172 protein-coding genes, 1 tRNA gene and 1 pseudogene are annotated in these 186,202 nt (G+C 61.3%); 76 read left to right on the top strand and 98 right to left on the bottom strand.

Translation table 11 applies throughout. From position 1 onward, the window contains the following. Positions 1-379: 379 nt before the first annotated feature. A complete protein-coding gene (locus QMA15_RS12110; RefSeq protein ID WP_290284614.1) occupies positions 380-1,813 on the top strand; it encodes an FAD-dependent oxidoreductase in 1,434 nt (477 codons plus the stop codon). A gap of 21 nt (positions 1,814-1,834) precedes the next feature. On the opposite strand, the gene QMA15_RS12115 is transcribed toward QMA15_RS12110, so the two are convergent. From QMA15_RS12115 to QMA15_RS12135, 5 genes are all read right to left on the bottom strand, one after another. Next, positions 1,835-2,485, bottom strand: coding sequence for a uridine kinase (locus tag QMA15_RS12115; protein ID WP_205907579.1), 651 nt, complete (start codon positions 2,483-2,485; stop codon positions 1,835-1,837). Continuing rightward, positions 2,482-2,784 carry a hypothetical protein gene (locus QMA15_RS12120; RefSeq protein ID WP_021334262.1) on the bottom strand — a complete coding sequence of 101 codons (303 nt, stop codon included), beginning with the start codon at positions 2,782-2,784 and terminating at the stop codon, positions 2,482-2,484. The genes QMA15_RS12115 and QMA15_RS12120 overlap by 4 nt, the downstream gene beginning before the upstream one ends. Before the next feature lie 82 nt (positions 2,785-2,866). After that, the gene (locus QMA15_RS12125; RefSeq protein ID WP_060939122.1) at positions 2,867-3,697 is read right to left on the bottom strand and encodes a mycofactocin-coupled SDR family oxidoreductase; all 831 of its coding nucleotides are present in this window, start codon (positions 3,695-3,697) and stop codon (positions 2,867-2,869) included. A 4-nt stretch (positions 3,698-3,701) separates the two neighbouring features. After that, positions 3,702-4,499 (bottom strand): mycofactocin-coupled SDR family oxidoreductase, encoded by a 798-nt coding sequence (locus tag QMA15_RS12130; protein WP_142006039.1) that lies wholly within the window; start codon positions 4,497-4,499, stop codon positions 3,702-3,704. Further along, on the bottom strand, positions 4,496-6,121 hold the full coding sequence (locus QMA15_RS12135) for an NAD(P)/FAD-dependent oxidoreductase (protein ID WP_047888741.1): 1,626 nt from the start codon (positions 6,119-6,121) through the stop codon (positions 4,496-4,498). The genes QMA15_RS12130 and QMA15_RS12135 overlap by 4 nt, the downstream gene beginning before the upstream one ends. Positions 6,122-6,393: 272 nt before the next feature. On the opposite strand from QMA15_RS12135, the gene QMA15_RS12140 reads away from it, so the two are divergent. Beyond that, a complete protein-coding gene (locus tag QMA15_RS12140; protein ID WP_019749394.1) occupies positions 6,394-6,834 on the top strand; it encodes a hypothetical protein in 441 nt (146 codons plus the stop codon). 7 nt (positions 6,835-6,841) lie between these two features. On the opposite strand, the gene QMA15_RS12145 is transcribed toward QMA15_RS12140, so the two are convergent. Continuing rightward, positions 6,842-7,501: a response regulator transcription factor gene (locus QMA15_RS12145; RefSeq protein WP_019749393.1), complete on the bottom strand. Its 660-nt coding sequence runs from the start codon at positions 7,499-7,501 to the stop codon at positions 6,842-6,844. A gap of 176 nt (positions 7,502-7,677) precedes the next feature. Between QMA15_RS12145 and QMA15_RS12150 the strand changes: the two genes are divergently transcribed. Continuing rightward, positions 7,678-8,139, top strand: a complete 462-nt coding sequence (locus tag QMA15_RS12150; protein WP_019749392.1) for a hypothetical protein — start codon at positions 7,678-7,680, stop codon at positions 8,137-8,139. Positions 8,140-8,230: 91 nt separating this feature from the next. On the opposite strand, the gene QMA15_RS12155 is transcribed toward QMA15_RS12150, so the two are convergent. The 9 genes from QMA15_RS12155 to dnaK form a co-directional block, all read right to left on the bottom strand. Beyond that, positions 8,231-9,406 (bottom strand): NADH:flavin oxidoreductase, encoded by a 1,176-nt coding sequence (locus tag QMA15_RS12155; protein WP_024487410.1) that lies wholly within the window; start codon positions 9,404-9,406, stop codon positions 8,231-8,233. A gap of 132 nt (positions 9,407-9,538) precedes the next feature. Further along, positions 9,539-10,258 carry an ABC transporter ATP-binding protein gene (locus tag QMA15_RS12160; protein ID WP_021334265.1) on the bottom strand — a complete coding sequence of 240 codons (720 nt, stop codon included), beginning with the start codon at positions 10,256-10,258 and terminating at the stop codon, positions 9,539-9,541. Beyond that, a complete protein-coding gene (locus QMA15_RS12165) occupies positions 10,258-12,108 on the bottom strand; it encodes a branched-chain amino acid ABC transporter ATP-binding protein/permease (protein WP_019749389.1) in 1,851 nt (616 codons plus the stop codon). The genes QMA15_RS12160 and QMA15_RS12165 overlap by 1 nt, the downstream gene beginning before the upstream one ends. 1 nt (position 12,109) lies before the next feature. Further along, complete coding sequence (locus tag QMA15_RS12170) at positions 12,110-12,967, bottom strand: branched-chain amino acid ABC transporter permease (RefSeq protein ID WP_019749388.1); 858 nt, start codon at positions 12,965-12,967, stop codon at positions 12,110-12,112. Continuing rightward, complete coding sequence (locus tag QMA15_RS12175; RefSeq protein WP_019749387.1) at positions 12,964-14,178, bottom strand: ABC transporter substrate-binding protein; 1,215 nt, start codon at positions 14,176-14,178, stop codon at positions 12,964-12,966. The genes QMA15_RS12170 and QMA15_RS12175 overlap by 4 nt, the downstream gene beginning before the upstream one ends. 334 nt (positions 14,179-14,512) lie before the next feature. Next, positions 14,513-14,920, bottom strand: a complete 408-nt coding sequence (locus QMA15_RS12180) for a helix-turn-helix domain-containing protein (RefSeq protein WP_020906601.1) — start codon at positions 14,918-14,920, stop codon at positions 14,513-14,515. Beyond that, positions 14,920-16,092, bottom strand: coding sequence for a molecular chaperone DnaJ (gene dnaJ, locus QMA15_RS12185; RefSeq protein ID WP_019749386.1), 1,173 nt, complete (start codon positions 16,090-16,092; stop codon positions 14,920-14,922). The genes QMA15_RS12180 and dnaJ overlap by 1 nt, the downstream gene beginning before the upstream one ends. 22 nt (positions 16,093-16,114) lie before the next feature. After that, positions 16,115-16,711 carry a nucleotide exchange factor GrpE gene (gene grpE, locus QMA15_RS12190; protein ID WP_019749385.1) on the bottom strand — a complete coding sequence of 199 codons (597 nt, stop codon included), beginning with the start codon at positions 16,709-16,711 and terminating at the stop codon, positions 16,115-16,117. After that, on the bottom strand, positions 16,708-18,561 hold the full coding sequence (gene dnaK / locus QMA15_RS12195) for a molecular chaperone DnaK (RefSeq protein WP_019749384.1): 1,854 nt from the start codon (positions 18,559-18,561) through the stop codon (positions 16,708-16,710). Before dnaK ends, grpE begins: the two co-directional genes overlap by 4 nt. A gap of 261 nt (positions 18,562-18,822) precedes the next feature. On the opposite strand from dnaK, the gene QMA15_RS12200 reads away from it, so the two are divergent. Both QMA15_RS12200 and QMA15_RS12205 read left to right on the top strand, forming a co-directional pair. After that, positions 18,823-19,398 carry a hypothetical protein gene (locus QMA15_RS12200; RefSeq protein WP_021343221.1) on the top strand — a complete coding sequence of 192 codons (576 nt, stop codon included), beginning with the start codon at positions 18,823-18,825 and terminating at the stop codon, positions 19,396-19,398. Continuing rightward, positions 19,395-20,399, top strand: coding sequence for a TIGR03617 family F420-dependent LLM class oxidoreductase (locus QMA15_RS12205; protein WP_019749382.1), 1,005 nt, complete (start codon positions 19,395-19,397; stop codon positions 20,397-20,399). Before QMA15_RS12200 ends, QMA15_RS12205 begins: the two co-directional genes overlap by 4 nt. Before the next feature lie 19 nt (positions 20,400-20,418). On the opposite strand, the gene QMA15_RS12210 is transcribed toward QMA15_RS12205, so the two are convergent. The 5 genes from QMA15_RS12210 to QMA15_RS12230 all read right to left on the bottom strand — a co-directional run bounded on the left by QMA15_RS12210 (position 20,419) and on the right by QMA15_RS12230 (position 28,533). After that, entirely contained in the window at positions 20,419-21,063 is a 645-nt protein-coding gene (locus QMA15_RS12210) for an NAD(P)H-dependent oxidoreductase (protein ID WP_113682294.1), read from the bottom strand. Between the two features lie 23 nt (positions 21,064-21,086). After that, positions 21,087-22,670, bottom strand: coding sequence for an MFS transporter (locus tag QMA15_RS12215; protein ID WP_269578071.1), 1,584 nt, complete (start codon positions 22,668-22,670; stop codon positions 21,087-21,089). Positions 22,671-22,774: 104 nt separating this feature from the next. Next, complete coding sequence (locus QMA15_RS12220; RefSeq protein WP_133728370.1) at positions 22,775-24,259, bottom strand: dynamin family protein; 1,485 nt, start codon at positions 24,257-24,259, stop codon at positions 22,775-22,777. Next, a complete protein-coding gene (locus tag QMA15_RS12225) occupies positions 24,256-26,124 on the bottom strand; it encodes a dynamin family protein (RefSeq protein ID WP_279219322.1) in 1,869 nt (622 codons plus the stop codon). Before QMA15_RS12225 ends, QMA15_RS12220 begins: the two co-directional genes overlap by 4 nt. 123 nt (positions 26,125-26,247) lie before the next feature. Further along, positions 26,248-28,533: an IniB N-terminal domain-containing protein gene (locus QMA15_RS12230; RefSeq protein ID WP_020968773.1), complete on the bottom strand. Its 2,286-nt coding sequence runs from the start codon at positions 28,531-28,533 to the stop codon at positions 26,248-26,250. Between the two features lie 335 nt (positions 28,534-28,868). Between QMA15_RS12230 and QMA15_RS12235 the strand changes: the two genes are divergently transcribed. From QMA15_RS12235 to QMA15_RS12255, 5 genes are all read left to right on the top strand, one after another. After that, positions 28,869-30,596 carry an Hsp70 family protein gene (locus QMA15_RS12235; RefSeq protein WP_290284651.1) on the top strand — a complete coding sequence of 576 codons (1,728 nt, stop codon included), beginning with the start codon at positions 28,869-28,871 and terminating at the stop codon, positions 30,594-30,596. Positions 30,597-30,610: 14 nt separating this feature from the next. Then, complete coding sequence (locus QMA15_RS12240) at positions 30,611-33,046, top strand: LuxR C-terminal-related transcriptional regulator (RefSeq protein ID WP_134998301.1); 2,436 nt, start codon at positions 30,611-30,613, stop codon at positions 33,044-33,046. 111 nt (positions 33,047-33,157) lie between these two features. Next, complete coding sequence (locus tag QMA15_RS12245; RefSeq protein ID WP_021343218.1) at positions 33,158-34,405, top strand: hypothetical protein; 1,248 nt, start codon at positions 33,158-33,160, stop codon at positions 34,403-34,405. Positions 34,406-34,514: 109 nt separating this feature from the next. Beyond that, the gene (locus QMA15_RS12250) at positions 34,515-35,855 is read left to right on the top strand and encodes a S1 family peptidase (RefSeq protein WP_019749373.1); all 1,341 of its coding nucleotides are present in this window, start codon (positions 34,515-34,517) and stop codon (positions 35,853-35,855) included. 224 nt (positions 35,856-36,079) lie between these two features. Continuing rightward, on the top strand, positions 36,080-37,390 hold the full coding sequence (locus QMA15_RS12255) for a S1 family peptidase (protein WP_029254718.1): 1,311 nt from the start codon (positions 36,080-36,082) through the stop codon (positions 37,388-37,390). 95 nt (positions 37,391-37,485) lie between these two features. Here QMA15_RS12255 and QMA15_RS12260 read toward each other — a convergent pair whose 3' ends face one another. After that, positions 37,486-38,136 (bottom strand): glycine zipper family protein, encoded by a 651-nt coding sequence (locus tag QMA15_RS12260; RefSeq protein WP_021343217.1) that lies wholly within the window; start codon positions 38,134-38,136, stop codon positions 37,486-37,488. A 359-nt stretch (positions 38,137-38,495) separates the two neighbouring features. Between QMA15_RS12260 and QMA15_RS12265 the strand changes: the two genes are divergently transcribed. Then, entirely contained in the window at positions 38,496-41,678 is a 3,183-nt protein-coding gene (locus tag QMA15_RS12265) for a (Fe-S)-binding protein (protein ID WP_279163199.1), read from the top strand. 177 nt (positions 41,679-41,855) lie between these two features. On the opposite strand, the gene QMA15_RS12270 is transcribed toward QMA15_RS12265, so the two are convergent. Beyond that, positions 41,856-42,311: a hypothetical protein gene (locus QMA15_RS12270; protein WP_029254716.1), complete on the bottom strand. Its 456-nt coding sequence runs from the start codon at positions 42,309-42,311 to the stop codon at positions 41,856-41,858. Between the two features lie 38 nt (positions 42,312-42,349). After that, positions 42,350-43,612, bottom strand: a complete 1,263-nt coding sequence (locus tag QMA15_RS12275) for a DUF6745 domain-containing protein (protein WP_279163198.1) — start codon at positions 43,610-43,612, stop codon at positions 42,350-42,352. 245 nt (positions 43,613-43,857) lie between these two features. On the opposite strand from QMA15_RS12275, the gene QMA15_RS12280 reads away from it, so the two are divergent. After that, complete coding sequence (locus tag QMA15_RS12280; protein WP_290284659.1) at positions 43,858-44,790, top strand: hypothetical protein; 933 nt, start codon at positions 43,858-43,860, stop codon at positions 44,788-44,790. Here the strand turns inward: QMA15_RS12280 and QMA15_RS12285 are convergent. Further along, on the bottom strand, positions 44,780-46,720 hold the full coding sequence (locus QMA15_RS12285) for a prolyl oligopeptidase family serine peptidase (protein ID WP_047890180.1): 1,941 nt from the start codon (positions 46,718-46,720) through the stop codon (positions 44,780-44,782). The genes QMA15_RS12280 and QMA15_RS12285 overlap by 11 nt on opposite strands. 76 nt (positions 46,721-46,796) lie before the next feature. Between QMA15_RS12285 and QMA15_RS12290 the strand changes: the two genes are divergently transcribed. Continuing rightward, positions 46,797-48,050 (top strand): pyridoxal phosphate-dependent aminotransferase, encoded by a 1,254-nt coding sequence (locus QMA15_RS12290; RefSeq protein WP_019747413.1) that lies wholly within the window; start codon positions 46,797-46,799, stop codon positions 48,048-48,050. A gap of 488 nt (positions 48,051-48,538) precedes the next feature. Beyond that, positions 48,539-49,801 carry a YibE/F family protein gene (locus QMA15_RS12295; RefSeq protein ID WP_019747414.1) on the top strand — a complete coding sequence of 421 codons (1,263 nt, stop codon included), beginning with the start codon at positions 48,539-48,541 and terminating at the stop codon, positions 49,799-49,801. Between the two features lie 9 nt (positions 49,802-49,810). Here the strand turns inward: QMA15_RS12295 and QMA15_RS12300 are convergent, their stop codons facing one another. Continuing rightward, complete coding sequence (locus QMA15_RS12300; RefSeq protein ID WP_279163196.1) at positions 49,811-51,487, bottom strand: Hsp70 family protein; 1,677 nt, start codon at positions 51,485-51,487, stop codon at positions 49,811-49,813. Positions 51,488-51,636: 149 nt separating this feature from the next. After that, positions 51,637-52,956 (bottom strand): UDP-glucose/GDP-mannose dehydrogenase family protein, encoded by a 1,320-nt coding sequence (locus QMA15_RS12305; RefSeq protein WP_279163195.1) that lies wholly within the window; start codon positions 52,954-52,956, stop codon positions 51,637-51,639. Between the two features lie 108 nt (positions 52,957-53,064). Here QMA15_RS12305 and QMA15_RS12310 point away from each other — a divergent pair, with 108 nt between their 5' ends. Then, on the top strand, positions 53,065-53,589 hold the full coding sequence (locus QMA15_RS12310) for a protein-tyrosine-phosphatase (protein ID WP_031332986.1): 525 nt from the start codon (positions 53,065-53,067) through the stop codon (positions 53,587-53,589). Here the strand turns inward: QMA15_RS12310 and QMA15_RS12315 are convergent. The 20 genes from QMA15_RS12315 to QMA15_RS12410 form a co-directional block, all read right to left on the bottom strand. Then, positions 53,561-54,985: a polysaccharide biosynthesis tyrosine autokinase gene (locus QMA15_RS12315; RefSeq protein WP_021333832.1), complete on the bottom strand. Its 1,425-nt coding sequence runs from the start codon at positions 54,983-54,985 to the stop codon at positions 53,561-53,563. The genes QMA15_RS12310 and QMA15_RS12315 overlap by 29 nt on opposite strands. Positions 54,986-55,115: 130 nt before the next feature. Continuing rightward, the gene (locus QMA15_RS12320; RefSeq protein ID WP_020968758.1) at positions 55,116-56,441 is read right to left on the bottom strand and encodes a UDP-glucose/GDP-mannose dehydrogenase family protein; all 1,326 of its coding nucleotides are present in this window, start codon (positions 56,439-56,441) and stop codon (positions 55,116-55,118) included. Positions 56,442-56,494: 53 nt separating this feature from the next. Beyond that, positions 56,495-57,463: a GDP-L-fucose synthase gene (locus QMA15_RS12325; protein WP_279163194.1), complete on the bottom strand. Its 969-nt coding sequence runs from the start codon at positions 57,461-57,463 to the stop codon at positions 56,495-56,497. Further along, entirely contained in the window at positions 57,460-58,491 is a 1,032-nt protein-coding gene (gmd, locus tag QMA15_RS12330; RefSeq protein ID WP_019747421.1) for a GDP-mannose 4,6-dehydratase, read from the bottom strand. The genes QMA15_RS12325 and gmd overlap by 4 nt, the downstream gene beginning before the upstream one ends. A gap of 97 nt (positions 58,492-58,588) precedes the next feature. Then, positions 58,589-59,386 carry a WecB/TagA/CpsF family glycosyltransferase gene (locus QMA15_RS12335; protein WP_019747422.1) on the bottom strand — a complete coding sequence of 266 codons (798 nt, stop codon included), beginning with the start codon at positions 59,384-59,386 and terminating at the stop codon, positions 58,589-58,591. A gap of 5 nt (positions 59,387-59,391) precedes the next feature. Then, entirely contained in the window at positions 59,392-60,558 is a 1,167-nt protein-coding gene (locus QMA15_RS12340; protein ID WP_279163193.1) for a glycosyltransferase family 4 protein, read from the bottom strand. After that, positions 60,555-61,451, bottom strand: a complete 897-nt coding sequence (locus QMA15_RS12345; protein ID WP_134998307.1) for a glycosyltransferase — start codon at positions 61,449-61,451, stop codon at positions 60,555-60,557. The genes QMA15_RS12340 and QMA15_RS12345 overlap by 4 nt, the downstream gene beginning before the upstream one ends. Then, the gene (locus QMA15_RS12350) at positions 61,448-62,659 is read right to left on the bottom strand and encodes a hypothetical protein (RefSeq protein ID WP_172933231.1); all 1,212 of its coding nucleotides are present in this window, start codon (positions 62,657-62,659) and stop codon (positions 61,448-61,450) included. The genes QMA15_RS12345 and QMA15_RS12350 overlap by 4 nt, the downstream gene beginning before the upstream one ends. Then, complete coding sequence (locus tag QMA15_RS12355) at positions 62,656-63,867, bottom strand: glycosyltransferase family 4 protein (RefSeq protein WP_021333834.1); 1,212 nt, start codon at positions 63,865-63,867, stop codon at positions 62,656-62,658. The genes QMA15_RS12350 and QMA15_RS12355 overlap by 4 nt, the downstream gene beginning before the upstream one ends. 1 nt (position 63,868) lies before the next feature. Next, positions 63,869-65,179 carry an O-antigen ligase family protein gene (locus tag QMA15_RS12360; RefSeq protein ID WP_019747427.1) on the bottom strand — a complete coding sequence of 437 codons (1,311 nt, stop codon included), beginning with the start codon at positions 65,177-65,179 and terminating at the stop codon, positions 63,869-63,871. After that, the gene (locus tag QMA15_RS12365) at positions 65,166-66,689 is read right to left on the bottom strand and encodes a sugar transferase (protein WP_060939111.1); all 1,524 of its coding nucleotides are present in this window, start codon (positions 66,687-66,689) and stop codon (positions 65,166-65,168) included. Before QMA15_RS12365 ends, QMA15_RS12360 begins: the two co-directional genes overlap by 14 nt. Before the next feature lie 1,091 nt (positions 66,690-67,780). Next, positions 67,781-69,226, bottom strand: a complete 1,446-nt coding sequence (locus tag QMA15_RS12370; protein WP_228117921.1) for a polysaccharide biosynthesis tyrosine autokinase — start codon at positions 69,224-69,226, stop codon at positions 67,781-67,783. 712 nt (positions 69,227-69,938) lie between these two features. Next, on the bottom strand, positions 69,939-71,264 hold the full coding sequence (locus QMA15_RS12375) for a UDP-glucose/GDP-mannose dehydrogenase family protein (protein ID WP_198931689.1): 1,326 nt from the start codon (positions 71,262-71,264) through the stop codon (positions 69,939-69,941). A gap of 126 nt (positions 71,265-71,390) precedes the next feature. Beyond that, positions 71,391-72,833: a lipopolysaccharide biosynthesis protein gene (locus tag QMA15_RS12380; RefSeq protein ID WP_021333840.1), complete on the bottom strand. Its 1,443-nt coding sequence runs from the start codon at positions 72,831-72,833 to the stop codon at positions 71,391-71,393. 9 nt (positions 72,834-72,842) lie between these two features. Further along, positions 72,843-73,586, bottom strand: coding sequence for a polysaccharide pyruvyl transferase family protein (locus QMA15_RS12385; RefSeq protein ID WP_158024834.1), 744 nt, complete (start codon positions 73,584-73,586; stop codon positions 72,843-72,845). 37 nt (positions 73,587-73,623) lie between these two features. Beyond that, positions 73,624-74,715 (bottom strand): glycosyltransferase, encoded by a 1,092-nt coding sequence (locus QMA15_RS12390; RefSeq protein ID WP_070797268.1) that lies wholly within the window; start codon positions 74,713-74,715, stop codon positions 73,624-73,626. Beyond that, positions 74,712-75,608 carry a glycosyltransferase family 2 protein gene (locus QMA15_RS12395; protein ID WP_070797269.1) on the bottom strand — a complete coding sequence of 299 codons (897 nt, stop codon included), beginning with the start codon at positions 75,606-75,608 and terminating at the stop codon, positions 74,712-74,714. Before QMA15_RS12395 ends, QMA15_RS12390 begins: the two co-directional genes overlap by 4 nt. After that, the gene (locus QMA15_RS12400; RefSeq protein ID WP_020906566.1) at positions 75,605-76,360 is read right to left on the bottom strand and encodes a WecB/TagA/CpsF family glycosyltransferase; all 756 of its coding nucleotides are present in this window, start codon (positions 76,358-76,360) and stop codon (positions 75,605-75,607) included. Before QMA15_RS12400 ends, QMA15_RS12395 begins: the two co-directional genes overlap by 4 nt. Continuing rightward, on the bottom strand, positions 76,361-77,758 hold the full coding sequence (locus tag QMA15_RS12405) for a hypothetical protein (RefSeq protein WP_151097688.1): 1,398 nt from the start codon (positions 77,756-77,758) through the stop codon (positions 76,361-76,363). It lies immediately after the preceding gene. After that, positions 77,742-79,262, bottom strand: a complete 1,521-nt coding sequence (locus QMA15_RS12410; protein WP_069146123.1) for a sugar transferase — start codon at positions 79,260-79,262, stop codon at positions 77,742-77,744. The genes QMA15_RS12405 and QMA15_RS12410 overlap by 17 nt, the downstream gene beginning before the upstream one ends. An 873-nt stretch (positions 79,263-80,135) precedes the next feature. Here QMA15_RS12410 and QMA15_RS12415 point away from each other — a divergent pair. From QMA15_RS12415 to QMA15_RS12425, 3 genes are all read left to right on the top strand, one after another. Further along, positions 80,136-81,605: a hypothetical protein gene (locus tag QMA15_RS12415; protein ID WP_228117920.1), complete on the top strand. Its 1,470-nt coding sequence runs from the start codon at positions 80,136-80,138 to the stop codon at positions 81,603-81,605. A 29-nt stretch (positions 81,606-81,634) separates the two neighbouring features. Continuing rightward, entirely contained in the window at positions 81,635-83,071 is a 1,437-nt protein-coding gene (locus tag QMA15_RS12420) for a glycosyltransferase (RefSeq protein WP_029537807.1), read from the top strand. 262 nt (positions 83,072-83,333) lie between these two features. After that, a complete protein-coding gene (locus tag QMA15_RS12425; RefSeq protein ID WP_223258030.1) occupies positions 83,334-83,660 on the top strand; it encodes a helix-turn-helix transcriptional regulator in 327 nt (108 codons plus the stop codon). Here the strand turns inward: QMA15_RS12425 and QMA15_RS12430 are convergent. The 4 genes from QMA15_RS12430 to QMA15_RS12445 form a co-directional block, all read right to left on the bottom strand. Further along, entirely contained in the window at positions 83,654-84,577 is a 924-nt protein-coding gene (locus QMA15_RS12430) for a UTP--glucose-1-phosphate uridylyltransferase (protein ID WP_019747444.1), read from the bottom strand. The two genes, QMA15_RS12425 and QMA15_RS12430, sit on opposite strands and share 7 nt — an antisense overlap. 571 nt (positions 84,578-85,148) lie before the next feature. Continuing rightward, positions 85,149-86,297, bottom strand: a complete 1,149-nt coding sequence (locus QMA15_RS12435) for a beta-mannosidase (protein ID WP_050768578.1) — start codon at positions 86,295-86,297, stop codon at positions 85,149-85,151. Between the two features lie 46 nt (positions 86,298-86,343). Beyond that, on the bottom strand, positions 86,344-88,077 hold the full coding sequence (locus QMA15_RS12440; protein WP_046378102.1) for a glycosyltransferase family 39 protein: 1,734 nt from the start codon (positions 88,075-88,077) through the stop codon (positions 86,344-86,346). Beyond that, positions 88,074-90,035 carry a hypothetical protein gene (locus QMA15_RS12445; RefSeq protein ID WP_279163192.1) on the bottom strand — a complete coding sequence of 654 codons (1,962 nt, stop codon included), beginning with the start codon at positions 90,033-90,035 and terminating at the stop codon, positions 88,074-88,076. Before QMA15_RS12445 ends, QMA15_RS12440 begins: the two co-directional genes overlap by 4 nt. Positions 90,036-90,341: 306 nt before the next feature. Between QMA15_RS12445 and QMA15_RS12450 the strand changes: the two genes are divergently transcribed. After that, positions 90,342-91,064 (top strand): hypothetical protein, encoded by a 723-nt coding sequence (locus QMA15_RS12450; protein ID WP_279163191.1) that lies wholly within the window; start codon positions 90,342-90,344, stop codon positions 91,062-91,064. Between the two features lie 33 nt (positions 91,065-91,097). Here the strand turns inward: QMA15_RS12450 and QMA15_RS12455 are convergent, their stop codons facing one another. The 9 genes from QMA15_RS12455 to QMA15_RS12495 all read right to left on the bottom strand — a co-directional run bounded on the left by QMA15_RS12455 (position 91,098) and on the right by QMA15_RS12495 (position 94,820). Continuing rightward, entirely contained in the window at positions 91,098-91,295 is a 198-nt protein-coding gene (locus QMA15_RS12455) for a CsbD family protein (protein WP_019747449.1), read from the bottom strand. A gap of 100 nt (positions 91,296-91,395) precedes the next feature. After that, positions 91,396-91,659 carry a GlsB/YeaQ/YmgE family stress response membrane protein gene (locus QMA15_RS12460; protein ID WP_047890188.1) on the bottom strand — a complete coding sequence of 88 codons (264 nt, stop codon included), beginning with the start codon at positions 91,657-91,659 and terminating at the stop codon, positions 91,396-91,398. Positions 91,660-92,065: 406 nt separating this feature from the next. Further along, entirely contained in the window at positions 92,066-92,650 is a 585-nt protein-coding gene (locus QMA15_RS12465) for a hypothetical protein (RefSeq protein WP_046378100.1), read from the bottom strand. Continuing rightward, positions 92,647-93,216 (bottom strand): DUF6286 domain-containing protein, encoded by a 570-nt coding sequence (locus QMA15_RS12470; RefSeq protein WP_279163190.1) that lies wholly within the window; start codon positions 93,214-93,216, stop codon positions 92,647-92,649. Before QMA15_RS12470 ends, QMA15_RS12465 begins: the two co-directional genes overlap by 4 nt. Beyond that, positions 93,213-93,605 carry an Asp23/Gls24 family envelope stress response protein gene (locus tag QMA15_RS12475; RefSeq protein WP_019747452.1) on the bottom strand — a complete coding sequence of 131 codons (393 nt, stop codon included), beginning with the start codon at positions 93,603-93,605 and terminating at the stop codon, positions 93,213-93,215. Before QMA15_RS12475 ends, QMA15_RS12470 begins: the two co-directional genes overlap by 4 nt. Then, positions 93,598-93,777 (bottom strand): hypothetical protein, encoded by a 180-nt coding sequence (locus tag QMA15_RS12480; protein WP_003943629.1) that lies wholly within the window; start codon positions 93,775-93,777, stop codon positions 93,598-93,600. Before QMA15_RS12480 ends, QMA15_RS12475 begins: the two co-directional genes overlap by 8 nt. A gap of 38 nt (positions 93,778-93,815) precedes the next feature. Continuing rightward, positions 93,816-94,004 carry a hypothetical protein gene (locus tag QMA15_RS12485; protein WP_223258031.1) on the bottom strand — a complete coding sequence of 63 codons (189 nt, stop codon included), beginning with the start codon at positions 94,002-94,004 and terminating at the stop codon, positions 93,816-93,818. A gap of 70 nt (positions 94,005-94,074) precedes the next feature. Beyond that, positions 94,075-94,359: a hypothetical protein gene (locus tag QMA15_RS12490; RefSeq protein WP_021343181.1), complete on the bottom strand. Its 285-nt coding sequence runs from the start codon at positions 94,357-94,359 to the stop codon at positions 94,075-94,077. Then, positions 94,356-94,820, bottom strand: a complete 465-nt coding sequence (locus tag QMA15_RS12495; RefSeq protein ID WP_003943699.1) for an Asp23/Gls24 family envelope stress response protein — start codon at positions 94,818-94,820, stop codon at positions 94,356-94,358. Before QMA15_RS12495 ends, QMA15_RS12490 begins: the two co-directional genes overlap by 4 nt. Positions 94,821-95,006: 186 nt before the next feature. Here QMA15_RS12495 and QMA15_RS12500 point away from each other — a divergent pair, with 186 nt between their 5' ends. Next, the gene (locus QMA15_RS12500; RefSeq protein ID WP_020968728.1) at positions 95,007-95,585 is read left to right on the top strand and encodes an RNA polymerase sigma factor; all 579 of its coding nucleotides are present in this window, start codon (positions 95,007-95,009) and stop codon (positions 95,583-95,585) included. Beyond that, positions 95,582-96,073, top strand: coding sequence for a hypothetical protein (locus QMA15_RS12505; protein WP_225989303.1), 492 nt, complete (start codon positions 95,582-95,584; stop codon positions 96,071-96,073). Before QMA15_RS12500 ends, QMA15_RS12505 begins: the two co-directional genes overlap by 4 nt. Positions 96,074-96,293: 220 nt before the next feature. Here QMA15_RS12505 and QMA15_RS12510 read toward each other — a convergent pair whose 3' ends face one another. After that, positions 96,294-96,542, bottom strand: a complete 249-nt coding sequence (locus QMA15_RS12510) for a hypothetical protein (RefSeq protein ID WP_019747457.1) — start codon at positions 96,540-96,542, stop codon at positions 96,294-96,296. A gap of 165 nt (positions 96,543-96,707) precedes the next feature. On the opposite strand from QMA15_RS12510, the gene QMA15_RS12515 reads away from it, so the two are divergent. The 4 genes from QMA15_RS12515 to QMA15_RS12530 all read left to right on the top strand — a co-directional run bounded on the left by QMA15_RS12515 (position 96,708) and on the right by QMA15_RS12530 (position 99,573). After that, positions 96,708-96,896 carry a PI-type proteinase gene (locus QMA15_RS12515; RefSeq protein WP_279163189.1) on the top strand — a complete coding sequence of 63 codons (189 nt, stop codon included), beginning with the start codon at positions 96,708-96,710 and terminating at the stop codon, positions 96,894-96,896. A 259-nt stretch (positions 96,897-97,155) separates the two neighbouring features. Beyond that, positions 97,156-97,575, top strand: coding sequence for an STAS domain-containing protein (locus QMA15_RS12520; RefSeq protein ID WP_019747460.1), 420 nt, complete (start codon positions 97,156-97,158; stop codon positions 97,573-97,575). Continuing rightward, positions 97,572-99,059 carry a trehalose-6-phosphate synthase gene (locus tag QMA15_RS12525; protein WP_019747461.1) on the top strand — a complete coding sequence of 496 codons (1,488 nt, stop codon included), beginning with the start codon at positions 97,572-97,574 and terminating at the stop codon, positions 99,057-99,059. Before QMA15_RS12520 ends, QMA15_RS12525 begins: the two co-directional genes overlap by 4 nt. 136 nt (positions 99,060-99,195) lie before the next feature. Continuing rightward, positions 99,196-99,573 (top strand): hypothetical protein, encoded by a 378-nt coding sequence (locus QMA15_RS12530; RefSeq protein WP_019747463.1) that lies wholly within the window; start codon positions 99,196-99,198, stop codon positions 99,571-99,573. 24 nt (positions 99,574-99,597) lie between these two features. On the opposite strand, the gene QMA15_RS12535 is transcribed toward QMA15_RS12530, so the two are convergent. Further along, on the bottom strand, positions 99,598-99,900 hold the full coding sequence (locus QMA15_RS12535) for a MerR family transcriptional regulator (protein WP_003943719.1): 303 nt from the start codon (positions 99,898-99,900) through the stop codon (positions 99,598-99,600). A 358-nt stretch (positions 99,901-100,258) separates the two neighbouring features. Here QMA15_RS12535 and QMA15_RS12540 point away from each other — a divergent pair, with 358 nt between their 5' ends. From QMA15_RS12540 to QMA15_RS12560, 5 genes are all read left to right on the top strand, one after another. Then, entirely contained in the window at positions 100,259-100,417 is a 159-nt protein-coding gene (locus QMA15_RS12540; protein WP_003943664.1) for a hypothetical protein, read from the top strand. 83 nt (positions 100,418-100,500) lie between these two features. Beyond that, positions 100,501-101,046, top strand: coding sequence for a DNA starvation/stationary phase protection protein (locus tag QMA15_RS12545; protein ID WP_290284699.1), 546 nt, complete (start codon positions 100,501-100,503; stop codon positions 101,044-101,046). A 73-nt stretch (positions 101,047-101,119) separates the two neighbouring features. Next, positions 101,120-101,254, top strand: coding sequence for a hypothetical protein (locus QMA15_RS12550; protein ID WP_020968725.1), 135 nt, complete (start codon positions 101,120-101,122; stop codon positions 101,252-101,254). 48 nt (positions 101,255-101,302) lie between these two features. After that, the gene (locus tag QMA15_RS12555) at positions 101,303-101,974 is read left to right on the top strand and encodes an ANTAR domain-containing protein (RefSeq protein ID WP_020906546.1); all 672 of its coding nucleotides are present in this window, start codon (positions 101,303-101,305) and stop codon (positions 101,972-101,974) included. 190 nt (positions 101,975-102,164) lie between these two features. After that, the gene (locus tag QMA15_RS12560) at positions 102,165-102,476 is read left to right on the top strand and encodes a WhiB family transcriptional regulator (RefSeq protein WP_037120154.1); all 312 of its coding nucleotides are present in this window, start codon (positions 102,165-102,167) and stop codon (positions 102,474-102,476) included. 9 nt (positions 102,477-102,485) lie between these two features. Here the strand turns inward: QMA15_RS12560 and QMA15_RS12565 are convergent, their stop codons facing one another. Next, positions 102,486-102,923 (bottom strand): hypothetical protein, encoded by a 438-nt coding sequence (locus tag QMA15_RS12565; protein WP_029254688.1) that lies wholly within the window; start codon positions 102,921-102,923, stop codon positions 102,486-102,488. Between the two features lie 236 nt (positions 102,924-103,159). Between QMA15_RS12565 and QMA15_RS12570 the strand changes: the two genes are divergently transcribed. Together QMA15_RS12570 and QMA15_RS12575 are read left to right on the top strand one after the other, a co-directional pair. Then, positions 103,160-103,594 (top strand): anti-sigma factor, encoded by a 435-nt coding sequence (locus tag QMA15_RS12570; protein ID WP_019747468.1) that lies wholly within the window; start codon positions 103,160-103,162, stop codon positions 103,592-103,594. 95 nt (positions 103,595-103,689) lie between these two features. Then, a complete protein-coding gene (locus QMA15_RS12575) occupies positions 103,690-104,409 on the top strand; it encodes a SigB/SigF/SigG family RNA polymerase sigma factor (protein WP_223258034.1) in 720 nt (239 codons plus the stop codon). A gap of 15 nt (positions 104,410-104,424) precedes the next feature. On the opposite strand, the gene QMA15_RS12580 is transcribed toward QMA15_RS12575, so the two are convergent. After that, entirely contained in the window at positions 104,425-104,673 is a 249-nt protein-coding gene (locus tag QMA15_RS12580) for a hypothetical protein (RefSeq protein ID WP_020968722.1), read from the bottom strand. Between the two features lie 317 nt (positions 104,674-104,990). Between QMA15_RS12580 and QMA15_RS12585 the strand changes: the two genes are divergently transcribed. The 3 genes from QMA15_RS12585 to QMA15_RS12595 all read left to right on the top strand — a co-directional run bounded on the left by QMA15_RS12585 (position 104,991) and on the right by QMA15_RS12595 (position 107,012). Further along, positions 104,991-105,428, top strand: a complete 438-nt coding sequence (locus QMA15_RS12585; RefSeq protein ID WP_019747471.1) for an STAS domain-containing protein — start codon at positions 104,991-104,993, stop codon at positions 105,426-105,428. A gap of 86 nt (positions 105,429-105,514) precedes the next feature. Next, the gene (locus tag QMA15_RS12590; RefSeq protein WP_003943713.1) at positions 105,515-106,492 is read left to right on the top strand and encodes a YhjD/YihY/BrkB family envelope integrity protein; all 978 of its coding nucleotides are present in this window, start codon (positions 105,515-105,517) and stop codon (positions 106,490-106,492) included. A gap of 316 nt (positions 106,493-106,808) precedes the next feature. Continuing rightward, complete coding sequence (locus QMA15_RS12595; RefSeq protein WP_003943666.1) at positions 106,809-107,012, top strand: cold-shock protein; 204 nt, start codon at positions 106,809-106,811, stop codon at positions 107,010-107,012. A gap of 128 nt (positions 107,013-107,140) precedes the next feature. On the opposite strand, the gene QMA15_RS12600 is transcribed toward QMA15_RS12595, so the two are convergent. Further along, positions 107,141-107,380 (bottom strand): CDGSH iron-sulfur domain-containing protein, encoded by a 240-nt coding sequence (locus tag QMA15_RS12600; protein WP_019747472.1) that lies wholly within the window; start codon positions 107,378-107,380, stop codon positions 107,141-107,143. On the opposite strand from QMA15_RS12600, the gene QMA15_RS12605 reads away from it, so the two are divergent. After that, positions 107,381-108,430, top strand: coding sequence for an iron-containing redox enzyme family protein (locus QMA15_RS12605; RefSeq protein ID WP_070797275.1), 1,050 nt, complete (start codon positions 107,381-107,383; stop codon positions 108,428-108,430). On the opposite strand, the gene QMA15_RS12610 is transcribed toward QMA15_RS12605, so the two are convergent. Further along, on the bottom strand, positions 108,387-109,085 hold the full coding sequence (locus QMA15_RS12610) for a HemK2/MTQ2 family protein methyltransferase (RefSeq protein WP_019747474.1): 699 nt from the start codon (positions 109,083-109,085) through the stop codon (positions 108,387-108,389). The two genes, QMA15_RS12605 and QMA15_RS12610, sit on opposite strands and share 44 nt — an antisense overlap. A 110-nt stretch (positions 109,086-109,195) precedes the next feature. Between QMA15_RS12610 and QMA15_RS12615 the strand changes: the two genes are divergently transcribed. The 5 genes from QMA15_RS12615 to QMA15_RS12635 all read left to right on the top strand — a co-directional run bounded on the left by QMA15_RS12615 (position 109,196) and on the right by QMA15_RS12635 (position 113,199). After that, positions 109,196-109,963 carry a GAF and ANTAR domain-containing protein gene (locus QMA15_RS12615; RefSeq protein ID WP_070385394.1) on the top strand — a complete coding sequence of 256 codons (768 nt, stop codon included), beginning with the start codon at positions 109,196-109,198 and terminating at the stop codon, positions 109,961-109,963. Between the two features lie 233 nt (positions 109,964-110,196). After that, complete coding sequence (locus QMA15_RS12620; RefSeq protein ID WP_021343174.1) at positions 110,197-110,901, top strand: glycosyltransferase; 705 nt, start codon at positions 110,197-110,199, stop codon at positions 110,899-110,901. Continuing rightward, positions 110,898-111,836, top strand: coding sequence for an acyl-CoA dehydrogenase (locus QMA15_RS12625; RefSeq protein WP_019747477.1), 939 nt, complete (start codon positions 110,898-110,900; stop codon positions 111,834-111,836). Before QMA15_RS12620 ends, QMA15_RS12625 begins: the two co-directional genes overlap by 4 nt. Further along, entirely contained in the window at positions 111,830-112,588 is a 759-nt protein-coding gene (locus tag QMA15_RS12630; protein ID WP_030535919.1) for a PIG-L family deacetylase, read from the top strand. The genes QMA15_RS12625 and QMA15_RS12630 overlap by 7 nt, the downstream gene beginning before the upstream one ends. Further along, on the top strand, positions 112,585-113,199 hold the full coding sequence (locus QMA15_RS12635) for an SAM-dependent methyltransferase (RefSeq protein WP_019747479.1): 615 nt from the start codon (positions 112,585-112,587) through the stop codon (positions 113,197-113,199). The genes QMA15_RS12630 and QMA15_RS12635 overlap by 4 nt, the downstream gene beginning before the upstream one ends. A 52-nt stretch (positions 113,200-113,251) precedes the next feature. Here QMA15_RS12635 and tatA read toward each other — a convergent pair whose 3' ends face one another. Genes tatA through QMA15_RS12650 form a run of 3 tightly spaced genes read right to left on the bottom strand, consistent with a single transcriptional unit; the run spans position 113,252 to position 115,719 of the window. Next, positions 113,252-113,428, bottom strand: coding sequence for a Sec-independent protein translocase subunit TatA (gene tatA / locus QMA15_RS12640; RefSeq protein ID WP_020906537.1), 177 nt, complete (start codon positions 113,426-113,428; stop codon positions 113,252-113,254). Then, positions 113,428-114,099, bottom strand: coding sequence for a Rid family hydrolase (locus tag QMA15_RS12645; protein WP_020968713.1), 672 nt, complete (start codon positions 114,097-114,099; stop codon positions 113,428-113,430). Before QMA15_RS12645 ends, tatA begins: the two co-directional genes overlap by 1 nt. A gap of 39 nt (positions 114,100-114,138) precedes the next feature. Further along, on the bottom strand, positions 114,139-115,719 hold the full coding sequence (locus QMA15_RS12650) for an FAD-dependent oxidoreductase (RefSeq protein ID WP_041814722.1): 1,581 nt from the start codon (positions 115,717-115,719) through the stop codon (positions 114,139-114,141). A gap of 238 nt (positions 115,720-115,957) precedes the next feature. Here QMA15_RS12650 and QMA15_RS12655 point away from each other — a divergent pair, with 238 nt between their 5' ends. Together QMA15_RS12655 and QMA15_RS12660 are read left to right on the top strand one after the other, a co-directional pair. Beyond that, entirely contained in the window at positions 115,958-117,469 is a 1,512-nt protein-coding gene (locus QMA15_RS12655) for an APC family permease (RefSeq protein ID WP_279163188.1), read from the top strand. Next, positions 117,469-118,221 carry an IclR family transcriptional regulator C-terminal domain-containing protein gene (locus QMA15_RS12660; RefSeq protein WP_019747484.1) on the top strand — a complete coding sequence of 251 codons (753 nt, stop codon included), beginning with the start codon at positions 117,469-117,471 and terminating at the stop codon, positions 118,219-118,221. The genes QMA15_RS12655 and QMA15_RS12660 overlap by 1 nt, the downstream gene beginning before the upstream one ends. 3 nt (positions 118,222-118,224) lie before the next feature. Here the strand turns inward: QMA15_RS12660 and QMA15_RS12665 are convergent, their stop codons facing one another. From QMA15_RS12665 to dcd, 4 genes are all read right to left on the bottom strand, one after another. Then, complete coding sequence (locus QMA15_RS12665; RefSeq protein ID WP_279163187.1) at positions 118,225-119,748, bottom strand: hypothetical protein; 1,524 nt, start codon at positions 119,746-119,748, stop codon at positions 118,225-118,227. 30 nt (positions 119,749-119,778) lie between these two features. Continuing rightward, positions 119,779-119,985 (bottom strand): hypothetical protein, encoded by a 207-nt coding sequence (locus QMA15_RS12670; protein WP_019747486.1) that lies wholly within the window; start codon positions 119,983-119,985, stop codon positions 119,779-119,781. A 91-nt stretch (positions 119,986-120,076) separates the two neighbouring features. Then, on the bottom strand, positions 120,077-120,361 hold the full coding sequence (locus QMA15_RS12675) for a hypothetical protein (protein WP_019747487.1): 285 nt from the start codon (positions 120,359-120,361) through the stop codon (positions 120,077-120,079). Between the two features lie 25 nt (positions 120,362-120,386). Continuing rightward, positions 120,387-120,956: a dCTP deaminase gene (gene dcd, locus QMA15_RS12680; RefSeq protein WP_019747488.1), complete on the bottom strand. Its 570-nt coding sequence runs from the start codon at positions 120,954-120,956 to the stop codon at positions 120,387-120,389. Positions 120,957-121,262: 306 nt separating this feature from the next. Here dcd and QMA15_RS12685 point away from each other — a divergent pair. The 4 genes from QMA15_RS12685 (at position 121,263) to QMA15_RS12700 (ending at position 125,618) form a co-directional block, all read left to right on the top strand. Beyond that, positions 121,263-121,336, top strand: a tRNA-Gly gene (locus QMA15_RS12685). A gap of 2,250 nt (positions 121,337-123,586) precedes the next feature. Beyond that, complete coding sequence (locus QMA15_RS12690) at positions 123,587-123,949, top strand: GntR family transcriptional regulator (RefSeq protein ID WP_019747490.1); 363 nt, start codon at positions 123,587-123,589, stop codon at positions 123,947-123,949. Continuing rightward, positions 123,946-124,881, top strand: coding sequence for an ABC transporter ATP-binding protein (locus QMA15_RS12695; protein WP_020968709.1), 936 nt, complete (start codon positions 123,946-123,948; stop codon positions 124,879-124,881). Before QMA15_RS12690 ends, QMA15_RS12695 begins: the two co-directional genes overlap by 4 nt. Then, the gene (locus QMA15_RS12700) at positions 124,878-125,618 is read left to right on the top strand and encodes a hypothetical protein (RefSeq protein WP_020968708.1); all 741 of its coding nucleotides are present in this window, start codon (positions 124,878-124,880) and stop codon (positions 125,616-125,618) included. The genes QMA15_RS12695 and QMA15_RS12700 overlap by 4 nt, the downstream gene beginning before the upstream one ends. A 142-nt stretch (positions 125,619-125,760) precedes the next feature. Here the strand turns inward: QMA15_RS12700 and QMA15_RS12705 are convergent, their stop codons facing one another. Beyond that, complete coding sequence (locus tag QMA15_RS12705; RefSeq protein ID WP_029254674.1) at positions 125,761-126,252, bottom strand: FBP domain-containing protein; 492 nt, start codon at positions 126,250-126,252, stop codon at positions 125,761-125,763. A gap of 228 nt (positions 126,253-126,480) precedes the next feature. Then, entirely contained in the window at positions 126,481-127,098 is a 618-nt protein-coding gene (locus tag QMA15_RS12710; RefSeq protein ID WP_031331749.1) for a hypothetical protein, read from the bottom strand. Between the two features lie 182 nt (positions 127,099-127,280). Between QMA15_RS12710 and QMA15_RS12715 the strand changes: the two genes are divergently transcribed. The 4 genes from QMA15_RS12715 to QMA15_RS12730 all read left to right on the top strand — a co-directional run bounded on the left by QMA15_RS12715 (position 127,281) and on the right by QMA15_RS12730 (position 131,212). Further along, a complete protein-coding gene (locus QMA15_RS12715) occupies positions 127,281-128,945 on the top strand; it encodes a hypothetical protein (RefSeq protein WP_232816786.1) in 1,665 nt (554 codons plus the stop codon). A gap of 46 nt (positions 128,946-128,991) precedes the next feature. Then, positions 128,992-130,269, top strand: a complete 1,278-nt coding sequence (locus QMA15_RS12720; RefSeq protein WP_019747496.1) for a wax ester/triacylglycerol synthase domain-containing protein — start codon at positions 128,992-128,994, stop codon at positions 130,267-130,269. 279 nt (positions 130,270-130,548) lie between these two features. After that, positions 130,549-131,010, top strand: coding sequence for an Hsp20/alpha crystallin family protein (locus tag QMA15_RS12725; protein WP_029537818.1), 462 nt, complete (start codon positions 130,549-130,551; stop codon positions 131,008-131,010). Positions 131,011-131,068: 58 nt separating this feature from the next. After that, complete coding sequence (locus QMA15_RS12730; RefSeq protein WP_019747498.1) at positions 131,069-131,212, top strand: hypothetical protein; 144 nt, start codon at positions 131,069-131,071, stop codon at positions 131,210-131,212. A 375-nt stretch (positions 131,213-131,587) separates the two neighbouring features. Here the strand turns inward: QMA15_RS12730 and QMA15_RS12735 are convergent, their stop codons facing one another. The 4 genes from QMA15_RS12735 to QMA15_RS12750 form a co-directional block, all read right to left on the bottom strand. Further along, positions 131,588-132,004 carry a hypothetical protein gene (locus tag QMA15_RS12735; RefSeq protein WP_019747503.1) on the bottom strand — a complete coding sequence of 139 codons (417 nt, stop codon included), beginning with the start codon at positions 132,002-132,004 and terminating at the stop codon, positions 131,588-131,590. A 13-nt stretch (positions 132,005-132,017) separates the two neighbouring features. Then, a complete protein-coding gene (locus QMA15_RS12740; RefSeq protein ID WP_279163185.1) occupies positions 132,018-132,779 on the bottom strand; it encodes a pentapeptide repeat-containing protein in 762 nt (253 codons plus the stop codon). Between the two features lie 243 nt (positions 132,780-133,022). Next, entirely contained in the window at positions 133,023-133,847 is an 825-nt protein-coding gene (locus tag QMA15_RS12745; protein WP_290284732.1) for a peptidoglycan DD-metalloendopeptidase family protein, read from the bottom strand. A 698-nt stretch (positions 133,848-134,545) separates the two neighbouring features. Then, a complete protein-coding gene (locus QMA15_RS12750; protein ID WP_279163183.1) occupies positions 134,546-136,243 on the bottom strand; it encodes a 3-ketosteroid-delta-1-dehydrogenase in 1,698 nt (565 codons plus the stop codon). A 233-nt stretch (positions 136,244-136,476) separates the two neighbouring features. On the opposite strand from QMA15_RS12750, the gene QMA15_RS12755 reads away from it, so the two are divergent. The 5 genes from QMA15_RS12755 to QMA15_RS12775 all read left to right on the top strand — a co-directional run bounded on the left by QMA15_RS12755 (position 136,477) and on the right by QMA15_RS12775 (position 140,706). Further along, the gene (locus QMA15_RS12755; protein ID WP_020906520.1) at positions 136,477-136,689 is read left to right on the top strand and encodes a hypothetical protein; all 213 of its coding nucleotides are present in this window, start codon (positions 136,477-136,479) and stop codon (positions 136,687-136,689) included. 15 nt (positions 136,690-136,704) lie between these two features. Beyond that, positions 136,705-137,253, top strand: coding sequence for a hypothetical protein (locus QMA15_RS12760; protein ID WP_069146112.1), 549 nt, complete (start codon positions 136,705-136,707; stop codon positions 137,251-137,253). A 122-nt stretch (positions 137,254-137,375) separates the two neighbouring features. After that, complete coding sequence (locus QMA15_RS12765; protein ID WP_279163182.1) at positions 137,376-138,770, top strand: FAD-binding oxidoreductase; 1,395 nt, start codon at positions 137,376-137,378, stop codon at positions 138,768-138,770. Positions 138,771-138,934: 164 nt separating this feature from the next. Next, entirely contained in the window at positions 138,935-139,357 is a 423-nt protein-coding gene (locus QMA15_RS12770; protein WP_029537826.1) for a hypothetical protein, read from the top strand. A gap of 98 nt (positions 139,358-139,455) precedes the next feature. Further along, entirely contained in the window at positions 139,456-140,706 is a 1,251-nt protein-coding gene (locus QMA15_RS12775) for an amidohydrolase (RefSeq protein ID WP_019747511.1), read from the top strand. 12 nt (positions 140,707-140,718) lie between these two features. Here QMA15_RS12775 and QMA15_RS12780 read toward each other — a convergent pair. Then, positions 140,719-141,948: pseudogene (locus tag QMA15_RS12780) on the bottom strand (MFS transporter); the annotation flags it as partial. A 49-nt stretch (positions 141,949-141,997) separates the two neighbouring features. On the opposite strand from QMA15_RS12780, the gene QMA15_RS12785 reads away from it, so the two are divergent. The 10 genes from QMA15_RS12785 to QMA15_RS12830 all read left to right on the top strand — a co-directional run bounded on the left by QMA15_RS12785 (position 141,998) and on the right by QMA15_RS12830 (position 154,404). Beyond that, positions 141,998-142,447: a helix-turn-helix domain-containing protein gene (locus QMA15_RS12785; RefSeq protein ID WP_020968694.1), complete on the top strand. Its 450-nt coding sequence runs from the start codon at positions 141,998-142,000 to the stop codon at positions 142,445-142,447. Positions 142,448-142,470: 23 nt separating this feature from the next. Then, positions 142,471-143,073 carry a hypothetical protein gene (locus tag QMA15_RS12790; protein ID WP_020968693.1) on the top strand — a complete coding sequence of 201 codons (603 nt, stop codon included), beginning with the start codon at positions 142,471-142,473 and terminating at the stop codon, positions 143,071-143,073. A gap of 493 nt (positions 143,074-143,566) precedes the next feature. After that, positions 143,567-144,793 (top strand): aminotransferase class I/II-fold pyridoxal phosphate-dependent enzyme, encoded by a 1,227-nt coding sequence (locus QMA15_RS12795; RefSeq protein ID WP_020968692.1) that lies wholly within the window; start codon positions 143,567-143,569, stop codon positions 144,791-144,793. After that, on the top strand, positions 144,790-145,989 hold the full coding sequence (locus QMA15_RS12800; RefSeq protein WP_020968691.1) for an MFS transporter: 1,200 nt from the start codon (positions 144,790-144,792) through the stop codon (positions 145,987-145,989). The genes QMA15_RS12795 and QMA15_RS12800 overlap by 4 nt, the downstream gene beginning before the upstream one ends. Next, the gene (locus QMA15_RS12805; RefSeq protein WP_020968690.1) at positions 145,976-147,577 is read left to right on the top strand and encodes a carboxyl transferase domain-containing protein; all 1,602 of its coding nucleotides are present in this window, start codon (positions 145,976-145,978) and stop codon (positions 147,575-147,577) included. The genes QMA15_RS12800 and QMA15_RS12805 overlap by 14 nt, the downstream gene beginning before the upstream one ends. Before the next feature lie 4 nt (positions 147,578-147,581). After that, positions 147,582-149,549 (top strand): biotin carboxylase N-terminal domain-containing protein, encoded by a 1,968-nt coding sequence (locus tag QMA15_RS12810; RefSeq protein WP_020968689.1) that lies wholly within the window; start codon positions 147,582-147,584, stop codon positions 149,547-149,549. 61 nt (positions 149,550-149,610) lie between these two features. Beyond that, on the top strand, positions 149,611-150,441 hold the full coding sequence (locus tag QMA15_RS12815) for a rhodanese-like domain-containing protein (RefSeq protein WP_279163181.1): 831 nt from the start codon (positions 149,611-149,613) through the stop codon (positions 150,439-150,441). Beyond that, positions 150,438-151,742 (top strand): NtaA/DmoA family FMN-dependent monooxygenase, encoded by a 1,305-nt coding sequence (locus QMA15_RS12820; RefSeq protein WP_020968687.1) that lies wholly within the window; start codon positions 150,438-150,440, stop codon positions 151,740-151,742. The genes QMA15_RS12815 and QMA15_RS12820 overlap by 4 nt, the downstream gene beginning before the upstream one ends. 14 nt (positions 151,743-151,756) lie before the next feature. Beyond that, on the top strand, positions 151,757-153,367 hold the full coding sequence (locus QMA15_RS12825; RefSeq protein ID WP_290284748.1) for an ABC transporter substrate-binding protein: 1,611 nt from the start codon (positions 151,757-151,759) through the stop codon (positions 153,365-153,367). A gap of 59 nt (positions 153,368-153,426) precedes the next feature. Beyond that, on the top strand, positions 153,427-154,404 hold the full coding sequence (locus QMA15_RS12830) for an ABC transporter substrate-binding protein (protein ID WP_020968685.1): 978 nt from the start codon (positions 153,427-153,429) through the stop codon (positions 154,402-154,404). A gap of 30 nt (positions 154,405-154,434) precedes the next feature. Here the strand turns inward: QMA15_RS12830 and QMA15_RS12835 are convergent, their stop codons facing one another. After that, positions 154,435-155,886: an APC family permease gene (locus tag QMA15_RS12835; RefSeq protein ID WP_020968684.1), complete on the bottom strand. Its 1,452-nt coding sequence runs from the start codon at positions 155,884-155,886 to the stop codon at positions 154,435-154,437. 157 nt (positions 155,887-156,043) lie between these two features. On the opposite strand from QMA15_RS12835, the gene QMA15_RS12840 reads away from it, so the two are divergent. Next, on the top strand, positions 156,044-156,664 hold the full coding sequence (locus tag QMA15_RS12840; RefSeq protein ID WP_020968683.1) for a TetR/AcrR family transcriptional regulator C-terminal domain-containing protein: 621 nt from the start codon (positions 156,044-156,046) through the stop codon (positions 156,662-156,664). A gap of 23 nt (positions 156,665-156,687) precedes the next feature. Here QMA15_RS12840 and QMA15_RS12845 read toward each other — a convergent pair whose 3' ends face one another. Beyond that, positions 156,688-158,301, bottom strand: a complete 1,614-nt coding sequence (locus QMA15_RS12845) for an amidohydrolase (protein WP_279163180.1) — start codon at positions 158,299-158,301, stop codon at positions 156,688-156,690. A gap of 122 nt (positions 158,302-158,423) precedes the next feature. Continuing rightward, complete coding sequence (locus QMA15_RS32770) at positions 158,424-158,987, bottom strand: RGCVC family protein (protein WP_306305299.1); 564 nt, start codon at positions 158,985-158,987, stop codon at positions 158,424-158,426. On the opposite strand from QMA15_RS32770, the gene QMA15_RS12855 reads away from it, so the two are divergent. The 3 genes from QMA15_RS12855 to QMA15_RS12865 all read left to right on the top strand — a co-directional run bounded on the left by QMA15_RS12855 (position 158,884) and on the right by QMA15_RS12865 (position 161,884). Next, the gene (locus QMA15_RS12855) at positions 158,884-159,228 is read left to right on the top strand and encodes a nitroreductase/quinone reductase family protein (RefSeq protein ID WP_019747516.1); all 345 of its coding nucleotides are present in this window, start codon (positions 158,884-158,886) and stop codon (positions 159,226-159,228) included. The two genes, QMA15_RS32770 and QMA15_RS12855, sit on opposite strands and share 104 nt — an antisense overlap. Positions 159,229-159,462: 234 nt before the next feature. After that, complete coding sequence (locus QMA15_RS12860) at positions 159,463-160,194, top strand: response regulator transcription factor (RefSeq protein WP_060938362.1); 732 nt, start codon at positions 159,463-159,465, stop codon at positions 160,192-160,194. Beyond that, positions 160,184-161,884 carry a GAF domain-containing protein gene (locus QMA15_RS12865; RefSeq protein WP_046378073.1) on the top strand — a complete coding sequence of 567 codons (1,701 nt, stop codon included), beginning with the start codon at positions 160,184-160,186 and terminating at the stop codon, positions 161,882-161,884. The genes QMA15_RS12860 and QMA15_RS12865 overlap by 11 nt, the downstream gene beginning before the upstream one ends. A 3-nt stretch (positions 161,885-161,887) precedes the next feature. On the opposite strand, the gene QMA15_RS12870 is transcribed toward QMA15_RS12865, so the two are convergent. Then, entirely contained in the window at positions 161,888-162,268 is a 381-nt protein-coding gene (locus QMA15_RS12870) for a VOC family protein (protein WP_279163217.1), read from the bottom strand. A gap of 198 nt (positions 162,269-162,466) precedes the next feature. Between QMA15_RS12870 and ctaD the strand changes: the two genes are divergently transcribed. Together ctaD and QMA15_RS12880 are read left to right on the top strand one after the other, a co-directional pair. Beyond that, entirely contained in the window at positions 162,467-164,209 is a 1,743-nt protein-coding gene (gene ctaD, locus QMA15_RS12875) for a cytochrome c oxidase subunit I (protein ID WP_020906509.1), read from the top strand. A 233-nt stretch (positions 164,210-164,442) separates the two neighbouring features. Continuing rightward, positions 164,443-165,294, top strand: a complete 852-nt coding sequence (locus tag QMA15_RS12880; protein WP_279163179.1) for a universal stress protein — start codon at positions 164,443-164,445, stop codon at positions 165,292-165,294. A gap of 17 nt (positions 165,295-165,311) precedes the next feature. Here the strand turns inward: QMA15_RS12880 and QMA15_RS12885 are convergent, their stop codons facing one another. The 4 genes from QMA15_RS12885 to QMA15_RS12900 all read right to left on the bottom strand — a co-directional run bounded on the left by QMA15_RS12885 (position 165,312) and on the right by QMA15_RS12900 (position 169,016). Continuing rightward, the gene (locus QMA15_RS12885) at positions 165,312-165,785 is read right to left on the bottom strand and encodes an NUDIX domain-containing protein (RefSeq protein ID WP_279163178.1); all 474 of its coding nucleotides are present in this window, start codon (positions 165,783-165,785) and stop codon (positions 165,312-165,314) included. A 79-nt stretch (positions 165,786-165,864) separates the two neighbouring features. Further along, the gene (gene katG, locus QMA15_RS12890; RefSeq protein ID WP_279163177.1) at positions 165,865-168,087 is read right to left on the bottom strand and encodes a catalase/peroxidase HPI; all 2,223 of its coding nucleotides are present in this window, start codon (positions 168,085-168,087) and stop codon (positions 165,865-165,867) included. Between the two features lie 36 nt (positions 168,088-168,123). Further along, a complete protein-coding gene (locus QMA15_RS12895; RefSeq protein ID WP_020906505.1) occupies positions 168,124-168,567 on the bottom strand; it encodes a Fur family transcriptional regulator in 444 nt (147 codons plus the stop codon). Positions 168,568-168,683: 116 nt separating this feature from the next. Beyond that, complete coding sequence (locus QMA15_RS12900) at positions 168,684-169,016, bottom strand: hypothetical protein (RefSeq protein WP_037119238.1); 333 nt, start codon at positions 169,014-169,016, stop codon at positions 168,684-168,686. Positions 169,017-169,089: 73 nt separating this feature from the next. Between QMA15_RS12900 and QMA15_RS12905 the strand changes: the two genes are divergently transcribed. After that, positions 169,090-169,398 (top strand): amphi-Trp domain-containing protein, encoded by a 309-nt coding sequence (locus QMA15_RS12905; RefSeq protein WP_024487387.1) that lies wholly within the window; start codon positions 169,090-169,092, stop codon positions 169,396-169,398. A gap of 27 nt (positions 169,399-169,425) precedes the next feature. On the opposite strand, the gene QMA15_RS12910 is transcribed toward QMA15_RS12905, so the two are convergent. The 10 genes from QMA15_RS12910 to QMA15_RS12955 form a co-directional block, all read right to left on the bottom strand. Beyond that, positions 169,426-171,723 (bottom strand): serine/threonine-protein kinase, encoded by a 2,298-nt coding sequence (locus QMA15_RS12910; protein WP_279163176.1) that lies wholly within the window; start codon positions 171,721-171,723, stop codon positions 169,426-169,428. A gap of 84 nt (positions 171,724-171,807) precedes the next feature. Beyond that, entirely contained in the window at positions 171,808-173,223 is a 1,416-nt protein-coding gene (locus tag QMA15_RS12915; protein ID WP_290284766.1) for an FAD-dependent oxidoreductase, read from the bottom strand. Between the two features lie 76 nt (positions 173,224-173,299). Further along, on the bottom strand, positions 173,300-174,079 hold the full coding sequence (gene nagB / locus QMA15_RS12920) for a glucosamine-6-phosphate deaminase (protein WP_020968669.1): 780 nt from the start codon (positions 174,077-174,079) through the stop codon (positions 173,300-173,302). Continuing rightward, on the bottom strand, positions 174,080-174,997 hold the full coding sequence (gene murQ / locus QMA15_RS12925; RefSeq protein ID WP_020968668.1) for an N-acetylmuramic acid 6-phosphate etherase: 918 nt from the start codon (positions 174,995-174,997) through the stop codon (positions 174,080-174,082). 97 nt (positions 174,998-175,094) lie between these two features. Next, positions 175,095-175,970 carry a MurR/RpiR family transcriptional regulator gene (locus tag QMA15_RS12930; RefSeq protein WP_290284771.1) on the bottom strand — a complete coding sequence of 292 codons (876 nt, stop codon included), beginning with the start codon at positions 175,968-175,970 and terminating at the stop codon, positions 175,095-175,097. Beyond that, positions 175,967-177,160: an anhydro-N-acetylmuramic acid kinase gene (locus QMA15_RS12935; RefSeq protein WP_020906499.1), complete on the bottom strand. Its 1,194-nt coding sequence runs from the start codon at positions 177,158-177,160 to the stop codon at positions 175,967-175,969. The genes QMA15_RS12930 and QMA15_RS12935 overlap by 4 nt, the downstream gene beginning before the upstream one ends. 46 nt (positions 177,161-177,206) lie before the next feature. Then, positions 177,207-178,538 (bottom strand): MFS transporter, encoded by a 1,332-nt coding sequence (locus QMA15_RS12940; RefSeq protein WP_019747533.1) that lies wholly within the window; start codon positions 178,536-178,538, stop codon positions 177,207-177,209. A gap of 106 nt (positions 178,539-178,644) precedes the next feature. Continuing rightward, positions 178,645-179,625 carry a linear amide C-N hydrolase gene (locus QMA15_RS12945; protein WP_166501933.1) on the bottom strand — a complete coding sequence of 327 codons (981 nt, stop codon included), beginning with the start codon at positions 179,623-179,625 and terminating at the stop codon, positions 178,645-178,647. Positions 179,626-179,642: 17 nt separating this feature from the next. Further along, positions 179,643-181,550, bottom strand: a complete 1,908-nt coding sequence (locus QMA15_RS12950) for an alkyl sulfatase dimerization domain-containing protein (RefSeq protein WP_290284777.1) — start codon at positions 181,548-181,550, stop codon at positions 179,643-179,645. Positions 181,551-181,645: 95 nt separating this feature from the next. Then, positions 181,646-183,052 (bottom strand): MFS transporter, encoded by a 1,407-nt coding sequence (locus QMA15_RS12955; protein WP_029254642.1) that lies wholly within the window; start codon positions 183,050-183,052, stop codon positions 181,646-181,648. A 110-nt stretch (positions 183,053-183,162) separates the two neighbouring features. Here QMA15_RS12955 and QMA15_RS12960 point away from each other — a divergent pair, with 110 nt between their 5' ends. Then, positions 183,163-183,765, top strand: a complete 603-nt coding sequence (locus QMA15_RS12960) for an XRE family transcriptional regulator (protein ID WP_113682242.1) — start codon at positions 183,163-183,165, stop codon at positions 183,763-183,765. On the opposite strand, the gene QMA15_RS12965 is transcribed toward QMA15_RS12960, so the two are convergent. Then, positions 183,762-184,541 (bottom strand): IclR family transcriptional regulator, encoded by a 780-nt coding sequence (locus tag QMA15_RS12965; RefSeq protein ID WP_113682241.1) that lies wholly within the window; start codon positions 184,539-184,541, stop codon positions 183,762-183,764. The genes QMA15_RS12960 and QMA15_RS12965 overlap by 4 nt on opposite strands. Before the next feature lie 167 nt (positions 184,542-184,708). On the opposite strand from QMA15_RS12965, the gene QMA15_RS12970 reads away from it, so the two are divergent. Both QMA15_RS12970 and QMA15_RS12975 read left to right on the top strand, forming a co-directional pair. Beyond that, on the top strand, positions 184,709-185,476 hold the full coding sequence (locus QMA15_RS12970) for a CoA transferase subunit A (protein ID WP_153211317.1): 768 nt from the start codon (positions 184,709-184,711) through the stop codon (positions 185,474-185,476). After that, positions 185,473-186,135 carry a 3-oxoacid CoA-transferase subunit B gene (locus QMA15_RS12975; protein WP_020906493.1) on the top strand — a complete coding sequence of 221 codons (663 nt, stop codon included), beginning with the start codon at positions 185,473-185,475 and terminating at the stop codon, positions 186,133-186,135. Before QMA15_RS12970 ends, QMA15_RS12975 begins: the two co-directional genes overlap by 4 nt. Positions 186,136-186,202 lie beyond the last annotated feature (67 nt).

The following is a 186,202-nucleotide window of genomic DNA, read 5'->3' on the forward strand; positions in this document are numbered from 1 at the left end:
CTCGTATTCCGCCATCCCTCCCTGCCTGGGAATTCTCCCGAACGGTCGTGAGAAGTCGCGTAGGGTTTCTCAATGACGTCACCAACTGCCTCCCGCATCAGAACTCTGAACTGGATCGCATTCGGGATCGGGATTCTGCTGACTGCCCTCGCAATTTACGATCTCGTTCAAGGCGAGCGTTCAACGAGTGTATGGATCGCCGTTGTGTGTTGGCCGATTGTCGCAACACTCAGTGCGGTCCAGCTATTCAAGTCGAGGTCCAACAGCTGAGTACTTGATGTGCACCCACTGATCCTCAGGCGACTGTCCGGAACAGGCCTTCTCTCGCTCACCGGGAAGGCACGTATGAGGCGCCACCGTCCGACCATAGCTTTGTGACATGGACAACAACGTCGATGTCATTGTCATCGGATCGGGCGCTGCCGGATCCGCCGCAGCACTCCAAGCACACGCTGACGGCGCGTCGGTGGTGATTCTGGAGAAGAGTGGACGCGATGCCGCGGGTGGCAACACTCGACTGTCCGGCAGTGGATGGTTCGTCAACCAGGACCCTGCTGCCGCCCGCACCTTCCTGCGTTCGTTGAACGGATCGTTCACCGTTGCCGACGACGTCATCGACGCCTGGGCAGAGAATACGCAAGGACTGTCCGACTGGCTCCGCAGTCTGGGTGCAACTGTAGCGATGACCGGCGATTTCCATTCCACGGCGGAGTACGGCGAACTCGACGGAAGTTCTTGTTACGCAGGGATGGATACCATCGAAGGGAAGATGGGCAATGAACTTCTCTACCGCTTCCTCGTTTCCGCCCTCGCTGAACGCGACATCACAACCCTTTTCGACACCGAGGCCACCAGACTCTTGACGGATGAATCCGGAGCGGTGACCGGAGTCGAGATCCGTTCGGGTGAACAAACTTCGCAGATCCATGCGCGCCGAGGTGTCATCCTTGCCGCCGGAGGTTTCGAAGCAAATCCGGCCATGGTGCGCGATTACCTACGCCTGGAGAATCCGAAGATCTGGGGCTCACCTTCGGCAACAGGCGACGGCCACCGGATGGCACAGGCAGTGGGCGCGGATCTATGGCACATGAACAACATGATGACCATTACGGGAATCCCCGGCGACCTCGAAAATCCGACTGGATTCTTCCTCGCACTGTGGAACGCGCACAACTATGTGTTCCTCAGCCGGGAAGGTCGACGCTTCACCGACGAGTCAGCCGAAATGCGGCACGGTCATGTGTTCAGAGAGGGTTCCTACCAACACTTTCCGGTGCAACCGATGAACATTGTGTTCGACGAGACGATGAGGTTGGCCGGGCAGCTGAGCCCCGGTCGCGACGCACTGCCTGTCGGACACATGGTCCTCGACGAAGGATACGAGTGGAGCTCGGACAATCAAGCCGAGATCGACAAGGGTTGGATCGTCAAAGCGGACACGCTTGCCGAACTCGCCGGGAAGCTCGGCTTGGACCCCACCGTCGTGGAAACGAGCGTGCACCGCTACAACGAGGCGTGCGCGGACGGCGTAGACCATTCCTTCGGCCGCAATCCGGAAACTTTGGCCCCGGTGGCAACCGCTCCGTTCTACGCCGTCTCCGGGCCGCCACTGCTGGGATGGAGTAGCGGTGGGCCGCGCCGCGACGGTCATTCCCGCGTCCTCGACACCGCCGGTAGCCCGATTCCGGGGCTGTATGCGGCGGGCGCAGTGAGTTCCACCTACAGCGCGGCGAAGGACGGTGGATTCCATATTGCCGACGCCTTCGCGTTCGGTCGTGTTGCCGGCGCCCATGCTGCCGCGCGTAAAGCTTGATATCGCCGGCCTTTCGACTGACTAGCCACGCACAATTACGTGGCTGGTCAGTTGTGGTCGATCGTCACGCAGATGGACCCTCTGCGCCGGATGAAACCGAGATTCGTAGCGGGACGCTATCGCCTCGGCGGAACCGTAATAGCTCACATCTCGCGGGCGTACCTTCGCACGCCGCAAGGACTCGTCGAAGCTGGCTTCAACCCAGATGCGTAGGTCGAACTGATCTCGCATCAGTCCGCGAAAAAGCAGCACTCCCTCGACGATTACAATGGCGCGATCCGGGACTCGGGGCTTCGATACCACCGATACGTCTGTCTCCGGATCAGTCGAGACGTAGGAAATTTCGGTAACTTCGGCCGACCGCAGCGGCACCATCACACGGCTACTCAGGTTCGAATAGTCGTACGCATCCTCGAGATACCCACGCACCGTGTCAGGATTTTTGTTCCGGATCGCTTTCGCAGTCGAGAACTCGTCGCCACGGATCATGATCACGTCATGGCCCGACGTCGAGATCCCGTCAGCCAACTCGTCTGCGATCGTCGATTTTCCGGATGCCTCGATTCCTGAAATCCCGACGATAGTGCGTCCGAGGCGATCTTCGTGGCAGCGTACGACGTGTTCGACGAGAGAACCCGAATCATCTGCCCCGAAGGTTGTCTGTCGCTTCACACCCGAGCGGCCTTGACCTCGTCGAAGAACGCGACGACGGCGGCTTCGTTCTCCGGCGGAACGGTGAGCGATGCCCGTGGACCCGCTACCGCGATGGAGTCGTCGGCGAGCCGGTTTCCAATGGTGAGCTTCAATCCCGATTTCGACGGTTTCGCCTTCACCGCAATGTGTTCGACATGCCAGCGAGCCACTTCGCTCGTGCTCGCGGCGGTGCGGTCGAAGACCTCCACCGTGCGGTGGTCGAGGACCATGACGACGTTGGTCCCGACGGTGACTTCCAGATAGCGTCGTTCCGCCACGGTGTGCGCCTTTCGGTTAGGTGAAACCGACGCTACACACCGTGGCGGAACCCAGCGCGACAAACCTCAGCTATTCAAAACTTCAGCGGGACGAACTCCCCGCATCCACCGGCAGGGCGACCGACGTGATGTAGCGGGCCTCGTCGGAGGCCAGGAACAGTGCCGCATTCGCTACGTCCACCGGTTCGATCCACGGAATGGCAAGCATGTTCATCGTCATCGCCGCCGCAGCGAATTCCTCGCGCGTCGGGTTCTCGAGATCGGGGCGGAACTTGCCGCGCACCAACGGGTTCTGAATCATCGGGGTGTCGACGTTGGTGGGATGGACAGTGTTGACCCGCACGTTGTACGGAGCCAATTCCTTTGCCAGCGAACGCATCAGACCAACGACTCCATGCTTGGCTGCGGTGTAGTGCGCAACTCCGACCAGCCCCCGCAATCCGGCGATGGAGCTGGTGAGTGTCATCGATCCCCCACCTCGCGCGATCAAGTGCGGCGCCGCAACCGTCGTGGTGTGCCACACCCCGGTCAGGTTCACGTCCAACATGGTCTGCCACATCGTTTCCGACATCGTCAGAGCCCCGTCGGAGGACGTGATACCAGCTGTAGCGCACACGATGTCGAGTCCACCGAGCGCTTCGACCCCCGAGTCCACCGCGCTGCGTAGTGCCTCGAGATCCCGAACGTCCACTACCGCAGATTCGACCTTTCGCCCCAGTGCCTCGATCTGGGCTACCGTCTCGGCGAGATCGGATTCCGACGCGGGCGGGGTGACTGTCGTTTCCACCGACGCGCACACGTCGATCGCGATGATGTCCGCACCTTCTTCGGCGAATCGCACGGCCTGAGCCCGGCCGATTCCTCGAGCCGCACCCGTGATCAGCGCGATCTTGCCTTCCAATCGAGAAGTCATCAATTCACACTTTCTGGGTCAGGCCGGCGTCGACCACCAACTGACAGCCGGTCATGTAGCGGGACTCCGCGGATGCGAGAAACAGGACGGCATTGCTGACATCCACCGGATCGACCCAGGGAACAGGTAACAGGTTGCGCGCGCTCAGTACTGCAGCGGCGTCTGCTTCCGTGGGATTCTCGATATCCGGGCACAGGTTCGCGAACACTCGCTCGTTGATGATCATCGGGGTACGCACCGAACCCGGATGCACGGAGTTGACGCGAATACCCTCCGCGCCCAACTCGTTGGCCAGCGTTCTGGCCAGGCCCACCACGGCGTGCTTGGCGGCGCTGTAATGACTCGCTCCGGCAATACCTTTGATTCCCGCTGTCGAGCTGACCAGAACGACGGATCCACCGTCGCCGAAGTGCGGAACACAGGCCTTGACGGTGTGCCACGCCCCGGTCAGATTGACGTCGAGCGAGCGGTTCCACACTGCAGGATCGACGGTCCACGACGGTCCCGGCGTGTCGTACACGCCTGCATTCGCGACGACGACGTCCAACCCGCCGAGCTCGGCGACACAATCGGCGACTACCGCGGCGAGATCTTCGAAGTCACGAATGTCCGCGACGCCGGTGACCGCCACGCCTCCACGCTCGCGTACCGCCTGGGCGGTCTCCTCCAGCTCGGACTTTGCCTGCACGACATCCAACGCGATCACGGACGCGCCTTCGTCGGCGAGACGCTCGCAGTGTGAGCGGCCCATCCCGCCGGCCGCACCTGTCACGAGTACGCGAAGACCCTCGAGACGACTCATGCGTGCACCGCACTGTTCAGTTCGAAGCCTCGGTATCCCGCTGCTGCCACGTCTGCACAGATGTCGGAGTAGACACCGAATCCTCCGATGAATGGCATGAATATCCTCGGCTTTCCCGGAATGTTGGCTCCCATGTACCAGGAGTTCGCGGATGGAAACAGCGTCGCCGACGCCCGGCGTGAGCATTCGTCGAGCCAGTTGTCCACGGCTTCGGCACTCGGTTCGATGGTGTCGATGCCCGCCGAATCGAGGTGGTTGATCGCGCCCGCGATCCAGTCCACGTGCTGCTCGGCAGCGAGAATCATGTTGGACAGCACACTCGGGCTACCCGGCCCGGTGACGATGAACAGGTTGGGGAACCCGTGTACTCCGAGGCCTAGATACGTCCTTGGACCCGCATGCCAGTTCTCGCGCAACGTCTCGCCATTGCGGCCGCGGATCTCGATGCGATCGAGCGCTCCCGTCATCGCGTCGAACCCGGTGGCAAACACCAGCGCATCCAGTTCGTAGTGCGCATCGGCCGTCTTGATTCCAGCCTCGTCGATCGCCTCGATCGGTGCGGACTTGAGATCTACCAGGCTGACGTTGTCACGGTTGTAGCTCTGGTAGTAGTTCGTGTCCGTGACTATCCGCTTGGTTCCGATGGGGTGGTCGTTCGGAATGAGCAGGTCGGCGATCGCCTGATCCTGGACTTCCGAGCGAATCTTGCGTTCGGCAAACGCTGCCGCTGTCCCGTTGGCCTCGATGTTGCTCGTCTGGTCTGCGAATGTCTTGGCGAACAGGACACCGCCGAGCTTCCACCGCTCCTCGTATGCCGCGTTTCTCTCGGCCTCCGAGACTTCGAGGGCGCTGCGAGGATCCGAAACGAACGGCGATCCACCGCCACTGCGCTTGGACAGCGCTCGACGCTCTGCGTAGCCGGCCTTGATCTCGGCGCGGCGCTTGTCATCGAGAGGCGTGTTTCCTGCCGGCACACTGTAATTCGCGGACCGCTGGAACACGTAGAGATGATCGGCCTGCTCGGCGATCAGCGGAATGGACTGGATGCCCGAGGATCCGGTGCCGATCACGCCGACGCGTTTGCCGGTGAAGTCGACGCCCTCGTGCGGCCAGAAACCGGTGTGGAACACCTCGCCACCGAAGGTCTCACGGCCCGCAATGTTCGGAACGTTTGCGGTCGAGAGGCTACCGGTAGCGCACACGACGAAGCGTGAGGTGACGTCGTGACCGCCGTCGGTCTGTACTCGCCACGTGGCAGTACCCTCGTCGAACTGTGCGCTCAGAACGCGTGTGTCGAAGGTGAAGCCAGTGCGAAGGTCGAAGCGATCAGCCACGTGATCGAGGTACGAGAGGATCTCCGGTTGCGCGGCGTACTTCTCGCTCCAGTCCCAATCCTGTTGCAGCTCTTCGGAGAACGAGTAGGAGTAGTCGAAACTCTCGACGTCACAGCGTGCGCCGGGGTAGCGGTTGAAATACCACGTGCCGCCCACTCCGGAGCCCGCCTCGAAGCCGTGGACACGCAGCCCCTGCTCGCGAAGTCGGTGCATGGCGTACATGCCAGCGACGCCGGCGCCGATGACTACGACGTCGAGTGGTGCGGTGGAGAAGTCAGGATCGGTCATGGTGGTCACGCTACGAGTGGACTGGTTGGTAGAGGAACGGGTTCTCCCGCTGGGTGGGCGGAGCCTCCACCCCATGACACTGGGTGGGCGGAGCCTCCACCCCATGACACTGGGTGGGCGGGCCCGGACGGGTTTGTCCACCGATCGGGGGACACCGATGTCATCCAGCACTCGGACCCGTAGGTGGACAGACCCGAAGGGATTTCGGGGCCATAGTTGTCTCATCACCGAAACACACGGTCACCGAGGCCGACAAATCGAGGAGAAACATCATGGCTACCAACACAATTCGACCCGAAGCAATTTCCTTCTCCGGCCTCAGCATGGCAGCTCTGGTCGCCCGCGCCGCCGGTGCAAACGCGGTGAAGTCGATAACCGACACTTCCGTCACGACGGCGATGATCAGCAATTCGGGCTTCGGGGCCCTGTATCTGGTCGACGCATCCAACCCGAACGGTGACTGGATCGTCCCGCCGGCCGACTACATCCTGCCGAACATGAACGTCAACGTGGTCGCCACGAGCAAGAATCAGAACGACTTCCCCGTCGTGCTCACGTACCGCTCCGACGACGGTGGAGTGTTTGTCTTCAGCGCCACCAACTCGAAGACCAGGGCAGATGCCGGCGGAACGTACGCCCCCGACGGCCACGACGTCACGGTGACGATGACCTCGGGTTACCCGGCCATGAACGTCACGTACGTACTGCGGTGACTCCCGTTCACTCCAACAGACCCTGCCGCATCGCGGCGGCGACGGCGGCGCCTCGATCGTTGACTCCGAGTTTCTCGTAGAGGCGCTGCACGTGGGTTTTGACGGTCGAAGGCGCAAGAAAGAGCTGGGAGGCGATGGTGGGGATACTGGCGCCCTGTGCGATCAATCCGAGAACTTCACGCTCACGGGCGCTGAGAGTCGGGCCGGACGGCTCGCTACGGCGACGCACCTCCCCCACCAGTCCGGCAGCGATGCTGGGCGGCAACACATCTCGGCCCGCGGCGCAGTCGAGCACGGCGCTCACGATCTCGGCCCGGGTGGATTCCTTCGGCAGGAATCCGGCAGCACCCGCCTGCAGAGCCTGATACACGACGGACGATTCGTCGTGAGCACTGAGCAGGAGCACCCTGGTCGGCAACTCGTCTCGAACCACTGCTGCTGCCACCTGGGTCCCGTCCAGGTGCGGCATCCGGAAATCGATCAGCGCCACCTTCGGGCGTAATTCCCGAATCATTGCGAGCGCAGCTGCGCCGTCGTCGGCCTCGCCCAGAACGTCGATGCGGTCACTGCCGGTCAGGGCCCGAACCACGCCCTCACGAAACAACGGGTGATCGTCGCCGACCACCACGGAAACCTTGCCGACCACCGGCTTCGTGCCTTCTCGCATTGCTCACTTTCTCACGCCCGTACCAGCAATGCGAGCACTTGCGCCTCCCCCGATCGGGGGACACGCGATTCAACCCCGCCACGGCCCCGTCGGCGGACATACAGCAGCCCTGATTCGCGACAAGATTGATTCATCGCCGAGAACGGCAACCACACACCAGCCCAGGAGCAGACATCATGCGTACCAACACCACTCGCTTCGTAGCAGTCACCGCGATCGCCCTCGCTCTCGGCGGAACCGCACTGGGAACCGCGGCGGTCGCCAACGCCGGCACCATGCCGACCGACGGCCCGACGGTTGCCATGACCATCACCAACAACACCGACAACCCGATGCTGCTGGACAGCGCGTCCAACCCCTACGGACAGTGGATCAACGGCCCCCGCTCCTACCTGGCTCCGCACACGACCGAAATCGTCACCGCCTACAGCAGCGATCCGCGCGGCATCGGTGTCGACGTCACCTACAACGTGGCCGACGGAGTCCAGACCGTCATGGCGGCCAACAACTACGCCGGCAACCCCACCCTCGACGGGACCCGCATCATCGGTGACCCGACGCACGTCATCCTCACCGACTACATGGCCACCGGCTACCCCACGATGAACGCCTCCTACGACGTCTTCACGCAGAACTGAACCGAGCGTTGAAGCAACCACGAACTTGATCCGCTACGGCCCACGACCCGGTATCCGCATGGATGTCGGGACGTGGTGTGCGCTGACCAACTCAGACGCGTTCGACCAACACGCAGCGGGCACCACTGAAGATCGTAGGCATGCACTTGTTGCAGTGGATGCACAGTGATTGGGTATCGGATTCGGCTGCGATCCGATTGATCAGATCCGGTTCTCTGAGCAGTGCCCGTGCCATGGCGACGAACTCGAACCCTTCCGCCATTGCGGTATCCATGCCCGCTTTGTCCGTGACACCGCCGAGCAGCACGAGCGGCAACTTCACCGCAGCACGGATCTGCCGAGCCTCTTCCAGCATGAACAGCGGCTTGTACGGATAGGCATGCAACATGCTCTTGCCCACCAACTGCACGCCGAGTCGAACAGGTTGCGGCATCGCGGCGGCAAACTCGCGGATCGGCGCATCGCCCTTGAACAGGTACATCGGGTTGAGCAGTGAGCTACCCATCGTCAACTCGAGCGCATCGACACTTCCGGATGCCTCGAGCCACTGCGCCACCTGGATTGCTTCGTCCACCCAGAATCCACCTGGCACACCGTCATCCATGTTCAGCTTGGCCAAGATCGCGATCTTGTCACCGACGGCGTCGCGCACACTGCGCGCAGTTTCGAGTACGACGCGAGCCCGGTTCTCGAGCGATCCGCCGTAGGAGTCCTTACGACGGTTGAGTTTCGGACTCAGGAACGAGCTCGCGAAATAGTTGTGACCGAAGTGGATCTCGACGGCGTCGAATCCTGCTTCGACGGCAAGTCGCGCAGCGCTCCCGTGCGCCGCCGCAATTCTGGTGATGTCCGCTGTGGTGGCAGTGCGAATCATCCTCATGCTCAACGGATTGAACGAACTCGACGGTGCCAGCGCAGGCAGTCCGGTCGACTTCTGATTCGCGACGGGGCCGGCGTGCCCGAGCTGCGCCGATGCTGCTGCCCCTTCGGCGTGAATGGCATCGGTGAGTCGTCGCAGTCCGGGGAGGGCATCGGGCCGCATCCACAGCTGGCCGTATTCGGTGCGCCCTTCCGGTGCGACGGCGCAATACGCGACGGTGGACATCCCGACTCCGCCGGCTGCCGGGCGGCGATGGAACTCGATCAGCTCGTCGGTGACCAGGGCGTCGGGAGTTTTGCCTTCGAATGTCGCGGACTTGATGATTCGATTTCGCAAGGTCACCGGGCCCAGCTTTGCCGGGGCGAGCACGTCGGGAGCAGTCATCAAGTTTGCCTCTCACAGGGGTTGTTTGCTGGACGGTAGATCGATGGTCCAGAGCTGGCCAGCCCCCGTGCCACGGAGCGGGAAAACAACTTCAGCCCGGCCGAGGTGGCCGGGCTGAAGTGACATCGGTGCAGATCAGATGCGTCCGAAGTACGCGTCCTTGAGCACTGCCAGGTCGTCGATGTCCTTGGCGTCGGCGTCGAGGACCACCTTGCCGATGTCGAGGACCGTCACGTGATCGGCGACGCTCATCGCGGCCTCCACTGCCTGCTCCACCAACAGAACAGCCAGGCCGGTTTCTTTGAGCTGCTGGACGCGGTCCATCACCTCACCGACGATCACCGGAGCCAGCCCGCCCGACGGTTCGTCGAGAAGGAGCAACCGCGGCTGCGCCATCAGCGCTGCGCCGATCGCGAGCATCTGCTGCTGACCGCCCGACATGGAACCGGCGGGAAGCGCACGCTTCTCCCCCAGGATCGGGAACATCTCGTACATGGACCCGACGGATTCCATCAGCTCGCCGCGCTTTGCCTTGCGGGTGTACCCGCCCAGCAGAAGGTTCTGCTCGACGGTCTGCTTGTGAAAGACCCGCTTACCCTCCTGCACGTACGCCATACCCTGCCGCACCCGCTTGTGGGCGGGAACTCCGGTGATGTCGGCACCGTCCATTTCGACGGTTCCAGAGGCCACCTTGTTGAGGCCGGACAGAGCACGGAGCGTGCTCGTCTTGCCTGCACCGTTGCGTCCGAGCAGGGCTGTCACCTGACCGGGATAGACGTCGAACGAGACATCCCAGACGACGCGCAGATCGCCGTACCCGGTCTGCAGGTTACGGACCTTCAGAATCGGTTCCATCACTTCACCTCGCTGGTCTGATGGTCTACCGCGCCGATTTCTTCGAGCAGCGCATCCTCATCACCGGACTTGACTCCGAGGTATTCGCTCAACACGCGCGGGTGATGTTCGATCGTCGCCGCATCGCCGGTGGCGATCACCTGCCCCTGCGCCAGCACCACGATCTCGTCGGCCAGCGAGAGCACGAGGCGGAAGTTGTGCTCCACCAACACCACTGTGGCCCCGGCATCACGCAGTACCCGGATCAGGTCCGCCAGGCGTTCGAGTTCGTCCTCGTCGAGTCCGGACGCAACCTCGTCGAAGAGTACGACCCTCGGCTCGGCGATGACGGCGCGAGCAACTTCGAGCATGCGACGCATCCCCAGGGGCAGCGACGTCGCGATCTCGTTGCGCAGGTGCGACATCCCCACGAGCTCGAGAACACGCTCGGCCTCGACGATGTCGGCCTTCGCGATCCTGCGGAAGCTGGGCAGGCGAAGCACAGCCGACGCCATCGACGCGCGGTGCACCGAATACCGTCCGGATGCAACAGCTTCCAGAACCGTGATGTTCTCCGGAATCGTCGGAGTTTGGAACGTCCGCGCCACACCCACGCGCGCCACCTTGTGCGGCGACGACTGCGAGACCACCGTGTCACCGATTGTGATCACGCCGGCGTCCGCGGTGTAGAACCCGCAGATCATGTTGAGCATGGTCGTCTTACCCGAACCGTTTGGCCCGATCAACGCGGTGACCTTACCTGCCTCTGCGGTCAGGGTTGCCGCATTGAGAGCCTGGTTGCCACCGAATGCCTTGGACACTCCGTCGACCACCAACCGTGCGCCGTTGATCGGCGCCAGTTCCGGTGTTCCGCCGCTGTTTTCCTTTGCGGTGACTACGCCCAGGCCGGCCCTGCGATCGAGTTTCGAGACGATCGCTCGCCCGACCTTGGTCAGCCCACCGGAGAGCAGCACACCGCCGATGATCAGGAAGCCTCCGTAGAAGATCAGCGAGTATTCCTGAAATGCCGTCGACTGGTTGGGACCGAGCTGCATGATCGCGGCACCGACTACGGCGCCGTACACACTTGCCGCACCGCCCAGGATGGATGCCGCCAGAACCGCTGTCGCAAAGGTGAACCCGAAGGCTTCCGGCGAGATGAACAGGTCGGTATTGGCGAACAACGCACCCGCCAGACCGGCCGGGAAGGCACCGATCGCATAGCCGAGCAGTTTCATCCGGAACACCGACACACCCTGCGACGACGCCAGCACCGGCGACTGCTTGAGCGTGCGGAACGCGATGCCGTGGCGCGAGACCACCAGGTTGCGCATCACCGCGAACCAGAGGACGGTGACCACGACAACCACCATGTAGTACTGCTGGGTGTCGAGTTCGGAGCCGAAGAGCGTCGGTGGCTCCATACCGGTGAGGCCGTTTCGGCCGCCGGTCTTGCCGCCGAAGATCGCCAGTACGTCCGGTACCAGCAGGACCAGGAAGAACGACGTCATCGCCAGGGACCAGTTGCCCAGTCGCAGACCGGGAACGCCGGTCAAGATGCCGACGCCCAATGCCACGGCACCGGCCGCAGCGAGCTGGACCAGGATGTCGGTGTGACCGGCCTGGGACATCAGACCCGCGGTGTATGCACCCGCCGCGTACATCGCGGCCTGGCCGAGCGCCAGTTCACCGGCAAAGCCGAGGCTCAGGTTCAGGCCGCTGACCACAAGTGCCAGGATGCAGGCCAATTGAATCTGCCGTGATGTCGACAGGTCGAGCCCCATCACGGGCAGCAGCAAGATCACTACCGCCAGGACCAGCGGGATGATCCAACTCGGAAGGGAACGGAAAGTCCGCCACGCGCTTACCATTTCACACCACCCGTTCTCGGACGTTGCCGAACAAGCCGGCAGGTTTGACCATCAAGATGATGATCAGCACCGTGAAGACGGCGATATTGCTGTACTGACTTCCCGCCCACAGGGCGGTGAACGATTCCACCAGGCCGACGGTCAGGCCGCCGATCAAAGCGCCTGGCAGAGAGCCGAACCCGCCGATCGCCAACGCCACGAATCCCTTGAGGGCCAGCGCGGCACCCAACGTCGCAACTGCAAACGTCTTGGGGCCGACAAGGAGTCCGAGGACACCGGCCAATGCACCCGAGAAGGCAAACGCACCCAGCGCCAACCGTCGTACATTGACTCCTCGCAGCATCGCCGCTTCACGATCCTCGGAGATGCCGATCAGAGCCAGACCCGTCATGGTCTTCTTCGAGACGTAACTCAACCCGATGACCAGTGCAATAGCCGCAACAAGCAGAGCGATCTCCACCGGGTAGGTACGGCCGCCGAGTAGGGTGATCGGTTCGTTCGATCCGAAGAACGGAACCGTGAGAGGTTCACTACCCCAAATCAATTGAGTTGCACCATTGAGCAGCGTGGCAACGCCAAGCGTGGTGACCAGCTGGTTCTGGTGATCGGCCACCGGTCTGATCGCGACGATCTCCTCGACCGAGGCGAGGAGCATCACGGTCACGGTTGCCATGACGGCCACCACGAGAACGGGAAGTTTCAGGGTCACGAGACCCGTGTAGGCGACGAAAGTGCCCACCATCATCAGCTGAGCTTGAGCGAAGTTGAACGTGTTGGAGGAAACGAAAACGATGTTGTACCCGATGGCAACCAGCACGTAGACCGCGCCGAGCGCCAATCCGGACCACAGAATGGTCATGACGCAGCCGGGTTTCCGAACTGACCGTTGAGGATCTTCGTCGGGCTGATGAACTTCAGCTCACTGGTATCCGGGTTCGGGCCGTGGTTGTCAGAGCTGAAGTTGTAGCGCGAGAGGAATGCGGTCTTGGCATTCTCCTGAACCTCTGCGGTTTCCAGTGCTTCGGCGAGTTTCTTCGGATCGGTCGAACTGCCGACCTTCTCCGCTGCTGCCGCGACGAGGGGGAATGCGTCGTAGTTGTCCGCGAGGATCAGCGTCGACGGGATCGAGCCCAGCGACGCCATCGTGTCCACCATCGTGTTGACGAGCGCGTTGTTCGGATCGAACACCGTGCTGGTGAACACCTGCGTCACCAGGTTCTTCACCTGCGGGGTGCCGAGCACACCGGCGGGCGGATCATTGGCGATGAGGTTAGTGGCAGAGACCGACGTGTTGCCGATCAACGGCACGTCCCAGCCGAGTCGCTCCAGGCTCTGCAACACGTATCCGAGCGGGGCGCCGTACGCGTCCAACGCGATTGCCGTTGCACCGGCATTCTTGAGGGACTGCAACTGCGCCGTCATGTCCAGAGCAGCGGCGTCGTATTCTTCGTTGCCGGCAGCCTTCAGACCGACCTTCTCGAGCGCACCGGTCATCTCCTCGCCGAAGAGTTCACCGTAAGCGGTACTACCGTGCAGGACTCCGACGCTGCTGTAGCCCTTGGTCTTTGCATACTCGGAGATGCCGCGAGCGGTGTCGGTCGCGCCCGGAGCCAGGTCGAAGTTCAGCGGGAACTTCGAGGGGTCCGTGGAATCGGGAGAAGGCGCCATGCTCAGCGAGAGGATGTTGTTCTGCTTGAGGATCGGGAGAACCGCAGCCGCGATCGACGAAGGACCCGAGTTGAGGTAGAGGTCAGGCTTGTTCCCCGAGTTGATGGCTTCGCGCAGCTTGGTGACAGCGATGGTTGCATCACCCGCGTCATCGACAGTGGTGAGCTCGATCTGACGGCCGCCGATGCCCCCGGCCTCGTTCTGGACCTGAACGCCGGCCTTCGTGGCCAGCAGGGAAGTCTGCGAGTTCGCCGCGAGAACACCCTGCGCACTGATCCCGCCGGTCAGCAGGACGCGGTACGGCGAATCCGCGCCACCTTCGGACTCCGAAGAACCACTACACCCCGCGAGAGCCAGAGCCGTCACGGCAACTGCCGCAACAAGAATGGGCCGACGATTCATGTCTGCACTCCTAGAACACATGTATGCACCGAACGTCAGGCGAATACCTGACGAAAGAAGGATCGGCCGGTGGGAACGCCTGATTTCGAGCACCAGCCAACCAAGCACCCGCTTGATGATCTAGCAAGCAGTTGCTTGGGTTGGAGCATAGAATGTGATCTGGATAACGTCAAACGCACAAAAGAGGAGTCATGGAAGCGGACGCTATGCATATTCGGGCGGCCTCGACAGACCGATTCCCGCTGGGTGGAAACGCCAAAACGGCCCCACGCCCTGCGGGATTCGATGAGGTGAATCCGAGCAGGGCGTGGAGCCGTTTGCGTAAAGGTCTGAACTATCGCTGGTTTCGTGGCTTCCAAACCACCAACGCGTTGTTGCGTGGAATCGGAACGAGGTCCCGGCGATAGCCCGCATGGACTTTCGCGATTTCCTCGGCCAGTTCGCGGACGCGATGCTGCAGAGCCTCGACCTGGTTGGTCAGTTCGATGATCCGTTTGATTCCGGCGAGGTTGACGCCCTCGTCCTGCGAAAGCCGTTGCACTTCACGCAGAAGCGCAACATCACGCGGGGAGTAGCGTCGTCCGCCACCAGTGGTTCGGTGAGGGGTGACCAAACCGAGTCGATCGTAGTTACGCAAGGTCTGCGCATGCATTCCGGCCAACTCGGCTGCCACCGAGATCACGAAGATCTGGGCGTCAGGATCGACCGTCGCATCCCATTGATTCTGCGGTCGTTCGGTCATCATGCACCGGCCCACCCGGCCCGTGGATCGAACCCGCTCGCCTTCTCGGCTTCGAGATAGGTCTTCAGCGCTTCGATCGCCGGGTCGTCCAACTTCTGCGGGACGGATACCTTGACGGTGACCAGAAGGTCGCCTGCCCCCTCGGGACGCTTGGGGATGCCGCGTCCGCGAACTCGCAGAATGCGTCCGTCCACCGTTCCGGCCGGAACCTTCACTCCGACACGGCCGTCCAGGGTCGGCACGGACAGTGTCGTCCCGAGCACCAGTTCGCCGTAGCTCACCGGAACCGTCAGCGTCAGATCGTCGCCGTTACGGCCGAAGACATTGTCCGGCTTGACGCGGATGTTGACGAACAGGTCACCCGCCGGAGCTCCGCGGAGACCCGCTTCGCCCTTGCCCTTGAGTCTGATTTTCTGACCGTCGCTCACGCCTGCCGGCACGCGAACCGTGATGGTCCGTGTCCGGTTGGTGACGCCGCTACCGTGGCAGTCCTCGCAAGGCGAGTCGATGATCGAGCCGGTTCCCCGGCAGTCGTCACACGGCTCACTGAATCCGAATGCGCCCTGGTTGCGGCTGACCACGCCGGTTCCGTTGCAATGCGGGCACACTCGCGGGCTGGTGCCCGGCTTTGCGCCGCTGCCGTGACACGTGGTGCACGACGTCGGGCTGGTCAGACGAAGTGGGACGGTGACACCGAGCGCCGCTTCGCGGAAGGCGAGCGTCGTCTCGGTCTCGAGGTCCTTGCCTCGACGCGGGCGGTTGGGCGCAGCTGTGCGCTGGCCCGCTCCCCCACGATTGAACAATCCGCCGAAGATGTCTCCGAGACCCGAGTCCTGCCCGCCGGCACCGCCGCCGAACAGGTCGTTGATGTCGAAACCACCAGCGCCGGGGTTGAATCCACCGCCACCTTGCGCACGGGGACCGAAGCCTCCGCTGGCAAAGAGGCGCCTGGCCTCGTCGTACTCCTTGCGCTTGTCCGGATCAGACAGAACGGCATGAGCTTCACTGACGGACTTGAAACGCTCTTCGGCCTTCGCATCGTCAGGGTTGGCGTCGGGATGAAGATCCCGGGCCAGCTTGCGATACGCCTTCTTGATTTCGTCGGCCGTCGCGGTGGACGAGACGCCCAGCTCCTTGTAGAAGTCCTTCTCGATCCACTCCCGTTGACTCACTGGGCGTCTCCTCCTCTCACTCTTACTTCGCTTCTTGTTCTGAACCGTCTGCAGGCTTGTCGCCTACCCGGTCCGTCACGGCCACCATTGCGGTCCGAAGGACCCGGTCGCCGAGCTTGTAACCCTTGCGCATGACCGTCCCGAGTACGGGGTCGTGGCCTTCGCCTTCATGCTGCACCGCTTCGTGGAGTGCGGGATCGAAATCGTCGCCCTCGTTACCGAAGTCGGTCAAACCCAGACCCGTCAGGGTCGTGTTGAGCTTGTCCGCGAGTGCACGCAGTGGACCTGATTCGAGGTCACCGTGTGCCCGAGCGCGATCCAGGTCGTCGAGGATTCCGATGAGTTCGGTGATGACCGAAGCTCGCGCGGTTTCCTTGATGACCTGCTTGTCACGCTCGACGCGACGACGGTAGTTGGTGAACTCCGCCTGAAGTCGCTGCAGATCCGCAGTTCGTTCGGCGAGCTGATCGGTGGCGGATGCTTCCTCCACGATCGACTCTGCTTCCTGAACTACCCCTGTGTCTTCCGAGTCGAGCGGCGGCAGGGATTCCCCCGCCGCCTCTCCCTGTGCACCGGTCTCGGGGTCGACCGGGTTGTTCTCGGAGTTGTCCGAGGTCACTTCTTGTCCGAGTCGGTGGGCTCGTCGACAACCTCGGCGTCGACGACGTCGTCGTCATTGCCTGCGCCGTCGGTGTTTCCGGCCTCGTTTGCAGCGGAAGCCTCGTAGATGGCCTGGCCCAGAGCCTGCGACTCGGTGCCCAGCTTCTCCACTGCGGTCTTCACTGCAGCGATGTCGGTGCCTGCCAGGGCGTCGTTGACGTCCTTGACCGCTGCCTCGACCTTGGTCAGGATCTCCTCGGAGACCTTGCCCGCGTTCTCACCTTCACGCTGCTCCTTGACGAACTTCTCCGTCTGGTGGACCAGCGACTCGGCCTGGTTGCGGACCTCTGCCTCTTCGCGACGGGCCTTGTCTTCCTCGGCGTGAGCCTCGGCGTCCTTGACCATGCGCTCGATCTCTTCCTTGGACAGACCGGAGCCGTCCTGGATCTTGATCGTGTTTTCCTTGCCGGTGCCCTTGTCCTTCGCCGTCACGTGCACGATGCCGTTGGCGTCGATGTCGAAGGTGACCTCGATCTGCGGAACGCCACGCGGGGCGGGCGGCAGATCGGTGAGCTCGAAGGAGCCGAGCAGCTTGTTGTGCGAAGCGATTTCGCGCTCACCCTGGAAGACCTGGATCTGCACCGAAGGCTGATTGTCGTCAGCGGTGGTGAAGGTCTCGGAACGCTTCGTGGGGATGGTGGTGTTGCGCTCGATGAGCTTGGTCATCACGCCACCCTTGGTTTCGATACCGAGGGAAAGCGGCGTGACGTCGAGGAGCAGAACGTCCTTGACCTCGCCCTTGAGCACGCCGGCCTGGAGTGCGGCGCCGACTGCGACGACCTCGTCCGGGTTGACACCCTTGTTGGGCTCACGGCCACCGGTCAGTTCACGAACCAGATCGGAGACTGCCGGCATACGGGTGGAGCCACCGACGAGCACGACATGGTCGATGTCCTTGACGGCGATTCCGCTGTCCTTGATCACTGCCTGGAACGGCGCACGGGTGCGATCGAGCAGGTCCGAGGTGATCTTCTGGAACTCGCTGCGGGAGAGCTGCTCGTCCAGGAAGAGCGGGTTCTTGTCCGCGTCGACCGTGATGTACGGGAGGTTGATGGAGGTGCTCTGCGAGCTGGAGAGCTCGATCTTCGCCTTCTCCGCAGCCTCACGCAGACGCTGCAGGGCCATCTTGTCCTTGGTCAGATCGATGCCGTTCTGAGCCTTGAACTTGTCGACCAGCCAAGCGACGACGCGCTCGTCCCAGTCGTCGCCACCGAGGTGGTTGTCACCGGAGGTTGCGCGAACCTCGACGACGCCGTCGCCGATTTCGAGCAGGGAGACGTCGAAGGTGCCGCCACCGAGGTCGAAGACCAGAATGGTCTGCTCGGTGTCACCCTTGTCCAGTCCGTATGCCAGTGCAGCCGCGGTGGGCTCGTTGACGATACGAAGGACGTTGAGGCCGGCGATCTGGCCGGCTTCCTTGGTTGCCTGACGCTGTGCGTCCTCGAAGTATGCGGGGACGGTGATGACGGCGTCGGTGATGTCTTCGCCGAGGTAAGCCTCCGCGTCACGCTTGAGCTTCATGAGCGTGCGGGCGCTGATTTCCTGCGGCGTGTACTTCTTGCCGTCGATTTCCACGTTCCAGTCAGTGCCGATGTGGCGCTTGACGGAGCGGAGGGTGCGGTCGACGTTCGTGACTGCCTGGTTCTTCGCGGGCTGACCGACGAGAACCTCGCCGTTCTTGGCAAATGCGACCACCGAGGGGGTGGTACGTGAGCCTTCGGCGTTGGCGACCACTACGGGCTCGCCGCCCTCCAGCACTGCAACTACCGAGTTGGTCGTACCGAGATCGATACCGACTGCACGAGCCATAGTGTTCCTACCTTTCGTTCTGCGGTTCTCTGCCCGAGTGGTTGATCTCGAACATGACCGCGAGTTTTTCGCTTGGTGAGCGTCCTCCGCTCAAGTTTGCCTCCGACGTGGCCGGGAGTCAACTTGAAGTTGAGCCGAGGGCGCTCAAGCTTGTCGAAATGGTCAACTACAGCCCACGTAGATTTGTTCCCGCCTTCCCCGAAAAGCCGAAAAAGTGCGCCACATCACTTCCGAATCTCTCCGAATGGCTACGATCGGCCGGTGACCGATCCCGACAATTCTCCCGTTCGACCTGCTCGACCGGCGCCGGCGCGCCCGGCACCCGAGCGACCCGACGTCTCGGTTCGGCCGCTCCGACCTGCAGCGAACGACGAGATACCCAAGGCCGTGACCTTGTCCACCTCTGCCTGGATCGGCTCGTTCGTCGTCCTGGCCGGTATCGCCGGAGTGGTAGTCACCAGCCTCGACGACGTCCGGTCAGCCCTCGAAGAATCGACTGCGCGCGACAATCCCGGATACTCGTCCACCGACATCTCCGATGCCGTGACGGTCGTCCTGGCCGGCAGTGGCGGCGGCGCTCTCGTCCTGATCCTGCTCGCACTCATGAGCCTTCAACTCCTCCGTGCCCGCAAGAACGCCGGGCGGGTGATGACGGCGATCGTCGGAGCCCTCAGCATCGCGGCCGGACTCGGCTTCATGTCTCTGGTCGACGGCGCCGCGGATATCGGCGCCGGAGTTCTGAGATGGGGTCCGATTCTCTACTGCGTCCTTGTAGCAGTGGCGGCGATCGCTCCGTTTGCTCCCGGTGTCAGCACCTGGCTGCGAGTACGCCGATGAAGGTTCACGTACAACTCGACTCCGCGCCGGGCGCGGGCGCTGCTCGCAGCCGTGAACTCGCGGAGACCGGCGCCGGTGGCCTGTTCACCTTCGAGGGACCACACGACGTGTTCTTCCCGCTCGTCGAAGCGGCATCGGCCGTCGACCTCGACCTGATGACCAACGTCGCCATCGCATTCCCCCGCAGTCCCATGCATCTGGCGCATTCGGCCAACGACCTACAGTTGCTCAGTCGCGGCCACTTTCGCCTCGGTCTCGGATCGCAGATCAAACCGCACATCGAAAAACGCTACAGCGCAACGTGGTCGCGTCCAGCGGCCCGCATGAAGGAGACGGTCGCAGCGGTCAAGGCGATCTTCACGGCGTGGGAGAACACCTCGACGCTGAACTTCCGCGGCGAGTTCTTCACCCACACTCTGATGCCCCCGACGTTCGATCCAGGCCCCAATCCCTATGGACCGCCGCCCATCCTGATGGGTGCGCTCGGACCGGTGATGACCCGGACGGCGGCGGAGGTGGCCGACGGACTCCTGGTCATGCCGTTCCACACGCAACGCCATTTCCTCGAACGAACACTTCCGGCCGTCGATGCCGGCCTCCGTGAATCCGGCCGCACCCGAGACGAATTCACGATCATCCCGCAGGTCATCGTCGGCGTCGGCCGCGGCGACGATCAACTTGCCGCGGCCGCCCGAGGCGTCCGAGCCCTGCTCTCGTTCTACGGTTCGACGCCCGCATACCGTCCGGTGCTCGACGTCGAAGGGTGGGGCGAGGTCCAACCGGAACTCAATGCCCTGTCGAAGCGAGGTGGTTACGCCGACATGGCATCACTGATCACCGATCCGATGCTGACCACACTCGCCGTCGTCGGCACCCCCGAAGAGTGTGCCGCCGAGATTCGGCGGCGGTTCGGCGAGCATGCCGACGAAGTGTGCTGCTACTTCCCGGGTTACGACGTAGAACCGTCAGACGTGGCGTCGATGATCTCGCTTCTCACCTGAACCTGGTCGAACTTCCTGATCAGGCCCCCAAGGTACGGGCCAGCTCGGTCAACGACTCCCGGGCAGCACGCAGGCTCGCGTCACCCTGCTCGATCAGCGGTGCCATCGCCGGAATACGCTGCGCCAAAGTCAGTTCCGCGGTGATGACGGAGACATCCATTCCCATCGACACCCCGAGCACCTGAACGAGTGGCGGGACGGTGTGATCGTTGGCCTCGTTCCCCGAGCCCGGTGCATAGGTGTTCCCACGGCTGGACACGATCACCACGGGCTTACCTGCGAGCGGCTGAGTACGCGTGTCGAAAGGCACCGTAGTCCCCAGGACGTGCACGTAATCTATCCACGCCTTCAACGTCGACGGGATCGACCAGTTGTACATCGGCGCGCCGATCACGACTACGTCTGCAGCGGTAAGTTGCTCGAGGACCCGAGCCTGTAGTGCTTCCGCGGCGGGATCCGGAATCTCTCCCTCGACCCGCAAGCGTGGTGCATAGTGCAGGGCCGCGTCCGCGAGGTGCGGCAAGGGATCCCGGTGCAGGTCCACCGTCACCGTCGTGTGATCCGGACTGTTGTTCGACCACTGCTGAGCGAACAGGGCGGTCAGTTCACGAGAGGTCGAGTTGTGGAGTTCGGCAGACGAATCGATGTGAAGTAGTTGTGGCATCCTTCATCAGTACCAGAGCGCGCTCAACTCTTCTCCGCGGCGAGATCGGATTCTGCCGCGTACTGCGCCAGCAGGACACGTTCGCGCTCGCGGCGCGGATAGAAGAACGTCACCACCGCGGCACCGGCACACACGATGATGATCGCCGCGATGTAGGCGTTTGTATCCCCGTCCAGGAAGGCGTTTTTGGCGGCGGTCATGATTTGGTCCGCGTATTGCGGGTAGCGTTCCGCGAGAACTTCGGCGCTGGAGAAAGATTTGGTGAGCGCGGCCTGAGTTTCGGGAGTCACCTCGGATGCGTTCGGCGAGGACGAGATCGCATTCCCCAACGATTTTGCGTACCCGGCCGTGAGTATTCCGCCGAGTATCGACTGCATGATGGCGCCGCCCAGATCGCGTTGCAAATCCGAGGTTCCCGACGCCATACCAGCGCGGTGCACGGGAACGGATCCGGTCAGCGAACGCGATGCCGGTGTGCCTGCCAGGCCGACGCCGATCCCGACAAGCGCATAGGCAAGCGCGACCTGCCAATACTGTGTGCTTTCGTTCCACAGGAAAAGCGCGACAAACAACCCGAGAACCACGAACAGGTAGCCGGAGAGCAGCGTGACGCGGGCGCCGTACCTTTCGATCATGGTCGCCGAGCGCGGCGCAACGATCACCATCGCCAGCGCAGCCGGAATGATCGCCGCACCGGCTGCCAGCGTCGAGTAGCCGAGGACGTTCTGCAGGAACTGCTGGCCGATGAACATCGCGCCCATGAGCGAACCGAACACGACCAACCCGCCCACCGCCGCGCCCCAGAAGGTCGGGCGCGCAGCTACGTGAAGATCGAACAGCGGATTGACCGCGCGTCGCTGTTGCAGGAAGAACCCGATACCCGCGACGACCGCTATCGCCCCGAGCACCAGAGCCAACGTGCCCGAACCCTTCACCGGCGCAAAGTTGATGGACAGCACCAGCGCCCCGATGAAGACGATCGACACTATGCCGCCGAGGTGATCAACTCGCTCGGTCGTCTCGTTGACGTGCGCGGGCACCAACACCAGCGAACAGATCAGTGCCACGAGAGCCAACGGAAGGGTGACGAAGAAGACCGAACCCCAGTGAAACTGCTCGAGCAGCGCCCCCGAGACGATCGGACCGAGTGCTGAAATCGCGCCACCGATTGCGGACCACATGGCAATCGCCTTGGTCCGTGCCGGTCCGGCCCACAGCGCCGTGATGATCGCCAGCGTGGTCGGGAATGCAAGACCTGCCGAGACGCCTCCGACTATCCGAGCGAGGAACAGCACTTCGAAGTTCCCGGCGAATCCAGCCACGATCGACGCCGGAATAGACAGCGCCATGCCGGTGACCAGCAGCATCTTGCGGCCGTATCGGTCTCCCAACGCCCCAAGGTAGAGCACCGTTCCGGCCAGGCCCAACGAGTACCCGACCGCGATCAGGTTCAGTTGCGTCTGGCTGGCATCGAAGGCCCGCCCGATGTCCGGCAGCGCGACATTCGCGACCGAGAGATTGAGATTCGCGACCGCAGCGACCAGGATGAGCGTCCCCAGGACGAGGGTGGCTCGATCCGGTGAAGCGGACTTGATGTCACTCGCCATGCGCGTGCTCCCATCGCGGTGGGACCCGAACCTGGGAGTTATGTCCGGGTCATCCCGAACTCAAGATAGAACCCTCTCCAAGCGCTCGCACAGTGAACGGGTCCCTATTCGGGCACAATTTCAGCCAAGACGCCCTCGGCGCTGCGGGCAGCAACCAGGCAGGCGCGGGAGGTGAACCTGTCGAAGAGCGGATGCCTGGACAACTCCCGCCATCGCCGGACAGCCGCGGTAGCCCGCGCACGCTGCACCTCCGGCGATTCTTCCGGTTCGCAGCCCAACCGGTCACTGGCCCGGATTCCGTAGCCACCGATCAGCCTTTGTAGTTGTGCCAGGTCGTCGGGTGGCAGATCTGTGTGTACCGAACGAAGTCGCCCGAGCAGGCGAAGTTCGTGGAAACCGTGAACATCGGCAAGCAACCGTTGTGCCTCCGCCGCGATCAGATCGCCTTCCTCACTCGGATCGGCTTCGAGGATTCGGCCCAACGTCACCAGCGCGGTGTGCGATTTCAGTTGATCCGCGCGCTGCCCGAACTGAACGTCGATCACCTGACGAAGTTCGTCCAGTCCGCTTCGCTCCAGCAATTCGGCTGCCAGACTCGGCGAATCAGTGGCACCCAGCTTTATCGACGTCACGGCGAGGCGAATTCCGAAGAGTCCGAACCGATCGGCCAATTGCGCCCGCATCGCCGCATCGACCGGGAGTGGACTGTCCTGCTTGGCAAAACGATCCGCGGAGAGCAGTGCCAGGCTCAGATCCTCGGATGGAACCTGCGCGAGCGCCGAGAAGGCAGCGAACTCACTCTGCCTCATCGTCCGTGCGGCGAGTGCCAGCAGACCTGCCACGGGAACCACCGACTGACACAGGCCGGTTCGCTCCAGTTCCTCGGCAAATCGTGCCGCGACGTCCTTCGCCGAAGACAACGCGTCGAGCCTGCCTGCGCCGACCTCGTCGGCACGCGAGAGAACACCGATCACTCCGAGCGGGCCGGATTCTCCGCCGACATGATCAGCGATCTTCCCGAGGAACTGCATGTCACTGGCGTTCAGGGCGCGCAGCAGGTAGACCACCGCGTCCGCGCCGGGCGCACCACCATCGGGAACCAGCATGTCCCAGGTTCGGGCCGAAACCTCGGTCGAGAGCGAAGACGTACCTGGGGTGTCGATGATCGTTGTACGAGCCAATGCCGAAGACGGCCAGTCGACGTCGATGCGGTCCACCGAGTCTGCGGTGTACTCCCCCAGATCGAACGTGAGCCTGCCGTCGCGGCGCGTCACCGGCACGTTGAACTCGGCACCGCTCTCGGCCGTCGCAGTCACCTGGGGCGTTGTCCCGTTCCGATACCAGGTGACGACGCGCGTGCACTCCGTCGCGTCGGTAGGCGCTATATCCTGTCCGACAAGCGAATTGAGCAGCGTCGACTTCCCCGCCTTGAGGGAGCCGGCGAGCGCCACCCGGAGTGGCTCGCCGAGTCGGGCAGCGCATTCGTCCAACTGGGCTCGCGTCTGCGGCTGGTCCGCGTAGACCCGTCTGGCCTGGTCGATCAGAGCATGTGCCGACTCCACAGCGGTCACGGCGGTCGTGGCACTCATGCGTTGCTCACCTTTGCCGAAGCAGGAGCCGGAGTTTCGCCGATCAGCGTTCCGGCAACGGCGTCAAGCTCTGCGACGACGCGCATGTCGGTCTCCAGACGCTTGATACGAGCGGCGTGTTCGCTCGACTCCAACTGCGCGGCTTCCTGCGTGGCGCGGAGGGATTCGTTGATCGAGCGCAGCGCCTGCTCGGCGATGTCGGTGAAGTGATCCCGCAGGAGCCGCTGCACCAGGCGGAGGCGGTCCTTCGACTCCTTGCCCACCTGGAAGCTGACGTCGTCGGCGAACCGTCGGATAGCCGCTTTCGCCTCGGCCCGACGCTTGAGCACCTGTGCTTGTTTGTCTTCGCGATAAGCCTTGGTACCCAGCAGAACCCCGGCTCCGATGGAGATCGGGTTGACCAGTGCCATGCCCATCATCGTGGTGATCAAGCCGAACATCAAGACGCCGCCGTACGAGCCGCGCATGCCGACCAGGACCTTCTGAGTGATGCCGATACGGCCGGATTCGAGGTCCGACAACGCGCCAACCGGTTCCAGGAAACCGTCGGTGTCGGCGACGTCGAGATGCGGGAGCGCGACGTCGCCGGTCTCCGCGAAGTGCTGCGCCACAACTTCTGCCAACCATTGAGCTCGATCGTGAGCCCACACGAAGTTGTCACCGATAGCGGTGGCGATCTCCTGTTCGAGCCACTCCCCCACTACGTCCCAGTCCTTACCTGGATCGCCTTCGTCGACCGTCTCCTCGGCCTGGCGGGTGACCCGGCGCAACCGGTCCCGGAGGTCGTGATCGATGTCGGCGGCAAGGTCTGCAATGCCGTCGCCGAGGCTCTGTTGCCAGAGCGAGGTCTTCTTGTGCAGTTCCTCGGCCGCTGCCCGGGCACGCTGCAGGCCGGCGACCGCCGCTTGAGCGGTGGACGGATCCTTCAGCGCCGCAAGCTCACTGCCCATCTCCAACGTCAGATGTGCTGCCGAGGAACGCACGTCCATCGCAACTGCGCGTCGCGTGTTCGACTCGGCACGCGCAACCACGTTGTCCCGCAGGAACTGATAGAGGTCCAGAAATCCGGATTCCGCCTCGAGTTCCTTGTCCCCCAGCCTCAGTGCGTGCGACCGCAGTACCGAGGAGATCGGAATGAGCGGCAGGTCCAACCCGGCGCGCTGGAGATGTCCGCGATCGGCGTCGAGGATCTGTCGCCAGTGCGGGTACAGATCGGTCTTGCTGATCAGACCGGCCACCGCAGGACACAGATTGACGACCTGGCGGATGAATCCCAGCTCGGGTTCGGTGAACTCCTGACTGGAGTCCGACAGAACCAACACGGCATCGGCCGCAGTGATCAATCCCAATGTTCCTGCAGCATGCGGATTTCCATGACCACCGACACCGGGGGTGTCGATCAGAACCAAACCGTCGGCCAACAGCGGACTGGGAACACCCACTTCCACACGCAGAACTTCACGCCCTTCGGCGCGAGGCGTGGCCGGGGTGATCCCCATCAGTTCTTCGAGCGGGAGGGGCACCCGGATGGGCGCCGCACCCGGATCGGCGAGAATCAATTCGGCGACCGCGGTCTCCGCGTACTGCACGACCGTCGCCACGGCAGTGGTCTCGTCGTCACCGACCGAACACACGTCGATGCCGAGCAGAGAATTGACGAACTGGCTCTTGCCCTGTTTGAGGGGACCGACCACCACGATACGAATACGTGGATCATTGACTCTGACCTGAGCATTCTCGAGTCGGCGCACCAGATCCGTGCGCCCGAAATCCTTCGCCACGACGGCTGTTCGTTCGAGCAACGACGCCGTCGACGACGCGACGCGCGCCTTCCGACTGCTTACCTGACTCGCTGAATCACTCATGAGCTACGTTGACCCGCAATTCTTCCCGACTCGAATATCCGGCCCTGCGAACGCATAGCGCACGCAGGGCCGGATTTGTTACATCAGGTCATTTTGACCGATTTCAGTTCCTGCGTCAGCAGATCAGGGATGCAGGTGATCGACAACCGCAACCGGGTCGATGTGATCGACCGGTGCTGCAACCGAATCCTCGGCGAAGAGCGAGTGTCCGGTATCGGCGCTCAGTCCCGAATCGGAGCCCGCACCGAAAGCGTCGGTCGCATCGATCGACGACCACGGGTTCAGCGCACCGGTCAAGGAACTTGTCAGGTCGGACACGCCGCTGACTGCTCCACCGAGGGATCCACCCAGGTCAGCGACTCCGCCGCCGCCAACGGTACCGCCACCGTCGACGGTGCCACCGGCAGCCGCGGCTGCGTCGGCACCGATCGAACCTGTCACGTCGGTGACTGCTCCGACAGCCCCGCCGAGCGATCCACCGAGATCGGTGACGCCGTTCAGTGCTCCGCCGAGCGACCCACCCAAACCGGCCGCAGCGTTCGTGGCGGCGTCGAGACCTGCTGTTGCGTCGAGACCTGCTGTTGCGTCCAGAGCACCGCCCACCGTTGCTCCGAGGTCGCCGGTCACACCGCCGAGGTTCAGGCCGTCTGCCGCGATGCTTCCGAGGTCGACGGAAGGCAGTTCAGCGGAGATCGGGCCAAGGTTCACTGCGCCGAGGTCGACGGAGGGCAGGTCGGCGCCGATCGAACCGGTGTCGATTCCGCCGAGGTTCAGTGCCGTGTCCAGCGCTCCACCGAGTGCGCCTTCGGCACCGAGAACGCTGTCGAGAGAGCCCCCCAGCCCGAGGCCGGCGCCCAGCGCACCGTCCAGCGCGCCGGTGAGGTCCGTGCCCACGGAACCGACAGCACCCAAGCCGCCTGCACCTGCGAGAGCGGTGTCGAGAGCCGCAGCCACACCGGCTGCCAAGCCTGCTTCGCCGCCCAGCCCGAGTGCACCACCGAGGTCGATTCCGGTAAGTCCGCCTGCGCCCAGCGCTGCGTCGAGTGCGCCGCCGAGACCGCCCGCCAGCCCGGCATCGATGCCGAGTGCCGAACCGAGGACACCTTCGAGAGCCGTCGACAGATTCGCACCGCCGCCCAGAGCCGCTGCGAGGTCTGCGCCGAGACCGCCTTCGAGGTCGAGTGCTCCCCCGAGCAGTCCACCGAGTGCGCCGCCCAGGTCGGCTCCGACCGTTCCGCCGGCACCGAGGGCGCCGGAGAGTGCCGCGCTGAGCTGCGCGCCCAGGTCTGCACCCCCGCCGAGTACGGCGTCGAGGTCGAGTCCTCCGCCGAGGCCCAGTGCTGCGTCGAGTGCGCCGCCGAGTGCAGTTTCCAAGCCGCCGCCGACGCCGAGAGCTCCGCCGAGTGCGCCGCTCAGTGCAGCACCGAGATCGAGGCCGCCCGCGATATCGGTGAGAACGCTGACATCCGTGATCGCTCCGAGGACGCCGCCGAGTGATGCACCCAGATCGGCGCCGATCGTGCCGCCGGCTCCCAGGACACCGGAGAGCGCGCCGGACAACGCCGTGCTGAGGTCGCCCGTCAGAGCGCCGGCCAGATCGAGGCCGCCGCCCAGTGCAAGGGCGGATTCCAGTGCGCCGGTCAGGCTCGCGCCCAGTTCGCCGCCGATGTCGAGGAGACCGCTGAGGTCTGCTGCGCCGCCGAGGAGTCCACCGAGAGCCAGTCCGAGGTCGGCTCCGAGGTCGCCACCGATGGCAAAGACGGGTGCGAGGGCTCCGCTGAGCCCCGCCGTCAGGTCGAGTCCGCCGACCGCACCGATGGCGGCGTCGAGGGCTGCGCCCAGTTCCGCGGTCAGACCGCCGGTCACTCCGAGGGCGCCGCCCAGAGCCGCGCTGAGCTGTGCGCCCAGATCGAGAGCTCCTTCGAGATCGAGTGCACCGCCGAGGCCCAGGCCGGCTTCGATGACGGCGCCGAAGGCTGCGCCGAGGTCGGCACTGATCTCGCCGCCGATGGCAAGCGCAGCGCTGAGGGCTGCTGCGAAGTCGCCGACCAGGTCGAACTGGCCGCCGAGGGCGCCTCCGACTCCGAGGCCTGCACCGGCACCGAGACCCAGGCTGCCGCCGAGGCCGCCACCTAGTCCACCGGTGAGACCACCACCGATTCCGAGACCGCCGCCGATGGCACCCGCAGCGGACGCGCCGGCGTTGACGATCGCGGACAGGTCGGCGCCGCCACCGGCAAACAGTCCGGACTCGGCAACCAGCGGAGCGACGGCGACGATGTCGGCGGGGCTGACGTCGCACAGACCGGCAGCATTGAGTGCCGCGGTCGGGTTGGCGCAGTAGTTGGCAGCTGCCTCGTCGTCACGAAGTAGCCCGAGGATGAATTCGAGTACGGCGTTCGTTGCCATGGCGGGTTCTCCTGAAGTTCGTTGACCGGGTTGTTGCCGGTGGGTTGTTGCCGGTGATCCGGAAACTGGTGCGCTGCCAGAGGTAGCGAGTGGAATCAACGCTAAGAACTTTTGCGACTGGGGCCAACGGGGAGCACCCCCCTCTTCTGCGTGGACAGACGGGGAAGCCCCCTACGGGGTACGCCCGCTCGGAATAGGGGGATTTGCTCCGATTAGGGGATCGGTCCCCTACTTCGCCGCGACGCCTCCGATCCGGTAACGATCTAGGTCCTGAAACCGACATCGCAGACAACCGCGACAGTCCTTCTGTCGCCCACGACCAGGGGAGTTCGTTCATGGCGGCAGGGCTCGGCATCAGCATCGGTTCGGCCACTCTCGTAGCTGTCACCGACAGCTCGACCGGTGAAACGCAACAGGTCCGCTTACCCAGTGCGCTGCAATTGGACGACGGAACCGTCATCACCGGATTTGTCGAGCGCGTCGGAGACCCGATCCCGATACTTGCCGCCGACGGTACCGAGTACCGCGGCGAGGCTCTCGCAGCGACAGCGGTAGGCGCGCTCGTCGGCCAGGCTGGCGGCGAAGAAGGTCCAACTGTAGTCCTGGCTCACCCGGTGGGGTGGAATCGTCACACAGCACGAACCATGGAGTCCGCGCTGGACGACGCCGGGGTTCACGGGGCTACTCTCGTCGCCGAACCCGCGGCCGTCATGGCGTGGCTCGCCGCTTCCGGAAACGCTGCCAACGACGGTCTGACCGTCGTCTACGACCTCGGCGCTCGCTCGCTCGACGTCACGATGATGTCCACGACCGGCGGACGAAGCGAGATCTTCGGAAAGCCACTGCGCAGCGAGGACATCGGCGGCGACGAATTCGATCACCTCGCCACCGTGCACCTGCTCGATGCGGTTTCCGACCACTTCGCAGCCCTTGATCCCTTTGCTCCCGAGACGATTGCAGCGCTGGAAACTCTGCGCGAGCAAGCCCGCGCAGCCAAGGAGGAACTTTCCACCGAGACGGAAACCGTTGCTCGCGTGACGCTTCCCTGCGCCGTCAGCGACATTCGACTGGTTCGTTCCGAGCTCGAGGATCTGATCAGGCCCGCCCTCACCGAATCGGTGGCCTTGGTGCGTGAAAGCCTGCGATCTGCCGGCGTCGAGTCCAGTGATGTCAATCAGGTTGTTCTGGCCGGCGGAAGCTCGTCCATTCCCCTTGTCGCCGAACTACTGTCCGCGGAGCTTCGTGTTCCGGTGATCGCCGACGCCGATCCCGCGTCGTGCGCGGCGTCCGGCGCCGCGGCACTCGCCCTCGACGCCCGAGACTCGCAAGTGCCGGCCGCCGCCACTGCAGTGATTCCCGCCGAGCCGTCGCGCAAGCCCGCACCGGTTCCGGCCTTCTCCACTCCGTTGCTTGCCGAGCCGACAGAGGAAGAGAACACGGCGACTCGACGCTCGTCGAGGGTGGGCGTCGTTGCTGCGGTGGTAGGAGCGTTCATCGTGCTCGCCGCAGGCGGACTCGGAATCGGAACGGCCATGGACAAGATCAACGTTCCGTCCAGTTCGGCGGACACCACCAGTGAGTCCACCTCGTCCACCGCTTCGACCACGTCGGGCTCTACCCCCGGCAGCACCACGGCAGCCGAAGCAGCAGGTAACGGATCCACGACTGCGAACAACGTTACTCAGAACAATCAACCCGGCTCTCCTGCTGCCGCAGGCGGTTCGACGACGGCACCAGGGGCAGTTCCGGTTGCCGGCGCACCAGCTGGATCTGCTCCCGCACCAGGTGAGACCGCCCAGTCGGCGCCTGCACCTGCCGCACCGGGCGCCCCGGCGCCCGCACCGGCTCCCGCCCCGGCACCGGCGCCCGCGCCCGCGCCCGGAGCAGGCGTCGGAACCGGTATCGGTGATGCTGCGACCGGCATCGGCAACGGTGTCGGCGGTTTGGTCGACGGCGTCGGGGACGGTGTCGGCGGCGTGGTCGGAGGTCTCGGTAACGTCGTCGGTGGTGTCGGAAACGTGGTCGGTGGTGTCGTCGGCGGCGTCACCGCGCCGATCCGCTGACCGGCAGGCTTTCGATGAACCGTGACAGCGGCACCGAATCGTCTTACATTGCAGGACTTTTGCGCGGCATCGACCTGACTGCATCGCCACTGCGCCTGTTCGTCACCGGGACCGATGCCAGCGCTCGGCCCCAAGTGACGAGGGCGGTGCGCAAGAGGATCGAATCTGGTGACAGACCCGTGGTCACCGTCGTCACGCATGACGCCCCGGCCGATGCGATTGTGGTGATCGCGGACGCGCAGGCTCTGACCTCCGACGAAATCCGTGCTCTGAACGAACTGGTTCAACGTGACGACCTCGGAGTTGTCATCGCCTCCGATCGGATCGATCCTCCACTCGCACCGATCTACTCGAACATCTCGAGTTTCGGTACCGTCCTACATCTGAACCCGTTGAACCGGTCAGATATTCGGAAGATCGCCGCGGAGCGAAGAGTTCCGCTCGACGATCGTGCCGTGCTGACGCTCGAGCATCTGGCCGGTGGTTCCTTCGGGGCCGTCGAAGCGTATTTCGCCGCCGCCTCGGCGGGCCGCCCGGAAATGGCGACAGCCGTACGCACACACATCCTCCATCAGGTCACCGCTCTGCATCCGATCGAGCGTGAGATCATCGAGGTTTCATTCGCCGTCCCGGACATCGACGCTTTCGAGCTCGATCTGGGGCAGGAGAAGTTCAGTCTCACAGCGGCATTCGACCGAGCACTGGCCACCGGACTGTTCGGTTCGCGATCACCTCTCGTCGCGAGCGTTGTGGCAGAGTCGACCAGCACAGGACGTATCCGCAGCGAGCTGATCAGAATCGTCGAATCACGAGCGAACGCGAGAACCCTCGATATCGATACAGCACGAAGACTTTTCGACTCCGGCATCCGCCACCGCGATCTCACGGCTGTACTACGAGACGCAGTCGACGCGAGCACGCCGACGGTCGCGGCAGATCTTTTTCGTCGTGTGAATTCGATCGAGCCTCTCGGCGTGGCGGACACGCTGCTGTACGCCCAGGTTTCGGCTCGGAGTGGTGACCTCGACACTGCCTGCCGCCTGGCCGATTCCGTCATCGCCGAACCCGATCTCGACAACGCGAGACTGGCTGCGGCGGTGCGAATCCGCGCAGCTTCGTCCGCAGCATGCGGCCAACTCCGCGCCGCCGCAGATCTCTACACCTGGCTCGGGCCAGGGCGCACCGAAACCGAATCCCCCTTCGCCGCAATCACCTTCCTCGGCATCGGCAACGTCGATGACGCGAACGCGGCGCTCACCGGGCACACAGGATCACCGTCGAGCTCCACTGTCGGCGCTGCCACACTGGCCAATGGACTGATGCAATCAGTCACGGGGAGTGCACCGAGTGCGCTCAACACGATGTCGCGCGCACTTTCGCTCCCCGGCGGCTCCGGCACATCTGAATTCCAGCCTGATTCCGCCCCGGCGCTGGTAGCTCTTGCACTCCTGCACAACGGCGCCCATGAACGGGCCGCCGCTGTCGTCGCGGCCGCGATCGCCGCCGACGACGCAAGCAGTCACACGTGGGCGCGGCTTCACCTTCTCGACGCGTGGATCGCGATGACCCGTGGGCACGACACTGCTGTCGAAGATCTACCGGAGGAGGTAGTCCGCGGCCCCCTCCGTGAGCGTGACGCACTGTTTCTGCATGCCATGATCGTGGGTCTCGCTCGACGCTCCGGCGATCTCGCCCAGCTGCGGCGAGCCTGGTCGGGCGCAGCCGGCACCCTCTCGTCCTGCAGCGTGGATCTCTTCAATTTGCTTCCCATCGGCGAACTGTGGCTTGCGGCAGTACGACTCGACGAGGCCGAGCAGGTCGAGCATCTGGTCGACGACGCACGCACGCTCCTCCGAGCACTCGGCGAGCCTCCGCTGTGGTCGTCGCCGCTGCATTGGTACGGCGTCCAGGCGTCGATCCTCTCGCAGTCACCGGCCGATCTCCTTCCACACGCCCATACACTCGCGGAATCAGCCAAAACCCACACTTACGCAGCCGGTTTGGCGACCGCCGGACGCCAATGGCTCCTACTCATGCAGGGCAGCGTCGACGCAGACGACGTGGAAGCTGCAGCGCGAACACTCAACCGCATCGGGCTGCCCTGGGACGCGGCCCGCTTGGCGGGCGAAGCAGCATTGCGCACACCGGACACCAAATCGGCCACCGCATTGCTCCACGTTGCGCGCTCGCTACGCACAACGTCGACGGCCGAGACGAATGCAACCGATTCGACCGACAGCGCGGCACCACCGTCGGTACTGACCGAGCGCGAACAAGAAGTTGCCGAACTCGTCGTCGTCGGCCTGACCTATCGGGAAATCGGCGAACGCCTCTACATCTCCGCTAAAACCGTCGAGCACCATGTCGCACGCATCAAGCGGCGCGTCGGGGCGCAGTCTCGTTCGGAACTGCTCACCATCCTTCGCAGCATGACACCGCCGAACAAATAGTTAGCTGCATATTGTCCGGAGGGTTGCGTATATCCGTTTAAGTGATAGTTTTCACAGGAATCAGGACATGCATGCCGAGCAAAGTTCGGTAACTGTGAAACGGGGATCGCTATGAAGTGGGGAGTCGAACTCGCCGTCGGCAATAAACGAAGCATTGCTGCGATCGCGAAGCCCGACTCGGAACCAGTGATCCTCGAACGCGAATCGGTGCTGCACCACGCTCCTGACGGCACCGTGCAGCTAGGTGAAACCGCGTTGGGGTCAACCGGCTTGCGCGGGTTCCTCGACAGGGTCGGAACTGACGATACCGACAACTTCTCCGAGCACATGACGCGAGGAGAGGAACTCGTAGCAACAGCAATGTATTGCCTGGTCAAGGAGGTCCGAACACTCACTGATCAGAACCTGAACATCTCTGCGGTGATCCCGGCAGGTTGGTCGAACGATTCCGTCGACGCACTGCGCGGCGCACTCGACAGCATGGATCTCGACGGCGTCGAACTGATTCCGGAAGAGAAGGCCTCCGCGGCGTGGCTCGCGGATCCGGATGCCGACGACAGTGCAGCCCGCGGAGCCGCAGCGTTGGCCGCGCCTTACTCGATCACCTCTACCTGTTCCGAACCCGAGCCAACCGATCTTGCCGAGCCAGAGGACACCCTCGAGGAGTTTCCGCCGTTCGTCCTGATCGAACCGGAGCCGGAATCCGGCGTGGAAGTACCGGGCACGAAAGCACCGAGCGTCGACGGTTGGCTGAATCGTCAGTGGCGGTCGGAGCGCCGACCGATCATCGCCGCAGCCGCCGCCGCAGTCTTTCTGACGGTGTCGGGGTGCGCGGCCGCGGTCATCATCGGACACACTCCGACCATTTCAGCGCCCGGGATTCTCGACGCACAATCTCCCCTGCCCACCGGCACCACGCCCGCCACTGCGGCGAGTCAGCCCGGCACGGTTTCGCACTCAGCGACCTCGCTCCCGTCGGAAGTACCCGCTCTCGGCGCGCAGCCGACGGCGCAGTCGTGGTCATCCGACGCGGAATCGACCTCATCCGAATCCCAGCCCATCCCGGCGAGTCCGGGCACCGGTACCGAGAAATCCACTACGGCGAACGTCCCCGCGCAACAGGGATCGCCGATCACCATCCAGCTCGACCCCCTTCGGATCGAGAACCTGCCGCCGGTCGTCGGACCGCTGAATCCGGTCGATCCGGCTACCCCGGACACTCCCGCCGTGACCGACCCCACTGATACACAGACAACGCCGACGCAGCCCTCCAACCCGACCGACACAACCGATCCGGTGGTGCCGAATCCCGACATGCCCGTCATGCCATTGGCCCCGAGACCCGGAATGCCAAGTTAGACAGAAAGATTGAACAGCCAGACAGGAGGCGCATATTCCTCGTCGAAACTTTTCCCCTATGGTGGGTGCGGTACCTACCGGCTCGGTGCCGGGGACTTGAAGGGATTTCATGCGTAACTCGTTGGCGATCCGCACCGCTGTGGTCGGCGCCTCGGCACTACTGCTCGCAGCTCCATTCACCACGACGGCATCGGCAGAGCCCGCCTCCGACACGCATGTCGAACAGCTCGAAGCCGACCAGCTTCCGGCTGAGCTGGTCGAGGCGATCACACGCGATCTGAAGATCTCCCCACAGGAGTATCTCGACCGCGCTGCCAAAGCTCAGGAACTCGGCGCGTACGCCCAGGAATTCAAGTCCGAGCGCCCCGGCGACTACGCCGGATCGTGGATGGGACTCGACGGTCAACCCGTCGTAGCCGTCACCACCACCGAAGCTGCTCGAATCGCGGCCGACGACGGATACCGCACCCACGTCGCCCCCGTCTCCGCCGACACCCTCGAGAAGACGCTGGCCGACGTAAACGGATGGATCGCCGGGCTGCCCAAGGAAATATCACGCGCAGTCAATTCGGCGACCATCGACGTCTTGAACAATCAGGTCGTCATCGACGTTGCGAACAGCCCCGTCGGGCAGGCACTCAATCTTCCGACCCTGCTCGAGAACACCAAGATCGTTCTCAGCCCGGACGGTGGCGGATCGGTTGACCCCGGAGCGCTCGGCGGCGACACCTACATCACGTCGACGGGACCCATTCGCGAGACGCCGACCGAGAACATCTCGGTCTGCTCGTTCGGGTTCAACGCCGTCGACGATCAGAACAATGCACTCAATATCAGTGCCGGACACTGCAATCCGGCCGAGGGCTCGAAGTCGCCGGTCTACCTGCCGAATCACGCGAACGTCGACGACAGTCAGTTGATCGGCGCGTTCTCACAGTCTTCCGTCGGCAACAACGCCGGTGATCTCGATTACTCGGTCATCAAGTTCGACCAGTCGGGCATCGACGCGGGCCTCGACCGCGCTGCCGTCCGCGGTGCCAACGGGACCACCCTCGCGATCACCGGAACAGCACGTCCCGTGATCGGCGCTCCCATCTGCAAGTCGGGTCAGACGTCGTCCTTCACCTGTGGCGTCGTGGCAGCCGATCGCGTCGAAACACAACTGGTCATGGCTGACGGCGATTCACGAACCGTCCGCGGGTTCGCCGGTACCGCGTGCACCCTCGCCGGGGACAGTGGCGGCGCCATCGTCTCAGGAACCCTGGCGCTGGGCATCACCAGTGGTTCCAACAGCAGCGGCGCACCCAGTTGCAACGAAGCGAACCTGGTACTCGCGACCTCCGGTGGAACCTCGAATCTGGGTATCCCGGTCGGAGACATCCTCGACGCTGCAGATCGTGCATCCGGTGGCGGTGTCGGTTCCGGAATCCGCGTTCGCACTGCGGGTTGACCAACGCCTGATTCACAGCACTGTGCCCGCCGATCTGTTCTGATCGGCGGGCACAGTGCTGTTGTCGGTCGGGGTCAGCGCTGTTTGCTCATGTAACGGGTGGGAATAGCGCGTTCGAACCCATATAGTCATGGTCGACTGTGATCGGCTCACCACAAGTCCGTGAGCCGTATCCGTGTGCTCCCAGGGGGGTGGTACGCGGTCAACGAAGTGGAAAGGCCCACATGCGAAGCTCCATCGCACGTCGCGCCGCAGTGTTCGGTTCGGCCGCGCTGCTGCTCCTCGGACCGATTACCGCGGTCGCGAACGCAGAACCGAATGAATCCGGGGTATCCGATCAGGCAGCCCATCTGCCCGTCGAACTCGCCGAAGCCCTACAGCACGACTTGGCGCTGACGCCCGACCAGTTCGTCTCGCGTTCCGAACTCGCGCAGAAGCTCGCAGAGTTCGCCGCCATCGCGCGCGTCCAGTTTCCCGACTCTTTTGCCGGCGTGTGGCTCGACGACCTCGGCAAGGGCATCGTCGCTCTCGCTGACGGTCGCGACAAGGATGCTGCCCGCGAGGCCGCCGAGAAGGCCGGCTTCGAGGTCAAGGACGTCGCGCAGAGCGAGCAGGCTCTGCAAGGTCAACTCTCGGCACTCAACACCTGGCTCGATTCGCAGCCTGCCGAGGTCGCAGACCTCGTGCGTGGCATCGCCGTCGACGTGGTCGGCAACGGAGTCGCCCTCACCGCCGATCCTGCTGCCGGCATCGAATTGCCTGAGTTCCTGAAGCGGACCGTCGTCCACACCGCTGCTCCGCTACTGGTTCCCCCGATCGTCGCGGACCTCATTCCCGCAACCGGATCCGCAACCGGCGACGCTGCACTGGGCGGAGACGCCTTCGGCGCAACCTCCGGTAACACCGGACTGCGTTGTTCATTCGGCTTCAACGGCACCGACGGTTCAGGACGCACGGTCAACATCAGCGCCGGTCACTGCGATCCCAACCGTGCCGCTGCCGGCACCTCGAACTCCAGCCAGGTCTTCCCGATGGTGAACAACCAGACCGGGCCCCGCGTCGGATACTTCGCCAAGAGCAGCTTCGACGGGCGTGACTACTCGATCATCAACATTGACGACAACGCGAAGTACCGCTTCGAGAACAACAGCGTGCGGGTCCCGTTCAACCGTTCGGTCAATATCACCGGTACCGCCGATCCCATTGTGGGCGCCCCGGTCTGCAAGGCGGGATCGACCACCGGCTTCAGCTGCGGCGTCGTCACCGGCGTCAACCGCGTCGCCAAGGTCTTGGATCACACCCTCGACAACGGCTTCACCACCAACATCTGCGTCCTGCAGGGTGACAGCGGTGGCCCCATCGTCTCCGGAACGTTGGCAGTGGGCATCACGAGTGCGTCCAACGTCGCCACCTCTCCCCTTTGCGAGATCGCTCAGGCCGAGACGTTGTTCGGACAAGAAGCACCGACGCAGTACGCGACGCCGATCAACGACATCCTCGCCGCCAATCCAGGCCTGAAGGTTCGCGACTACTGATCGCACGCATTCCCCGAGACAGCAAAACGGGCGCCGCACCTTTCGAAGGTGTGGCGCCCGTTTCGGCGTTCGTGACGTCTAACCGGTAGAGCTGCTTACTGGAAGAGAGTTGTTCCGGCCGGAGCGTTCAGGACCTTGATCAGGTCCATGCCCGCGACGATTGCGGTTCCGCCGCCGGCGAGGATGGTACCGGCGACTCCACCGATACCGGCACCGGTGACCATGCCGGGGAGGCAGCCGATAACCAGGCCGGGCAGACCCACGATGCAACCGATGACTGCTCCGACGATCGTGCCGGTGAGGCTACCGATCTGCGTGGCAAGCCCGAGCTGTGACTGGAACTTCTCGATTGCCTTCTGATCCTCGTCAGGCGAAGCAACCGGGGTGAACTCGGCAGCGACCGGCTTCGGCTTGGAGCTGGCCGGGTCCAGGTTCGGCTTGAGGGTGAGGGTCTTGCCGTCCTCACTGATGGTCTCGTCGAACGGGAACTGAACGTCCCCGAGGTTGAACGCGAGCGGCAGGCTCACGAGAGTTGCGCCCTGGCTGTTCTGCAAGTCGACGTGTGTGCCGTCACCCGATACCCGGAATGCCCCGGCATCGATTGTGGTGACAACAGCCTGGTCGACGACCTCGGCGGTGTACGAAACGTCGGGTGACGTCTCCGGAGCTGCGTAAGAAGTACCTGCAGCGATGCCCGTAGCGGCAATGGTCATCGCTGCGATGGCCGCAGCTTTACGAATGAACATTTTTGATCCTCCCCGGGAGCGAGCGGGCGCAAGTCGATGACTCACACCACCCGTTTCCCCTGTGCGTGACGGGCGTAACGATAACAGCCGGTCGGTTGTCCTCACCTGCCCGGAAACCGAGTTAGGGCTGCCTGACAGAAAGGAGCCCGACGGCCACCGCCTAACGTGACGACCAGACATGTCTGCGTTTGACCAAGCCCGTCCGACGCAGAAGATTGATCTCTCCAGGCCACGAGCGGTTACCAGTCGGTATCTACAGGCTGGTAATGCTAGTTACTGGCGGGTAACATAACGCAGGTTAGTATCAGTGGGCTGTCCCGAGGTGGCCGACGCGTCGCCCTGAAACGAAAGGCCGCGACATGAATGCCCTGACGATTACGTTGGGCACGATTGGTGCTCTGCTGAGCTTGGTGTGTTGGTACATCTTCCTCTCAGGCGCGCTGAGGATGTTCAACACCGTGCGCATCGGCCAGTCGGCACCCGATCGATGGCGCCCGTTCTTCCCTCGCTTCAAGCAGATGATCATCGAGTTCATCGCGCACACGCGCATGAACAAGTTCCGCAGCGTCGGCTGGGCCCACTGGCTCGTCATGGTCGGCTTCCTCGGCGGATTCCTGCTGTGGTTCGAGGCTTACGGCCAGACGTTCAACCCCGAGTTCCACTGGCCCATCTTCGGTAACACGTGGGCGTGGCACCTGTGGGACGAGATCCTGGGCCTCGGCACCGTCATCGGTATCACCACGCTGATCGTGATCCGTCAGCTCAACCACCCGCGCCTGCCTGCGCGCCTGTCCCGGTTCGGCGGCTCCAACTTCAAGGCCGCCTACGTCATCGAGGGCATCGTCCTGCTCGAGGGCCTGGGCATGATCATGGTCAAGGCCGGCAAGATCGCGACCTACGGTCACGCCAACCCGTGGACCGACTTCTTCACCATGCAGGTCGCCAAACTGCTTCCCGCCAGCCCCGTCATGATCTCGGTGTTCGCGTTCGTCAAGCTGATGACCGGCATGATCTGGCTCGCGATCGTGGGCCGCAACATCACCTGGGGCGTCGCCTGGCACCGCTTCTCCGCGTTCTTCAACATCTACTTCAAGCGTGAAGACGACGGCACCGTCGCGCTCGGCGCGGCAAAGCCCATGATGTCCAAGGGCAAAGTCCTGACGATGGAGAACGTCGACCCCGACACCGACACTCTCGGCGCCGGAAACATCGAAGACTTCTCCTGGAAGGGCTGGCTCGACTTCACCACCTGCACCGAGTGCGGGCGTTGCCAGTCCCAGTGCCCTGCTTGGAACACCGGAAAGCCGCTCTCCCCCAAGCTGCTCATCATGTCGCTGCGTGACCACGGCTACGCCAAGGCCCCGTACCTGCTCGCTGGTGGACGCAAGGACATGGGCGGCGACGAGATCGGACTCGTCGACAGCGAAGGCAACGTTAAGGAAGCCGCACTCGCAGCCATCCCCGAGGCCGCACGCCTCGAGGCCGACCGCAAGCTCGTCGGTGAAACCGTCGAAGGTGAGATGGCCCCGGTCATCGACGCCGAAACCTTGTGGAGCTGCACCAACTGCGGCGCCTGCGTCGAACAGTGCCCCGTCGACATCGAACACGTCGACCACATCATCGACATGCGTCGCTACCAGGTCCTGATCGAATCGGAGTTCCCCTCCGAGCTCGCCGGCCTGTTCAAGAACCTCGAGAACAAGGGCAACCCCTGGGGCCAGAACTCCAAGGACCGTCTCAACTGGATCAACGAGATGGACTTCGAGATCCCCGTCTTCGGCAAGGACGCCGACAGCTTCGAGGACTACGAGTACCTCTTCTGGGTCGGCTGCGCCGGCGCCTACGAAGACCGTGCCAAGAAGACCACCAAGGCCGTCGCCGAACTCCTCGCCACCGCGGGAGTGAAGTTCATGGTCCTCGGCGCCGACGAAACCTGCACCGGCGACTCCGCACGTCGTGCCGGCAACGAGTTCTTGTTCCAGCAGCTCGCAATGCAGAACATCGAGATGCTCAACTCGGTCTTCGACGGTATCGAGCAGAAGAAGCGCAAGATCGTCGTCACCTGTGCGCACTGCTTCAACGCCCTCGGCAACGAGTACCCGGAGGTGGGCGGCGACTACGAGGTCGTGCACCACACTCAGCTGCTCAACCGTCTGGTGCGCCAGAAGAAGCTGATCCCGGTTGCGTCCGTGAGCGAAGACGTCACCTACCACGACCCGTGCTTCCTCGGACGCCACAACAAGGTTTACGACGCTCCCCGTGAACTCATGGAAGCCTCAGGCTCCAAGCTGGTCGAAATGCCGCGTCACGGCGAACGTTCCATGTGCTGTGGTGCCGGTGGTGCTCGCATGTGGATGGAAGAGAACATCGGTAAGCGCATCAACGTCGACCGCGTCGACGAAGCGCTCTCCACCAACCCCAAGAAGATCGCCACGGGTTGCCCGTTCTGCCGCGTCATGCTCACCGACGGCGTCACTGCCCGCCAGGAGCAAGGCCAGGGCGAAGGCGTCGAGGTCGTCGACGTCGCGCAGTTGATGCTGAACTCCGTCACCCGCCTCGATCCCGCCCAGCTCGGCGAGAACATCAAGGTGATCCCGCGTGAGAAGGCCCCGGTCGCTGCTGAGGCAAAGGCTGAGACCGTCGAGCAGGATCGGGTCGCCGAAGTCGAGGAAGCCGCCGCGACTCCGGAAGCCAAGGCTGCACCGGCAGGCAAGGGTCTGGCCATGAAGGGCCTCGCCAAAGCACCAGGCGCAAAAGCTCCCGGCGCCAAGGCACCAGGCAAGGGCCTCGGAATGGCCGGCGGGGCAAAGGCTCCCGGCGCCAAGAAGGCGGCTCCCGCCGCAAACGCGGAAGCTCCCGCCGCCGAAGCTGCTGCACCGGCCACACCTGTGGCAAAGCCCAAGGGCCTCGGTCTTGCGGGCGGAGCCAAGGCTCCCGGCGGCAAGGGACTGCAGATGAAGGGCGCCGCCAAGGCACCCGGAGCAAAGGCCGCTGCCGCACCGGCAGCGGAAGCACCGGCAGCTGAGGCTGCTGCACCCGAAGCTGCTGCACCCGTCGCCAAGCCGAAGGGTCTGGGCCTGGCGTCCGGCGCCAAGGCTCCCGGCGGCAAGGGACTGCAGATGAAGGGCGGGGCCAAGGCTCCTGGCGCGAAGGCTGCACCTGCTGCTGAAGCACCTGCCGCTGCTCCGGCTGCACCCGCCGAGGCTCCCGCAGAGGCTCCGGCCGCCGAGGCGGAAGCCCCGAAGGCTCCACCGGTCGCCAAGGCCGGCGGACTCGGATTCAAGTCGGGCGCAAAGGCTCCCGGCGCTCGGAAGGCTGCTCCTGCTGCAGCCCCGGCGCCAGCTCCGGCACCGGCTCCCGCCGCCGAACCTGTGAAGGCAGAACCCGCCGCCGAACCCGTGAAGGCAGAACCCGCCGCCGAAGCACCTGCTGAAGCGTCCGCACCCGCGGAAGCTCCGACGCCTGCTGCCGCGCCTCCCGCCCCCAAGGCAGGTGGGCTCGGATTCAAGGCCGGCGCAAAGGCTCCCGGCCGCAAGAAGTAACCGCTCCACACGCGAATGCCCTCACCGTCATGGTGAGGGCATTCGTGTTTGTGTGGGGAGCCAATCCCGACCGAGCACCCTTTCCCTCGACTCAACACACCTTGCTCTACGCGGAAAGCGGTGCTCGCCGTGGACAAGTGGTGCTCACTCCCCCGCTGCCAAATCGAGGTCGCCCTGTCAATCTGCGACAAGCATCACCGCACCGCGCGCACGCCCGACACCCCTTTCCTGCTGCCGTCCGATGACGTATCGCCCCGGAGCGATTCCGGTCGCGCCGTGCTCCGGATGGATCAGGTACGCGGTCACTCGGGTGTCGAGCATGCCGAGCGCAAGGCCCCGAGCATCTTTCACCGGCGTCGACCACGTGCACTCCCCTTCGTCTGCAACCAGACTGTGGGGGTTACCGCCCGCCGCGCTTCGCAGCAGCTCCACTCCCGAGAGCGGCACTCTCACAGAGCGTGTCCACGGCAGAGGCGCCACGATATTTGCGAGCAGCGAAAACGGGATCACGATGAGATCGCCCTGCGCCTGAAGTCCGTCGATCACAGGAATGGACACTTCCTGGTCCAGGTAGTCGAAGACATCGAGGCCGGTGAGGGTGGTGAGAGCGGACAAGGTCATGTTCGAGTTCATAAGTATCACCAAGGGTTTGAGGATTGGGGGTTCGAGATTCAGGTTCGACGAACGAGACGGGAGTAATCGGCGCCGGTGATGCCGTAAGTCCAACCGGCGGCATCCAACGCGGAGGTAAACCATCCGGGTACGGAAAGGCCGTATCGACGCCGATGCCCGTCGCGTTCGAAAGAACCGTTGACCGCGAGGAGAATGCGTCCACTTCGGCCCCAGCCCACCGGTGACGCGTAGAGCTGCAGCAGGCAACCGGCATTACCGGGATCGTCGGCTTGGTCGACCAGTGTCAGGCCGGCCAGCTCGATGTAGGAATCCCACCCGATCCGCTCGATTGCACATCGACGGATCTCTACATTGCGCTCGTGTGCGATGCGTTCGGCGGTCGGGTCGAGCACTACCCAGTCGGGAACGATCGCTCCGTGCAGAACGAACGCCTTTGTTCCGTCTGCGAATTCGAGTGCCGGGGAATCAGAGTGGTGGAGTCGGCGTTCTCCCCGCGCACTGCCCGGTATCCGCTCCGAGTGCAAGACCCTGGGTCGTTCCGCCATGATGCACACGTCGTCGAACGCCCACCACCACCCGGTCGAGTCAGCCAGTGCGGTCTGCACATCGAGAAGTTCACGGTCTTCCGAGCGGAAGGTCGCAAGACCGTATCGATGGCATGTGTCGTAGTACGCGATTCGATGGGCGTCCTGCTGCCCGTACCAGGTCACTCCACCCGCCACCGGGGTCGACATCGTTCGTATCGCAGCTGCGACGCCGTCGAACAGTGTGGTGTGCAACGATTCCCAGATTGCGGATCTGATGATCCGCGCTGGATTGACGCGGCGCTGAGTCGAACCCCGCTGATCCGACCCCTCGGACACGCTGGCACCAACGCCCCCGAACGCGCGACGTTCCATCTTCCAGCGTTCTATCTGCCAGTCAATGCTCCGACGTTCGATACGCGCGTTCATACGTCGGCGCGACGCCGAAAACATGCTCGCGATGTGCCCGCAAGCGCAGTCGAGTCCAGTGCCGTCGAAGGACATCTCGTTCGACAGACCTTCGGCGGCGATCAGATCCGATCCAGCAGAGGGCGACTGAACCCAGACGAACTCCGGTTTCGGGAGCCCGGATCGTCGGTATAGTTGCGCGACAGCAGATTCTGCAGTGGATCGATCGGCCGGACGTGTACACAGACCGCGTTCGAGCCATACGTCGCGGACTGCTTCCAAGGCCTGATTGTCTTCATCGAAGATATCGATGTTCTCGGTCGATGTCGCTCGACGTGACGTCGACGAGCGAAACGGTGCGGCGCTCACGCGACGGTGGCGGTGTCCGCCTTTCCTGTAGTCATAGTTCAACAGCCTGGCACGCAAACGCTCCGGACGCAAGGGTTGCCTAGAGTGCGACACCGAGAACCTGCCACCGCTTCCCCACACCCAACACCCTCTCCAGCGACGCGAAACCGGTTCGAACTGTGGACAAGTGGTGTTCACTCACGGCTATCCACAGCCCCGGGTTCACGGCTTCCTTTCCAGCGCCGGGCGCAGCAGGATCGATCGGTATGGGGGAACAAATACACATCATCCGTCGGCCAGAGCAACTGTCGACAGGTCGTACCGATTCCGAGATCCGGCAGGCCTGCGCGAGTGGAAACTGGTCCAGAATCCATCGCGGTGCCTACGTACCCAGCGACCACCTGTCACGCCTCGGCGCCTACGGGCTACATCGATTGCGCGTCGAGGCTGTGGCCGGTACCGCTTCGGCACATGCAGCGGTCAGCCACATCTCGGCAGCGGTGGTGCACGGCTTCGAACTCTGGAACACTCCGCTCGAAGTTGTGCACCTCTCTCGGGACCGACGAGGCGGTGGCCGTAAATCCGCTCGACGACACGTGCACTCGGTATCGTTCACCGACGACGAGGTCACCCACGTCGACGGCCTGCGCGTCACGACTCCGGCACGAACTGTTGCGGATCTCGCGAGGACGCTCCCTTTCGAACCGGCTCTCGTGGTGGGCAATTCAGCGTTGCACCGTTCAGCGTTGACCAAAGATGCAGTTGCGGCCTCGCTTGCACTCAGCCCGAACCATCCGCGCCATCGACATGCGCTCCACGCGCTCACCGCGATGGACTCGCGCATCGAAAGCGTCGGTGAATCACGGAGCCTCGCATTGTTCCTGCAGGAGCACTTACCACTCCCCGAACCCCAGGTCGAAATCCACGACGCTCGAGGGTTGGCCGGCCGCGTCGACTTCCTGTGGCGTGAGCAGCGCACCATCGGAGAGTTCGACGGCCGCATCAAATACGGCCGACTGGTGCCCGCCGGGCGCAGCGCCGAGGACGTGCTCTGGAACGAGAAGCTCCGCGAAGACCGACTCCGTGACGCGGGGTGGGAAGTCGCGAGGTGGACGTGGGCCGACCTGTCGACCCCGTCACTGGTGGCAGGTCGGATCCTCGCGGCCTTTGCGCGCAGCCGCGGGGCCGTCAGCTACTGATCGCAGGCTTCCACAGCTCGAGCGTCGCAATGCCGGGTGGGGTGAATCCGAGCACCTGCCCGTAGAAGGACAGCTCGGCGTTGCGTGAGCTGATGATGGTCGACTGCTTGCGGAATCCGTGAGATTCACCCTCGTAGGCCAGGTAGGCATGCGGAATACCCTTGGTCACCAGAGCATCCCGGAATCGCTCCGCCTGCGAAGGTGGCACGATCGGATCGTCGAGACCCTGGAGCAGCAACACCGGGCAGTTCAACCCGTCGACGTTGTTGAGCGGAGCACGTTCCGCGTACAGGTCGGCAGATTCCGGCAGCGGGCCGATCAAACCGTCGACATAGCGCGATTCGAAATCGTGAGTTTCCTGCACGAACAGGTCCAGTTCGGCCACGCCGAAATAGGAAGCACCACAAGCGAACACGTCGGACGTCGTCAGTGCGGCCAGAACGGTCCATCCACCGGCAGATCCGCCTTCGATGGCAAGGCGGGCCGGATCGGCAAGCCCTTGCTCAGCCAACCCGGTGACGGCGGTGACGACGTCCTGCACGTCGACGACACCCCACTGTCCGCGCAGCCGGTTGCGGTACTCACGTCCGTAGCCGGTCGACCCGCCGTAATTCACATCGACGACGCCGATTCCGCGGCTGGTGAAGAAGGCGTAGACGAGGTTGAGGGCCGGGGCGACGTGCGCCGTCGGCCCACCGTGAACAAACGCAACGTATGGCGGCAGTTCGCCGTCGAGTCCTTTGTATCGCGGACTGCGCGGCGGATACGCAACGGCGTGAACTTCTCGCCCGTGTCCGTGAGCCACGACAGCTCGCGCTTCCGGAAGGTATGCAGACTCGGGCAATTCTTCGACCGACGAACGGATTTCGGTGAGTTCGCCGGTACCGAGGTCGAACTCGCGTAACGCGCCCGCCAGTTTCGCGCCTCCCGAGGTGAGCAGCAACCGATCGCCGCGAACCTGCATGAGGCCGATGCTGGTGACACCCGGGATCGCGATGTCGCGCAGTTCCCCCGACGCCGGATCGAGTACCGCCAGCGTGTCGGTTCCCACCGTGCGTGCGGTGAGAAGGTGCCCGTTGTCGAGTTCGACGAACCAGCGCGCACCGAAGCGCCACTGTGGGCCACCGAAATCCGCATTCACCGGGCAGATCGGGGTGATCTTGCCGCCGACTCGATAGATGTTCCACCAGCCGCTGCGATCACTGATTGCGTAGAGTTCGTCGTCGGTGATCCACTCCGGTTGCAGGACGGACTCTTCAAGTCCGCCGATCAGCACGGAGTAGTTCTGAGCGACGCCGTCGACGAGTGGAGCTACCCGCAGTTCGGTACCGTCCCAGGGCATTTGCGGATGGTTCCACGCGATCCAGGCTATTTTGGTTCCACTCGGCGAAAGCCTCGGTGACGAGAGGAAGTCCGAGCCGCCGACGATCGAGCGAACCTTGCCGGAACCGTCCAGCGGAATCGCGCAGATATCGCGAGTGATCGCCCCGCCCTCCGCGTGCGCTTCCCGAACCGCCCACACCTCACCGTTCACGATCTGCAGGTCTGCGTATCGCAACGCGGCCGGCGACGCGGGTTCAGGCGTCAGAGCCCGCGGAGTGACTCCTTCGAGGATGTACACCCGTTGATCGGAGAATTCACTGAAGACCAGTTTTCCGGACTCGGTGACGGTCCAGGCGCCACCGCCGTACTCGTGAACCCTGGTCCGGGCGTTCCACGGCGCGGGGAGGATGTCGACGGGTTGGTTGTCGAGACCGGATCGACGGATCGATGTCCGACCACCCTCGGTCGGACGAAGTTCAGCCCACCAGATCTCGTCACCGACGTATCGTCCACCCTCGACAGGGTGGCCACCTGCAGCCAGATCCGCTGCTCCGATCGGAGAAGTCCACGATCCGTACGGGGCTGCAATCTGCTCGCTGGGGGTCATCGCTCGACAATAGCCAACTGGTCGCGCGACACGGTCCCCGACAATGCACTTGCACAGTGGTGGAATCATGTAACTCGTGAGCACACCAGAACCCGTCCGCCATCGTCAGCCGCAGCGCGAGCTGGAGCAGTCGTCGAAGCTCCAGAACGTCCTGTACGAAATCCGTGGGCCGGTGCACGCGCATGCCGCCCGGTTGGAGGCGGAAGGACACCGGATCCTCAAGCTCAACATCGGCAACCCGGCACCGTTCGGATTCGATGCTCCCGATGTGATCATGCGCGACATGATCGCCGCCCTGCCCTATGCGCAGGGCTATTCGGAGTCGAAGGGCATTCTGTCGGCGCGGCGCGCAATCGTGACGCGTTACGAGCTGGTTCCCGGCTTCCCCGAGCTCGACGTCGACAACATCTACCTCGGTAACGGTGTTTCCGAGCTGATCACGATGACCATGCAGGCCCTCCTCAACAACGGCGACGAGGTTCTGATCCCAGCGCCCGACTACCCGCTGTGGACTGCGATGACGAGCTTGTCCGGAGGCACGCCCGTCCACTATCTCTGCGACGAGGCCAACGACTGGAATCCCGATATCGCCGATATCGAATCCAAGATCACCGACAAGACCAAGGCTCTCCTCGTCATCAACCCGAACAACCCCACGGGTGCGGTGTACTCCATGGAGGTTCTGCAGCAGTTGGTCGATCTGGCACGCAAGCATCAGCTTCTGCTGCTCGCCGACGAGATCTACGACAAGATCCTCTACGACGACGCAAAGCACATCTCGCTGGCAACGCTTGCCCCTGATCTGCTGTGCCTGACGTTCAACGGCCTCTCGAAGGCCTACCGCGTCGCCGGCTACCGCTCCGGCTGGGTGGCGATCACGGGCCCGAAGGATCACGCCGCCGGCTTCCTCGAGGGACTCGACCTCTTGGCGTCGACCCGCCTGTGCCCCAACGTCCCCGGACAGCACGCCATTCAGGTCGCCCTCGGCGGACACCAGAGCATCGAAGACCTGATCCTGCCCGGCGGTCGCCTGCTCGAGCAGCGCGACGTCGCGTGGGAGCGATTGAACATGATTCCGGGTGTTTCGTGTGTGAAACCCCGCGGTGCGCTCTACGCGTTCCCTCGTCTGGATCCGAACGTCTACGAGATCCACGACGACGAGAAGTTGGTTCAGGACCTGCTTCTCCAGGAGAAGATCCTGATGGTTCAAGGCACCGGGTTCAACTGGCCGAACCACGATCACCTTCGGATCGTCACCCTTCCGTGGGCCCGGGATCTCGCCGTGGCCATCGAGCGATTCGGCAACTTCCTCACCAGTTACAAGCAGTGATTTCGGCCCGTCGAATCGGGCAAAATCAGGTAAACAATTCGTTGTACAAATACCCCGTAAACGTAAAAGTGCGGGGTATTTGTGAGACCTTCGTCACAACATTCGCATACCAGGCGGTTTGATTGACACTTTAACTATTTAGTGACCTGCCCTGATGCGAAAACGGTCCAACCGGTACGTGATTCGTCGTGAAATTGGTAGTTGGACAACGCGCCAAACCCGATTGAAATTGGGTACATTGGTTATCAGCACTTCGGTGCCGCGAGCACCTGGTATCCCTCCCCCCCCTGTGGATACCAGGTTGGTGGCGGGGACAACCCCCCCTGTTCCCCGCCACCCAGCTCGACCAATCCCAGTTTCGCCTCTTTCCCGGAAATCATCTGTGCCGACGCTGTCGTCGATCGACACTATCCACAGAAGCTGACCATTCGCTTCGGAGCCGATAACATTGCACCGGTGCAAATCCCCAGTCCGACACTCAGTTTCCGATGAGTCACGGCCACGGCCACGGTGGCCCCATTCAGATCGGCCCCACCGCATCACGCGTCGTCATAGGCTTGCTCGTCGTCATCGGCATGGTTGTCGTCGCGGCAGCTATCGCGCTGTGGCCGGACAAGAACACCATTCCCGTCCCGCTCCCCTTTCAGAATGCCGACGGCAGTTCGGTGGAGACCGAGGCGGGCACCGTCACGATGCAGGATCTCGGCGACTGCGGAAGTTCCTCCGCAGGAAGGGTATTCGTCGGTGCACCGCAACCGCCACCCACCTCCGCCTATCAGTGCCAGCGCAGTATCGTCGATATCGAGTCCGGGCCGAATGCCGGAACGAAGACACTCCTCGAGATCATCCCGGGTGCCGGACAACCGGATCTACGGGTCGGTGACCACATTCGCCTGGTGCGTCAGACCGACCCGAACGGAAACACGCAGTACTCCTTCGAAGACTATTCGCGTGGTCTCCCACTGGCGCTGATCGTCATCGCGTTCGCCGTCGTCATCATCGCCGTTGCGCGGTGGCGCGGACTGCGCGCACTCGTCGGTCTGGTGATCGCCTTCGGCGTCGTCGTCGGGTTTCTCCTGCCCGCATTGCTCGACGGTAAGCCTGCGATACCGGTTGCACTGGTCGCCGGCGCGGTGATCTTGTACGCGGTTCTCTATCTGGCGCACGGTGTCTCACTCAAGACCAGTTCGGCTTTGCTCGGCACCCTTGCCGCGATGGTGCTCGCTGCCGTTCTCTCCTACCTCTGTATCGAACTGACGCACCTCACCGGGCTGTCCGAAGAGCAGAACACCAATGTGCAGACATACATCGAGCACATCGACATCACGGGCCTGCTGCTGGCGGGCTTCATCATCGGATCGCTCGGTGTTCTCAACGACGTCACCATCACCCAGGCATCTTCGGCGTTCGAGTTGGCCGAACTCGACAAGCACGCACCCCGCCGAAAGGTGTTCAGCGGGGCGATGCGGGTCGGACGCGATCACATCGCCAGCACGGTCTACACCTTGGTTCTCGCGTACGCCGGCGGGGCGTTGCCACTGCTTCTGCTTTTCAGCGTCAGCGGTCGCCCTCTTCAGGACGTCCTGGTCGGTGACGCTGTAGCGATCGAAATCGTACGGTCCGCGGTCGGCGGGATTGCTCTGGCGCTATCTGTTCCGCTCACTACTGCTATCGCCGTGATTCTGGCTCGCCCACCCGGTAGTGCGGTCAAGGCCGGCCCCACGTCAGGCGGCCGACACTCCAAACGCTGAAAGCGAGCCTCAGAGTCCGGGAATCGGTGGGAGAACCGGTAACAGAATCGGCGGAAGCCCCGGAATGTAGATCGCGGGCGGTGGCGGCGCGGGAGCGGGCGCGGGCGGCACGTAAGTGTCCTGCACGACTGGCGGAGCCTCGACGACCGGAGGGGCTTCCTCCGTCGTCGTCGGGGGCGGGGTCGTTGTGGTCGTAGGCGGCGGGGTAGTCGTGGTCGTCGGCGGCGGCGTAGTCACCTCGGTTGCCACAGGTCCGGCATCCTCGGAATCGAAGACCTTTCCTCCGTAGCCCAATCCCAACCCCACGATCACGATCGCCGCGATCACACCGGCGCCGAGGCCCGCGAACCGTAGCGGGTTTCTCGGCTCTTTGGATGTCGATTCGACGGGTTGTGTCCCGGCGAGCCAGGACGGGTGTGCGGTTCCTGCCCCGGGTGCCTCGCCTTCGTACATCGCCGAGTACGCCTGGGCGTCAACCATCACAGCCTCGGTGTCGGCGTCATGTTCTGTGCCGAATCCGTCCGTGGCCTGGTCGCTGTCGGCGACCGCGAGATTTGCGGCCGGATCGAATCGTTGCTCGTGTCGGTTCGGTCGCGGCTGAGGCAGTTCCGCCGCGTAAGGGCTCGGCACCTGTTCCTGCGGAACGGACTTCGTGCCGGAAGCGGCTTCGGACAAGGCATTCGGCCGCTCCGATTCCGCGAGCGTTGCCACCCCTCCGTGGCTGAACGCCTGAACCGGAACGGGTACCTCCGCCGGGGTGTGGATCGGATACGGCGCAAAGATCGGCGCTACAGCCGGAACCTGAACCGGGGCAGATACCGCGCGCGCCGATGGCGTCATCGACGACTCCGCGATCAGCGCAGCGCCTTGCGCAGTCACGAGTTCCGGCTGCTCGGGCGCGATGAGGGGGCACTCCAGCCACGCGGCGAGGGTCGCCCGCACGATCGGAATGCGTGCACCGCCACCGATCAGGAGAATCGCGTCGGGGTTACGGCCGGACGTTGCGATGACCTCTCGTATCTCGCGTGCGAAGGCCTCCACCGACGTGACGACCAACGAATCGAAGACTTCCCGCGACAGCAGGAGAAGCCCGCCGGGCCCGGGCAGGCACACCGCACTTCGTGAGGACAGCTGTTCCTTCGCGAGTCGGCATCGCGCCTGCAGTTCGGCATCGCCACCCGGGTCGGCCGGCGTAGCTATACGGCGACGCACGGTCTGATCCGAGTAGACGAGCTCGTCGAAGTGATCTCCGCTGACCCGCGTCGACCGGGCGGTGACGACGGTAGACCGCATCTGCCTGTCCACAATGCTGATCGTCGATCCAGAACTACCGATGTCGACGACGACGAGTGTGCTCTGGTCGGTCAGCGCGCCGGACTCCTCGAGCATTCGAAGCGTCGCGACTACTTCGGGAACCAGCTCGAAGTTGTCGATGCCTTTCTGTTCGAACGCTGATTGGAGTGCGCCGGCCTGCGCTTGATCCCGGTAGGCGACGACCGTATTGCTGCCGAGATCGGCATTCTCGGTCAAAGCCACGCCGGTTGCCTCCGCTGCGACTTCCTCCGGAATCTCACGACCGCGATCGACCGCTCTGGATCGGAACACCGGACCACTGTGGTCGGGCGTCCCCGGGCGCGCCAAACGCACAGCGCTGGCTCCCACCGTCACACCCAAAACCAAGTTCATGATCCACCTTCGTCGACCGGCGACGGGTTCCGTCAGCAGACCCCGTCATTCCCCGGCCGGAAGTCTACCCACTGGGCATGGTCTGCGAGGTTCGCGCATCTCACCTAAGGCCTTCTCGCAGCTATTTTTTCGCAACCTGGACGGTCGACCTACCGCCCCAATCCGCGGTAGTTCCAACCGGCGCCGCGCCACAGGTCCGGATCGAGGCAATTTCTGGCGTCAACGATCACCCGCCGCCGAACGAGTGGTTCCAAATCGCCGGGCACGAGTGAGGCGAACTCGTCCCATTCCGTGGCGATCAAGACCACATCAGCATTTCTGCAAGCTTCTGACGTGGAGGTTGCATAGTGAAGGGTGGGAAACAGTCGGCGAGAATTGTCCATGGCCTTCGGATCGAAAACGGTGACCGCTGCCCCGTGCAACTGCATCATTCCGGCAACGTTGAGCGCGGGCGAATCGCGCACATCGTCGGATTCGGGCTTGAACGCGGCCCCCAGAACCGAGACGTTAGCTCCCAGCAAACTGCCTTCGCAGGCTGCCGTCACCAGTTCCACAGCTTTTGTGCGTCGTCGCATGTTGATGCTGTCTACCTCGCGGAGGAAGTACAGAGCCTGGTCGACACCCAATTCCCCGGCGCGTGCCATGAACGCCCGAATGTCCTTCGGCAGGCACCCACCGCCGAACCCCAAGCCCGCATTGAGGAACCGCCTACCGATCCGAGCGTCGTATCCGAGAGCGTCGGCCAACATCGTGACGTCGGCGCCGGTCGCCTCGCACACCTCCGCAATCGCATTGATGAAGGACACCTTGGTCGCGAGAAACGCGTTCGCAGATCCCTTGACCAACTCGGACGTCGCCAGATCGGTCACGAGGAACGGCACCCCCGCGCCCAGTATCTCGGCATACACCTCGCGAAGAACGCCTTCGGCGTTTCCCGGCCGGTCACGATCGATCCCCAGAACCAACCGGTCAGGGCTCAAGGTATCCGCGATCGCGTGTCCTTCACGCAGGAACTCCGGATTCCAGGCCACCTCTACCGAGCCACCCGCCGGCGAATTCGCTCGGAGTCGCTCGCCGAGCGCCGCTGCCGTGCCTACCGGCACCGTCGACTTCCCGACTATCAGCGAAGGCTTTCGCAACAACGGCGCCAACATGTCGATCACCGAATGAACATGACTGAGATCTGCGGCGTACTCCCCCTTCTTCTGGGGCGTCCCCACACCGACAAAATGGATGTCGGCAAAATCCGCGGCATCGGCGTAGGAAGTCGTGAACTGCAGCCGACCCGACGCCAGATTCTTCTCGAGCATGTCGGTCAGACCCGGCTCGAAGAACGGGACCTCCCCACGAGACAACTTGTCGACCTTGGACTGGTCGATGTCGACTCCCAGCACGTCGTGACCAAGTTCGGCCATACACACTGCGTGGGTCGACCCCAGGTATCCCGTTCCGAACACGGTCATCTTCATGTGTAGTTGGTATGCGTCCGAACTTTCCGAAACGCGTACGCCAGGTGGGCGCGAAACCAACATCGGGCGTACGACGAGTGCGTCGCGCGTGCAACCTATGCTTCTGCCATGCACGTTCTCTTCGTTTGTACGGGAAACATCTGCCGATCACCCACTGGCGAACGCCTTGCACGTGCTTATGCCGCCGAAGCCGGAGTTTCCGGATTCACCGCGTCGAGTGCCGGAACCCGGGCGATGGTCGGACACCCGATCGAGCCGACTGCTGCGAGGGTTCTCGCGGGGCTCGGCGGCGACCCCACGGAGTTTCAAGCCCGACGCATGACAACAGCGCTGGCCTCGGACGCCGACCTCATTCTCACGATGACCGAAAGTCAGCGAGACAAAGTCCTGGCGATGGCTCCGGCGCGGCTCAAGCGCACGTTCACACTTCGAGAAGCCGCACGGTTGAGCTCGCTCGCAGATGCACGAACTGTCGAGGACCTCGCCGCCGCCAGGCCCCGATTTCGTGCCGCCGAACCCGAGGACGTCATGGATCCGATGGGTAAGGAAGAGAACGTGTTTCACGAGATCGGACTTGAGATCGCCGATCTCCTCGGCCCGCTGCTCAGCCGACTTCGCTTCGGTGAGCGCTGAGCGCGGGCACCGCGGTCAACTGCGGTAGCGACTTGTCCGACTCGTAGTAGTAGCTGTACTCGTAGGCATTGCGTCCGCGAGACGGCGTCATCGTGATGACAGTGCCCAGGACGTGTGCACCCACACTCTGTAGGTTTCCGACCGCGCGCGCCAGTTGATCGCGCTTCGTGGAGCCGTGTCGGGCGATCACCAGGGCACCGTCCGACATCGCGGCCAGGACCGCGGCATCCGTGACGGGTAGCAACGGCGAGGCGTCGATGATGACGTAGTCGTATCGCGCCCGCAGTTCATCGAGAACATGTTTGGCCGTGTCCGTGCCGAGTAGTTCGCTCGGGTTCGGCGGGATCGGTCCGGAGGCGAGCACTGTCAGCCCGTCGAATTCGGTCGGCTGAAGCACATCGTCCAGCGTCGCTTGACCGGAGAGCACCGAACTGACGCCGACGCTTCCGATCAACCCCAGATACTTCGACACTCGCGGCTTCCGGAGGTCGCCTTCCATCAGGCACACTGATTTACCGGCCTCCGCCAAGACAAGAGCGATGTTCACGGCGGTCGTCGTCTTACCCTCGGAGGGAAGCGAACTCGTGACGACAATGACACGCGGTGGATGATCCACCTCGAGGAACTGAAGGTTGGTGCGCAATTCACGGAAGGCTTCGGCACTCACGGAATTTCCGTCACTGAAAGTGATCGCATGGTTGACTTCGACGACTTTGTCGAACGGGATCGTGCCCACCATCGCCGCACCCGCAATCTCTTCCACCGTTCGACGATCCTTCACCGTGTTGTCGAGTCGATCGCGAATCAACGCAAGCGCGATTCCCGACACCAGTCCCGCCACTGCTCCGAGAGCGAGATTGCGCGAAGTCTTGGGCGAAACGGGAACAGACGGCTCTTGGGCCTGTTGCTCGACGACCACACGTGCAGGCGGCGTTCCGCCGTTCTCGGGTGTCTCCAGTTCCTTTGCCAGTGCGACGAATTCGGACGACAGAGTATTTGCGATCTCTCGCGCGAGCTCCGGTGAAGGATCCTTGACTCCGAGGTCGATCAACACAGTGTCGGGCGCCGACGTCGCAGTGACCTTGGAGGCCAACTCTTCAGCCGACATCCCGCCGACCACCCTCGGTCCCAGTTCGTCGATCGTCCGCTGCGCAAGTGTCCGGCCGGTCAGGAGTTTTGTATAGGACAGAACTCGCTGCTGTGAAAGTTGACTGCCCTGCAGTGCCTCGTTCACCGAGGTACCCGCCGACGTCGAAACGAACAGCCTCGTCGAGGCCTGGTAAACGGGCGTCGAAAGAAGAGAAGCGCAAAGGGCTCCCAGGATTCCGAGCACGGTTACAGCAGCGACTATTCGCCATCTGGCTTGCAATATCTTCAGGTAGTCGACAATTTCCATCTTGATGTCTCCTTCGGCTCACGCATGTCCACTGCGGGTCTGAGCGGTCTTTGCCGGTCAGACCGCGAGGGCGAACCGGGCTTTCTCAACTTCGATATCGATCAGCTGCGACGGACGAAACGTCCTGTTTTCACGGGCGTCCCAGTCCGCGGTAGTTCCAACCTGCGCCGCGCCACTCGTCGGGGGAAAGGCAATTGCGCCCGTCGACGATCACCTTCTTGCGAACCACTGCATCGAGATCGGACGGCTGCAACTTCAAAAATTCGGGCCACTCGGTCAACACCAGGACGACATCGGCGCCTTCGCACGCCTCCAACGCATTTGCCGAATAGGTCAACGTCGGGAACAGCGCACGCGAATTGTCCATGGCCTTCGGGTCGTACACGTTCACTGCTGCGCCTTGAAGCTGAATCTGACCCGCGACGTTGAGCGCCGGCGAATCACGAACGTCGTCCGAGTCCGGTTTGAACGCGGCACCCAGAACTGCGACTCTCGCACCGAGAAGCGATCCGCATGCCTCCCGCGCCAGTTCGACCATGCGTGTCCGTCTGCGCATGTTGATGTTGTCGACTTCGCGTAGGAACGTCAGTGCTTGGTCGGCACCGAGTTCACCGGCACGAGCCATGAAGGCACGGATGTCCTTGGGTAGGCAACCGCCGCCGAAACCAATTCCCGCGTTGAGGAATCGACGTCCGATCCGAACGTCGTACCCGATCGCGTCGGCGAGCACTGTGACGTCGGCGCCAGCAGCCTCGCACACTTCGGAAATCGCGTTGATGAACGAGATTTTCGTGGCCAGGAATGCATTCGCTGACGCTTTGACCAACTCGGCCGTAGCGAGGTCCGTGACGAGAAAGGGAATTCCCTCATCGAGGAGGTCTGCATAAACCTCGCGCGCAGCGGATTCCGCGCGACCGTGTCGACCGCGGTCGACCCCGAGCACCAGACGATCTGGATGCAATGTGTCCTGGACGGCAAACCCCTCGCGCAGAAACTCGGGATTCCATGCGACTTCGACGCCGTCACCAACCGGTGCCAGTTCCCGCGCGCGCTTACCGAGCCGTTCCGCGGTTCCCACCGGCACCGTGGACTTCCCGAAGATGACCGCGGGTTTGGTGAGCAGCGGTGCCAAAGTTTCGATCACGGCATCCACGTAGACCATGTCAGCGGCGAACTCACCCTTCTTCTGCGGCGTACCGACCCCGAGGAAGAACACGTCCGCAAATTCAGCGGCTTCCTCGTAAGACGACGTGAACTTCAGCCTTCCTCGATCGATGTTTCGTCGTAGGACCTCGCCCAAACCTGGCTCGTAGAAAGGAACTTCCCCTGCTGCCAGTTTCTCCAGCTTGGCCGCGTCGACATCCACTCCGAGGACCTCGTGACCGAGTTCGGCCATACACGCCGCGTGTGTCGCGCCCAGGTATCCCGTGCCGAAAACTGCTATGCGAGTGCTCATGTTGCTCGATCTGCTTTCTCGACAGTGTGTGAAGTGTTGATGGGATGGGTAATTCAGGTGCGTACGGCACCGATGTTGTCTCGGTACCACGAGACCGTCGACGCGATTCCCTCGCGCAATCCGATTGTCGGCCGCCATCCGAGTTCACGAATCATGCTCACGTCCAAAAGTTTCTGCATTGTTCCGTCAGGCTTCGAGGTGTCCCACCGCGTCTCGCCGGTGTATCCGACCTCGTCGGCGACCATCGAAGCGATCTCACGAATTGTGTGGTCCTCGCCGGTTCCCACGTTGACGTGCGATGCACCGTCGTAGTTGTCGAGCAGATGCAGACACGCCGACGCCAGATCGTCGACATGCAGAAATTCACGGCGAGGATTGCCACTCCCCCAGTTGACAACCAACGGCGCTGCGGACGACTGCGCCTCGTCGTAACGCCGAACGAGGGCGGGAAGTACATGCGATCCACGCGGCGAGAAATTGTCTCCCGGGCCGTACAGGTTGGTGGGCATCGCCGAGATCCAGGATCGACCATGCTGCCGCCTGGCAGCTTGAACATGGAGTATTCCCGCAATCTTTGCTATTGCATAGGCGTCGTTGGTCGGCTCGAGATGCCCGGTGAGCAGGTATTCCTCCTTGATCGGCTGCGGCGCCAATTTCGGGTAGATGCACGATGATCCGAGGAACAGGAGACGCTCGACGCCGTGTGCAAGGGCAGCGTCGAGCACGTTCACCTGGATACGGAGATTCTCCGACAGGAAGTCGACGAGGAACGTGCTGTTCGCCGCAATCCCACCAACTTTTGCTGCTGCAAGGATCACGCTGGTCGGCTTTTCGCGGGCGAAAAACTCGAAAACAGCTTCCCGCTCACGCAGATCGAGTTCGGCGGAGGTCCGTCCGAGCAACCGGGAGAAGCCGGCAGATTCCAGTTTTCGCCACACCGAAGAGCCGACCAAACCTCGGTGTCCAGCCACGTAGAACGGTGCGCCTCGATCGAGTGGTCGCGCTGCGAATGAATCACTCATCGCGTCGCCAACCAGTCGGGAAGTGCCGGAGTGTCGATCCACGGGCGCCCTTCATGTTCGAGCGCTTCGATGTCTGCCTCGACCATGATCCGGGCCAGTTCGGGTGTGTGCACGCCGGCCTTCCAACCGAGTTTGCGCTCGGCATGGCTCGGATCCCCGATCAGTGCGTCCACCTCGGTCGGCCGAAGATACCGTTCGTCGAATCGAACGTGGTTCTCCCAGTTCAGACCTGCGTGTTCGAAAGCGACTGTGAGGAAGTCGCGCACCGAGTAGTTGCCACCGGTGGCCAGCACAAAATCCTCAGGCTCGTCGACCTGCAGCATGCGCCACATTCCCTCGACATACTCCGGCGCGTACCCCCAATCGCGTATCGCATCGAGATTACCCATGTACAGATGATCCTCGATCCCGGCCTTGATACGTGCGACTGCCCGCGTGATCTTGCGCGTCACGAACGTCTCACCGCGCCTGGGGGACTCGTGATTGAACAGAATTCCGTTCACCGCGAAGATTCCGTACGCCTCACGGTAGTTCTTGGTGATCCAGTACGAGTACACCTTCGCCGCACCGTAGGGCGAGCGTGGATAGAACGGTGTCTCCTCGTTCTGCGGCGGTGGTGTGGCACCGAACATCTCAGAGCTCGACGCCTGGTAGAACCGGCAGTCGAGTCCGGCCATCCGAACCGCTTCCAGTAGTCGGATCGACCCGACACCTGTCGTGTTCCCCGTGTGTTCGGGTTCGTCGAAGCTGACTCTGACGTGAGACTGCGCAGCGAGGTTGTATACCTCGTCCGGTTTGATCTGCGCGAGCAGCGTCACCAGGCGCGCTCCGTCACTGAGGTCACCGTAGTGAAGGAAAAGCCGTGCATCCGCATGGTGGGGGTCCACATAGATGTGGTTGATCCTCGAAGTATTGAACGTCGACGATCGACGGATCAGTCCGTGAACCTCGTAGCCTTTGGAGAGCAGCAACTCGGCGAGGTAAGAGCCGTCCTGTCCCGTGATTCCGGTAATCAGTGCGCGTTTCATCCTGCGTTCCTTCCGTTGCGGGACAGCCCGCCTGATAGTTGCGAAACCACGGTTGTGGTCCGTATTCCTCCGAATCGCCCGGCAGTCTTGATCTCGCTCATGTGCGTCCCCCCGAACGGCCGAGGAACTTTCGAATGTCGCGCGATGCCAACCGAACGAATGTCGAGTTACCGAACAGGTAGCGCCGCCACAGACGTTTGGGTTCCGATGCAAGTCGATACAGCCACTCGAAACCCGAGTTCTGGACGAACGATGGTGCCTCCGAGACAGTTCCGGCCAAAAAGTCGAAGGCCGCGCCGACACCGACGGCCACGTAGTCGGTTCGATCCGCTATCGCCTTCGTGACAAAATCCTGCTTCGGAGCTCCCAAGCCGACCCACACGATGTCCGGGGCCGACGGACCGACCTTCGTGATGATGTCATCGACGAACTCCTTGCTGAACGCGGCAAACGGCGGGGCATAAGTGCCAGCCACCTCGATACCCGGATACAGCTCCTCGACTCGATCCGTCAAGAGGCTCAACGTCTCTTCTGTCGTGCCGACAAAATGGTGACGAAGGCCGTAGCGGCGCCCCTTGTCCAGGGTGGCCTCGAAGAACGACGGACCCCGGACTGGTCGAACACCGACGTGATCGGAAGCGGTGCCGCCGATCAGGCGCATCACCCAGTTGACCGGGGTTCCGTCTGCGAAGTTCACACCGGGACCCTTCAAAACCGCGGAGTAGTCGCGATCGCTGTGCGCCGCCGACACGCAGTAGGAATTCGACAACCTCACGGAGACTCCGGTTCCCGCTCCCTCTCGTCTGTCGTTGACTACCCAATCGGTTGCTCCCTCGAGATTGGTCGCGGCAAACGGAATGCCACCCACCTCGATGACCTCGAACGGACTGCTCATCTGTCTCACCACTTCTTCGAGTTCGTTTGTTGACGTTCATTGCACTGGCCGTAGCTGCGCGACAAGACCGATTTCAGCCGAGATCGAGTCCAATCACGCTGCGGTTCAAAGAAAGAAAGTTCTGTCTCGACAACCGATCGAGCGATACGAGAGGCGAGAGTCGACGCCGGAGCAACCGGGATCGCCACGGCGTTCCTACCGGCCAGTGTCGGCACACCGCCGAGATCCAAACAGACCACCGGGAGGCCCACCGCAGCTGCTTCGGCCGCCACCCAGCCGCCCGAATCGTGCATGCTCGGGAAGAGCAGAACGGAGGAGGCCCCCATCTCGCCCACCACTTCCGATCTGTCGCGCCACCCGCGAAGCGTGACCTGACCGCGCCGATACGGAAGCGACTTCTCGATCCGCCCGCGGGCGGGTCCGTCCCCGACAAAGGTCATGGACCACTCGGTGCCCAAATGCTCAAGCGCGTCCAGAATCAGGTCGATTCCTTTGTACTGCAACAGTCTTCCTACGAACAAGAGCCTTCGTTTCGGCCTGGGTACCGCTTGCTTCTCGATTCCGTCGTAGTCCAGAACACAATTGGGTTGAATGACGACGTTGCGTGCCCGCGGTGCGCCACGTCCGCTGTCGGAGTTCATCGCGATGAAAGTGTCAACTCGTCCGGCCATGAAGATATGTGTCAGTGACCGAACGGCTTTCGTCGAGCAGGTTCGAACTACCGTGGATGCCAGATACCGCACACCGACGCGCTTGGCGAGCAGCATCGGCGGGTAGGTGTTGCCCCCGGCAGGCCCCCATACGAGTCGTGCGCCGCCGGCTCCACCGAACAGCACCGGTGGAGGCAGCCAGTCGGAGGCGAACGTTGCATGGTGCAGGACGTCGAAGTTTGCCGCTTCACGCCGAACGAACACTGAAGTGCGCCAGAGCCATCGGAGGTAGCGACCGTACGATCCGGCTTCTTCCGCGGTCAAAGTCGCTATTCGCACGACACGAACTTCGCAACCGAGCTTTTCACACTCCGATTCCAATGCGGGAGCCTCACCGGAGCGAGTCACCACCGTGATCGACTCACACAGTTCGGAAGCCGCCGAGAGAAGCGCCCAACCCGCACCGGATTCACTCCCCTGATTCGGATCGCAGGCGTATGCCGTCATCAACAACCGTGTCATCGCGCTACCACCAGCCTCTGTGCGCGCGGCGTCCGAGAATCGCGGCGGCTGAATCGCTCTGAGAACCAACCAATGTTGCGTGCACCGTGGTCGAGAACCACGCGTTTGATCCGTGGACTGATCAGGGCAACGGGGATCAACGTCGCCGACGCGAGTACGAGCAGAGCGCGTTTGGCACTCTGAGCCGTCAACAGTGGCAGGTCGAGCTGTCCCTGACAGACCGCGAGGATTCGTCCGTTGTTGACATACCGGGCGAAGAGCCAGGAGTCCCGACGCCGATTCTCGTCGACGGGTTCGTACGCAAGCGCCTCGTCGCACCACAACAACCGGACACCGCCGGCGCTCATCCTGAGCGTGAACTCGGTGTCCTCGCCGCCAGGTAGATCCCAGTCGTCACTGAAGTTCAAGCCGTTCAAAGTCTTCAGGTCCAACAACAGATTTCCAGCGCCTGCAGACGCAACCGGGGTGCCGGTCGAATGGCGAACGCGAGTGTGCAATGGAAGTTCTGAGGCAGGCAGACCCACCGGAATCACAGGACCGGCCACAGCACCTGCGTCGAAATCTGCGGCGCAGGTGAGGAGATTCGACAGCCAGTCGACATCGACGTACTCGTCGTCGTCGACGAAGACGATGTAACGACGATCTCGTGCACGGGCGAGATCGACCAGCGCACGTCGCGCCGGAGATACCCCGCCAAATCCGAGATGTAGTCGTTCGATCCCGTCGGCAACATACGTCGGTGTGGTGGATTCCGGATCATTGTCGCCTACTACGACCTGGGCGGAGACACCGGAAGCCTGGATCGATGCCCGGACGCTGTCGATGCACACAGCCAGTTCCGATTCGCGACGGAAGGTCAGAATCGCCACTATGACGCCGCTGGGATTCTTCATGAGAGGTCAACTTTCGGTCGGGCGCCACGGTTCATCGAGACCAGGAGTGCGACGCTCGCGCTGACGCACGCCGACGCGGCCAATGCTCCTGCGACGTGCACGGCGCTGTCGGTCAGTCCTGCCCCGAGAACGATCAGAAACTGTAGAGGCAACAGCAAGGCTCGAAATCTGTTGAGGTTTCCCGTCTTGTCCACGACGCGGATCGACGTGCCGACTCCCAGCAGAATCCCGTTGAACGCCACCGCCAACCCGCACAGCAGAATGACCGGTATCAAGTTCGGAAAGTGCGGCCCGACCAGATGATCCATCAATCGCACTCCCGAGAGTCGAATCTCGAGCGTGAGACAGATCAGCGAAACGCAGATGATCGAAACCCAGAAGATCTGCAAGCCCACTCGGCGGCCGAGTGCCATGCACTCGCTCGGGCTCATCGCTTCGACACCACTGCCGAACTTACGCATCAGAATTGGCGAGATGCCCGCGAACATCAAGGACAGTGGACCGAGCAGTGTCTGGGCAGTTCTGATCTCACCGATCATCGATATCGACGCCACCACGGTGAGTATCAAGAACATCGCCTGCTGCGCAGCTGATCCCATCAATATCTCGATCGCAAACGGCACGGATCTATATCGGTGAGTGCGCGAGTAGCTGATCGACGGCACCGGCGGTACCAGACGCATGGATGCGTGACCGAGAGCGAGCGCGACGAAGACACCGACCGTATAGGTCACGAGTGCAAGTGTCAGATTCTCGACCAGGAAAGCTGCAATAAGGACGAACGAGAGTGTCACGATCTGTATCGACGCAGAGATCCAACTCGCTCCGTCGTGCATCAGCATCGTGCGTATCACGTCCAAAACCACGAAACCAGCTGCAGCCAAGGCGTATACCGTGAGATTCATCGAGTCCGAGCCGGCGATCAGGAACAGTGCCCACACCGATGTCACCGATACCGCCGCCAGCACGATCGTGGGTGCCAACGCCGGTCCACGCTCGTCGGACCCCGCCCCTCGCGACAGCCAGACGTCGACGCCGATCGCTCTCCCCAGTGCCAGTGCCAACAGACCCGCCGATTGAATCACGGCAACCTGGCCGACTTCGATCGGACCACCGAGTCGTGCCACCGAGGTGAGAACGACAAAAGTGAGGACGCTCGAAAGCCCTTGATCGGCCATGAATGTCACATGCCGAGTGCGATCGTTCACGATCTCACCTCGTTGATGAGCTCACGCATCGACGTCGCCGCTTTGCTCGATGTGAAGCGATTCGAGTAGTGACGATAAGCGGATCTGCGTATCGCCGATCGGTCGTCCGCTCCGAAGATTCGGTCGAGGGCCTCGCGTATCGACGACTCTTCCAAGGTATGGAGAGGCGTTCCGCCCGGTCCGACGATGTCCGCGAGTGCACCGCTGGTTGCGTAGATGACCGGGGTGCCAACCGACATCGACTCGATCGCAACCCGCCCGAACGGTTCTGCCCATTGAGACGGCACCACGGACGCCGCACTGTCGCGGAGTATCTCGATCACATCTTCGTGTGAAGTGAATCCGGCCAGCGTGACGTTGTCGAGAGCTGCGCTTATGCTGGAGATCTCGCCGTACTGCGGTCCGTCACCGAGAACTGTGAGCGAGGGACTTCCAGCGCCCTGCGGCCAGTTGCGCACCAAGTCCAGGACGCCCTTCTCCGGTGTCAGTCGGCTGACGCACACAACCGAATCAGTGCTCCGGAACTCGGGTTCATTTTCTTCGAATCCGAAGTTCGGACGAACCACGACGCGACCAGAATCGATCAGTCGTCCCTCGACCAGACGTGCTGTCATTGCGCTCGTTGCGACGAACCTGTGCTGCTTCCACCCCAAGACGCTCAGCTTGACCGCCGCAGCGCTCAGGTAGCAGACAAGGCTCTGCAGTCGGCTGTTTCCGTAGCATCCGTTGCGGACACAACTCGTGAAGTAATTGGTGGAACCGCATTCGGTGCACGTGCCATCTGCGCGCAACTTGGCTGACGGTGTGGCCAGGCGATAGTTCCGAACCGCCTGCAACGTAGGAATTGCGGCGGTTCGTGCGGCCACGAGCAACGAAGCCGAGAACGCCGGCCAGAGATTGTTCACGTAGACGATGTCCGGTCGCTCCGAACGAATGATGCGCAACGCATCGACGAGTACTCGAGGACTGAACACTGCGGTGACTGCCGCCCACGGTCCCCGGGAGATCTTGGAATTCTCGGTGGTGCACTGAACCGTCTCGTATCCGATCGACTCGAGGAGCTTGGATTCGTTCGCGAAGCTCTGCTCCTCACCACCCGGATTCCGATAGATCGCATGGAACATCAAGGCTTTCGGCGGCGTGGATCCACCGGCGGACGTCGGGTTCACTTCAGGCTTCGAACGCGCCACATCGAACGACTTGTACATCTCACTGACCTCCTCTTCGCTCCGGAGCGAACCCGTACGCACGACCCCTACGGATCGACAATTCGGCGTTGCCTGCACTGTGAGAGCGGTGCGTCGAGGGTCCGTACGGCGCCAGGAAGACCCATGCGATCAGCCACATGGCGCCGAAGAAGAGCGTCGACTCCGTCAAGTCCATCGAGAAGACGAGAACCATGATCGCGACGACGGCGATGTACTCCGTTCTGCTGCGAGCTCGCCCGAGCGCCGTGTTCAGAAGCAGGTAATAGCCGGCCAACAGCAGCAGGAATCCGATCCAACCGATCTGGAGACGAATGTCGAGCATTCCGTTGTGCGCGCTGGTCGCCGGAAAGGACAGCTTGGACCGGATCATCTGTCCGACAACGCTGTCAGGTGCCCAGACCGAGCCGAAGCCCCATCCGAGCAGGGGCCGCTGTTCGGCGTAGTACTCGGATACCGTCCAGAGATGCAGCCGGCCGGTCAACGTGACATCTCGCGAGAGTAGCGCTGCGACATCGGGTCCGAGCACCTTCATCGCGCCGGACACCCCGATGTACAGCCCGATGATCACCGTCGAGGCGAGGCGAGCGTTAGGTGTCCGTCGAAGGCACTTCAGAGCAAGCACTGTCGCCAGCGCAATCCCTGCAGCGACGAGACTGGTCTGGCTCCGGGCTTCGAACAACACGATGCCGGCAACAGCCAACGCCGCCACCCACGGAATACGCTTGACGTCGGGAAGCATGAGCATGACAGCAACAAGGACAACTTCGATCGCAGCCATTCGGCCCAAAGTATTCTTGTGCGTGAAGATTCCGCGATAGGCAACAGTGCGGGTGTCCACATCGATGCCGGTCGAAGGATCGAGGACCACGACCATCAGCGACAGCACGAGTAGTACCAGCAAGGTGACGGCCACAGTCCGCACTCGCACCGGGAAGGTCAACTCGCGGGCGACCATGATTCCCGTGATCGCCAGGCACACGATGACGATGCCGGCGACGACGGAGTTCCGGGGCAACGTCGACCAGTACCAGCTGGTTGCCGGAACGCCGGCCGCGATCAGAAGCGTGAAGACAGGCCAGGACGCGTTGCGTGAGTATCGCCGGTCGAGGAAGTAGACCAACGCGAGTGTCGCCGAGAGAACAGCCGAACCGTGTACGAGCAACGATCCGAGCGCTGTCTTCTGCGTGTAGGCCTGAAAGGCTCCGCTCGCGCCGATGACCGCGATCACCAATGCCGTTCGCAAGATCAGCGGATTGTTCGGTGCCTCATTTTCGCAAGGCGCCGGTGCCGCATTCTTGTCAGTAGGCGCCATCACTTCCCACCACCGCCTTGAGCGTCTTCGCGACGATCATGACGTCACCCATCATCGACCAGTTGTCGACGTAGGAAAGATCAAGGCGGACAGTGTCTTCCCACGACAGATCAGAACGTCCGCTGACTTGCCACAGACCGGTGACACCGGGCTTGACCAGTAGCCGGCGACTGACCGCACCGTCGTACATCTCGACCTCGCGCCGAAGCGGTGGCCGCGGTCCGACGACGCTCATCTCGCGCCGAAGAACATTGACGAACTGGGGCAACTCGTCGATCGAGTACCGACGCATGAAGCGACCGACCGTCGTCACACGCGGATCATCTCGCATCTTGAAAAGCACTCCGGCGCCTTCGTTCTCCTTCATCAGCGCCGTGACTTGAGAATCCGCATTCTGGACCATCGAGCGGAACTTGAGCATGGGGAACGGCTGCCCGTCCAACCCCATCCGCTCGGACTTGTACAGAACCGGCCCCTTGCTCGTGAGCTTGACTGCGATCGCAGCCGCCAGAAGCACCGGACTGATCACGGCGAGTACCACGGTCGAGAAGACGATGTCGAAGGTCGTCTTCGTGAACTTCTGCGCGCCGTGATAGCGCGGACGCTCGACATGGATCAGCGGAAATCCTGCGACCGGGCGCATCGACAGCCTCGGTCCGGACACATCCAGAATCCCTGGTGCAACAACAAGGTCCACATGATCGCGCTCGAGAGCCCAGGCCAACGTGCGCAGCCTTTCCGGTCCGAATCGCTCCGACGCCGTCACTGCCACCGTGTCGGCACCGACCTGTTCGATTGCGTCCGTGACACTGTGCTCATCTCCGAGCACCGGAATGTCCCGACCGTTCACTGTGACAACTTCGCCCACGTCTCCTCCGTAGCCAGGTACGCAGACTCCGACGACTCGGTATCCATGGGCATCGTCTCGCTCGAGGTTGCGTGCAAGATCGACAACCGCCCCTCGCACACCGACCACGAGTACGGCAGTTCGAAATTCACCTCGGGCTCGCTCACGAGCAATCACCCGTCGCCAGATCCAACGACTCGCGATCAAGGCGGTCAATCCCATCGGAAACGCCACGGCGAGGTACAGGCGCGCGATCTCCAGGTGAAGGAGAAGGCTGGCGATCGCAATCAGTCCGAACAGGCGGAGCGTTCCGACGGCGATCAATCGGTACTCTTCAGGGCCGCTTCCGATCACGCGAGGGGATCTGGTGCGAAATACTCTCAATACGGCGAACCAGCCGATAATCAGGGCGAAAGACAGTGCGGTGTAGCTGAAATGGCCGAATGCTTCACCGTCTACGACATCCGCGTCGCTACCGAATCGCCACCATTGAGCCAGAAACACAACTGCCGCAACAATGATCGTGTCGGTGATCGCCAGACGACGAAGATACGCAGATTGCCATTTCCTGCGTGCGGAAACTCCACCAGCCCTCTCCGGCGCTACTCGTCGGTGTTGTTGTGGCCGTTCTTTCGTGGGCGCGGCCATCTCGAGAACCGTCATGTGTTCAGAAACCTTTCCCCATGCACAAAATTCGGCCTGAAGCTGTTCGCCGGCCGAGGTCCATCGGACCGCCTTGCCGAATCCCGAAACTTCGACAGCGAAGCAACTGCTCCGCATTGCTGCGTTCAGTGCGAATGGTCGCATTACGTGCGCCTTGCAGTTAACCCGGCGACTGTTGTCAGGCCTCGGCCCAACTGTCGATTATTGCGGCATTGCCGCAGCTCACACCCCATGATTGAAGCAGAGTCCACTAACGACCCAAACACAGGACGATCGGCGATTTCTCCTCGCCCGCTGACGTCGCCAGCCTCGATATTGTCAGGACTCACGCCTTGGCAATTTTTCGGCTAGCTGGTCAGTACCAGTGAGGAGTTTGCCACATTCCGGACAGTGTGGCAATAGCGCTTTCCGAACTTCTTCCGAACGCCAGCATTGAGGTCAGTTATTCACCCTCTAAGCAGGAGGGTGCGAACATTCCTCACCATTACCATTGCGTACCTATAGTTTTCATTGACTTGGCCAATTGGACTCCGCGTTTGGACGGAAACCAGCACACAGTTGGTGAACGCTCTGCAAATAGAACCAACACCATTCCGGCCGATTGGCAATTCTGGACAATCGTCCGATGCTTCGCCGTTGAGAGCGTCATGCGATAGTTGAAGACGAACTATTCAGCGAATTGGGCCAGACCCACCATAGGTTGATCTGCAAGTCGAAAATGATTGCAGTACCGGATTATTCGTAAATTGAGCCGAGCGCCGGCCCGAAGCTGTAGTGCGCGGAGACTGCTGCCGCATGTCACTGACCCGATGATCATCGGCACTTATGGGAAGGAGAGCACGTCGACTGAGTTCGTAAACTGCTGAATCCCAATCGATCCAGCTCACCCAGACCGAATCAGACGTTGACAGGCCGGGCACTCACCGCATCCATGGGCAGGTTCCGAAACATCGAATCGGTTGGATGTAACTCGGCTCGGCGCAATTCCGCCGAGAACAGCGGATGCGCTGTAACGAGAACGGGCCCCCGAGCATTGCTCGGGGGCCCGTCAGCGCGGACGCTGGTGTAACAAAGGTCAGTACTTGACCCGTTCAGTTGACCGTCGACGGCGCCCGCACTTCGCTGAGTGCCCTGGCACCGACTGAACTTTCCGCAGCTACATCAGCCACAACAGGATCGGAGTCGTAGTAGTACTTGTACTCGTAAACGCCGCGACCGTTCAGCGGAGTCATCGTGATGACAGTGCCGAGAATCGTTGCACCTACGCTGTGGAGGTTGCCCACCGCCCTGCTCAACTGTTCCCTCTTCGTCGAACCATGACGAGCAATAACGAGAGCGCCGTCAGCCAGAGCAGACAGAACTGCAGCATCCGTAACCGGAAGCAGCGGCGAGGCGTCGATGATGACGTAGTCGAACCTTCGGCGCAGATCGGCAAAGACCGCATGAGCCGTGTCGGTCCCCAGCAATTCGCTCGGGTTCGGAGGAATCGGGCCCGAGGCAAGAACCGTCAGGTCCGCATTGCTCGTCACTTGAAGCACATCGTCCAGGTCTGCTTGCCCGGCCAGGACCGAACTCAGGCCGACACTTCCGATTAGTCCGAGGTACTTCGAAACACGCGGCTTGCGAAGGTCGCCTTCAACGAGACATACCTTCTTGCCCGCCTCGGCCAGCACGAGTGCAATGTTGACGGCGGTCGTAGTCTTGCCCTCCGAGGGAAGAGAACTCGTGACGACGATGACGCTCGGGGGGCGATCCACGGCCAAGAACTGCAGATTGGTTCGTAGTTCACGGTATGCCTCGGCACTGGCGGAGTTGCCCTCGTGGAAGTTGATCGCTTGATGAACTTCACGTTCCTTGTCGAACGGAATGGTTCCCACCATCGCAGCACCAACGATGTCTTCGACTGTCTTGCGTTCTTTGACAGTGTTGTCCAAGCGGTCACGCAACACGGCCAGACCGATCCCCAGCAGTAGACCGATCACTGCTCCGAGAGCGACGTTCCTCGTGGTTTTCGGAGATACCGGTTCTACCGGGGTTTGGGCTCGCTGCTCGACAACTACGCGCGCAGGCGCAGTGCCGCCGTTAACGGGCGTGCTCAGATCCTTGACCATGAAGACAAATTCGTCCGAGAGCGCATTGGCGATATCGCGGGCCAACTCTGGCGACGTATCTTGCACGCTCAGGTCGAGAAGTACCGTATCCGGTGCCGATGTGGCCGTCACCTTCGATGAAAGCTCCGCGGCAGAAAGGCCTCCGAGGCGATCTGGTCCCACTGAATCGATTGTTCGCTGGGCGAGCGTCTCCCCGGTGAGGAGTCTCGCGTACGAAGTGACCAACTGTTGCGAGAGCTGATTGCCTTGGAATGCCTCGTTCACAGTCGTTCCGGTCGAAGTAGACACGAACAGGCGAGTAGACGCCTTGTACACCGGCGTGGCAATCAACGAGGCACCTAATGCACCCAAGATCACGACCACAGTAACGACAGCGACTATCCTCCACCGTGCCTGCAAAGTCTTCAGGTAGTCCCGTACATCCATCGTCGAATCTCCTTCGGCTCGAATACGTATCGCGCATCCGAGCAGTAATCACCGGCCGTCGGTCGAGCCACTACCCCCGCTCTTGTCTGAACAGGACAGCCATCCGTATTGACGTTCTTCCACGTATCGCGGCAGCAAGCTGGCGGAGTAAAGACACGACGATCCCATTGAACGGAAGACAATGCAGGGTGAGAACAACTCACTCCTCGCCCTCACCGGCCCGGTCTGTCAGGTCTTGAACTGCGGCTGATCCCGTGAATCCAAGGGAGCGAACACCACGAAGGGCCGAACTGAACCTTACTGTCTCATCACACTTTTCACCACTCCAACCACTGTATACACCCCGCGGCTTCGCATCTCGTCGCACCGATCATCAACGTAGGCCACTCATCACGCGCTGCGCTCGGGACCTAAGTCCGACAACGAATGTCAACGATGAATCCGCAACACCCGAAGGGAACGTCCGGGACATGACGCTTATCTCATCCGATCAGTGCGTCGAATCGACAATCGGCGAGGGAATCGTCGACCACCGCGGTGCGGTGGGTTGCAAACGGTGCACTCGCCGGCAGTTGCCGTTCGACAGCACACGAATGCCGATGCGTTACTGGATATCCGATCGGAATCTCCGGTGACGGCTGGACAATCAACCAACAGACCTTGGTCCCGACTTTCCAAACAGAGTTGAGGTTCGAGCCGATTGAACTGAGCCCTAGGGTCGTCCGAGCCCTCGGTAGGTCCACCCGGCATCTCGCCAGATTGCCGGTTCGAGACAATTCCGCCCGTCGATCACAACCTTCTTTCGAACAATGTCGTCGAGATCCGAAGGCAGCAACTTCCGAAACTCCGCCCATTCCGTCAAGATCAGGACGACATCTGCACCCGCGCAAGCTTCCTCCGTGTTCGCCGAATAGGTCAACGTCGGAAATAACGATCGAGAATTTCCCATCGCCTTCGGGTCGTACACGCTGACAGCCGCACCTTGAAGTTGAATCTGGCCGGCGACATTCAAGGCCGGTGAGTCTCGAACATCGTCGGAGTCCGGCTTGAACGCAGCTCCCAGCACAGCTACTCGGGCTCCCAACAACGATCCACAAGCCTCGCGCGCCAACTCGACCATCCGTGTCCGACGACGCATGTTGATGTTGTCTACCTCGCGCAAGAATGTGAGAGCTTGATCTGCACCCAATTCGCCTGCACGCGCCATGAATGCGCGAATGTCCTTGGGTAGGCAACCGCCGCCGAAACCGATTCCGGCGTTGAGGAACTTTCGACCGATTCTCTCGTCGTGCCCGATTGCGTCCGCCAGTACCGTCACGTCGGCACCCGATGCTTCGCATACTTCCGAAATCGCATTGATGAACGAGATCTTGGTTGCCAGAAATGCATTGGCTGACGCTTTCACCAACTCCGACGTTGCGAGATCCGTGACGACAAAGGGCGTACCCTCGTCCAGGATCTTCCCGTAGACCTCGCGAGCGACGGATTCAGCACGCCCCGGGCGCTTGCGGTCCACGCCCAGTACCAACCGGTCCGGGTGAAGGGTGTCCTTGACTGCAAATCCTTCTCGGAGAAATTCCGGGTTCCAAGCCACCTCGACGTCCTGACCAGCCGGTGACAATTCTCGTGCTCGGACACCAAGCCTCTCCGCGGTGCCGACCGGTACGGTGGATTTTCCGAAAATCACGGCAGGCCGCGTCAGTAGCGGTGCGAGACTGTCGACGACAGAATCGACGAACCGCATGTCCGCCGCGAATTCCCCCTTCTTCTGAGGAGTACCCACACCGAGAAAGTGAATGTCGGCAAATTCTGCGGCCTCTTCGTACGACGATGTGAATCGGAGACGACCTGCCGCGATATTGCGCCGCAGCACCTCCTCGAGGCCTGGTTCGTAGAAGGGAACTTCTCCGGCTTCGAGCATGGCAAGCTTGCTCGGGTCGACGTCGACGCCAAGGACTTCGTGGCCCAACTCGGCCATGCACGCCGCATGGGTCGCCCCGAGATAACCGGTACCGAATACAGTCATCCGGCGCGAAATCGATTCAGTCGGGCGGAGCTCAGTCATTGAAAACCTTTCGGTCGAAGTTCATGTGGACGAGGTCGTCGGGGCATCCACTCCCGTGTGGCCGAGTACTCCGTTTTCGGAGGTCGTTGAACGGCACTGTCAACCGACCACCTTTCTGCACGTGTCCACCAGTGCATTCAAGTCCGAACGCACCGACTTGGAAGTCAGGGCAACAACTCCCACGAAGACGACACAGACCATTCCCGCAAGTGCGAGCGCTACGAAACTCGGAACCTGTTGAAAAAGGGTGAGAGAAAGTGAGGCAACGCCGAACATCGCAGCGAAGAGCACCATCGGCCGCACAGCGCTTCGGACCAAGGGCCCTGTCCCGATTCCGATCCGTGGAATGGCGACAAACGAGTAGATCAACCAGACTGCAACAAAGCCGACGCTGCTCCCGATCGCCGTGCCCAAGCTTCCGAATATCGCACCGACACAGACTGCAACGATCATCAATCCACGCCCCACAAGGCTGTACCGAAGGTGCACATCGACTCGGCCAGTGGAAAGGAACACCCAGTAATAGATGTATGACAAAGCTTGAAATGCACCACCTACAGCGAGGATCCGGAAGATCGGTGCCGCAGCATCCCAACCACTTCCGAGCACAAGATCCATCAACGGGTACGCCACGGCTGCCGCGTAGGCAAACGCACCGAGCATGACGTAACACAGTACGGTCTGAGCTCGGACCAGATATGCCATATAGACAGCAGGATCGGTAATTCGCGAAAGCACCGGCAATGCAACACGTGTCATCGGCGTGGCCAATTGCGCAATCGGTATCTTGAAGAGCTGATATGCCCGATCGTAAACACCGACTTCGGTGCTGCCGTGCAGTTTTCCGAGTGCAACGGAATCCGCGTTCGCACTCGAGTAGGTGACCAGTTGCGTCAGCATGGTGTTGGTGCCGAACGACAGCAAGGACCGCATGTCTGCATTGCGTGTCGGGCGATTCGGAATCCAGCGAAGCAGCAACGCCGAACTGCCCAGGAGTACCGTCGAAACGATGATTTGCTGAGCAACGAGTGACCAAACTCCGTAGTGCAACAGGGCAAGCGGAATCGTTACGGCCAACGCGATCCCCTGCGCGGCAATTTCGGTCACCGTCAGTTTCACGAACTTCAAATTCCGGGTCAGATCCGCTCGCAACTGTACGGTGAGCCCGTTCAGCACGAAGATCACCGATACCGCCCTGACAATGTCGGAAAGCCCGTCGACGTCGTAGAACCGGTCGAACAATGGCGCTGCGGCGAAGACCAGGAGCGTCAGCAGCAATCCTATTGCCGTGTTGATCCAGAAGAGATTCGAACGCTGATTCTCCGAGATCTCCGACGCTTGTACGGAGGCAAGGGAAAGCCCGAAATCGCCGATCACCGTTGCAGCTCCGACCACCGCCATGACCATCGCCATCTTGCCGAAGTCGTCCGGGCTCAGGACCCTCGCAAGTACGGCGATCGAGGTGAACTGAATGAGGAATTTGACCCATTGTCCCCCCAACGTGATTGCGGAGCCGCGCGCAGCGGTTGTACCCAATCCCACCGCGTGCGCCTACTTTCCGAAGAGATCGTGGGGAAACGCTTCGCGAAGCGGTCCGTCATTCCACGCCAGGCCCGGCGCGCCACCCATTGAAATAGCAGCCTTCACAGTTGGTGCGGTGGACAATTCGCGGCCAGTGCCGAGGTAGTAGTCCGCATACTTGAATTCCGCTTCCGAACCTGAGGGAATCAAACGCGCTGGAACGCCCAGCGCGTCGGCAACGATCACGGCGTGAAGCGAACTGCCGACGACGAGTCGACTGCTCGCAATAGTTCGGAGGCAAGTCTGCAAATCCTCGGTTGGGTCGAGAACCGACGGTGTGTCGAACCACCGCGGCAGGTCGTTCAGATTCGGAACGACTACGACGTCGCGCGAAGGGTTCTTCGTGAGTTCGACAAGTTCAGGAAAGACGGAAGGAATGAGCAATCCCGGGTCGCCGTACGTAGGCGGAGTGTGAATTCCGCGCATTTCCAGGAACTCACGCGAAAGCGGTCCACGAACTGCCCGGACGTCGAGCGCATCGAAGCGATACTCGTCCGGAGTTATCTTGCCGTTGACCCCCGTTCCCCAAATGCAGTCTCCAGTTCTCGCCATGTGCATGATGGACCCGACCGCCAGCAGCCGCTGGTCGCGTTTGCTGCGCGCCCGTCTGGCACTCTGCTTCGACATCCATGCGACCACGACCGGACCTAGAAGGTCGCCGAAGTTGTTGATTCGTCGCCCGATTCGCAGCTTTCGCGAAATACCTGGGATCACGACTTGGTTCCTGGGATTCCAGTTGACAACCTCGACCTCAGACATTCGCGACCCTAGTCGAGGGAACATGAGGAATCGTCTCGTCGAGCACCGTGCGGACAGCAAGCGCCCACTCCCTCGTCGCGCGGATATCATGATTGCGAGCGCTTTCTGCAACAACAGCGCGGTCCGCCTCGCTTGCGCGGACAGCACAATCAGCGAGCATCTTCGTGTCTCCGGTATCGGCGAGGCTGTCGGTGGAAAGAGTTTCCAGGAGAACGTCCGATGTGAAGGCGGCCACAGGCAATCCCACTGTGAGTGCCATCAAGATGGTTCCGGATGCAGTGACATCCCGGTATGGCGCCACCAACACGGATGAGGACTCCATGTATCGGCGTACGTCCACATCCGACATATGTGTAGACGGTTCGGCCAGAACATCGATGTTCTCGGATCGACGGAGAAGGTCGTTCTCCCCAGATGTCAGCCTTCCGATTGCACACTGCAGCCTGATGTTCAGATGCGCCAGATCCTCCGCCAGCTTCGGCAACACGTCGAATCCCTTGTCTGCGCGAGCACTTCCGAGATAGAGGGCTGCCGACGAACTATCTCGAGGAAGGCGCATCGCTCCTTCCGTGGACTCCGACCACGCAAGGTAGGCGGGGTGCGCGGCGACCAGGACGTTCGCATACTCTCCGACTCCCGCACGGAGCGAAGAGTCGTGAACCAACAAGCCGGTCGCGCCCGAACGAATGGAACGGATGATCGGGTGATCGTCCGCATCGTCCCGACTCTTGACGGGATTGTGCACTACTACGAGCGTCCGGCATCCCGAAAGCTGAAGTCCACGAATGATTCGTCGTTCCAATTCGGAATTCATCCAACAGACCACAACGAGTGGCCGTCGAAAGATTCCGTAGACGACAAATGCCGCAAGCCCCGCCAGGTACTGCACCAGCACCCAGATGTTGCGAGAGCCTGCTGCAGGCGGAGGGAGCAGACCGACGGATCTGACCAGATCGTGAGTGATCCCCTGACCGCGCCGGCCGAAGCGAAGCACCGACTCATGCGTATCCGCAATCACTCGGGCGACTTCCACCCCGTAGGGATTGAAGGGATTGGGATCCCACACCACGATTTGCCGACTCACGACGCCACCCGCTGACGAAGTCGCTTCCCGAACTCGACCGCACCGTAGAGCGAGACGATCAGTGCCGCCGGATGAACACGGGCCTTCGAAAGCCCGGATGCTGCGTACACGATTCCCTGTCCGTCGCCGGCAGCCAGTGCAGATCTCAGTATTTGCGTGGCGATGAAGTCGCCCCTCGCCGTCTTCCCCAACGACGAACCGTGCTTGTCGTAGAACGGGACGCTTCGCCTCCAATTCCGCACAGTCGAAATTGAACTCTTGCTGGCCTGCTGGACGTGAACGAGAGGCTCGTCCACATACGACACCTTCTCGCCTACTTCTTCCTCGAGCCGAACCACCAGGTCCCAATCCTGATGCTTGGAAAGTGATTCGTCCCAGGCGACGTGCTGGGCGAGTCGACGAGTCAGCATGATCGAACTCGACTGCACGTATCCGTGCCCGTGCCGCAACCCAGGCCGCAAGACCAGGTAGTCGCCCATCGACGAGCCCGCACCGTACCGAGTGATCGGAAGAGTACGCACTGCGTTTCCTGAGTGGAAGTAGGTTGCGGTGTAGGAGAACTCGGTTGATTGTCGAGTCATACTGGCGATCTGCTGCTCGATCTTGGTTGCTTCCCACCAGTCGTCGTCGTCGAGAAACGCGACGAAGCGTCCGGACGCTGCTGCGACTCCCATGTTTCTTCCCACTGCTGCGCCGCGACCTCCCCCGGTGGTCAGCACGATGTCCGCACCGGTTGCAGTGGCACCCTCGTCCATGGCGGTATCCAGCACGACGATGATTTCGATATCGCGGTGCGTCTGGTTCCGAACACTCTCGATCGTGCGAACCAGTTCACCCCGCCCCAGCGACGGAATTACGACGGTGACCAGTTGGTCGTTTACTCCATCGGTCACAGAATTCCTCGTCTCTCGAACTGAAACTCGACAGTCACACGCATCAGCTTGAAAGGCTCCACCAGATACCTCGACGCAAGCCTCTTCGGGTCCGAAGCCAGCCTCCACAGCCATTCGATACCCAACTTGCCTGTCCACCGAGGAGCCAGGCGCTGCTGTCCGGACAGTTGATCTATGGCCCCGCCTACAGTTGCAAAAACGGCGGTGGGCAATGCATCCCAGTGATCGAGCAAGAACTCTTCTTGGATCGGCATACCCAATCCGATCAATACGAGATCTGGTCGAAATGTGCGCAGGGACTCGAAGCCTTCGGAAATCAGCGCTTCCTTGCCCGCGTATCCGCTCCACCCTCGAACTTCGCCATGCTCGGCCATTCTTGAAATCGCATCCACAGCAGATGAATTGGAACTCGGGCTGGCGCCGATGACCGCGATACGAATCCCATCGTCGATGTCACCGACCAGCGGAATCCAGTCCGTCGAACCACAGCGTTGCGACACGCTCAGCGACGGTTGTTGTCTCCGAAATCTGCGAATTGCCAAGGCCGCCAGTATCGGCATCCCGTCGATCAGAGTCAGATCCGAACTGGAATAGAGACTGCGAAACTTTTCATTCGTGAGGTGGAGATACGTGCTGTGCAGATTATGGTTCAGCAAGACCTTCTTTTCACCCTGATTGTTCCTGATCCATTCGATGACATCATCGGGCGCACAGGGTTTCACGCGTATTCCCCACAGATCGATGGTATCCATTCAACTGACCCGCCCATAGTTGTTCTTGCCCGACATAGTCAAAGAATCCTGCGTACTCAGAACAACGGCGACGACCATCCAGAACATCATCGCCACCGACCCGCTACTGAAATGCGAATGAAAGGAAGAAATGACGAGAATCCCGACGAGTGCGATTCCGATTGTGCGAAAACTGGTGACGCCCGGTAGGTCCGAGGCCGTCCATACCTTACGGACGGCGTAGACGAGAAGTGCCACCTCCAGCACGGCCAACACAACACCACTGGCAACAGCCGTTCTCATCCACTCGGATTCAGGAGACGGCCATCGCAACGTCGAAGGTGCCGTCCCTGTGGAAATGCGGTTGTAGACATTCGCCCCGTGCCCGAACAGCGGACTGTCCAGGATGGCCGGGACGGTCTCGTTATTCCAGATCCCGACGCGGTATCTGATGGTCTCTGGAATCCAGGGAGGGAGACCATCTTTGGACGGGCTGCTCAGTTGCGAGGTCAGTCGATCGCCAACTTGCTCGTCGAACAGCAAATATGCCGCGCCCCCGATACTGACCAGAGAGAGAAGGCCGATGAATCGAATCTTGACCTGCACTGCCGTGTAGAGCATCGTCACGATCGCGACCAAGATCGGCGCAAACGTGAATGTCGACACTTGAGCGACGAAGAGGATGCCAACGCCGAGAACCAAAGGCTTGGGGATCAGCTGCGAACCCGATTTCTCTACAATCAGATAACAGCCGATGGCGATTGCGATGGCCAGGTATCCACCCAGCGCCGTCCAGTGGCCAAGGGTGCTCGTGGCGCGCAATGGCCATCCGAGATCAAGCCTGCCCTGCAATCCCGGTGCAATGGTGAATCTCACCAGAAGTTCGCTGACCTGACGGCCGCCGAGCATCTGGGAGATTCCCAGCACTGCAACCGGAATCGCTGCAATGAACACGCCCTGGAGCACACGGAGACCGTCGTTTGCGCTCGTCACGACCAGTCGGCACGCGAAGTACACAGCAAGCACACCGACCAGGTTCAGGATCGTCGACAGCGAAAAGGCGGCGTCCGAATAGGTTACGTCGAAATACTCGACCAACGCGATGGCCGTCACGTACAGCAGGAGGAATGCATCCAACGCCCGCAAGCGAAACCGAACCATGCTTCCCCGCGGCGATGCCAGGCATGCAATGACCAGAGCCAGTGCTGCGACTGGCAGTGATGCATTGACCGTCGAGGGCAGGCCAGGCAGAGAAACTCCGGTAAGAGCCGCGGCAGCACCGGCAACGATGCCTACCCAGGAGGCGCTCGACATCTTCCGGCTGTGATCGTTCGTCGATTCGCTCGGAGCGCGAAGCGCCGACGCGCCAGTCATTTCGTTGCGGGCATCGGTAAGCGGGAAACTAGTAGGCGCCGTCACTGGCCAATACCGCTTTCAACGTTTTGCCGACGATCAAGACATCCCCCATGAGCGACCAGTTGTCGACGTACGAGAGATCCAGTCGTACAGTCTCTTCCCAGGAAAGATCCGAGCGTCCGCTGACCTGCCACAGCCCTGTGATTCCCGGCTTGACGAGGAGTCGGCGACTGACTGTTCCGTCGTAGGCCTCGACCTCGCGACGCAGCGGCGGCCTGGGGCCGACAACGCTCATCTCGCGCCGCAGAACATTGACGAACTGGGGCAGCTCGTCAATCGAGTAACGGCGCAAGAAGCGCCCGACCGGTGTAACGCGCGGGTCGTCGCGCATCTTGAAGAGCACACCCGCGCCGTCGTTCTGGGCCATCAACGATGCCACCTGCGAGTCTGCGTTCTGGACCATCGAACGGAACTTGAGCATCGGGAACGGTTTCCCGTCCAGCCCCATTCGTTCCGCTCGATACAACACCGGGCCCGGGCTCGAGAGCTTGACCGCCAGAGCAGCGGCCAGGAGAACAGGTGCAATTGCCGCCAGTATCAGTGACGCGAAGATCACGTCGAACGAGGATTTCGCAAAGCGTTGCGCACCATGATATTTCGGACGCTCGACGCGTATCAAAGGCTGACCGGCCACCGGCCGCATCGACAGACGTGGCCCCGACACATCGACAATGCTGGGCGCAACGACGAGATCTACGTCCCGCGATTCCAGATCCCAGGCAAGCGCACGGATGCCATCCGAGCCGAGATGCTCGGTTGCCGTTACCGCAACGGTGTCTGCGCCGACCAGTTCCAACGCTTCGACTACCGATGTCTCACCGCCGAGGAGCGGTATGTCACGCCCGTCGACCGCGATGGACTCGTCCGCGTGCCGAAGGAACCCCGGCACACATACTCCGACCACGCGGAAACCGTCTGCGCTACCTCGCTCGAAATTTCGTGCGAGTTCAGCGCCGGCGTCCTTGCTGCCCACCACCAGTACAGATGTGAGGCACTCACCGCGAGTACGCCGTCGCACGATCACCCCACGCCAGAGCCAACGGCTCAACAGCAGCGCGAGAAGGCCGACAGGAAACGCGAATGCGAGGTAGAGCCGGGCAATATCGAGACGGAGCAAAAGGCTTACGATCGCAATGACGCCGAACAATCTCATCGCGGACACCAGGATTCGTCGATATTCCTCGGGACCGCTTCCGATCACACTCGCAGATCTCGTCCTGAATATCTGCAACGTCGCCAGCCACGCGACCACCACACCGATGGACAAACCGGTGTAGCTGAACTGCCCGAGCTCACGAGCGTCGACGGCGGTCGGCGCGGCGCCGAATCGAAGCCACTGAGCGGCCGAAACCGCACCAACGACAATCAGCGAATCCGTCACTGTCAAAGCACGTATGTATCGATGCTGCCACGCAGCGCGCGAGGAAAACTCCGCACGGGAGTCCGGCACGATGCGCGGACGCCGATACCCGAGCGACGGCGCCATGGACATGTCCAATGCCGACATCTGACCAACCTTCCCGTTTGCGAGCCGCCAGGCCCCGACCGTTCTTCGGAATTTCCGGTTTGCGCCCGAAATCTTCAGGCACAACTAAAAGATGGAGAAGAGCAAATGTTCCGCTTAGGTGTCGGCAACATTGCAACTCGATAATCTGGAGGCATTGCACGTGCCGCGTGAGTACTATGAGAACATCTCGAAGGCCGGAGTTCAATTCGAATAATGTTGCAGGTCAAGACTCTAACCGGCAATTCTTCTTCCCCGCAGACACCCGAAGAATGTTGGACGATCGTTCACGTTCGATCGTCGCAAAGCCACGGCGCCATTTACGATGTAGTTACCAATTGGTAGCTATAATTCAGCTATTCAGCAAATGCACGGAAACCTCCAGGGCTTAGGTCCCGACGACCGCAATAGCTCACAAAGCGGACATTGCCTCCCACTGCTGACCACAGTTCTTTCGCATGGGTAACTGGACCCGCATCCACGCAACCGAGAACCGTCCCTGCACGCCGGGGACCTATGTCCCCGTAGGTCGAATCCGCGGAACTTGATTGAACTTTCTGCAATCCGAAAGTGAATTACCCTTCGATACGGAGGAATTCGGCAGACCGAAAATCTTGTCATGTCACCCGGCCGGCCAAGGCCCGCACTGGGTACCGGAAAAAAAGATTTCAAACTTCCCACTATGTGAGATTCGAGCGCGTGAGACCTCCGGCCGGACTGCTCAGAGACCGGCGCCTCGACGTGGCGAGGGCGATATGTCTTGATCAAGTAATGTCTGCATGTGGCGCCGGACCGACGGCGATGGTCGGCAGTCCCTAGCGGTGCGCAGCCTCGAATCGCACGCAGATGTCGGGTAGCAAGCGAATGGAACTGGAAATGTTGAAGATTCGTGAGATCCGCTCCGAGTCCGGGATCATTCCTCGACTCGCAGTGCGGTGGTTGATGATCGCACTCGCCACGATCTTTGCATTCTGGCCCACCTGGACCAAGCTTTGGCAGAGCACGGCCAGCGGAACTGCCATCGGCTACGTCTTCGCTCTACCGCTCTTGTGTTTGGTTGCCGCCGTCGGAACAGACTTGAGGCGCGGCCCGGAGCTTCCTATTCACGATCGCGAGACCGACAAGATAGTCGGCTGCATCGGCCTCTTCGTCGCATTGGGACTCCAAGCGCTCCTGCTGCCGCGTTTTGCCGAGACCTACGAATTGATGCATATCGACGTGATCGCAGCGTGGGTATTCGTCTGGAGCGCAGCGGTTCTGATGTTCGGCCTCCGTCCGGTCAACCGGTATTGGGCAATCTGGGTGGTCCCGGTCATCTTGGCGCCGCTACATTACCGCGCCATCGCGACCGAAATGGGCGGGACCCGTTTCGACTACAGCGTCCTCATGGTGCTGGTCGCGTCTGCCGCGACCACGATCGCCGTCAGTAGAACGTGGAGGCGAGGGGCGATCGCCTTTGTCGCCGCAACGGTGCTCGGTGTGGTGGTTCTCTACGTCACGATTCAGAAGTATCCCACTGCTCCGCTTTTCGCCGTGCAGTTGTTTCCGGCGCTCGGAACCGCAATCGTCGTCGGTGGCGCCTTCTATCTGTACGAACGCCGGGGAAAGTCGCTCAAACCGTTCGATCGACCACTCCGAAAGCCTTCGACAGCCACGAGCAACTGGACCATCCTTGCGGTGTTTGCCGCCGCAGTGCTGATGTTCTTCACACCGCTGCCACCGACAAGTTTGACCGTCAACGTCGGTCCGCCTCCGGCTACGGCCGATCCTCGACTTATCGTTCCACTGGGCTGGCATCAGATTGCAGCATCCGAATACGACTGGCCCCGTCGGTACTTCGGCAGCACCTCCGAACTGAGCCGTCAGACAATTCGGGCCGACACTCCGAATCCCGCTTGGGACGCGCAGATGCGGCCTCGCACGGTACAGCTTGACGTCGTCCAGGTCCGGCGGCCCTCCACGCTCGCCGTGTACCCCAGCAAGACCACCTACGACCTGGAGAACGCGAGAGTCAGCCCGACGGTCACGGTGGAGTTGCCGCACGGGATCGTCGCCGAGATGTACACGATCGTCGACGACGCTCTCCTTCTCACATGGAGCAATCTCAATTTCGTTTGGACGCGGGGCGACGGAGCCGCGCAGCGAGTCAGCCTGATCAGCGTCGACAATCACGATCCCGACGCCTACTTCCCCGAACCGAAGCCGTCGATGGCGTCCAACGGTAGCAATACCCTCGCCGTTCTACTGCGTGGTGAAACCTCGACCGAAGACACCGAATCCGAGTACAAGGACCTGGACATGCTCGAAGCACTCGCTCGACTACTCGTGGAGGCTCAGACGTGGTGAACGAAAACCGAAGCCAGTCCAACAGTGTTGTGGTCAGCGGCGACCCGGATACAGCGGAGTACCGCGAGGCCGCCCTGCACGATGCAGTGAACGGTCTACGCGAGCGCCATCCGATCTCGTCCGCCTCCGTGGCCTTCTATCCGTGGCAGCGAAATACGTTGTTGGCAGGCTTCGCACTAGTCGTCGTCAGCCTCGTGTTCTTCCTCGTCCCAACTCTCATCGCGCTGACACTGATCTGCACCATTGGATACATATGGGCGATGGTCGACCGTCTGATCTTGTTCACGAGGGGTCTCGATGCGTCCTCGATCATGACGATCAGTGACGAAGAGGCACTGGCTCTTTCATACGACGACCTTCCCACGTACACCATTCTGGTCCCCGCATACAACGAGCCTGAAGTCGTCGGCGACCTCATCGCAGCCATGCGAGCGATCGATTATCCGGAAGACAAGATGCAAGTCCTTCTCCTATTGGAGGAAGATGACGCCGTCACTATCGAAGCCGCTCTTGCCGCCGGCGTGGACGAGGTCGTCAGCATTCTGAAGGTGCCCGCGGCCGATCCACGAACCAAACCGAAAGCATGCAACTACGGTCTGCATTTCTCGACGGGCGAGATCGTCACGATCTACGACGCCGAGGATTCCCCCGACCCACTCCAATTACGGCGAGTAGTTGCAACTTTCGCGAAACTTCCCGAGAACACTGCTTGTGTTCAGGCCAAACTTGCATTCCACAACGGAACTCAGAACCTGTTGACCGCGTGGTTCACCGCCGATTACGCGCTGTGGTTCAACTTCATCCTCCCTGGATTGATGCGGAGCAATTCACCGATTCCTCTCGGCGGTACCTCGAATCACCTACGACGTAGCGTCCTCGACGAGATCGGTGCGTGGGATCCCTTCAATGTCACGGAGGATGCGGACCTCGGGGTACGGATTGCCGAGAGCGGCTACCGCACCGCGGTGTTGAATTCCACCACGCTCGAAGAAGCCAACAGTGACACGATCAACTGGATCAGACAGCGCTCGCGTTGGTACAAGGGCTATTTGCAGACGTGGCTCGTCCATATGCGCCAACCCGTGAAATTATGGCGAGGATTGGGCCCAATCGGATTTCTCCGCTTCACGATTCTCATGGCCGGCACACCTTTGGTCGCCACTTTGAACATGGTGTTCTGGCTCATCAGTCTGGACTGGATTCTCGGACAACCTGAAGTGATCCACCAGGTCTTCCCCAACTACGTCTATTTCCCCGCGTTGATCTCTCTGGCATTCGGTAACGCCGCTGTTCTCTACATGAACCTCGTGGCGTGCCGAGAAACGCGAAACGCGATGCTCCTCCTCGCCTGCCTGACTGCTCCGTTGTACTGGGTGCTGATGAGCATCGCGGCGATCAAGGGGACCTACCAATTGATTCGCAACCCGTCCTACTGGGAAAAAACCTTCCACGGTCTGAACACGTGACAACGCAATCCTTCACGTTCTACACAGGTGTGAGTTATGTCTACTGGTCCGCCTCACCCACAATTTCACCCGATTTCGGGTTTCAACGGAAAACACACAGCTAGATGGTCGCGGTAAACACACAATCCAGTCACAAAACTTAACTACTGGTACGCGAGAACCGCGGTGATTGGTTGCCGAATGATCACAGATCGGCCGTCGAGCGCCTTAAGTGCCGAGACGGCACTGGCTTACCGCGCAGCACTCAGGCACTATGACCGGTATGAGCGGTTTTTCGGAATGGGTGAAGCATCAACTGGAACTTCGCCAAGAAACAGACGTAGCCGATGCTGCGCGTGCGCTGGGAATACGCCCCTCCGAGCTCGGTCGGTGGCTGTCCGCGAAACGCCCTCCCACGCAGGACACGATCAGAACTGCTTGCCGCGTCTTCGACGTCCACGTACAGGAAATTCTTGTCGCGGCGGGCTACATGACACCCGACGAGTCGGGTCTGGACGACAAGCCGATTTCACTGTCGTCACTCAGCACCCGAGATCTCCTCGATGAACTGGCGAGACGCTCCGCGTCGCATAGCCTCGCAAGTCAGTAGGTCAGCTGCGGATCCGGCTGATCCAGTCGTTCCTTGAGCCAGACTCTCAATTCCGGTCCGTACTCGGTGCGGCTAAGCGCATGGTCGAGAGAGGCCCGCAAAAATCCACCCGGGTTTCCCAGATCGTGACGCGTTCCGTGATGGACGACGACGTGAACCGGATGCCCCTCTGCAATCAGCAGCGCTATCGCATCCGTCAGTTGCAGCTCGCCACCCTGCCCTGGCGAGATTCGTCTGAGCGCGTCGAACACGGCGCGATCGAGAAGGTAGCGTCCGGCCGCAGCGAGAGTGGATGGAGCATCCGCTGGTGCGGGCTTCTCGACCATGCCGACGACGGCAAGCACATCGGGATCACCGCCCTCCACAGGCGCTTGGACGTCGAATACTCCGTAAGCACCAACACGATCCGGCGCGACGTCGAACGCGCACAACACGGAACCGCCTCGCTCGGCACGCACCTTCGCCATCGCGTCGAGAACACCGCAGGGGTGGACCAGATCGTCCGGAAGCAGCACCGCGAACGAGTCCTCGTCCGCATCCAGCACCGATTCGACAAGACCGACAGCGTGTCCCAATCCCAGCGGAGACTCCTGCACAACCGGCTCCACCGAGATCAGGCCTGGAGCCCGACGCACACGCTCGAGTAGATGATGCTTCCCGCTGGCGGCGAGCTTGCCCTCGAGCACCAGATCCTCGACGAAATGCCCGACGACCGATGCCTTGCCCGGCGCAGTGACGATCACCAGACGTTCCGCGCCTGCTTGCGCCGCTTCGCTTGCGACCAGCTCGATCCCGGGTGTATCGACCACGGGGAGCAGCTCTTTCGGAACCGTCTTGGTGGCCGGGAGGAAGCGAGTCCCCATCCCGGCAGCCGGCACCACAGCAGTCTTGAAAGCCCGTTCAGCGCACCCAGTCATCGTTCACCTCTCCGCTCACGCGATGTTTTACACAATTACCGTTACGCGCATGCAGCGATCGTCCCCTCATTCCGACGACCGAAGCTCACACCGCATGTACAGCCTGCGCACAAGGTCTACCGGGCGACCGATGCCGTCGCAAGTTGACCCGAACTCGGAATTCGTTGCGCGCGAGAGCTACACAGCACCCCTCGATGTCACTTCCACGAAGGGCACACGGCACTCCGCGCACTGCCCGTTACCGCAGCGAACGGTTGAGATCCTTTTTCGACGTTGACCACGGCGGGACGTAGTAACTGGCCAAAGAGACAGGTACGACACAACTTCCGAACTCAGCGCCTCAACCGGACCGTCCCCAGCCGACCCGGACGTAGGTCCTGGAGGCGTCGCATCGATGGTCCCGAGCGACTCCACAAGCCTTCAAGTTCGGTTATCCACAAGTGAATGCCACTGAATACCATTGGATGCAAACGAAATAGGGTCATCACGTCACAACGCCAGGTTCAGGTTGTTATCAGATCGTGACCATACTCCCACTGGGCGGAACTCCTAGTGGACTACCAGCAGTGTCCTAACTTGCCAGTGAAGCGATCACATCGAAGAGTGGATCAACGGGCCCGATGTCCATTGTGCACTCGTTCGGCCGCGGATCCGGTACGAAGGCCCACAGGAGAGCTCCGGCCGTGCCGGCCGCCTTCTGCCCCGTCAGCTTCGTCTCGATATTCGTGGCTCGGGTTGCCAATGATTCACAACTGCCCGCCAATTCGCCTGTCTCAGCGACCAACAACGGCTTCGAGACGTTCGTGGCCTGTTCGATGCGACGCGCCAGTCCGTTCCACTGGTCGCCCGGAAGCGGAACCCCGTTTGCTCCGTAGTCGTGATACTGCAGAATGTCGACGAAGTCGGACTCGCTCACGTATTGGTAGTCGTCACCAGCAGTGCCGCACTGACCGCCCCCGACGTATCCCGCCGTGATCAGGGTGTTCGGATCGATCGCCCGAAGTTCGGCGCCTGCCGTGTCGAAGAACTCCCGCAACACCTGCGCGGAATCAGACGGGCACGTTCTTGTCCACCAATTGCAGGCGGCGTCGGTACACAGGCTCGGTTCCGGCTCCCCCACCAATTCCCACGCCGCGACGGAAGGCTCGTTCTTCCAACGGTCGACGGCGGTGTGCATCCAGTCCTGAAAGCTCATGGTGGCTCGACCTGGGATCAGGTTCGCAACCTTCCAGTCGTCGGTGTACCAGTCCCTGGATTTGAACAGCCCGTCATCACACCCGCTGTCCTGTGGTGAGAGCACCGGAATCGTGAACTGGTTGTGTCGCGCCGCAGCGTCGAACACCGCGTCCATCGGTCCGAAATCCATCTCCCCGGACACCTTGTTCACCGCGAGCGCTTGGAAGGCGTTGAAACGCGTGACGGAATTCGGTGGCAGAGAACCGAAGTAGGCATCGAGATCGACCATCGCGCCACAGCCGAAGTTCACCGACCAATCAGTGGCCAGTTGATAAGCATTGAGCCCGGTGGGCCACCACGGCTGTCCGTCGAGTGTCAGTCCGCTCGACGACGCTCCGACCCGAACCGTCTTGGGCGAATCGGCAACCACCGGCGTCGTGAACATTCCTGTCACGACCGCGACGGTTGCAAAGCTGACTACAGCGGCAGCGATACGGCGACGCACTGTGCCACGCACACGCGGACGCGCTTCTTCAGAAGACATCTACAACCATCCACGTCATACGGACAATCCTCCCACACGAATTCCCTCATCGACCCGTTTGACGTTCACCGGTCACGCGATACAAACGCCAGGCCGAAGGGTCCATGCCGCCGTCGTTGGGCACCTCGAGCACCAGTGCTCCCACACCGCCGGCACCGGTGTCGTACATCGTCGGATAACGCCGATTGACCGCGTCCGACACACCGCGACCGGTGTTCGGAACCGACAGGATGTACTCGACGTGATGTTCGGCCGGGTTGTTCAGTACGCGCACGAAGTCCGCATCGGAAGGCACGACGAATTGCCGAGGGTTGTTCGACGACGCCACGACGGCATAGCTCTGCACGGTGTCGAGCAGAACCGACCCCTCCGGCAGAGCCAAGTCGTCCAGGTACCTGGCGATGCGACGCTCGGCCGCAAACGTGCGTAGATTCGTCTGCTCCTCCAGGTTCTGGCGGCCCGGAATGATCGCGCTGGCAATGGAATGCTCGAGCACTGCGATCCGCGCACTACCCATCGCGACAAACGTGACCAGCGTCGACCCGACCAGCAAGCACAGGGAGATCACAAGAGGTAGAGACGGTCCCGCCTGCTCGGGGTACGTCGACACCGAGCGCGACGCAGCAGCCCCTGGTCGACGCGTGATGACCGGCGCTCCGCGAGGAGCGATCAGGACGACCAATACGAAACACAGCGGAATGATCGAAATGTAGAAGCGCAGAAGAGGAAACGTCGATCCCATCAGGTAGAGCAACGTCTGCGCTCCGAGGATGGCGCCGAACAGCACAAGAGGCACCACCACTTCGGTGTCGCGCCGCCGAAGTGCGTAGATGACTGCCAGGACCACGAACACCGGGAGCGCCGGCCCGAGTACCGCCATTTCGGTGATCGAGAACGCAAGGCGGGCAACCGGTGAGTCGGTTCCGGCACCAGCCTGTTCCAGGATGGAACTGTTCCCGTACACCGACGAGAACTGTTGGAACGCTTGACCCGTGATGAGCCAACTGGCAAACGACCACAAGGCGAAGGCCAGGAAACCCGGCATCAGCACGACGGCGCCGTCGAGCGCCGCTGCCCAGAGCCGCAAGCCAGGTCCTGCGCCCTCGCCCCGCTCCTCCGCTGTCGGTTGAAAACGAAGCCAACTCACCACGGTCACCAGCACCACCGCGACAGACAGAGGTGCCAATGCGTCGTATCGAGTGAGGTACGCCAGAGCGAACGCGAGGCCCGCACCGATGAGGTCGTGTACGTCGTCGCTGCGCATCCACCGAATCAGTCGACGTGTCGCCCACAGAACGAAGAAGAGGAACGGAGCTTCGCTCATTCCGCTCGCCGCGTACATGACGATCATCGGATTGACAGCGAACAGCACGGTAAGGACGACGGTGACCCATCGCGGACACCCACGGTCGCGGCTGATCCCGCGTATCTGAATCACCGCGCCAGCCATGAAGGCCGCGGACATCACGACCGCAGTGATGTTCCACCGCAGCAGATCCGGCCACCAATGACCCATCAGGCCCATCGGAATCTGGACTGCCGCCGTCAACGGGGTGAACACGAATCCGATCGCCGCGAAGTGCGGATCACGGCTGAGCAGCATCGCCGACACCGCGGCGACACGACTGAGCGAATCGGTGAAGATGAACCCGATACCCGCGTTCATCCATACGCCCAACGCGGTGTAGATCGCGAAGAGCACGACGAACATCCGCCATGGCTTCCGGCCCGGTAGGTCGTGGACCGCGACGGACAGGGCCGGGCGATCGGTGACGGTCACTGTCCGCGACGCCGAGCCACGAGCACACCACCGACGGCAACAGCGATCAGAACCACGGTCCCGAATCCGATCCAGCCGATCGTGACCGCGCTCAGTCCGGTCTCTTCTTCGGCCGAGGTCGCAGTGCCCAACGGGGCGACGTCGACTCCGACGTCGAACGGCTCACCTCCGCGAGGTGCGACCAGTAGATCGCCGGTCAGTTCTGCGAACCGGTCCTTCCCACCTTCCAACCAGTTGAGCAGACCGTCGGCATCGGCCGCGTCACCCTCAGACGTCAGCGCCACTACTTCGTTGTGCGAACCCGAAACCACCTGCAAGGCACCGTATTGTCCACCGAACTCCAGACCCTGCAAGCGCAGGAGTCCTTGATCTGCCGTGTCCATGGGTAGAGCCACCGGAGTGGGCAGCGTCCCGTCCGCCGCGATCAACAACGCAGGCAGCGAACTGGTCGCCGCGTCGCCGAACGGAAGCACGCGCGGTTGCAGCGGCAGATAGCTCAACCGCTGCATCGCGACAACGAGGCGCTGGGCTCGAACGAGATCTGCGAAATCACCGTGACTCAAACCGACATCGACTGTGGGCAGCATCGACTGAGGCAATGACTGGAATCCTCCAGGCGTCGGCGGGAATCCGGTAGTGGACGTGATGGTGCTGGCCGGATCGACAGTGAGCGAAGAAGGGCTACTGGTGCCGCACTGGAAGTCGCCGGTCACATCCATCGAGACCTCGAACGTCAAGTCGCGACGCAGGAGTTCGTTCGGAACATCGACGCCGATGTCGAAGCGCCCTGTCTCGTTAACCGTCTGCGAGGCGAGTCGTCTATCCCCGAGTGAGATCGACAGTTCTCCGTTACGCGAATTCGGTAGCGGGACATAGGAACCAATCATTCGCACCGAGACATCCTTCATCGGACGCCCCAGTTGCGACTGACTGAACGGGACGTCGACCTCGATGTGATTGAGACCGGAAGCCGTCAGCGTTCCGAGCTTCAGCTCACCGACGGTGATGGCGTCCTGGGAAATCTGGGCAACCGTGTTGTCCGGTGACGCCAGCGCTCTGCTCGCCGCCCAGTAGCCGTCGAAGTTCGCCGCCAAGAGACTGACCTGAGGAACGAGCGTCTTGTCATCCCCTGAAATCCGCAGCACGGGTGAACCATTCGGCGCCGTCGCGAGATCGATGCCGGCGTCCCCACTGTTACCGAGCACTACAGCTCTCTCGAACAGTCCCGGCTCAGCGGAGGGCAGACTCTGGCCGTTCGGCAGCTGCTCCACCACCACGGCGTCAGGCTGACTTCCGTACTTGTTGACAATCGCTGCACTCAGTTGCAAAGCCGCACTCTGCTGCGCCCCTGACGAACCATCCGTGACGTAGATGGTTGCCTTCCTCAAAATCGGTGGGAAGAAGGTTGCAACAGTTGTGGGCTGCTGCTCTGCACCGTCGTAGGCGACAAAGGCCTCCCGGAGCGCGAGGGGCTGGTATCTCGTTCGGTCGTAGCAGCGGTCGTCGACGGGAACGAGGTGAGCGATCATCGACACGGTCACGCTACGGTCGACCACTTCGAGACCTTGCAAGGGAACCGAAATCGGTAACCCGGTCCCGGCCTGCCCGGCGTCGAAGTCGACGCGGCTCACCAATCTGCCGTCCGAAGTCACTTCGAGCCAGCCCCTACTGAAGTCGGTCGGGGCGGTCAGGATTCCGGTCACGGCTGTTGCGGTGAGTCCGTCCGGCACCGGCACGGTCACCAACACTGGTGCGTCATCGGAAGAGAACACGACGTCCGTTCCTCGGCCGAGTTCGGTGAAGGAGATCGGAGTTGTGGCTGCGGCGACCACCGAAGTATCTGCGTCGTCCTCGAAATCCTGGGCCGAGGCGACACTGCCGAGAGGAAGCAACAAAGTCACCGCGACAGCCACCGGCATTGCCAGCGCGCGCGTCAGCCAGGTTCGAGAGTGGCCCATCAGCGTGTCTCCTCGACATTTCTTGTTTCCGCGCAATCACCAAACACAAATCACGAGTAGCAATCTCGCCAGTTCGCGACGGTCACAGGTCCGATCGCACCGTTACGGACAAACGAACCATAACGACCAATTTGTGCGTTTGGCTAATTATCCCGACCGGCGAGACTTTTGTTACGGCGCGTCACATGATTAGCAATCGCTGCCGCTGGGAAGCCGAAAGAAACCGTCCGCAAGCCCGTCAACACGCCTGAACGTCCGTCCAGTCTGGGCGCTTCGGGGGGCGGAGAATTCTCAGATAAGGAAGCTGTGACGCTCAATTCGATCATCCCCGCCGGCAAGAGCGCGATCGGAAAGCTGGTCGGCGCACCGTTCCACTTCGCATCATCGCTGCGCATGGCCAGGGTTTTTCACCCGCGCGGGATCGAACTGAAGGGAACATTGAAGCCGGCCACCCCGTGGTGGCCGGTAACGGAGTCGTCGACGATTACCGTCACCGCTCGAATGTCGAAAGCACTCGGAATTCCGGGAGACCTACCCGACATACTTGGCCTGGCGCTTCGGTTGCACGATGTCGGCGCAGATGAAAACCCGTGGGACATTCTTCTCGCAACATCAGGACTTTCTACCTTCTCGAAAATGTTTCCAGCTCCGGCTTTCTCGTGGAACGGCGCGAGGTACAGCACACTGGTTCCTTACTCACGCGCGGGCGGGGCCGCGGCGTGGCTGATCGTGACACCGCGCGGCGTCCACCCGGCCGGCACTTCTTTGTCGGCATTGAAAACGGCGGTCGATCATTCCCCTCTGCACTTCTCCGTGTACCTCGCGAGAATTCAACTTCAGTTGATACCGATCGGGCATCTCTGTCTCGACGAGGTCGAGGACCACCCGGATTGCCTCCAGCCGTCCTTCGATCCGGTTCTGAACAGGCCGGCCCACATGCGCATGCTTCCGGAGTGGCTCGCAGAAACGCGCAAGTTCGCGTATCGCGGTAGCCGCAACGGCCGAGGAGACACACAAAAGCGCGGTTGACCGGACATGCCGGTCAACCGCGCCGAAACTCATTCAGCTTGTGAACTTGTCCTTGATATCCGAGACCTTGTCACTGACAGTGTCTCCGGCCTTCTTGACCTTTGCCTCGCCCTGATCGGCAACACCTTCGGCAGCCAGATCGTCATTGCCCGTGGCATTTCCGATCTTTTCCTTGGCTTCGCCGATGAGATCCTCAGCGCGGTGCTTTGCCTTGTCGATGAAGTCAGACATATGTTTCTCCTTCTTGAATTCGGTGTGGATTCGGTCGTGCGTTCGGCCGTGGGATTCGGCCGTGGGATTCAGTCGAACTCGAACTGCGTGGACAAATGTGTCAGCGTTTTCCGGTGACTGCCTTGACCAGGAACAGCAAGATGACGGCGCCGAGGAGGCAAGTGAGGAAGCTGAAGATCCAGCCTGCACCCTCGACATCGACGCCGAAAACTCGAAGCAGGAAACCACCGATCAGGCCGCCGATCACACCGACAACGATGTTGAGGAAGATCCCCTGCTGCGCATCGGTTTTCATGATCTTGCTGCCGATCCAACCCGCTAGTCCACCGATGATGATCCAGGCGATGATTCCGAGTGAGAGCATTGTGACTCCTTGAGGTAAGGGACGGCGCAATGAGAGACTGCCGGTGAAGGGAGAGTTCCGAGCGATCGGCCCGCGCAACTAGACCGTGATCGCGGGTTGTGTTTGCACACAACCGGACTCTCCGCCGCACGACGCGGGGGATCGTGCACTCAGTAGCAGCCACATTGTCTGCTTACCTTTCTATCAGGTGTTCACGACAGAACCAAAATGACTGGCGATTCACCACATACGAGAAACGACACTCACCGACGCGCACATGATCAGCGTCACTACGATCGCGATCGCCATCGAAGTGACGGTCGCAAGGAGCACCGTGACACACAGTGCCACAGCAACATCCATGACTCTGTGCACGATCGGGAGGTCTACCAATACCCGGTCACCGGGAGGCTCAAACCTCGATTGATCAGAGAGTTCTCGGCTCATCGCGTTTCGCGCTTTCCACGGCGATGTGAGTTCTGGTCGCGACGGATGGATCACCGACCATCGACTCGACTTGATCCCCCGTGTCAGTGACGCGAGAAATCAACTCGGACAACGTTTCCGATCCGGATACGACGCTACGTCTCAATGTCACTCGCAAATCGATCGTGCGAACTCCACGATCGAGCAACGCTTTTCCTCGGACACGCGACACTTCGTCGAAGTCCTCCAGTGATGCGCTCGCCCCTTCCGCCACCGCACCCAGATCCGCGGTGATGGAATTGTGCGAGTTCGACCCAGGGACCGTGATCTCCTTCACCCGACGCAGCGGCACATGCGCGATCAACCACCGCAACGCGAGGAGGACTAGCAGTACTCCCCCAGCTCCGACAGCCCATGGCCACCACGAGTGATCGACAAGATCTTCAGCCCACGGGATCTCGATACGCGCCGGGAAATCCTTGATCACGTCGCGATTCCACAGGATCGCTGCAACTCCCAGCGCTATCGCGAGCATCCCCACGACGCATGTCGCCACGCGATCCATCGCCGTCGCCGTCCGAGTCATGACAGTGATCCCGTCTGGATACGAACCTTGATTCGCGGCGATGGTGACAGCGACCCGGCCAAGTCCCCCAGCACCGCACGGATTTCCGATTCAGCGGTGGCGGCTCCATCGGGCGTGACCGAGGCCTTCACTTCCAGCTTGCGCCGGGTCGCGTGGGACGAAGCGGATCGAACCTGGGCCAGTGACTCGACGCGAACAGACGCTATCGCCGCTACATCGGCGGGATCGATCCATGTATTCGCGACTCCGACCAAGGCATTGGCAGTCTTTCGTCGCGGTTTGAGTCCGAGGATGACGAACCACAGGCCGAGAACGACGGCTGCGATCCCCGCCGGCAACATCCAACCCTGGTACCCGAGCCCGTCCACATATGCGGCAGCACTTGGTATCCACTGCGACCCGGTGATCACGCCGGTATCCACCAGCGCGTCGCGGACGCCGACCACGCCGAGCGCAAGTAGCGCCGCGGCGATGAGGAATCCCGAGACGGCCGATCCGGGCGCCGCAAGGGGAACAGGAGCAGCAGCCCTCGAGGCAGTGGGTGGTGCGACCTTGTCGGCGGTCATCGCACTTTCCTTCCCGCGTCACGCTTGGTCGATGCCGGGAGAACGCTCACGATCGCCACGTCCACGCCGTCTACGTCCAGGCCCGATACAGACTGCAACTGGGTTGTCACGTTCTCTCGCACCGCGGTACCGATGACCGACAAGGATCCGGGCCACTCGATCGCGATGTCCACCTTGGCCCGTACCCGCTTGCCGGATACCAGCACTCGCGCCCTCGGCAATTCGCGCCCGGTCAGTTTGTCCATGCCGGCGGCGTGATGGCGCACCCCCGGGGTTCCGCGCGTCGCCTCGAGAACCAACTTCTGCGCGACTCTGTCTCGAATCGTCAGCGTTCCGCGATCGCCCGGCTCACCAAGCACAGACGACTCCGGTCGAGCTGTCTCAGCCACGTCCGCGACCCTTCAGCATCACACCGAGATCGAACTCGCCGTCACGCTGACCACCGACGAGGTATCCGATCACACCGAGAACCAGAGCGATGAGGAATCCGGTGAAACCGCCTGCAGCAGCTGCGACTCCGAGAAGTAGTCCTGCCAGTAGGCCGACAGTCGAGGTGGTCATGTGAATCCTCCGTTGTGGATGATGTTCGATGGTGCCGGTCAGATCTCGGTGTAGGTCTTTGCACCCGGAAACCGAGCGCGCACCCGCGTGTACTGGGCCCGAACGGGTTTGGCTATCTGTCGCATCGTGCCGCGCAGCGACGTGCGCACAACCACACCGATCGGGGATGCGAAGTCCCGGTCGACGCGTTCGAGTGCTCGATTGAGCGCGTCGGCAGATCCGCCCACGTCGGGGTGGTAGTTCCTGATCGCCTCTCGGCGTGCGGATCGTCGATCGGGAACTGAACCCCGAGAGTGCTCAGGCATCGCGTCCACGACCGACTACGTCTTCCACTGTCACGTTCACGGGGCCTGTGACGAGTCCTGAAACCGCTTGGCGGATACGTAAAGCCGTGTCTCGAACGGCGGCGTCGGCGAAGATGCACACATGGATGTCTGTCGACGACTCCGTCACCCGCACGCCGACGACGCGGCGACCGGGGAGGTACGTGCCAACCTCGCCGAACATTCCGGCATGAAGCGAGGCGACCCCAGGTACCCCCGTCACAGCCGCCGCGATGGTGTCAGCGATTTCGGAACTCACTGCACCCGTGCAGTCTTGGGCTCGCCGGTTTCGTCGTCGCTGCCCTCGTCGAGGTGGACGTCGTGAACTGTGATGTTCACCTCGGTCACTTCGAGACCCGTCATCCGTTCGAGCGCCGCAATGACGTTGCGGCGAATGCCGGTGGCCAGATCGGCGAGCGATACGCCGTACTCGGCCACGATGTCGATGTCGACCGCTGCCTGCTTTTCGCCGACCTCGACCGATACTCCCTGGGAGTGGTTGACACTCGCGCCGGGGATCCGCTCGCGCAGTGCCCCGACAACCCGGGACGCTCCGCCGCCGACGTCGTACACACCGCTCACCTCTCGCGTGGCGATGCCGGCAATCTTCGAGACAACGGTGTCGGCGATCGACGTCTTTCCTTGAGAGCTCACGAGAGCCGAGTCGTTCGATGATGCAACATCCTTCGTAGATGCTGTCGCAACCTGTGTGCTGACCATTGTCATCTCCTCCTGTTGATCGATCTACCTGTGTAGTCGTCACTCGAAGGCAAAACCGAATGCCCCAGTCAGGTGACGTGCATCACTGACACTTGTTAGTTACTGTCCGTAACATTCAACGCCCCGGCCGGGCGAACAATCTTCGAACGCAGCCGAGTTTTCCGCATTTCCGCGAGAGGAGCGACTGTGGCGTTACCGCACACACAGGGGCTCACCGAAGCACCTGACGGCTTGGACACCGCAACGGTGGACGCTGCGATACTCGGCGACCGAGAAGCATTCGAGTCACTGGTGCACTACTACGGACCTGCACTTCACCGCTATGCGCGTCGAATGCTCGCAGATGAAGGCGACATTCTCGAGGTAGTCCAGGACACCTTCGTGGCCGCGTGGCGCCGACTCGATTCATTTCGTGGCGAATCGTCGATGCGAACATGGCTTTTCGCGATCTGTTCCCGAAAGATCGTGGACAGCTATCGAATCAAGAGAGCGCAACCGATCGACGACAAGCTGCTGGATCCTCTCGTGCCGTCTCCCGAGGCCGGCCCGTTCGACACGACCTCGAACGCCGCGTTCCTGGAGGCACTGGAAGAAGCGTTGGGTGAATTGCCTTATCGCCAGCGTGCGGCCTGGACGCTGCGAGAGGTGGAGATGCTCACGTTCGTTCAAATCGGCAAGATTCTGAGACTCACTCCGGATGCAGTGCGAGGGCATCACCATCGTGCACGGGCTAACCTGAGTGAACGAATGACGAGGTGGCGATGACTGAATCACGAACCGACGCATTGATGGCGCACGCATCCGACGTCCTGCGGAACGCTCCCGAGCCAGGCTGGGATCGAATCAGCGACAAGGTGATCCGGGCGCTACGGTCGACCTCGGCGTCCGGTTGGCCGCTCGACGCACACGCGTCCGAAGGTCCACGTCTAGGCACGGTGTCGGTGAGCGATCACGTACTCCGCACCCATTTGGCCGCCGAGATACGTTCTCGACACCACTGCTCGCCGAGCAGTATCGAGTTCTTCGTCGACGGCCACGAAATACGTTCACTACGTATCGAACTGGCAGCGCCATACGGAGTGGATCTGGCCGAACTGTCGGACCGGGTTCGATTCACCGTCGTCGATGTCGTTCACCTGATCCTCGGTGACATGGACCCACCCGTCTCTGCAGAGAGCGTCCACATCGCCGTAGTCGACATCGTGGATGATCTACCTGCCGAGGAGAACACCAAAAGCCACTCCGAGCACTAGGTGTTTGTTCGGCAAGTGTTTGGGAACCCGGCACTCATGACCACGCCCCCACCACCGGATCCGGGCCCCGTCCCCGACCCGGGGTCGCCGACACCACCCGCGCCGGCACCACCCGATCCGCTGAATCCCCCGCCCGTGCCACCGACTCCGACGCCACCGAACCCGTATCCCCCGGATCCGATCCCGCAGATCTGAAGTCAGCTGCCCCGAACTTCAGACTTCAGCCGCCGAGTTCGGCGATCATCTCGCTCAACGATTCTGCGGCGATACGTAGTTCACCTTCGTCGGGGTTGTCGGGCGAGGACGGTAGGCGCTCGGCCAACTGCTCGCGAGTGACAAGCGAGATACCATCGAGGCCGAACCCTTCTTCATCGGGGACGTAGATCTCGATCTCACCCCCAACCGCTACCAATTCCGAATGGGGCCCGCTGCCCAGCAGTGCACGCAGGTGTTCGGTCGTCACGGTCATATGGTTCACGTGAAATCTCCTGCTTCGGTGACAGCTGACTTTGCCGGTATGGCTCGACGTGACGTACTGACTCGACGTGACGTACTACCCCTATTGAGTACCCCTCGCGGGTGAGCAAGAAACGACAAGTACATGAACACCAACCTTCAGAGAGACGCAGCCACCATGAGTGAACGAAATTCCACCGACCGCAATGATCAGACGGACGAGCCGCAGACCACCGGCACCGACCACGGTCCCGGAACCGGGGCCGATGCCGCACACAAGGACGTTCAGACCGATCCGTCGGGCGAGCGTACGTGGGCCGACGAGGGTGGAGCCTCGAGTACCGGCCCGGCAACCGACACCGACTGATCGCGCAAGAGCTCAGTCATCGGGACCAAGGTCCCGTGGGCCGACGCTCACGGGTCCTTGAAATCCTTACGGATCTAACGCTTTTCACCTGGGTTTTCGCGATGCGGTAAGGTAGGCACTCAGCACGGTTGAGTACCCAGCCGTTGAAGACGAGCACGGTTCGTGCGTTGCTTCCCGTGCCGTTTCCCGGTTTCGAACGAAACCGTTTCGAACCAGACCGTTCGAACGAACCGTTTCGAGCAATCCGTCAGGAGTTTCGATGAACGAGTTTTCGAGAACTACAGATGAGCGTACGGACAGTCCCCCCACATTCACCACGACGTGTGCGGAAAACATTCAATCACTCGTGGTCAGCGGCGAGATCGACGTCCGGTCCCGAGCTGATTTCGCTGCCTGCGTCGACGACCTGATCGGTGAGCGTCACCCGTTCGTACTCGACTGCTCGGACGTCCAGTTCATCTCCGTCGGAGGTCTTTCCATCATCGAGACTCTGTCGGCCAAGGCACGAAGGCTCGGCGTTCCTTGGACGCTCGTCGCAGCGCACCCCGTCAGGCGCCCGCTGTCTCTTCTGAAGATGGACGCAGACATCGTGTTCACCGACTCGACAGCCGAGGCGGTCACATACCTGTCCTCGACCACCGTGCTGGACGAGACCCTGGCGGAGCCGATGTCGGCGTGAGTACCGATCTCGAAAAGCTCTCCGAATTCGTCGTCGTCGCAAACCGACTACCCGTCGATCTCGAAACCGACGAGGACGGTGGCAAGAACTGGAAGCGAAGTCCGGGTGGACTCGTCACTGCTCTCGAACCCATCCTGCGACAGCGAGACGGCGCTTGGGTCGGCTGGCCGGGCGTCGCGGACGAGAAGGTAGATCCCATAGTGGTTGACGGCCTTCGTCTGTTTCCCGTCGAGCTGACCTCTCAGGACCTCGCCGAGTACTACGAGGGGTTCTCCAACGACACGCTGTGGCCGCTCTACCACGACGTCCTGGTGGCACCGACGTTCGAACGGTCGTGGTGGCACACGTACGTCGCGGTCAACCAGCGGTTCGCCGAGGAAACCGCCCGTTGCGCCGCGGACGGAGCCACCGTCTGGGTGCAGGACTATCAATTGCAACTCGTGCCGGCAATGCTGCGCGAACTGCGTCCGGACCTGACGATCGGGTTCTTCCTTCACATTCCGTTTCCTCCGGTCGAGCTCTTCATGCAGCTTCCGTGGCGCAAGGAGATCGTCAAGGGAATGCTGGGCGCCGATCTGATCGGCTTCCACTTGCCTGGTGGCGCAAACAATTTCCTGTTTTTGGCCCGAAAACTACTCGGACTCAAGACAACGACCGCGGGCGTCGGTGTTCGAAGTGCGCTCGGGCATGTGGATTTCGACTCTCGCGTCGTCAAGGTGGGGGCATTTCCCATCTCCGTCGATTCGGCCGAGCTGGAGCGCCAGTCGAAGAGCGAATCGGTCCTGCGCCGCGCACGCGAATTGAAGGAAGAGCTCGGAAATCCCGAAAAAATCCTGCTGGGAGTCGACCGCCTGGACTACACCAAGGGCATCGACCTGCGACTGCAAGCCCTCAAGGAACTCCTCGACGAGGGCCGCTTGGATCCGGAGAAGTACACGATGGTGCAGCTCGCCACGCCCAGTCGTGAACGCGTGCAACACTATATCGACCTTCGCAGTGTCATCGAGGAACAGGTGGGCCGCATCAACGGCGACCACAGTCAGATCGGCCGCCCCGTAGTTCACTACCTGTATCAGCCGGTCGACCGCGAAGAACTGATCGCACTGTTCGTCGCTGCCGACGTCATGCTCGTGACGCCGATGCGTGACGGGATGAATCTGGTGGCCAAGGAGTACGTGGCCTGCCGAGGCGACCTCGGAGGCGCTCTCGTTCTCAGCGAGTTCACCGGTGCTGCAATGGAATTACGACAGTCATACCTGGTCAACCCGCACGATTTGGACGGCGTGAAAAATACAATCCTGACCGCAGTTCATCAGGATCCGAAAGAGGGCCGTCGCCGTATGGCTGCGCTGCATCGCCAGGTCATGACGCATGATGTGCATCAGTGGGCCGAGTCGTTCCTGACGGCACTTTCGCCGCCCGAACCGCGCCCGGACAATCAGTTCGTCACGGAGCGCGAGTCTGACTTTGCACGCAACAACTGACCCCGTGGGCTTGCGTCAAGGGTGAGCGGAGACTCGAGCTAGGATTGGTTTCAGTTCATCGTCAAGCAGCGGCTGCGAACTGATCTCCTCAACATAGCCGTGCAATGCTGCATCGGCCCAGAAAGACAGGCCGACCATGCCCCTCACGGTGAAATACTCCGAAACCTACAACGACGCTCTCATCGCGCTCGCTGCTGCTACTCATCGGCCGGCCAATGTGGTGAACCTGTTCGGCGAGTACGCCATTCGTGTCGATCTCGAATACAACCGTTATCTTCTGGCGACCAATACCGCGGCCGGACTCTCCGATCGACCCGACAACGGAGAATCGTGGCTGGTGCGGTTCTTCCAATCCGAAAACACCGACACACCGGATCGCCTCCTCGCGGAAGCGTCGCATCAATGGTTGGTCGATGCTTTGGACGCCGCGCTCGAACAGATCGAAGCGGCAGGCAACAAGATCTCCGCCGACGCGGACTTCGGCGACCCTACCCGCACCGAAACTCCATCCTGAACGGCATCGTATGGAGCAACGCTACTAGTCACCCTCGGCGGTCAACTGGCTGATTCGAGCCGCCAAGACTGCATTTTCGGCCTCCAGGGACAGAATCAGACGGATACCGACCAGATTGACTCCGTCGTCGATCAGCGCGGTGATTCGTCCGAGCGTATCCAGGTCGGCCTCGCTGTACCGGCGTGTACCGCCATCCGTGCGGGTTGGTGTGAGCAGGCCCCTTCGCTCGTAAAGGCGCAGCGTCTGAGGTCCTACCCCGGACAGTTCTGACATCACTGAGATCCCGTATACGCCGCGCAGCGCCCGGGTCTGGGATTCCGACGTCACTGGAACCTCCTAGTTCGGTGTCGGCTGTCTCAATCGGCGTCATCCGACCTTAGCATCATCACGCAGTGAATCTGACGCCCAGGACATAGATTCAAGCGTGTCCAGGGCCACTCATGACAAAAATCGTCGAGCCGAGAAGGCATGTAATGGCAGATCAAAGCCGATTTCGGCAAGATCGCACAGGGAGCTTCCCTTAGCCGTCGAATCGAAGTAGCCTTGCCAATTATCTACATCGGCTGATATAGATTTTGTAGCACTTGAAAGCGCCATAACCGGCACTCGAAGGTGTAGAACACCCAGACGTCGGAGTCGGTGGTTCAGCCGACTCCCTCACGGCACACTCTTCACCGGGAGCAAGATGACGACGATCGACATCCCGCCCACACAGGGCGAGAGCACCACCGGCATCGGAATCACTGTTGCAAGCGCGACTTTGACAACCGAAGAGGTCAAGCGCCGAATCGCGATGATGTACGGCGACCCGGTGACAGAGGAGCCAGTAGCACTCGCGCACTGAACCTGACCGACACGCGATCCGATTGACGATGGCGCGAGACCGCCCGTTCGCGGGCGATCCCCATCAAGACGAGAGGAAAACATATGTCCGAGTTCACCGTACCGGGACTGAGCAGCGCAGACGGTTCGTCCGTCGCCGATATTCTGCAGGAACGCCTCAGCGCCTACAACGACCTTCATCTGACGCTCAAGCACGTCCACTGGAACGTCGTCGGACCCAACTTCATTGGCGTGCACGAGATGATCGACCCACAGGTGGAGCTGGTTCGCGGCTACGCCGATGATGTGGCGGAACGTATCGCGGCACTGGGCAACTCCCCCAAGGGCACAGCGGGAGCGATCGAGCGCGATCGGACTTGGGACGACTACTCCGTCGGCCGCGACGACGCTCGCGCCCATCTGGCTGCGCTCGACCTCGTCTACACCGGGGTCATCACCGACAGCCGCACTGCAATCGACAACGTCGGCAAGATCGATCCGATCACAGAAGACATGCTGATCGGCCAAACGGCACAGTTGGAGAAGTTCCAGTGGTTCGTTCGTGCGCACCTCAAGAACTCCGGCGGCAGCCTCGTACACGAAGGCGCGTCCACCGAGCAGGATGCCGCAAACGAGGCGCGTCAGAACTGACGCTCCGTCCGCGATTTCGGCCGATCGGGGGTCGGCCGAAATCGCGATCCCCACAACAGGAAAGGGCAAGAGCATGTCTGCGGACTCGCGCGGCACGTCGGCACAAACGCGTCGCGAGTATCAGATGTTCGTGTTGCAACAGCGTTTGTTGTTCGGATCGATCGTGGCAGGCACCGCCCTTGGAGTTCTCGCGATCAATTACTTCTGAAATATCAGGGGCCGCAGCCGTCGAAGACAGGACAGAAACGACACAATCATGAGTTCGAGCACTCTCCGCTCGATCGTTCGAAGCGATCGATTTGCGGCAAGCACTTCTTCTCTTCTGCTCGTGGACAGCGATTTCCGTATCCAGGGCGCAAACGACGAATACCTTGCCGTGTCCGGCCGCAGCCTCGATCAGTTGCACGGAGTGGAAGTGTTCGAAGCCTTCCCCGACAATCCCGACGACTCGTTTGCCGACGGAATCTTCTCGTTGACAGCGTCATTCGAGCGCACGATGCACTCCAGAACTCGGGACGCACTGCCGACTCAGCGTTACGACGTGCGCGATGAGCGAGGTAGTGGGCTGTTTGTCACGCGCTATTGGAATACGGTCAATTCCGCCGTCACCGATGATGACGGCAGGGTGATCGGAGTGCTTCATCGTGTGTACGAGGTTCAACGACCCCAGGCTCAGCAGTCCAGTTCAGCGTCAGACGTCCTCACCCGCCTTCGCGCGGAAAACGACGAACTGAGAAGAGCTTTGGATTCTCGGCCCGTGATCGAGCAGGCCAAGGGATTGCTGATGGCCGAGCGCGAGTGCTCGGCCGACCAAGCCTTCGACCTTCTGGTCGAGATGTCGCAGGAATGGAACGTCAAGTTGCGCGACATCGCCGGTGGTCTTGTCGCCGCAGCAGAGAGACGTGCCGTCGATCAAAAGAATTCCTGACGACCGGGATTCAAAGGTTGTACGGCTGGGTAATGACCGACCAGAGGTACCCCCGAAATCTTCCCCTCGAGGGAGGAGCCTCGAAGGTCCCGCCGGTTCAGGCCGGCGGGACCGAGCTTTGCCTTAACACCCGACCCGGATCCCCGATCCGAGTCGAGTTCGTCACGCAGCGAAGGGAACGTCCATGTTCATGCGCTCCTACACATCTCCCAGGCCCCTTGCCGACGAGTGGGATTGGCAGCTGTCCGGCACCTGCCGCGACACCGACCCCGCCCTGTTCTACGACGACACGAACGAGCGCGGCTCCAGGCGAGCGAAACGCGAGAGTTCGGCGAAGCTGGTGTGCGCCAGGTGTCCTGTCGTTCAGAGATGCCTCGTGCACGCCATCCAGACCGGGGAACCCCACGGTATCTGGGGCGGCATGACCGCGACCGAACGAGAATCGTTGCGTAAAGGTCGAACTGAACCACTGATCAGTGCCGCTGCGAACTCACCGGAGTAGGTGGCAACCTCAAGGCCTGGCCTCGTGATGCCGTAAACCGTGCGTGCGGCGTCGCTCCTTCATCTCGGCTTCGAAGAGGTGCGGCACTCCACCGGCCAGCTTGTCACGCACCACCTGTTCGCATTCGCGAAAGAAGGACCAGTAGTTCTCGTCGAACTCCTCGACCAGCTGGAAGGTCCAGCGCCCTTCGACCACGTTCCGGCCCATCAACTCTTTCTCGACCTGATCGGCCAGCTCGTCGTTACCGCTGGTTCGCAGTAGCTCTACGACCTCGTCGAGCATCAGATCTGCATGTCCGATCAGCTGATGGAAGTCGTACAGAGCGCCTCGCGCCCGCTCCACCGTTTCGAGGGCGTTCGACAACACCCCCGCTGCCTTCACCTCGTCGTCCGTGACGCCTTCCGGTCGTGCGTGTACGGGGATCTGCCTGTCCGCCTGAGTGCCCATGAAACGGACGTACCCGAACGGGTCACAAATGAAAGATGGGATTCGGTACGAGCGCACCACAGGTGATGTGTCTCACAATTCATCCTCTAGTTCGGGTAAAGAGGATTACTTCGCCGGGCGAAGGGTAATCGAAGGCCATGAATACTTCCGGGGTAGAGATGGCTGGCACGCATGGCCGGTACCGTTCCTTGCCTCGGTCCGCCGGAATTACGCCACATCTACCTACAGGAAGCCCCTTGATTCCTCTGTCGAGTCCGACCGAAGCCGAACTTACTCACGACTCCATTGCCTCGCTCCGCGTCCGAGCGTCGTACTCCCAACTGCCGACTCTGCGCGGAATCACCCGCACGGTTGCCAACAACACCGGATTGGACGTCGACGGGACAGCCGACCTTGCTCTGGCGATGGACGAAGTCGCGAGCATCCTCATCGGCCATGCGATACCGTCCAGCGACTTGACCTGCCGATTCGAGACCTACGGTCGCACTCTTCGGATCGTCGTGTCGGTGATCGCACACTCCGAAATACCCGACAAGTCCCACAGCTTCGGATGGTTCGTTCTCGAAGCACTGGTCGACTCGGTCCGTTTGGAGCAATCGGAAATCGACGCGGACGGTCACATCACCCTGACGATGACGCTTGAAAAGGGCTTGCTCCAGGAGCGTGCGTGACCGCTGTCCCACCGGACGATACTGTCCCACCGGGCAAGGCTGTACCACCGGACAAGAAGGACCAGTACGAACTAGCTGTCGAATTGTTCGTCTCGATGGCTTCGCTTCCACCGGATGATCCGACCCGAGAAAAGATCACCAACTCGATCATCGAACTGTGCCTACCGCTCGCCACCCACGTTGCACGTCGCTACCAGGGGCGCGGCCAACCTTTCGAGGACTTGGAACAAGTTGCGCGCGTGGGGTTGGTACAGGCTGTGCAGCGATTCGACGTAGACAAAGGATCGGATTTCCTGTCGTTCGCAGTCCCCACCGTAATGGGTGAGGTACGCAAGCATTTTCGCGATCACGGCTGGTCCGTACGCGTACCTCGCAGCCTTCAGGAACGACATCTTGCCCTCAACCGGGCGCTCACGTCGTTGTCGCAGACGCTCGGCCGTGCACCGACGGTAGCGGAACTTGCGACGGAGCTCGACATCGAGCCGGACGAGGTCGAACAGGGGTTGACCGCCGGAAATTCGTATCGAACCACACCGCTCGACACCGCGTCAGCCGGCGACGGGAGCGGACTGACTCTGATCGATACTTTGGGACAGTACGACGAAGCGATCAGTCGGATCGACAATCACGAAACCCTGCGACCCGCGCTCCTTGCACTACCGGAGCGCGAGCGCACGATCGTGGTTCTCAGATTCTTCGGTCATCTCACCCAGTCCCAGATTGCCGAAAAGATCGGCATCTCTCAGATGCATGTATCCAGAATCCTCACTCAGACACTGAAGCAGCTGCGCACCGAGATGGGTGAAATCTTCTGAAGTAGGTCCCCAGGATCAGATGTATTCCTGCGCAAGACGTTCCATCTCGTCTCGGTCAATGAGCCCGGGCTGGCCGATGTCGAGAGCCTCGAGATACTTGTTGGCGAGACGGTAATCGTGCCCCCACCGGCCGTGCTCGCCGTCCTGCTCGGTGCGCTGAACACTGGAACCGGGCGGAACCTCGTCCTGCAGACCGTTGGTCTCCGCGCCGATCAGTGTGTCGAGCTTGGTCGAGATGGCCGTGAGTGCATCGCGGTCGTTCATCTGAAATCCCTTCGTCAGGTGGCGCTGATCCCCAACCATACCGAAGTGTCGAGCCAAAAACATTGCACCGCTTAATGTTCGACTACAAGCCTGGACCGATCCAAGCCCTCGAGCTACACTGAGCGATACCGAGGTTGAGAATACAGCCGGGGCTGAAGCCGCTGGCGCTCGGTTCGCATCAGGACTCTGGATTCAGGTCACAACTTCCTGCGTACATCCATTGGGCTCAATGCTTTCCACACCTGGACTCTTCCACTTTCCGTGCCGCCAGGTCGGTCGTCAGCCTTTCGACGAAAAGCACACAGACCGGATCTGCCATGAATCTGAATGAACTCGACCACACAGCGATCGATTTCGTCGATCCCTCAACACAATTGGGTCCGATCGTGGACACACAAGGCTTCGCAGCCTGGCGGATAACGCCCTCGACAGTCCTGATCCAGGTCGACGTCGACCTCGATAAACTGTCCGCCCCAGAACTGAGAGAACTTCTCAACTCGTACGCTGCGGAGTGGTCCCGCGTCATTCTCGACCTGTCCAACTCACTGTTCGTCGGTGCGGTCTGCCTCGAACTGTTCGCCGAACTGAACTCCCGTTCACGAGCGCACGACTTCCAGTGGTCCGTCATCGGGTCACACCCGCTTCGACGCTTGCTTCGGGCCGCACGGGCGGAAGAGGAATTTCCGGTCACCAACTCTGTCGAGGGAGCAATGCGCGCGCTCGCCGAAGCAGAAAAGTCACTCGAAGCCTCCTGACGCCAAGCCTGCACCGGCGTCGAGCGCCGCGCGCTCGCAGCGACTAAGGTTCGTCGGGCTGTCCGACGAGCTGAGAGAGACCGAGAATGACAATCGCCAAGCGCCTCGATGCCTTGCAACAGAAGCATCCGGCCCTGGGGTTCCCGATAGCGGTCCTCTACAAGTTCCTCGACGATCAAGGTGTTTATCTCGCCGCGCTGATCGCGTACTACGGCTTCGTCTCACTCTTCCCTCTTCTTCTGTTGCTCTCGACCATTCTCGGCTTCGTGCTCTCTGGCAACCCCGAGCTTCAGCAACAAATCTTGGACTCCGCTCTGCATCAGTTTCCGGTGATCGGTGACGATCTGGGCAATGCGCAACAGATCGGCGGCGGTGTCACAGGGCTGGTGATCGGAATCGTCGGTGGTCTCTACGGTGGCCTCGGTGTCGCTCTGGCTTGCCAGAATGCGATGAACACGGTGTGGTCGGTGCCCCGAAACATGCGACCGGATCCCATCCGCGGGCGTCTTCAAGGGTTACTGCTCCTGGGCACCATCGGTCTCGCGATCTTGGGGACCACCGCTGTCTCCAACATCGGCGGTGCGCTTCATCTGGGCGGTTCGTTCAGCTTCCTGTTGACCCTTGCGGTAGTCGTCTTGAATGCAGGCATCTTCATCGTCGCTTTCCGGCTCACCTGCGCCCGCCCGCTCTCGGTAGCCGATGTGGCGCCTGGAGCGATCGCCGCTGCTGTTCTCTGGCAAGCACTTCAGTCCTTCGGTGCCCTCTACGTGACCTCCGTGGTGCGGGGTGCCTCCACCACCAATGGCGTCTTTGCCATCGTTCTGGGTTTGTTGGCCTTCTTGTTCCTCGCTGCCGCCTCGATCGTCATGTGCGCGGAAATCAACGTCGTGCGAGTCGACAAACTCCATCCGCGGGCGTTGTTGGCTCCGTTCACCGACAACACCGAACTCATCGAAGGCGATCGGCGTACCTTCGCCGATCAAGCAAAAGCCCAACGCGCGGTTCCCCACGAGAACATCCATGTGACGTTCGACGGGCACACCAAACCCGACGATTCGGACTGATCTCGACCCCGATCGAGTTGGGTATTTGGTCCCCTCCTGGGTATCAGGGTGGCATTCTGCGCCGCGAATCCAGATTTAACACAGGTGTTGTCATTTCGCGCTACATCGAAGCGACGAATACATCACAGCAGGTAAACGTGCATAGTTGAACAATCACCTGCTTCCGACGGGGTCCAGGAACGGGACAAACCCGTCAAATACTGCAACTCGCCATGCATGTAATTGGAGACAGAAAAAGAAGAGCATGGCAGGATCAGGTGTGAGACCGGACTCTCGATGGGAGGGCTCGGCTCGATGGATCCAGGAGAATTTGGTTATGGCTCAGGGCAGTGTCAAGTGGTTCAACGGTGAAAAGGGCTTCGGATTCATCGAGCAGGAAGGTGGCGGACCGGATGTGTTCGTTCACTACTCGGAGATCCAGGGCAGCGGCTACAAGTCCCTCGACGAGGGCCAGAAGGTCGAGTTCGAGATCGGACAGGGCCAGAAGGGCCCCCAGGCTCAGAACGTTCGCGCCATCTGAGTTCGATCCCAGTCTGACTTCAGACTGAAAAGGCTGGACGCTGCACCGCACGGTGCCGGCATCCAGCCTTTTCTTGGTTTCAGGGCCGTCTTGGTTTACGGGTCCGGCTCGTTCCGAGTTGGCCCCGGTTACGTCGCTCGCGCCCGCTTCTTCTTGTGGGAGCTGTCGCAGAACGGCGCGATGCCGGTCCGCCCGCATCGACACAAAGCAACCGTAGAGCGCTTGTTCTCTATCGGAGTGCCGTCGTCACGGAGCAACTCGAAGTCACCACGCACCAGCAGCGGGCCGTCCGAGCAGGCGGTTATGGTGGTGTTGTTACCGGCAACACTCGGTGTTTCGGCAGATGACGATTCGGGAAACGCGGTCATATGTCCTCTTCACTTCTCGATTCGGCCACTGGCGTGCCCACTTCCATGCCTGTTCCACAGGCTCGCGGCCCATTGAGCGCCACTCTCGTTTCCATTCTGCGCTCCTCGGCCGATCCGAGGGAGCTTACGGCTGCCGCTGACGCGTACGAGGTTGCACGGTCCATCGACCCCACCTACGACATTCTTCGAGACGACGACGCTCAGTTGACTCTGACGCTCCTCTACGAGCTTCATTTGCAGGGAATCGAGAACGTCTCGGACGCGTGGGAGTGGAATCTGGACCTGCTCGCGGCGAGGTCGCGTCTCGAGACGAATTTCGAGGCCGCCATCGTGGAACTCGTGGGAAAGGTTCCGTCGTCCGGTGACGTCGTAGCCGATTTGTGGGCGATGACGGCTCCCAGTGCAGGCCCCGGTCTGGCGTCCTTTATGGCGAAGGACGCCACAATCGATCAGTTCGCGGAGGTGCTGATTCACCGTTCGCTCAATCAGCTGCGTGAAGCGGATGTGCACACCCTTGGAATTTCGCGCCTCTCCGGTGCCGTCAAAGCAGCCCTCGTCGAAGTGCAGAGCGACGAGTACGGAGGGGGCAGCGCAGAGCGAATGCATTCGCGTCTTTTTGCCGACACCATGCGGGCTGTCGGCCTTTCGGACCGCTACGGCCACTACATCGACGCTGTTCCCGCGGTAACCTTGGCGTCGTTGAATGCTCTCTCGCTCTTCGGTTTTCATCGCCGACATCTCGGAGCGCTGGTCGGGCACCTGTGCGCCGTCGAGACCACGTCGGCGCTGCCGAGCAAACGGTACAGTGCCGGCTTGCGCCGACTCGGATTCGGTTCGGACGCGACACTGTTCTACGACGAGCACGTGGAAGCGGATTCCGTTCACGAACAGATCGCCGTTCGGGAACTTGCCGGCGGTCTTGCTTCTTCGCAGCCGCACCGCACCGATGACATCTTGTTCGGCGCTGCAACATGCCTCGCGTTCGACGACCTTCTCGGCGATCACCTCACATCGAGTTGGGAGAAGGGCGAGACTTCGTTGCGCGAATGATCACGAGTTGTTCGATTTCCTGACCGGTGGTGATCAACCCTCGTGCCTCGAGCATGGTGCGCCTCTCGCGCATCACGGGCCCGAAGGGAATGTACTTCCGGGCCGAAATCTCCACGGCCATACCGTGTTCCTCGAGTATCGCCTCGGTCTTGTCGACCCCACACAGTACCGACTGCAGAAGAAGTAGTGTGCCGCCGGGGACGAGTACTTCGTGAACGGTGGCCGCGATCCTGTCGATGAGGGCGCGTCCGTCCTTGCCTGCGTCCCAAGCCCGTTCGATTCCAGCGGTAGGTAGATCGTCTGCCAGTGCAGGGACGTACGGCGGGTTGGAGATCACCAGATCGAAGAGTTCGCCGTGTACCGCCTCGGTGAGGTCGCCGCGACGGGAATCGATCAAGGTTCCGTTGAGGATTCCGTTGAGACGAGCATTGGCGCACGCTCGGCGAGATATGTCGACCGCGACGACGTGGCCTGCACCAGCCGCCGATGCCGCGACGGCGAGGGCGCCGGTCCCCGTGCACAGATCCAGGACCCGGCTGCGAGCGGTGAGGTGCTCGAACAGCAGCGCATCCGCCAGTAACGACGTGTCGTGTTGCGGTCGATACACACCAGGTAGACGCAGGATCATCATCGGCTCCTCTTTTTCAGGCGACATCGCACATCGCTGCGTGCGGCTACCCAGGAACCTCGGATTTCATGCGAACATCGCAGCATCGACTGCCCGGAACGGTTACATCGTCGCAGTTTGCGGAGTAGACCTGAGTCATGACAGGCAATGCGGACGCTCCTCAGGTAGCCGCGGCGTTTGCTTCCGCAGCAGATTCGCTCGACACACTCGCCGAAGCGATTGCCGGACTCCGGTCCAATCTGAACACGGACGAGCATCTCGACTCCATGCTCCAACGTCTGGCCGAGACCGCGGTCAAAGCACTGCCTGACGCCGATGCTGTCAGCGTGACGGTGTTGTCCACCGATGGCCCACGAACTGCTGCGTCCACCGCGGACTACCTTTCCGAGATAGATGACGCCCAGCACTCCGCTGATCGTGGTCCGTGCGTTGACGCCGCGCGCACGGTGTCCTCGGTTCGGGCAAAGGTGGGTGATCACGTCGACGAATGGCCGGAATTCACCGACGAAGCCCGCAAACAAGGCGTCCGGTCCTACTTGTCCGTGCCGATCACCATGGGCGAAGGGAACACCGAACTGCTCGGCGCTTTCAACGTCTACGGATTCGCCTCGACAGAGTTCAAGGCCTTCGACGAAGAGTTGATGAAATTGTTCACCGCCGGTGCGGGCGCGGCGATCGCAGATTCACGACGCTGGCGTCAAGCACACGAGCACATCGAACAGTTGCACTGCGCCATGGAATCTCGGGCCGAGATCGAACAAGCCAAAGGTGTCCTGATCGCCGTCCACGGCATCGACGCCGAGGAAGCATTCAGCCGTCTTGTGCAGCAATCGCAGAACACCAACGTGAAACTGCACGAGGTTGCCCGGATGCTCATCGATTCGGTGCGCCACCGCCGGTTCTGAAGATTCTTCGGTGCAAAACCCCGTTTTGCACCTTAAAGCACAGTCGCAAAACCCCGTCTTGTACCCCGAAGTCACAGTTCCCAAACGCATCCAGAGATGTTTCACCGAAACAGTTTTCGACCTGCGTGACTGCTGGCGGTCGAGCGGCGGCACTCGTCCGAAATGTGGTTATCTGTTGAGAACCGGGACGAAAGAAGACCCGACCGTACCAGGGTGAGGAAAGGATCGTCACTGTGCCAATCGACCAGGTTCTTGTCGTAGTTCCCGCCCACAACGAAGCCGAAGACCTCCCCAATTGCCTTCGCGCACTCGCAACAGCGGCGTCGGCTTGCGTTGTCCCCGTCCGACTGGTTGCCGTCCTCGACAACTGTTCGGACGGAACCGCCGGTGTCATCCCCGACGGGGTCGAAGTACTCCGCGTCGAGCACCAGAACGTCGGACGTTCGCGAGCGACGGGCTTTTCCGAGTTCGGCCGAGAGTTGGGAGCTTCGGCGTGGTTCACCACCACCGATGCAGATTCGGTGGTCGGCCCCACCTGGATTGCGCGCCAATTGGAGTATGCGCGTACTGCGGACGTCGTCGCGGGAACCGTACGCATCGCGGATTGGGAAGGCCATCCACACTCCGTTCGTGAACGATACGAACGTATGTACCACGCACATCCATATGGCCGACACGGTCACGTCCACGGGGCCAACCTCGGTGTCCGCGCGGATATGTACTGGAGCGTCGGAGGATTCTCCGATCTCGAAGAAGACGAGGACGTCGATCTCGTCCGGCGGTTGAGCGAGGCTGGTGCCTGTATCGCGTGGGCAGAAGACATTGCGGTCACCACGTCTGCGCGTCTCGACGGCCGAACTCCGGGCGGCTTTGCCGGACATATCCGTAACCTGGGTTGTACGACCGCCGATAACGAAGAAGCGGAGCTGGCACGATGAAACGACTACACACACTCCTGGACGCAGGTGGACTGTACTTGCCGCTTCCCGGCGGCGGCGCGACAGCCGCGCGGTGGACCTCCCTGGCAGAGCTCACGCGCGAGAATGTGGTTCTCGGGCGGATGGCTGAGGCTCACACCGATGCCGTCGCGATACTCACCGAACTCGACGGGCCGGATCCCGAACCCGGGCAGCTGTGGGGAGTGTGGGCGGCCGAGCCACCCGAACCTGTGGTGAATGCGTCTGAGCACGTAGGGATCTGGACGCTCACCGGCCGCAAATTGTGGTGTTCCGGTGCCAACACCTGCACGCATGCACTGATCACCGCCTTGGTCGACGGAGTACCCTCACTCTTCGCAGTTGAGCTCGGACTACCTGGGGTGCATCCCGTTCCCGATTCGTGGAAGGCCGTCGGTATGGCCGAAAGCGACTCCAGCGCGGTCGACTTCGACATGGTTCCGGCGATACCGGTCGGGACGGCAGGCGACTACCTGAGCAGGCCGGGGTTCTGGCACGGCGCGATAGGCGTGGCTGCATGTTGGTACGGCGGTGCCTGCGGCGTTGCAGATCCGTTGTACGACAAGGCTGCAAGCAGCGACGATCCCTACCTACTCGCCCACCTCGGCGCGGTCGATGCGGCGCTGGCCGCAGCGCGCAACGCGCTCGCAGTCGCGGCGGCGGAGATCGACGCCGATCCTTTCGACGAAAATGCCGAGGCCATGCAGCGGGCACTCCGTGTGCGGGCAATTGTCGAGCGCGCCGCCACCGAGACCCTGGATCGGGTGGGACGCGCTCTCGGCGCCGCACCGCTCTGCATGGACGCCGAGCATGCCGCGCGGGTAGCCGACCTCACCGTCTACTTGCGGCAGAGCCACGCCGAGAAGGATCTCGCCGAACTGGGCCGGATTGCGGCCAAGGGGAAACGGCCGTGGTGAACTCGAAACTGTTCGCGCAGAAGCCTGTCGACGATGGCGGCACTCCCGAATCGACATGGCAGGAGTGGGGACGCAGCTTTCCGGAACTGGATCTCACCGGGTGCTCGCGATTGATCGTCGTCGCTCCCCATCCCGACGACGAAATACTCGGACTGGGTGGAACTGCTCTTCTCGCAACGCTTTCCGGCATCGACGTTCACGTGGTGTCTGTCACCGACGGTGGAGCCTCACATCCCGATTCACCAACAGTGACTCAGCCTGAGATGGAACATCTCAGGCGGTCCGAGTCGGATCGAGCAGCGCGTGTACTCGGAATTCCCGCACCGGTTCGATTGAGCCTTCCAGACGGGAAGATCAGGGAGAACCGACAGGAGTTGACCGACCGTCTCAGCTCGATTCTCGGTGATTCCTCGACGGGTACCTGGTGCGCCTCGACATGGCGCGGGGACGGCCACCCCGACCATGAAGCCACCGGGGAGGCAGCGGCGAAGGCCTGCGCGGACACTGGATCACGATTGATCGAGTACCCCATCTGGGCGTGGCATTGGGCTGAGCCGGATCATGCAGCAGTCCCGTGGGAAAGGGCCAGAAGAGTGGCCTTGCCCTCCGACGTTCAGGCTGCAAAATCCGCTGCTGCCAATGAGTTCACTTCACAGATCGCCCCGCTTTCCGACCATCCCGCGGATGCCCCCATCCTCCCCCGACATGCGATGGAACGACTACTGCGACCGTACGAAACGGTGTTCGTATGACCGATCGTGAGCTTCCCGCGGACTACTTCGCCAAGATGTATGCGGCGCAATCCGATCCGTGGGACTTCGAATCCCGGTGGTACGAGCAGCGAAAGTACGCGCTCAGCGCCGCGATGCTCCCCAAACCTCGATACCGTCGCGCATTCGAACCAGGATGCTCGATCGGGGTTCTCACCGAGAAGTTGGCAGAGCGCTGCGACAGCGTTCTCGCCACCGACATCGTCCCGGCCGCACTCGAGAGCGCCCGTGCGCGGCTTACCGGACGTGATGCCGAATTTCGTCTGTGGGCGTTGGGTGACGACTGGCCCGACGAGACTTTCGACCTCGTCGTCATCAGCGAGGTCGGCTACTACCTGACCTTCGAAAAGCTGATCGAGGCAATGCTGCACGTCGTCGAGCATCTCGAGCCTGGTGGAACGCTGCTGTGCGCCCATTGGCGTCACGTCGTACCGGAGTATCCGCAGAACGGTGACGCCGTTCATTCGGCTGTGCGCCAGACACCGGGGTTGGCGCAGTTCGCGTCGTACCAGGACGAGGACGTGCTGATCGATGTCTTCGTGAAGGGTCCGCCGTCACCACCATCGGTAGCGCGTTCCGAAGGTCTGATCTAGAAGACCTGTGCGCGGTTGAGGAGTGTGGGGACTCCTCAACCGCGCACAGGGGTCAGTCTCGCTTCTCCAACGCGAGGTCCGTATCCGATTGCAGTTCACCGACTTCGGTCTTGAGGATCCGCATCGACCTGCCAAGGCCGCGGGCCGCGTCGGGCAGCTTCTTCGAACCGAACAGCACCACGAGCACTACTGCGACGATTGCCCAGTGGGTCGGGCTGAGCGCGCCCATCAGGCGGGTTCCTTGCCATCGGGGTACACCGCGTCGACCTCTACCTCGACGAGCCAACCGGCAACGGGCAGTCCGGCAACCTCGAGGGCGAAGCGGGTGGGCCGAGCGCTGTTGCGCTCGATCGGAGCGATCGGCTCGGCAGTGCCCATCGGCACCAGCTCCGTATCACCGGTGTCGAGATTGGTATTGGCGAAGAACTGGCGGTACGCGCGATTCCATCCTGTGTAGTCAGCCTTGTCCGACCCCGGCGCGTTGTCCAGGAAGACGCGCATCGTCACGACGTCTTCGAGACTCAATCCCTGGGCTTCGAGGTTGTCGCGGATCTTCTTGAGTACGTTGATGCCCTGCGCCTCGGTGACGGTGACCCCGGCAGGCAGAACTCCGCCGGAGAACTGGCCGTCGATGTACGACTCCGGCGAACCTTCCGGCGCCGCCTTGTTTCCTGCCGACGGGCCGATGCCGCTGGTCTTGTAGATCGCGGTGTCGCCGCCGATCGCGACACCCTGAGCGATCATCGGGTTTGCCTGCCCCGCTTCGAGAATCGATTTGGAGACGAACGAACTCGACGTGGTTTCGGCGTCCGCCTCATCAGACGAGCAGGCCGTGGCGAAGCCCAGTAGCGCGGTGGCGGCGAATGCCGCTGCAAGGACCTTGGTGCTGCGAGATTTCATGATGTGACCTCCAGAGAAAGTGATGGAAAACGAAGCACGTCAGGCAGTTTGCGCAACACGCTGATGCAGATGGGTGACGACGTCCTGCGCGGACGTGAAGGCCCCGTGCTGCCAGGCGATGGCGTTGGAGAGGTGATCGCCGGCGAAGTAGATCCGGTCGACGGGTTCGAGCAGCTTGGTGTACTCGGGAGTTGCCATGCCGCCGTGGGAATCTCCCGCGCCGGCCCATGATGCCCAGGCGGATTCCGAATACTTGGTGCGACGCCAGCTTCCGGAGAAGGACGACGAGATGTCGCGAGTGTATTTGTCGCCGTGGATTTCTGCGCCTTCGGCGATGGCCTTTGCCAGCCGCTGACGGTGGGTGAGCGATTCGAAAGCCTGTTGACGCTTACCCGAGCTGTAGTACGCGACCACGACGCCGCGGTCGGAGTTGTAGTGGTCGTAGGGGAACATGATCTGGGAGATGTCGCGGTCGGTGTTCGACGCGCCGCCGTAGATGCGGTCCTCCGTCTCCCACCACCGACGCGAGTATTCGATACCGAGCTTGCCCGACGACGACGGCTTGGCTGCATCCAACGCGAGCAGGATGTCGGAGGGCAGGTTGTTGTTCAGCCGCTTGATCAGGTGCGGTGGGATCGTGCAGATTGCGTAGTCGGCGGTGATCGACTTGGTTTTGCCGTCGACGACGTAGTCGACGGTGACGCCTTCCGGCACGTTCTTCATGCCGCTGACCTCGGCGCCGAACTCGATGTTGTCCATCCCGATCGCGTCCTGGAACTTGTAGTAGATCCGGTCCATGCCGCCGACGGGGGTCATCATCGTCATGGCCTGGTCGTAACCGAACTCGAAGGAGAATGCACGTCCGATGCCGCCCTGGATGACATCGCTCATCCCGAATGGTTCGATCTCGGTTCCGAAGTTGAGGCCGGCGCCCGGCTCGGCGGAGTGTCCTCGACGCGAGGATCCGACGTAGCGGCCGTCGCTGGAGAGATCACCGAAGTCGGTGAGGAAGGACGAGAGTGCTTCTTTGTCTTCCTTGCTCAAGACCTGGTCGAGAGCGCCCTGATTGGTGGCCTTCTGCAGCAGCTCGGACATGTATCCGTAGGTGTCGGCTTTGGCTGCTCGGTAGGTGATCGACTGATTCGCCAGCGGCTTGTTGCCGGTGTAGTTGACGAAGGTGTTCGCATTCTGGTTTCCGAACATCTGCAGTTCGACGCCCAGTTCGCGGCAGTAGTCGATGGTGTTGTGATTTTGCGGAATACGCGTCGCACCGAGGTTGTAGAAGTGCCCCTCCGAGAACGTACAGGTCTGTGTCTCACCGTTCAGGTCGGTTTCTTCGGTGCCGTTGCGGATCGACCACACCCGACCACCCGGCCGGTTGCGCGCTTCGAGGACAGTGACCTTGTATCCGGCCTTCTGCAGTTCGTAGGCGGAGCACAGACCGGACGGTCCACCGCCGAGGATCACGACGGAGTGATTTCCCTTGACCTTTCCGATCAGGTCACCCGCGGCAGGTGCCTGAAATCGCCTCGGCGTCGATGCCACCGCCGGCGCCAGGCCGATGGACGACATAGCACCGAGTGCCAGGCCGGCGCCGCCGGTGATTCCCAGACTGCGCATGAAAGATCTACGTGTGTATGGCATTCGAGCTCCCCAGTGTGCTCCCGGTGACCCGGGTGGTTGGTGTTGAACACAGACTTCAGGAGCGTTGGGTCCGGAACTTGACGCGCAGGAAACAGTCAGTGGGGACCGAGTGAGAAACCTGCGAGCATCAGCATCGGGCTCTCTCACCCGAGTGCGATCAGCGGAAGCATGTCCGCAATATCCGCGTTACAGAACCGGACTAGCGTGACGCGACATGTCCGCTCTCACCGAAGCTATCGCGCGGTCCTTCACCACGCGCGAGAAGCAACCCCCGGCGCGATCACCGCTGCGCGCGTTGGGCCGTCGGCAACTCTCGGGCGCCGAAGTGCTGGCCCAGTCGGTGGCAACCACCGCCCCTGCTGTGTCGATGGTCGTTCTGCCCGTCACCATGCTGACACACGGCCGATTGTTGAGCGGGATGATCACCATCATCGCGGCCACCGTGCTGGTGACGCTCATCGCTTTCTGCGTTTCGCAGTTCACGCGCCGAATGGCAGCATCGGGCGGGCTGCACAGCTTCGTCTTTCGTGGCCTGGGCACCCGGGCAGCATTGACCACCGGCATCGCCATGCTGGTCAAGTACGTCGGCAGCGCGGTAATGACGCTCTATCACGGAGGACAGGCCGCAATCGCTTTGCTCGGCTTCGCGGGTGTGCACGTGGACAAGACTTTTCACGTCATCGCGCTCTATCTGGGGATAGCCCTGCTGATTCTCGGTGCCCTCGTTCGAAGTGTCAGATTTGCTGCTCTCGCGATCCTCGTCGTAGAAAGCTGCTCACTTCTGTTCATCGTCGGGCTCATGATTCTGGGCGGTTCCGGAAGCCAACAAGCACAGATCGTTCCGCCCACCTCCGGTCACGGGCTGTTACTCACCGCCCTGGCTGCCGTGTTCGCTCTCGCCGGATTCGAGAGCGCGGCCTTCTTCGGCCCCGAATCTCGTCGACCGCTGGTAACCGTCACCCGCACAGTCCTTCTCACCCCGATCATCTGTGGATCGCTCTTCATCTTTGCGGGCTGGGCCGCTTGGTCGGGACGTAGCGACACCCTCGTCAACGCCTATCTCCACGGAACAGCGACGGGTGTGAGTCCAGGTGTCGTCATCGCGCTCAACGTCGGTCTGGGGTGCTCGTGGCTGGCGTCGTCGATGGCGTCGTCCAATGCTGCGTCGCGTCTGGTCTACTCGTTCGGCGTCGAACGCCTACTCCCCCGCCGGTTCGCCTCGGTTCACAGCGCATTTCGCACGCCCTACTTCGCGCTGACCGTCGTCGTCTGCACAGTTCTGGTGGGCGGCGGAGCCTTTGCCATCCTTGGACGCGGAGAGATTTTCGACGACGTTCGACTGACGGTTCGCGGTGCCGTCATCGTTGCCTATGCACTGGTGGCGATCGCATCGGTTGTATTCCTGACGCGTATCGGAGAGCACACTCCCGGCGTTCTCGCAGCCGCGTCGTGTGGAAGTGGTGCCGGTGCGATAGTTCTCGGTTACCTCGTTTACGCCAACACGATCGACCATGCGTACGTTGCACCGATCGCTGTGCTCGTGATCCTGACCTCGGGCACGCTCTGGCAGTTCTACCTGCGACGCCGAAGCCCCAAGAGCCTGCTGCACGTCGGCGCGTTCGACAGTCCCGAAACCGAGGACGTACTACCAGGAGCTGGGGTGTTCGCCACCGACGCAGCCGGAAACATCGTGCTGGTGGGCGAGCCGACTGCCGGCGCCCGCTGATGGTGGGCCGACCACGCGACCTCGGTGGGCACGAACCCCGAGCGGTTCAGCGCGCCCTTGCCCTCCTCGAGTCGGCGGCCAGGCTCGGATCGGGAGCCACCGCCAAGGACATTGCCGCCCTTGCCGACATCCCACCTGCCACTGCGTATCGGTTGCTCAACATCCTTGTCGCCGACGGTTACCTGGTTCGGATCGCCGACCTCTCCGGCTTCGCGCTGGGCCGACGCACCCGTGAATTGGCCGGGGCTGCCGCCGAACCCACCCCCGTCGACAATTCGGTGCTCCTCGAAGAACTCCGCGAACAGCTACGGTTCGGCGTCTACCTCGCGTCGTTTGCAGAGAACAGAATTCGACTGGTCGATCGCGATCCAGACCACGAGCTCAGCGGCGAACGGACGCTGGTCACAGCCGTTCACGCGTCGGCTATCGGGAAGCTGCTCCTCGCCAGCCGACCCGAATTGGCCGAGGCCCCATTGCGAAAGGTCACCGCACACACCATCACCGACGGCGACCAGTTGGAACTCGAACTCTCTCGGATCCGGCGCGGCGAGCCCGCCCGTGAGGTCGACGAGATTCGTGTCGGACGCTCCGCCGTCGCCGTCCCGATCCACGACGCGGAAAGGTGTGTCGTCGGTGCCTTGGCTGCGATAGGTCCGACCGGCAGACTTTCCGTCGACGACGTAGACCTGGTGGCACTGTTGCGGGAGTACGCGGAACGCATCGTCGCACCGACGATGTCGAAGGCAAGCTGAAAATCAGAGACCGAACACGCGTTTGGCAAAGCCGAGGTGCTCGTCGGCCCAGCCGATGACGCCGAGCGTGGAATCGAGATTCTGCGGCGGAGTGCGCACCAAGGTGTCGCGTCGGACGAGTCGGTCGAAATCGACCTGAGCGCGGTCGAACTGGACCCCGGCCGTGACCATGATGTTCGCCAGTTCTTGCGCCATCACCCCGTACGCGACTGTCGTGGGATGAACGCCGTCGAGCGAGAAGAGGCCGCCCGACGCGCGGCCGCCGCGACCGTCGGCGGAGAGGAACAGCGAGTCCGGCACGGGTTGCAAGTCGGTCAGTGCTTTGGGGAGGGGGTACTGCGTCCACCATGACGGCCGCGCATTGACGTCGGCGACGTAGCGCCGTGAGGCCACGCGCTCGAGCAACCCGGCAATATCGCAGAGGTACCAGTCCTTCCCCACCCGACGGGCATTCGCGACGGCTTGCTCGATTCCGTGGTTGTACACGTCGATTGCGGTATCGACGGCCCACGCCTGCGCGCCGGTGATGTGTTGATCGCGCTGTGGGTCGAAGTCTGTGTCGCGCACCCACGGTCGCGCGTAGTACGGGAAATAGCGGGATCCGATTTCGATCTTGCCGCCGAGCCCGTGGGCGATCGGTGCGATGGTCACGTGTGGGACGGTGCAGAGGATGACGTGCTGGGCGTTGATCTTGCGGATCGCGGCCAGCACCTCGGCGTACTCCGACGCGAAGTGCTCGGGCTGCCACACCGTGTATTCGCGCTTGCCGTCCGGGTCACGGAAGTTGTTGCCGCTCCACTCGACTCGGAGTTCGGTGACGGTGCGGAGCGCATTGTTGGCCCCGAGAAAGACGATCAGAGTTTCGATGCCTTCCTTGCCCAGTTCCGCTGCCGCGTCGAACGCCGTCATGCGCTTCTCTGCCTCGGAGCCTCGCGGCAGAACTCTCAGTGCGGCGCGTTCGCCGTTGTTCTCGACGATCTGGCTGATCAGGTCGTCGTGCGGTTCGTGCAGGGCTGCCTCACACCCATGCGCGGTCTTGGTCAGAGCGTCACGAAGATCCCACCCGTAGACCGAAAGGTTGTGATTGATCGCCGAGAACGTCGGCGCCACGCTGCCCGGCCCACGCTCCCAGTAGTCCTCCACCTGATCCATGAACCCGCGTGCAGCAAAGAGTGCGAGCGGAACCTCCCAGAGGTCGAGCCGTGGGCCGAAGCGCTCGTCGAGGGTGCGGAGCAGCAGTTCGATGTTGAGTGGGAGCCCGCCCGGACCGCCGTATCGGGGAAAGCGGAACCGCTCGAGCCAGCCCAACTGGTGAGCAATGATCGACGGATACGACAGATCGGTATTGAAGACCGCCCCGCTCTGAAATCCCTGCGACAGCGAGTCGCCGATGACCACCAACCGGTGTGGAGCATCTCCCGCACGCGGAACTACCGGAATCCCGACTGTGGGATCGAACTGCGGAATCCTGGGTCCTCCGGCGGCTGCGGCCACGACGTCGTCGGGAGTATCGGATGGAAGTTCCACGCCCACTCACCTCCGGAAAAGTTCAGCTGGTCAGCTGATCAGTGGTGGCTTACGCCGATCGGCATTGTCCTGATCCGATTGCTTCTCTATCGACCTGACAACCTCGTCGGCCCACTGTTGATTTCGGCCGTCGAATTCTGCGCGGTCCCGGCGCGCGATACCGCGTCCGACCAGGATGGCAATCGGAATGGAACACACGACCCATACGAGTAGTACGCCTCCGACAATCCACCACATACTCAGTAATTGTGCCCGATTCGCCGACCGTTGTGCTCCAGGTCGAAACTTCTGCCCGAATCGTGGCGTTCAATTGAGGTGAGCTCGCAGGTCAGTAACGATCGGCGTCGACGGTTTCGCGGACCTTACGGACCTGATTCCAACCACGAGCGGCGATGCCGAAGGCAACAAGCGACATCAGATCCGAGACCGTCAGACCGTGTTCTCGATTCAACGACCACAAGACCTGACCTTCCAGCGGGCCGTTGAAGAAGAGCCACGCCACTCCTGCGCAGACGGTCGCAACAACACTGGCCTTCGACGGCTTCATCAAGCACACGGTGCTGGTCACGAACAACAAGTTCATGAACACCAGACCGTAGAAAATTCCGATCATGCGACTCCCCCCGAAGTTGGTTCGTTCAGCTGCGGTTGAAGTTCAGGTACGCCTTCGACGGAGTCGGGCCGCGCTGACCCTGGTACTTGGATCCGGCCTCGGAGCTTCCGTAGGGGAACTCTGCAGCGCTCGACAGCTTGAGCAGGCAGAGCTGCCCGATCTTCATTCCCGGCCACAGCGTGATCGGCAGGTTTGCGACGTTGGACAGCTCCAGTGTGATGTGGCCACTGAAACCCGGGTCGATGAAGCCGGCAGTGGAGTGCGTCAAAAGGCCCAGGCGCCCGAGGCTCGACTTACCTTCGAGGCGGCCGGCCAGGTCGTTCGGCAGTGAGCACACTTCGAGAGTCGAACCGAGAACGAACTCGCCGGGATGAAGCACAAACGGCTCGCCCTCTGCTGGTTCGACCAGGCTGGTCAGCTCGTCCTGGCGCAGTGCCGGGTCGATGTGCGTGTACCGCGTGTTGTTGAACACCCGAAACAGACCATCCAGGCGCACGTCGACGCTCGACGGTTGCACCATGGAATCGTCGAAGGGGTCGATACCCAGACGTCCAACGGAGATTTCGGCACGGATGTCACGATCGGAGAGCAGCACAGGTAGAGGTTACCGGTTCTGCGGGCAGTGCCGACCCATCGATGGGTGCGATCACACTGTGGTTACCGAACACGATGCGCGGGTTCTGGACTCCCACGGCAGAGCCCAGCCCCACCTGTCTCAAGTTCTCCATGCCGAAAGGCTTTCCCGCGCAGAACTTGTGGGCAAATCATTTACCGATGGCGCCGACTTCCACACGCCTGTGTTGATCAATGACGGCCGGGGACACCGCTGCTTGAAAGCTCGTCTGATAATGTTCGGACAGCACGTTGATCGGCGGTGAAAACACGTCCGGTCGGCTGCGACGCCGATGTAGTTCAATGGTAGAACATCAGCTTCCCAAGCTGAATACGCGGGTTCGATTCCCGTCATCGGCTCCACAGATTCTCCGCAGTTCAGAGTCCTTTTTGGGGCAGACGAACTTCGCTTGTTTGGGTCCCAAATCCTGTGACAGGTACACGGCAGGTACACAACCTCCTCCATTCAGTGATCAGTTAACGTGTATCCAACGCAAATGGGGGTGCTAGAGGACCGGATCTCGGAATTCTGCAGTTCATCGATGCCGTCCGACTGGTCGTGCCCCGGCCTAAATCGGTGTCCATTGCGCGCACTGTCAGGAGAGTGCTGTCGACCTCGAAGCCGATGGTCGCCGGTACCTCGGTTCGTTTGCCGTCCGTCAGTGATTCGAGCGCGACTACCAACCGATGGGGTTGGAAACTGTCTCTGCTCGGGCACCGCGCGCTTATCAGTTTTTAAAACCGATCTGCCGTAGCGCACCCGGACACCGGGGACCACAACTCACGCAAGAATGCAGGTCTTCTCACAATCACAACTGTGAAAATACCCAAGTCCGTCAAAAATCACCTTCGAAAAGCATCAAGTACGTATTCTTCCTCAGTATCGGACAGCCCTAACCGTAAGTCCCAATGCACGACCATCGGTCTGCACATTAAAAACCCTCACCGACCTACATCTTGTGCCTGCTCGGATCATCCGTGGTTCGACTCATACACTCCGGATCCGGAAGAGCCGGATAAATCTCGAAGAAATACCCCAGTTTGGAGGACTGTCACCTTAGCGTCGCGCTACCTTCCCGAAGATCTTAAAAAACCGGCAGGTTGGCCCCAATTCGATAGAGGGCCGTAGGTGTCCAGAGTCGAAACCTTATTCCTCGCAAGCATTGCGGCGCCTTCCCTGGTTATGACGTTCGGAGCTACGGCTTCTCACGCAACTCCCAAACCGGGCAACTTTGGCGGAGGCGATTCTGGTGGACCTTGGTTGGTGGACTACAACTCCTCGAATGGCCTCGGATATATCAGGACAGTCACCTCATTCGGTCCAGGCTCGCCCGCTTACATTGCAGTCCCAATTTCGATAGCAGGGCCTCTGCCCTGTATGCAATAGCGAATGCTGCCGGGCTCTAGACGGAGAGAGGAGGTGAATTTGAAATGAATAACGTCCTCTTTGCTATCGTCAACGTGATCGTGGCGATGGCGAACGGTTCCACGATCCCCTTCTCATTAGAAGGCGCAGGGCCACTAACCGCACCCGACTTGTAGAGAAGATCGGCCGACCGCATGTGAATGACAGTTTCAGCTCTGCCTGAAACCTGCATATCAGCAGATGCGTGGATCGTGCGGTGGTCACAAACACAATCTCCCCTACCTGTCCAGGAAGGGGAGATTGTGTTTGACAGGTCCCATGCCACGGTGAGGCAGCTACCGATCTCGGACGCGAGCGGGAGCTGTCTCCGATGTTGACCACGATGGACCTGTACCTAGTTGGCACCGATAAATTTAGTCGTCGACCAGGTAGCCGGTGGAAACGCTTCGGTCTTCGGCCTGATCACGGGCGGCCGCACTATTTGGTGAGAATCGGTCGGTCGCCTCTTGAAATGTAATTGGCGAATCGCTCAATTCCTGCTTGTGAGAAGCTCCCTCGGCCTGCGCGTTTCAGTGCGGCTTCGACGAATGGGAGCGGTTTCCTGCGGTATGTGCGGTAGATGCTGTCGAGTACTGGTTGCAGTGCCCGGCGTGCGAGGTCCGCTGTTTCCGGGTCTGAACCCCCGAACTTCACTGTCACATTCGGCATTGATACCCCTGTTGGTCGAGTGTCCGATTCCCTGGCCGGAAGCGTACGTATCGGGATCGCGAATCAGTACAGAAACACCAAAACGAGGCGCTAAGTCCCTACTTGCGGTGGATGCGATTCCGTCTTTGGGTTGACGAAGAACAGCCCGACCGCGGCGTGCGGTCCGGCTTCTGTTCTACGACTCCGGGTTACGCCCCGAAGCCGAGGCCGCGGGTTTCGTCTGTTCACGTTGGGTGGCGAATTGCCGATGCTGACGGGTGTTTCGGTCAACCCCGTCCCGTGGTCGACCACCTAGATCGGCGGTTCCACGGTTCCGCAGAAGCTCAATGCCTGTGCGCAGCGCCCCGGGGATCTGGGAGTCGTAGCTGGTCTGCATCCAAGCTGTTCCATCAGCCTCTGCGATGAATATCCCGATGGGTAGCGCTCGGAGACCCAAGGCATCGGTGCCAGATTCCGCGATCTCATTGCCAACATGCCCCACGACGTTCTATGGTTCATTACATGAGTAATGAACCAGTGAACACCGGGCGTCGATCATCGTGATCGACGACGGACGACCACTGTTCCAGCAGATCGCCGAGCAGATCGAAGGCTCGATCATCGACGGCTCACTGCCGGAAGACGGGCAGGTGCCCTCAACCAACGAACTGGCGGCGTTCCACCGAATCAATCCGGCGACGGCAGCCAAGGGCCTCAATCAACTCGTAGGCGAGGGGCTCCTCTACAAGAAACGGGGAATCGGAATGTTCGTCACCGTCGGCGCCCGCGACGCACTCAGGTTCAGACGACGAGAAGCGTTCGCGCGCCAATACATCGAGCCGTTGGTCATGGAGGCCGACCGCCTTCAGATTTCCCTCGACGAACTCAAATCCATGCTGGACGACAGGAAGGCGGACCGATGAACTCAAGCACGACAACGACCAAGTCGCACGTCAGGCGTTTCGACGAAACTGAACTCGTCGCCTCGATGCGAGCAGTGAACAGAAGCTACGGGGACGTCGATGCGCTCTCGGACGTCTCGTTCGAGATCGGCCAGAACAAAATCTACGGCCTGCTCGGACGTAACGGCGCAGGCAAGACCACGATCATGCAGATACTGACCGGACAGGACCTGCACACCAGCGGCGACGTCGAGGTATTCGGCGCTGCCCCTTTCGAAAATGCCGACGTCTTGGCGAACGTGTGCTTCGTCAAGGAAAGCCAGACGTACCCCGAGGACCTCAAGGTCAAGCATGTACTCGTCGCCGCCGGCCATCTGCTCCCGAATTGGGACCACGCGTTCGCCGAGACACTGCTCGACGATTTCCAACTTCCACTGTGCCGCAAGGTGAAGAAGCTCTCGCGCGGCATGCGGTCAGCGTTGGGAGTGATCATCGGACTTGCCTCCCGTGCACCGCTCACGCTGTTCGACGAGCCGTATCTCGGCCTCGATGCCGTTGCACGCCAACTCTTCTACGATCGTCTGCTTGCCGATTATGCCGAACATCCTCGCACTGTAGTGCTTTCGACTCACCTTATCGACGAGGTAGCCAATCTGCTCGAGCACGTGATCGTCGTAGACAGCGGCCGGATTGTCGTCGACGAGGACGCAGACGCACTGCGAGGTCGCGCCGTAGTGGTATCCGGCCCCCTTGATGCGGTGGATGCTGTTGCCGCGTCCGGCAGGGTCCTGCGCCGGGAGACACTAGGCTCCCACAGCCGAATCATGTTGCAGGCCGATGTGACCGAGACCGAGCGAATCCGACTGCGGGAGGCGGGAGTCCAAGTGGAACCGGCATCTTTGCAGGAACTTGTCATCGCGACTTCGACGCAGCGCAAGGAGATCACCGCATGAGCATCGCAACGACAGCGCCCCGGACGGTCCCGAAGGCGCCCACCCGGTCCAGGATCGGTTCCGTCCTCCAACTGCACACGGTCGCGTGGCCGTTGCTGATCGCCTGGCCGGTGGGCATCCTTTTGATCTCTTTCCTCATCAGCTTCACCATCTACGCGATCGTCGGAAACGAGCAGGGTGAGGGATTCACCGGCAGTGTGTTCTCCGTTTACGGTTTCGTGCTGGCGTTCTACCTCCAGTCGATGACCCAGACGTTCCCGTTCGCGCTCGGGCTGAGCGTGACTCGCCGCGAGTTCTTCACTGCCACCACGATAATGGCGTTGGCACAGTCCGCAATCTTCGCAATCGCGCTACAACTGCTGTCAGTGGTGGAGTCCGCCACCAACGGCTGGGGTGTGCACATGCGCATGTTCGGCATCGCACGCTATTTCACCGACAGCGCAGCCGTTCAGTTGCTCGCGCTGTTCGCGACGCTGCTGCTGACCAGTTCGATCGCAATGCTGACAGGTGCGATCTACCAGCGATGGAGGACCACCGGTCTGCTCGCCTCTCTCACCGGTCTCTTCGGTGTGCTCGGCCTGTCAGCGATCGTAATCACCTGGGCCAGCTGGTGGCCGGCGATCGGTTCGTGGTTTGCCGATACTTCCCGAGTGGTGCCGATGGCACTACTTCCATTGGCCCTGGCCATCGCCTGCATAGCCGGAGCCTGGGTCACTTTACGTCGAGCAACGCCCTGACCGAGTAATCATGTGCGACGCCAGATGTCGCACCGTGTCCGAGTGCCCCTCGGATCGACACCGTCCAGGCAGTTCGGCCCCTTCCTCAGCCCAGGGAGGGGCCGAACTTCACAACAGGGATATCGCGTCCCCGGGGTCCCCTCTACTGCCGAGCCACTCGCTCGACAAAACTCGAAGCACGCAGCACCAGTTCATCTTTCCGGTCCTGGCGCGCAGCGCCGGCATCGTAGCCGGCATACGGGAGCGGGGGGTCGTTACGAACATTGGCCGAGCACTGGAAGTCTCGGCAGATCAGTGTTCCGACTGTGCTGCCACGTCGACCAGCGGGCCCGGCCAACTTGGCGCCGTAGAAGACGACCTCGTTGGGAAGGCGCGTGTCACGGCACCAGGAACACTGGGCACGCGACCGCGGAGTGGCTTGCGCTTGAACGAGCAAGACTCCGATGATCTCCCCGTCGAGTGTCGGGACGATCGCGTAGGCGCGTCGGCCCATTTTGGGATCTCGCCAGCCCAGATAGTCGAGAGCGTCGAAGTCGATGGTGTCGAAGCCATCCGGCAACGTGAGATCAGTCTTCTCCTTACGGCTCGCGTTGACGAGGCTGGAACGGGTAGATGTATCGGTCAAAATGATCATGGGTGTATGCCAATCGTGGATCGGTGAAGGTGGGTACAGCTCATGGCCCGACCAGCACCTAGTGCTGTCGGGTCCGAAATGCGCTATCTGCTGCCGGCGAAGACGACGCCGACAACCCCCTCACGCCCATGGGGCATCACGATGTCCACACCCCGATGGTAGCCACAGGTCCTCGACACGGGCCACTCGATTTATCGACGCACTTCATGCGTGAAATGGCGCGGTGAATCAGTCACGCCAGACCGCCGTGAACTCGTACCAAGGTCCGCCGAGGTGCTTTGCGGAGAAATCGTCGAACCCCGTTGGTGCGCCGCTGGGCGAGTACACCCATCCACTCGTGGTGGTGAACATGCTGTCGTTGTCGATGAAGTAGACCTCATCGGGACGTACGACATGGGCACTGCTGATCTCGAACTGGCCGATCTCGAGCTCTTCCACAGTCGATCCAGGCTGCTCCAGGAGAGCAATCGCGACGGTCTCGAACTCTCCGCTCTTGTCGAGGAAAGTTGCCGGCGGCATCAACAACACCGCAGCGACCGCGGCGATAACGGCAACCGGAGAGGGCAGGATCCACCACGACCACCGTCGGTCCTGGCCGAGAACGTAGAGCGTACGAACCGCCCACACCAGACCAACAACGATCAAGGTGAGCAGAGCCGCAGCGCTGACGAGGAGAGGATCGAACCACCTGAAGTCACCGAATGGCGAAGGCCACCACCCGTAATGCCGGCAGACCAACGCAATAAGCGGAACAACGGTGAATGCCAAAAGAATCGGCCCCGGTGGCTTGGACGACTCCGGAGGGTCAGCTACCAACCATTCACCCAGCGACTTCGGCCTTCTCATCACCCCACCGTATCTGCAGGTCATGGCAAACTCAGCTACACGGCGAATACCTTTGCAGTACAAGCACTCTCGTTCCACCCACAACAACCAACGCCGCGATCGGCACTCTCGCCGCAACCGACACAGATGGACAAACCTCACAATCCGCAGATTCAACGTGCCGATCATGCGACAATCGGACGGTGAACGAGACCGCGAGTGGAGTTTCGCACCCGTACCGATCGCGACTGTCGACCGTCGGCATCCTCTTCGCCGCCGGCCTGCTGTGGTCCACTCCCCTCTCCGCAGCCACGCCCACCGAAACCGGGCCGGCCAGTTGCGTACCATTCGGAACCGCCCAACTGCCACCCGGCGCACCCTCGGGAGGCGGACGAGTCGGGTTGGAAAACCTTCCGTTGTTCAACGGCACGGCCACCCCCTCTTCCATCGAAATTCGCACGCCAACAACCCAATTCAATCGATTCTGGGACTTTATACTGGTCGACCACGACTTACTCACTCGTCCGCGGGCGCCCGGCGAACCAACGACCGAGCCATGGCGTTTCGTACCGATGCCCGAATGCCTACGTGGACGACTGGTCGGGATATCACTGGACGACGACGAACTCGTCGCAGTCGACGACAACGGCTGGATTTACACGATGGACAACGCCTCCCAGGACCCGCTCGTGTGGAACTGGACTTCCGCGTGGGGTGCGCCCCTGTGGAGCGGCACAGGCCGACAACTTCCGGGAGACCGGCCGAACGGGTGGGCACTGAGCGTCTCGTCGCCTTGGGATAATCAAACTTTCACCGACATCGCAGGACGGATTCACTTCGTCGGACTCGCCAAGATGACGATGATCCCCACGCTGACCGCGGACGGCAGCCGAATAACCTACGCAGACCCGTGGCTGCCCAACGACGACAGCTACGAGATCGGCGGCCCGCTCGGCGGGCGATTCCAGGCGGACTCGCTGTCGGCGGCCGGATCAACCACTTTCGTGATGAACAAGTACGGCGACATGTACACCCGCACATTTGATTTCGATTCTTCGGGATCGGACTCGATCTTCTTCCGCTACAGCTGGGAAGATCAGTCGGACAAGCCGTCGGCACCCAACCTCGTGGCCGAAACGCTGGACCGCAGCACCGCCGCGATCCAACTTCCGGCACCGGACTGGGTGCACCAGCCCAAGATTCCCGGTGAAGTCACATCCGCGATCAGTGTGCACTCACTCGGCCCCGGCCCGAACCGGCGGGAGTTGCGTGTCGAGGGCCGCCGCGGCGCCGAATCCGGTTTCTGGCACAAGGATCTCGTCGGGGATGCTTGGGAGTTCACGCCGACTGGCGCGTCCCTCCTCGGCACACTGATCGAAAACGCGCCGACAGACCGGTCGACGGATACCCTGTCCCCCGCTGCCCCCTGGCACTTGTCCACGACCTTGCCCGCCCGCGACGGCGCCATCGACGGTCAGACTCTGATCGACATCGGGTTTCCGTACTCTGTGGTGGATCCGCGCATGCTGGACGCGATCGGCCAGTACGCACAACCGTCCGGATACCGACTGGACGTGGACCATTTCGACCCGGTCGCCACCACCCGGACCGCGACCGTGACTGCACCGGATGGCACGGTTCTTCCGGTCGTCCTGCACACCGCCGACGGACTACGGATGACTCCCCGCGCATCCGGCCTCGATGCCGATCCGCGCCACCTCGTCGGGGCAATCGAGATCCCGTCGGACGCGTACGCGGATCGGGCATCGAACCCCGCTCTGAACGCGTTCGTGCAGGACTGGATGCGCGGAAACCCCATTGCCGCGATCACGCTCAGCGCCACCGACCACGACTTGGTGATCCGCTAGCCGAAACCAGCGCCGTCCACCGTGTCGCCTCGATTAGGCTCAGCAGATGGTCGACACCACACCCGACGTGCCGATATCACCCGTCGACGCTGCGAGCTTCCAGCTCGGTGTGGATGTCCAGCCGTACCTGGTCACTATTGCCGGTCTGCTCTCTCCGGGCGGCTTTGTCGACAGCGACGGTCGACCGGATCTAGCGCATCTTCACCGAACACTCGCCGCGCAGATCGCGCAGGAACCGTTGTTGCGGCAACGACCGATTGTGCGGCATGGGTCATGGTGGTGGACGGAAAGCAACATAGAGGTCGACCTCCATGTCTCACTGGAGGAACGCGGTCCCACCGAACCCGACTTCGAAGCGGTTTGTGGTCGACTTGTGATGCAACCCCTTGACACCACCCGACCGTTGTGGCACATCGCATTGATTCCTGTAGCTCGAACTGGTCAGTGCGGCATCGTCATTCGAGTGCATCATGCGGTTCTCGACGGCGCCGGTGCCAGCGACCTTTTCGAGCGCTTGTTCGCATCGCCTGATTCGAAAAAACCCGACCCAGGGGCGCCACCAACGGCGAAAACCGGCCACTCCCCCGAGCCACACATCCCCCAGAAGGCCAGTTCCCTGGACCTCCTCCGATTTCGAATCGGGACGTTCCTACATCGGCCGATCCGATCACGGGTACTCCTCGGCACAATCGGCACCACTAGATCCATCGCTTCCGTCAGCACCCGGACCGCTCCGGTCGTGCGCGGTGCGCAAAGTGTGGGAGGCACATTGAACGATGCCTACCTCGTTGCAGCGGGCACCGGACTGCGATTCATCCTCGAAGATCGTGGCGAGTCCATTCCGAAAACGATCGCCGTATCGGTCCCCGTCGCAGTCACAGCGATCGGAGACGCACGCAACGCCGTCGGATTCATGATCATCGACCTCCCACTTCAAGAAACAGACCTGGAACGTGCCGTCGCAATCGTCGCGAAGCAAACTGCGGCCGCAAAACCGTCCGCACGTGCGGCAGGAACAACATTTCGGTCGCCGCGTGTAGCCGGCATCTTCGACAAATTCGCGAAGCGACAGCACATGATCGGTGCAGTGGTGTCCAATGTTCACGGACCACGCGGTCCGCTCACGCTCGACGGGGCAGCGCTCGTCCAACTCTGGCCGCTCGGCCCGTTGGCGGGCAATGTTCGAATCGGCTTCACAGCAGCGTCCTACAACGACAAATTCTGGATCGGAATCCAGACCGATGCCGAGCATCTCCCTCCGGCAAGCAAGATCGCGCAAGCCGTAGAACGAGCTCTCAACGAAATAGCCAGCACCACAAGCTGACTGGTACTTCATCACACTCGTTCGAGTCGGATCGAACCGAGGCATCTGCGGATTTCTCAACCCGGGTGTCCTGATCCAGCAGGACTCGAGTGATCGCGTGATCACCGAACAGTCACGCCCCCAGATGCTCCCGAAAATCTAGCCGAAGTTCAGTCGAAGAATCTGGCACTCAAGGTTGCAGAGTGCCAGATCGGTTGGTTATCATGTTCTCGCACAGTGAGTTCGGTCGCCGTCGAGGTGACGGTGGCCTTTCTTAGACGATACGGGAGGTGTGTTGCTGTGCTTCGTTTCGATCCCTTCACCGACATTGACGCGATCACCAAGTCCTTGCTTGCTACCGGAACCGGCAGCAACCGAAGTCCACGTTTCATGCCGATGGACCTCTACAAGATCGATGATCACTACGTCCTTCACGCCGATCTTCCCGGCGTCGACCCGGGATCGGTGGACGTACAGGTAGATGGCTCGACCTTGACCTTGACCGCGCACCGCAGTGCTCTCTCCGAAGATGGAGTGACGTGGCTGGCCAGTGAGCGTTTCACGGGAACGTATAGAAGGCAGCTGTCCATCAGTGAGGACATCGACTCCGAGCGGATCGTCGCCTCGTACGACAACGGCGTGTTGACCGTGAGCTTGCCGATCGCAGAGAAGGCGAAACCGCGGCGGATCGAAATCGCGTCGGGGCCGCCGTCCAGCACTGCCAACTCCGAGGCAGAAACTCAGGGACAGATCGAAGCCTGACCTGAACGGCTTGGCACGAAATCGACTGTACAAGAACCTTTCATCCAGGAGGTCCACTATGCCCGCGCCAATCATGGCCCCCGCCGCAGCTCTGGCTGAACCGGTCGTCTGGAACGAAGATCCGCAGCGACAAAGGTGGTGGACGCGCATACTCGCGGCCGGCTCGCCGGAGAATTCATCCAACGACGAATTTCAACCCTGACAAGACCCGACCGCGATCGCCGAGTGCGTTCACCCGCAACTGAATTGAGGTCTTCCGTCCGTCTATTCGGGCGGACGGAAGACCGTATTCAGTCGTCAAGCCCGGGCGAAGCCTGAGGATCGTTCCACGACGCAAGCCGAAGATTCACCAACCTCAGCTAGATGAAGAATCGCCCGAAATGGGCGGAGCGGGACGAAACACTCACACAACAAGGACGAAGCGCGCCGACACCGGCCACCCGTGACACGTACGGTTACAACGTATACACACATCGTATAGCCGGAATGTCCGGATTCATTGGGCCCACCGCAGTGTTTGATGCCAGAGAGCGACAACAGCCTGACGAATTTGGGAGCGCAGCATTTGTCATTGCCATCACAGCTTTGATTCGCGCTCGCCACTGTCATCGAGGATCAAGAACTCGATCTTCGCCCGCTCCCCGTCCGCATCGAAGTCGTTGTCGCGGTATGAGACACGCGCAATCAGCTCCGTCAGTGCCGCATGGATCGTCGTGTACAGAAATGTGCGGGGCTCGGACACCCCCATCACGTCGTCAGTGTTCATCTGAACCTGCGCCGTAGCGGTACGCCTGCCCAGAAACACACGTGGAAGCCGGATCCCGGTCGGATCGGTCACCACGGTGATGTCGCCACCAACGACAACAAACAGATCGAAGTCGTACTGCATCGCGATGCCCCTCAGCCGGTGTCTGAGCCGAGTCAACTCCTCGATGAAGTCGAGCGGCACCGACGGGCCACCGAATACTGTTCTGAACGTGACCCCGCGAGTCATCGATCTGCCCCCTTTACGAATCATCCATTTCAGGATCGAGGGCCATACCCTCTGTGTCCCCCACGCCGAGTGCTCGGGCATATCGACCGGCATACCGCTCCAGTGCGACTGCTGAATCAGCCTCACCTGCCCATTGATCCGGAATCGCGGTGCCGTCACATGTTGTTCGCGACACTCGCGCCTCGGAGAACTCGACAGCGGTCCGGGTGAAGGAACACCGCACAAAACTCGTGGCCGCCGAGAATCGTGCGCCGCCGAAAGTGCACTCCACGAAAGAGGTATCGGCGAACTGCGCACCAGGCAGGCGTGTGTCGTCGAATGCACATCGTTCGAACACAGTATTGGGCACGGAGCGGAGCCCGCGTGCTTTGGCTCCAGTGAAATCGCAATCGACGACCCTCGGTCCGAGCGCCAGACGCGAGAGCGTGGCACCCCGGAAACTGCACCGTTCGAATCGGCGATTGAAACGGGTCTGTCCGGTCAGTGCCACGAAATCGAAACGACAGTCGAATAATTCGGATTCGAAGACGGAGATCGCACCCCGAGCGAAACTCAGATCAATCCGTTCCAACGTGAGATACCGGATGTCCAATCCACCGCTACCCGCTGTCAGGCCACGCACGTCGATCAGCCCGTCATCGGTCTCCGCCCATGGGGAGACGAGAGTGTGGGGCGGCTTGACGATCCGCGACTGATCGAGCAGCTGCGCCCGTAAATTGTCGACGCCCTCATCTGACCAACGTCGACGTAGGGAGGTGATCGCGGACCGGTTCACGGGCTCAATAGTATCGGCAAGATCCCCCGCGATTGGCCGTGGCTGCCCAAGAAGCGAACCGCCACGCATCAGCACTTCGGTAGGAATCACTTCTCGGAGCGCGCAAACAGCCGGACCGTGAAATACACGGCCCGGCTGCAGCGCTCACACGCACCAACTGGGACTCGGAGTTAACTCGGGTACTGGAACCGGTCGTATACGAATCTTTGACTCACCCCAGGATCAGTATCGAATTATCCACTCTCACAGATTGACTACGTCGCCCACAAAGATCTGGTCGGGATCGGCGATCTGTGGATTGATGTCCCACAGCTGCTGCCAGGTGAGACCTCGTTCTGCAGCGAGGCCGAACAATGTATCACCGGCCGCAACGACTACCTCTTCGCCAGACGCTGGAGCCTTCGACTCCGGAATGCTCTCTACCGGTGCAGATTCGGCTGCCTCAGAGTAGACAACGGGAACTGGCGCCGATTCCGGTGCGGATTCGGGTGCTACTTCCGGTGCCGGCACGGGTGCGGGTGCGGGTGCGGGTGCGGGTGCGGGCACGATACTCGACCCGGTATCGCACGCCCCGATCGAACTCAGGAAGGACATGGGATCGACGGCGCCACCAGTGTGAATGCGGAGGTGCAGATGTGGACCGGTGGAGCTACCGGTGTTACCCGTTGCCCCGATCTGGTCGCCTACCTCGACGTGCTGCCCCACACCGACCCAGGTTTCGGAGAGGTGGCCCATCTGAATCTGCTCGCCACTGTCCGCTTCCAACTGGATGTACGTTCCGTATCCACCCGGATCATTGGGTCCGGCAACAGAAATCGTGCCCGATGTCGGCGCGTGAAGCGCGGTGCCGACGTTGACAGCGAAGTCGACTCCGTCATGTCCCGCGTGGTACCCCTGCGAAAGTGATCCGCTTACCGGCCACTCCCAACTGCAACTCGCCGACCAGCCCTGCGCACCGGCGGTACCTGCATTGACAACTGCTCCGGCCCCCACAAGGGCGCCCAGTCCTGCAGTTACGGCGATGAATCGTTTTGTGCTGGAAGGCTTGTGTTTTCTGTGCTTACTCATATTTTCCTTGACTGATGTGCTCGGAGCCGGCGCAGGCTCTACCGCCAGACAGCACTCAGTACGTGCTGAGCTACGCGGTGCATCGCACCGAGACTCCGTTGGAGTGAAATTTTCGGATTGCGCCATGGAGAGAAGTACGGTGACCACTCTCGAACGCGATCGCGCGCATAGACCCGCAGGTCTGTATCTCCTGGTGACAGCACAGGAGATACGGGTTTTACATCGAGGCAGTGCCTGAATCGATCGTTGATCGAGGACTACGAATGCCGGACCGAACTGAGGGCATTTCGTTCGAAGATCGACAGGGTGGGTGTCTACCCGGATGGTCGGAAATGGGGTGGAACATGGAGATCCTTGCGTTGCGGATGAGGAATCACCTCATACGCTGTCGCTTCACGACGCTCCACGCCACGGTCGAATTACCTGGGTACGTACCTGTTTTTGCGCTTTCGACCCGACCGGTCGATATCAGGCGCCACTTCATTCCACGGCATCTGGTGAAAAAATCAGTGCCTCACATCACTTCTGGAGACGATACCGCGCCTCGGTCACCCGGCACGTCAGCGTTACCGAGATGGGACATACAGCTGGCATTGCTGCTACACGCCGAACGGGAGACCAGTGCACGTTCCGGCATCGGAAACGCGCGCTGATCTCCCGTCAGGTCGATCTACTAGCTAGTGCATCTACGGTTTGAGCTACTTCTCTGCTGCGTGATGGGCCGCGATGTATCCGTAAACCAGCCCCTGGCCGATCGTCGCGCCGGCGCCTGGGTAGGTGTGACCGAATGCGTTGGCCGCGGTATTGCCGATCGCGTACAGGCCGTCGATGACGCTGCCGTCCTCACGAAGCACGCGTGCATGCTCGTCCGCCTGCACACCGCCGCAGGTGCCCAGGTCGCTGAGCGTCATCTTCACCGCATAGAGGGCGCTCTTGTCGAGCTGGCGCAGATTCGGGTTCGGAGACACTGTCGGGTCGCCGTAGTACCGATCGTATGCACTGCTGCCGCGACCGAACTCCGCATCGCTACCTGCAGCAGCGGCCTCGTTGAACTTCTGGAAGGACTCGGCAAACGCATCCTCGGGGAGACCGACCTTTCGGGCGAGTTCGGCCGGACTGCTCGCCTGGTGCGCGATGCCCGACTCGAAGAACGCCTGCGGAAGCGGCTGGCGGGGGAAGATACCGCCTGCGAACACGTAGCTGTTGCGGTACTCCTGGTCGAAAACAAACCACATCGACTCGGCCGGATCGCCAGCCTTTTCCCGTTCGAGCACGCGCTGGCCGAACGACATGTAGTCCGTCGCCTCGTTCACGAATCGACGACCGGTCTGGTCGACGATGAAAGAGCCGGGCAGCGCACGCTCTGCGAGCATCACCATCGGCGGGCGGCCCTTGATGCTTGCCACCGCGGGGAACCACCAGGACTGATCCATCGATCCGATACCTGCACCGAGCTCTTGTGCTGCCTCGATCGCTTCGCCGGTGTTGCCCTCTGCGCCCAGGCTCTCATGCTCACCGAGGCTCTCCGACTGGTACTTGTGGCGCCACTCCATGTTGTGGTCGAACCCGCCGGCTGCCAGGACGACACCGCGCCGAGCGGTCACCGTCACTTCACGTCCGTCTTGCACCACAACTGCACCCGTTACGCGGCCGTCTTCGGTGATGAGCCGAACCAACGACGTTTCCGTCCACACCGGGATACCGGCCTGGACCACACCGGCGAACAGTCCGGCGGCGAGCGCCTGACCGCCCGCGATGTATTCACGTTTGAGGACGTACTTGCCGTAAACGCCTTGCGCCAGGCGGCGGATGATGCGGGGAAAAGCCTTGCTCGGCTTCTTCACCATCAGGTTCATCCACTTGTAATCCGCACCCGTCACCGGCATCGGCAGTCCGGCTTCCATCAAACCTGGGCGCAGGCGACCGCGTTCCGCTCCCAGTACCGACGCGTCGAACGGCAGGCACTCGCAGGTACGTCCGGCGGCGCTACCGCCCGGCAGTTCGGGGTGGTAATCGGAGTATTCCTTGGCCCAGAAGAACTTCATGGGCGTCGTGCGGTAGAGCATGTCGACAGTGGCCGCACCGTTGTCGACGAATGCTTCTCCTCGTTGGGCAGGGGCAGTATCACCGACCACCGAACGCACGTATGTCTTCGCACGCTCAACGGTGTCGCCCGCACCGGCTTTCGCCAAGATCGGGTTGGCAGGCATCCAGAACGCCCCACCGGACCGCGCCGTCGAACCGCCGACGTACTGCGTCTTCTCCACGATCAGCGTGGACAAGCCGAGTTCGTTCGCGGTGAGGGCGGCAGCCATGCCGGTACCGGACCCGATCACCAATAGATCGACAACGATGTCCTTGGCTTGTGTCGCGGGGGGTGCCTGATTCTTAGCCATTGAACAAATCCCTTCACGTGGTTATCGACGTAGAACGCTAAGGCAGTCGCGGCGCAGAAGGTTCCGGATGCCCAGTCAGCGGGACATTGCGAGTGGATTGGCGAAAAACAGCTCCTGCCACGGTTCGGACGTTGTGGCCGTCTCAGCAGAACGACGCCTTGCCCTCGTCGACCTTTAGGCTGCTCTCGTGACGACAGACTCCGGCATCGTTCGAGCCTGACACCGTACGCGGCATGCTTCCCCGCCTACGCCACGTCGTCGACCAGCACCAGGCTCTTCATCGTCTGGCCGTCGAAGCGATTGTCAACGAATTCAGCGAAGAAGCTCCGTCACGAGGCGAAGTGATCGATGCACTGCGCGATTTGGTGCTCGAGTCCGTCGAGGTCTTTCCCGACAACTGCGATCCTCGTCTCGGACTATCTGCTGACGTTCCTCGGCACCGATGAAGAATAATCATCTGCATGAAATGGAACACCCCTACTGAGACCGGCTGGTTCGTGAACCTTGCCGAAGGTGGTTCGACCGTATCGATATTCGATCCGTCGGGGAGCGTCCAAGGCGAACTGATTCCCGCACCCGACGACGAATTGGAGAGCGTTTCCGGCGGGCGGAAGAGGAAATCGTCAACAGCCGAGCAGGATCGACCAAGGCTCGCATTCCGCAAAGGCCGACCTGCATCACTTCGATTGTCCGACGGAACGATCGGGACTCTGATCGACCAGAGACCCAAGGCCATGCGCCGCAAGAACAAGCTGTGCGAAGTCGATATCGCGGGCAGAAGATACCTCTTCGTTCATTCATCGGGCCGAAAGGCAACAGCCCGACGTGACGGAATCGCATTGGCTCACATGGAACGTGGGCGATGGTCCGGTAGAAGTATCGTCACCAGAAGAACCCTCACGGCAACGGACACCCTTGACGAATGTGTCCTGACTCTGTTTCAGAAGGTAGTGACACCTGGACGTACCGGTGCCTTCGATCAGGTACTGACCGACCTCAGCAACATATGACGTACGCCACATTCGGTGGATCTCAACCGCACTCGAGATACTAACTTTCAACTCTTAGGTCCACGGACATCCCTTGGACACAATGAGTTTCACATCTCGGATCGGAAGGCTGAAGCCAGATCATGGTCAATGTCGACGCTTTGAACACGCTCGCCCGACGATTGTCGCCGGGTGCGATGATCACAGATCCAGATCTACTCCAGTCCTATCGGCAGGACTGGAGTTTCGATCCCGCAGCCGGCACTCCGATCGCCGTCGTACGTGCTTCGACGACGGCAGATGTCCAGGAGACCTTGCGCTTCGCCAACAGTAACAATGTCCCGGTCATTCCACGGGGCGCCGGCACGAGCGTCGTCGGCGGATCCACCGCCGTCGACGGCGCTATCACCCTCAGCCTCGAGCGAATGAAATCTATTCGAGTGGACGTCTCGTCACGAACCGCGATCGTCGAATCAGGGGCAATCACCAATGACGTCAAGGCTGTTGCCGCGCGCGAAGGTTTGTACTATCCACCAGACCCGTCGTCTTATGAAATCTGTTCCATCGGCGGTAATGCCGCCACCAACGCAGGCGGACCGTGCTGCATAAAATACGGCGTCACCAGTGATTACATCCTGGGTATGACGGTTGTGCTGCCTGATGGATCCGTCGCCGAACTGGGCGGAAAACGGATCAAAGACACCCCAGGGCTTGCGTTGACCAAGCTATTCGTCGGCAGTGAAGGAACGCTCGGTGTGATAACCGAACTGACGCTGCGACTCATCCCTCAGCCTCCGACTCCCCACACATTGGTGGCCTTCTTTCCACTCATGGCCGACGCAGTTGCCGCTGCCCGAGATATCACAAGTTCTATACGCCCTTCAGAACTCGAAATCCTCGACAACGCAGCCATCAAGGTGGCGGAAGAATTCCTCAACATGGAACTGGACACCGATGCCGGAGCACTCCTGATCGGGCGATCCGACGCCGGTAACGGCGCAGAGACAGAGATGAATTTGATGAGCACTCTCTGCGAAAAGCATCGAGCCACAGCTACATACGCTACCGACGACCCTCACGAAGGCGAACTGTTCATCCGCCCCCGCTATGCCGTTTACGAAGCCTTCGAGCAGAAAGGGGTGGTCATCGGCGACGACGTCGCGGTACCCATCGACAGACTCCCCGAGCTCACCGACGGTATAGCCGACATCGCGAAGCGCTACAGCACCACCATCGTCAGCTACACCCACGCCGCCGACGAGCTCACGCACCCAGTCCTCAACTACCCCGTCGGAGACGTGGCCGCCGCTGAATCCGCCTCCGCGGCGCGACAAGAAATCTATCAACTCGTGAGCACTCTGGGCGGATTCGCAGCAACAGAATATGGTGTAGGACAAGATAAACGAGATCGCTTGTCGAACTCGCTCGATCCCGTCGTCAGCAAACTGAACAGGACCATCAAGAACGCTGTCGACCCCAACAACATCTTGAATCCGCGCGTTCTGATCCCCTCGAGCGGTTCGACGGACGGCATCTGAGGCCGCTACAGGTATCGAATAGCGACGAGTACCTGAATTCTCCTGTGCAACCGGATATGGTGAGGCTGTCGTCTTCAATGCGGCGGTGCAAGAAGGGAAGTTACGACCAAGACGTTATGTCGGGGAATAAGCAAATCGCCTGGATATGGCTGGAGGCCTCCGTGATGAATCTCGTTCGCCGACTGAGCGTCTGCACATCCGTCGTGATCACGTCGGCTCTGACGTCGGTAGCGCTCGCATCCGCTGCGGTGACCATTCCATTCCAGATCAACCCTGCGCCGTACGGCAACCCGAACGGCAGCTTCGACGCGCCGGCGGTCCGCTGCGTAGCTGTAGTCGGCGAACTACCCGGCACGGTGACGATCACCGGGGGCAAGGAAGACCGCTGGGGATGCCTGCTCTCGTCCGAAGTGCGCTGGCTGAACCTTTCGACCGGGGTCTCCGGCTCCGCTCGTCTCTCGGACGGTCTGAACGGCGTCCCGGCAGGGGCGATCGTGCAGACCGGGACCGGTCAAGTCGCTGTCGCCGTGACGTCTGTGGCCGGATCCATCATCACCCCAGGTGTCGCATCGTTCTACGTGCCGTAGCACCAGAACTCCGCTTCGCGGACGCGGTGGGGCCTAAGGTCCTGTTTACCGACCCGTCATCCCGGTTAGCCTGAAAAGACGCTACCGAGAGGACTCTCATGACCTCGTCAGTGCACGAAACGATCGCAGTGGATCTGGATTTGATCGACCTGTACAAAGACCTCCACGGCAACCCGGAACTTGGATTTCACGAGCATCGAACATCCAGTCTGGTGGAAGGACATTTGACAGCACTGGGATTCGACACGACTACCGGCGTCGGGACAACCGGAGTCGTCGGAGTCCTGAAGAACGGAGCGGGCCCCACAGCGCTGCTGCGTGCGGACATGGACGCCCTCCCGGTTCGGGAAGAAACCGGATTGGACTACGCCAGCACCGTGACAACGACCGACGATCAGGGTAAGACCGTCTCGGTCAGCCACGCGTGCGGCCATGACCTGCATACGACCTGCTTACTCGGTGCAGCCCGGATCCTCTCGCAGGACACGACGACCTGGTCCGGCACTCTTGTCCTCGTCTTCCAACCGGCGGAGGAACTTGGTGCGGGTGCGCAAGCCATGGTCGACGACGGACTGTTCGAGCGATTCCCGAAGCCCGACATCGTTCTCGGCCAACACGTATCGCCGCTACCGGCAGGCACGATCGCCGGGCACGCCGGCCCCTCGTATGCGGGATCGGACTCACTTCGTGTGAGACTGGTCGGAAAGGGCGCCCACGGATCTATGCCGGAGAACTCGGTCGATCCCGTGGTCATGGCGGCCGAAACCGTGTTGCGTTTGCAAACTGTCATCTCACGCGAGGTCCCGAGTACTGCAACAGCTGTCCTCACCGTCGGCTCCATCCATGCTGGAGATGCCGCCAACGTCATTCCCGGCGAAGCAGAACTGCAACTCAACATCCGCAGCTACGACGCAGTTGTGCGTCAGCGCATCCTGGATAGCGTCGACCGCATCGTCCAGGGCGAAGCGGCCACCGCCGGCGCTCCCACCCCACCGACCATCACCGAGACGGAGCACTTTCCGATCGTCGTCAATGACCCGGCGGCGCTGGACAAGACACTCGATGCCTTCGCCGAATGGTTGGGGACGAACAAGATTCTCGATCCCGGCGCAGGAGCAGGTAGTGAAGACGTCGGCATTCTCGCGACCAGTGCCGGTGCGCCACTGTCGTACTGGTTGTTGGGCGGTACCGACCCTTCACTGTTCACGACAGGTGACATGACCGATCCGGCTTTGCGAACCGTGCCGTCGAACCACTCCCCGCACTACGCTCCCGTGATCGAGCCGACCCTGACCATCGGTGTGAACGCCTTGGTCGTCGCGGCCAGGACGTGGCTCCCAACTCCCTAGGGTGTTGCGGGTCCGCAATCGATCGACCGTCCATACGATCAAGGCTGCAAACGCGTAGGCGCCGCCGAGAATACTTGCAGCGCCCCACCCTGCCGCGTCGAAAACCATAGTGGTGGAAACCGCCCCAGCCGCGCTGCCCAACGAATAGAACACCATGTAACTACCGATGGTCCGCCCGGCCGATTCCGGTTCATCCGCGACGATCAGGTTCTGGCTCGAGACATGAACAGCCTGCACAGCGAAGTCCAACGCAACAACACCGACTACGAGTAACACCAGCGAGTGCGTCGCCTGCGCGTTGAAAACCCACGACAGCAAGAGAACGACCAACGACGCCCCGGTGACGCGTTGGGCTTTGCCTTGATCGGCCCAACGTCCGGCACCGACCGCGCCCAATGCTCCGACCAATCCGGCGATTCCGAAGAGCCCGATCTGTGTGGTCGACAATCGCCATGGCTCCTCGCTCAGTGGTAATGCCATACCGCTCCAGAGCGCACCGAAGGACGCGAACAGGAACAGGGTGATCAGAGCCCTCGTGCGAAATAGTCGGTTCGTAAGAGTCAATGTCACGACCGATCCCATGGCACGCGCATACGAACCCCGATCCGATTGCGAACGACGGTCTTTCGGCAGCATCGTCAACGCGAGAGCCGCGATGAGGACCGAAATCAAGGTGGATCCGGCGTAGACCGCCCGCCAGCCTGCCAGATCCGCAACTGCGCCGGCGACAGTTCGAGCGAGGATGATGCCGACGACAACGCCGCTGGTGATCACACCGATGTTTGCGCCGCGCTCATCTGGGTCGCTGATTGCCGCAGCGTAGGCGACTACGACTTGAACGACGACCGAGAAGGTGCCTGCGACGGCCATCCCGATCAGCAGTTGCAGATTCGTGGCGGCCACAGCAACAAGCATCGTTCCTGTTGCAGCAGAGACGATCTGGATTTCGATCAATTTTTTGCGATTCACGAGATCGCTCAGTGGCACCAACACGATCAACCCCACCACGTAACCCATTTGGGCGAGCGCGACTACGAAGCCGAGGCCGGCCGGAGGGATGGAAAGATCTGAACCGATTTGCCCGAGGAGCGGCTGTGCGTAGTAGATATTGGCTACCGAGACACCGCAGAGCACCGCGAGCAACAGGCGAAGTCCACGCGGCATTTTGAACTTGTCCCGTGCGTTCTCGACAGATTGACGTGCAGTCACTTCCACCTCAATTTGGTTGCGTTTTGATACCATTTGAAGACTATGTCAATACAGTTTCAAAACGCAACCAATGAGGAACCCGATGCCTGATCGCACGCAATGGACGGACCCACACTGCCCGACGGCCCGAGCGGCCGACATCATCGGCGACAGATGGTCGCTGTTGATCGTGCGAGACGCCTTCGACGGGTCGTCGAGGTTCAGTCAGTTTCAGCGAAACCTGGGCATCGCAAAGAATATCTTGACGGACAGGCTGAAAACCCTTGTCGAGCAAGGAATTTTCGAAGTCCGACCGAACGAACAAGGGACCCGCAACGAGTACGTCTTGACCGGACGCGGTATGGATCTGTTCATCGTGATCACGAGCCTGCGGCAATGGGGAGAGCGCCACGCCTTCGATGACGGTGAGCCACACTCGATCTTGATCGACGACACCACGGGCGATCCGGTGCCCAGGCTTCGACTGATCAACGCACGGAATATCGACCTGGACCCGGCAAGTACACATGTGGAGAAGGTCGAGGAAGGTTGACCCGCAACTCGCCAGATCGGTAGATGGGCGCACAGGATTCGAAGTTCGCGCATACTCCGATCATGACTGTCGATCTCGAGTTTTCCTGGCCGCAGTTTCTCTGGATTGCATTCATCTTCGTCGGCGTACCCACAACTATCGGCGCAAGCATCATCTGGACAATCCGGCGTTCGGAACGAACTGGCGTGGAGCACTCCACGACCGCCCTCGACGCCGGGCGCACGGGATCGGGCCCACTCGGACTGTGGCGCACCGGTCTGTTGGCCTTTGCGCTGGGCTTTCTGTCTTGTGTGGGCTGGCTCAGCTGGTCAGCCGACTACAAAGGCGGATTCCGCGGCCCCGGCCTGCCTGCCCCGACGCAGTTTCCTCCCTGGCAGGTGTTTGCCTGCGGATTAACGGTGATCCTCGCGTGTTTCGTTTCCGCGCATCGGTCGCGATGGATGAAGGCAGGCGGCCTGACTGCAGCTGCCGGCACGGCTGCGGGATTCACCACAGCATTCAGTATCGACGCCAGTACTGATGTCACCGGACAGGCAGGCGTGGGCGTCGCACTGTCCACGATCGGATGGGGCCTCACCCTTACCGCACTGATGCTTCTGCGCGGCAAGTGGTCGCGACGAGGATGAATCATTGCCGGATCATCCATCCTCCGAGTAAAGAATTCGATAAGCGGACCTAACACGTTTTGAAATTCATTAAGAAGAAAATCGATTCCAGATACAGGATCGCCTGATTGCCGAACCTCCACGAGATCCTCGAAAAATATGAGACAGAAGCCTTATCGCTTCCGTGCCAACCCTTTGACGCATGCGGATCATAATATTCTTCGAACATCACGCGGAAGTGCACACAAGTCTGTGACTCACGGCATTATCCGATTTATCACGGGAAATCGTGATAAATCATCACCGTCACTGAACTGCAACAACGCCTTAAGTTACAGATTCAACTAGTTCCAAACCATAGGGTTTCTTCCTTTTTCTCGGCGTCTCGATTCCGTAATGCTTGACATCGAATTGTCTTTCGTTCTCAATGAGCGATGTCAACTGACGATGATGCATCTCAGTGCATCAACGCAGTAATTCCGCTATCGAATCCAGTGAAGGGACCAGCCGCGAAATGACGGTTGCCGAGAGCTTGAAAGATAGGAATCTGTACTCCAACCTCAGGCGTGCTGCTGATTTGAGCAACCCATTCTGGGATCGCGCAGTCAGTGAGGGTCTGGCCGATATCACCGCCGATCGCGTCGCAGGTTTCGAACACCGGACGATCCAAGGATACGAATTCGAGAACTTCTCCACGTACTCGTATCTGGGGCTCGACACCGACGACCGAATTCGTTCGGGTGCGATCGCCGCTCTCGAGCGCGAACGAACGTTGAACAGTTCCATCTCGCGGATGAGAGTCCACTCCAGCCTTCTCGACGACACAGAGGCCGCGTTGAGCGAACTGCTTGACGCACATGTGCTCACCCTCGGATCCGCCGCAAACGCTGCGTGGAGTTTGCTCCCCCTCGTCGCGTCCGGGTTGCTCACCGGCGGTGAACCTCCCCTCATGGTGTTCGACAAGAACGCACACTTCTGCCTCAATGCCATGAAGGCGAGCGTCGCCGACGAAACGACGATCGTGACCATTCGGCACGACGACGTCGATGAACTCGAAAGTCTTTGCCGAACAAATTCTCAGGTGGCATACGTGGCGGACACCGTCTACAGCACAGGCGGGAAGGCGCCGCTGAACGAACTGTTTGCATTACAGGCCAAATACGGACTGATTCTCGTTCTCGACGAGGCGCACAGCACCTCGGTCATCGGACACAACGGGCGTGGCGCGGTCCTGGATCTCATCGGCAGCCTCAATGATCGAACATTCTTGCTGACATCACTGAACAAGGGATTCGGTGCTTCCGGCGGCGCGATCGCACTCGGTCGGAACGGGGGCAGTCGAAATCGTGATCTCGCACTTCGCTACGGCGGCCCGTTGACGTGGTCGCAGCGTGTGAACGTAGCCGGGCTGGGTGCTATTGCGGCGTCCGTGGAGCTCCACCGCAGCGGAGAGGTCGACAAGCGGCAGCGGCAACTCCGCACAGTTGTCGAACTGTTCGATTCGCTCGTCGACACGCCGGCATCGGGCGATGGACTCCCGATCCGCTTCGTCACGCTCCACGAGGAAGAACAAACCATCACCGCAGCACAGAAACTGCTGGCTAGCGGTTTCTACACATCGGCGGTCTTCTTCCCTGTCATCGGCCGGGGCAAAGCCGGGCTGAGACTGATGCTTCGGGCGGACCTTCCACATGCAACGATCGAGCGCTTCGCCGACGTCCTACGAAGAGTCACGGAATGAGCGACGACCGCACTGTCGCAGTGACACCTCTGGCTTGTGCCGTCGTGTTGACAGCACAAATGGCCACGACCATCTACCTCCCTTCACTGCCGAAGATCGCGACGGATCTGGGCATCGAAGATTCCGTGGTGAAGTGGTCTGTGACACTCTTCGTGATCAGTGCCGCACTTCCAGTGGTCGTGTGGGGGCGGTTGGCAGATCGACTCGGACGCAGGACGGCACTGTTGTCCAGCTTGGTATTGTTCGTGATCGCCTGCGTTGCATTGGCTTTGGTCCAGAGCGCCGCCGTACTACTGATCGGCCGGATCGTTCAAGGCATCGGAGCAGGGGGTGCGGCCATCATCGTGCGAATGATGGTGAAGGACAAGTTCACCGGTTCGGAGTTGGCTAGTCGATTGTCGCTGTTGTCGATGGCATTTGTGGTGGCACTGGGCGGTGGCCAACTGATCGGCGGCGCTCTTGCGTCGTTCACCTCGTGGCGAACCGGCTTCGGCGTGCTCGGAGTACTCGGAGCAGCACTCGCTGCGGTGGCACTGAGGACCGAGAACACCACAGTCCGCGACAACAACGAACGCGTTGTTCGGTGGAATGCCATAGTCCTGACACCCCAGTTCTACAAACCAGCCATTGCGGGGGGCCTGGGTTTCGGCGCGATAGTCCTGGTGCAGCAATCGAGTCCCTTCCTGTTCAGCGATCGATTCGACTTGCAACCGTGGGCATTCGGAGCCTTCGGAATCCTCTACGGAACCGCCTACTTCAGCGGCGCGCTTTACGTCAATCGAAGGGCCACAGCCGTCGGTTCAGAGAAATTGATGCGTCGAGGTGCGCTGTGCATGCTGCTTGCCGGCCTCGTCCTCATGCTCTGCTGGTATCCCCCACTCGGTTCCACGCCGTTGCTCGCGGTCTTCCTGCTCGGATACATCGCACTGACATTTGGGCAATCACTTCTCTTCCCGAACTCGGCAGCATCAGCAGTGACGCATTTTGCTGAAGGCGGAGCCATCGCCGTCGCGTACTGCGGACTCGTACAGCAGGGGATTGCCGGCATCGCCTCTGTAGTCGGACCTCTCGCATCCGATGAACGCGTGTGGTCGGCAATCGTCGCACTGATCACTGCAGCAGCGACTGCGCTCGTATTCTCCCTCCGCACAGCTTCCTCCGAACCGACAGTAGGTACGTCCCATGCCCGTCATTGAACGCACCGCACAACTCGACCCCGGTACCCGCGAGCAGAATTTACTGGCATACAAGGAAATTCGCGAGCGAGTTGCGGACGCGCAACACTTGTCCGTTCACGGGGCACCCGAGCGGTCGGTCGCCAAGCACCGGGCTCGCGGCAAATTGCCCGCTCGCGAACGCATCGATGCTCTTCTCGACGTGCAGTCCCCGTTCTTCGAGATCGGACAACTTGCCGGATTCGAGGTGTACGACGAGCAACTCCCGTCGGCTGGTCTGGTCACGGGCGTAGGGCTCATCCGCGGCTCACTCTGCGCCATCTTCGCGAACGACGCCACCGTCAAGGGCGGCACCTACTACCCGCTGACCGTCAAGAAGCAACTGCGATTGCAATCCGTCGCTCGTCGGCTGAGGCTGCCGTGTGTCTATCTCGTCGATTCCGGAGGTGTTTTCCTTCCGATGCAGGACGAGATCTTCCCCGACGAGCACCATTTCGGCGAGATGTTCAAGAACATCGCCGAAATGTCGGCGGACGGCATCGTTCAGATCGCAGCGGTCATGGGTTCCTGCACGGCTGGAGGTGCATACATCCCAGCGATGTGCGACGAGACCGTCATCGTCCGCGGTACCGGCACCGTTTATCTGGGCGGCCCTCAGTTGGTCAAGGCTGCAACCGGTGTCGACGTCGAACCGCAAGAGCTCGGCGGCGCCGACGTGCACGGGGTGATCAGCGGCGTCGTCGATCACATCGCCAACGACGACATCGAGGCTCTGAGCATGATCGCCGACATCGTCGCCCGCGGTGATCGACGGGAGGTACGGGCGCCGTCACGATCTCCGCGACCACCTCTTCACTCCCCCGAATCGCTCGACACGGTGATCCCGGCTTCCTCGAAAACCCCGATCGTCGCGCGCGACGTTCTGGCCCACCTGCTCGATGCCAGCGAATTAGTCGAGTACCGAGCGAATTACGGCCGAACCATCGTCTGCGGGACCGGCCACATCGAGGGGTACACCGTCGGGGTCATCATGAACGACGGTGTGCTCTTTTCGGAGGACTCCCTCAAGGCCGCGAACTTCGTCGAACTGTGCTCACAACGAGACATCCCATTGTTGTTCCTGCACAACGTCAACGGATTCATGGTCGGGAAGCAGTACGAAGCGGAAGGTATCGCCAAACACGGAGCGAAACTGGTCAATGCCGTTGCTTGCGCCAGGGTTCCCAAGCTCAGCATCGTCATCGGCGGAAGCTACGGGGCGGGAAACCTCGCGATGTGCGGACGCTCGATAGGTCCTGACTTCATGGCCGTGTGGCCGAACGCGAAGACCACCGTGGTCGGTTCCGAGCAAGCAGCGTCGGTGATGGCATTGATGAAGATCGAATCTGCGCGCACACGCGGAACTCCGCTCACGGAAGAGGAAATCGAGGAAATCAAACGGCCGATACGCGAAGGTTACGACCGGCAGGGCGAGTCGGTGTACGTCGCATCCAGGCTATGGGTGGACGCGATCGTCGACCCGGTCGACACGCGATCCTGGGTTTCACTCGCGCTGTCCATGCTTCCCCGCAATCACGGAACTACGCGCTTCGGCGTCTTCAGGATGTGAGAACATGACTCGACTTCTCATCGCCAATCGGGGCGAAATCGTCACGCGCATCGCGCGCACGGCCCGTCGTCTCGGCATGTCGGTAGTGACGATCTCCTCCCCCGTCGATTCACACGCACAGTGGCATCGCCTCGCCGATCACACCGTGCTTCTGGACGGAGACATCCCCTCGGAGTCCTACACCAATTCGGATCAAATCATTGCGGCCGCGCTGGCCGCGGATTGCGACGCCGTGCACCCGGGTTACGGATTTCTCTCCGAAGACTCCGATTTCGCTGAAGCCGTCGTCGCTGCAGGTCTGACATTCGTCGGTCCTGCCGCTGAATCCATCGCTCTACTCGGAGACAAGGCAAGAGCGAAGAAGGCCGCCGCTGACGCCGGCATCCCGACTCTCACCGCGTGGGGCGAGGCAAGCGCCGATCCCGATACCGTCCTCGGTCACGTTCGATCTCTCGACGTGCCGGTGCTGCTGAAACCGGTGTTCGGGGGCGGCGGCAAGGGGATGGTTCGACTACATCCGGGTGATGACGCACGAGAGGTCATCACCTCTGCAATCGGTTTGAACGAAAGGAACTTCGGCCGCGGCGACCTGATGATCGAAACGCTGGTGGAGCGTCCGCGTCACATCGAAGTTCAGGTCCTCTTCGATTCCTTCGGTACAGGAGTTCACTTCTTCACCCGTGAATGCTCCCTACAGCGTCGCAACCAGAAGATCATCGAGCAGGCACCGGCAAGTTCTGTCCCCGAATCGGTCCTGGGAGCCATGCAGCACGACGCTCTGCGACTACTCGGAGGCGTCGGCTACGTGAATGCAGCAACCGTCGAATTTCTGGTTGACGCCGAAAACCGCTACTACTTCCTCGAAGTCAACACGCGCCTGCAAGTCGAACACACGGTCACCGAGGAAGTGACCGGCGTCGATCTCGTCGAACTGCAACTCGACATCGCCCTCGGCGCCCGTTTGCCGTTACAGCAGCGCGATATCGCGCTGCGGGGTTTCGCGGTGCAAGCCAGAATCTACGCCGAGGATCCGTCGAACGGATTTCGGCCCGCACCTTCACATTCCGTGGACGTAACCTGGCCGTCGACGGTTCGCATCGACAGTGCTTTCGAGGGTGTCGGCAGCATTCCGCCGTTCTACGATCCGATGATCGCAAAGGTCATAGCAAGCGGTCCGACGCGGTCAACCGCACTGGAATCATTGGACCGAGCTTTGGCCGACTCCAGTTACTTCGGTGGAACCTCGAATATCGGTTTCCTCCGACTTCTCTTGGCGACACAGGCTGTGCGCGCGGATGACATTCACACTTCCTTCGTCGACGAGCACCTCACTCGGTTGATCCCGGATTCTGCAGAGCTCCAGGCCACCGCCGCTGCTGTTGCGATGGTGTGGACTTCCGTCGAGGAACAATCGCCGGTCACCGGGTCGTCATGGACCGGCCCCCACGGACTACATCGAGAGACATTGCGCAAGGTGGGATCCGACCCGATCGGACGCGAACTCATTGCCGACGGCCGCGTCGTGCCGACAACGGTCATCTCGCAACGAAGCAACCACTGGATTGTCGCCGCCGACGGCCGGAACATTTCGGTGGTCGTCAGGGGCGGAACCGACGAAGTGACACTCAGCCTGGTCGCCGATGGTTTGACAACCACCGCTGGACGCCTCGGAGTCGGCACCGGTACATGGGTGTGCGTTGGTGGCTGGACCGTGAAGGTAATCGAGAAAGTCTATACAGCAAAGGATTCCGATCTCAGCGACGGAGAGATCACATCGAAGATGCCGGGAACCGTGCTGGCAGTGCTGCAGACTGGAACGCGGGTGTCGGAAGGTGATGTCGTCGCGGTCGTAGAAGCAATGAAGATGGAGACTGCCCTTCGTGCTTCCTCACCCGGAATCGTCTCGGCGGTGACAGTAACGGTGGGAGATGTCATCGATGCCGGACAAGTGCTGGCAGCCGTGGCGCCATGAGTAAAGATTGCCACGATCTTATCTCTTTCTTGACTGAAGTAATTGTTACACAATATCTTTCATGTCAGAAGCAGGGGGAATCGAGCGTCGCGCAGTCATTGTTTCCGCAACCGAACTCCGCGAACTCATTCGTTCCGATCGGACGCTCGTCGTCGTCAACGTGGTACGAGACAACAGCGAGGGCGGAGCCGGAATCATTACTGCGCCGCAGTCCATCACATTGTCGATAAACGACTTTCAAAGCAGTGGCGGCGGGACTGAAGGGAATCGACCGCTGCCAGATCTCGACGCATTCGGAGGAACACTGAACGATCTGAAAGTATCCGCCGATGCTCACATCGTGGTCTACAGTTCGGACAGCCCCCTGCTTGCGGCCCGCGCGTGGTTCACGCTTCGCTGGGCGGGACGTTCAGTGCGGTACTTGGACGGCGGATCGTCCGCATGGGCTTCATCCCGAAAACCCATATCGACAAACGATTCGATGCCCGTACCACCTTCCACCGCTAGCACGACACTCGCCGACGCAGAAGGCGCCCTGCGTGCGGCATCGGCCGGCAGATTGCTCGACGCCAGAGGATCGAGCAGTTTCCGCGCCGGCCACATCCCCGGATCCATCTCAGCGCCGGCAACTGACCTACTCGACGACAACGGATTCCTACTTCCCGACCGCGACTTACGAGAATACTTCCACCAGTTCGGAATAGAGCGTGGTGGCACCGTCGTGTCGTATTGCGGCGGCGGAGTTGCCGCGTCGCACAACGCACTGGCGCTTGCAGCGGTCGGCATCAGCTCCGCGGTCTACGTCGCGTCGTGGTCGGGGTGGAGCGCCGACCCCGAACGACCCGTCTCCACTGACATCCATCACACACCAAGGAATCCGGACCAACGATGACACGACAGATGATCCTCGGCGCCTACATGGTGTTTCCGAGTATGCACAGTGCCGGAATGTGGCGACATTCGTACTCGGAGAATGCCTTCGAGGACAGAGCGCTCTACGAGCGATACGCGCAAGCCGCGGAACGAGCGAAATTCGACCTGATATTGATACCTGAGCGTGTGCACTACGTCGACGGCCACACCAAATACGGTCTGCTGACCGGCTTTCAACATGATCCGACGCAGTTGGCTGCAGTGGTAGCCGGCGTAACAAATCGTATCGGTCTCGGCGTAACCCTTTCGGCAAGCTTCAACAGCCCGTACAACTTGGCGCGAACTCTGGGCAGCCTCGACATACTCAGCGGTGGGCGCGCGGCCTGGAACATCGTGATGACGGCGCCCGGTCCGGCAAACGACAACTTTCCCGAAGTCGATCGGCTTCCGAGAGAAGAACTGTACGAGCGCGGCGACGAGGTTCTCGAAGCGACCACCGCACTCTGGTCATCGTGGGACGGCGACGCCGTATTGGCCGATCGCGACAGCGGAATATACGCAGACACAAGCAAGATTCACGCGGCCGACTACAAGGGCAAATACTTGTCGGTGCAGGGTCCACTCACCTTGCCACAATCACCTCAGGGCCGCCCGGTCTTCATCCAGGCAGGTGAATCGGCGCGAGGGCGCGAGTTCGGTGGGCGGTGGGCAGATCTGGTCTTTGCGATCGACCCGTTGGAGGAAGATCTTCGAGCGAAGCGCCAGGCAATTCGCGGCTACGCGGAAGAGGCTGGACGCGACCCCGATTCGGTGCGCCTCGTCGCCGCCGTGCAACCGATAGTCGGCGAGACGACGAGCATCGCGAAGGAACGGCAGGAGTATCTGCGATCCCTGATCCATCCGGATGCAGCAATCGAGTGGGTCTCCCACTCCGCCGGACTCGATCTGTCGCAGTTCGATCCGACAACTCCGATCAACGACGTCGTCGATCAGGGAAAAGGTCCGTCGCGTCGTCTGGCGCGGCTGATCGACGCCCAGGATCTCACTATCGCCGAAGCCGCACAGTTGTTCGCGCGTAACGATCTCACTCCCGAGATTGTCGGCTCGCCGCAAGAGGTAGCGGACGAGTTGACACATCTCTTCGAATCGGGAGCAACTGACGGTTTCATCCTGACGGCTACCCACTTCCCCAGGGGGCTCGACGACTTCGCCAGTTCCGTTGTGCCACTTCTGCAAGATCGGGGCGTGTTCCGGCGCGAATACACCGGAACGACTCTGCGGTCCAACATCTTCGATTCCACTCGCACTTCCACACGATGAACGGAACTCAGTCCATGACGACGTCGCGGCTTTCATCCACACCGATCCGAGTCGCCATCCTGGCGTCGACGCTTGCAGTTGCGGCTGGTTGCAGCACTGCAACACCAGCTGCCAGCGCGGACTCCGAGCCCGTGTCCGGGGGCGATCTGACCTTTGCCATCAATACGTTTCCACCGTGCATCGACAAGACCCTGAACGGTCAAACCGCCACGGCGTTCCATCCCCTCTACGACAAACTCGTCGACCAGAATCTCGACACCGGGGAGATCGTGCCTTGGTTGGCGACGTCCTGGGAGGTCCAGAACGACGGTCGACGATTCGTCTTCACTCTCCAGGACGGAGTTACCTTCAGCAACGGCGAACGTCTGGATGCACAGGTCGTGGCAGATAACTTCGAGAGCCAGAAAAGACTGGGAGACAGCGGCTTCGCAACCACTGCAAAATCTCATCTCGCGACCTTCATCGGGGCCGAGGTACTCGACCCCTCGACTGTCGCACTCGATTTCTCGGAACCATCGGCAGGATTCCTTCAATCCGCCCGCTCCGACACGCTCGCCATCATCGCACCGGAATCCTTGAAGAAGACGCCCGAAGAACGCTGCGCCCAGGGCGTTATCGCTTCAGGTCCGTTCGTACAGAAAGAACTGGAGACCAACGCGAAGGTCGTACTCGCCCGCCGGGACGGGTACCACTGGGGATCCTCACTCAACAAGAACAAGGGAGAGGCATATCTGGATTCGATCACCTTTTTGGTGGTCCCCGAATCCTCGGTGCGAATCGGCGGTTTGACGTCAGGACAACTGGACGCCGCGATCGACATTCCGAGCACAGACGTCGACCGCGCACAAAGCGCCGGACTCACTGTCATCCCGTCCATTGCTGCCGGCATCAACGACTCGCTCTGGCTCAACCCCACGTTCGCGCCGGTACTTGCGGACCTGAACGTGCGGCGTGCTTTGGTGAAGGGCATCGATACCCAACAGATCATCGATACCACCTACACACCGAGTGACGAGAAAGCACGCAGCATCCTGTCTGTGAAAGCGCCCGGCTACACCGATCTCTCGTCCGAGTACACCTATGATCCGTCGGGTGCGAAGTCACTGCTGGACGCCAGTGGATGGACAGTCGGCGGTGACGGATTCCGAACCAAGGATGGTGAGAAACTGACCGTTGAATTGGCCTACCGCAACCACCTCCCACAATCGCAGTTCGAACTGATCCAATCTCAGCTGCGCGACATCGGAGTCACGGTGAACTTGCAACCTCGCTCGACTGCCGAGGACAACGCCGCGAGAACCGACGGCACGTGGGAATCGATCTACTTCCAGAGCTTGCGCGCCGACGGTGACGTACTGCTGGTGTTCAGTCCCACTCTCGGCTCGACCAAAGGCATCGCCTCGACTCCCGAGCTGAATGCGTTGCTGGTCAAACAATCTCAGACCGTTGACATCGATGCGAGAAACGAAGTGTTGAAGGAGATTCAGGAGCTGATTGCCGATCAGGCACTGGCGATCCCGTTGCACGCCTCTTCGTTGATCTACGCGACGACTCCCGCGGTTCACGACCTGCGCATCCAAGCCGATCTCTACTCGGTGGACTTCGTGGATGCGTGGAAGAGCTAGTTCACACTTCCTCAACTCGACAACCTGCTTCGACAAACCCTTTTCTCGGAAGGAACCCGATGTTCACCCGTCCTCGCACCGCGACGCTTCTGATCTCTGCCCTGGCCACAGTTGCCCTCCTTGGCACCGCTTGCGGAAGCCCAGATGAAGAATCGACCGAGCAACATTCCGGTGCAACAACATCCGGTATCAACTTGTCGGCCGAGCAGAACCGCATCAGTACCGACAAGGTTGATTCGATCGCAGCGAAGGTCCCTCAGGAGTTCCGCGACCGAGGCACGATCCGAATCACCGGCAACGCTGGAACCGCGCCGCCGTTGCGCTTCTATGCCGACGACGACAAGACGGTCATCGGTTCCGAGACCGACTTCGCGTATTTGATTGCAGAGGTGCTCGGGTTGAAAATCGACCTTCAGGTCGCGGATTGGGCCCAGAATTCAGTGCGGATCGATTCGGGAGATGCAGATGCGTTCATCTCCAACGTGACGGTCACCGAAGAGCGTAAAGAGAAGTACGACTTCGCGACGTACCGCCTCGACACTCTCGCATTCGAAGTCAGAAAGGACAAGAATCTCTCACTCGAGAAGCCGGAAGACATCGCCGGACTGAAGATCGGAGTCGGCGCTGCCACCAATCAGGAGGCATTGCTTGTGAAGTGGAACGAGGACAACGTCGCGGCCGGGCGTGCTCCCGCTGAAATCACCGTGTACCAGAAGACCACTGACTACTACCTGCCGCTGTCTTCCGGTCGAATCGATGCTTACTTCGGCCCCAACCCGTCATCGCAGTTTCACGCTGCACAGACTGGCGAGAACGAAGTGATCGGCCAGTTCTCCGGGGCCGGTGAGGCCGCGTTGGGCCAGATCGGTGTACTGGTCAAGAAAGACAACGGCTTGGTACAACCGATCAGCGAAGCGATAGATCATCTCATCGAAAACGGCACATACGAGCAAGTTCTCGAGCGATGGAAGATCACCAACGAGGCAGTCGACAAGTCGCTGGTCAATCCCCCTGGCCTCCCGAAGACGAACAAATAGGAGAACACCACTGGTGGAGTAAAAGCCGAGTCAGGCCGAAGGACCGGCGTCGACGTCGGTAGTTCCCAGCCGGGCGAACTGCGCCGGGTCACGTCGTTCGAGTCGGGAGCCGAGTAGCCAGCCGACAGCCAAGCTGACCGGTGTGACGGCAACGAGCACCACGTTCACTGCCGTGCCGGCGGCAGTGATCAGCTCCATCTGATCAACGATCAAATACGTTGCGTAGACCAACATCAGGAGAGCGGATGCGGGCGCGATCAAGACTCTCCACACCGAATGCCCACGGCGATCTTTCCAGAAGAAAGCGATGACAGCCGCGGCCGCCATGACCTGAAGCACGACGATGCCGACAATGCCTGGCGAGTTCACCCACAGCAGGAGTTCGAGGTACGGGTCTGCGCCGATGATCACGAACACGACGATCACCACCATCGCGAGGAAACTCTGGACTGCGCTGGCAACGTAGGGCGACTTGTAGACCGGATGTAGTTTGCCCAACGCTCGGGGCAGCACGCGTTCACGCGAGAGCGCAAAGACGTAGCGGGTGATCGCGTTGTGGAACGCGAGCAGACTGGCGAGAATGCTCGTGATGATCAACAGTTCCATCAAGGTGCTCGCCCAACCGCCGACGTACTGCTCGATCGCGTTGAAGTACATGCCGGCGGGGTCGGAAGCAGCAAGCGCGAGAGCCTGATCCGGGCCGTACGCCTGAATGACGATCCACACCATGAATGCGTAGAAGAGTCCGAGGAACGCGACGGCAATGTACGTTGCCCGCGGAACCGTCCGAGCGGGATCTTTTGCTTCCTCCCGATACAGGGCGGTGGCTTCGAATCCGATGAACGCAGCGAAGGCCAGAGTCAACACCCCGCCGAGGCCTGGACTGAAAACATTGGAAGGAGCAAAGGATTCGACATCGATTCCGACGGCTCCGCCTTGAAAGAGGACCGCTCCTGCGAGCAGAACCAGAATCCCTGTCTCCGCGGTCAGCAAAAGGATCAAAAATCGCGCCCCGAGGTGTACCGATCGAGATCCGAGGAACCACACCAATCCAACACCCAACAGCGACCACAATCCCCACGGCAGATCTACCCCGACCAGGTCCGCCATAGTGGTTTGGGCGAAATATCCTAGAGCCCCGAAGATTCCGATCTCGAGAGCGTTGTAAGACACCAACGCGAGTACTGCTGCGGCGAGCCCCCAGCGAGGCCCGAGTCCAACTGAAATGTAGGCGTAGAAGGCGCCTGCATTGTGGATGTACTTGCTCATCGCAGTGAAACCGATTGCGAACACTCCCAACGCGAGCCCCGCCAAGATGTATCCGCCCGGAGCCCCGATGCCTGCAATGTTCAAGGCCAGCGGCGCGACCCCTGCCATCACCAGCAATGGAGCCGCGGCGGCCACGACGAAGAAGACGATCCCGGCAGTGCCCAGGACGCCTCCTTGCAGCTGCACGGTGGGCGAGGTTTCAGATTTCTTCATGAGGCACTTCTCCAGTGAAGGAAGGGGGCATGACGAGGAGAAAACAGGAACGGGAATCACCGACCGGATTAATCGAATCAGTTTCGATTATGATAGATCCTTGTGACCGGCGCCACAAGGGCATAATCGAATCAACTTCGATTAGAGAGGTGGGACCGTGGGTAGACCTCGTATCGCACGCCTGGACCGCGAACGGATCGCAAAGGCTGCACTGGAACTAGTCGACCGCGACGGCGACTTCACGATGCCTGACCTGGCGAAACACCTGAATGTTCAAGTCTCGTCGATCTATCACCACGCCAAGGGCCGCGCTGCGGTCGTAGACCTGGTTCGTGATCGCGTCGTACGTGAAATCGACGGGTCGGCGTTCGAGCGCTTGCCATGGGACGAAGCGTTCTCCGAGTGGGCGAGGTCGTATCGAGCCGCGTTCAGTCGCCACCCCACTTCCATCCGCCTCCTCGCCACGGAGACGGTGCGCGACCCCACGTCACTGTCGGTGTACCGCGCTCCCGCTGCGGGTCTGTGCGAGGCGGGATTCCCGGACGACCACATCTTGGCCGTCATCACTGCATCGGAGAATTTTCTGCTCGGAGCGGCACTGGATGCGGCCGCACCGGAGGTCATGATCGAAGCGGACGCGACAACACCCGACGACGCCCTGACTCGGGCACTTGCCGCGGCACCGAGGGGACCGGCCAGGGCCGAGCAAGCCTTCGAACTCGGCTGGACGGCATTGCTTTCAGGTTTTCGACGCCTCTTGCATGAGGTGCACGAGTAGCCTTCGCGAATCCGGCCGGGAGGTCAATGAACGCGCTTACCCGCCAACCAGGTTCGGGACACGACCAGGTCACTGAGCTCCTTGGACGAAGCAAGGTGGCGGGGATCGACGGGCAGCTGGATCATGTCGGCTCGCATGCCCGGAAGGAGGCGACCCCACGAGTTCTCTTCGAACCCTTGATAGGCGATACCGGCCGAATATGTCGCGAGGGCCCAGTCGAGGCCGACGCGTTCACGAGGCAGCCATCCTTCGCTCGGAACTCCTGCAGACGTCTGGCGGTGAATTGCGGTGGCAATTCCCTTGATCGGTTCGTGGGCCGTGATGGGCCAATCGCTGCCGAATGCCACTCGCGCGCCTCGCTCGGCGAGACTTCCGATGCGATATTGCAGCTCACCGCGGTCGACGCCGATACGCGGAATGGTCAGTTCCGTCATCAGAGGATCGAGCTGAGCCCAGAGCGGCTGGAAATTGGCAATCACGCCCAATGATTCGAACCGGTCGAGGTCGTCGCCGTCAACCAATTGCAGATGCGCGATCGTGGCGCGCCGATCACGCGGGCCATTACATCGATCGACGTATTCGATCGCGTCGAGCGCCATGCGTACACCTGCATCACCGATGGCATGGATATGGATCTGAAAGCCCAAACGGTCCACTTCAGCTGCAACCCGACCGAGTTCATCCGTCGTCCAGTTACTGATTCCGTGCGAATGCGGGCAGTCCGAGTACGGCGCAAGGAGCGCTGCCGTGCCCGCCTCGATGACACCGTCGGCGAAGAATTTCACCGTTTCGGCTCTGACTGTGTCACCGCCCCGTTCTGCAACTTTCTGCCGAGCCTCGACAAACGCCGGTAGGTCGGCTTTCCAGCTCTCAGGTGTTGCTCGGAAGGCAAGATTCACTCGCGTCGACAGGCGCCCGCTTTCAGCGGTGGCCAACCAGATCTCGACATCGTCCAACTCGGTCCATGCATCCTGAACCCAAGTGATACCCGCTGCCGCAAGCATTTTCGATGCCGCAGCAAGCGAATCGACTCCGTCGTGAAGTGTTACTTCGGGAAGAAGAGCCAGTACCGGGTTGATCGCTCCCCATTCACGCAGCGTCCCCAGCAACTCGCCGTCAGCTGTTCGCACAATTTCCCCGCCGACCGGATCCGGGGTATCGCGCGTCAGACCGGCGCTCCGAAGCGCGGCGCTGTTGACCCACGCGGTGTGATAGTCCATCGTGCGCAAGACGACGGGCCTGTCCTGCACTACATCGTCGAGCCAGTGGGCGTCGAACAGTCCGCCCGGCGCCAGAGTGGGAGAGACGCCCTCTCCGAAGATGCACTCGGCGTCCGGATTCGCGTCCGCCCAGCGACGCACTTCCCGCACCACCTCGTCGATGCTGTCGCAATCACGAATCTTGGCGCCGCGCATTTCCAGGCCAGCCATCAACGGGTGAACATGGCCGTCGCCGAACGACGGTAGAAGCGCTCCCCCTGCCAAGTCGACAACTTCCGTACGGGCCGACTCCAACGCCCTGGCCGCATCCCCCAAAGCAACAACTCTGCCGCCTGCAACGGCCAATGCGTCACTGACACCGCGGGCCGAGTCCCCCGTACGAATCGTGCCTCCGACGAACAGAAGTTCGGCCTCCACTTCCAGCACCTCCGCAATTAATCGAATTTGATTCGTTTAATCTAGACCGCGTTTGTACCGCCGTCAATAGCGGTTCAGGCGTTGCGAATTGAAGGATCTCGGGCGCTGTTCAGCCCGAAAGCTCAGTATCGCGAATAGTGCTGCATCTCCTCACGATCGGCAGCGCAGATGCACTTTCGATCGAGACCGCGGTCGGCTGTCACTGCGCAGAACCGAACGCCGAGCGGATCGTGGGATTCCATACTGTGCTGACACGCAGGGCAGATGGACGGCGTTTTCTGATCCGCGTCTGTCGACTCGGCTTGCCCTGGTGCATTCGACACATCGGACGGGTTCGACGCCATACAGGCGCTCCAGTTCTCGGCCGTTCGACCACAGACCGGGTTGGCGTCGAGGACGACATGGCTTGACCGCGCATATACGAATGACCCTCGACGTACCCCCACGCTACTCGCTTCGGCGCACCGGTTTGTACCAATTTCTGCCACGCGACAATCACCGTCGAGCAGGATAGAACTACAGCACGCACCATTTCCGTGCAGCGTTCGAATCCGTGCAGCATCCGAAGCGAAAGGGCTTCTTGTGAACACTTTCCAACGTGTATCCGCCGCCGTCAACGTAGTGGTCCAACCACTGATCGGCGCTCCGATCGTGGGCAAATTACTCGGCCGTTCAATGACCGTCATCACCTACGTCGGCCGCAAATCGGGACGTACCTTCAGCGCGCCCGTGTCCTACAAAAGAAAAGGCGACCATGTGACGATCGGAGTTGCCATGCCGGACAAGAAAAGCTGGTGGCGCAATTTCTATCCGGAACAAGGCCCCATCGTTCTCCAACTGGACGGTATCGATCGTCCTGGCGAAGCCCTCGCACATCGAAAAGGCAAGGGAGTTTACGTTTCGGTCGAACTCGCGCCTACGGACTGAAACGATCGAAACGGCACCGGCGCAATCACATTCACTTCACACTGATCGCCTAGCCGTACCTCGGTGATCCATATCTCGTCGCGATCGGGACCTTTGACTCTGTGCAATCGACACTCGGTCTCGCACCGTTCGACGCGGGTTTTTTGTCGACCGTTTGACGAACAACCCGTCCTTGCCAGTACATTACCGTCCGGTAACATCGATGGCAGGCGCGAGCTGGAAGAGGTGACCACCGTGACGATCGGCATCTATCTGGTCGACGACCACGAGATCGTCCGTCGTGGATTGGCAGACCTGTTGAATCAGGTATCGGGACTCAACGTTGTGGGCGAGGCGTCGTGTGTTCGCGAAGCTTCGGACGGAATACCCGAATGCCGACCCGACGTGGTCGTCATGGACGTCAGACTTCCCGACGGCAACGGTGTGGAACTGTGCCGGGAACTGGCGTCGACCTGTCCGGAAGCGGCCACGTTGATGCTCACGTCGTACTCCGACGACGACGCCCTACTCGACGCCCTGATCGCCGGCGCACGCGGATTCGTCCTCAAGAACATCCGCGGCCACGACCTGGTATCCGCGATCCGTACGGTCGCCACCGGCAAATCGCTGTTGAACACTCAGGCGGTGGTCGGTTTGGTCCGGCGCATCCGATCCGAGCAGGAGTCGGGCACTGCGGCAGCACTGTTGACCGATCAGGAACTGTTGATCTTCGAGTTGATCGGCAAGGGGCTGAGCAATCGAGAGATCAGCACGCACGCGGAACTCTCGGAGAAAACAGTCAAGAACTATGTCTCACGCATCCTCGAAAAATTAGGTCTCGAACGTCGAACGCAGGCTGCAGTACTGGCGACCAAGCTTCGTGCGGGCACTGCTTACCCGGATCCATCAGGACAGGCGACCACACACCTACTGACGCCGTCCGGTTCACCATTCTCCGCCACTACAGGCACACACCATGCCAGGTAGCCGCGACGCGCTCATGCTCAGCCTTTTCGGCGACATCGCCGGAAGCGCAGAGCTGACTGCCCTCAACCCGACTGCAATTCCCAAGCTGCTCAGTGCCGTATTGACAGTCGGGTCCACCCTCCAACTCGACGAAACGCTGCAACAGATAGTCGACGTCGCAAGACATGTGCTCGAAGCGGACTACGGTGCGCTCGGCGTGAAGTCTCCCGACGGCCGCTTGTCCCGCTTCATCCATTCCGGTTTGAATCAGGGGCAGGTTGCCAAGATCGGGCATCTTCCCGAAGGTCACGGACTGCTGGGCCTGGTCGTTCAAGAACCTTGTCCGGTTCGAACCGACCGAATCGCCTCACACCCGTCCTCGGCGGGGTTTCCAACCAATCACCCACCGATGGACACGTTTCTCGGTGTTCCGATCTTCGTCAGGGGCGAGGTGTTCGGCAGCATCTACCTCGCGGACAGCTCGGAACGGACTGCATTCGACGACCGTGACGAGGCCGTACTCCAGATTCTGGCAAACGCTGCGAGCATCGCCATCGACAATGCGCGTCTGTTCGAGGAATCCCAAACGCGGGAAGCGTGGCTCAAGGCCGTCGCCGCCGTAAACGCACGCCTGCTCAGTGGAGGATCTCGCGACGAGACACTGGCCGAACTGGTTCGCACGACGCGCCGTCTCACCGACGGCAATCTGGTGTGCATAGTTCGCTACGACCTCGGCGAAGGGCCGGGTGTTCACGTCGCAGAATCCCGGACTCGCGGGATGACCGTCTCGGACGGCACAGTTCTCGATCTTTCCGGAACCGTGATCGACGAAGCTGCCCGCAGCCGGCGAACGATTTCCGCCCCCAGCGCCAGTGCTGTTCCGGCACTGCATGTTTCCAGCGAGGAATCCGTCGTCGCACTCCCATTGTCGGGAACCTCGTTCGGCGGCGGCGTCCTCTTCGCGTCACGCCGCAGCGATCGTCCGTGGGGCGTCGATGAGATCGAGCAGCTGACGGCAATGGCCGACATCGCCGCTGTCACTGTCGAATTCGCCGAACAACAACGAAAAGAGCGACTGGTCGACGTCCTCGAAGATCGAGACCGAATCGCGCGTGATCTTCACGACCACGTCATTCAGCAGTTGTTCGCCACCGGATTGAGTTTGCAGGGGGCATTGCAACGTCCCGGCGACGAGGAAACCATTCGCACGGTGTTGGACAACTCCGTTGATCAACTCGATCGAACGGTCCGCGAAATCCGCACCGCAGTCTTCGACCTCCACACGAGCGAGATGTCGACTCCCACAAGCCTGCGACGCCGATTACTCGACGCCGTCAACGGTCTGTCCGGTCACTCGTCGATCACTCCCAGCGTCACTTTCGAGGGGACCATCGACAGTTCCGTCCCGGCTCGACTCGCCCCGCACGCCGAAGCCGTTGTGCGCGAAGGGTTGAGCAATGCTCTGCGGCACGCCCATGCCAACGCCATCGACGTCACCATCCGGGCAACGGAAGATCTTGTCATCAGCATCGTCGACGACGGTGTGGGAATCGACCAGGCAACCAGAATCCACGGTCTCGACAACCTGGCGACCCGCGCTCGTCAGTGCGGCGGCTCGAGCAACATCACCAGCGAGAACGGCGTCACCGAATTGGTGTGGCGAGTTCCGCTGAGCCCCAGGCGAAGTCCGTTGTCAATCCAGCACGGTTGAGCGTCAGAGCGGATCCAGTTGGGCCTTGAGCAGGCAGAACTCGTTACCTTCTGGATCGGCCAGGACATGCCATTGTTCCTGCCCCGTCTGGCCGATGTCGGTCGGCCGCGCACCAAGACCCAATAAGCGTTCCAGTTCGGCTTCCTGATCGCGGTCGGTGGCGTTGACGTCGATATGCAGGCGGGGCTTACCCTTCTCCGGTTCGTCTCTGCGACTGAGGATGATCGTCGGCTGCGGACCGCCGAACCCTTCGCGCGGGCCGATCTCCAGAGAACCGTCGTGCATTCGATCGAGCACGACGAAGTCCAGGACCTCGCACCAGAACCGCCCCAGAACCTCAGGATCCCGGCAACCGAGCACCAATTCACTGATACGACATGCCATGACAACTCGCTTTCCATCCGCAAGGACAATTGTCATTCGACCGTACCGGACCACGTGATCTACGCCATGCCGCCCTGTCCGATCCTCGGGACCTTTTCCCCTCGTCCGAGGTCGTGGCCGCCGCGATCATTGCGTTTATGTTCCACAGTCCCAAGAATTCTCGGTATTTCGTCACGTCGATGCGCACAGGCGGCCGTCGTGGTTGATCTCGCGCCCCGGCCGGTCGACGAGGTCGATATCCACGTCGGCGCAACTCCCCGGACCGCTCCGAAGGGTTCGAAACTGGTCGAGATCCTGAGGACCACCGATCACAAGATGATCGGGCTGATGTACATCGTGACATCGTTTGCCTTCTTCCTGATCGGCGGACTGATGGCGCTGCTCATGCGCATGGAATTGACTGTCCCGGGAATGCAATTCCTGTCAAACGAGCAGTACAACCAGTTGTTCACCATGCACGGCACGATCATGCTCTTGCTGTACGCGACCCCGGTCTTCTTCGGATTCGCCAACTACCTCATGCCGCTGCAGATCGGCTCGCCGGACGTGTGTTTCCCGCGGCTCAATGCGTTCAGCTACTGGTTGTATCTCTTCGGCGGCCTGATCGCCTCCGCCGGGTTCGTAACACCCGGTGGTGCAGCAGATTTCGGCTGGACCGCTTACGTGCCACTCACCAGCGAACTCCACTCCCCCGGTATGGGTGCCGACCTGTGGATCATCGGGCTTACTCTCGGCGGCGTCGGCACCATCCTCGGCGCAGTCAACATCGTTTCGACGATCGTCTGCCTACGGGCCCCCGGGATGACGATGTTCCGCATGCCGATCTTCACGTGGAATGCGCTGGTCGCCAGCATGCTGATCCTCCTCGTTTTTCCGCTGCTCGCTGCTGCCTTGATCGGGCTGTGGGTGGACCGGCACCTGGGAGCGCATTTGTTCGACCCCGCGACAGGTGGAGTCATGTTGTGGCAGCACCTGTTCTGGTTCTTCGGCCATCCCGAGGTCTACATTCTGGCGCTTCCGTTCTTTGGCATAGTCTCCGAGATCTTCCCTGTCTTCAGCCGCAAGCCGATCTTCGGATACACCGGATTGGTCTACGCAACACTGGGAATTGCAGCTCTGTCGATCGCTGTGTGGGCGCACCACATGTACGCAACCGGCGCCGTTCTCCTCCCCTACTTCTCGTTCATGACCTTCTTGATCGCAGTTCCCACCGGAGTCAAGTTCTTCAACTGGATCGGCACGATGTGGAAGGGGCAGTTGACTTTCGAGTCGCCGATGCTGTTCTCCGTCGGCTTCCTGGTCACATTCCTGTTCGGCGGACTCTCCGGCGTAATTCTCGCAAGCCCGCCCCTGGACTTTCATGTCACCGACTCGTACTTTGTTGTCGCGCATTTCCACTACGTCCTCTTCGGAACAATCGCGTTCGCGACATACGCCGGAATCTATTTCTGGTTCCCGAAAATGACCGGCCGAATGTTGGACGAGAAGCTCGCCAAGATCCATTTCTGGTTGACTCTGATCGGCTTTCACGCGACATTTCTCGTCCAGCATTGGCTCGGCGCTCAGGGTATGCCTCGGCGGTACGCGGATTACCTGCCATCGGACAATTTCACTCTTCTCAACACGATCTCGACCGTCGGCGCGTTTGTGCTCGGAGCCTCGACGATTCCGTTCATCTGGAACGTTTTCAAGAGCTATCGGTACGGCAGGATCGTGACGGTCGACGATCCCTGGGGATTCGGAAACTCACTCGAATGGGCGACGTCCTGCCCGCCACCACGACACAACTTCACCGAACTCCCCCGAATCCGCAGTGAACGGCCGGCATTCGAACTGCACTACCCCCACATGGTCGAGAGGATGCGCGACGAGGCGCACGTCGGACTGCTTGGTCACAAGCCGGTTTCCACGGTAAGCACAGAGGTGAAACGACATGAATGACGGCACGAAGTATCGAGCTTGGGCAGAAAGTCAGCAGGTTGAACGCCGAGCGAAACCCGGCCATCTCCTGATGCCGTTGCTCGTCCTCATGTTCGCAGTCACGACGCTCGTGTGGTTGCCCCTGACAACTGCCGCTTGCTCGATAGTAGTTGCAGGATTGCTGTTCGGCACTGTCCTGCAAGCCAGTTCGCATTCAGCAGAACCTTCGACAGACATAACGCGAGGAGCTCGGAATGACCTCCCAACTTTCGACTGATCTCTTCACCTCGGAGTGGTCCGCAGACGGAGCGGTCGTCGTGTGCATCGATGGATCCCCGCTGCGCACCGACGTGATCACGTGGGCGGCCGAGTTCGCGCATCGCCACAGTCTCTGGATGCGAATAGTTTTCGTAGCTCCGAACTCCGCAGATCCGAACACCGGCGATCCGAATACCTCGGCATCACCGACCGGCCTGTTCATGGAAGCCATTCAGATCGCAGAGTCGGTGTCGCCAGATCTTCGGATCCGGACCGATCTGATCTCCGGGGAGAACACCGCAATCCTCACCGCGTTGACGTCCGAGGCCGCCTTGATCGTCAACCCCTTGATCGTCACTCAACTGGACGATCTCACTGCACCCGCCCCGGCATGTTCATTCGCAACAGTCGGAACTTCGTGTGAAAGCCAGGCTACGGCTGATCTTCCCGTTGTCGTCGGTTTGGACGGAAGCGCCTACAGCGAAAGTGCTCTGGCCATTGCATTCAAGGAAGCCGAGGCGGCGAACACCGAACTGGTCGTTGTGCACGCTGCCCCGCCGGAGGCCGAGCTGAGTCGAAACTTCGAAGCCGGGCACGCGCCCCAGCATTCGACGCCGCTGACGTGGCAACTGTCAGGTTGGGCCACGCTCTACCCCGGCGTCACCATCCGACAGATCGAGTTCGACGGCCCCTCGGTTGCCATTCTGGAACAACTCTCCACCGAAGCAAGGCTTCTCGTCGTGGGCCGGCGCGGCCGAGGTTCGTTCGACGACACCGCTCTCGGCACCACGAGCAGTGCAATGATTCGAAAAGCTCACTGCCCGGTCATCGTTGCGAGCGAAGCCTGAATTGGATCCTCGCTCGGTCAGAACCCGTAACTGTGGATGGGTGCGAGCTGACCGGCGTGGTGGGCTTCGATCACGAAACGCTCGTGGTCGACCAACTTCTCCGGGAGTTCGTCAACCGGCCACCACCGCAGATCTGCAGATTTCAACGGCTCCATCCGGCGTGGTTCACCCGACCACGTGCGGCATTCGTAGAAGAAGTCCACTCGTTGATCCACCGGGTCGAACCCTTCCGCATGTCGGCGATGCAATACGGTGAGTGGCTTCAGTTCCGAGGACAGCAGCTCCACGCCAAGTTCTTCCGCGGCCTCCCTGACAGCCGCATCGAGTGCCGACTCCCCCAGTTCGACGTGTCCCGCAGCAGCGTGAGCCCAGTATCCGTCCATGAAACCGGTGCCCTCACGCAACTGCAACAGCACCTCCGGCCGTTGCGCCGGGTTGCTTCGACGAAACATCACGTACACCGCTGGTACCAGCGCAAATTGATCGGCCACATGACCACGCTATCGTGCGGGAAACGGCGGCGCCCCGCGAGAACAAAGCTCGCGGGGCGCCGTCGGCTAATCTGCTGAATCAGTTGACGTCGAACCTGTCGAGGTCCATCACCTTGGTCCAGGCGGCAGCGAAGTCCTCGGCGAACTTCTGCTTCGCGTCTTCGCTGGCGTACACCTCGGAGAGTGCGCGCAGTTGCGAATTCGATCCGAAAACAAGGTCGACCGCAGTTGCCGTGTACTTCGGATCTCCAGTCGCCCGATCAACCCCGTCGTAGACGTTCTCTTCCGTCTTCGACGGCTTCCACTCGGTACCCATGTCGAGAAGGTTGACGAAGAAATCGTTGGTCAACGTCTCGGGACGGTCGGTGAACACCCCGTGGCCGGTCTTGGCGAAGTTCGCGTTCAGCGCGCGAAGTCCGCCGACCAGAACTGTCACCTCGGGCGGGGTCAGCGACAGCATGTACGCGCGGTCGACCAACAGAATCTCTGCCGGAATCTTCTCCCCTCCCTTGAGGTAGTTCCGGAATCCGTCGGCCCGGGGTTCGAGTACCTCGAACGAGTCGACGTCTGTCTGCTCCTGAGTCGCATCCGTACGTCCCGGCGTGAACGAGACCGTGATGTCTTGTCCGGCGTTCTTCGCGGCCTGCTCGACTGCCGCTGTACCACCCAGAACGATCAGGTCGGCAAGTGAAACCTTGGCTCCACCAGCCTGGTTGAATTCCTGCTGAACTCGCTCGAGGGTCTGAAGCACCGCGGAGAGGGCTGCGGGCTCGTTGACTTCCCAGTTCTTCTGCGGCTCCAGGCGAATTCGAGCACCGTTGGCGCCGCCGCGCATGTCAGTGCTGCGGAAGCTCGCAGCCGACGCCCACGCGGTCGATACCAACTGTGAGACGGACAGCCCGGAATCGAGAAGTCGACTCTTGAGGATCGCGATGTCCGCGTCCCCGATCAGTTGATCATCGGCCGAGGGAACCGGGTCCTGCCACAACTGCGGTTCGGGAACCCACGGTCCCAGGTAACGCGTGACCGGTCCCATGTCGCGATGCAGGAGCTTGTACCAAGCCTTGGCGAACTCTTCAGCGAATTCTTCGGGATGATCGAGCCAACGCCGTGTGATTTTCTCGTACGTCGGATCCAGGCGTAGGGAGAGGTCGGTGGTCAGCATCGTCGGAGTACGTCCGGCCGTCGAATCGAACGGATCCGGGATCGTGCCGGCCCCCGCGCCATCCTTCGGGATCCACTGCCACGCACCCGCCGGGCTCTTGGTCAGCTCCCAGTCGTATCCGTACAGAATCTCCAGGAAAGTGTTGTCCCACTTCGTCGGAGTGGGAGTCCACACGACCTCGAGACCACTGGTGATCGCGTCCTTACCCACGCCCGTACCGAAGGCGCTCTTCCAGCCCAGTCCCTGTTGCTCGACGGGTGCGCCTTCCGGTTCGGGTCCGACGAGGTCGGCCGGACCGGCACCGTGTGTCTTGCCGAAGGTGTGGCCGCCGGCGATCAGCGCGGCCGTTTCCACGTCGTTCATCGCCATGCGAGCGAAGGTTTCTCGGATGTCGCGGGCGGCCGCTACCGGGTCCGGTTGTCCGTTGGGTCCTTCGGGATTGACGTAGATCAGGCCCATCTGAACTGCGCCGAGCGGTCCGGACAGCTCACGGTCTCCGCTGTAGCGCTCGTCGCCGAGCCAGGTGTCCTCAGGACCCCAGTAGATCTCCTCGGGCTCCCAGATGTCTTCTCGGCCGAAGCCGAAGCCGAAGGTCTTGAACCCCATCGACTCCAGAGCGCAGTTGCCTGCGAACACCAGCAGGTCGGCCCAGGAAACCTGCTTTCCATACTTCTGCTTGACCGGCCAGAGCAGGCGACGTGCCTTGTCGAGGCTGGCGTTGTCCGGCCAACTGTTGAGCGGGGCGAAACGCTGAGCGCCCTGACCGCCACCGCCGCGGCCGTCTGCGATGCGATAGGTGCCGGCAGCATGCCAGCTCATACGCACGAAGAGTCCGCCGTAGTGTCCGTAGTCGGCCGGCCACCAATCCTGCGACGCCGTCATCAGCGCGATGACGTCGCGCTTGAGCGCCTCGACATCGAGTTTGGCGAATTCCTGGGCGTAGTCGAAGTCGGCACCCATGGGATTCGACTTCGACGAATGTGAATGCAAGACAGAGAGATCCGGCTGATTCGGCCACCAGTCCCGGTTGGTTCTCGGACGATTCCCGGTCGGTGTCGGAGACGGGATCGCGGGGTTTTCACTTTCGCTGGTGCTCGCGGTGTTTCCATCGTGAGCAACCGGGCAACTATCGGACACGGTAATCCCTCCATGAGCGAGTAGAACGGACTTCGATCACGGGTGTGATCGCAAACTCTGAGTTGTCGAACAGTCGGCACACAGGCCCCAGTAGATGACCTCGGCTTCATCGAGGACGAAGCCGTTGTGCGCCGACGGCGTCAAGCACGGTGCCTCTCCGACTGCACAGTCGACATCTGCAACGACCCCGCAGGACCGGCAGACGACGTGATGGTGGTTGTCACCGACGCGAGACTCGTACAGCGCCACCGATCCGGACGGTTGGATCCGCCTGATCAGCCCGGCGTCGGTGAGAGCGTGCAACACGTCGTAGACCGCCTGCCGCGACACCCCTGGCAGAACAGCCCGCACAGCATCGAAGACAGTCTCGGTGGCTGCGTGTGGGCGTGCATGCACAACCTCGAGCACCGTGACTCTGGGACGAGTCACGCGAAGCTCAGCGTTACGCAGTTGGGCTGCATAATCCGGCGTCGAAGGCACCTTTCCACTATTGCGCAATCTTCTGGACTGAACCCAGACTTTCGCGAAAATCCTCGCCTACGCAGATTTGCCGACCGATTCGTCAGCGCTCCGAACAGGACGAACGGGCCCGGGAATCATGGGAGATGAACTGGGGGTAGGTCTTGTTGCGCCAGTCGCAGTTCAGCGGCGGCGATGACGCCGGGGAAGTAGTAGTGCCCCTCCGGCGACTGAACAAGAGATGCAGCGTCGATACCGTCGACTTCCCATACGTCAACCGCGCCGCCGGTGTTGTTCATTCTGACAAACCAGTCCCGTTCGCCCTCGTCGCTGGCGAGGAAGCATCCCTCCTGCTCTGCTCGTAGACTTCCTGCGATTCCGCGAGCTGAGCCCATTCGGCGCCAGTCCAATCCATACCGCTGGATCGACGCACGGTTCAAGGCGGAGGTGACGTGGTAGCGGGTCGACATCGTCCAAAGGTAACAATCTTCCGTTTGTTCCAACTACGGTGAAGGGGAGAATCCGCCGAGGTCAGGAGTGATCGTGCCCAAATTGGAGATCAAGAGGAAGTCACAACTCTCACGGCAGGAAGTCGCCGACCGACTCATCGCCCTCGGCCAGGCCCTCGCCAGTGGATCGGAAGTGGAACTGGGGTCGGGTGGGGACTCGATCGAAATCAGTGTTCCGGAACAGGTTCGGTGGGAACTCGAGATCGAAGTCGACGGTAACGAGGTCGAGATAGAAATCGAGATTCACTGGCGCGACGACCCTCAGGAAGAATCAGAAGAGAAGTCTCCGCCGCCCACCAAAGCAGTTCGTCGCAGCCGACCGCGCAAGAGCACTGCCAAATAGGCCAACCCGGGTGCGGTTGTCAGGCAATTACGGAGACGCCGACACCTCGAGAGACACAACGCGCAGCAGTGCTCGGAGATCACTTTCGATCCGTCGAAACAGTTGATACACAACGATGAAGCCCGCGATCCCGCCCAGACACAGCGCACGGACGGTTGCGTTGAGTTCCTCCCCGGCCCCGGAACCGACAAAACTGAGTCCCGCGATTCCCACCAGTGGAACCGACGCCGCGACTGCGAGGTAACGCGTGCTGCTCCGACCCAACGAGCGAATATCGCGTCCGTCGTCGCTTCGTAACTCGCCGTGTGACAACAAGATCGGATACAGACATCGAACCGAGTAGTACGTCAGGATGAAGAACGGATACGCGACTGCGACGGCGCCGCACACTGCCAGCGACGACATCAGGTGCACGTATGCTCGTTGCGGAATTCCTCCGGCGGCAATCTGCAACGCAACTGGATATGCGATACCGGCCAGGACCCACAGACCGAATGCGATCACCACCGCGCGGTGTCCGACGTTCAGCGTCGCGGTACGCGCTTTGTTCAAGACCTCCGCGCTGTACGTCTGACCGTGACGCAGTCCGTGAGGCACAGTGAGCGCAAGCCGGCACCAATACAGGATCGCCGCGGCACCGAGTGAGAACGCGGCCACCCCGATGACCAGATGAACCTGCTCGAGGTGCTGCTGAGCCTGGGGCGAGAGTCCCGAAATGATCAGCATCTTGTTGTAGTAGTAGTTGTAGCCCGCCGCCAGGAGATTCGGAATTCCGATCGCGGCCAGAAGAATCGGCAGTGCCCACTTCCACAACGTCGAACGCGGGCTCCCTTCCGGTGGGTCCACCAGGTTCCGGGCAGACCGGTCCAGACACAGTGCGAACTGACGGGCAAGCTTTCGTCCGCCAGACCACCTTCCGTCTCTCTCGGGCGAAAGAGACTTCACCAGTACTCGGCGCAGCGCCGGCGGGCAGTCGTCCGGTAACCGGGCCTCGGCCGCGGGATCCACCCCACGCCGACGTGCCTCGAGCGCCTTCTTGGGCGACGGTGGGTTCTCCCCCGTGCCGTCGTCCGTGAAAGGCCTACTCCCGGTGAGGAGTTCCCACAGCATCACACCGAGCGCATAGATGTCACTACGGGTGTCGAGTGTGCCGGGAGACCCCACGGCACAGGCCTCCAACTGCTCTGGAGACATGTAGGCGAGCGAGCCTCCGACAAAACAGGCAGCGTCCTCGGTCGAGACCTCCTCGCTCGAACTGACGTTGAAGTCAGCGAGTTTGGGAATGCCTTCGACACTGAGAAGTACGTTCGCCGGCTTGATGTCCCGATGTAGTACGCCGTGCTCACGCGCGTACTCGAGGGCGTCGGCCAGTCTCATTCCCATCCAGGCCACGGTCTCCGGCCACGACATCGCTGCGATCTCGCTCCGTAAACTCGTCTCGCTCGGTTTCATCTCTCCCTTCTTCGCCAGGGTCTGATCGATGGCGTCGAGAAGTAGTTGTCCGGACCGCTGAGCCTGCGGTGTCACGCGGACAAGTTTGACCACGTCGAGCAAGGTCCCGCCTGGCACGTATTCCATGAACAGAACTCGCAGTGCGCGTTCCTCGAGCAGCCGTTGATCGAAGACGCGAACGATGTTGGGATGGTCGAGTTGGGCGAGAGTCTGCGGCTCGACCCCGACGTTGCGCGAGATTTTCAACGCAACCCACCGCTGCATCGACAGTTGCCGTGCCAGGAACACTCGGGCGAATGCACCGTGCCCGAGTTCCAACACCAGTTCGAAATCATCGAGGCGCTGCCCGATCTCGAACTCGTCGAAACCCGAGAGCCCCAACATCATCACGTCTTCTCGACCGGCCATCGAATCACGGTCGAACAACCGCTCGAAACCCTCTGCTTGCAAAGGGAACTCGCTGAGGTACTCGGCCGCTACGACGTCCTCCCCGCCCTGCTTCCGCAGCCGGAACTCCTCGTACAGAAGCTCGGCCGGTAGTGGCTCTTCGAGCAATTCCGGGTACTCGGCGCAATACTCCGTGAGTCGTTTCGGACCGTCATTCTTCAGCCAGCGGTACTCCATGTCGATTCCGACCAGTTCGATCAGCGCGCCCCGACGAATCTTGGCTGGATCGGGCAGATATTCACTCAGGTCGGACGGGGTTCGTCCTCCCTCCCAGTCCCCGACCAGGCGCCCGAGACCGTCGGCATCGTTCGATTCGCCGCGTACTACCGGCAGTGCGGACAGGCGCAACTCGGTGACGGTGCCCCGTTCGGTCAGGGGCCCGCTCGCGACTGTCGCGTCACTGGCCTGCGCACCACGTTCATTCATGAGTTCTGCTCCGCACCTCGAGCACGATGAATCGAGGCGACTCATTTCAGCGTAACCCCGGCGGTACCTCTGACCCCAGCGAATCTATTCGGCGTGAACTGCCGACTTCGTGCCGATACGAACGAGTTCTTCGCGGTCACCGATCTTGACGCGTGGACGACCGTGCTCGACACCGAGGTCCTTTTCGGCGGCATCGATACGAAGCCATCCTTCCCAATCGACGGGAAACAGATCGCCGGCCGCGAGGACCTCCTCGATCCGGCTGCGATCTGCTCGGCGCCCGCCGAACGAATCAAGTTGGCGCAGCATCGTTTCGACTGTTTGGCGGGCGTCTGGCCGCGCCGCACCGATCAGCCCCGCGGCACCGCGCTTCATCCAACCGGTCACGAACAAGCCCGCGATCGGTAGACCGCTCTCGTCGACCACCGCGCCGCTCCGGTGCGAAACTATGCCGCGCCCGTGATCGAAGGGCACCCCGGCAAGTGGCGTGCCGAGGAATCCGATTGCCCGGTACACAGCTTGAACCGGATAGTCGGTACAGACACCCGAAGCGGTGACGTGACCGTAGCCGTCGGGGTCAGTCCGCTCGACGCGGAGTGCCTCGACTTTCCCGTTACCGAGAATCTCCACGGGCTGTCGGTAGAAGTGCAGGTGAACTCGACGCTGGGCAGTTCGGTCGGCAGGTGCAGTGTCCGCGAAACTACGGAGTGTCTCGACTGCCAGTCGGGTGTGCACCAACTGTTTTGTCATCCGCTCGATATGCCGGTCCGGCGCGACATCGGCAGCATCGACGACAACATCTACGCCGGGTAGTTCACCGAGAGCGCGCAACTCGTTCGGGGAGAATCGAGCGTCGGCGGGTCCGCGCCGGACAAAGATGTGTACTTCACGAACGCGACTGCCGGCGATCCCTTCCCGAACTTCGTCGGAGACGTCCGTGGCCTGCAGCGATTGCGCCTCGGCGAGGAGCATCCGCGTGACATCGAGCGCGACATTGCCGCCGCCGATCACTGCCACCGACTCGGCGTGCAGGGGCCAATGTTGGGGGGCGTCGGGGTGATCGTTGTACCAACCGACAAAATCGGCGGCCCCGAATGAACCGGGAAGCTCGACGCCTGGAATGTCGAGTAGTGCATCCCGCGGCGCACCGGTTGCAATGATCACCGCGTCGTAGGAAGAACGTAGGTCCTCGACGGAAAGGTCCTTTCCGATCTCTGCGTTGCAGAACAGCCGGAAGTCACTGGCGACCAGCACGGTGTGTAGAGAATCGACGAACTTTTCGGACTCGGCGTGCCCTGGGGCGAGACCGTAGCGCACGAGTCCGTACGGCGTCGGTAGACGCTCGAACATGTCTATCTTGGTGCCAGGAGCCAGTTCAGCGAGAGCGCCGGCAGCGTGGATTCCCGCCGGCCCTGCTCCGACGATCGCGACCCTGAGCGGTGGTGAGAAAATCCGGGGCGCCGCCGGCGGGGATACCGCTGAACCTCTAGCGTTGATCATGCCCCGAGGCTAGGACCTCAACTGCGCTGGAGATCAAGTCCGCTTTTCAGTAACCCGCTTTTCAGTAACCCGCTTTTCAGTAACCCTGCTCGGCCGGCTTGTGCTCGGTTGTGTAGCGGTAGAAGTCCGCCAGTTGGAGTTCACCGGCCGCTGCCTCGTCGACGACGACTGTCACGTGCGGATGCAACTGAAGTACCGATGCCGGGCAGAACGCCGACACCGGACCTTCAATCGCAGCCCGGACCGCGGGGGCTTTGCGCGCCCCCTCCGCAATCAGCACAAGATGCTTTGCATCACTGATGGTTCCGAGACCCTGCGTGATCACGTGATGCGGCACATCGGCTGGGTCTGCGAAGAACCGCGCGTTGTCGGCGCGGGTCCTTTCGGTCAAGGTCTTCACTCGGGTACGCGATGTGAGTGAGGAGGACGGCTCGTTGAAGCCGATGTGCCCGTTGAGACCGATGCCGAGAATCTGCACGTCGATGGGACCGTTGTCGACGATGGCAGCGTCGTAACGCCGTGCAGCTTCACTGGGATCCGCGGCTCCCCCGTCGGGGCTGAACACTCGCGCATTGTCGATGTCGAGGTGATCGACGAGTTCCGTGCGGATGGTGTGCGCGTAGGACTGCGGCTGATCGGGCGTGAGACCTACGTACTCGTCGAGAAGATACGCGCTCATCGCCGCGAACGACACTCCCGATTCTCGATGCCGCTTGATCAGCTCCCGATACGTGTGCAGCGGTGACGATCCCGTCGCGAGGCCGAGCGTCCGCGCTCCGTTTTCGATTGCGCCGCAAACGATGTCGGCAGCGATTCGCCCGCCGTCTTCCGGACTGGGAACTATGACGATTTCCATTCAGGCTTCCTCTCTGCTCTTGCCGGCTCCGACGATGGCCTCGCGTACGGAACCCGAAGCGCGATCCAACAATTCGGTTGCTTCGGCGAAGTCGCATTCGGCCAACAACATGACGACCGCTGCCTTCACATGACCGTCGGCATTCTCGATGGTCTCCGAAGCGATCTCGGTATCCACTCCGGTGGCTGCCGCGACGATCCGGTTTGCACGATCGACCAGTTTGGCGTTGGTAGGCCGAAGGTCGACCATCAGGTTGTGAAACGCCTTGCCGGAACGGACCATGCTTGCCGTCGAAAGCATGTTGCACACCATCTTCTGTGCAGTCCCGGCCTTGAGCCTCGTCGATCCGGTGAGGATCTCGGGGCCGGTCTCCACTTCGATGGCCACTCCGGCGTGCGAACTCATTGCCGCATTTCGGTTGCACGAGACTGCCACTGTTGCGGCGCCGAGTGCGCGGGCATGGTCGAGTCCCCCGATGACATAGGGAGTACGACCACTCGCCGCCAGACCCACCACGACGTCCGTGGCGTTCAACGAGATTGCGTCGAGGTCGGCCCCAGCCGCTCGCGGATCGTCCTCTGCTCCCTCGACGGCGTTCAGAAACGCTCCCGGGCCACCGGCGATGATTCCGATCACCTCGCCTGGATCGGTCCCGAAAGTCGGAGGGCATTCCACCGCGTCGAGCACTCCCAGACGCCCACTGGTCCCAGCTCCCAGGTAGATCAGCCGACCACCTTGTGCCCGAGCGGTGACGATCGAATCGACTGCGGCTTCGATGGCCGGTAACACCGCCGCGACCGCGTCGGCCACGATTGCGTCCTGCTGGTTCATCACCGTCAGCAGATCCGACACCGACATGACGTCGAGATCGCGGGTGAGAGGGTTCGGTCTCTCGGTAGACAGCATGTCCAATTGCATTGTGGCGAGTCCTCCTCGATCAAATTTCACTACGACGACTCCTCGTCAGTAATCACAGCGACGACTCCTCGTCAGTAATCACAGCGACGACTCCTCGTCAGTGACGCTTCGAAGCAATGGCATCATGACTTCGTTGCAGCGCAGACAGGGCGCTCGGCAGCGAGTGCGCGACCATCGCAAAAATTGTGTCGACTACCAACAGCTGGCCGGCGCGGCTTGCCATTGCTGCCGACCGGAAACCGAATTCTCTACCGGCAGTGAGTAGAACGTGGTGTGACTGCACAGCGAGCGTCGACCGCGCCCCGCCGGTGATCGCGGCCGTCGACGCCCCGGTACGACGGGCAAGGGCAAGCGGTTCGACCACATCAGAAGTCTCGCCGGAATGCGAGATTCCCACTGCTATGTCGTCCGGCCCGAGCAAACTGGCGCTGACCATCGCCGCGTCTCGGTCGAGATGAACCCGGCAGTTGACGTCGATCCGCGAGAGCTTCAACGTGAGGTCTTGCGCGACGATGCCTGACGCGCCGATGCCGTACACCTCGACCCGGCGGGCGGATCGGATCCGCGACACCACTTCTTCGAGTGCAACAGGGTCAGTCAATTGTGCTGTGCCCTTAAGTTGTTCGGATTCGAACTCTGCGAGTTTGGCCATGACTTCACTGGCAGAGTCGGCGGCAACGATGTCCACACCGAGTGGAATCGAATCACTTGACGCGGAACCGCTGATGGCCGCCAATGCCAGACGAAGCTGGGGATACCCCTCGAAACCGAGCCTTTTGGCTGTGCGGACCACTGTCGCCGTACTTGTCGACGCTCGTTCGGCAAGATCGTTGACCGTCAGTGTGGACGCCAGGCTGGGGTCGGCTTCGATGATTTCGGCGATCCGCAGCTCGGCAGGTGAGAGGCTGCTCAGTGATGCGCGAATACGAGCAAGCAGGTCGACGGACGCCGGAGCACTCCGGTCCAAAGTCATAACGCCTCGATTCGCATCGTTTTCGGAGCTGACGGCACCGATGTGATTCTAGGCAGCCCACGGCTTCCTGGCGTCAAAGATCCGAGCACACTGGCGTGACGCGCACCGGTGCACGAAGCAATACTGCCGGGCAATCCGTGTGCGGTGAGGAAGCCGAGAACCGCGAAAGCCAATGCTTCCTTGATGTCGGAGGTGACTCCGAGTTCGTCCGAAGAGACAAGCGCGATGTCGCCCAGTTCGTCACGGAGCATCGCCATCAACGTCGGGTTCTTGGTGCCACCACCTGACACCACCACTTCGGTGGCCGCGAGTGCTTTGACGGAATCGGCGACGGTCCGGGCCGTCAGTGCAGTCAGAGTCGCGACGATGTCTGCCAGAGACAACGACTCGTAGCCCCGCAGAGCGGCGAGCAGATAGTCCCGATGAAACAATTCTTTGCCCGTGCTCTTGGGAGCGGGCTGCGTGTAATACGGTTCGCTCAGTAGATGTGCAAGCAGATCGACGTTCGGCGTGCCGGCTGCACCCAGAGCGCCACCGAGGTCGAACCACTGCTCCCCCGCAGTGAATTCGCTTACCGCCGCATCGATCAGCGCATTTGCCGGGCCGGTGTCGAAGGCAATCGGTACTGCGGGACCATCTGCCGTCGTACCGCCGCCACCCGGAGCAGTGACGTTCGCGATGCCACCGAGATTGAGCGCGACGGAACCCGAAGTTCTTCCGTTGAGCCACAATACGTCGAACGCGCTGACCAATGGTGCACCCTGTCCACCCGTCGCCACGTCGCGAGAGCGCAGGTCCGACACGACGGTGCATCCGGTCTTCTCGGCTATCCAGGCCGGCTGCCCGAGTTGGAGAGTGCCCTTTACTTGCGCTCCTTCGACCCAGTGGAACATCGTCTGCCCATGTGAGGAGATCAATTCCGCACTGCCGCCACACAGTTCCGCGTTCGCCCGCGCAGCCACGGCCGCGAATGCCTGCCCGATCTCGGTGTCGAGTTGGCAGATCTGACCGACAGTGGTGGACGCAGGCGGTACCGCAGCGGCCACCGCTGCCCGCAACTCACCGGAATATGGTTCGCTGACCATCCCCAGTGGGGTCAGCACAAGAGTGTCCCCGTCGATCCGGATATCTGCTGCGGCAGCATCGATAGCGTCGTACGAAGTACCGGACATCAGGCCGATGACTCTCATGAAATTTCCCTTACTCGGATCGTTTCGGCATTCGGGCAAGCTGCGGTCAGTCGACGAGTGCCCGCTTGTGGGCATTTCCTCGCAAGGTACTCAAAGCGATCGCGCTGACGGCGCACGTTGCCATCACGAAGTAGGCCGGAATATCGAGATTGGAAGTTTCCTTGATCAGCCATGTGATTATCAGACCGGCGCAGCCCGAAAAGACCGCGTTGGACAGGGAGTATGCGAGTCCCAATCCGGTGTACCGGACCGAGGTGGGGAACATCTCGGAGAGCATGGCGGGTCCGGGTCCGGCGACAAGTCCCACTGCGGCGCCGGCGGCAAACACTGCAAATCCCTTGGCGGTCAGAGACGTCTGCTCATTCTGCAGGACGTTGAGCAGCGGCAACGCAAGGACCAAGATCAAAACGGTGCCGGTGAGCATGACCGCGCGTCTCCCGATGCGATCACTGAGCCCGCCCGCAAGCGGAATCGTCACTGCGAAGCCGGCATTGGCAAGTACCGAAGCAACCAGTGCCTGATGGAATGTCGCGTTGAGTGAACTCTGAAGATAAGTCGGCATCACGACGAGGAACGTGTAACCCGCCGCAGACCAACCCATCAACCGACCGATGCCGAGCAGGATCGCCCTGGCGGTCTCGCCGACGGTCGGCTGCACCACCGGCGTCGCCGCATCAACTGTCGGTTCGGACTGGACTGCGCGGGCACGCTCGAACGACGGCGTTTCTTCGAGTCGGAGCCTGAGCCACAGGGCGACCAGGCCCATCGGAAGTGCAAGGAGGAACGGGATGCGCCAGCCCCAGTCGTTGAGCTGACCGGAGTCGAGAACTGTCGCGAGGAGCGCCGCGATTCCGGCACCGGCGAGCAATCCGAGCGCGACCGTGAACGATTGCCACGACCCGTACAGTCCGCGTCGTCCCGGGGGCGCGAACTCGGTCATCACCGACACCGCGCCGCCGAACTCGCCTCCGGCCGACAGTCCCTGGAGGATCCGAAGAACCGTCAAGAGCAGCGGTGCCAGAATTCCGACGCTCTCGTAGGTGGGGAGCACACCGATCAGGGTCGTCGCACCCGACATCAGCAGAAGAACGATCACCAAGGTGGGGCGTCGGCCGATGCGGTCACCGAGTCGACCGAACAGTGCGGCCCCCACTGGGCGGAAGAAGAAGGCGAGCGCAAACGACGCGTAGGTCTTGATCAGGCTTTCGAGGTCGCCGGAGCCGTCGGCGCTGAAGAAGTTCGACGCGATGATCGTCGCGAAGAACCCGTACACACCGAACTCGTACCACTCGATGAAATTTCCGACGGAGCCGGCGACGAGCGCCCTGCGCCGTTTGAGCTGCGCACCATCGTTCCGTGTCTGCACTGTGATGCCCATGCCGTCCTCCGTTGACGAAACCCGAATATGCAACAAAGTTTCATCTGAACGGAGTAGAAATGTCAAGAAGTTTCACAATTGGGTTTTCGTGGGTCCCCCCGAATCCCTACGCTCCTGCGAACGTGAATGCCTCCGCCCGTTCGAACTGGTCGGTGGAGTCTCCGGAGTAGACCGTGCTCTCGTTCGGGCCCAGCCCGAGCTTCCGGACGGGCGTCCCCTCCCCGAGATCCATCGACGCCACATCCACCCAGAACGTATTCGGGGTCATCGCAGACTCGAAGAAATAGAGCGCGCGTTTGTGATCGACCACCGTACGCCAGCGGGTCGACGAGATGTTGGGCTCGTCTGGAGTCGAAATACCCAGCGGCACCGAGACGTTGCGAATGACACTGAACGTCGACGCCAACGCGGACCGCGGATCGTCCGTCTGCGGTATCGCATCCACGTAGAAGGACGCGCGGGCGAATCTGTCAGCGGCACGGTTCGTTCCGGGCAGCATCACAGTCCCGTTGATCTGCTTCCAGTACTCGTTGACCGCGAGTTGCTGATCGAAGATCGGAGAATTTGTCATCACCTGGTACTCACGGCTGTGATGAATAGTCGCGCGTCCACCGACGTATTCGATGATCGCACTGTCTCCCTTGGCATCCGAGAGTGACATGTGAAGGGTAGCGAGACGGTCTTCACCGGGAACAGCAGCAGTCACGACGGTGAACGGTTCCGCTGCCAACACCTCGACTGCTTCCTGAACTGTCGCAAAACAATCCAGAACATACTGCGCCCACGCTGCGATGGACAGACCCGGAGTCGAGCCGTCGTATGCCGGGTACTCGGACTCAACCAACCACAAGAGATTTGCAGACAGTCCTGCCTCGTTGACCCCATCGGTTGTGCACATGTCGTAGGCCGTTGCGACAACACTTCCGTATTTCGACGTCCACTGAATCGAGTTCGGACCCGCGCAACCCTCTCGCGTCATGCCCCGCGGAAATGCCCAGAGATTAGTTCCGAGATCAACCTTCCAATCCATCGATCGAGCAGTGATCACAGTGTCGTTGGGCCCCAAGTAGACCAAGCGTGTACACATCGAAAACTATCCCTTCCTCACGGCGTGACGATATTGAAACTGGGATCGAAGGTATCCAGCAACCCTCCCAGTGTCTCCAGCGCCGTTTCGTCTCCGGTGAGCGTAATCTTCCCGGCTTTGGCAAGTTCCGCAGCCGCACCCGGTTGCAGAAGTGCGCCGATCAGTGCAGCTTTCGGCCCGGACACCGTCAGTTGTGTGTTCGACGCCGCTCCCCGGCGGGCATTGAGGACGCCGCGCCTGACCCAGGCCGTCCAGGTCTCGTCGTCGTGATCGGTGAACACGAAATCGATGTGGAGGTCGACGTCAGTTGCCTTGTCTCCGATGAGATGCACTGCTACGAAGTCGAACAAGATATCGATGGGCATCGCGAGGACGCTGTCTTCGCTCGCAGTGATGTACGGCGGGGGTTGCGAGCCCTCACGCAATTCCAACGCTGCCGAAAGGTAGATACCTCGCCACTGAGGTCCCTCGGCTTGATACCCCATCTGCTCGTAGACGTCAGCCTGAAGGTTCTTCGCCTCGGTGTTCTCCGGTTGAGCGAACACCAACTTGTGCAGGATCTCTGCCGCCCACCGGTAGTCTGCGGCGTCGAATGCTCGCTTACCCTCATCCAGGATCTTCTGCGCCCCAAGGAGATCGACGAACCTCTTCGCCGACTCGACCGGTGGATGTGGATGAAGCGTCACCGGATCGCCGTCCCACATTCCCAGTTCCTTGGTGTACACGGCACGCACGTCATGATGCAGAGTTCCGTGGTACCCGCGGTTGTGCCACTTGCGGCCGAGCTCCTCGGGTAGCTCGATCACCTCGGCGGCTTCGAGCGGCGTGTATCCCTTGTTCGCCAGCCGGAGCGCCTGGTCGTGAATGTATTTGTAGGTATCCCTTTGTGATTCGATGAAGCCAACGAGGTCCTCGTTGCCCCACACCGGCCAGGTGTGCGGTCCGTAGTGAACGGCCGCGTCGTCGCCCCACCGTTCCAAAGTCTCGTCCAGGTATCGCGCGAAATTGCGGGCATCGCGGGTACGCGCACCGCGCAGGGTCTGGATGTTGTGGAGTGAATGATTGGCGTTCTCCGCACACGTCAGTGCAGCGAGTTCGGGGATCCAGATGTGCATCTCCTCCGGAGCCTCGGTATCGGGTGCATAGAGGAATTCGAACTCCAGACCCGCAATTTCTCGCTTCGTTCCGGTTTCGGTGATGCCGTCGGTGGGGGAAATATACGAGATCTGAGGGCCTTTGGTGCTGAGCACGCCGATCCCGCACGAGACCGCCCCTTTCGGACCGAGGTCGAGCAATCCGCCGAAGGCATAGAACGACCGCCTCGCCATGGCATTGCCGGCGACAACATTCTCGCCGATTGCGAACTTGTCGAACGATGCGATCGTGCCCGGCGCGATGATCGGCACCTTTCCCGACGCAACGTCCTCGACGTCGATGATGCCTTTGACTCCGCCGTAGTGGTCGATATGGGTGTGCGTGTAGATGATCGCTGCAACCGGCTTGTCGCTGACGTGCTCGCGAATCATCTTCATGCCCTGGCGCGCTGATTCGACTCCCGCCATGCAGTCGATGATGATCAGGCCTTCATCACCCTCGACGACCGTCAGGTTTGCGATGTCGTTGTTTCTCACCTGGTAGAGGCGATCCGTCACCTGGTAGAGCCCACCCCGGCGAATTACCTGACTCTGGCGCCACAAACTGGGATTGACGGTGTCCGGCGCCGGAACGTCGTCGCCGATGTACGCCAATGCCTCGGGGTCGAAGACCACATGCCCGTCGTCGCCGAGAACATTGCCAGGCAACGGTGCGATCAAGCCACGATCCGCGTCGACAAAATCTTGCCGGTCATCCATGGCGTACCGCGTGACCGCTTCGCGATTCACCGTCACGGTGGCCGGTGTTGCGTCCTTTGGTGTCTGGCACATGGCACTCCCCGCTCGGATACGACGATCAGATACCCATAATCTCTATCCGGCGGCAGCGGCGTTGGAATCACCCGCGCAGGGTGAACTCACACTCCTCACCCCTTCGTCTTCTCGGAACCTCCTGACATCAGGGCGATGACAAGAACCACGAGTCCACATGCGACGACAAGGATCCAACCCGCTCTCGATGCCTCGGCGATGTCTGATTGTGCGCTGCCGGCGATCATGCCGCCGGCCAGCGCCACACCGAGAGCAGCGCCGAACTGCCTTGCACTGGAGGTGATCCCGCCGGCAAGGCCTGCCTGCGCTCTCGGTAGTCCGTTGACGGCGGTGTTGGTGATCGGAGCATTCGAGAAACCGAAGCCGATACCGAGGAACAGGTACGCAATTAGCAACGTCGCAGTGCCTGTGCTGTTGTCGAGAGAGACCAGGCACAGTCCGCCGAGCGCGGTGAAGCTTCCGGCGATCAGCAACGGCAATCGTGCACCGAAGCGTCCGACGAGAATCCCCGACAACGGCGCACAGATGGTTGCGGCGACTGCCATCGGTAGTGTCATCGCGCCCGCGGCGGCGGGAGTCATTTCACGCGCCTGTTGAAGGTAGAAGGTGCCCAGAAGCAGCGTCGCGTTGAGTGCCACGAACACCACGATCGCGCCGAGGACTGCCCCGGTGAACGGTCGGTGCCGAAACAGCGAGGGGTCCATGAGCGGCTCGCTCTTTCTCGATTCGACCCGGACGAACGCTGCCAGCGCGGCAGCGACGGCGACGTAACCCGCGATTGCACCGGAGGCCAGCCACCCGATTCGTGGGCCTTCGATGAGCAGAGCCACGGATCCGCCCACGACGACCATCAGAAGCACCTGCCCCGGTAAGTCGAGACGTCGAGGTTGTTCAGCCCGGGACTGCGGTACGAACACCGCGGTCAGCACGAGAACGACTGCGATGACGGGCACGTTGATCCAGAAAACGGATCGCCAGCCGAAGCTCTCGATGAGGACTCCGCCGACTATCGGTCCTGCTGCCATGCTCAGACCGAAGACCGCAGCCCACACGCCGATCGCCTTGGCTCGCTCCTTCGGGTCTGTCATCACGTTGACGACGATCGCCAGGGCCACCGGACTGAGCATCGACCCACCGACTCCCTGCGCGATCCTCGCCGCAATCAGAACTCCCACCGACGGGGCCAGCGCGCAGACGATCGACGCCACCCCGAAAACGACCAGTCCGATCTGGAAGATCCGCCTTCTACCGAACCTGTCGGCCAGGGCGCCGGACGAGATCAGCAAGCTCGCCAAGACGAGTGTGTACGCGTTGACAATCCATTCGAGACCAACGGTTCCGACGCCGAATCCCTCCCCGATCGCGGGGAGAGCGACGTTGACGATGGTCGTGTCCAACCCGACGACGAACAAGCTCGTGCAGCAGATGGCCAGAATGCCCCACCGGCGGCGTGCGTCAAGTCCGATCACTTGCGGTTCGTCGATCCCGCTCGAAGGTTTCATCTCGGACTCCATCTCTCGAAGTGTTCTGCCGTGCTCGCCAGTCGAAAGGATCGTCGCAACCCAGCCTGCAAAGCCGGTAAGAAATTTGCAGAAACTGCAAAGATGAGCGCATGGACGCCGAACTCGAGCAGTTGCTTACCGATATCGGGCCGAGACTGCGAACGCTTCGTCGGGATCGCGATTTGACCCTCGAGGCCCTGTCCGACGCCACCGGCATCTCCGTCAGCGCACTGTCGCGACTCGAATCGGGTAAGCGTCGTCCCACCCTCGATCTGCTGTTACCGCTCGCGCGTGCTCACCGGGTCGCGCTGGACCAACTCGTCGGCGCTCCCGCCACGGGCGATCCTCGGGTCCATCTCACCCCGAGTCGACGCAAGAACGGCAGTGCCGTCGTTCCGTTGACGCGCTATCCGGGCCGGGTGCAGGTCTTCAAACAGGTGATCGGTCCACGTCCACCGAAGCTCGTCACCCACGCCGGCTACGAATGGCTCTACGTCCTCGCTGGGGATCTGCGTCTCATTCTGGGTACGAACGAGGTTGTCCTGCACCCCGGTGAAGTCGCGGAGTTCGACACCGCCGAGCCCCATTGGTTCGGGCCCGCCGATGAACAGGTCGTGGAGATCTTGCATCTGTTCGGCCCGCAGGGCGAAAAGGCGCACGTACGCACGAAGGCAAGAACTACTACTGCGCACGAACCGGTACCCGAAAGTTAGACCACTGCATGCGTTTTCAGTCGGTTCGACAGTGTATGAGCGTACTCGAGAAGTAGCGTTCCCAACTCGGCATGACGCGTGGGCCGAAAGCGGGTTTCCACTCCCGTCAGGCTCAGCGCCCAGTCCGGGCGCCCGTTGCGGTCGAACACCGCGGCACCCATTCCCCAGCTTCCCTCGACGATGAGGGCTGGATTGACGGCATAGCCGGTGACACGCGTCGACTCTATTCGCTCGCGGATTGATGCCTCACTGTGGATCTCACCCCATTCCGACTCCAGATTCGCTCGGGCGAAATAGTCGTCGACGTCCCGCGTCGGTAGGTGGCTCAAGATGGCAAGCCCCGCCGACGCGACCCCCAACGGGAATCGCTTCCCCTCGTGCAGCACGTGAGATCGCAGCGGAAAACTGCCTTCCTGACTCAAGATGCAGACGGTCTCGTCGCCGCGACGTGCCGAGAGGAATGCACTCTCCCCCGTGACCCGGGCGAGGTCGTCGACGATGTCGCGAGCGCGGTCGGTGATGTCGTACCGATTTCCGGCCGCGGCGCCCAGGAGGTACAACTCCGGGCCGAGAGACCACCGACCGGTTCGTGCGTCACGGTCGACCAGTCCTTCGGCAGCCAAAGACGTGAGCAGTCGGTGCGCGGTGGGCCGAGCGAGGCCGGTGACCTTGCCCAATTCAGTGGTGGAAATGCCCGTTGACTCAGAGGCGCCGAGGGCTCGCAGAAGTGCCGCCACCCGCGCGACCATGGCCGGTGATTGCTCGTGAGTAGGCATGAGTTCATCCTAGCGTCCATTCAGTGAACGAATTTTCTTCAGATGGTCAGCAGTCGATCAGTTCTGTGTTGATATTCAAGATCCCTTGAACCTGTGAACTGGAGATAGTTCACTGGATAGCGAAGTGAGTGAGTGTCTACTCAATGAACGCTTGGCAGGGAGAAAACATGACAGCAAAGGTGTACGAGTCCGCGGCGGACGCGGTCGCCGACATCGTCGACGGAGCAACGCTGGCCGTCGGCGGATTCGGTTTGTGCGGCATCCCCGACGTATTGATCGACGCGATCGCAGCAACGAGTGCAACCGACCTCGAGGTGTTCTCCAACAACTGCGGCGTCGACGATCACGGTCTCGGAATCTTGCTGAGCGCCGGACGTATCCGACGGGTGACCGCGTCGTACGTCGGTGAGAACAAGGAGTTCGCCCGGCAGTACCTGGCCGGCGAACTCGAAGTGGAACTGACGCCGCAGGGCACGCTCGCCGAGCGTCTGCGCGCCGGCGGAACCGGAATCCCCGCATTCTTCACACCGGCCGGAGTGGGTAGCCCCATCTCCGACGGCGGAATGCCCTGGCGCTACGACGCCGACGGCTCGATCGCTATTGCATCGCCTCCGAAGGAGACTCGCGTCTTCGGAACCAAGCGTTACGTGATGGAAGAGGCGATCAACGCCGACTACGCACTCGTGCACGCTGTTCTCGGTGACACCGACGGCAACCTCGTGTTCGACAAGACCGCGATGAACTTCAACCCGCTCGCCGCGATGGCGGGACGGGTCACCATTGCTCAGGTGGAACGTCTGGTCGAGCCCGGTGAAATCGACCCGGCATCGGTACACCTGCCCGGAGTCTTCGTGCAGAGAATTGTGCACACCGGCCCTCAGAACAAGCGAATCGAAAAGCGAACCGTCAGCGCTTCGGAAGGAACCTCACGATGACCGCACCAGTGACAGTGACGGGTTGGACGCGCCAGCAGATGGCAGCGCGGGCGGCTGCAGAGATGATCGACGGCGAGTACGTCAATCTCGGAATCGGTCTTCCCACACTGATTCCCGGATACCTGGGGTCGGACGTTCGTGTGGTCCTGCACTCGGAGAACGGAATTCTCGGTACCGGACCGTATCCCACCGAGGACAACGTCGATCCTGACCTCATCAACGCCGGCAAGGAGACCGTGACCGTCAATCCCGGTGCGGCATATTTTGATTCGGCCCTCTCGTTCGGGATGATCCGCGGCGGCCACATCGACACCGCCGTTCTCGGCGGCATGCAGGTGTCGAAGACGGGTGACCTCGCAAACTGGATGGTCCCCGGCAAGATGGTCAAGGGAATGGGCGGCGCAATGGACCTCGTCCACGGTGCCCGGCGTGTCATCGTCGTCATGGAGCACAACGACCGCGACGGCAACCCCAAGATCGTCGACGCGTGCACCCTGCCCCTGACCGGCCAGGGCGTGGTGAATCGGATCATCACCAACCTCGCCGTCATCGATGTGAGCGACGAAGGCCCACTTGTCCTGCGTGAACTCGCCCCCGATGTCAGCGTCGAAGACGTTGTTGCCGCGACCGGCACCGAACTGAAAGTTGAACTGGCATGACCGACACGACCACTGTGATTGTTGCGGGAGCTCGTACCCCGATGGGTCGACTCCTCGGATCGTTGAA

The sequence above is a fragment of the Rhodococcus sp. APC 3903 genome (assembly GCF_030407755.1).
Classification (GTDB): Bacteria; Actinomycetota; Actinomycetes; order Mycobacteriales; family Mycobacteriaceae; genus Rhodococcus_F; species Rhodococcus_F erythropolis.

Bases quoted from the DNA above. Each gene is read 5' to 3' on its own strand.
- QMA15_RS12655 (WP_279163188.1), top strand. From the start codon at position 115,958: ATGTCCGCTCTCACCGAAGCTATCGCGCGGTCCTTCACCACGCGCGAG.
- QMA15_RS12445 (WP_279163192.1), bottom strand. From the start codon at position 90,035: ATGGGCCACTCTCGAACCTGGCTGACGCGCGCGCTGGCAATGCCGGTG.
- QMA15_RS12255 (WP_029254718.1), top strand. From the start codon at position 36,080: ATGCGAAGCTCCATCGCACGTCGCGCCGCAGTGTTCGGTTCGGCCGCG.
- QMA15_RS12460 (WP_047890188.1), bottom strand. From the start codon at position 91,659: ATGCTCTCACTCGGAATCATCGCCTGGATCATCATCGGTGGACTAGCG.
- QMA15_RS12150 (WP_019749392.1), top strand. From the start codon at position 7,678: ATGCGTACCAACACCACTCGCTTCGTAGCAGTCACCGCGATCGCCCTC.
- QMA15_RS12160 (WP_021334265.1), bottom strand. From the start codon at position 10,258: ATGGAACCGATTCTGAAGGTCCGTAACCTGCAGACCGGGTACGGCGAT.
- QMA15_RS12135 (WP_047888741.1), bottom strand. From the start codon at position 6,121: ATGACCGATCCTGACTTCTCCACCGCACCACTCGACGTCGTAGTCATC.
- QMA15_RS12410 (WP_069146123.1), bottom strand. From the start codon at position 79,262: ATGTCGGCATTGGACATGTCCATGGCGCCGTCGCTCGGGTATCGGCGT.
- QMA15_RS12795 (WP_020968692.1), top strand. From the start codon at position 143,567: ATGACGGTTGCCGAGAGCTTGAAAGATAGGAATCTGTACTCCAACCTC.
- QMA15_RS12700 (WP_020968708.1), top strand. From the start codon at position 124,878: ATGAGCATCGCAACGACAGCGCCCCGGACGGTCCCGAAGGCGCCCACC.
- dnaK (WP_019749384.1), bottom strand. From the start codon at position 18,561: ATGGCTCGTGCAGTCGGTATCGATCTCGGTACGACCAACTCGGTAGTT.
- QMA15_RS12645 (WP_020968713.1), bottom strand. From the start codon at position 114,099: ATGAAATCTCGCAGCACCAAGGTCCTTGCAGCGGCATTCGCCGCCACC.
- QMA15_RS12430 (WP_019747444.1), bottom strand. From the start codon at position 84,577: ATGACTGGGTGCGCTGAACGGGCTTTCAAGACTGCTGTGGTGCCGGCT.
- QMA15_RS12770 (WP_029537826.1), top strand. From the start codon at position 138,935: ATGAATCTCGTTCGCCGACTGAGCGTCTGCACATCCGTCGTGATCACG.
- QMA15_RS12820 (WP_020968687.1), top strand. From the start codon at position 150,438: ATGACACGACAGATGATCCTCGGCGCCTACATGGTGTTTCCGAGTATG.
- QMA15_RS12930 (WP_290284771.1), bottom strand. From the start codon at position 175,970: ATGACTTTGGACCGGAGTGCTCCGGCGTCCGTCGACCTGCTTGCTCGT.
- QMA15_RS12765 (WP_279163182.1), top strand. From the start codon at position 137,376: ATGGTCAATGTCGACGCTTTGAACACGCTCGCCCGACGATTGTCGCCG.
- QMA15_RS12555 (WP_020906546.1), top strand. From the start codon at position 101,303: ATGAGTTCGAGCACTCTCCGCTCGATCGTTCGAAGCGATCGATTTGCG.
- QMA15_RS12265 (WP_279163199.1), top strand. From the start codon at position 38,496: ATGAATGCCCTGACGATTACGTTGGGCACGATTGGTGCTCTGCTGAGC.
- QMA15_RS12965 (WP_113682241.1), bottom strand. From the start codon at position 184,541: ATGCCTACTCACGAGCAATCACCGGCCATGGTCGCGCGGGTGGCGGCA.
- QMA15_RS12815 (WP_279163181.1), top strand. From the start codon at position 149,611: ATGTCAGAAGCAGGGGGAATCGAGCGTCGCGCAGTCATTGTTTCCGCA.
- QMA15_RS12810 (WP_020968689.1), top strand. From the start codon at position 147,582: ATGACTCGACTTCTCATCGCCAATCGGGGCGAAATCGTCACGCGCATC.
- QMA15_RS12595 (WP_003943666.1), top strand. From the start codon at position 106,809: ATGGCTCAGGGCAGTGTCAAGTGGTTCAACGGTGAAAAGGGCTTCGGA.
- QMA15_RS12580 (WP_020968722.1), bottom strand. From the start codon at position 104,673: ATGAACGACCGCGATGCACTCACGGCCATCTCGACCAAGCTCGACACA.
- QMA15_RS12300 (WP_279163196.1), bottom strand. From the start codon at position 51,487: ATGAACTTGGTTTTGGGTGTGACGGTGGGAGCCAGCGCTGTGCGTTTG.
- QMA15_RS12975 (WP_020906493.1), top strand. From the start codon at position 185,473: ATGACCGCACCAGTGACAGTGACGGGTTGGACGCGCCAGCAGATGGCA.
- QMA15_RS12345 (WP_134998307.1), bottom strand. From the start codon at position 61,451: ATGAAGAATCCCAGCGGCGTCATAGTGGCGATTCTGACCTTCCGTCGC.
- QMA15_RS12435 (WP_050768578.1), bottom strand. From the start codon at position 86,297: ATGTCTTCTGAAGAAGCGCGTCCGCGTGTGCGTGGCACAGTGCGTCGC.
- QMA15_RS12355 (WP_021333834.1), bottom strand. From the start codon at position 63,867: ATGTACAAGTCGTTCGATGTGGCGCGTTCGAAGCCTGAAGTGAACCCG.
- QMA15_RS12800 (WP_020968691.1), top strand. From the start codon at position 144,790: ATGAGCGACGACCGCACTGTCGCAGTGACACCTCTGGCTTGTGCCGTC.
- QMA15_RS12615 (WP_070385394.1), top strand. From the start codon at position 109,196: ATGACAGGCAATGCGGACGCTCCTCAGGTAGCCGCGGCGTTTGCTTCC.
- QMA15_RS12950 (WP_290284777.1), bottom strand. From the start codon at position 181,550: ATGTGCCAGACACCAAAGGACGCAACACCGGCCACCGTGACGGTGAAT.
- QMA15_RS12735 (WP_019747503.1), bottom strand. From the start codon at position 132,004: ATGACTCGCGGGGTCACGTTCAGAACAGTATTCGGTGGCCCGTCGGTG.
- QMA15_RS12560 (WP_037120154.1), top strand. From the start codon at position 102,165: ATGCGCTCCTACACATCTCCCAGGCCCCTTGCCGACGAGTGGGATTGG.
- QMA15_RS12745 (WP_290284732.1), bottom strand. From the start codon at position 133,847: ATGAGTAAGCACAGAAAACACAAGCCTTCCAGCACAAAACGATTCATC.
- QMA15_RS12675 (WP_019747487.1), bottom strand. From the start codon at position 120,361: ATGATCGGAATTTTCTACGGTCTGGTGTTCATGAACTTGTTGTTCGTG.
- QMA15_RS12165 (WP_019749389.1), bottom strand. From the start codon at position 12,108: ATGGTAAGCGCGTGGCGGACTTTCCGTTCCCTTCCGAGTTGGATCATC.
- QMA15_RS12650 (WP_041814722.1), bottom strand. From the start codon at position 115,719: ATGCGCAGTCTGGGAATCACCGGCGGCGCCGGCCTGGCACTCGGTGCT.
- QMA15_RS12280 (WP_290284659.1), top strand. From the start codon at position 43,858: ATGGGGGAACAAATACACATCATCCGTCGGCCAGAGCAACTGTCGACA.
- QMA15_RS12670 (WP_019747486.1), bottom strand. From the start codon at position 119,985: ATGTGGTGGATTGTCGGAGGCGTACTACTCGTATGGGTCGTGTGTTCC.
- QMA15_RS12565 (WP_029254688.1), bottom strand. From the start codon at position 102,923: ATGGGCACTCAGGCGGACAGGCAGATCCCCGTACACGCACGACCGGAA.
- QMA15_RS12480 (WP_003943629.1), bottom strand. From the start codon at position 93,777: ATGACCACCTCGACTGTCGGCCTACTGGCAGGACTACTTCTCGGAGTC.
- QMA15_RS12110 (WP_290284614.1), top strand. From the start codon at position 380: ATGGACAACAACGTCGATGTCATTGTCATCGGATCGGGCGCTGCCGGA.
- QMA15_RS12935 (WP_020906499.1), bottom strand. From the start codon at position 177,160: ATGAGAGTCATCGGCCTGATGTCCGGTACTTCGTACGACGCTATCGAT.
- QMA15_RS12270 (WP_029254716.1), bottom strand. From the start codon at position 42,311: ATGAACTCGAACATGACCTTGTCCGCTCTCACCACCCTCACCGGCCTC.
- QMA15_RS12245 (WP_021343218.1), top strand. From the start codon at position 33,158: ATGAAGTGGGGAGTCGAACTCGCCGTCGGCAATAAACGAAGCATTGCT.
- QMA15_RS12220 (WP_133728370.1), bottom strand. From the start codon at position 24,259: ATGAGTGCCACGACCGCCGTGACCGCTGTGGAGTCGGCACATGCTCTG.
- murQ (WP_020968668.1), bottom strand. From the start codon at position 174,997: ATGCAATTGGACATGCTGTCTACCGAGAGACCGAACCCTCTCACCCGC.
- QMA15_RS12865 (WP_046378073.1), top strand. From the start codon at position 160,184: ATGCCAGGTAGCCGCGACGCGCTCATGCTCAGCCTTTTCGGCGACATC.
- QMA15_RS12605 (WP_070797275.1), top strand. From the start codon at position 107,381: ATGTCCTCTTCACTTCTCGATTCGGCCACTGGCGTGCCCACTTCCATG.
- QMA15_RS12550 (WP_020968725.1), top strand. From the start codon at position 101,120: ATGTCTGCGGACTCGCGCGGCACGTCGGCACAAACGCGTCGCGAGTAT.
- QMA15_RS12945 (WP_166501933.1), bottom strand. From the start codon at position 179,625: ATGTGTACACGCTTGGTCTACTTGGGGCCCAACGACACTGTGATCACT.
- QMA15_RS12635 (WP_019747479.1), top strand. From the start codon at position 112,585: ATGACCGATCGTGAGCTTCCCGCGGACTACTTCGCCAAGATGTATGCG.
- QMA15_RS12755 (WP_020906520.1), top strand. From the start codon at position 136,477: ATGCTTCCCCGCCTACGCCACGTCGTCGACCAGCACCAGGCTCTTCAT.
- QMA15_RS12970 (WP_153211317.1), top strand. From the start codon at position 184,709: ATGACAGCAAAGGTGTACGAGTCCGCGGCGGACGCGGTCGCCGACATC.
- QMA15_RS12660 (WP_019747484.1), top strand. From the start codon at position 117,469: ATGGTGGGCCGACCACGCGACCTCGGTGGGCACGAACCCCGAGCGGTT.
- QMA15_RS12125 (WP_060939122.1), bottom strand. From the start codon at position 3,697: ATGACTTCTCGATTGGAAGGCAAGATCGCGCTGATCACGGGTGCGGCT.
- QMA15_RS12215 (WP_269578071.1), bottom strand. From the start codon at position 22,670: ATGGCGAGTGACATCAAGTCCGCTTCACCGGATCGAGCCACCCTCGTC.
- QMA15_RS12175 (WP_019749387.1), bottom strand. From the start codon at position 14,178: ATGAATCGTCGGCCCATTCTTGTTGCGGCAGTTGCCGTGACGGCTCTG.
- QMA15_RS12205 (WP_019749382.1), top strand. From the start codon at position 19,395: ATGAAGGTTCACGTACAACTCGACTCCGCGCCGGGCGCGGGCGCTGCT.
- QMA15_RS12170 (WP_019749388.1), bottom strand. From the start codon at position 12,967: ATGACCATTCTGTGGTCCGGATTGGCGCTCGGCGCGGTCTACGTGCTG.
- QMA15_RS12505 (WP_225989303.1), top strand. From the start codon at position 95,582: ATGACTGAATCACGAACCGACGCATTGATGGCGCACGCATCCGACGTC.
- QMA15_RS12720 (WP_019747496.1), top strand. From the start codon at position 128,992: ATGGTCGACACCACACCCGACGTGCCGATATCACCCGTCGACGCTGCG.
- QMA15_RS12340 (WP_279163193.1), bottom strand. From the start codon at position 60,558: ATGACACGGTTGTTGATGACGGCATACGCCTGCGATCCGAATCAGGGG.
- QMA15_RS12495 (WP_003943699.1), bottom strand. From the start codon at position 94,820: ATGGTCAGCACACAGGTTGCGACAGCATCTACGAAGGATGTTGCATCA.
- QMA15_RS12785 (WP_020968694.1), top strand. From the start codon at position 141,998: ATGCCTGATCGCACGCAATGGACGGACCCACACTGCCCGACGGCCCGA.
- QMA15_RS12210 (WP_113682294.1), bottom strand. From the start codon at position 21,063: ATGCCACAACTACTTCACATCGATTCGTCTGCCGAACTCCACAACTCG.
- QMA15_RS12940 (WP_019747533.1), bottom strand. From the start codon at position 178,538: ATGGGCATCACAGTGCAGACACGGAACGATGGTGCGCAGCTCAAACGG.
- QMA15_RS12465 (WP_046378100.1), bottom strand. From the start codon at position 92,650: ATGACTCGGACGGCGACGGCGATGGATCGCGTGGCGACATGCGTCGTG.
- QMA15_RS12600 (WP_019747472.1), bottom strand. From the start codon at position 107,380: ATGACCGCGTTTCCCGAATCGTCATCTGCCGAAACACCGAGTGTTGCC.
- QMA15_RS12315 (WP_021333832.1), bottom strand. From the start codon at position 54,985: ATGGAAATTGTCGACTACCTGAAGATATTGCAAGCCAGATGGCGAATA.
- QMA15_RS12295 (WP_019747414.1), top strand. From the start codon at position 48,539: ATGAGTCACGGCCACGGCCACGGTGGCCCCATTCAGATCGGCCCCACC.
- QMA15_RS12130 (WP_142006039.1), bottom strand. From the start codon at position 4,499: ATGAGTCGTCTCGAGGGTCTTCGCGTACTCGTGACAGGTGCGGCCGGC.
- QMA15_RS12510 (WP_019747457.1), bottom strand. From the start codon at position 96,542: ATGACCGTGACGACCGAACACCTGCGTGCACTGCTGGGCAGCGGGCCC.
- QMA15_RS12540 (WP_003943664.1), top strand. From the start codon at position 100,259: ATGACGACGATCGACATCCCGCCCACACAGGGCGAGAGCACCACCGGC.
- QMA15_RS12225 (WP_279219322.1), bottom strand. From the start codon at position 26,124: ATGAGTGATTCAGCGAGTCAGGTAAGCAGTCGGAAGGCGCGCGTCGCG.
- QMA15_RS12180 (WP_020906601.1), bottom strand. From the start codon at position 14,920: ATGACCGAACGACCGCAGAATCAATGGGATGCGACGGTCGATCCTGAC.
- QMA15_RS12705 (WP_029254674.1), bottom strand. From the start codon at position 126,252: ATGATCATTTTGACCGATACATCTACCCGTTCCAGCCTCGTCAACGCG.
- QMA15_RS12250 (WP_019749373.1), top strand. From the start codon at position 34,515: ATGCGTAACTCGTTGGCGATCCGCACCGCTGTGGTCGGCGCCTCGGCA.
- QMA15_RS12455 (WP_019747449.1), bottom strand. From the start codon at position 91,295: ATGTCTGACTTCATCGACAAGGCAAAGCACCGCGCTGAGGATCTCATC.
- QMA15_RS12590 (WP_003943713.1), top strand. From the start codon at position 105,515: ATGACAATCGCCAAGCGCCTCGATGCCTTGCAACAGAAGCATCCGGCC.
- QMA15_RS12710 (WP_031331749.1), bottom strand. From the start codon at position 127,098: ATGAGAAGGCCGAAGTCGCTGGGTGAATGGTTGGTAGCTGACCCTCCG.
- QMA15_RS12240 (WP_134998301.1), top strand. From the start codon at position 30,611: ATGAACCGTGACAGCGGCACCGAATCGTCTTACATTGCAGGACTTTTG.
- QMA15_RS12530 (WP_019747463.1), top strand. From the start codon at position 99,196: ATGCCCCTCACGGTGAAATACTCCGAAACCTACAACGACGCTCTCATC.
- QMA15_RS32770 (WP_306305299.1), bottom strand. From the start codon at position 158,987: ATGACGGTCATTGAACGGCCGAGTAATTTGCCCACGATCGGAGCGCCG.
- QMA15_RS12235 (WP_290284651.1), top strand. From the start codon at position 28,869: ATGGCGGCAGGGCTCGGCATCAGCATCGGTTCGGCCACTCTCGTAGCT.
- QMA15_RS12915 (WP_290284766.1), bottom strand. From the start codon at position 173,223: ATGATCAACGCTAGAGGTTCAGCGGTATCCCCGCCGGCGGCGCCCCGG.
- QMA15_RS12585 (WP_019747471.1), top strand. From the start codon at position 104,991: ATGAATCTGAATGAACTCGACCACACAGCGATCGATTTCGTCGATCCC.
- QMA15_RS12955 (WP_029254642.1), bottom strand. From the start codon at position 183,052: ATGAAACCTTCGAGCGGGATCGACGAACCGCAAGTGATCGGACTTGAC.
- QMA15_RS12610 (WP_019747474.1), bottom strand. From the start codon at position 109,085: ATGTCGCCTGAAAAAGAGGAGCCGATGATGATCCTGCGTCTACCTGGT.
- QMA15_RS12825 (WP_290284748.1), top strand. From the start codon at position 151,757: ATGACGACGTCGCGGCTTTCATCCACACCGATCCGAGTCGCCATCCTG.
- QMA15_RS12425 (WP_223258030.1), top strand. From the start codon at position 83,334: ATGAGCGGTTTTTCGGAATGGGTGAAGCATCAACTGGAACTTCGCCAA.
- QMA15_RS12760 (WP_069146112.1), top strand. From the start codon at position 136,705: ATGAAATGGAACACCCCTACTGAGACCGGCTGGTTCGTGAACCTTGCC.
- QMA15_RS12775 (WP_019747511.1), top strand. From the start codon at position 139,456: ATGACCTCGTCAGTGCACGAAACGATCGCAGTGGATCTGGATTTGATC.
- QMA15_RS12140 (WP_019749394.1), top strand. From the start codon at position 6,394: ATGGCTACCAACACAATTCGACCCGAAGCAATTTCCTTCTCCGGCCTC.
- QMA15_RS12360 (WP_019747427.1), bottom strand. From the start codon at position 65,179: ATGGCGCCTACTGACAAGAATGCGGCACCGGCGCCTTGCGAAAATGAG.
- QMA15_RS12730 (WP_019747498.1), top strand. From the start codon at position 131,069: ATGCCCGCGCCAATCATGGCCCCCGCCGCAGCTCTGGCTGAACCGGTC.
- QMA15_RS12870 (WP_279163217.1), bottom strand. From the start codon at position 162,268: ATGGCATGTCGTATCAGTGAATTGGTGCTCGGTTGCCGGGATCCTGAG.
- QMA15_RS12285 (WP_047890180.1), bottom strand. From the start codon at position 46,720: ATGACCCCCAGCGAGCAGATTGCAGCCCCGTACGGATCGTGGACTTCT.
- QMA15_RS12400 (WP_020906566.1), bottom strand. From the start codon at position 76,360: ATGGATACCATCGATCTGTGGGGAATACGCGTGAAACCCTGTGCGCCC.
- QMA15_RS12470 (WP_279163190.1), bottom strand. From the start codon at position 93,216: ATGACCGCCGACAAGGTCGCACCACCCACTGCCTCGAGGGCTGCTGCT.
- QMA15_RS12880 (WP_279163179.1), top strand. From the start codon at position 164,443: ATGACCTCCCAACTTTCGACTGATCTCTTCACCTCGGAGTGGTCCGCA.
- gmd (WP_019747421.1), bottom strand. From the start codon at position 58,491: ATGAAACGCGCACTGATTACCGGAATCACGGGACAGGACGGCTCTTAC.
- QMA15_RS12260 (WP_021343217.1), bottom strand. From the start codon at position 38,136: ATGTTCATTCGTAAAGCTGCGGCCATCGCAGCGATGACCATTGCCGCT.
- QMA15_RS12545 (WP_290284699.1), top strand. From the start codon at position 100,501: ATGTCCGAGTTCACCGTACCGGGACTGAGCAGCGCAGACGGTTCGTCC.
- QMA15_RS12365 (WP_060939111.1), bottom strand. From the start codon at position 66,689: ATGACGGTTCTCGAGATGGCCGCGCCCACGAAAGAACGGCCACAACAA.
- QMA15_RS12830 (WP_020968685.1), top strand. From the start codon at position 153,427: ATGTTCACCCGTCCTCGCACCGCGACGCTTCTGATCTCTGCCCTGGCC.
- QMA15_RS12625 (WP_019747477.1), top strand. From the start codon at position 110,898: ATGAAACGACTACACACACTCCTGGACGCAGGTGGACTGTACTTGCCG.
- QMA15_RS12310 (WP_031332986.1), top strand. From the start codon at position 53,065: ATGCACGTTCTCTTCGTTTGTACGGGAAACATCTGCCGATCACCCACT.
- QMA15_RS12515 (WP_279163189.1), top strand. From the start codon at position 96,708: ATGAGTGAACGAAATTCCACCGACCGCAATGATCAGACGGACGAGCCG.
- QMA15_RS12575 (WP_223258034.1), top strand. From the start codon at position 103,690: ATGGCTTCGCTTCCACCGGATGATCCGACCCGAGAAAAGATCACCAAC.
- QMA15_RS12230 (WP_020968773.1), bottom strand. From the start codon at position 28,533: ATGGCAACGAACGCCGTACTCGAATTCATCCTCGGGCTACTTCGTGAC.
- QMA15_RS12305 (WP_279163195.1), bottom strand. From the start codon at position 52,956: ATGAAGATGACCGTGTTCGGAACGGGATACCTGGGGTCGACCCACGCA.
- QMA15_RS12520 (WP_019747460.1), top strand. From the start codon at position 97,156: ATGAACGAGTTTTCGAGAACTACAGATGAGCGTACGGACAGTCCCCCC.
- QMA15_RS12835 (WP_020968684.1), bottom strand. From the start codon at position 155,886: ATGAAGAAATCTGAAACCTCGCCCACCGTGCAGCTGCAAGGAGGCGTC.
- QMA15_RS12145 (WP_019749393.1), bottom strand. From the start codon at position 7,501: ATGCGAGAAGGCACGAAGCCGGTGGTCGGCAAGGTTTCCGTGGTGGTC.
- QMA15_RS12335 (WP_019747422.1), bottom strand. From the start codon at position 59,386: ATGAGCAGTCCGTTCGAGGTCATCGAGGTGGGTGGCATTCCGTTTGCC.
- QMA15_RS12325 (WP_279163194.1), bottom strand. From the start codon at position 57,463: ATGAGTGATTCATTCGCAGCGCGACCACTCGATCGAGGCGCACCGTTC.
- QMA15_RS12960 (WP_113682242.1), top strand. From the start codon at position 183,163: ATGGACGCCGAACTCGAGCAGTTGCTTACCGATATCGGGCCGAGACTG.
- tatA (WP_020906537.1), bottom strand. From the start codon at position 113,428: ATGGGCGCGCTCAGCCCGACCCACTGGGCAATCGTCGCAGTAGTGCTC.
- QMA15_RS12910 (WP_279163176.1), bottom strand. From the start codon at position 171,723: ATGAATGAACGTGGTGCGCAGGCCAGTGACGCGACAGTCGCGAGCGGG.
- QMA15_RS12790 (WP_020968693.1), top strand. From the start codon at position 142,471: ATGGGCGCACAGGATTCGAAGTTCGCGCATACTCCGATCATGACTGTC.
- QMA15_RS12805 (WP_020968690.1), top strand. From the start codon at position 145,976: ATGCCCGTCATTGAACGCACCGCACAACTCGACCCCGGTACCCGCGAG.
- QMA15_RS12750 (WP_279163183.1), bottom strand. From the start codon at position 136,243: ATGGCTAAGAATCAGGCACCCCCCGCGACACAAGCCAAGGACATCGTT.
- QMA15_RS12900 (WP_037119238.1), bottom strand. From the start codon at position 169,016: ATGTCGACCCGCTACCACGTCACCTCCGCCTTGAACCGTGCGTCGATC.
- nagB (WP_020968669.1), bottom strand. From the start codon at position 174,079: ATGGAAATCGTCATAGTTCCCAGTCCGGAAGACGGCGGGCGAATCGCT.
- QMA15_RS12695 (WP_020968709.1), top strand. From the start codon at position 123,946: ATGAACTCAAGCACGACAACGACCAAGTCGCACGTCAGGCGTTTCGAC.
- QMA15_RS12370 (WP_228117921.1), bottom strand. From the start codon at position 69,226: ATGGATGTACGGGACTACCTGAAGACTTTGCAGGCACGGTGGAGGATA.
- QMA15_RS12415 (WP_228117920.1), top strand. From the start codon at position 80,136: ATGTTGAAGATTCGTGAGATCCGCTCCGAGTCCGGGATCATTCCTCGA.
- QMA15_RS12320 (WP_020968758.1), bottom strand. From the start codon at position 56,441: ATGAGCACTCGCATAGCAGTTTTCGGCACGGGATACCTGGGCGCGACA.